This is a genomic window from Nocardia sp. NPDC003269, from assembly GCF_042888005.1.
Taxonomy (GTDB): Bacteria; Actinomycetota; Actinomycetes; order Mycobacteriales; family Mycobacteriaceae; genus Nocardia.
This window is the reverse complement of sequence record NZ_JBIAPA010000003.1, coordinates 1557064-1751160: the sequence shown is the minus strand read 5'-3', so window position 1 is coordinate 1751160 and position 194097 is coordinate 1557064. Positions and strand designations below refer to the sequence as shown.

At 70.4% G+C, this 194097-nt stretch carries 183 protein-coding genes and 2 rRNA genes; 114 read left to right on the top strand and 71 right to left on the bottom strand.

The genetic code is table 11. The annotated features are described in order from the left end of the window. Both ACFYWJ_RS28140 and rrf read left to right on the top strand, forming a co-directional pair. Nucleotides 1-1393: ribosomal RNA gene (locus tag ACFYWJ_RS28140) — 23S ribosomal RNA — on the top strand; the annotation flags it as partial. Nucleotides 1394-1519: 126 nt separating this feature from the next. After that, nucleotides 1520-1636, top strand: a 5S ribosomal RNA gene (gene rrf / locus ACFYWJ_RS28135). 35 nt (nt 1637-1671) lie between these two features. Here the strand turns inward: rrf and ACFYWJ_RS28130 are convergent. After that, on the bottom strand, nt 1672-3711 hold the full coding sequence (locus tag ACFYWJ_RS28130) for a hypothetical protein (protein WP_387161475.1): 2040 nt from the start codon (nt 3709-3711) through the stop codon (nt 1672-1674). On the opposite strand from ACFYWJ_RS28130, the gene ACFYWJ_RS28125 reads away from it, so the two are divergent. The 6 genes from ACFYWJ_RS28125 to recN all read left to right on the top strand — a co-directional run bounded on the left by ACFYWJ_RS28125 (nt 3655) and on the right by recN (nt 9345). Next, complete coding sequence (locus ACFYWJ_RS28125) at nt 3655-4272, top strand: hypothetical protein (protein ID WP_378833984.1); 618 nt, start codon at nt 3655-3657, stop codon at nt 4270-4272. The two genes, ACFYWJ_RS28130 and ACFYWJ_RS28125, sit on opposite strands and share 57 nt — an antisense overlap. 355 nt (nt 4273-4627) lie before the next feature. Continuing rightward, nucleotides 4628-5521 carry an HAD-IIA family hydrolase gene (locus ACFYWJ_RS28120; RefSeq protein WP_355281027.1) on the top strand — a complete coding sequence of 298 codons (894 nt, stop codon included), beginning with the start codon at nt 4628-4630 and terminating at the stop codon, nt 5519-5521. Between the two features lie 13 nt (nt 5522-5534). Then, nucleotides 5535-5822, top strand: coding sequence for a hypothetical protein (locus ACFYWJ_RS28115; protein ID WP_355281029.1), 288 nt, complete (start codon nt 5535-5537; stop codon nt 5820-5822). Nucleotide 5823: 1 nt separating this feature from the next. Continuing rightward, nucleotides 5824-6645 (top strand): TlyA family RNA methyltransferase, encoded by an 822-nt coding sequence (locus ACFYWJ_RS28110; RefSeq protein ID WP_355281030.1) that lies wholly within the window; start codon nt 5824-5826, stop codon nt 6643-6645. Continuing rightward, the gene (locus ACFYWJ_RS28105) at nt 6642-7598 is read left to right on the top strand and encodes an NAD kinase (protein ID WP_355281032.1); all 957 of its coding nucleotides are present in this window, start codon (nt 6642-6644) and stop codon (nt 7596-7598) included. Before ACFYWJ_RS28110 ends, ACFYWJ_RS28105 begins: the two co-directional genes overlap by 4 nt. Then, nucleotides 7576-9345: a DNA repair protein RecN gene (gene recN, locus ACFYWJ_RS28100; RefSeq protein ID WP_355281033.1), complete on the top strand. Its 1770-nt coding sequence runs from the start codon at nt 7576-7578 to the stop codon at nt 9343-9345. The genes ACFYWJ_RS28105 and recN overlap by 23 nt, the downstream gene beginning before the upstream one ends. Before the next feature lie 49 nt (nt 9346-9394). Here the strand turns inward: recN and ACFYWJ_RS28095 are convergent, their stop codons facing one another. After that, nucleotides 9395-9814, bottom strand: a complete 420-nt coding sequence (locus tag ACFYWJ_RS28095; protein WP_355281035.1) for an SRPBCC family protein — start codon at nt 9812-9814, stop codon at nt 9395-9397. A gap of 50 nt (nt 9815-9864) precedes the next feature. Next, nucleotides 9865-10299 carry an SgcJ/EcaC family oxidoreductase gene (locus ACFYWJ_RS28090; RefSeq protein WP_355281037.1) on the bottom strand — a complete coding sequence of 145 codons (435 nt, stop codon included), beginning with the start codon at nt 10297-10299 and terminating at the stop codon, nt 9865-9867. Nucleotides 10300-10412: 113 nt separating this feature from the next. Here ACFYWJ_RS28090 and ACFYWJ_RS28085 point away from each other — a divergent pair, with 113 nt between their 5' ends. From ACFYWJ_RS28085 to ACFYWJ_RS28015, 15 genes are all read left to right on the top strand, one after another. Next, entirely contained in the window at nt 10413-10883 is a 471-nt protein-coding gene (locus ACFYWJ_RS28085; protein ID WP_355281039.1) for a MarR family transcriptional regulator, read from the top strand. Nucleotides 10884-10990: 107 nt separating this feature from the next. Next, complete coding sequence (locus tag ACFYWJ_RS28080) at nt 10991-11467, top strand: hypothetical protein (protein ID WP_355281041.1); 477 nt, start codon at nt 10991-10993, stop codon at nt 11465-11467. Nucleotides 11468-11586: 119 nt separating this feature from the next. Continuing rightward, nucleotides 11587-12786 (top strand): putative cytokinetic ring protein SteA, encoded by a 1200-nt coding sequence (gene steA, locus ACFYWJ_RS28075; RefSeq protein WP_355281043.1) that lies wholly within the window; start codon nt 11587-11589, stop codon nt 12784-12786. Then, the gene (locus ACFYWJ_RS28070; protein WP_355281045.1) at nt 12783-13724 is read left to right on the top strand and encodes a copper transporter; all 942 of its coding nucleotides are present in this window, start codon (nt 12783-12785) and stop codon (nt 13722-13724) included. The genes steA and ACFYWJ_RS28070 overlap by 4 nt, the downstream gene beginning before the upstream one ends. A gap of 172 nt (nt 13725-13896) precedes the next feature. Further along, entirely contained in the window at nt 13897-15618 is a 1722-nt protein-coding gene (locus ACFYWJ_RS28065) for a CTP synthase (protein ID WP_355281047.1), read from the top strand. 14 nt (nt 15619-15632) lie between these two features. Continuing rightward, complete coding sequence (locus tag ACFYWJ_RS28060; protein ID WP_355281048.1) at nt 15633-16286, top strand: NUDIX hydrolase; 654 nt, start codon at nt 15633-15635, stop codon at nt 16284-16286. A 31-nt stretch (nt 16287-16317) separates the two neighbouring features. Further along, nucleotides 16318-17256, top strand: a complete 939-nt coding sequence (gene xerD / locus ACFYWJ_RS28055) for a site-specific tyrosine recombinase XerD (RefSeq protein ID WP_355281050.1) — start codon at nt 16318-16320, stop codon at nt 17254-17256. Between the two features lie 253 nt (nt 17257-17509). Next, nucleotides 17510-18343 carry a ParA family protein gene (locus ACFYWJ_RS28050; protein ID WP_355281243.1) on the top strand — a complete coding sequence of 278 codons (834 nt, stop codon included), beginning with the start codon at nt 17510-17512 and terminating at the stop codon, nt 18341-18343. Then, nucleotides 18340-19224 carry a segregation and condensation protein A gene (locus ACFYWJ_RS28045; protein WP_387161487.1) on the top strand — a complete coding sequence of 295 codons (885 nt, stop codon included), beginning with the start codon at nt 18340-18342 and terminating at the stop codon, nt 19222-19224. Before ACFYWJ_RS28050 ends, ACFYWJ_RS28045 begins: the two co-directional genes overlap by 4 nt. Beyond that, on the top strand, nt 19221-19877 hold the full coding sequence (gene scpB, locus ACFYWJ_RS28040; RefSeq protein WP_355281051.1) for an SMC-Scp complex subunit ScpB: 657 nt from the start codon (nt 19221-19223) through the stop codon (nt 19875-19877). The genes ACFYWJ_RS28045 and scpB overlap by 4 nt, the downstream gene beginning before the upstream one ends. 8 nt (nt 19878-19885) lie before the next feature. Next, a complete protein-coding gene (locus ACFYWJ_RS28035) occupies nt 19886-21145 on the top strand; it encodes a pseudouridine synthase (RefSeq protein WP_355281053.1) in 1260 nt (419 codons plus the stop codon). A gap of 38 nt (nt 21146-21183) precedes the next feature. Then, nucleotides 21184-21888 (top strand): (d)CMP kinase, encoded by a 705-nt coding sequence (cmk, locus tag ACFYWJ_RS28030; RefSeq protein ID WP_355281247.1) that lies wholly within the window; start codon nt 21184-21186, stop codon nt 21886-21888. Further along, a complete protein-coding gene (der, locus tag ACFYWJ_RS28025; protein ID WP_355281055.1) occupies nt 21885-23303 on the top strand; it encodes a ribosome biogenesis GTPase Der in 1419 nt (472 codons plus the stop codon). The genes cmk and der overlap by 4 nt, the downstream gene beginning before the upstream one ends. A gap of 168 nt (nt 23304-23471) precedes the next feature. Then, complete coding sequence (locus ACFYWJ_RS28020) at nt 23472-24092, top strand: hypothetical protein (RefSeq protein WP_355281056.1); 621 nt, start codon at nt 23472-23474, stop codon at nt 24090-24092. A gap of 188 nt (nt 24093-24280) precedes the next feature. Beyond that, nucleotides 24281-24556, top strand: a complete 276-nt coding sequence (locus ACFYWJ_RS28015; RefSeq protein WP_355281058.1) for a YggT family protein — start codon at nt 24281-24283, stop codon at nt 24554-24556. Nucleotides 24557-24581: 25 nt separating this feature from the next. On the opposite strand, the gene ACFYWJ_RS28010 is transcribed toward ACFYWJ_RS28015, so the two are convergent. Continuing rightward, the gene (locus ACFYWJ_RS28010; protein WP_355281059.1) at nt 24582-25178 is read right to left on the bottom strand and encodes a TetR/AcrR family transcriptional regulator; all 597 of its coding nucleotides are present in this window, start codon (nt 25176-25178) and stop codon (nt 24582-24584) included. A gap of 102 nt (nt 25179-25280) precedes the next feature. Between ACFYWJ_RS28010 and ACFYWJ_RS28005 the strand changes: the two genes are divergently transcribed. Continuing rightward, nucleotides 25281-26168, top strand: a complete 888-nt coding sequence (locus tag ACFYWJ_RS28005) for an alpha/beta fold hydrolase (protein WP_355281061.1) — start codon at nt 25281-25283, stop codon at nt 26166-26168. A 14-nt stretch (nt 26169-26182) separates the two neighbouring features. Here ACFYWJ_RS28005 and ACFYWJ_RS28000 read toward each other — a convergent pair whose 3' ends face one another. Further along, nucleotides 26183-27307, bottom strand: a complete 1125-nt coding sequence (locus ACFYWJ_RS28000) for an ACT domain-containing protein (protein WP_355281063.1) — start codon at nt 27305-27307, stop codon at nt 26183-26185. A 201-nt stretch (nt 27308-27508) separates the two neighbouring features. Between ACFYWJ_RS28000 and ACFYWJ_RS27995 the strand changes: the two genes are divergently transcribed. Both ACFYWJ_RS27995 and ACFYWJ_RS27990 read left to right on the top strand, forming a co-directional pair. After that, on the top strand, nt 27509-28765 hold the full coding sequence (locus ACFYWJ_RS27995) for an aspartate kinase (protein ID WP_355281064.1): 1257 nt from the start codon (nt 27509-27511) through the stop codon (nt 28763-28765). Between the two features lie 78 nt (nt 28766-28843). Next, complete coding sequence (locus tag ACFYWJ_RS27990; protein ID WP_355281065.1) at nt 28844-29692, top strand: alpha/beta fold hydrolase; 849 nt, start codon at nt 28844-28846, stop codon at nt 29690-29692. A gap of 4 nt (nt 29693-29696) precedes the next feature. Here ACFYWJ_RS27990 and ACFYWJ_RS27985 read toward each other — a convergent pair whose 3' ends face one another. Together ACFYWJ_RS27985 and ACFYWJ_RS27980 are read right to left on the bottom strand one after the other, a co-directional pair. Continuing rightward, nucleotides 29697-30413 (bottom strand): GNAT family protein, encoded by a 717-nt coding sequence (locus tag ACFYWJ_RS27985; protein ID WP_355281067.1) that lies wholly within the window; start codon nt 30411-30413, stop codon nt 29697-29699. A 213-nt stretch (nt 30414-30626) separates the two neighbouring features. After that, nucleotides 30627-31451, bottom strand: a complete 825-nt coding sequence (locus ACFYWJ_RS27980) for an SAM-dependent methyltransferase (RefSeq protein WP_355281069.1) — start codon at nt 31449-31451, stop codon at nt 30627-30629. A gap of 678 nt (nt 31452-32129) precedes the next feature. Here ACFYWJ_RS27980 and ACFYWJ_RS27975 point away from each other — a divergent pair. Beyond that, entirely contained in the window at nt 32130-32315 is a 186-nt protein-coding gene (locus ACFYWJ_RS27975) for a hypothetical protein (protein WP_355281071.1), read from the top strand. A 12-nt stretch (nt 32316-32327) separates the two neighbouring features. Here ACFYWJ_RS27975 and ACFYWJ_RS27970 read toward each other — a convergent pair whose 3' ends face one another. Together ACFYWJ_RS27970 and ACFYWJ_RS27965 are read right to left on the bottom strand one after the other, a co-directional pair. Continuing rightward, nucleotides 32328-32810, bottom strand: a complete 483-nt coding sequence (locus ACFYWJ_RS27970; protein WP_355281072.1) for a TrkA C-terminal domain-containing protein — start codon at nt 32808-32810, stop codon at nt 32328-32330. A gap of 145 nt (nt 32811-32955) precedes the next feature. Next, the gene (locus ACFYWJ_RS27965) at nt 32956-33795 is read right to left on the bottom strand and encodes an NAD(P)-dependent oxidoreductase (protein ID WP_355281073.1); all 840 of its coding nucleotides are present in this window, start codon (nt 33793-33795) and stop codon (nt 32956-32958) included. Between the two features lie 105 nt (nt 33796-33900). On the opposite strand from ACFYWJ_RS27965, the gene ACFYWJ_RS27960 reads away from it, so the two are divergent. Further along, the gene (locus ACFYWJ_RS27960) at nt 33901-34638 is read left to right on the top strand and encodes a PaaX domain-containing protein, C- domain protein (protein WP_355281074.1); all 738 of its coding nucleotides are present in this window, start codon (nt 33901-33903) and stop codon (nt 34636-34638) included. A 158-nt stretch (nt 34639-34796) separates the two neighbouring features. Here the strand turns inward: ACFYWJ_RS27960 and ACFYWJ_RS27955 are convergent, their stop codons facing one another. Continuing rightward, nucleotides 34797-35651: a TetR family transcriptional regulator gene (locus ACFYWJ_RS27955; protein ID WP_355281076.1), complete on the bottom strand. Its 855-nt coding sequence runs from the start codon at nt 35649-35651 to the stop codon at nt 34797-34799. Nucleotides 35652-35781: 130 nt separating this feature from the next. Here ACFYWJ_RS27955 and ACFYWJ_RS27950 point away from each other — a divergent pair, with 130 nt between their 5' ends. From ACFYWJ_RS27950 to ACFYWJ_RS27940, 3 genes are read left to right on the top strand one after another with little or no spacing between them, the layout of a single operon-like run. After that, complete coding sequence (locus ACFYWJ_RS27950; protein ID WP_355281077.1) at nt 35782-36990, top strand: acyl-CoA dehydrogenase family protein; 1209 nt, start codon at nt 35782-35784, stop codon at nt 36988-36990. Then, on the top strand, nt 36987-38009 hold the full coding sequence (locus tag ACFYWJ_RS27945) for a phosphotransferase family protein (protein WP_355281079.1): 1023 nt from the start codon (nt 36987-36989) through the stop codon (nt 38007-38009). The genes ACFYWJ_RS27950 and ACFYWJ_RS27945 overlap by 4 nt, the downstream gene beginning before the upstream one ends. Beyond that, nucleotides 38006-38749, top strand: coding sequence for an SDR family oxidoreductase (locus ACFYWJ_RS27940; RefSeq protein ID WP_355281080.1), 744 nt, complete (start codon nt 38006-38008; stop codon nt 38747-38749). The genes ACFYWJ_RS27945 and ACFYWJ_RS27940 overlap by 4 nt, the downstream gene beginning before the upstream one ends. Here the strand turns inward: ACFYWJ_RS27940 and ACFYWJ_RS27935 are convergent. Further along, nucleotides 38746-39726, bottom strand: a complete 981-nt coding sequence (locus ACFYWJ_RS27935) for a diiron oxygenase (RefSeq protein WP_355281081.1) — start codon at nt 39724-39726, stop codon at nt 38746-38748. The two genes, ACFYWJ_RS27940 and ACFYWJ_RS27935, sit on opposite strands and share 4 nt — an antisense overlap. A 98-nt stretch (nt 39727-39824) precedes the next feature. Further along, the gene (locus tag ACFYWJ_RS27930) at nt 39825-40673 is read right to left on the bottom strand and encodes an SDR family NAD(P)-dependent oxidoreductase (RefSeq protein ID WP_355281083.1); all 849 of its coding nucleotides are present in this window, start codon (nt 40671-40673) and stop codon (nt 39825-39827) included. Between the two features lie 54 nt (nt 40674-40727). Between ACFYWJ_RS27930 and ACFYWJ_RS27925 the strand changes: the two genes are divergently transcribed. After that, entirely contained in the window at nt 40728-41726 is a 999-nt protein-coding gene (locus ACFYWJ_RS27925; RefSeq protein ID WP_355281084.1) for an alpha/beta hydrolase, read from the top strand. Here the strand turns inward: ACFYWJ_RS27925 and ACFYWJ_RS27920 are convergent. The 3 genes from ACFYWJ_RS27920 to ACFYWJ_RS27910 are packed head-to-tail and all read right to left on the bottom strand — an operon-like array spanning nt 41708 to nt 43814. Next, complete coding sequence (locus ACFYWJ_RS27920; RefSeq protein WP_355281086.1) at nt 41708-42298, bottom strand: dihydrofolate reductase family protein; 591 nt, start codon at nt 42296-42298, stop codon at nt 41708-41710. The genes ACFYWJ_RS27925 and ACFYWJ_RS27920 overlap by 19 nt on opposite strands. Then, nucleotides 42295-43113 carry a metalloregulator ArsR/SmtB family transcription factor gene (locus ACFYWJ_RS27915; RefSeq protein WP_355281088.1) on the bottom strand — a complete coding sequence of 273 codons (819 nt, stop codon included), beginning with the start codon at nt 43111-43113 and terminating at the stop codon, nt 42295-42297. Before ACFYWJ_RS27915 ends, ACFYWJ_RS27920 begins: the two co-directional genes overlap by 4 nt. Before the next feature lie 44 nt (nt 43114-43157). After that, nucleotides 43158-43814 (bottom strand): TetR/AcrR family transcriptional regulator, encoded by a 657-nt coding sequence (locus ACFYWJ_RS27910; RefSeq protein ID WP_355281089.1) that lies wholly within the window; start codon nt 43812-43814, stop codon nt 43158-43160. A gap of 102 nt (nt 43815-43916) precedes the next feature. Here ACFYWJ_RS27910 and ACFYWJ_RS27905 point away from each other — a divergent pair, with 102 nt between their 5' ends. The 5 genes from ACFYWJ_RS27905 (at nt 43917) to ACFYWJ_RS27885 (ending at nt 48575) form a co-directional block, all read left to right on the top strand. Beyond that, a complete protein-coding gene (locus tag ACFYWJ_RS27905) occupies nt 43917-44753 on the top strand; it encodes an SDR family NAD(P)-dependent oxidoreductase (protein WP_355281091.1) in 837 nt (278 codons plus the stop codon). A gap of 24 nt (nt 44754-44777) precedes the next feature. Next, nucleotides 44778-45701, top strand: a complete 924-nt coding sequence (locus tag ACFYWJ_RS27900; RefSeq protein WP_355281093.1) for a ferritin-like domain-containing protein — start codon at nt 44778-44780, stop codon at nt 45699-45701. Next, nucleotides 45698-46267: an NAD(P)/FAD-dependent oxidoreductase gene (locus ACFYWJ_RS27895; protein WP_355281094.1), complete on the top strand. Its 570-nt coding sequence runs from the start codon at nt 45698-45700 to the stop codon at nt 46265-46267. Before ACFYWJ_RS27900 ends, ACFYWJ_RS27895 begins: the two co-directional genes overlap by 4 nt. After that, nucleotides 46264-47748, top strand: coding sequence for an NAD(P)/FAD-dependent oxidoreductase (locus ACFYWJ_RS27890; protein ID WP_355281096.1), 1485 nt, complete (start codon nt 46264-46266; stop codon nt 47746-47748). The genes ACFYWJ_RS27895 and ACFYWJ_RS27890 overlap by 4 nt, the downstream gene beginning before the upstream one ends. Before the next feature lie 104 nt (nt 47749-47852). Further along, nucleotides 47853-48575 (top strand): HAD family hydrolase, encoded by a 723-nt coding sequence (locus ACFYWJ_RS27885; protein ID WP_355281097.1) that lies wholly within the window; start codon nt 47853-47855, stop codon nt 48573-48575. A gap of 4 nt (nt 48576-48579) precedes the next feature. Here ACFYWJ_RS27885 and ACFYWJ_RS27880 read toward each other — a convergent pair whose 3' ends face one another. The 7 genes from ACFYWJ_RS27880 to ACFYWJ_RS27850 all read right to left on the bottom strand — a co-directional run bounded on the left by ACFYWJ_RS27880 (nt 48580) and on the right by ACFYWJ_RS27850 (nt 57271). Then, nucleotides 48580-49050, bottom strand: coding sequence for a cupin domain-containing protein (locus tag ACFYWJ_RS27880; protein ID WP_387162217.1), 471 nt, complete (start codon nt 49048-49050; stop codon nt 48580-48582). A 157-nt stretch (nt 49051-49207) separates the two neighbouring features. Then, complete coding sequence (locus tag ACFYWJ_RS27875; protein WP_387161506.1) at nt 49208-51385, bottom strand: MMPL family transporter; 2178 nt, start codon at nt 51383-51385, stop codon at nt 49208-49210. Further along, nucleotides 51382-52578 (bottom strand): peptide synthetase, encoded by a 1197-nt coding sequence (locus tag ACFYWJ_RS27870; RefSeq protein ID WP_355281101.1) that lies wholly within the window; start codon nt 52576-52578, stop codon nt 51382-51384. The genes ACFYWJ_RS27875 and ACFYWJ_RS27870 overlap by 4 nt, the downstream gene beginning before the upstream one ends. Nucleotides 52579-52609: 31 nt before the next feature. Continuing rightward, nucleotides 52610-53653 (bottom strand): NAD-dependent epimerase/dehydratase family protein, encoded by a 1044-nt coding sequence (locus tag ACFYWJ_RS27865; protein ID WP_355281102.1) that lies wholly within the window; start codon nt 53651-53653, stop codon nt 52610-52612. After that, the gene (locus ACFYWJ_RS27860) at nt 53650-55311 is read right to left on the bottom strand and encodes a fatty acid CoA ligase family protein (RefSeq protein ID WP_355281103.1); all 1662 of its coding nucleotides are present in this window, start codon (nt 55309-55311) and stop codon (nt 53650-53652) included. The genes ACFYWJ_RS27865 and ACFYWJ_RS27860 overlap by 4 nt, the downstream gene beginning before the upstream one ends. Continuing rightward, complete coding sequence (locus ACFYWJ_RS27855) at nt 55308-56213, bottom strand: hypothetical protein (RefSeq protein ID WP_355281105.1); 906 nt, start codon at nt 56211-56213, stop codon at nt 55308-55310. The genes ACFYWJ_RS27860 and ACFYWJ_RS27855 overlap by 4 nt, the downstream gene beginning before the upstream one ends. 8 nt (nt 56214-56221) lie before the next feature. Next, nucleotides 56222-57271: a 3-oxoacyl-[acyl-carrier-protein] synthase III C-terminal domain-containing protein gene (locus ACFYWJ_RS27850; protein ID WP_355281107.1), complete on the bottom strand. Its 1050-nt coding sequence runs from the start codon at nt 57269-57271 to the stop codon at nt 56222-56224. 522 nt (nt 57272-57793) lie between these two features. Between ACFYWJ_RS27850 and ACFYWJ_RS27845 the strand changes: the two genes are divergently transcribed. Then, complete coding sequence (locus ACFYWJ_RS27845; protein WP_355281109.1) at nt 57794-58339, top strand: AAA family ATPase; 546 nt, start codon at nt 57794-57796, stop codon at nt 58337-58339. Here ACFYWJ_RS27845 and ACFYWJ_RS27840 read toward each other — a convergent pair whose 3' ends face one another. Continuing rightward, a complete protein-coding gene (locus ACFYWJ_RS27840) occupies nt 58340-59350 on the bottom strand; it encodes an MsnO8 family LLM class oxidoreductase (protein ID WP_355281110.1) in 1011 nt (336 codons plus the stop codon). It lies immediately after the preceding gene. Nucleotides 59351-59494: 144 nt separating this feature from the next. Here ACFYWJ_RS27840 and ACFYWJ_RS27835 point away from each other — a divergent pair, with 144 nt between their 5' ends. From ACFYWJ_RS27835 to ACFYWJ_RS27825, 3 genes are all read left to right on the top strand, one after another. Next, nucleotides 59495-59926, top strand: a complete 432-nt coding sequence (locus tag ACFYWJ_RS27835; RefSeq protein WP_355281112.1) for a DUF779 domain-containing protein — start codon at nt 59495-59497, stop codon at nt 59924-59926. Nucleotides 59927-60076: 150 nt separating this feature from the next. Then, nucleotides 60077-60643: a hypothetical protein gene (locus ACFYWJ_RS27830; RefSeq protein WP_355281114.1), complete on the top strand. Its 567-nt coding sequence runs from the start codon at nt 60077-60079 to the stop codon at nt 60641-60643. A gap of 140 nt (nt 60644-60783) precedes the next feature. After that, nucleotides 60784-62019 carry a cytochrome P450 gene (locus ACFYWJ_RS27825; RefSeq protein WP_355281115.1) on the top strand — a complete coding sequence of 412 codons (1236 nt, stop codon included), beginning with the start codon at nt 60784-60786 and terminating at the stop codon, nt 62017-62019. A 42-nt stretch (nt 62020-62061) separates the two neighbouring features. Here ACFYWJ_RS27825 and ACFYWJ_RS27820 read toward each other — a convergent pair whose 3' ends face one another. The 4 genes from ACFYWJ_RS27820 to ACFYWJ_RS27805 form a co-directional block, all read right to left on the bottom strand. Then, a complete protein-coding gene (locus ACFYWJ_RS27820) occupies nt 62062-63324 on the bottom strand; it encodes a cytochrome P450 (protein WP_387161516.1) in 1263 nt (420 codons plus the stop codon). A 47-nt stretch (nt 63325-63371) separates the two neighbouring features. Further along, entirely contained in the window at nt 63372-63791 is a 420-nt protein-coding gene (locus ACFYWJ_RS27815) for a roadblock/LC7 domain-containing protein (RefSeq protein ID WP_355281117.1), read from the bottom strand. Beyond that, entirely contained in the window at nt 63788-65188 is a 1401-nt protein-coding gene (locus ACFYWJ_RS27810; RefSeq protein ID WP_355281119.1) for an ATP-binding protein, read from the bottom strand. The genes ACFYWJ_RS27815 and ACFYWJ_RS27810 overlap by 4 nt, the downstream gene beginning before the upstream one ends. A 236-nt stretch (nt 65189-65424) precedes the next feature. After that, nucleotides 65425-67146 (bottom strand): FAD-dependent oxidoreductase, encoded by a 1722-nt coding sequence (locus tag ACFYWJ_RS27805; RefSeq protein ID WP_387162220.1) that lies wholly within the window; start codon nt 67144-67146, stop codon nt 65425-65427. A 185-nt stretch (nt 67147-67331) separates the two neighbouring features. Between ACFYWJ_RS27805 and ACFYWJ_RS27800 the strand changes: the two genes are divergently transcribed. Then, nucleotides 67332-68033, top strand: coding sequence for a TetR/AcrR family transcriptional regulator (locus ACFYWJ_RS27800; RefSeq protein ID WP_355281123.1), 702 nt, complete (start codon nt 67332-67334; stop codon nt 68031-68033). On the opposite strand, the gene ACFYWJ_RS27795 is transcribed toward ACFYWJ_RS27800, so the two are convergent. After that, the gene (locus ACFYWJ_RS27795) at nt 68009-68635 is read right to left on the bottom strand and encodes a TetR/AcrR family transcriptional regulator (protein WP_355281125.1); all 627 of its coding nucleotides are present in this window, start codon (nt 68633-68635) and stop codon (nt 68009-68011) included. The two genes, ACFYWJ_RS27800 and ACFYWJ_RS27795, sit on opposite strands and share 25 nt — an antisense overlap. A 107-nt stretch (nt 68636-68742) precedes the next feature. Here ACFYWJ_RS27795 and ACFYWJ_RS27790 point away from each other — a divergent pair, with 107 nt between their 5' ends. Next, nucleotides 68743-70665 carry an acyl-CoA dehydrogenase family protein gene (locus ACFYWJ_RS27790; RefSeq protein ID WP_355281126.1) on the top strand — a complete coding sequence of 641 codons (1923 nt, stop codon included), beginning with the start codon at nt 68743-68745 and terminating at the stop codon, nt 70663-70665. Between the two features lie 127 nt (nt 70666-70792). On the opposite strand, the gene ACFYWJ_RS27785 is transcribed toward ACFYWJ_RS27790, so the two are convergent. The 4 genes from ACFYWJ_RS27785 to ACFYWJ_RS27770 all read right to left on the bottom strand — a co-directional run bounded on the left by ACFYWJ_RS27785 (nt 70793) and on the right by ACFYWJ_RS27770 (nt 76980). After that, nucleotides 70793-72022, bottom strand: coding sequence for a sensor domain-containing diguanylate cyclase (locus ACFYWJ_RS27785; RefSeq protein ID WP_355281128.1), 1230 nt, complete (start codon nt 72020-72022; stop codon nt 70793-70795). 189 nt (nt 72023-72211) lie between these two features. Next, nucleotides 72212-73624 (bottom strand): NAD(P)/FAD-dependent oxidoreductase, encoded by a 1413-nt coding sequence (locus ACFYWJ_RS27780; RefSeq protein WP_355281130.1) that lies wholly within the window; start codon nt 73622-73624, stop codon nt 72212-72214. Between the two features lie 14 nt (nt 73625-73638). Beyond that, the gene (locus ACFYWJ_RS27775) at nt 73639-75447 is read right to left on the bottom strand and encodes a DUF3556 domain-containing protein (protein ID WP_355281132.1); all 1809 of its coding nucleotides are present in this window, start codon (nt 75445-75447) and stop codon (nt 73639-73641) included. A gap of 90 nt (nt 75448-75537) precedes the next feature. Next, nucleotides 75538-76980 (bottom strand): AMP-binding protein, encoded by a 1443-nt coding sequence (locus ACFYWJ_RS27770; protein ID WP_355281133.1) that lies wholly within the window; start codon nt 76978-76980, stop codon nt 75538-75540. Between the two features lie 161 nt (nt 76981-77141). On the opposite strand from ACFYWJ_RS27770, the gene ACFYWJ_RS27765 reads away from it, so the two are divergent. The 3 genes from ACFYWJ_RS27765 to ACFYWJ_RS27755 all read left to right on the top strand — a co-directional run bounded on the left by ACFYWJ_RS27765 (nt 77142) and on the right by ACFYWJ_RS27755 (nt 80081). Beyond that, a complete protein-coding gene (locus ACFYWJ_RS27765; protein ID WP_355281135.1) occupies nt 77142-78362 on the top strand; it encodes a helix-turn-helix domain-containing protein in 1221 nt (406 codons plus the stop codon). A 130-nt stretch (nt 78363-78492) separates the two neighbouring features. Then, nucleotides 78493-79167 carry a hypothetical protein gene (locus ACFYWJ_RS27760; RefSeq protein WP_355281137.1) on the top strand — a complete coding sequence of 225 codons (675 nt, stop codon included), beginning with the start codon at nt 78493-78495 and terminating at the stop codon, nt 79165-79167. 83 nt (nt 79168-79250) lie between these two features. Then, on the top strand, nt 79251-80081 hold the full coding sequence (locus ACFYWJ_RS27755; protein ID WP_355281139.1) for an alpha/beta fold hydrolase: 831 nt from the start codon (nt 79251-79253) through the stop codon (nt 80079-80081). A gap of 43 nt (nt 80082-80124) precedes the next feature. Here the strand turns inward: ACFYWJ_RS27755 and ACFYWJ_RS27750 are convergent, their stop codons facing one another. Beyond that, a complete protein-coding gene (locus ACFYWJ_RS27750) occupies nt 80125-80520 on the bottom strand; it encodes a nuclear transport factor 2 family protein (protein WP_355281140.1) in 396 nt (131 codons plus the stop codon). Nucleotides 80521-80646: 126 nt separating this feature from the next. On the opposite strand from ACFYWJ_RS27750, the gene ACFYWJ_RS27745 reads away from it, so the two are divergent. The 4 genes from ACFYWJ_RS27745 (at nt 80647) to ACFYWJ_RS27730 (ending at nt 83092) form a co-directional block, all read left to right on the top strand. After that, the gene (locus tag ACFYWJ_RS27745) at nt 80647-81249 is read left to right on the top strand and encodes a TetR/AcrR family transcriptional regulator (protein ID WP_355281142.1); all 603 of its coding nucleotides are present in this window, start codon (nt 80647-80649) and stop codon (nt 81247-81249) included. A 40-nt stretch (nt 81250-81289) separates the two neighbouring features. Continuing rightward, a complete protein-coding gene (locus tag ACFYWJ_RS27740) occupies nt 81290-82165 on the top strand; it encodes a siderophore-interacting protein (RefSeq protein WP_355281144.1) in 876 nt (291 codons plus the stop codon). A gap of 91 nt (nt 82166-82256) precedes the next feature. Beyond that, the gene (locus ACFYWJ_RS27735) at nt 82257-82718 is read left to right on the top strand and encodes a MarR family transcriptional regulator (RefSeq protein ID WP_355281146.1); all 462 of its coding nucleotides are present in this window, start codon (nt 82257-82259) and stop codon (nt 82716-82718) included. Beyond that, a complete protein-coding gene (locus ACFYWJ_RS27730) occupies nt 82715-83092 on the top strand; it encodes a DUF5313 family protein (protein WP_355281148.1) in 378 nt (125 codons plus the stop codon). Before ACFYWJ_RS27735 ends, ACFYWJ_RS27730 begins: the two co-directional genes overlap by 4 nt. Nucleotides 83093-83098: 6 nt before the next feature. Here ACFYWJ_RS27730 and ACFYWJ_RS27725 read toward each other — a convergent pair whose 3' ends face one another. After that, nucleotides 83099-83788 carry a TetR/AcrR family transcriptional regulator gene (locus tag ACFYWJ_RS27725; RefSeq protein WP_355281150.1) on the bottom strand — a complete coding sequence of 230 codons (690 nt, stop codon included), beginning with the start codon at nt 83786-83788 and terminating at the stop codon, nt 83099-83101. A 192-nt stretch (nt 83789-83980) separates the two neighbouring features. Here ACFYWJ_RS27725 and ACFYWJ_RS27720 point away from each other — a divergent pair, with 192 nt between their 5' ends. The 4 genes from ACFYWJ_RS27720 to ACFYWJ_RS27705 are packed head-to-tail and all read left to right on the top strand — an operon-like array spanning nt 83981 to nt 88683. Continuing rightward, entirely contained in the window at nt 83981-84922 is a 942-nt protein-coding gene (locus ACFYWJ_RS27720) for an alpha/beta fold hydrolase (protein WP_355281152.1), read from the top strand. Between the two features lie 7 nt (nt 84923-84929). Next, nucleotides 84930-86696 carry an amidohydrolase family protein gene (locus tag ACFYWJ_RS27715; RefSeq protein ID WP_355281154.1) on the top strand — a complete coding sequence of 589 codons (1767 nt, stop codon included), beginning with the start codon at nt 84930-84932 and terminating at the stop codon, nt 86694-86696. Then, nucleotides 86693-87580: a metal-dependent hydrolase gene (locus ACFYWJ_RS27710; protein ID WP_355281155.1), complete on the top strand. Its 888-nt coding sequence runs from the start codon at nt 86693-86695 to the stop codon at nt 87578-87580. Before ACFYWJ_RS27715 ends, ACFYWJ_RS27710 begins: the two co-directional genes overlap by 4 nt. Then, a complete protein-coding gene (locus ACFYWJ_RS27705) occupies nt 87577-88683 on the top strand; it encodes a PDR/VanB family oxidoreductase (protein ID WP_355281157.1) in 1107 nt (368 codons plus the stop codon). Before ACFYWJ_RS27710 ends, ACFYWJ_RS27705 begins: the two co-directional genes overlap by 4 nt. On the opposite strand, the gene ACFYWJ_RS27700 is transcribed toward ACFYWJ_RS27705, so the two are convergent. Next, complete coding sequence (locus ACFYWJ_RS27700) at nt 88645-89262, bottom strand: TetR/AcrR family transcriptional regulator (protein ID WP_355281158.1); 618 nt, start codon at nt 89260-89262, stop codon at nt 88645-88647. The two genes, ACFYWJ_RS27705 and ACFYWJ_RS27700, sit on opposite strands and share 39 nt — an antisense overlap. Before the next feature lie 129 nt (nt 89263-89391). On the opposite strand from ACFYWJ_RS27700, the gene ACFYWJ_RS27695 reads away from it, so the two are divergent. Next, the gene (locus tag ACFYWJ_RS27695; protein WP_355281159.1) at nt 89392-91866 is read left to right on the top strand and encodes a molybdopterin-dependent oxidoreductase; all 2475 of its coding nucleotides are present in this window, start codon (nt 89392-89394) and stop codon (nt 91864-91866) included. A gap of 17 nt (nt 91867-91883) precedes the next feature. Here ACFYWJ_RS27695 and ACFYWJ_RS27690 read toward each other — a convergent pair whose 3' ends face one another. After that, nucleotides 91884-92696 carry an SAM-dependent methyltransferase gene (locus ACFYWJ_RS27690; protein WP_355281160.1) on the bottom strand — a complete coding sequence of 271 codons (813 nt, stop codon included), beginning with the start codon at nt 92694-92696 and terminating at the stop codon, nt 91884-91886. 96 nt (nt 92697-92792) lie between these two features. On the opposite strand from ACFYWJ_RS27690, the gene ACFYWJ_RS27685 reads away from it, so the two are divergent. Together ACFYWJ_RS27685 and ACFYWJ_RS27680 are read left to right on the top strand one after the other, a co-directional pair. Beyond that, the gene (locus tag ACFYWJ_RS27685; protein ID WP_355281162.1) at nt 92793-93971 is read left to right on the top strand and encodes a cytochrome P450; all 1179 of its coding nucleotides are present in this window, start codon (nt 92793-92795) and stop codon (nt 93969-93971) included. A 208-nt stretch (nt 93972-94179) separates the two neighbouring features. Then, on the top strand, nt 94180-94608 hold the full coding sequence (locus tag ACFYWJ_RS27680) for a hypothetical protein (protein ID WP_355281163.1): 429 nt from the start codon (nt 94180-94182) through the stop codon (nt 94606-94608). A 1-nt stretch (nt 94609) separates the two neighbouring features. On the opposite strand, the gene ACFYWJ_RS27675 is transcribed toward ACFYWJ_RS27680, so the two are convergent. Beyond that, the gene (locus tag ACFYWJ_RS27675) at nt 94610-95020 is read right to left on the bottom strand and encodes a hypothetical protein (protein WP_355281164.1); all 411 of its coding nucleotides are present in this window, start codon (nt 95018-95020) and stop codon (nt 94610-94612) included. An 85-nt stretch (nt 95021-95105) separates the two neighbouring features. On the opposite strand from ACFYWJ_RS27675, the gene ACFYWJ_RS27670 reads away from it, so the two are divergent. From ACFYWJ_RS27670 to ACFYWJ_RS27660, 3 genes are all read left to right on the top strand, one after another. Then, nucleotides 95106-95447 carry a hypothetical protein gene (locus ACFYWJ_RS27670; protein WP_355281166.1) on the top strand — a complete coding sequence of 114 codons (342 nt, stop codon included), beginning with the start codon at nt 95106-95108 and terminating at the stop codon, nt 95445-95447. Nucleotides 95448-95543: 96 nt separating this feature from the next. Next, complete coding sequence (gene legP / locus ACFYWJ_RS27665; RefSeq protein WP_355281168.1) at nt 95544-97415, top strand: Dot/Icm T4SS effector Zinc-dependent metalloprotease LegP; 1872 nt, start codon at nt 95544-95546, stop codon at nt 97413-97415. A gap of 96 nt (nt 97416-97511) precedes the next feature. Then, nucleotides 97512-99497, top strand: coding sequence for a serine protease (locus tag ACFYWJ_RS27660; protein ID WP_355281170.1), 1986 nt, complete (start codon nt 97512-97514; stop codon nt 99495-99497). A 48-nt stretch (nt 99498-99545) separates the two neighbouring features. Here ACFYWJ_RS27660 and ACFYWJ_RS27655 read toward each other — a convergent pair whose 3' ends face one another. After that, nucleotides 99546-100391 (bottom strand): caspase family protein, encoded by an 846-nt coding sequence (locus ACFYWJ_RS27655; protein ID WP_355281172.1) that lies wholly within the window; start codon nt 100389-100391, stop codon nt 99546-99548. Nucleotides 100392-100626: 235 nt separating this feature from the next. Between ACFYWJ_RS27655 and ACFYWJ_RS27650 the strand changes: the two genes are divergently transcribed. Together ACFYWJ_RS27650 and ACFYWJ_RS27645 are read left to right on the top strand one after the other, a co-directional pair. Continuing rightward, nucleotides 100627-101031 (top strand): hypothetical protein, encoded by a 405-nt coding sequence (locus ACFYWJ_RS27650; RefSeq protein ID WP_355281173.1) that lies wholly within the window; start codon nt 100627-100629, stop codon nt 101029-101031. Between the two features lie 5 nt (nt 101032-101036). Next, nucleotides 101037-103739, top strand: a complete 2703-nt coding sequence (locus ACFYWJ_RS27645) for a hypothetical protein (protein WP_355281175.1) — start codon at nt 101037-101039, stop codon at nt 103737-103739. A gap of 3 nt (nt 103740-103742) precedes the next feature. Here the strand turns inward: ACFYWJ_RS27645 and ACFYWJ_RS27640 are convergent, their stop codons facing one another. Continuing rightward, a complete protein-coding gene (locus tag ACFYWJ_RS27640; protein ID WP_355281176.1) occupies nt 103743-104495 on the bottom strand; it encodes a hypothetical protein in 753 nt (250 codons plus the stop codon). Nucleotides 104496-104716: 221 nt separating this feature from the next. On the opposite strand from ACFYWJ_RS27640, the gene ACFYWJ_RS27635 reads away from it, so the two are divergent. The 4 genes from ACFYWJ_RS27635 to ACFYWJ_RS27620 are packed head-to-tail and all read left to right on the top strand — an operon-like array spanning nt 104717 to nt 111378. Continuing rightward, complete coding sequence (locus tag ACFYWJ_RS27635; RefSeq protein ID WP_355281178.1) at nt 104717-106534, top strand: peroxidase family protein; 1818 nt, start codon at nt 104717-104719, stop codon at nt 106532-106534. Next, complete coding sequence (locus tag ACFYWJ_RS27630) at nt 106531-107625, top strand: catalase family protein (protein ID WP_355281180.1); 1095 nt, start codon at nt 106531-106533, stop codon at nt 107623-107625. The genes ACFYWJ_RS27635 and ACFYWJ_RS27630 overlap by 4 nt, the downstream gene beginning before the upstream one ends. A 53-nt stretch (nt 107626-107678) precedes the next feature. After that, nucleotides 107679-110261 carry a LuxR C-terminal-related transcriptional regulator gene (locus ACFYWJ_RS27625; RefSeq protein WP_355281181.1) on the top strand — a complete coding sequence of 861 codons (2583 nt, stop codon included), beginning with the start codon at nt 107679-107681 and terminating at the stop codon, nt 110259-110261. 13 nt (nt 110262-110274) lie between these two features. Further along, complete coding sequence (locus ACFYWJ_RS27620) at nt 110275-111378, top strand: PQQ-dependent sugar dehydrogenase (protein ID WP_387208241.1); 1104 nt, start codon at nt 110275-110277, stop codon at nt 111376-111378. Between the two features lie 31 nt (nt 111379-111409). Here ACFYWJ_RS27620 and ACFYWJ_RS27615 read toward each other — a convergent pair whose 3' ends face one another. Continuing rightward, nucleotides 111410-112426 carry a DUF6670 family protein gene (locus ACFYWJ_RS27615; RefSeq protein ID WP_355281184.1) on the bottom strand — a complete coding sequence of 339 codons (1017 nt, stop codon included), beginning with the start codon at nt 112424-112426 and terminating at the stop codon, nt 111410-111412. A 182-nt stretch (nt 112427-112608) separates the two neighbouring features. On the opposite strand from ACFYWJ_RS27615, the gene ACFYWJ_RS27610 reads away from it, so the two are divergent. The 4 genes from ACFYWJ_RS27610 (at nt 112609) to ACFYWJ_RS27595 (ending at nt 120893) form a co-directional block, all read left to right on the top strand. Next, nucleotides 112609-113199, top strand: a complete 591-nt coding sequence (locus tag ACFYWJ_RS27610) for a TetR/AcrR family transcriptional regulator (protein WP_355281186.1) — start codon at nt 112609-112611, stop codon at nt 113197-113199. A 41-nt stretch (nt 113200-113240) separates the two neighbouring features. Next, on the top strand, nt 113241-113879 hold the full coding sequence (locus tag ACFYWJ_RS27605) for a LysE family translocator (protein ID WP_355281187.1): 639 nt from the start codon (nt 113241-113243) through the stop codon (nt 113877-113879). 276 nt (nt 113880-114155) lie between these two features. Beyond that, complete coding sequence (locus ACFYWJ_RS27600; RefSeq protein WP_355281189.1) at nt 114156-119621, top strand: carboxyl transferase domain-containing protein; 5466 nt, start codon at nt 114156-114158, stop codon at nt 119619-119621. Nucleotides 119622-119738: 117 nt separating this feature from the next. Next, nucleotides 119739-120893, top strand: coding sequence for an LLM class flavin-dependent oxidoreductase (locus tag ACFYWJ_RS27595; RefSeq protein ID WP_355281191.1), 1155 nt, complete (start codon nt 119739-119741; stop codon nt 120891-120893). An 18-nt stretch (nt 120894-120911) separates the two neighbouring features. On the opposite strand, the gene ACFYWJ_RS27590 is transcribed toward ACFYWJ_RS27595, so the two are convergent. Beyond that, nucleotides 120912-121595 carry a TetR/AcrR family transcriptional regulator gene (locus ACFYWJ_RS27590; protein ID WP_355281192.1) on the bottom strand — a complete coding sequence of 228 codons (684 nt, stop codon included), beginning with the start codon at nt 121593-121595 and terminating at the stop codon, nt 120912-120914. A 91-nt stretch (nt 121596-121686) separates the two neighbouring features. Between ACFYWJ_RS27590 and ACFYWJ_RS27585 the strand changes: the two genes are divergently transcribed. Continuing rightward, entirely contained in the window at nt 121687-122304 is a 618-nt protein-coding gene (locus tag ACFYWJ_RS27585; protein ID WP_355281193.1) for a maleylpyruvate isomerase family mycothiol-dependent enzyme, read from the top strand. A 186-nt stretch (nt 122305-122490) separates the two neighbouring features. Beyond that, on the top strand, nt 122491-123120 hold the full coding sequence (locus tag ACFYWJ_RS27580; protein WP_355281194.1) for a hypothetical protein: 630 nt from the start codon (nt 122491-122493) through the stop codon (nt 123118-123120). Between the two features lie 17 nt (nt 123121-123137). Here ACFYWJ_RS27580 and ACFYWJ_RS27575 read toward each other — a convergent pair whose 3' ends face one another. Then, complete coding sequence (locus ACFYWJ_RS27575; RefSeq protein WP_355281195.1) at nt 123138-124067, bottom strand: DMT family transporter; 930 nt, start codon at nt 124065-124067, stop codon at nt 123138-123140. 102 nt (nt 124068-124169) lie between these two features. Between ACFYWJ_RS27575 and ACFYWJ_RS27570 the strand changes: the two genes are divergently transcribed. The 5 genes from ACFYWJ_RS27570 (at nt 124170) to ACFYWJ_RS27550 (ending at nt 129848) form a co-directional block, all read left to right on the top strand. Next, nucleotides 124170-125111 carry a LysR substrate-binding domain-containing protein gene (locus ACFYWJ_RS27570; protein ID WP_355281197.1) on the top strand — a complete coding sequence of 314 codons (942 nt, stop codon included), beginning with the start codon at nt 124170-124172 and terminating at the stop codon, nt 125109-125111. Nucleotides 125112-125142: 31 nt separating this feature from the next. After that, a complete protein-coding gene (locus tag ACFYWJ_RS27565) occupies nt 125143-125856 on the top strand; it encodes a GntR family transcriptional regulator (RefSeq protein ID WP_355281199.1) in 714 nt (237 codons plus the stop codon). A 118-nt stretch (nt 125857-125974) separates the two neighbouring features. Then, a complete protein-coding gene (locus ACFYWJ_RS27560) occupies nt 125975-127474 on the top strand; it encodes an aldehyde dehydrogenase (protein ID WP_355281200.1) in 1500 nt (499 codons plus the stop codon). A 251-nt stretch (nt 127475-127725) separates the two neighbouring features. Then, a complete protein-coding gene (locus tag ACFYWJ_RS27555) occupies nt 127726-128865 on the top strand; it encodes a beta-propeller fold lactonase family protein (RefSeq protein ID WP_355281201.1) in 1140 nt (379 codons plus the stop codon). Between the two features lie 89 nt (nt 128866-128954). Then, nucleotides 128955-129848, top strand: a complete 894-nt coding sequence (locus ACFYWJ_RS27550) for a CoA ester lyase (RefSeq protein WP_355281203.1) — start codon at nt 128955-128957, stop codon at nt 129846-129848. A 55-nt stretch (nt 129849-129903) separates the two neighbouring features. Here the strand turns inward: ACFYWJ_RS27550 and ACFYWJ_RS27545 are convergent, their stop codons facing one another. Genes ACFYWJ_RS27545 through ACFYWJ_RS27525 form a run of 5 tightly spaced genes read right to left on the bottom strand, consistent with a single transcriptional unit; the run spans nt 129904 to nt 134049 of the window. Then, nucleotides 129904-130356 carry a MaoC family dehydratase gene (locus tag ACFYWJ_RS27545; protein ID WP_355281205.1) on the bottom strand — a complete coding sequence of 151 codons (453 nt, stop codon included), beginning with the start codon at nt 130354-130356 and terminating at the stop codon, nt 129904-129906. A 12-nt stretch (nt 130357-130368) separates the two neighbouring features. Continuing rightward, nucleotides 130369-131232, bottom strand: a complete 864-nt coding sequence (locus tag ACFYWJ_RS27540) for a MaoC family dehydratase N-terminal domain-containing protein (RefSeq protein ID WP_355281206.1) — start codon at nt 131230-131232, stop codon at nt 130369-130371. Next, on the bottom strand, nt 131229-131975 hold the full coding sequence (gene fabG, locus ACFYWJ_RS27535) for a 3-oxoacyl-ACP reductase FabG (RefSeq protein ID WP_355281207.1): 747 nt from the start codon (nt 131973-131975) through the stop codon (nt 131229-131231). Before fabG ends, ACFYWJ_RS27540 begins: the two co-directional genes overlap by 4 nt. Beyond that, entirely contained in the window at nt 131972-132889 is a 918-nt protein-coding gene (locus tag ACFYWJ_RS27530) for a CoA ester lyase (RefSeq protein ID WP_355281208.1), read from the bottom strand. Before ACFYWJ_RS27530 ends, fabG begins: the two co-directional genes overlap by 4 nt. Then, on the bottom strand, nt 132886-134049 hold the full coding sequence (locus ACFYWJ_RS27525) for an acyl-CoA dehydrogenase family protein (RefSeq protein ID WP_355281209.1): 1164 nt from the start codon (nt 134047-134049) through the stop codon (nt 132886-132888). Before ACFYWJ_RS27525 ends, ACFYWJ_RS27530 begins: the two co-directional genes overlap by 4 nt. A 124-nt stretch (nt 134050-134173) precedes the next feature. On the opposite strand from ACFYWJ_RS27525, the gene ACFYWJ_RS27520 reads away from it, so the two are divergent. From ACFYWJ_RS27520 to ACFYWJ_RS27475, 10 genes are all read left to right on the top strand, one after another. Beyond that, entirely contained in the window at nt 134174-134635 is a 462-nt protein-coding gene (locus tag ACFYWJ_RS27520; RefSeq protein ID WP_355281211.1) for a MaoC family dehydratase, read from the top strand. A gap of 36 nt (nt 134636-134671) precedes the next feature. Further along, the gene (locus ACFYWJ_RS27515; RefSeq protein ID WP_355281212.1) at nt 134672-136624 is read left to right on the top strand and encodes an AMP-binding protein; all 1953 of its coding nucleotides are present in this window, start codon (nt 134672-134674) and stop codon (nt 136622-136624) included. Between the two features lie 3 nt (nt 136625-136627). Continuing rightward, nucleotides 136628-137797: an acyl-CoA dehydrogenase family protein gene (locus ACFYWJ_RS27510; RefSeq protein WP_355281213.1), complete on the top strand. Its 1170-nt coding sequence runs from the start codon at nt 136628-136630 to the stop codon at nt 137795-137797. 15 nt (nt 137798-137812) lie between these two features. Further along, the gene (locus ACFYWJ_RS27505) at nt 137813-138970 is read left to right on the top strand and encodes a CaiB/BaiF CoA-transferase family protein (RefSeq protein ID WP_355281215.1); all 1158 of its coding nucleotides are present in this window, start codon (nt 137813-137815) and stop codon (nt 138968-138970) included. 11 nt (nt 138971-138981) lie between these two features. Continuing rightward, nucleotides 138982-139773 carry an enoyl-CoA hydratase/isomerase family protein gene (locus ACFYWJ_RS27500; RefSeq protein WP_355281216.1) on the top strand — a complete coding sequence of 264 codons (792 nt, stop codon included), beginning with the start codon at nt 138982-138984 and terminating at the stop codon, nt 139771-139773. After that, nucleotides 139770-140936, top strand: a complete 1167-nt coding sequence (locus ACFYWJ_RS27495; RefSeq protein WP_355281217.1) for a CaiB/BaiF CoA-transferase family protein — start codon at nt 139770-139772, stop codon at nt 140934-140936. Before ACFYWJ_RS27500 ends, ACFYWJ_RS27495 begins: the two co-directional genes overlap by 4 nt. Further along, the gene (locus tag ACFYWJ_RS27490; protein WP_355281219.1) at nt 140929-141594 is read left to right on the top strand and encodes a GntR family transcriptional regulator; all 666 of its coding nucleotides are present in this window, start codon (nt 140929-140931) and stop codon (nt 141592-141594) included. Before ACFYWJ_RS27495 ends, ACFYWJ_RS27490 begins: the two co-directional genes overlap by 8 nt. 43 nt (nt 141595-141637) lie before the next feature. After that, nucleotides 141638-142786, top strand: coding sequence for an acyl-CoA dehydrogenase family protein (locus tag ACFYWJ_RS27485; protein ID WP_355281220.1), 1149 nt, complete (start codon nt 141638-141640; stop codon nt 142784-142786). A gap of 14 nt (nt 142787-142800) precedes the next feature. Then, nucleotides 142801-144018 carry an acetyl-CoA C-acetyltransferase gene (locus tag ACFYWJ_RS27480; protein WP_355281221.1) on the top strand — a complete coding sequence of 406 codons (1218 nt, stop codon included), beginning with the start codon at nt 142801-142803 and terminating at the stop codon, nt 144016-144018. Nucleotides 144019-144106: 88 nt separating this feature from the next. Continuing rightward, nucleotides 144107-144319 (top strand): hypothetical protein, encoded by a 213-nt coding sequence (locus tag ACFYWJ_RS27475; RefSeq protein WP_355281223.1) that lies wholly within the window; start codon nt 144107-144109, stop codon nt 144317-144319. 92 nt (nt 144320-144411) lie between these two features. Here the strand turns inward: ACFYWJ_RS27475 and ACFYWJ_RS27470 are convergent, their stop codons facing one another. Together ACFYWJ_RS27470 and ACFYWJ_RS27465 are read right to left on the bottom strand one after the other, a co-directional pair. Beyond that, a complete protein-coding gene (locus ACFYWJ_RS27470) occupies nt 144412-145809 on the bottom strand; it encodes an MmgE/PrpD family protein (protein WP_355281225.1) in 1398 nt (465 codons plus the stop codon). A 23-nt stretch (nt 145810-145832) separates the two neighbouring features. Continuing rightward, nucleotides 145833-147314: an aldehyde dehydrogenase gene (locus ACFYWJ_RS27465; RefSeq protein WP_355281227.1), complete on the bottom strand. Its 1482-nt coding sequence runs from the start codon at nt 147312-147314 to the stop codon at nt 145833-145835. 285 nt (nt 147315-147599) lie between these two features. Between ACFYWJ_RS27465 and ACFYWJ_RS27460 the strand changes: the two genes are divergently transcribed. Together ACFYWJ_RS27460 and ACFYWJ_RS27455 are read left to right on the top strand one after the other, a co-directional pair. Continuing rightward, entirely contained in the window at nt 147600-148778 is a 1179-nt protein-coding gene (locus ACFYWJ_RS27460; protein WP_355281229.1) for a CaiB/BaiF CoA-transferase family protein, read from the top strand. After that, nucleotides 148775-149512, top strand: coding sequence for a nitroreductase (locus ACFYWJ_RS27455; RefSeq protein WP_355281230.1), 738 nt, complete (start codon nt 148775-148777; stop codon nt 149510-149512). The genes ACFYWJ_RS27460 and ACFYWJ_RS27455 overlap by 4 nt, the downstream gene beginning before the upstream one ends. A gap of 56 nt (nt 149513-149568) precedes the next feature. Here the strand turns inward: ACFYWJ_RS27455 and ACFYWJ_RS27450 are convergent, their stop codons facing one another. The 3 genes from ACFYWJ_RS27450 to ACFYWJ_RS27440 all read right to left on the bottom strand — a co-directional run bounded on the left by ACFYWJ_RS27450 (nt 149569) and on the right by ACFYWJ_RS27440 (nt 152565). Further along, nucleotides 149569-150789 (bottom strand): globin domain-containing protein, encoded by a 1221-nt coding sequence (locus ACFYWJ_RS27450; protein ID WP_355281231.1) that lies wholly within the window; start codon nt 150787-150789, stop codon nt 149569-149571. Further along, nucleotides 150789-151259 (bottom strand): Rrf2 family transcriptional regulator, encoded by a 471-nt coding sequence (locus ACFYWJ_RS27445; RefSeq protein ID WP_355281232.1) that lies wholly within the window; start codon nt 151257-151259, stop codon nt 150789-150791. Before ACFYWJ_RS27445 ends, ACFYWJ_RS27450 begins: the two co-directional genes overlap by 1 nt. A 97-nt stretch (nt 151260-151356) precedes the next feature. Further along, complete coding sequence (locus ACFYWJ_RS27440) at nt 151357-152565, bottom strand: CoA transferase (RefSeq protein ID WP_355281234.1); 1209 nt, start codon at nt 152563-152565, stop codon at nt 151357-151359. A gap of 168 nt (nt 152566-152733) precedes the next feature. Between ACFYWJ_RS27440 and ACFYWJ_RS27435 the strand changes: the two genes are divergently transcribed. Next, nucleotides 152734-153069 (top strand): carboxymuconolactone decarboxylase family protein, encoded by a 336-nt coding sequence (locus ACFYWJ_RS27435; protein WP_355281236.1) that lies wholly within the window; start codon nt 152734-152736, stop codon nt 153067-153069. 78 nt (nt 153070-153147) lie between these two features. Here the strand turns inward: ACFYWJ_RS27435 and ACFYWJ_RS27430 are convergent, their stop codons facing one another. The 3 genes from ACFYWJ_RS27430 to ACFYWJ_RS27420 all read right to left on the bottom strand — a co-directional run bounded on the left by ACFYWJ_RS27430 (nt 153148) and on the right by ACFYWJ_RS27420 (nt 154945). After that, nucleotides 153148-153630: a nuclear transport factor 2 family protein gene (locus tag ACFYWJ_RS27430; protein ID WP_355281238.1), complete on the bottom strand. Its 483-nt coding sequence runs from the start codon at nt 153628-153630 to the stop codon at nt 153148-153150. Between the two features lie 111 nt (nt 153631-153741). Beyond that, entirely contained in the window at nt 153742-153942 is a 201-nt protein-coding gene (locus tag ACFYWJ_RS27425; protein WP_355281240.1) for a hypothetical protein, read from the bottom strand. A gap of 124 nt (nt 153943-154066) precedes the next feature. Further along, the gene (locus ACFYWJ_RS27420) at nt 154067-154945 is read right to left on the bottom strand and encodes a helix-turn-helix transcriptional regulator (RefSeq protein ID WP_355281242.1); all 879 of its coding nucleotides are present in this window, start codon (nt 154943-154945) and stop codon (nt 154067-154069) included. A 181-nt stretch (nt 154946-155126) separates the two neighbouring features. On the opposite strand from ACFYWJ_RS27420, the gene ACFYWJ_RS27415 reads away from it, so the two are divergent. Then, nucleotides 155127-156734, top strand: coding sequence for a helix-turn-helix domain-containing protein (locus ACFYWJ_RS27415; RefSeq protein WP_355282383.1), 1608 nt, complete (start codon nt 155127-155129; stop codon nt 156732-156734). Nucleotides 156735-156851: 117 nt separating this feature from the next. Here ACFYWJ_RS27415 and ACFYWJ_RS27410 read toward each other — a convergent pair whose 3' ends face one another. Both ACFYWJ_RS27410 and ACFYWJ_RS27405 read right to left on the bottom strand, forming a co-directional pair. Next, nucleotides 156852-158285, bottom strand: coding sequence for an MmgE/PrpD family protein (locus ACFYWJ_RS27410; RefSeq protein ID WP_355282385.1), 1434 nt, complete (start codon nt 158283-158285; stop codon nt 156852-156854). Nucleotides 158286-158389: 104 nt separating this feature from the next. Continuing rightward, on the bottom strand, nt 158390-159451 hold the full coding sequence (locus ACFYWJ_RS27405; RefSeq protein WP_355282388.1) for a response regulator transcription factor: 1062 nt from the start codon (nt 159449-159451) through the stop codon (nt 158390-158392). A gap of 280 nt (nt 159452-159731) precedes the next feature. Here ACFYWJ_RS27405 and ACFYWJ_RS27400 point away from each other — a divergent pair, with 280 nt between their 5' ends. The 7 genes from ACFYWJ_RS27400 (at nt 159732) to ACFYWJ_RS27370 (ending at nt 169186) form a co-directional block, all read left to right on the top strand. Next, nucleotides 159732-160781: a zinc-binding dehydrogenase gene (locus ACFYWJ_RS27400; RefSeq protein ID WP_355282391.1), complete on the top strand. Its 1050-nt coding sequence runs from the start codon at nt 159732-159734 to the stop codon at nt 160779-160781. Nucleotides 160782-160792: 11 nt separating this feature from the next. Beyond that, the gene (locus ACFYWJ_RS27395) at nt 160793-161815 is read left to right on the top strand and encodes an ABC transporter permease (RefSeq protein ID WP_355282394.1); all 1023 of its coding nucleotides are present in this window, start codon (nt 160793-160795) and stop codon (nt 161813-161815) included. A gap of 44 nt (nt 161816-161859) precedes the next feature. Beyond that, entirely contained in the window at nt 161860-162933 is a 1074-nt protein-coding gene (locus ACFYWJ_RS27390; protein WP_355282397.1) for a substrate-binding domain-containing protein, read from the top strand. A 2-nt stretch (nt 162934-162935) separates the two neighbouring features. Next, a complete protein-coding gene (locus ACFYWJ_RS27385; protein WP_355282400.1) occupies nt 162936-165089 on the top strand; it encodes an SMP-30/gluconolactonase/LRE family protein in 2154 nt (717 codons plus the stop codon). Further along, nucleotides 165086-166168 carry a hypothetical protein gene (locus ACFYWJ_RS27380; RefSeq protein WP_355282402.1) on the top strand — a complete coding sequence of 361 codons (1083 nt, stop codon included), beginning with the start codon at nt 165086-165088 and terminating at the stop codon, nt 166166-166168. The genes ACFYWJ_RS27385 and ACFYWJ_RS27380 overlap by 4 nt, the downstream gene beginning before the upstream one ends. Before the next feature lie 5 nt (nt 166169-166173). Then, complete coding sequence (locus tag ACFYWJ_RS27375) at nt 166174-167688, top strand: sugar ABC transporter ATP-binding protein (RefSeq protein ID WP_355282405.1); 1515 nt, start codon at nt 166174-166176, stop codon at nt 167686-167688. Nucleotides 167689-167827: 139 nt separating this feature from the next. Next, nucleotides 167828-169186, top strand: coding sequence for an aromatic acid/H+ symport family MFS transporter (locus ACFYWJ_RS27370; RefSeq protein ID WP_355282408.1), 1359 nt, complete (start codon nt 167828-167830; stop codon nt 169184-169186). A 61-nt stretch (nt 169187-169247) separates the two neighbouring features. Here the strand turns inward: ACFYWJ_RS27370 and ACFYWJ_RS27365 are convergent, their stop codons facing one another. The 4 genes from ACFYWJ_RS27365 to ACFYWJ_RS27350 all read right to left on the bottom strand — a co-directional run bounded on the left by ACFYWJ_RS27365 (nt 169248) and on the right by ACFYWJ_RS27350 (nt 174054). Then, nucleotides 169248-172541: a protein kinase gene (locus tag ACFYWJ_RS27365; protein ID WP_355282410.1), complete on the bottom strand. Its 3294-nt coding sequence runs from the start codon at nt 172539-172541 to the stop codon at nt 169248-169250. A 91-nt stretch (nt 172542-172632) separates the two neighbouring features. Continuing rightward, nucleotides 172633-172923, bottom strand: a complete 291-nt coding sequence (locus ACFYWJ_RS27360) for a WhiB family transcriptional regulator (RefSeq protein ID WP_355282413.1) — start codon at nt 172921-172923, stop codon at nt 172633-172635. Beyond that, nucleotides 172920-173129: a hypothetical protein gene (locus tag ACFYWJ_RS27355; RefSeq protein WP_355282415.1), complete on the bottom strand. Its 210-nt coding sequence runs from the start codon at nt 173127-173129 to the stop codon at nt 172920-172922. The genes ACFYWJ_RS27360 and ACFYWJ_RS27355 overlap by 4 nt, the downstream gene beginning before the upstream one ends. Nucleotides 173130-173199: 70 nt before the next feature. Then, nucleotides 173200-174054 carry an acyl-CoA thioesterase domain-containing protein gene (locus ACFYWJ_RS27350; RefSeq protein ID WP_355282418.1) on the bottom strand — a complete coding sequence of 285 codons (855 nt, stop codon included), beginning with the start codon at nt 174052-174054 and terminating at the stop codon, nt 173200-173202. A 239-nt stretch (nt 174055-174293) separates the two neighbouring features. Between ACFYWJ_RS27350 and ACFYWJ_RS27345 the strand changes: the two genes are divergently transcribed. Continuing rightward, on the top strand, nt 174294-174986 hold the full coding sequence (locus tag ACFYWJ_RS27345; protein ID WP_378832100.1) for a GntR family transcriptional regulator: 693 nt from the start codon (nt 174294-174296) through the stop codon (nt 174984-174986). Nucleotides 174987-175092: 106 nt separating this feature from the next. Continuing rightward, nucleotides 175093-175461: a hypothetical protein gene (locus ACFYWJ_RS27340; protein ID WP_355282419.1), complete on the top strand. Its 369-nt coding sequence runs from the start codon at nt 175093-175095 to the stop codon at nt 175459-175461. 70 nt (nt 175462-175531) lie between these two features. On the opposite strand, the gene ACFYWJ_RS27335 is transcribed toward ACFYWJ_RS27340, so the two are convergent. Beyond that, nucleotides 175532-176668, bottom strand: coding sequence for a beta-propeller fold lactonase family protein (locus ACFYWJ_RS27335; protein WP_355282421.1), 1137 nt, complete (start codon nt 176666-176668; stop codon nt 175532-175534). Nucleotides 176669-176905: 237 nt separating this feature from the next. Between ACFYWJ_RS27335 and ACFYWJ_RS27330 the strand changes: the two genes are divergently transcribed. The 11 genes from ACFYWJ_RS27330 (at nt 176906) to ACFYWJ_RS27280 (ending at nt 187320) form a co-directional block, all read left to right on the top strand. Then, nucleotides 176906-178033: a beta-propeller fold lactonase family protein gene (locus ACFYWJ_RS27330; RefSeq protein WP_355282424.1), complete on the top strand. Its 1128-nt coding sequence runs from the start codon at nt 176906-176908 to the stop codon at nt 178031-178033. A 65-nt stretch (nt 178034-178098) separates the two neighbouring features. After that, nucleotides 178099-180411 (top strand): nitrate- and nitrite sensing domain-containing protein, encoded by a 2313-nt coding sequence (locus tag ACFYWJ_RS27325; protein WP_355282427.1) that lies wholly within the window; start codon nt 178099-178101, stop codon nt 180409-180411. 31 nt (nt 180412-180442) lie between these two features. Further along, nucleotides 180443-180865: a roadblock/LC7 domain-containing protein gene (locus ACFYWJ_RS27320; RefSeq protein WP_378831785.1), complete on the top strand. Its 423-nt coding sequence runs from the start codon at nt 180443-180445 to the stop codon at nt 180863-180865. Further along, nucleotides 180862-181245 (top strand): DUF742 domain-containing protein, encoded by a 384-nt coding sequence (locus tag ACFYWJ_RS27315; protein ID WP_355282433.1) that lies wholly within the window; start codon nt 180862-180864, stop codon nt 181243-181245. Before ACFYWJ_RS27320 ends, ACFYWJ_RS27315 begins: the two co-directional genes overlap by 4 nt. Further along, on the top strand, nt 181226-181834 hold the full coding sequence (locus ACFYWJ_RS27310; protein WP_355282435.1) for an ATP/GTP-binding protein: 609 nt from the start codon (nt 181226-181228) through the stop codon (nt 181832-181834). The genes ACFYWJ_RS27315 and ACFYWJ_RS27310 overlap by 20 nt, the downstream gene beginning before the upstream one ends. 98 nt (nt 181835-181932) lie before the next feature. Further along, a complete protein-coding gene (locus tag ACFYWJ_RS27305; protein WP_355282438.1) occupies nt 181933-182355 on the top strand; it encodes a nuclear transport factor 2 family protein in 423 nt (140 codons plus the stop codon). Between the two features lie 133 nt (nt 182356-182488). Then, a complete protein-coding gene (locus tag ACFYWJ_RS27300; RefSeq protein WP_355282441.1) occupies nt 182489-183634 on the top strand; it encodes a beta-propeller fold lactonase family protein in 1146 nt (381 codons plus the stop codon). 118 nt (nt 183635-183752) lie between these two features. Continuing rightward, entirely contained in the window at nt 183753-184181 is a 429-nt protein-coding gene (locus tag ACFYWJ_RS27295; RefSeq protein ID WP_355282444.1) for a MarR family transcriptional regulator, read from the top strand. Next, nucleotides 184178-185563, top strand: a complete 1386-nt coding sequence (locus ACFYWJ_RS27290; RefSeq protein ID WP_355282446.1) for an MFS transporter — start codon at nt 184178-184180, stop codon at nt 185561-185563. The genes ACFYWJ_RS27295 and ACFYWJ_RS27290 overlap by 4 nt, the downstream gene beginning before the upstream one ends. Nucleotides 185564-185796: 233 nt before the next feature. Beyond that, entirely contained in the window at nt 185797-186657 is an 861-nt protein-coding gene (locus tag ACFYWJ_RS27285) for a DNA/RNA non-specific endonuclease (RefSeq protein WP_355282448.1), read from the top strand. Between the two features lie 33 nt (nt 186658-186690). Continuing rightward, nucleotides 186691-187320 carry a LysE family translocator gene (locus ACFYWJ_RS27280; RefSeq protein ID WP_355282450.1) on the top strand — a complete coding sequence of 210 codons (630 nt, stop codon included), beginning with the start codon at nt 186691-186693 and terminating at the stop codon, nt 187318-187320. 6 nt (nt 187321-187326) lie between these two features. Here ACFYWJ_RS27280 and ACFYWJ_RS27275 read toward each other — a convergent pair whose 3' ends face one another. The 4 genes from ACFYWJ_RS27275 to ACFYWJ_RS27260 all read right to left on the bottom strand — a co-directional run bounded on the left by ACFYWJ_RS27275 (nt 187327) and on the right by ACFYWJ_RS27260 (nt 188746). After that, nucleotides 187327-187476, bottom strand: coding sequence for a hypothetical protein (locus ACFYWJ_RS27275; protein ID WP_355282452.1), 150 nt, complete (start codon nt 187474-187476; stop codon nt 187327-187329). Continuing rightward, nucleotides 187473-187733 (bottom strand): hypothetical protein, encoded by a 261-nt coding sequence (locus ACFYWJ_RS27270; RefSeq protein WP_355282455.1) that lies wholly within the window; start codon nt 187731-187733, stop codon nt 187473-187475. The genes ACFYWJ_RS27275 and ACFYWJ_RS27270 overlap by 4 nt, the downstream gene beginning before the upstream one ends. 160 nt (nt 187734-187893) lie before the next feature. Further along, nucleotides 187894-188121 carry a hypothetical protein gene (locus ACFYWJ_RS27265; RefSeq protein ID WP_355282458.1) on the bottom strand — a complete coding sequence of 76 codons (228 nt, stop codon included), beginning with the start codon at nt 188119-188121 and terminating at the stop codon, nt 187894-187896. Nucleotides 188122-188278: 157 nt separating this feature from the next. Further along, nucleotides 188279-188746 carry a hypothetical protein gene (locus tag ACFYWJ_RS27260; protein WP_355282461.1) on the bottom strand — a complete coding sequence of 156 codons (468 nt, stop codon included), beginning with the start codon at nt 188744-188746 and terminating at the stop codon, nt 188279-188281. A 145-nt stretch (nt 188747-188891) separates the two neighbouring features. Here ACFYWJ_RS27260 and ACFYWJ_RS27255 point away from each other — a divergent pair, with 145 nt between their 5' ends. Then, on the top strand, nt 188892-189059 hold the full coding sequence (locus ACFYWJ_RS27255; protein WP_218721039.1) for a DUF4236 domain-containing protein: 168 nt from the start codon (nt 188892-188894) through the stop codon (nt 189057-189059). Nucleotides 189060-189078: 19 nt separating this feature from the next. On the opposite strand, the gene ACFYWJ_RS27250 is transcribed toward ACFYWJ_RS27255, so the two are convergent. Both ACFYWJ_RS27250 and ACFYWJ_RS27245 read right to left on the bottom strand, forming a co-directional pair. Continuing rightward, nucleotides 189079-189531, bottom strand: a complete 453-nt coding sequence (locus tag ACFYWJ_RS27250; RefSeq protein ID WP_355282463.1) for a MarR family transcriptional regulator — start codon at nt 189529-189531, stop codon at nt 189079-189081. Between the two features lie 93 nt (nt 189532-189624). Continuing rightward, nucleotides 189625-190173, bottom strand: a complete 549-nt coding sequence (locus ACFYWJ_RS27245) for a dihydrofolate reductase family protein (RefSeq protein ID WP_355282466.1) — start codon at nt 190171-190173, stop codon at nt 189625-189627. Between the two features lie 459 nt (nt 190174-190632). On the opposite strand from ACFYWJ_RS27245, the gene ACFYWJ_RS27240 reads away from it, so the two are divergent. Together ACFYWJ_RS27240 and ACFYWJ_RS27235 are read left to right on the top strand one after the other, a co-directional pair. After that, the gene (locus tag ACFYWJ_RS27240; protein ID WP_355282469.1) at nt 190633-191256 is read left to right on the top strand and encodes a hypothetical protein; all 624 of its coding nucleotides are present in this window, start codon (nt 190633-190635) and stop codon (nt 191254-191256) included. A gap of 39 nt (nt 191257-191295) precedes the next feature. Continuing rightward, a complete protein-coding gene (locus tag ACFYWJ_RS27235) occupies nt 191296-192666 on the top strand; it encodes an FAD-dependent oxidoreductase (RefSeq protein ID WP_355282472.1) in 1371 nt (456 codons plus the stop codon). Nucleotides 192667-192674: 8 nt separating this feature from the next. On the opposite strand, the gene ACFYWJ_RS27230 is transcribed toward ACFYWJ_RS27235, so the two are convergent. Genes ACFYWJ_RS27230 through ACFYWJ_RS27220 form a run of 3 tightly spaced genes read right to left on the bottom strand, consistent with a single transcriptional unit; the run spans nt 192675 to nt 193948 of the window. After that, nucleotides 192675-192953, bottom strand: a complete 279-nt coding sequence (locus ACFYWJ_RS27230) for a hypothetical protein (protein WP_355282475.1) — start codon at nt 192951-192953, stop codon at nt 192675-192677. A gap of 59 nt (nt 192954-193012) precedes the next feature. Then, the gene (locus ACFYWJ_RS27225; RefSeq protein ID WP_355282478.1) at nt 193013-193618 is read right to left on the bottom strand and encodes a class I SAM-dependent methyltransferase; all 606 of its coding nucleotides are present in this window, start codon (nt 193616-193618) and stop codon (nt 193013-193015) included. 48 nt (nt 193619-193666) lie between these two features. Beyond that, complete coding sequence (locus tag ACFYWJ_RS27220) at nt 193667-193948, bottom strand: hypothetical protein (RefSeq protein ID WP_355282481.1); 282 nt, start codon at nt 193946-193948, stop codon at nt 193667-193669. Between the last annotated feature and the right edge of the window lie 149 nt (nt 193949-194097).

Here is a 194097-nt window from a genome sequence, read left to right as displayed (position 1 = left end):
CATATGGCCTGAGAGGTGATGCGTAGCCGTTGTGGTGAATTCAGTGATCCTATGCTGCCGAGAAAAGCCTCTAGTGAGTTGGTACACGGCCCGTACCCCAAACCGACACAGGTGGTCAGGTAGAGAATACTAAGGCGATCGAGAGAACTGTGGTTAAGGAACTCGGCAAAATGCCCCCGTAACTTCGGGAGAAGGGGGACCACGCCTGGTGATGAGTCTTGCACTCGGAGCTGGGTGGGGTCGCAGAGACCAGAGAGAAGCGACTGTTTACTAAAAACACAGGTCCGTGCGAAGTCGTAAGACGATGTATACGGACTGACGCCTGCCCGGTGCCGGAAGGTTAAGAGGACCGGTTAGCGCTTCGGCGCGAAGCTGAGAATTTAAGCCCCGGTAAACGGCGGTGGTAACTATAACCATCCTAAGGTAGCGAAATTCCTTGTCGGGTAAGTTCCGACCTGCACGAATGGCGTAACGACTTCTCTGCTGTCTCAACCACAGACTCGGCGAAATTGCATTACGAGTAAAGATGCTCGTTACGCGCGGCAGGACGAAAAGACCCCGGGACCTTCACTATAGCTTGGTATTGGTGTTCGGTACGGTTTGTGTAGGATAGGTGGGAGACTGTGAAACTAGCACGCCAGTGTTGGTGGAGTCGTCGTTGAAATACCACTCTGATCGTATTGGACTTCTAACCTCGGACCATGATCTGGTTCAGGGACAGTGCCTGGTGGGTAGTTTAACTGGGGCGGTTGCCTCCCAAAATGTAACGGAGGCGCCCAAAGGTTCCCTCAGCCTGGTTGGCAATCAGGTGTCGAGTGCAAGTGCACAAGGGAGCTTGACTGTGAGAGTGACAGCTCGAGCAGGGACGAAAGTCGGGACTAGTGATCCGGCACCGGCAAGTGGAAGCGGTGTCGCTCAACGGATAAAAGGTACCCCGGGGATAACAGGCTGATCTTCCCCAAGAGTCCATATCGACGGGATGGTTTGGCACCTCGATGTCGGCTCGTCGCATCCTGGGGCTGGAGTAGGTCCCAAGGGTTGGGCTGTTCGCCCATTAAAGCGGCACGCGAGCTGGGTTTAGAACGTCGTGAGACAGTTCGGTCTCTATCCGCCGCGCGCGTTAGAAACTTGAGGAAGGCTGTCCCTAGTACGAGAGGACCGGGACGGACGAACCTCTGGTGTGCCAGTTGTTCCGCCAGGAGCACTGCTGGTTGGCTACGTTCGGAAGGGATAACCGCTGAAAGCATCTAAGCGGGAAGCCTGTTCCAAGATGAGGTTTCTCTCCCACTTGATGGGTTAAGGCCCCCTACAGACCATGGGGTTGATAGGCCGGAACTGGAAGCACAGTAATGTGTGTAGGTGACTGGTACTAATAGGCCGAGGGCTTACTATCGAAGGTGTTACGCGTCCACTGTGCGGTATCTGAAACAACACACAGATCACCGAGAAGACTCTCCGAGTCCGGTCCCGTTGAGGGGCAGGGTTCGGGGTGGCTCTCTGTGTGACAGTTTCATAGTGTTACGGCGGTTATAGCGGTGGGGAAACGCCCGGTCCCATTCCGAACCCGGAAGCTAAGGCCACCTGCGCCGATGGTACTGCACTCGACAGGGTGTGGGAGAGTAGGACACCGCCGGAACATCCTTCGCGATAGGGGACCCAGAATTGGGTCCCCTATCGGCGTTTGTGGGCCGTGACGGCCCCGGCACGCCGGGCGGACGATGCCCCGTCCTCCGCCCGTGGTTGAATTCTTGTAGGCGGGGCCACGACAACACTCCCCGAGGTCGGGGAATCTAGAAAGGGATCGCCGTGTCGGAACACAACGACGGACGGAAGCCTTTCCGCCGGGACGGTGACGCCCGCGGCTTCGGCCGGCGCGGCGAACCGACCGATCGCCCCCGTGGCGGACACGGTGACCACCGTGGCGAAGGCGGCGGATTCCGCCGCAACGACGACAATCGTGGTGGCCGAGGCGGTTCCGAGGGCCAGCGTGGCGGCTTCAACCGCGACGATCGTGGCGGTGACCGTGGCGGTTTCCGGCGCGGCGACAGCGGTGACCGTGGTGGTTACCAGCGTCGCGACGACGCCGGTCGCGGCGGCTCGGGTGACCGGGGCGGCTTCCGGCGCAGCGACGACGACCGCCCCCGTGGTGGTGGCGATCGGGGCGGTTACCAGCGTCGTGACGACGCGGGCCGTGGTGGCTACCCGCGTCGCGACGACAACGACCGTGGCGGTTTCCGGCGTGGCGACAGCGACCGTGGCGGGTACCAGCGTCGTGACGACGCCGGTCGCGGCGGCTCCGGCGATCGTGGTGGCTTCCGTCGCCGTGATGAATCCGACCGTCCCGCAGGTGGTTTCGACCGCGGCGGTGATCGCGGCGGATACCGGCGCAATGACGACGACCGTCCCCGTGGCGGCTCGGACCGTGGCGGCGATCGTGGCGGGTTCCGGCGCAACGAGGGCGACGACCGCTCCCGCGGCGGCTACGACCGCGGCGATCGCGGCGGCTTCCGTCGCGACAACGACGACCGTCCCCGTGGTGGCTCCGGCTTCCGCAGGAACGAAGGCGACGACCGTTCGCGCGGTGGCGGCGATCGCGGCGGGTTCCGGCGCAGCGACAGCGGTGACCGTGGTGGCTACCAGCGTCGCGACGACGCGGGCCGTGGCGGCTCCGGTGACCGGGGCGGCTTCCGGCGCGGTGACGACGACCGTTCGCGTGGCTCCTCCGATCGTGGTGGCTTCCGTCGCAACGAGGGTGACGACCGTTCGCGGGGCGGCTTCGATCGCGGTGGCTTCCGCCGCAACGAGGGCGACGACCGCTCGCGGGGCGGCTCGGACCGTGGTGGCTTCCGGCGCAACGAAGGCGATGATCGCTCGCGGGGCGGCTCCGACCGTGGCGGGTTCCGGCGCAACGAGGGCGGTGGTTTCCGCCGCGACGACAGTGACGATCGTTCGCGTGGTTCCTCGGATCGTGGTGGCTTCCGCCGTGGCGAGGGCTCCGATCGCGGTGGATACCAGCGGCGTGACGACAACGCTCGCGGTCCCCGCCGTGACGACGATCGCGGACGCGGTGGATTCAAGCGTGGTGGCGATTCCGGTGGGAAGCGCTACGTCGGCGAGGACGGCGCACCGCTGGACGGCACGTACCGCGAGAAGCGGCGCGAGCGTGAGGGCGACGTCCTCGGCGTCGTGTCGTCGGCCGCGAACGCCGATGCCGCAGAGAGCGATTCGGCCGACATCGATTCGACGGTGAGCGACGAGAGCGCCGCGTCCATTGAGCAGTTCGACGACACCTCGTCGGCCGAAGATCGCGCCGCGGACGTGGCGGACAGCGATCGGGCGGAGTCCGCGGACGACGACGATCGCGCCGAAGCCATCGAGCGGACCGAGTCCGCCGACGAGCGGACCGACGCGGGCGTCGACGCTCGGGCCGAGTCGGCCGCCGCCGAGTCCGGTGACCGCGACGACGCGGCGGACCGCTCGGATCGTCGTGGCGATTCCGGCTACGGCGCCCGTGGCGGCGACGATCGTGACGACCGGCGTCGTGGCGGCGAGGGTGCCAGGACCGCGGGCGGACGGTCGTCGGACCGGCGCGCCGCGCGTCCGGACGAGCCGGATCTGCCGGAAGACGTGCAGGCCTCCGATCTCGATCCCGCGGTGCGCCGCGATCTGCTCAGCCTGGACAAGAACAACGCCGAGACCGTCGCCCGGCACATGGTAATGGCCGTCGAGCTGCTCGAGGACGATCCCCGCCTCGCGCTGGCCCACGCGCGGGCCGCGCGGCAGCGCGCGGGCCGGATCGCCGTGGTCCGGGAGACCGCGGGCGTGGTGGCCTATCACGCCGAGGAATGGGCGGAAGCGCTCTCCGAGCTGCGTACGGCGCGCCGGATGTCCGGAGGTTCCGGGCTGCTGGCGGTGATGGCGGACTGCGAGCGCGGTCTGGGCAGGCCGGAACGGGCCATCGAGCTCGGCCGCAGTGACGAGGCGCAGGCGCTCACCGGTGACGAGGCCACCGAGCTGCGGATCGTGGTCGCCGGTGCGCGAATGGATCTGGGGCAGTTCGACCAGGCCGTCGTGACACTGCAGACCCCCGATCTGGACCCGGCGCGCACCGGCTCGGCCGCCGCGCGCCTGTTCTACGCCTACGCCGACGCGCTGGTCGCGGCGGGCCGCACCGACGACGGTCTGCAGTGGTTCCTCAATGCCGCCGCCGCCGATCTCGACGATGAGACCGACGCCGAGGACCGCGCCGCGGAACTCACCGGCGACGCGTAATCCGGTACACAACGGCCGCCGGGCCGGGAACCCTCGCAGGTTCCCGGCCCGGCGGCCGTTTCGCGTTCGGGGGTCAGCAGCGGGCCGGTCTCTTTCCAGAACGGGTGCTCGAACGGGCACGTCGGCCACCAGGAACGGCACGAGCAGGATGCGGGGTGATGGGAATCACCGCACCCGGCGACGCGCGCGAGGGCGGGCGCCGAAAAGCGGTACACCGTGCACGGACGGTTTCCGCATGCTCGATCATGAAGGGTGCGAGCGCGATTCGGCGGTTCCGCGGACGCGGATCTGTCGGTGGCCTCGCCTAGGGTCGGCGCAGGTGCTCGGCCCGGCAGTGACGACGGAGTGAGGGTGTGTGAACCGGCTACGCGATCAATACGACGCTTTGCTGCTCGATCTGGACGGAACGCTGTACCGCGGTCCCGAGGTGATCGACGGCGGCCCGAAAGCGCTCGCCCCGGACGGTGAATCGGCGCAGCGGCTGGTCTATGTCACCAACAACGCGGCCCGTGGGCCCGGTCCGGTGGCCGAGCATCTGGCGGAACTGGGTTATCCGGCGACCACCGACGACGTGGTGACCAGCGCGCAGGCCGCGGCCGGGATGCTGGCGCATCGACTGGCTCCCGGTTCCCGCGTGCTCGTCGTCGGCACCGATGATCTGGCCGCCGAGATCACCGCGGTCGGGCTGGAGCCGATCCGGCGCTTCGGCGACACCCCGCCCGACGCCGTCGTGCAGGGACATTCGCCCACCACGGCCTGGCCCGACCTAGCCGAAGCCGCCTACGCGTTGCGGGCGGGCGCGCTGTGGGTCGCCGCCAACACCGATCGCACCCTGCCCAACGAGCGCGGGCTGGCGCCGGGCAACGGCTCGATGGTCGCCGCGCTGCGCACCGCCTCCGACCGGGAGCCGCTGGTCGCGGGCAAGCCGTTCGCACCGCTGATGGAAGACGCGCTGGAGCGGGCGGGCGCCCGGGCCGCGCTGGTCGTCGGCGATCGTCTCGACACCGATATCGAGGGTGCCAACGGGCTCGGGCTCGACTCGCTGCTGGTGCTCACCGGTGTCAGCACGCTGGCGGACGTCCTGATCGCGCCGCCGGCCCAGGTACCCACCTTCATCGCCACCTCGCTCGACGCGCTCAACGACGACATCGTGCCCGAGGCGGTCGCGCCAGCGGCGGTCGCGGAACTGTTGCGACAGCACCCCGGCCGGGCGGTACGCGTGCGCGCAGCCGATTCGGAAATCCGATAGCGTTGACGACACGATGAGTACTCCGAGTTCACCGACGCCCGGCGCGCCGCAGCCACCCCGTCCCGGGATCCCCCTGCCCGGCAGTCACCTGCCCGGTGGTCAGGCGCGGCAGGAACCGGCCGACCCGCATCGGATCAAGGCCGAGGTCGACGCGCTGCTGGCCGAGCTCGGCCAGGTACCGGTCGCGACCGGACCGGCCGAGAACACCGAGACGGGAGCCGACATCACCCGGCGTGCGCGCATTCTCGAGCAGGCGCACGACGTGCTGGTGGACGCCCTGGCGACAGTGGACAAGATCTGAGGTGGCCAGGCGAGCGCGTGTGGACGCCGAACTGGTTCGCCGGGGATTGGCGCGATCGCGAGAACACGCGGTCGAGCTGATCAGCGCGGGCCGCGTCCTGATTGCCGGCACCGTCGCCGTGAAACCGGCGACGGCGGTGGAGACCGGAACCCCGCTGATCGTGCGGGAGGAACCCGACGAGGTGTCGTGGGCGTCGCGCGGGGCGCACAAGCTGCTCGGCGCGCTCGAGGCGTTCGAGCCGCAGGGTCTCAGCGTCGCGGGCAAGCGCTGCCTGGACGCGGGCGCGTCGACCGGTGGATTCACCGATGTGCTGCTCTCGCGCGGCGCGAAGGAGGTGGCGGCGGTCGACGTCGGGTACGGCCAGCTGATCTGGCGGTTGCAGAACGACGACCGGGTCCAGGTGTACGACCGCACCAACGTGCGCAACATCACCCCCGAGATCATCGGCGGCACAGTCGAATCCGTCGTCGGTGACCTGTCGTTCATCTCGCTGGGCCTGGTGCTGCCCGCGCTCGCCGCGTGTGCCGCCGACGGCGCCGATCTGCTGCCGATGGTGAAGCCGCAGTTCGAGGTCGGCAAGGAGCGGGTCGGTTCCGGCGGTGTCGTGCGCGATCCTGCCCTGCGCGCCGAGGTGGTGGGCGAGGTGGCCGCCGCGGCGGGCGCGCTCGGGCTGCGGACCCAGGGTGTCGTCGCCAGCCCGCTGCCCGGTCCGTCGGGCAATGTCGAGTACTTCCTGTGGCTGCGCAAGGTCGGCCCGTTCGACTACGACGCCGCGGCGGTGGCAGCGCTGGTCGCCCGCGCGGTCGAGGAAGGTCCCCAGTGAACACGCACGACGACGGCAGGGAGATCCTGCTCGTCGCCCATCCCGGTCGCGCGGAGATCATCGAGACCGCGCACCGGGTGGCGAAGATCTTCGCCGAGGCGGGCATCTGCCTGCGGGTGCTGGCCGACGAGGCCGACAGTACCCGGTTCGAGAACGAGCCCGCCGGTTACCCGGTGCGGGTGGTGCCGCACAGCCCCTCCGCGGCGATCGGCTGCGAGATGGTGCTCGCGCTCGGCGGCGACGGCACCTTCCTGCGCGCCGCCGAACTCGGCCGCCCGTCCGGGGTGCCGGTCCTCGGCATCAACCTGGGCCGCATCGGTTTCCTCACCGAGGCCGAGGCCGAGCATCTCGACGAGGCGCTGGCCCAGGTGGTCGACCGCGACTACCGCGTGGAAGACCGGATGACCATCGACGTCACCGTCCGCGTCGACGACTCGATCGTCGAACGTGGGTGGGCGCTCAACGAGGCCAGCCTCGAGAACGCCCAGCGCATGGGCGTGCTCGAAGTGGTGCTCGAGGTCGACGGCAGGCCCGTGTCGTCGTTCGGCTGCGACGGCATCCTCATCTCCACCCCCACCGGGTCGACGGCCTACGCGTTCTCGGCGGGCGGGCCGGTGGTGTGGCCGGAACTCGAAGCGATGCTGGTCATCCCGAGCAACGCGCACGCGCTGTTCGCGCGGCCGCTGGTGACGAGCCCGGAATCGTTGATCGCGGTGGAGACGGTGGCGACCGGGCACGACGCGATCGTGTTCCTCGACGGCAGGCGCACCCTGGCGCTGCCGCGCGGCGGCCGCGCCGAAGTGGTCCGCGGCGAACGACCGGTGCGGTGGGTGCGGCTGGATTCCGCGCCGTTCGCCGACCGGATGGTGCGGAAGTTCCAGCTGCCGGTCACCGGCTGGCGGGGTAGACAGCGAACGGAGAACAGCCGCGATGCTGACAGAGATCAGGATTGACGGACTCGGCGTCATCTCGACGGCCACCGCGCAGTTCCATGCGGGCCTGACCGTCCTCACCGGTGAGACCGGTGCGGGCAAGACGATGGTGGTCACCAGCCTGCATCTGCTCAGCGGCGCCCGCGCCGACGCCGGGCGAGTGCGGCTCGGGGCGGCCAAGGCCGTGGTCGAGGGGCGATTCGTCATCGACGACGTCAACGACGCGGCCCGCACGGCCGTCGGCGAGGTGCTGGAATCGGCCGCCGCCGAGGCCGACGAGGACGGCAGCGTGATCGCGGTCCGCACCGTCAACAGCGACGGGCGCTCCCGCGCGCACCTGGGCGGCCGCGGCGTGCCCGCCGCGGTGCTCGGCGAGTTCACCTCCCGGCTGCTGACCGTGCACGGCCAGAACGACCAGCTGCGGCTGCAGCGGCCCGAGCAGCAGCTCGCCGCGCTCGACCAGTTCGCGGGCGACGGCGTCGCCGGGCTGCTGCGCAAGTACCAGGTGCATCGCCGGACGTGGCTCGACGCCCGCGCGGAACTGCTGGAGCGGACCGCGCGCAGCCGGGAGCTGGCGCTCGAGGCCGACCGGCTCAAGCATTCGCTGGCCGAGATCGACGGCATCGCACCGGAACCCGGTGAGGACACCCGGCTCGTCGCCGAGATCCGCAGGCTCAGCGATCTGGATTCACTGCGCGAGGCCGCGGTCGCCGCGCACGAGGCGCTGTCCGGTCCGGCCGACTCCGCCGCCGACGGTGGCGGCGTGCTCGATCTGCTCGGCGGTGCGCGGGCCCGGCTGGATTCCGCCGACGACCCGGGGCTGACCGCGCTCGCGCCGCGGCTGGGCGAGGCGATCGCGGTGGTCGTCGATGTGACCACCGAACTCAGCGGCTATCTCTCGGAACTGCCGTCGGACCCGGGCGCGCTCGACTCGATGCTCACCCGCCAGGCCGAACTGAAGTCGCTGACCCGCAAGTACGCCCCCGACATCGACGGCGTGATCGCCTGGGCCGACGAGTCCCGCGCGCGCCTGGATTCGCTGGACGTATCCGAGGACGCGCTGGCCAAACTGGCCGGCGAGGTGGAGACCGCGGCGGGCAAGGTGCGCGAGGCCGCGCGCAAACTCAGCGCGGCGCGCGCGAAGACCGCGGGCAAGCTGGCCTCGGCGGTGAGCACCGAACTCGGCGGGCTGGCGATGGGGAAGGCCCGGCTCGAGGTGCAGGTGCGGCAGCTGCCTGCGAACGCGCAGGACTCGGCGCCGATCGAGATCGACGGTGCGCGGCTGCACGCCGGGTCGCACGGGGTGGACGAGGTGGAGTTCCGGCTCTCGGCCCATTCCGGCGCGCAGTCGCTGCCGTTGAGCAAGAGCGCCTCCGGCGGTGAGCTCTCGCGGGTGATGCTCGCGCTCGAGGTGGTGCTGGCCGGCTCGGATCACGGCGCGACGATGGTGTTCGACGAGGTCGACGCCGGGGTCGGCGGCCGGGCGGCGGTGGAGATCGGCAAGCGGCTGGCGCGCCTGGCGCGCACCCATCAGGTGATCGTGGTGACCCACCTGCCGCAGGTGGCGGCCTTCGCCGACACCCACCTGGTGGTGAACAAGTCCGACGACGGTAAAGGCAAGGTGGACAGCGGAGTTCGCACACTGACCGACGACGAGCGGGTGGTCGAACTGGCGCGCATGCTCGCGGGCCTCGACGACACCGAGACCGGCCGCGCGCACGCGGAGGAACTGCTGGAGACCGCGCGCGCGGAGCGCACGCCGGCCTGATCGCGCGGGTGGCGTCGCCCGCGCGAGACGCGGGCGACGTCGACGCGATCTACTTCAGGGCTTTGCGGACGCCGCCGATGAGCTGGTTGGTCAGCTGACGCAGGCCGAATTCGAGGACCGGCGCGGGCACGGGGAGCGACGGCTCGGACTCCATCGTGTAGACCACCCGGGTGCCGCCGGAGCTGGTGTCGGCGAAGGTGATGATGCCGACGTGGCGCTTGACCGGCGCGCCCTTGACGATCTTGTACTCCATCCGCTCGCCGGGGACCAGCGCGGTGATCTCCTCGGTGACGCCCGCCTTGCCGAAGCCGAGCACGTGCTGTGCGCCGACGCCGGTGGCCGGGTCGCCCTGCTTGATCAGTTTGACCTGGATCGGCAGGTAGGGGCTGACGGCCTCACGCTCGGTGAAAAGGCGGTAGACGATGTCACGAGGTGCGTCGAAAACCGTCTCGACGGTGCTGCGGGGCATGGATGGTCTCCTGTCCGAGGTATCTGTGACCCGCAGCATACGGGTAGATCTCAGCCCCGCTCCGACCTGGCCGCCATCGCATCGAAGAACCAGTGGTATTTCGTGTTGTGGAACGCGGCGAAGCGCCACGCGCCGTCCTGGCGAACCGCGACATAGATGTTGTCCTTGGTGTTGCGCCAGGTGCGCGTGCGCTTGCCCTTGACCACCGCGCCCCGGCCGTCGACGACCGCGACATCGGGGGTGAGGAAGCGCAGCCGGGTGATCTCGCCGTCGAGCCGGGTGTTCTTCAGGTGGGTGGCGAACAGGTCGGCGTGACAGGACTCGATGGCGTCGCGGCCGGTGTAGTGGCGGCCGAACCAGGTGACGTATTCGGCGTCGTCGGTGAACGCGGCGGCGAACGCGCGCGCGTCACCGGCGGCCCAGGCGTCGCTCGTCGCCGTGAACAGGGCGCGGATCGCGCTGTCGTCGGATCGGGTCTCGGTCATGACGTCCTCCGGAAACTAGGATCGATCGGTCAGAGGTCGATCCGGGAAGTAGTGTCTTCGGTAATTATCTTACCTAGGAAGATGATTACGGCCGAGTGGAAGGTTGTCAAGAGATGTCCGACAGGAGGGCCGAGCTCGCGGCCGCGTTGACGGTCGCCGCGCAGCGCAGCGCGACCGACGGCGTGATGCTGCACCAGGCCGTCGCCGACAAGCTCGGTCTGCACGTCACCGACCTGCGCTGCCTGAACATGTTGCGGCTGGGCGGGCCGGCGACCGCGGGAGAGCTGGCCGCGCAGACCGCGCTCACCACCGGCGCGGTGACCAAGATGGTCGACCGGCTGCTGGCCGCGGGATATGTGCGCCGGGAACACGATGTCGCGGATCGGCGGCGGGTGATCGTCACGGCGATCCCGGCGCGCATCGACGAGATCGCCCCGCACTACGAGCTGCTCGCGCGCAGCTTCGCCGCCGCGCTCGACGACTACTCCGACGAGCAGCTCGCCCTGGTGCTCGACCTGTTCGATCGCCTGCACGCCACGTCGCTCGAGGTCGCCGGGAAGTTGCGGGAGAACGACGAGGCGTAACCCTCGCGCGGCGACGTCCGACATACTGACCGGAGATCGTTGGTTAGCCGAACTTTGTGGATTGTCCCCGCCCCGGCGGTGGGCCGACCGAGAGGAAGCGCGAGACGATGCGATGGATCAGCAGGATCGGCGGAACGGCCGCGGTCGCCGCGGCGGCAGTGCTCGGCGCGACCGGCCTCGCCGCCGCCGAGCCGGTGACCACCACATTCCCCGGGGCCGCGGCCCTGTGGGGCTGGAGTATGAACGGACCCGGCACCGACCATGTCACCGTCACGGCGACGACGGGTGAGCAGCCGGGGCAGACGTCCTTCGGTGTCACCGCCGTGCTGCCCTACAAGGGCGACGGTTCCCCGTGGTTGCGGGCCCGCGTGCAGTGGCTGAACGTGACCACCGGCGAATCGGGGATCGCCGACGTTCCCTACATCCACCCGTGTACCGATCCCGCGCAGTGTCCGGTCGGTCCCGTCACGGTGCGCACCGGCGCGGGTCAGGTCGTCGCCGGTGTCTACTCGGTGTCCGTCGGCGGCGATATCGGTCCGAGCGTGACCGTGCTGCCCGGCTACGGCACCTTCCAGGCTCGCTGAGCCCCCGCTCGGCGACGATGCCGGCGGGTTGCTGTGTTCGAGGATCACAGTGACGAATGTGACCGGTGATTCGGCGCGCCTCCACCAAAGGTTGAGGGTTTGCCCGCATCATCGGCCACATGAAGATGCCGGCGTTGTTGTCGAGGAACACGGAAACGCTGCCCGGTGTCACCGGGATCGCTCGGGTGGATCGCAACACCCGGCGATTGCTGCGGCGCGTCGGTCCCGGGGATGTCGTGGTCCTCGACGAGACCGACCTGGACCGCCACACCGCCGACCGGCTGGTCGAGGCGGGCGTCGTCGCGGTGATCAACACCTCGCCGTCGATCTCCGGCCGCTATCCCAATCTCGGCCCGGAAGTGCTGGTGGCCAACGGGATCGTGCTGATGGACGCGGTGTCGGCCGACGCCTTCGGCAAGATCAAGGACGGCATGAAGGTCCGCATCGACGAGGGCATCGTCTACGCGGACAAGCTGACCAAGAAGGAACCCGAGGTCCTGGTCGAGGGCATCGAGTTCGACGAGTCGGCCATCGCCGACCGGATGATCGAGGCACGCAACGGCCTGGCCGATCACCTCGACGCGTTCGCGGGCAACACCACCGAGTTCGTCCGCACCGAGAGCGCGCTGCTCATCGACGGCATCGGTGTCCCCGATATCGAGCTGGAGCTGCGCAATCGGCACGTGGTCGTCGTCGCCGACGGGTCGGGGCACCAGGAGGAACTCCAGCGGCTCAAGCCGTTCATCAAGGAGTACGCGCCGATCCTGATCGGTGTCGGCCGGGGCGCCGACACCCTGCGCAAGCTCAAGTACAAGCCGGATCTGATCGTCGGCGATCCCGACGAGATCAGCACCGAGACCCTGCGATCCGGCGCCGAGATGATCCTGCCCGCCGACACCGACGGGCACGCCAAGGGCCTCGAGCGCATCCAGGACCTCGGCATCGGGGCGACCACGTTCCCCTCGTCGGGCTCGCCGACCGATCTGGCGCTGATGCTGGCCGATCATCACGGCGCGTCGCTGATCGTGCTGGCCGGCGCGCCCGCCTCGCTGGAGGACTTCTTCGATCGCGGTCGCCGTGACAGCAATCCGGCGACCTTCCTGACCCGGCTCAAGGTCGGCGCGAAACTCGTCGACGCCAAGGCGGTCTCCACGCTGTACCGGCAGCGGTCCTCCGGCGCCGCGCTGGCGCTGGTGGTGCTGGCGGCACTGGTCGCGATCGTGGTGGTGATCCTGGCCTCGCACAACGGATCCGAGGTGCTGGACTGGGCCGTCGAGTACTGGAACCGCTTCGTCCTGTGGGTGCGTGGTCTGCTGTGATCTCGCTGCGTCACCATGCCATCTCGATCGCCGCGATCTTCCTCGCCCTGGCCGTCGGGGTGGTGCTCGGCTCGCAGACCCTGGCCTCGGACATGCTGTCCGGGCTGCGGTCGGACAAGGACGACCTGCGCGGCCAGGTCGACGCGCTGAGCGCGCAGAACGACCAGCTCACCGCCCGCCTCGACGCCGCCGACCGCTTCATCGCCGACTCCTCGGGCAGGCTGCTCGGCGGCACCCTGGCCGACCGCAGCGTCGTCGTGTTCACCACGCCCGACGCCGATCCCGGCGACATCGACGGGGTGAGCAGGGCGCTCGAGATCGCGGGCGCGCAGGTGACCGGCCGGATCGCGCTCACCGACGCCTTCGTCGACGCGGGGGAGGGCGACCGGATGCGCTCGGCCCTGACCAATATCGTCCCCGCAGGCGCGCAGCTGCGGACCGGCGCCGTCGACCAGGGCAGCATGGCGGGCGACCTGCTCGGCCTGACCCTGCTGCTCGACCCGGCGACCAACCAGCCGCGCAGTACCGCCCCCGAACTCGCCCTGGTCCTGGAGACCTTGCGCGGTGGCGGTTTCCTCGCCTACGGCGACACTCCCGTGCGACCCGCGCAACTCGCCGTCGTGGTCACCGGCAACGGTGTCGCATCCGACAGTGGGCAGGGCGCGACTATCGCCCGCTTCACCGGCGCGGTCCGGGCCAGGGCGGCGGGCACGGTGCTCGCCGGCCGCGCCGGAGCCGCCGAGGGCAACGCCGCCATCGCCCACGTCCGGGCCCAGGCACCGCTGGCGACCACGGTCACCACCGTCGACAACGTCGACCGCGAAATCGGCAGGGTCACAACAGCTCTCGCCTTCACCGAACAACTCTCCGGCGGCGCGGGCCGCTACGGCACGGGCCCGACGGCCACCTCGCTGACGATGGTCGCCATGCCTCGCTGACAGTCGCCGTCGCGAACCGTCGAGACGACTGATTTCCGGAGAACATGGGTAACTCGCCGGGTACGCCCAGGACTCGCCGACCGCAGCACCGCCGGCCCGACAGCCAACACGCCCCGCCGCTAACGACCCGCTAAATACGCGGAGAGGCGGGCTGCTGTTACTCTGGAGTTCCGTGGGTCAAACACGGAATCAGGCTCGAAATGCCACCAAGCACATCTTCGTGAGCGGTGGTGTCGCCTCCTCTTTGGGTAAGGGTCTCACCGCCTCCAGCCTCGGTCAGTTGCTGACCGCGCGCGGCATGCGGGTGACGATGCAGAAACTCGACCCGTATCTGAACGTCGATCCGGGCACCATGAACCCGTTCCAGCACGGCGAGGTGTTCGTCACCGAAGACGGCGCCGAGACCGACCTGGATGTCGGCCACTACGAGCGGTTCCTCGATCGCGACCTATCCAAGGACGCGAACGTGACTACCGGGCAGATCTATTCGACGGTCATCGCCAAGGAGCGCCGCGGCGAGTACCTGGGCGACACGGTCCAGGTCATCCCGCACATCACCGACGAGATCAAGAACCGCATCATGGCGATGCAGGGTCCCGATCTCGAGGGCCAGGTGCCGGATGTGGTGATCACCGAGATCGGCGGCACCGTCGGTGACATCGAGTCGCAGCCGTTCCTCGAGGCGGCGCGCCAGATCCGCCACGACGTCGGCCGCGACAACGTGTTCTTCCTGCACGTGTCGCTGGTGCCGTACCTGGCGCCCTCGGGCGAGCTCAAGACCAAGCCGACGCAGCACTCGGTGGCCGCGCTGCGCAACATCGGCATCCAGCCCGACGCGCTGATCCTGCGCTGCGACCGCGAGGTGCCGCAGGGGCTCAAGAACAAGATCGCGCTGATGTGTGACGTCGACGTGGAGGCGTGCATCTCCACCCCGGACGCGCCGTCGATCTACGACATCCCGAAGGTGCTGCACAGCGAGGGCCTCGATGCCTACGTGGTGCGCAAGCTCGGCCTGCCGTTCCGCGACGTGGACTGGGCCGTGTGGGGCGACCTGCTCGACCGCGTGCACTCCCCGCGCGAGACCGTCGAGGTGGCGCTGGTCGGCAAGTACGTCGACCTGCCCGACGCCTACCTGTCGGTGACCGAGGCGCTGCGCGCCGGTGGCTTCGCGCACCGCTCGAAGGTGAACATCCGCTGGGTGCCCTCCGACGAGTGCGAGACCGAGGCGGGCGCCCAGGCGGCGCTGCGCGACGTCGACGCGGTGCTGATCCCCGGTGGTTTCGGTATCCGCGGCATCGAGGGCAAGCTCGGCGCCATCCGGTACGCCCGGCACCGCGGAATCCCGCTGCTCGGCCTGTGCCTCGGCCTGCAGTGCGTGGTCATCGAAGCGGCGCGCTCGGTCGGCATCGACGACGCCAACTCGGCCGAGTTCGAGCCCGACACGAAGAACCCGGTCATCTCGACCATGGCCGACCAGGAAGACGTCGTCGCCGGCGAGGCTGATCTGGGCGGCACCATGCGCCTGGGCGCCTACCCGGCCACCTTGCAGAAGGGCTCGGTCGTCGCGCAGGCGTACGGCTCCGAGCACGTCTCCGAGCGGCACCGGCACCGGTTCGAGGTGAACAACGCCTACCGCGACGCCATCGCCAAGAGCGGGCTCGTGTTCTCGGGCACCTCGCCCGACGGGCACCTAGTGGAGTTCGTGGAGTACCCGGCCTCGGTGCATCCGTTCTTCGTCGCCACCCAGGCGCACCCGGAGCTCAAGAGCCGTCCGACCAGGCCGCATCCGCTGTTCGCCGCGCTGATCAACGCGGCGTTGAAATACAAACTGGCCGAACGCCTTCCCGTAGACTTCCCGGAGGAAGAGCTCGCGGAGCAGGCCGCGGATCTCTGAGAGAGAGCAGCGACGTGAGCCAGCCCGGTAGTCATGACTTCGAGACGGTCGCCAGCCGGGTGCTCTACAGCGGCGCGATCCTGGCCCTGCGCCAGGATCAGGTCGCGATGCCGGACGGACGGGTCGCCGAACGTGAGGTCATCGAGCACCACGGCGCGGTCGCGGTGCTCGCGCTCGACGCGGACGGCGACGTCGTCCTGATCCGCCAGTACCGGCATCCGATCGGTACCCGGCTGCTCGAACTGCCCGCCGGGCTGCTCGACATCGACGGCGAGGACCCGCTCACCGCGGCCAAGCGCGAGCTGGCCGAGGAGACGGGCCTGGCCGCCGCCGAGTGGTCGGTGCTGGTGGACGTCGCGTTGTCGCCGGGCTTCACAGACGAGGCGCTGCGGGTGTTCTTCGCGACCGGGCTCACCGCCACCGACCGGCCGGAGCCGGAGCACGAGGAGGCCGATCTCGAGCTGGTCCGGATGCCGGTCGCCGAGGCGGTCCGCGCGGCGCTGGCCGGGGAGATCGTGAACGCGACGGCGGTCGCCGGGGTGCTCGCGTACGCGGCGGCCGCGGCGGGCACCGTGCCGCTACGCCCGGCCGACGCGCCGTGGCCGGGTCAGCCGACGGCGTTCCTGCGGCGCAAGGCCGCCGAGGCGCGCGCCGGAAGCGAATCGTGACAGTGGTCGGCGGGGACTAGGCGGCTCGGGCGTGCTCGCGCGGGAGATCGACGCCTACCTCGACCATCTGGCGGTCGAGCGCGGAGCCGCGCGCAACACCCTCGGCGCCTACCGGCGGGACCTGGCCCGCTACCGCGCCTTCCTCACCGGACGTGGCATCGCGAATCTCGCGGCCGTCGCGCAGGGCGATGTCGCGGAGTTCACCATGGCGTTGCGGTCCGGCGGTGAGGATCATCCGCCGCTGGCCGCCGGGTCGGTGGCCAGGGCCTTGATCGCGGTGCGTGGCCTGCACCGCTTCGCCGCGGCCGAAGGTCTCACCGACACCGATGTGGCGCACGCGGTGAAACCGCCGGCGCCGGGTCGGCGGCTGCCCAAGGCATTGCCCTACGACCAGGTGCTGCGGGTACTCGAGGCCGCGGGTGGCGACGGTGATTCGGGTGGGGCCGACGGCGGACCGCGGGGATTGCGGGACCGGGCCCTGCTGGAACTGCTGTACTCCACCGGCGCGCGCATCTCGGAGATGGTCGGCCTCGACGTCGACGACCTCGACGCCGAACAGCGGTGCGTGGTGCTGCGCGGCAAGGGCGGCAAGCAACGGCTCGTCCCCATCGGCAGGCCCGCGCTCGCCGCGGTCGACGCCTACCTGGTACGCGGTCGCCCGACCCTGGCCGCGGCCGGAAAGGGTTCCGGGGGAGCCCTTTTCCTCAACGCGCGCGGCGGCAGGCTGTCGCGGCAGAGCGCCTGGCAGGTATTGCAGACCGCCGCCGAGCGCGCCGGGATCGGGGCGACGGTGTCGCCGCACACCCTGCGGCACTCCTTCGCCACCCACCTGCTCGACGGCGGCGCCGATGTGCGCGTGGTGCAGGAACTGCTCGGGCATGCTTCGGTCACGACGACTCAGATATACACCCTCGTGACGGTGAGCACGCTGCGCGAGGTGTGGGCGACCGCGCATCCGCGGGCCAGGTGAAAGCGGCGGTGCGCGGTCGCGTCCAGCGGGTATCGTGCGAACACGCCCGGCGTTGCCATGCTGTACCTCACCGGTCCGAGCGGTAGCGTCTACCCCCAAGAGCTGGACCGTACGAAAGCGAGTCCGGGCCCGAATCGGCCTCGCTACCCTCGACAGGGGTTACCGGTAGGACACGTATAAGGAGCAGCGGATCGTGACGACAGCGGAAACACCGTGGGACGGTGGACCGGACGAGGTCGCCGAGGCCGTCGAGATGGGCCCGACCGGGCGCCCGCTGCGACTGGTACCCGAGCCGCCGCAGGTGCAGCGTCACGGTGACGCGCTGGTGGTGGCCATGTGCAACCAGAAGGGCGGGGTCGGCAAGACCACCTCGACCATCAATCTCGGTGCGGCCCTGGCCGAATACGGCCGCCGCGTCCTGCTCGTCGACCTCGATCCGCAGGGCGCGCTCTCGGCCGGGCTCGGGGTGGCCCACCACGATCTCGACCTCACCGTGCACAACCTGCTGATCGGCGGGAAGGCCACCGTCGACGACGTCCTGCAGACCACCAAGGTCGACGGGATGGACCTGTTACCCAGCAACATCGACCTCTCCGCGGCCGAGATCCAGCTGGTCAACGAGGTGGGCAGGGAGCAGTCGCTGGGCCGGGCGCTGGCCGGCGTGCGCGACCGCTACGACTACATCCTCATCGACTGCCAGCCCTCGCTCGGCCTGCTCACCGTCAACGCGCTGGCCTGCTCGGACGGCGTGATCATCCCGATGGAATGCGAGTACTTCTCGCTGCGCGGCCTCGCGCTGCTCAACGACACCGTGGAGAAGGTGCGCGACCGGCTCAACCCGCGCCTGAGCCTGTACGGCATCGTGGTCACCATGTTCGACGCCCGGCTGCTGCACTCCCGCCAGGTGATGTCGCGGGTGGTCGAGGTGTTCGGTGACCTGGTCTACGACACCGCGATCTCGCGCACCGTGCGGTTCCCCGACGCCAGTGTCGCCGGTGAACCGATCACCACCTGGGCCCCGAAATCGGCGGGCGCCGAGTCGTATCGGGCGATGGCACGCGAGGTCATCCACCGGTCGGGCCGGTGATCGACGCAACACCCGAGGTGCGTGAGGATCGGCAAGAAGCGGCACCCGCCGCCGAGAACACCGGGTTCCACCTGCGGCTGAAGAACTTCGAGGGGCCGTTCGATCTGCTGCTGACGCTGATCAGTTCGCGCAAACTCGATGTCACCGAGGTCGCGCTGCATCAGGTCACCGACGAGTTCATCGCCTACACCAAGGCGCTGACCGCCGAGCTCGCCGAGAACACCAAGCTGCGCGCGGACAAGATCCTCGACCAGACCACCGAATTCCTCGTCGTCGCCGCGACGCTGCTCGACCTGAAGGCGGCCCGGCTGCTGCCCTCGGGCGAGATGACCGACGCCGACGACCTCGAACTGCTCGACGCCCGCGACCTGCTGTTCGCCCGCCTGCTCCAGTACCGGGCGTTCAAGCAGGTGGCCGAACTGCTCGCCGAGCTGGAAGCGGCCGCGTTGCGCCGGTATCCGCGCTCGGTGGCGCTGGAGGAGCAGTTCGAGGGGCTGCTGCCCGAGGTGACCCTCGGCGTCGACATCAGCGCGTTCGCCGAGATCGCGGCGGCGGCGTTCCGGCCGCGCCCGGTCCCGCAGGTCGGCCTCGCGCATCTGCACATGCACACCATCTCGGTCGCCGAGCAGGCCGAGCTCGTCCTGGCCCGGCTCAAGGAACGGGGGCCCGGCGGCTGGACGACCTTCGCCGAACTGGTGGCCGATTGCACGGTCCCGGTGGAAATCGTCGCCCGGTTCCTGGCGTTGCTGGAGCTGTACCGGGGCAAGACCATCGCGTTCGACCAGCCCGATCCGCTCGGCCCGCTGGCCGTGAGCTGGCTCGGCGAGCTGGATCCCGACGCCGAAGCGGCGGCGTTGACGTTCGAGGAGGACTACGGATGATCGAGGTAGTGGTGGAGTTCACTTCCGAGCCGCTCGACGAGGCGGAACTGCGTTCGGCGCTCGAGGCGATGTTGCTCGTCGTCGACGCTCCCGCGCCGGTAGAACAGCTGGCCGCGGCCCTGGACGACACCGCCGAGCGGGTCGAGACCACCCTGCGGACCATGTCGGCGGAGCTGACCGCGCGGGGCAGCGGCATCGACCTGCGTTTCGTCGGCGACGGTTGGCGCTTCTATACTCGACAGGAGTACGCGCCCTATGTCGAGCGTGTACTGCTCGACGGGGCTCGGACGAAGCTCACCCGGGCCGCCTTGGAGACCTTGGCGGTGATCGCCTACCGCCAGCCGGTGACCCGGACCAGGGTCAGCGCGGTTCGCGGGGTGAACGTCGACGGAGTGATGCGCACACTGCTGGCCAGGGGCTTGATCGCGGAAGCGGGTCAGGACCCGGAGACCAACGGCACGCTGTACCGCACCACCGAGTTGTTCCTCGAACGGATCGGGCTCGCCTCACTGGGCGACCTGCCACCGCTGGCGCCGCTGCTTCCCGGCGTCGACCTGATCGACGAGATCAGCGAGAGCCTGGAGACCGATCCACGGTTCACCAGGCTGCAGAAACCGGCCGAGTCCGACATGGACCTCGGCACCGACGATTGACAGGACAGATGAATACTTCCGCTCGCCGAGATGGCACACCGGACCGAAGAAAACGCAGCGACCAGCCCCGTAGCGGCGCGAACCGGACCGCGGGAACCCGCGGCGGCACCGCGCGCACCGGGCAGTCGGGCAGCCGCGGCACCGGCGGATACGAGCGCGGTGAGTCGACCGGCCGCCGCAGTTCCTCGGGTGGCTTCACCCGCGGCGCCGACGACCGGCGCGGATCGACGGGACGCGGCTACCAGCGCGGCGCGACCGACGATCGGCGTGGCGGCTACGACCGTGGCGGCGACGACCGTCGCGGCGGGTACCAGCGCGGCGGCGACGACCGTCGTGAGGGTGGCTACCAGCCGCGTGGCACGCAGCGCGCGGGCAGCACCGCCCGCCCCGCGACCTCGCAGGCGCCCGTGCGCAAGACCAAGTCGGCCAAGCCGCAGCGCAAGGTCGTCGCGCCGACGATCCTGAACAACGCCAAGCCGGCCCGCCACCAGCACGCCGAGAACACCGAGGGCCCGAAGAAGCTGCCCTGGGGCGAGGGTGAGCGGTTGCAGAAGGTGCTCGCCAAGGCCGGGGTGGCCTCGCGCCGCGCGGCCGAGGACATGATCGCCGCCGGTCGCGTCGAGGTCGACGGCAAGATCGTGCGTGAGCAGGGTCTGCGCGTCGATCCGGAGAACGCGGTCGTGCGCGTCGACGGCACCCGCGTCGTGGTCCGCGACGAACTCGTGCACCTGGTGCTGAACAAGCCCAAGGGCTGGCAGTCCACCATGTCCGACGACCTGGGCCGCCCCTGCGTCGGCGACATCGTCGCCGAGCGGATCGCCGCCGGGCAGCGGCTGTTCCACGTCGGCCGCCTCGACGCCGACACCGAGGGCCTGCTGCTGCTCACCAACGACGGCGAGATGGCGCATCGCCTGATGCACCCCTCCTTCGAGGTGCCCAAGACCTACCTGGCCACCGTCAACGGCGAGGTCAACTACCGCCTGGTGGGCAAGCGGCTGCGCGAGGGCGTCGAGCTCGAGGACGGCCCGGCCAAGGTCGACAAGTTCATGCTGCTCGAGGCTTACGAGGGCCGCTCGCTGGTCAAGCTCGTGTTGCACGAGGGCCGCAAGCACATCGTGCGTAGGCTGCTCGACGAGGTCGGCCACCCGGTGATCCGGCTGGTGCGTACCCACATCGGCCCGGTGGCGCTGGGCGACCAGCGTCCCGGCACGCTGCGCGTGCTCGGCCGCGACGAGATCGGCAAACTCTACGAGGCGGTGCAGCTGTGAACGGAGTGGATTTCCCGGTGGAGTTCGCCGGCGACCGGATGACCGGTGACGGCACGCTCGTCGTCGCGATGGACGGCCCGTCGGGTACCGGCAAGTCCAGTGTGTCGCGTCGGCTGGCCGCCCGCCTGGGTGCCCGCTACCTCGACACCGGCGCCATGTACCGGGTCGCGACGCTGCGCGTGCTGCGCGCCGGGGTCGACCTGGCCGATGCCGACGCGATCGCGGAAACCGTTGCGGCGCTGCCGCTGTCGATCGGCACCGACCCCAGCCGCGAGGTGATCGAGCTCGACGGTGAGGACGTCTCCGCCGAGATCCGCGGCGACGCCGTCACCAAGGCCGTCTCCGCCGTGTCCGCGGTGGCGCAGGTGCGCGAGCAGCTCGTCGCCCTGCAGCGCGAGATCGCGGCGGTGTCCGGGCGCATCGTGGTGGAGGGCCGCGATATCGGCACCGTCGTGCTCACCGGCGCCGACGCCAAGATCTACCTCACCGCCTCCGCGGAGGCCCGCGCCCAGCGGCGCAATGCCCAGAACATTCGCGAGGGCCGCGGCGACGACTACACGGCCGTGCTGGCCGACGTGCAGCGCCGCGACACCCTCGACTCCACCCGCACGGTGTCGCCGCTGCGCCCCGCAGCCGACGCGGTGCTCGTCGACACCAGCGACCTGACGATGGACGAGACCATCGACGAGCTCTACCGCGTGGTGGCCCAGCAGCTTTCGGCCACGACAGGAGGGTCGCGATGATCGACGAAGAGGTTCTGGTCGGAGACGGCACCTGGTCCGACGAATCCGATTGGGAGATCGCCGATCTCGAAGGCGAGCACGAAGGCGACGAGCATCTCGCGATGCCGACGGTCGCCGTCGTCGGCCGCCCGAACGTGGGCAAGTCGACCCTGGTGAACCGCATCCTCGGCCGCCGTGAGGCCGTCGTCGAGGACATCCCCGGCGTCACCCGCGACCGCATCTCCTACGAGGCCAGCTGGGCAGGCCGCCGATTCCTGGTGCAGGACACCGGCGGCTGGGAGCCCGACGCCAAGGGTCTGCAGCAGCATGTGGCCCGCCAGGCCGAGGTCGCGATGGCGACCGCCGACGCGATCCTGCTCGTCGTCGACGCGACAGTCGGAGCCACGGCCACCGACGAGGCCGCGGTGCGCAAGCTGCGCCGCTCCAAGATCCCGGTGATCCTGGTGGCCAACAAGGTCGACGACCAGAAGGTCGAACTCGAGGCCGCCAGCCTGTGGTCGCTGGGTCTCGGTGAGCCGCGCATGGTCTCGGCCTCGCACGGCCGTGGCACCGGCGATCTGCTCGACGACGTGCTCGGCGCGCTGCCCGAGACCCCGCGCGAGGGCACCGGCGCCGCCGGACCGCGGCGCGTTGCGCTGGTCGGCAAGCCGAACGTCGGCAAGTCCAGTCTGCTGAACAAGCTGTCGGGCGACGAGCGTTCGGTTGTCCACGACGTGGCGGGCACCACGGTCGACCCGGTCGACTCGCTGGTCGAATTGGGCGGCAAGGTCTGGAAGTTCGTCGACACCGCCGGTCTGCGCCGCAAGGTGTCCAACGCCTCGGGCACCGAGTTCTACGCCTCGCTGCGCACCAAGTCGGCGCTGGAGGCCTCCGAGGTCGCGATCATGCTGATCGACGCCTCGGTGCCGATCACCGAGCAGGACCTGCGCGTCATCAGCCTGGTCGCCGACTCCGGTCGCGCGCTGGTGCTGGCGTTCAACAAGTGGGACCTGGTCGACGAGGACCGCCGCTACATGCTCGAGCGCGAGATCGACCGCGATCTGGTGCGGGTGCCGTGGGCCCAGCGGGTCAACATCTCCGCCCACACCGGCCGCGCCGTGGCCAAGCTGGTGCCGCAGATGGAGACCGCGCTCGAGTCCTGGGACAAGCGCATCTCCACCGGCCGCCTGAACACCTGGCTCAAGGAAGTCATCGCGGCCACCCCGCCGCCGATGCGCGGCGGCCGCCAGCCCCGCGTCCTGTTCGCCACCCAGGCGAGCACCCGCCCGCCGACGTTCGTGCTGTTCACCACCGGCTTCCTGGAGGCGGGCTACCGCCGCTTCCTGGAGCGCCGCCTGCGCGAGGAGTTCGGTTTCGACGGTTCGCCCGTGCGCATCTCGGTGCGCGTGCGCGAGAAGAAGGAACGCAAGAAGTAGCGCGTCACCACGCGAGCCCCGGGTCGACCGACCCGGGGCTCGCGGCATCTCCGGACCTGTTGGGCGACAGTGCAGTTCGTCGCACTGCTGCCCTCCCGTTCCCCGTGCGGTCCTATGCTGTGACTGTGCGCCCCGATGTTCGCAGGGTGCGTGGGGGAGGGGCATGAGATGACGTCGGTGAGCACGGTCCAGCCGGGGCGTTTCGAACGTTGGCGCGTCTTCGGCGCCATGACGGTGGCCGTCGGCGCGATGGCGCTGGTGATCCTGGCGTCGGTCGGTGTCGATACCGACGGCTACCGGATGATCATCCGCGCGACCGCCAGAACCTCACTGGCGCTGTTCCTCTCCGCGTTCGTCGCCTCGTCGCTGCTCGCGCTCCGGCCGGGCGAGCCGACCCGCTGGCTCGCCCGCAACCGGCGCTACCTCGGCCTGTCGTTCGCGATGTCGCACGGCGTCCATCTCGCTGCCATCATCACGCTGGCGACCACCGACCCGTCGACCTTCGCCACGCTGACCGACGCGGGCTCGATCATCGGCGGCGGCCTCGGCTATGTCGCCATCGCGATCCTCACCGTCACCTCCTTCGACCGGATCGTGGCCGGGCTGGGTGCTGCCCGCTGGCAGCTGATCCAGACCGTCGGATCCTGGTTCCTCTGGCTGTTGTTCCTGGTGACCAACGGCGGGCGCATCCCCGAGAACGCCTGGTACGCAGTGCCGACCGCGCTCGTGCTGCTCGCGGCGGCACTGCGGGTGGTCGCCCGCACGCGCGGTGTCGCCGCGACCGCGTGAGCGACGCGATTCCGGCGAGCGGTTGGTCGAGGCGTGAACGCGCCCTTCCCGACACCGGACGCGCCTGCGCGGTCCGGTGCGGTGGAGGGCTGATAATCGGCTGAGAACGATCGGGGTGGGACACTTCGGCGCGGGCTGGCGCGTTGATCGGGGTACGAGGCCCTGTGCGGCTTCCTAAGGAGTGCGTCATGAGTCTCATCGGAACCGTGGTCGGCTACGCGCTGACGGTGTTCATGTTCGTGTTGCTCGCGCGCATGGTGCTGGACTGGCTGGCGGTGGCGGGGAAGGGTCCGGACTGGGTGGGGAAGGCGCGGCAGGTCACCCATGCCGCGACCGAACCGGTGATCGCGCCGGTGCGGCGGATCCTGCCGCCGGTCCGGATGGGCGGGCTCGGCATCGACCTGGCCTTCACCCTGGTGTTCATCGCCGTGCTGGTCCTGCGCGCGATCGCCTTCAGCCTGTAGCGGCCCTCGCCGCGGCGAGTCGAGCTCAGGCGTCGACCACCCGGTCGAGCAGATGCTCGACGAGTTGTGGTGCGCGCGCGGCCATGCCGTGGTCGGTGAGCATGCCCTGGGCCAAACCGGCGATCGTGAGCAGGACGACCTCGGCATCCGCGCGGATCGTCGGCTCCGCCGCCGCGGGCCCACGGAGCTGCCGGAGCTGGGCGGCGACCGCGTCGATGATGTAGGTGGGCGTGTCAGCGGTATCGGCGGATTCGAGATCGGGTCCGGTGAGCGTGGCCGCGTGGAAGATGCCGAGCAGGACGGCATCCTGTCTGCTGGCGTCGTCGAGCGGCAGCAGACCCATCAGCACCGTGCGGACGACGTCGCGCGGGCCCGCTTCCGGGCCGAGTGCGGTCAGGGCCCGGTGCAGCCGGGCGCCCGAGTCCGCGACGACCGCACGATGTGTCGCGAGCAGGAACTCCCTCTTGGTGCCGAAGTAGTACTGCACCGACCGCACCGAGACCCCGGCCTCGGCGGCGACCGATTGGAATGTCGCGGCATCGAGCCCGCCCCTGGCGATGACGCGCCGCGCGGCGCCGGTGATGGACCGGCGCCGTTCCTCGTGATCGGCCAACCGTGGCACGCCCGCCTCCTTCTGCTCCAGCTCGTCCCCTCCGGTTCTTGATGGTACGCCCATACCATCTTTGTGGTACGGTAATATCACCAACGAAGTAGAGGGGTGGTCATGGCCAAGATCGGGCGGTTCAAGAACGACAAGGCGCGCGAGGAGTACCTGCGGGCCTATCGGGAGCTGGAGAAGGCGCAGCCGATTCCGTCGACCACCGTCGACGTGCCGACGACCTTCGGCACCACCCGGGTCCGCACCTTCGGTCGCGGCGACGGCGTGCCGCTCGTGCTGCTGCACTCGCTCGGCGGAAACAGCCTGTCCTGGAACCACGTGATCGAGGATCTGGCGCGCGATCGGGTCGTCCACGCGCCCGAATTCCTGGGCACGCCCGGTCTCAGCGTCCAGACCGCGCCGATCGACGAAACACGGTTCGGCGCGTGGTTCACGGAGCTGCTCGACGGTCTCGGCGTCGACCGGGTGCATCTGGTCGGGTATTCGCAAGGCGGCTGGGAGGCGATGGCGATCGCGGCGGGCGGCGCGCCACGGCTGGCGAGCCTGACGGTGATCGAACCCGGCGGCACCTTGGCGAAGATCCGCTGGGGCGTGCTGTGGAAGATGATCACCGTGGGCGCGCGCCCGACCGACAAGAACCTCCGCAAGCTGAACGCCTGGATGAACCCCGGTGTCACCCTGTCCGACGCCGAATTCGCCGGTGTGAAAGCCGCGTTGGGCTACATCCCCACGATCGGCTACCCCCGGCTGTTCACCGACGAGCGGCTGGCGACGATCACCGTGCCGACCCTCGGCCTGTTCGGCTCGGAATCGATCGCCGCCGACGCGACCATCGCCGCCGGACGCCTGCGCGACAACGTCCCCACCTGCGAAACCGAGATCTACCCCGGCGCGGGCCACGGCATCTTCCACCAGATCCCGAAGCAGGTCACCGCGAGCATCCTGGACTTCACCCGCCGCTACGAACCGACCGAGGCCCGGCGCGGGGAGTAGCGGGCACGACGCGGCTAGTCGTCGGTGCCCTCGATGCGCCAGCGGGTCGATACCTCGCGGACGCAGGGGGCGTCGGTGAGGGCGTCGATCGTGTCGGTGACGGCCGACTCGCGGGCGCGGTGGGTGAGGATGATCAGGTGGGCGTCGGGGCCGTGGTGTTCCTGGCGGACGCGCGCGATGCTCACGCCGTTGTCGGCGAAGACGGCGGCGACCTGGGCCAGGGCGCCGGCGTGGTCGGTGACGCGCAGGTTGAGGTAGTAGCGGGTGGGGGTGTCGCCGAGGGGAGCGATGGGGAGCTGGGCGTAGTGCGAGGCGCGGGGGGCGCGGCCGCCGTGGACGCGGTTGCGGGCGGCGGTGATGAGGTCGCCGAGCAGGGCCGACGCCGTCGCGGTGGTGGCGGCGTCGCCGGAGAACATCAGCCTGCCCGCGCCCTCGGCGTCGACGGCGACCGCGCTCGACGGCGCCTCGACCCGGGCGAGCGGATCGGTCACCGGGAGCAGCGCGGGGTGGACACGGACCGAGATCTGTTCCTTGCCACCGTCTTCGGCGATCCTGGTGCAGACGGTGAGGGTGCGCAGGCGCAGACCCAGCGCCGCCGCGGCGGCGAGGTCGGCGGCCGCCGCGGGCCCGGACTCCTCGAAGTGCACGTCGCCGACCTCCACCCGGGTGTGGAAGGCCAGGGTCGCCAGGATCGCCGCCTGCGCGGCCGCGTGCCTGCTGTGCTCGGCGGGGAAGACCCCCAGCACCTGGTTCACCCGGTCACCCGAGAGCGACTGGGTCAGCGGCCGGACCACCGGAACCCCGCCCGCCACCGCCGCTTCGAAGCACAGATCGGCGCCGTGCTGCTCGGCGGCCGCGGCCAGCCGGTGCCCGTGCTCGGCGATCAGCGCGGTGTTCGCGGTGATCACCGACCGTCCCGCGCGCAGCGCGTCGAGCACCGCCGTCACCGCGCCGACGTGCTCGGTCGCGTCCACCACCAGCTCCGCGGGCCCGGCGAGCACCAGCTCCGCACCGGCGCGTTCCCGCAAGTCCCCGCCCGTGTCACGGATGATCCGCACGACCTCGGCGGCGAGTGCGCCGGTGCCGAGAACGGCGACCCCGAACGAGCCGCGTGGGGAACGAAAGAGCTGATTGGTCATGGGAATTCGCCTCACCGCCGAGAACTGCCGAGCCGGGAACGAACGCCGTGGCCGCCGCCCCCGCCCAGTCAGTATCGCGGCCGGATCGACTCGGCGGCAGCCGTTTTCACCACGAAACAGGACAGCCGTGCCAGAAATGCCGGAATACTCGGAGGGGTCACCCGCGGGTCGCACGCGGGCGAGCAGGGGAGAGGACGAGGAATGGCCCTGGTTGTGCAGAAATTCGGCGGATCGTCGGTGGCGAGCGCCGAGCGGATCCGGCGGGTCGCCGAGCGGATCGTGGAGACGAAGAAGCAGGGTCACGACGTGGTGGTGGTGTGCTCCGCCATGGGCGACACCACCGACGAACTGCTGGACCTGGCGGGCCAGGTGGCGCCCGCGCCGCCGCCGCGCGAGATGGACATGCTGCTCACCTCCGGTGAGCGCATCTCGAACGCGCTGGTGGCCATGGCGATTCACGCCCTCGGCGCGGAGGCCAGGTCGCTGACGGGCTCGCAGGCGGGGGTGATCACCACCGGCGCGCACGGCAACGCCAAGATCATCGAGGTCGACCCCGATCGGGTCCGGCGCGCTCTCGACGACGGCGAGGTGGTGCTCGTGGCCGGATTCCAGGGCGTCAGCCAGGACAGCCGCGACGTCACCACCCTCGGGCGTGGCGGATCCGACACCACCGCCGTCGCCCTGGCCGCGGCTCTGCACGCCGATGTCTGCGAGATCTACACCGACGTCGACGGCGTGTTCACCGCCGATCCGCGGATCGTGCCCGACGCGCAGAAACTCGACCAGATCTCCTACGAGGAGATGCTCGAGATGGCGGCCTGCGGCTCGAAGGTGCTGATGCTGCGGTGCGTGGAATACGCCCGCCGCTATCACGTTCCGGTGCACGTGCGCTCGTCCTACACCGACGCGATCGGCACCACCGTGTTCGGCTCGATGGCCGACATCCCCGCCGCTCAGGCGGTGCTCACCGGCGTCGCGCACGACCGCAGCGAGGCGAAGGTGACCGTCGTCGGCCTGCCCGACGAACCCGGCTACGCGGCCCAGGTGTTCCGCGCGGTCGCCGACGCCGAGATCCCCATCGACATGGTCGTGCAGAACACCGGCACCGGCCGCACCGACATCACCTTCACGCTGCCCGCCGCCGACGGCGCCCGCGCGGTGGCCCTGCTGCGGGAACGTCGCGCCGATATCGGTTTCACCGATGTGCGCTACGACGACCGCGTCGGCAAGGTGTCGCTGATCGGCGCGGGGATGAAGAACCATCCCGGGGTCACCGCGACGTTCTGTGAGGCGCTGGCCGAGGCGGGGATCAATCTCGATCTGATCGCCACCTCGCAGATCCGGATCTCGGTGCTGGTCCGCGACACCGACCTGGACGCGGCGGTGCGCGTGCTGCACCGGGCCTTCGATCTCGGCGGCACCGAAGTCGCCGTCGTGCACGGCGGCACCGGCCGCTGACCAGATGATTGACGGGCAACTGAACCACAGGTAATTTACCCATCAGTCAATTAGGCCGTCGATCGACCGGAGGGTCCCTTGAGCAACCGACTGACCTCCTACACCCGGGTGGGACTGCGCTTCGACGTGGTGGACTCCGGTCCGATCGACGGCCCGGTCGTCCTGGCGCTGCACGGTTTTCCGCAGACCGCGAGTTCGTTCGGGGAACTCGCCCCGCTGCTCGCCGCCCGCGGCTACCGCACCATCGCCCCGAATCAGCGCGGCTACTCGCCGGGCGCCCGGCCGCGCGGCCGCTTCGCCTACCGGATCACCGAACTGGTCGACGACATCCTCGCGCTGATCCGCGAGATCGACCGTGGGCCCGTCCATCTGGTCGGCCACGACTGGGGTGCGATGGTCGCCTGGTCGGTCGCCGCCGCGCGGCCCGACCTGGTGCGCTCCCTGGTGACGATGTCGGTGCCGCACCCCGCCGCGTTCCGCCGTTCACTGCTCGGCAGCGACCAGCTCGCCCGCTCGTACTACATGGGGTTGTTCCAGATCCCGGTGCTCCCCGAGCGGTTGCTGCACGCGCGGCCCGGGATTCTCGACCGCGCGCTGGCCGGCACCGGCATGACACCGGAGATGATCGCCCGGGTGCACCGCGAGATCGTCGACACCGGCGCGCTCACCGGCGGGTTGAACTGGTACCGGGCGATGATCCTGCTCGGCCAGCGGGCCATCTCGGCGCCGGTCCAGGTGCCGGTGACCCATGTCTGGAGCTCCGGGGATACGGCGCTGGCCCGCCGCGGCGCCGAGCTCACCGGGAACTACGTCACCGGCGACTACCGGCTGGTCGTGCTGGACGGCGCCTCGCACTGGCTGCCCGAGGAGCGTCCGCGAGAGCTGGCCGAGATCATCACCGAGCGGATCGAGTCCGTCCGGGTCTGAGCTGTCAGCCGATCGGAGAGGCCAAGGGGCGCAACGCCTCGGCGGTGGCCGGGATCAGCGGGGCCCGCGGCAGCACGGTGCGGGCGGCGAGCTGCTCGGTGATCCGCAGCCGCACGCCCGCCCACTCGTCGTGCAGGATCGAATAGAACGCGGTGTCGCGCACCGCGCCGTCGAGCCCGCGCGAATGTGCCCGGCGCACACCGTCGCTCACCGCGCCGAGCCGTTCGATCGCGGCGCGGGAGCGCAGGTTGCGGGCGTCGGCGCGCAGGGTCACCCGGCGCACGCCCCAGCCGTCGAAGGCGTGGGTCAGCATCAGCAGTTTGCACTCGAGGTTCACCACGCCGCCGCGCACCGCGGGCGTCAGCCAGGTGTTGCCGATCTCGACGGCGTCGGGGATCGCCCCGCCGGGCAGCGCGGTGACGGGCTCGGCGGCCAGCGGCCAGCTCAGCGGGCCCTGCCAGTAGTCGAGCCGGGTGAACCGGGTGGCCCCGACCACGCAGTCGTCGGCCACGGTGACGATGGCGAAGGCCAGGGTGGTGCCGGCCAGCTGGGCGGACTCGGCCTGGAAGACGTAGGTGCGGGCCTCCTGCTCGCCCTGCGGGACGATGGTGAACCCGGCCGGACCGAGCGCGACCGAGGCCGCGGCCAAGCCGGGAACATGGTGGGGTGCCAGGGGTTCCAGCCGTGCGATGCGGCCGTGGAGGATAACGGGTGCGGGCATGGTGACCGGCGTCCTTCGTCTGATGAGGGTCGCCGAAAACACGAGGCGTGGATCTCACGCGGCACGTGATTGCGGCGAAGCGACACGAACGATCCAGCAGCATCGAGAAAACTAGATGCACAAGATAGCGGAACGTGACGCGTTCACCCGTGCGAACAGACGAGATGTCGTGGCCCGAATTTCACCGGGGTCAGGCGACCCGGACGAACCGCCCTAACGCTTGTCGGCGATGGCCGCGACGATGAGTTCCTCCCACACCGAGAGCTCCCGATCGGGCGAGCCGATGCGCGCCGAATCGTCGTCGTCGGGCACGTTCTGGTGCCAGCGGGCGGCCGCGGCGACGCCGGGCTCCTGCAGTCGCAGATCGCCGAACAGCGCGACGATCTCCGCGTCGGTGCGCCAGCGGCCACGGCCGAAGGTGGATTGCAGCTTGGCTTCGGCCTCGATGGTCTCGGCGTTGTCGCCGGAGCGGAAGTGCGAGATGAACACGCTGCTGCCGACCGGGATCTGCTCGGTCCAGTACTGCACGACCGCGCGCGGGTCCTCGTCGTCGTTGAGGTGGTGCAGGATGGCGCTGAAGATCAGGGCGACCGGCTTGTCGAAATCGATGAGCCGGTTCACCTCCTCGTTGGCGCGGATGCCGACGGAATCGCGCACATCGGCGTGCACGACGGTGGTGTTCTCGTTGGTCGCCAGCAGCGCGCGGCCGTGGGCGAGCACGATCGGGTCGTTGTCGACATAGACCACGCGCGCGTCGGGGTTCACCCGCTGGGCGACCTGGTGCACGTTGTCGGCGGTGGGCAGGCCGCTGCCGAAGTCGAGGAACTGGGTCAGGCCCGCCTCGGCCATCTCGCGGACCGCCCGGGTGAGGGCCTGCCGGTTGGTGAACGCGATCGCCACCGAACCGGGCAGGTTGAGCTTGAAGTGGTCGCCGATCGCGCGGTCGACCTCGTAGTTGTCCTTGCCGCCGAGCAGATAGTCGTAGACCCGGGCGATGCTCGGACTCGACTGGTCGATCACATTCGCGTTGTCGCTCATCGTCGACGACCCCTCACGCTGTTACCGGTGTGTGCCGCCGCCCATCGTAGGAGAACGACGGCGGGTCGGCATGCTTTCCCTGTCGGTGATACCCGAAAACCGTTCCGGGCGTGTCGGTTCCGGTGCGCGCCGGGGTTCGGTCCGGTCGGTGCCCGGGCGAGGTCTCGATGCGGGTAGCGGTGGTGTCGCAGTTTGCTCACGGCGCGTTTTCGCACGTCAGGGCCGTAACGGTTCGGTAAATCACAGGCTTGTCGGCATATTGAGCAAATGTCCAGTTGTGCACGGGTTTTGCCAGTTCCGGGGGGTGTTTGCCGGATATGTAACGTGCGTTATCGACCCGTGTCGCACGCATGTTCTATGTGATGCAGATCACATCGCCTGTCATTCGGCTACCGGGAGTGGCACGCTCGTAATTGCTGAACGTTAACCGTTTGTGATCAACGGCGAGGTCGACGCCGACCTTCCGTCACATTCGCCCTGTCCGTCCGCTCCGGCGTAGCGGGCCTCGAAAGATCCGGTATGGATCAGCAACCGGCCGTGTCGGGACGGCCACCCGGAAGGGGGCTCATGCTGATGAGCAGCATGTACTTCGAATCGAACAGCAATCTGTCAGTTACCGGCCGTGATGGTCGCGTCACCGCGCCCAGGCCCACCGAATCGTCGCTCGGCCCGTTGGGAATGCCCGGCTTGATCCTCGGCCTGCTCCTGCTCGGCCTGGGTATCGTCGCGCTGCTGCGCCTGGGGGAGTGGGCGGGCAGCTACGGCCCCGAGCTGGTCGTGCTGGCCTACGTCCTCTACATGGCCGCCGCGGCGTGGCTGGCCCTGTGGGGCGCGGCGACGGTGCGATCTCTGCACCGCCACTAGGTTCACCCCCGGTCAGCCGTCGTGCAGGAGCTGCGCGGCGGCTGTCAGGCTGTCCGCGGACCCGACCACGATGAGGACGTCGCCCGCGACGAAGGCGAATTCCGGTCCGGGGGAGGCGAGTACCGCGCCGGCCCGCATCACCGCCACGATCGACGCCTTGGTGCGGGTGCGCATCCGGGTGTCACCGAGTGTGCGGCCGTCGTAGGGCGAGTGCGCCGCGAGCGGGAACTGCCGGGTGCGCACGCCGTCGAACTCGCGATGCTCGGCCTCGAGCTGGGCGACCACCCGTGGCGCGCCGAGCAGGCTGGCCAGGGCCGCCGCCTCCGCCGCCGACAACGCGATCTGCTCGGTGACATCGGGATTGCCCGGCTTGCCGACGATCAGATCGATCGCGCCGTCGCGGTGCTCGACCACGCCGATGCGGCGCCCGCTCTTGCGCACCGCGAAATCCTTGCGTACCCCGACCCCGGGCAGCGGCGTCACGTCGATCTGCACCCTCTCCACTGTAACCGGGCAAAAGGGACGCGGGCTGGTCACAATTCCGCCGCCGGACGGTGTCGAACAGCTATCGCCGATCGGCCACGGGTGTGTCGCTGGATCAGCGCACCGCGGTGGCGGCGAGCTGATCCAGCGCACGGTGTCAGGCCTGCGGCGGGTCGACGAAGATGTCGTACTCGAGGGTGCCCGAGCCGCCGTAGCCGGACAGGTCTGTGATGCCCTCGGCCGCCAGCACGTCGACGTCGAGGAAGGTGTTGCCGGTGGTGGTGCGCGCGTCGCGGCCGAGGATGGCGACGGCGGCGTCGGCCACGATCTCCGGGGTGCGGGCCTTGGCGATGGCCTCGTCGCCGCCGAGCAGGTTCTGCACCGCGGCGGTCGCGATCAGCGTCTGCGGCCACAGGCAGTTGGCGGCGACACCGTGCTCGGCGTATTCGGCGGCCCAGCCGAGCGTGAGCAGCGACATCCCGTACTTGGCGACCATGTAGGCCGGATGCCCGCCGAGCCAGTGCGGGGCCATGTTCAGCGGCGGCGACAGGCTCAGGATGTGCGCGTTCTCGCTGTTGCGCAGGTGCGGCAGGCAGGCGCTGGAGAGCAGGTAGGTGCCGCGCAGCTGGATCTGCTGCATGAGGTCGAAGCGCTTGATCGGCAGTTCCTCGGTGGACGCCAGCGCGATCGCCGAGGCGTTGTTGACGCAGTAGTCGATGCCGCCGAACCGCTCCACCGCCTGGCCGACCGCATTGGCCACCGAGGCCTCGTCGCGGACATCGCCCACCACGGCCAGCGCCTGACCGCCCGCTTCCTCGATCTCGGCGGCCGCGGTGTGGATGGTGCCCGGCAGACGCGGATCCGGGACATCGGTCTTGGCCAGCAGCACGATATTGGCGCCCTGGCGCGCGGCGGCGACCGCGATCGCCAGCCCGATGCCGCGGCTGCCGCCGGACATGATCATCGTGCGCCCGGCGAGCGGGTGGGTAGTGGTCATGGGCGAGGCTCCTTGTCGTCGGCGACGCCGGAGAGGCGGCTGATATCCGGCAACGTTACATATCTGAGATGGCCGTGGCAATAGTGAAATATGTAGACTCGATCCGTGCAACCCCCTGTGACCGGCCCCGATACCGAGGTCCGCCCGGTATCGGCCCGCTCGGCGCTGGTCCGGATTCTCATCGCCGCCGATTCGCCGACGATGACCTCACGCGAGATCTGTGCCGCCACCACCACCGTCGGCTACCCCGAGGCGACCGTCCGCGTCGCCGTGTCCCGCATGGTCGCCGCCGGTGACCTGGTGCGGGAGAACCGTGCCTACACTCTCGTCCCCGCGCTGCGCGCCCGCCGCACCGAGCTCGCCGCGCCGGCCACGCTCCCGTGGACCGGCGACTGGGAGCAGGTCGTCGTCACCGCCACCGGCCGCCCCGCCGCCGACCGCGCCGCGCTGCGCGCGCGCCTGCTGTCGCTGCGCCTGGCCGAACTGCGCGAGGGCGTCTGGATGCGCCCGGCCAACCTGGACCGCGCCTGGCCCGCGGACCTCGACGACACCACCTTCCGCCTGCGCACCCGCCCGGTCGAGGAGCCCGACGACCTCGCCGCTCGCCTCTGGCCGCTGGCCGACTGGTCCGCCCGCGCCCACGGCCTGCTGGCCGCCATCGACACCGCCGACCCCACCGCCAGATTCGCCGCCGTCTGCGCCGGTCTCGACCACCTCACCACCGACCCCGTCCTCCCGGCCGACCTCCATCCCGCCGACTGGCCGGTGACCCGCCTGCGCACCGTCACCGCCGACTACCTCGCCTGGTTCGCCGCCCTGCGCCCGGAACCGGTCGCGCCGTAGGCGATCGGGCTCCACGATGTTGTCCGCGGTCGTCCGGGTGTGGTTGCGGGAGAGATCAGCTCGTCCCGTCTACGATGGACCGTGCCGTGCGACGTGGCGGCGCCGCATGGTGCATGGGGAAGGGCCCGCCCCGAGAGTTTTCGGGGCGGGCCGCACCGTCAGCGGGGGATGCCCAGGACGCCGAGGGCGAAGTCGGCGTAGTCGGTGGCGATCTGTTCGGGTGTGGCCGGACCGTCGAGGCGGAACCACTGCGGCAGGGCCGTGCACATGGTCGCGATCGCGCGCCCGGCGGCGCGCGCGTGTTCGGTACTCCGCTGCTGCTCGGTGAGCGCGCTGTCGATGTCGGCGTCGAGCAGATACTGGATCTCGTTGCGGGAGATCGTGATCCGGCGCCGGTCGGCCGGTTCGAGACTGCGCATCTCGCTGGCGCCGATGAAGGCGAGTTCGCGCCGGTGGGTGTGGAACAGCGCCAGCGCCTCGACGACCCGCGTGACCCGGTCGCGGCCGGTGCCCGCCTCCCGGCGGGCCGCGTCGACCCGCCAGTGCAGCTCGTCCATGGTCAGGTCGAGCGCGCGCACGAGCAGGGCCTGCTTGTCGCGGTAGTGGTGGTACACGCCGGGCACGCTCATGCCGGCGCGCTGCGCGATCGAGCGCATGGTGGCGCCGTGATAGCCGGTCTCGACGAAGGAGTCGATCGCGGCCGCGAGCACCGGATCGATGTCCAGTGGCGGGAATTCGCGCCACGCGCGGGCGTCCTGGTCCGGGGCGGTACCGCGCGGCCGGGGTTCCGGGGCCCGCGCCGCGGGCTCGCCGATCAGCCACTGGGTCGTGGTGCCGAGTTCGGTGGCCAGCGATCGCAGGCGCGGGACCGAGACGCCGGTCTTGCCGGTCTCGATCGCGCTGAGCGTGGCGGCGCTGACCTCGATCCGGCGGGCGGTCTCCCGCAACGACAGGCCCGCCGCGGTCCTCGCCGCGCGCAGGCGGGCGCCGAGCTCACCGTTCGATGTGTTCATGGTGTTCAGAATATCTGAACATAGTGCCCCGAGGGAATCCGTCGATTGACAGCAGTTATCGGGTCGTGTCACTGTCGTAGGCGTCCGGTGCCGAGCGAACGTTCGGCCAAGTGAGTCGAGGAGTGGATCCGTGGCGATCGACCTGTCCCAGCCGCCCGAGGTGCAGCGTCTGGCCGAGCGCACCCGCGCCTTCATCCGCGACCGGGTCCTCCCGCTCGAGGACGCGCACGACGGCGACATCACCGCCGCCGGTGGCGAGGCACTGCGCGTCGACCTGCAGCGCGAGGCCCGCGCGGCCGGGGTGTTCGCCCCGCACGCGCCGATCGAATTCGGCGGCCACGGCCTCGGCATGTCCGACCGCGCGCCGATCTTCGAGGAGGCGGGCTACTCCCTGTTCGGTCCGACGGCCCTGAACATCGCGGCCCCCGACGAGGGCAATGTGCACATGCTCGCCCACATCGCCGACCCGGAACAGAAGCAGCAGTACCTGGCGCCGCTCGCGCGCGGCGAGGTCCGTTCGGCGTTCGCGATGACCGAGCCCGCGCCCGGCGCAGGCTCGGACCCCTCGGCCCTGGCCACCCGCGCGGTGCGCGCCGAGGGCGGCTGGCGCATCACCGGCCACAAGTGGTTCATCACCGGCGCCGACGGCGCCGGTTTCTTCATCATCATGGCCCGGACCTCGGGTGAACCCGGCGATCGTGGTGGCGCGACGATGTTCCTCGCTCCCGCCGACACCCCCGGCCTCCGGGTCGGCAGGCATATCGACACCCTGGACCGATCGATGCTCGGCGGCCACTGCGAGGTGTTCTTCGAGGACCTGCTCGTCCCGGATTCGGCGGTGCTCGGCGCGGTCGACCGTGGCTTCGAGTACGCCCAGGTGCGGCTCGGCCCGGCCCGGATGACGCACGTGATGCGCTGGCTCGGCGCCGCGCGCCGCGGCCACGACGTAGCGGTGGACCGGGTGGCCCAGCGGCGCGGATTCGGTGCGCGCCTAGGCGATCTCGGCATGATCCAGCAGATGATCGCCGACAACGAGATCGACATCGCGGCGACCCGCGCGCTGCTCACCCGTGCCTGCTGGGAACTCGATCGCGGCGAGTCCGCGGCGAACGCGACCTCCATCGCGAAGACCTTCGCCGCCGAGGCGATCTTCCGGATCATCGACCGCAGCATGCAGATGTGCGGCGGTCTCGGTGTCGCGGCGGACCTGCCGCTGGCGCGGCTCTCGCGGGAGGTCCGGCCGTTCCGGATCTACGACGGTCCCTCCGAGGTGCACCGCTGGGCCATCGCCAAACGCGCGGTGAGCGCGGCCAAGCGAGCGCACAAGGATGCCGAATGAGCCTGCCCGGAATGGATGTCGCGGCGCTGGCGCGGTTCCTGCGCGACAGCGGCGTGCCGGTGCGCGGTGAACTGCGCGTGGAACTGATCAGCGGCGGGCGCTCGAACCTGACGTTCACGGCCGCCGACGACGTGTCGACCTGGGTGGTGCGGCGTCCGCCGGTCGCCGGGCTCACCCCGTCCGCGCACGATATGGCGCGCGAGTTCACCGTCACCGACGCGCTCCAGGATTCGGCGGTGCCGGTCGCGCGCACGGTCGCCTTCGACGAGCAGGGCACCGCCCTCGGCGCGCCGATGACCGTCGTCGAGTACGTCGACGGCCGCGTGGTCCGCGACCAGGAGGACCTCGCCGCCCTCACCGACGAGCAGGTCGCCGCGAGCGCGACCGAACTGGTCGACGTGCTGGCCCGCCTGCACGCCGTCGACCCGGCGGCGGTGGGTCTCGGCACGTTTGGCAGGCCCGCCGGCTTCGTCGAACGCCAGGTGAATCTGTGGGCGTCCCAATGGGATCGGGTGAAGACCCGCGAGCTGGCCGACGTGGCAGTGCTGCACGCGGCGCTGGCCGAGGCGGTGCCGAGCACTTCGGCGGCCTCGATCGTGCACGGCGACTTCCGCATCGACAACACCATCCTCGACGCCGCCGACCCGGGCCGGGTGCGTGCGGTCGTGGACTGGGAGATGTCGACCCTGGGCGACCCGCTCACCGATGTCGCGCTGATGTGCGTGTACCGGTCGCCGATCTTCGACCTGGTGCTCGGCTCGTCGGCCGCGTGGACCAGCGACCGCATGCCCACCGCCGACGCGCTCGCCCAGTCCTACGCCACTGCCTCCGGTCGCGACCTCGGCGACTGGGGCTTCTACCTGGCGCTGGCCAACTTCAAACTCGGCGTGATCGGCGAGGGCATCACCCACCGGGCGCTGCGCGGTTCCGGCGCGGGCGACGCCGCCGAGCGCGCCGCGGAGGCCACCCCGGAGTTCATGGCCGCCGGCCTGCGCGCACTGGAAGGACACCGGAAGTGACCGCGAGCAAGTCCGCCCTGATCACCGGAGCGTCCCGGGGTATCGGCCTCGGGATCGCGAACCGGCTTGCCCAGCAGGGGTATTCGCTGACCATCACCGCCAGGGACGCCGACCGGCTGAACGCGGTCGCCACCGATCTGCGGGCGCTAGGTGCCCCCGAGGTGGTCGCCGTCGCCGCCGACATGGCCGACGAGGACGGCATCGCCCGCCTGCTCGCCGAGCACGCCGACCGGTACGCGACCCTGGCCGCGCTGATCCTCAATGCCGGTGTCGGCACCGCGGGCGCGCTCGCCGACTCCTCGATGAAGCGCTTCGACAAGACCGTCGCGGTGAATGTGCGCGCTCCATTGCAACTCGTCCAGGGCGCGTTGCCGATGCTGCGCGCGGCGGCCGCCGCCGATCCGGCCCACGGCGCGAAAGTCGTCGCGCTGTCCTCGATCACGGGCGTGTACGCCGAAGCGGGCCTGGCGGTCTACGGCGCGGCCAAGGCGGCGATGATCTCGCTGCTCGCCACGCTCAATGCCGAGGAGTCCGGCAACGGGGTCACCGCCACCGCCATCGCGCCCGCCTATGTCGACACCGATATGAGCGCCTGGATCCACGACCGGATCCCGCCCGAGCGGATGCTCGCGGTGAACGACGTCGTCGAGATGGTCGACTCGCTGCTGCGGCTGTCCGCCCGCGCGGTGGTCCCGACGATCGTCATGTCCCGCGCGGGTACCGACGGCTACCGCGCTTAGGCGGGGCGGCGGTCGGGCTCGCTGCGGTAGCGGGCCTGGCCGCCGTCGATCTTCAGCAGCTTCCACAGCGGCCTGGTCACCGGGTTCAGCAGGCCGAGCTCGCCGGCCAGGGCGCGCATGTCGCCGAAGAATCCGCTGAGGATCTTGCGCGAGGCCGGGCTGCGCCAGAAGGCGTCCTTGAACACCTCGTCCGGGATATCGAACTTGGTGGCGAACGACTTCGACGGCTTGACCAGTTCGTCGGCCAGCCAGCGCATGGCGATCGGGAAGGCCACGGCGCAGACCGCGGTGCTCACCGGATTCATCCGCGCGAGGTGGTTGCGCAGGAACTCGTTGGCGAAGGAGATGTGCCGGGCTTCCTCGGCGATGTGGATCTCCATGATCCGCAGCAGCGTCGGCTGGGTCGCGTTGCCGGACCGGATCAGCGCCTTCTGATAGTGGTCGATCGGCTCCTCGCCGCCGAGGATGCCGATGAACAGGATGGCCCAGAAGTAGCCGCCCGCGACGCCGATGAACGGCGAGGCGACCCGGAACAGTGGCCGCATGCCCGGCACGTCGTCGCCGATGCGGTTGACCAGTTCCTGGAACATCTGGATGTGGTTGCACTCCTCGGTCATCTCGTGGAGGCAGTACCGGAACTCGGGCGACCCGTTGGGCAGCGCCATCGCGTATTGCATCATCCCGCGGATGAGGATGGACTCGAAGGCCAGCCCGACCTTGGCGGCATTGGCCTGGCGCCAGCGGCCGATCTCGATGCGGCGCTCGAGCGGCAGCGACTGGTACCACGCGGTGGCGCCCAGCGGATCGAGCTCGGCCGAGAGCACCCAGCGCGGGTCGTCCCGGTCGATCGCGAATTCCGGTGCGTCCCAGTCGATATCGAGGAAGGGGTCGAATCTGCGGTGGACCGACCCCTCCGACAGCGTGAGCAGGGTGTCGGCGTAGTCCGGATCGGCGGCAGCGGTCTTCGAGAACGTCATTGTTTCTCTCCATCGTCACAGGGATCGCCGTCGAGCCGACTCTCCCTGATTTGAATGTAACGCACTGTCTCACCTAAATCCAGGGCTGATTTCCCCGCTCAATCGGCCCGCGGAATCCGGCCGTCGACGTCGGTGAATCCGTACTCGACCGCGAGGTCGGCGACCTTCCACGCGCCGCCGCCGCGGGTCAGCCGAGCGGGGTCGGCGGCCAGCGCGACGACCGCGCGACCGGGGAAACGCGGGGTCTCGGCGGCGTTGAGGTCGAAGGTGCCCTCGCCGGGCAGGGTCACCTCGCGGCGTCCGTTCTCGTCGGCCGGAACCATCTGCAGCAGTTCGGTGTCCACGATGCCGGGCCAGATCGAGACCGCGGTCGCGCCGGTGCCGAGCAGGTCGTGGGCCAGGTCGGCGGTGAGCCGGTCCAGCGCGGTCTTGGCGACGCCGTAGACGGCATTGTGCATATACCGCTGGGAGCCTGGGGAGGAGACGTTGACGATCAGCCCCGCCGACTCGATCAGCAGCGGCGCGGCGAACACGCTGGCCACGTAGTGCGAGCGGACGCCGATGTCGAAGGTCTCGTCCCAGGCCTTCGGCGGGACGTCCCAGAACTTGCGGCCGAGCCAGCGTGCCGCGGCGGGGGAGTTGTAGACGTTGTTCACCAGCACGTCGAGTCTGCCCTGCTCGTCGCGCACCTGGGCGAAGAGCTTCTCGACCGCCGCGTCGTCGGCGTGATCGCAGACGACGGCCACGCCGTGGCCGCCCAGCGCGGTGATCTCCTCGGCGGTCGCGTGCACGGTGCCGGGCAGCCTGCCCGCGGTGGTGGTGCGGCCGGTCACATACACGGTGGCCCCGGCCGCGCCCAGTTCCTGGGCGATGCCCTTGCCGATGCCACGGCTGGCGCCGGTCACCACCGCGACCCGGCCGGCGAGAATCTTGGGTGTTCCGCTCATGGCCTCCAGACTCTACCGTCAAAAGAGGAACACGTTCTAGAAACGGAGACGGTAGTGGAGCTGACCCATCGATTCCTGGACACCGGCGGCGTCCGGATGCACGTCACCGAGCGGGGGCAGGGGTATCCGGTCGTCTTCTGTCACGGATTCCCGCACACCGGTTTCGTGTGGCACCGCCAGCTCGCGGCGGTGGCGGGCGCGGGCTTCCGGGCCATCGCCCCGGACCTGCGCGGCTACGGCCGCACCGACGCGCCCGCCGATGCCGCGGCCTACACCAACGCGGCGGTGGTCGGTGATCTGCTGGCGCTGCTCGACGACATCGGCGCGGAGAAGGCCGTCTTCGTCGGCCTCGACTTCGGCGCCCAGCTCGTATGGGAGCTGGCACTGCGGGCGCCCGAGCGCGTGGATGCCGTTGCCGTCCTGAACAATCCGTTCTCGCCACGTCCGCCGCGCGCGCCGTCGGAGTACTGGACCAAGGCCGCGCAGCGGCACTTCCTGCACCTGGCCTACTTCCAGGAGCCGGGCGTGGCCGACGCCGAACTGGCCGCGCGTTCCCGCGAATTCCTGGCCAGGGTCTACTACTCGCTCTCCGGCGACTACCACTACCTCGACACCTGGAAGAACCCGCCGGGCCTCGGCTACCTCGATGTCCTGCCGCAGGCCCCCGAGCTGCCCTGGTCCTGGCTGAGCGAGGCCGAATTCGACACCCTGGCAGCGGAGTTCGATCGCACCGGCTTCACCGGCGGCCTGAACTGGTACCGCAATCTCGACCGCAACTGGGCGCTCACCGAAGCCTTCGCCGGCGCCCAGGTGCCGGTGCCCACCTACTTCCTCTACGGCGAGAACGACCCGGACATGGAGGGGTTCAGCGGCCGTGACCCGCTGGCCGTGCTGCGCGCGAACGTCCCGGATCTGCGTGCGGTGGTGAAGGTGCCGGGTGCGGGTCACCTGGTGCAGCTGGAACGCACCGACGCCGTCGACGAGTTCCTGATCGCGGCTCTGCGTGATCTCGGCGTGGGCGCGCTGTCGAGCGGTCAGCGCACCCGGTCGTAGACGAGCGCGACCTCGCCGAGTTCGCCCACCGCGTGGTGGGTGACGGTCCACCGGGTGCCGGGCAGGCCGTCGTCGAACAGCCGTGCGCCGCCACCGGCGATCTCGGGGCAGATCAGCAGGTACAGCCGGTCGATCAGGTCGGCCGCCAGCAGGTCCACGATGACGCTCGGGCTGGAGTTGACCAGGATGTCGCCGGTGCCTGCGGTCTTCAGTTCGGCGATCACGTCGGCCGCGGGCGCGTTCACCAGCCGGGTCCGCTCCCACGGCGCGTCGGTGAGCGTGGTCGAGAAGACCACCTTGTCGGTGTCGGCCAGCCACTTCGCGTAGGCGCGATTGCGGGGGTCGGCGGCCTCGTCCGCGGCGACGGTGGGCCAGTAGGCGAGGAAGCCCTCGGCGTTGCGGCGGCCGAGCACCGCCGTCGTCGCGTCGGCCCAGAGGCGGGAGAGGTGCTCGCGCGCGACCTCGGTGGTCGCGTAGCGCACGATCGCCGCCGCGTCGGTGGGGCCGCCGGGTCCGTGATAGCGCCCGTCGAGGGTGAGGGCGAGATTGGCGGTCACGGTGCGTTCGGTCATGACTGTGCTTCCTTCGTCGCGGTGCCGCCGATCCGGGCGGCGAGATTGTCGAGCACCTGGCCCCAGCCGGTGCCGATTCCCGCGATGTACGGGACGGCCTCGACGGAGGTGTCGGTGATGGTCAGCCCGAGCCGCAGCCGGGTGCCGTCGCGGCCGGGGTCGAGCGTCAGGTCGTAGTGGCCGGTGAACGACACCGCCCCGGATTCGTCGAGGACCGCGAGGTCGAAGGCGAGGTGCTCGGGTTCGGTTGCGGCGCCGACCTTTCCCGCCGAGCGGTAGCGGCGGCCTTCGGGGTCGCGATAGTCGAGGACGGCGCGACCGCCCGGCCTCGGTTCGAGCGCGCAGTCGGTGATCGTCATCGAGGGCGGGGCCAGCCACGAGCCCAGCAGGTCGGCCTCGACCCAGTGCCGCCAGACGACCTCGCGGGGTGCGGCCAGGGTGCGATCGAAGGTGAAGGTGCGGCCGTCGGCCCACCGATCCCGTTCGGCGACCGCGGTTTCCGCGTCGATGGCCGCGCGGTAGCGCTCGACCACGTCGCGCTCGTCGGCGTTCGCCTCGGCGGTCTCGACGAGCAGGCGCAGCGCCCGTTCGAGCCCGGTGAGCGGCCCGGCCTCGAGCGCGTAGACGCGCCGCTGCCCGAGCGGGAACACGGTGACGAGACCCGCGCGGGCCAGCGTCTGGAGGTGCTTGGTGGTCTGCGGCTGCCGCAGACCGGTCAGCTCGGCCAGTTCTCCCACCGAGCGGGGTCGTTCGGCGAGGAGTTCGACGATGCGCCACCGCGCGCCGTCGCCCAGAGCTGCGGCGATCTCGTCCATGCACAGAAGTATTCCTTGATGAGAATATTCCTGTCAAGGAATACTTATCTGTGGTCGCCGATGATCTCCGGCGGGAGGAACATCGTGGCCAGCTGGGCGGCGATGGCGCTGGTGTGGTCGATGATGCGGTCGGCGTCGACGTCGAGGACGCCGGTGCGCCAGGCCGAGAGCAGTTCGATGAAGCCGCCGATGCCGGTCAGGGTGCTCATCCGGATGTCGGTCTCGTCGACGCCGGGGCGCAGGTAGGGCCAGGCGGCGGCGATCAGCAGGTCGGTGGCGTCGGTGAGCATGGTCTTGCGGCGCTGCTCGAGTACGGCGCTGCCCGCGTGATCGGCGAGCAGGATGCGGGCGCGCCCGCGCGGATCGGCCTGCAACTCGACCGCGCGGGTGATCGCCGCGCGCATGACCTCGAGCGGCGTGCGATTCTCGGTCTCGGCGAGTACGCAGGCCAGATCGGCGAAGACCTCGGCGCACACCTCGTCCCAGACCGCCGCCAGCAGTTCGTCGCGGTCGGCGAAATGCTCGTAGAAGTAGCGGTCGTTGAGGGAGGTCCGCTGGCAGACACCGCGCATCGTCACCGCGGCCCAGCCGTTATCCAGCCAGATCGTCAGGGCGGCGTCGACCAGGCCGGCGCGTCGCTGCGCCCTGCGCTGGTCGGCGGTCAGCCCGCCCCAGGTTCGTGCCGGTGCGCGCACATCCATGGTTGACAAAGTACTCCGTCGCGAGCCTAATTGGTGTCAGGTGCGGCCAATGGTGGCAGATGCCACCAATTCGAGTCGTACCGGGTCGACCCGGGAGTTGCCATGCGACTGTTTCCCTTCGGCGGACGCCGCCGGACCACGAGCGCCGACGCCGTGGTGACCGGCGCGGGCAGCGGCATCGGGCGGGCCTTCGCCGTGGAACTGGGCAGGCGCGGCGGCCGTGTGGTCTGCTCCGACCTCGACCCCGACAGCGCGGCCGAGACCGCCGGACTCGTCGAAGGCGCGGGTGGGAAGGCGATCGGCACCGCCTGCGACGTCACCGCGATCACCGAGGTCACCCGGCTCGCCGCCACCGCCCAGGACTGGTTCGGCGGCGCGCCCACCGTCGTGGTCAACAACGCGGGCATCGGCGCGGGCGGCCCGGTGATCGGGGAATTCGCCCTCGACGACTGGCAGCGCACGCTCGGCGTCAACCTGTGGGGCGTGATCCACGGCTGCCACGTCTTCGCGCCGATCCTGCGGGCGGCGGGACGCGGGGCGATCGTCAACGTCGCCTCGGCGGCCGCGTTCGGCGCCGCGCCGCGGATGGCGGCCTACAACGTCAGCAAGGCGGGCGTGCTCGCGCTCTCGGAGACCTTGTCGGCGGAGCTGGCAGGCACCGGCGTCGGCGTCACCGTGCTGTGCCCGACGGGCGTGAAAACCAATATCATGCAGGCGGATTCGCCGATGGACGAGACCGCCGAGCGGCTCGGCGGACTGCTCCTGCGCTGGACCGGCCGCGCGCCGTCGACCATCGCCCGCGCCACCCTCGACGCCGTCGACCACGGCGAGCTGTACGTGGTGCCGCAACTCGAGGCCAAGGTGCTCTGGCAGGCCAAACGCTGGATGCCCGCGACCTACACCCGTTCGGCCGGCCTGCTGGAGCGGGTCGTGCGCTGATCCATCACCGAAGGAGATCGAACAATGACGTTCGCCTATCCCGACATGCTCGCCACCGTGCGCGCCAAGCAGTGGGCCCTGGCCGACATCGACTGGGACGCACCGGGTGCCGACACCATCACCGACGAGCAACGCCCCCGGCTGGCCACCTTCATGGCCGATCTGGTGTGGATCGAACACGTCGGCGCGCGCGGGTTCGCTGCGCTGGTGCACCAGGCACCGCCGGGCCCGCTGCGCGAGATCTACCGGTACTTCCACGCCGAGGAACAGAAGCACGCCAATGCCGAACTCGCGCTGATGCGCCGGTGGGGGATGCTCGACGGCGACGCGATGCCGGTGCCCAACAAGAACATTCGCCTGGTGATCAGCTGGCTCGACCGCTACGCCGACCAGTTGAGCCTGCCGGTCCTCGGCACCGTCATCCCCTCGCTGGAGACGGCATTGGACGGCGCGCTGGTGAAGTTCCTGCTCGACGAGGTCGACGACCCGGTGTGCCACGAGGTGTTCCGCCATATCAACAACGACGAATCCCGGCACCTGGCCGTCGGTTTCCAGGTGCTCGAACAGCTCGGGGCCGGTCCGATCCGCCGGATCGCCATCGAGACGGCCGGTTTCGCCGTGCGCCCGTCGTTCGTGCTCGGCGCGCTGCTGTACGCGCCGCTGCTGTCGCGGATGTCGACCAACATCATCGCCCTCGGGCTCGACGAGGAGAAGCTGTGGCAGGCGGTGCGCCGCTACGAGAACGTCGGCGAGCGCAGCCCCGCGATCCGGCGGGTGCCGCTGTATCACGTGGTGAAGACGCACGGTAAGGCCACGATTCACCGTCGTCAGCCGTTCCAGCTGCTGGCCGACGTGTCCAACGCCTGCATCGACCGGTTCCCGGTGCGGATGCTGGGCCGCAGGCCGTCCTGGTCCGACGAGCTCACCTACGAACCGGTGGCGAAATGACCACGCTCCGTTTCGCCGAGACCTTCACCGGCCGTCAGCTGCACCGCACCACCTTCCTCCCGCGCCACGAATTCACCGGCAGCCGGGTGGCGATCGTCGGTGGCGGGGCCGCGGCCGCGCGCCTGCTGCCCGGCATCGCCGCGGAGGCCGCGCGGGTGACGGTGTTCCAGACCGACGCGGTGTGGATCCTGCCGCGCGCGCCACTGCCCGGCGCCGCGGTCCTGCGCGGGCTGCCCGAACCGGTGGTCCGCCTGGCCGCGCGGATCAATCTGCGTGTCCAGGTGCATGATTCGTGGCTGCGGCACCGGCTCACCCCGGACGAGGACGCCGGCGTCGCCGTGCACAACAGCTACTACCGCACGCTACGCCGACCCCATTGCGCCCTGGTGACCTGGCCGATCGCGCGGCTGGTCCCGCTGGGCGTGCGCACGGTCGACGGAATCGAGCACCGGGTCGACACCATCGTCTACGCCGAGGACGCCGGGCACGTGGTCCGCGTCCTCGCCCGGCGCGGCCGCACCCACTACTCGCCCGAATTCGCCGGCACGACGAAGGAGATCGCATGACCACCACCGGGATCGACCACGAGATCGTCATCGTCGGGGCCGGATTCTCCGGCATCGGCGCCGCGATCGCGTTGCGCAATGCCGGATTCGACGACTTCCTGATCGTCGACGAAGCCGACGGCGTCGGGGGAACCTGGCACTGGAACACCTATCCCGGTGTCGCCGTGGATATCCCGTCGTTCAGCTACCAGTTCTCGTTCGAGCAGCGCACCGACTGGTCACGGGTCTACGCGCCGGGCCGCGAACTCAAGGCCTACGCCGAATCCTGCGTGGACAAGTACGAGCTGCGGCCCCACATCCGCTTCGGCACCACGGTGACCGGGGCCGACTTCGACGAGCGGGACCGGCGCTGGGTGCTGCGCACCGCCGACGGCACCGAGCTGACGGCGCGGTTCGTGATCAGCGCGACCGGTGTGCTCACCCGGCCCAAACTGCCCGATATCCCCGGTGTCGAGGACTTCGCCGGGGTCACGATGCACACCTCGCGCTGGGACCACCGCCAGGATCTGCGCGGCAAGCGGGTCGCGATCATCGGCACCGGGGCCTCGGCCGTGCAGGTCGTTCCCGAGATCGCCCCGGAGGTCGAGCGGCTGACGGTGTTCCAGCGCACGCCGATCTGGTGCCTGCCGCGACCCGACATGCCCTTGCCGCTCCCCGCCCGCCTGGCGCTGAAGGTGCCGGGCGGACGCACCCTGACGCGGCTGGTGAGCCAGACCTACGTCGAGTTCACCTTCCCCCTCGCCGCCCACTACCACCGCTCGCTGCCGACCGCCGCGATCGGCGAACGCGCCGGCCTGGCCCATCTGCGCCGCCAGGTGAAGGACCCGGCGATCCGGGCGGCGCTGACCCCGAAATACGCGCTCGGTTGCAAGCGGCCCAGCTTCTCCAACGACTATCTGTCGACCTTCAACCGGTCGAACGTGACCCTGGAGACCGCGGCGATCAGCGCGATCACGTCCACCGGGGTGCGCACCGAGGCGGGCGTCGAACACCCCGCCGACGTGCTGATCCTGGCGACCGGCTTCAAGGTGATGGAGTCGGGCAACATGCCGACCTACGACCTGCACGGCGTCGGCGGCCGCGATCTGGAGACCTGGTGGGACGAGAACCGCCTGCAGGCCTACGAGGGGGTCAGCGTGCCCGGCTTCCCCAATTTCTTCTCCATCATCGGCCCCTACGGCTACAACGGCGCGTCCTACTTCACCCTGATCGAGAATCAGACCCGCCACATCCTGCGCTGCCTGCACCACGCCCGCAGCACCGACGCCGAGCGCATCGAGGTCACCGAGGAGGCCAACGACCGCTACTTCCGGGAGATGCTCGCCCGCCGCGGCGGTCAGGTGTTCTGGCAGGACAGCTGCGCCACCGCCAACAGCTACTACTTCGACAAGCACGGCGATGTCCCGCTCCGGCCCGCCTCCACCCTCGAAGCCGCCTGGCGCAGCGGCCATTTCGCCCTCACCGACTACGTCTTCAGCTAGCGGACGGCGCCGCGGCCGCAGGCGGGGCCGCGGCGCCGTGACGACGTATGCGATGCTCGGGGCCAGGTGACGCCGGGGGAGCGTCGGAACGGAAAGGGGTGCCCATGCCGATCCGCGGTGTGCTCTTCGACGTCGACGACACGCTGTTCGACTACTCGTCCTCGGAGGCGGCCGGGCTGCTCGCGCACCTGCGCCAGGACGGCTCGCTCGATCGGTTCGCCGACCCCGCGGCGGCGGTGGCGCTCTGGCGCGAGATCACCGAGCTCGAATACACCCGGTTCGTCGTCGGGGAACTCTCCTTCCCCGAGCAGCAGCGGGCCCGCGCCCGCACGTTCCTGTCGCGGCTGCGCGGCGTCGCGCCCACGGCGGTGACCGATCCCGACGCGTTGGCCTGGTTCACCGGGTTCGCCGCCCATCGCCGGGCCGCCTGGTCGGCGTTCCCGGACGCCGAGCCGGTCCTGCGGCAGCTGGCGCCCGGCTACCGGCTCGGCATCGTCTCGAACGCCGCGGTGCCCCAGCAACAGCGCAAGCTCGCGGCCGTGGGACTGCTCGACTACTTCGGGGACCGGGTGGTCTGCAGCGAGGAGCACGGCGCGCCGAAGCCGGAGCCCAGCATCTTCCTGGCCGGCTGCGCCGTGCTCGGGCTCGCACCGGACGAGGTCGCCTACGTCGGCGACAAGTACGCGGTCGACGCCGTCGGCGCGCACGACGCGGGCCTGCGATCGTGCTGGCTCGACCGCGCGAACACCCACTCCCACACCGAGATCCGCGACGGCATCCACGTCATCGCCAGCCTCGAACACCTCCCGCCCCTGCTGACGGGCTAGGTCCTCAGCTGCGGAAGTCCGCGAAGTCGAACCCCGGCGCGACAACACAGCTCACCAGGACCTCCTCGTCGCCGGCGGGCCGCGCGGCCTGCCAGTGACCGCCCGGGACCACGTACTGCACCTGCTGACCGGCGTCGACCAGCGGACCCAGGGTCACCACCGTCGCGGTGCCCGGCGCGTCGCCGTCACCACCCAGGCTGAGCTCGAGCGGCCCGCCCCGGTGCCACAGCCACACCTCGTCGGAACGCACCGCGTGCCAGATCGAGTGTTCGCCGGGCGGCAGCAGGAACAGGATCCCGGTCGCGGCCGCCCGGGCACCCGGATAGCCGGCGGGTGCGAACGTGTGCGCGCTGCGCCAGGTCTCCCGATACCAGCCGCCCTCCGGATGCGGTCGCAGATCCAGTGCCGCCGCCGTCGACGGCCGACGCAGCACCTCGGAGTGCCGTCCGTCCGGTCCACGCCGCACCCAGCGCACGTCCTCGACGGCGGCGACCGGCACGCTCTCGGCGGCCGAACCGGGCCCGGGCACGGTCAGCACCAGCACCTGGGCGGTCGTTGGCAGGGTGTCGGCGGCGCGCAGCGCGGCCGCGTCGTCGGCGGCGTGGAGGACCTCCGCGCCGATCCGCAGCCGGTCATCGGCCGACTGCCACCTCTCGCGGGTCGTCACGATCATCAGAGCTGTCCTGCGGTAAAGAGTCGGGCTGTCTCCATGGTGCGCTCCGGCGCGTGTTCGTGCACCCCGGCGACCGGGCGGCTCGCCACGGCAGCCACCAATTGGCGGGGCCCATCAGCTGCACGAGGGCGGGGACGAGGAGCATGCGGACCAGCGTGGCGTCCAGGACCAGGGCGATGATCATGCCGAGGCCGAGGAAGCGCATCGGCGTCAGCGGCGAGAGCGCGAAGGCGCCGGTGACCAGCACGAGCAGGACGGCGGCCGCGGTGATGACGCGGGCGGTCTTCACCGTGCCGACGCGCACGGCGGTCGCGGTGTCGGCGCCCGCGCGGTGGGCCTCGGCCATGCGGGAGAGCAGGAACACCTCGTAGTCGGTGGACAGGCCGAAGACGACCGCGATGATCAGCACCAGCATGCCCGCCGGGATCGGCCCGGCCGTGATGCCGAGCGGGCCGGCGAGGTGGCCGTGGTAGAAGATCATCGTCAGCACGCCGAAGGTGGCCGCCAGGCTGAGGAACGCCATCGCGACGGCCTTGAGCGGCAACATGATCGAGCGGAACGCGACCGTCAGCAGCACCATCGTGGCCAGCACCATCACCGCGATCATCAGCGGCATCCGCCCGACCGTCGACGCCACGGTGTCGACGGTCGCCGCGGTATCACCACCCACCGCCAGCGTCGTGCCCGCCGGTGGTTCCAGCGCCCGCAGGGCGTGGACGGCGGCGGTCGCGTCCACGCTGCGGTCGGCGGCGGTGAGGAAGGCGTGCAGGACGACGACATCGTCGGCGCGCCCGACCTGCACGACATCGCCGACGCCGGGGACCGCGTCGACCTCGTCGAGCACGGTGGCGACCGCGGCCGACTGCGGTGGGCCGTCGATACCGCGGAGCAACACGGTCGCGCCGCTCGCCGCGGCCGGGAAGGTCGCGGTGAGCTCGTCGACCGTGCGGCGCATCTCGCTGTCGGGCGGCAGGGCGCGGTGGTCGATGTCGCCGAGCCGGATGCCGGTCAGCGGTGCGGCCAGGGCGAGCAGGATCGCGCCGACGACGACGGTGACCACGCCGGGGCGCCGCAGCACGGCGTCGACCACCCTGGTCCAGAAGTGCTCGGTGCGGGTCGTCGGCCTGGCCCGTCCGATCCGGGTGCCGAACAGCGCCAGCAGGGCGGGCAGCACCGTCAGCGACAGGCCGGCGGCCATGGCCACCGCCGCGATGGACCCGATGCCCAGCGACCGCAACACCGCCTGCGGGAACACGAAGGTCCCGGCGAACGCGCACATCAGCAGCAGCGCCGACAGCGCGACGGTGCGCCCGGCGGTCGCGTAGGTGCGGGCGATGGCCGCGGGCACGTCGCGGCTCTCGGCGTACTCCTCGCGGAATCGGTTGACCAGGAACAGCCCGTAGTCGATGGCCATGCCGAGGCCGAGCAGCGAGGCGATGTTCACCGCGAAGGTGGTCACCTCCGTGGTCTCGGTGAGCAGCCGGATCACCCCCAGGGACCCGGCGACCGCGAGCGCGCCCACCAGCACCGGCAGGGCACCGGCGAGCAGCCCGCCGAACACCAGCACCAGGATCAGCAAGGTCAGCGGCAGGGAGATCGACTCCGCCACCACGAGATCGCGCTGCGAGCGCGCGACGATCTCGGAGTTCAGTGCGCTGTAGCCGGAGAGCCGGGTGTCGACGCCGGGTACCCGGAGCGCGTCGGCGATGGCGGGAAAGGCGGCGATGCGCGCGGTGTCGTCGCCCGCGGCGAACACCACCGCCACGGCGTGGCGCCGATCCGGCGAGACCAGGAAGTTCCGCATCGGCGCGGCAGCCTGCCAATAGCTCTGCGTCGGCCGCGCCAGCAGGGCCGGGTCGATCCGGTCCAGTGCCGCGGTGACCTGCGGCCCGATCTCGTCGACGGTCCGGCCGTCCGGCGCGGTGTAGAGCGCGATCACATTGGGACTCTGCGGACCGAACCGCGCCGTGACCACCCGGTCCACCAGCGCCGACTCGCTGCCCTGATCGGCGAAACCCCCGGCGCTGAGCCGCTGGGTGACATCGGCGCCGAAGGCCGCGCACAGCCCGATGAATACCACGACGACGGCCAGTACCGCGCGCGGCCGGGCGGTGACCAGGCGGGCCAGCACCGTCACAGCGTGCGGTCCAGCCGGGCCGGTGCGGATTCGAGCATCCCCACGATCCGGTCGAGCAGTGCCTCGAGCCGGGCCTCCACCCCGTCGCCGTTGCGCGCCGACACCGTCAGATCGGTCCGGCCGTCGAATTCGGTGAGCCCGAACAGCAGTGGCATCGCGACACTGTGCTGGGGCAGCACATACAGCCCCGTCGGCCGGAAGCCGGGCACGGCCAGCTCGTCGGCGGTGAAGCGGCCCATGTGGGACACGGTGGCCGAGGCCAGGTTCCGGCCGAAGCGGGCACCGAGCCAGTTCGTCGTGTGCAGGACACCACGATTGATCGGGTCGGGCACCAGGGTGATCCGGGTGTTCGCGAGCTGGTTCAGTTCGCGCCGTTCGCGCAGGCCGGTCGTGATCTGCTCCTTGATCGACGTCCAGTCGCTGCCGGACTCGATATCGAGGAACAGCGGCAGGGCCAGATTGGCGGTCGAGCGCAGCGCCGGATCGTGCCTGCGCAGGTCGACCGGCATCATGATGCGCGAGGTCCCCGGAGTCTCGGCGGCCAGCAGCGCGCAGACCCGGGCCAGCGCGCCGGGGGCCGCGGCGTCGATCCGCCGGTGCCGCAGCAGATGCCGCGCCACACCGCGTCGCTGCCTGCCGCGGGCGGTCGCGCTGCGGTAGCGCGGCACCATCGCCGCCGGCTTGCCCGGCGCGCCGACCCGGTCCACGAGTTCCTGGTCGGCTACCGGGTCGAGCTGGGGGATCGGGTCCTCCCCGCGCAGCGCGCGCAGGACGTTGGTCACCCACAGCACCATGCCCATGCCGTCCATCACGCCGTGGAAGACCCGGAAGACCAGTGTCACCGGCGCGCCGGTCAGCAGCAGCACCTCGACCGTGGTCTCCGGCGTCGGGCCGATCGGGCTGGTGAGCACCGGGTCGGACTCGAGGGCGGTCGCGGGGAGCACATGGCCCGGCACCACCCGGACCGCGGGCGCGGTGCCGGCGTCGACCCAGTCGGTGCCGCGACGCACCAGTCGTGCGCCCGGGGTCACCGTCGCGGCCAGCGCCACCGCGCGGCGCAGCCGGTCGGGGTCGAGGTCGCCGTCGCCGGGGACGACCAGCTGCATGAGGAACGGCGGCGCGAGGTCGCGCATGGGGAAGTACATGCGCTCGGTCGTCGAGATCGGGCGACGGAAGGTGCTGCTGCCGTTCATGATTGCCTCCGGTGCGTCGGTCGTGCGGTGACTACCGCAGGTCCCTGGTGAGCGTTTCGATGCCACCCTCGGCATCGAGCCAGGTGAGGAATCCGGCCAGCCCGGTGTCGCGATCGATGACCGGCGTATAGCCGAGATCGCGGCGGGCGGCGCCGGTGTCGTAGGTGGCGCTGCGGGTCATCAGCGCGACGGCGTACCGCGACAGCGGCGGCGACCAGCGGGTGGCCACGGCCGGGATGCGCCACACGGCCTCGACGGCCGCCACGACGGCGGTGAGCACGCGGCGGTTCGGCCTGCGCGAGGGCGGCGCGTAACCGAGCCGGGACGCGACCGCGCCGAGAAACGCCCACACATCGGTCTTCTCGGCATCGGCCACGAAATACGCCCGGCCGCCGACGGATTCCGCCGTGAGCGCGAGCACGCACGCGCGCACGATGTTGTCCACGTGGCACAGCGACGCCTCGACCGTGCGGCCGTAGGACAGATCCGGCAGCGACCCGGTCGCGGTCCGGCCGAGCAGCCGCACGATCGGTCCCGAACGGTCACCCGCGCCCCAGATCGCCCGCGGCCGCAGCGCGACAGTGGTGAAGCTGTCGGTGTTCGCGGCGAGCACGGACCGTTCGGCGGCGGCCTTGGTCTCGGAGTAGAAGTTCAGGTAGCGGTGCGGGTAGGGCAGCGATTCGTCGACGTCGAGCTGGTCGCCGCCGTCGCGGTCCATCAGCGCGCTCGGACTGGACACGAAGACGAACCGGGCCGCGCCACCGCGCCGGGCCGCGTCGAGCAACGTCTCGGTGGCGGTCACGTTCTCCGCCCAGAAGCGGGCCCTGGTGCCGCGTTCGTCGACCCGGGCCGCGCTGTGCACCACGACGTCGATGCCCGCGGTCGCGCGGGCCAGCGAGGCCGGGTCGGCGAGGTCGCCGTACACGACCGTGACCCGCTCGCGGGCCGGGCCGAGATCGTCGAGCACGCTGGTGGGCCGCACCAGGATCGACACGTCGTGGGCGCCCTCGGCGACCAGCGCGCGCACGAGCGCGCCACCGAGGAACCCGGACGCGCCGGTGACCAGGACCTTCATCGCTGTGACTCCTGTTTCTTCGCCGCCCACCGGGCGAGTTCCTCACGACCGATCTTGGCGTTGTGCCGGATGTCGACCGGGAACCCGGGATGGACGAGGAACTCCGTGACGGGCGCCGTGATCTCGAATTCCACGGCGCGGGTGCGCAATCGGGTCAGGGCGGCCGCCGGATCGGCACCGGGTTCGAGCTCGACGCACAGCACCGGCCGCTGGATACCGCGCGCGCCGAGGCCGACGAGCGCGGTCCGCGCGACCCCGGGCACCACATTGAAGACCTGCTCGACCTGCACGGTGAACATCGGCCCGCGCGCGGTCTCGACCCGCTGACTCTTGCGCCCGCAGAACCAGATCCGGTCCTGCTCGTCGATCCAGCCCAGGTCGCCGGTGCGATGCCAGGTGCGGTCGCCGTCGGCGATCTTGCCCGCCGCGTTGGCCGCCGCGGGCCAGTAGTAGCGGGTGCTGACATTCGGGCCGGTGACGACGATCTCGCCCACCGCGCGCGGCCCGGCCGGGTGAACCGCCTCATTCCAGTCGGTCACCGGATCGTCGGTGATCGCGAGCAAGCGCACCTCGACCCGATCGGCGGCGCGGCCGATGCAGGTGCCGTCCCCCTGGTGGGCGCGCTCGACCAGTCCGTCGAGCAGTTCCCTGGACTCGATGGTCGACATCGGCAGCGCCTCGGTCGAGCCGTAGCCCGCGTAGATCTCGGCGTCGGGACTCAGGACTTCGCGCAGCCCCGCGACGCACCAATCCGGCACCGGCGCACCGCCGGAGAACACGCTCGACAGCGTGCTCAGCTCGGCCGGGTGCGCGCGCAGGTGCTCGAGCAGCGGGATGAGCAGGGCGGGGGAGGCGAACATGGTGCGCACGTCGAAGCGGTCGATCGCGTCCACCACGTGTGCCGGATCGGTCGACCCGACCTTGCTCGGAATCAGCGGCGGCAGCACGCAGCGCGCGCCGAGCAGCAGATCGAGCACGCCCACCAGCGGCAGGGTGATCAGCGAGGTCCCCGGCGGGGTCCCGCCGCGCGCGGCGTGCACCTGCTCCACCATCGCGGCCAGATTGCCGTGGGTCAGCTCCACCGCCTTGGCCGGACCCGTACTGCCGGTGGTGAATCCGATGATCAGCACGTCCTCGGGTGCGGCGGCCACCCGCTCGGGCAGCGGGCCCGACGGTGTCCGGCCCCAGGCCCGCAGCGTGGGTCCGCCCCAGAACCAGCGGCGTCCCACCGTCAGCGTGGTGCGCACGCGACGGAAGCTGCGCGGGAACAGCACTCGCAGCGCGTGCGCCGGGGGAATCCCGATGAACGCCTCCGCCTCGACCGCGCGCAGGCAGTGCACCATCCGGCGCACACCCATGCCCGGGTCGATCACCACCGGCACCGCGCCGATCTTCAACAGCGCGAACAGGATCGCGTACAGCTCCGCGCTCGGCAGCACCAGCACGATGGTCCTGGTCCCGCTGCCCACCCCCGAACCGAGGAGCTGCTCGGCGATCGCGTCCGACCACAGATCCAGCTCCTGGTAGGTGATCCGCCGGTAGTCGGGCAGACCGGCGGCGGTCTGCCCGTCGGGGTAGATCACCGCGGCCCGATCGGGTTCGGCCTGCGCGAAACGCCGGAAGTCGTCGATGGTCCGCCAGTAGGTCGCCGTCGTCACGCGGTGGTCTCCGCGGGTAGTCGGTACAGGGTGGCGGCCGCCGACGGACCCGCGCCCGCCGCGACGAACAGCACGTGGGTGCGGCCGGTCAGCGAGCGCTCGGCGACCGCGCGGTCGTAGGCCAGCGGCAGCGCGGCGGTGTGCGGGTCGCCGTCGGTGAGGTCGGGCGTGCGCACCGCGTCCTGGTCGATGCCGAGGGCGTCGGCGAGCCGCTTCGGGAAGTGCGGGGTCGGCGTCGAGGCGATCAAGACCAGGTCGGCCGGGTCGATCTCGGCGGCGGCGAGGGCGGCGCGCGCCGCGTCGCAGGCGACGGCCAGGATCCGGTCCTCGAAATCGGCGTCGCGCTCGATGGTCATCAGGCTGCGGCCGATCGCGCCCATGGTCGCGGTGTCGACATAGGCGACCTCGGCGGGACTGCCCGTCGACCGCGCGGAGTGCACCGGCCCGAACCCCTCCGGGCCGTCGACCCGCTCGAGCAGCAGCGCGGCACCGGCGGTCGCATAGGGGAATTCGGCGTCGGCCGTGCCGCGGGTGAGCGAGGGATGGGTGTCGCCCGCGACGACGAGCACGTGCTCGGTGCTGCCGGTGGCGAGCACCGACCCGGCGACCCGGACGGCGTCGAGCACCCCGACGGCGCCGTTCATCAGGTCGAAGGAGAACGTCCGCGGATCGTCCCTGGTGTAGTCGAGGCCGATGCCCGCCGCCTTCTGGATCAGCGCGGAGACCGCCGGTTCGACCGTGTTCGAGTCACGGAAGATCCCGGTGTTGATCAGCACGCCCACCTGCTCGGGCCGGATATCGGCTCGCTGCAGGCATTGCCGCGCGGCGCGGCCGCTGTGCTCGACGATGCTGTGGGTGTCGGCGGCCCTGCTGGCGCCGGTGGCTCGGATACGCACGCCCATGACGAACCTCAGACCTTCAGCGAAGAGATGGTGGTGGACAGGAAGCCGGCGACGACGCCGGAGGCGGCCGGAACCATGAGGAGCTTGGACCCGGTCTCGATGCGCTGCTCCGACAGCTGGTCGTGCAGCACGATGAAATGCGAGGTGGTCGAGGTGTTTCCGTACTTCTCGATCACGTTCAGGTCCGGCGGCATCGGGGTGCCGAACTCGCGGGCGGCGACGCCGTTGATGTACGGCACGGCCGCCGCGCCGAACTGGTGATGAATGATGTAGTCGAACTGCTCGTCGGCGAAGGTGCGGCCCCGCTGTTCGAGGAAGGTGCCCTGCGCGTCCGGCCACAGCATGAACCTGGCCTCGTTGTGCATCTTGCGGTTGTCGGTGTAGAGCGCGACACCTGCCGATTTGTCGCTGGGCATGCCCAGGCACAGGTGCGAATGCTCGGCGGCGGTGAACAATTCGACGTAGTGGATCATGTCCGCCTCGTCGACGGCCTGATCGAGCACGACCGCGCACCCCGAGTCGCCCACCGACAGCGAGGCGAACTGCAGGTCGTACTTCTCGGAGATCTCGTTCACGGCGGTGTCGGCGATCGGGGTGATCGACTCACCGCTGACGACCATGCCGTTGCGCACCACACCCGCCCGGATCATCCGGTCGAGAATGTAGGTGCCGGTGAGCATTCCGGCGCAGGCGTTGGACACGTCGAAGGTGATCGCCGCGTCGGCGCCGAGCGCCTGGGCGATCGTCGAGGCGAACGAGGGCTCCATGTACATGCGGGTGCCCTGATTGCTGCGGGTGATCGAACAGGAGATGATCACGTCCAGTTCGCTCGCGGCATAGCGCGACCTGGTCAAGCAGTCCTGCGCGGCGTGCACGGCCAGCGCGAACGAGTCCTGCATGGCGTCGGGCGCGGTGTCGCGCACGCGCCGTTCCTTGATCCCGGTGATCCGCTCCAGATCGAACGAGGGCGGTACTTTCAAACGGGAAATCAATTCGGCGGTGGAGACGATATTCGACGGAAGATATGCGCCGATCGACTCGAAACGTGAATGCAACACGTGAACTCCTCCAACGTCTGTAAGTGCGCCTGGGATCATTTCCGACCGTCGGTGGGACGGAACCCTACCGGAGAAAAAGCATTCGCCCGGAAGCGATCTGAACGGCTGTGGACGGGCGCACGACCATCGATGCACCTATGTGTGACCGAAAGTCTTGGCTATGCGGCTATCACTGGAGAAGTGATGTTGAGCAGCGGTGATGCAGTCGTTTACGGCGTATGGGCAGAGGGTGGCTATCGCTCCGGTGCGCGGTCGCGAGCGGGTCGGGTGCCGCGTCGGCGAGGGTTCGGAGTGAGGGACCTCACGAATGAACTCCGGACGGAATGTATCGCCGGGACCACACCTTTTGTCACCGAGGCAAAATGGCCGCCGGGAAGTTTGTCGCGAGAGGAAAACCCGCCGCGCCGACAAACTCTGTGGCCCAGCACACCATCGGCGGCGTAGCCTCGTCGGCACCGTACGGGCGCGGCCCGATGGCAGCTGTCCTGACCATCGGCCGCGCGATCAGGAAGGGGCTGCCGCGTGACCGGGTCGCTGCCACAGGTCATCGTTCTTCTCACCGGGATCCAGGCCGCGGGGAAGTCGACCATCGCGCAGATGCTGGCCGAGCGGCTACCCCGCTCGGTGCATGTGCGCGGGGATGTCTTCCGGCGCATGGTGATCAACGGCCGCGAGGAGATGGCGCCGGAGCCGTCCGAGGAAGCCGTGCGGCAGTTGCGCCTGCGGCACCGGCTGACGGCGGCGACCTGCGACGAGTACTTCCGGGAGGGCTTCACGGTGCTGGCCCAGGACGTCGTCCTCGGCGAGCACCTGCCGGAGATGATCGAGCTGATCCGGCATCGGCCGCTGCTGGTCGTGGTGCTCGCGCCCCGGCCGGACGCCATCGCGGCCAGGGAAGCGGCCCGGGGCAAGGACGCGTATCACCGGTGGACCATCGACCTGCTCGACGACGGTCTGCGCAACCACACGCCCCGGCTCGGGCTCTGGCTCGACACCTCCGAGCAGACGCCGGAGCAGACCGTCGAGGAGATCTTGGCGAGGGCGTGGACCGAGGCCGCGGTCGGCTGATCAGTGGGCGGCGGCGCGCAACCCCGCCAACCGTGCCAGCCGCCGATGCGAATCCAGCCGTGCCGTCCGATCGAAAGTGCTCGTGTGGACGAGGATTTCCTCGGCGCCGGTCTGGGTAATCAGTTGTCCCAGCGCGGCGGCGACTTCCGCTTCGGAACCGTGGATCTGGTCGTCGAGTGCCCGCTCGAAGAGCTCACGCTGCCGGGCGGTCATCGTCGTGGCGTCGATCTCCTCGGGGGAGAGCAGCGCCGGGAATTCGCCCCGGGTGCGTGAATACGCGCTCGACCACGCCTCGGGGAGCAGGAGCCGGTGTGCCAGCGCGGTCGTGTCGGCGATCATCACGGTCGCCGACACGATCACATACGGCTGCTCGGCTCGTGCCGACGGCCGGAACTCGGCGCGGTAGCGCTCGATCGCCCGCACCATCGCCGCCCGGCCGCCGACCTGCGCGATGACCAGCGGCAGCCCGAACCTGGCCGCCCGCTCGGCGCCCGAACCGGTCGCCAGCAGAAAGGTCGGCAGGTGCGCGCCCTCGGCCGCTCCGGCGTGCACGCCGAAGCGGCCCGCGGCGAAATAGTCGAGCAGTTCGCCCAGGTCGGCGTCGAAATCCTCGGCATCGGCCCGATCGTGGGCGAGCGCCCGGCGCACACCGTCGGTGAAGCCCACCGAGCGCCCCAGACCCATATCGATCCGCCCGGGGAACAGCGATGCCAGCACACCGAACTGCTCGGCGACAACCAGGGGCTGATGATTGGGCAGCATGACACCGCCGGTCCCGACCCGGATCCGAGCGGTGGCCGCCGCGACCGCCGCGGCCAGCACCGTCGGTGCGGTGCCTGCGACACCGGGCACGCTGTGATGTTCGGCGACCCAGAACCGGTGATATCCCCACCGCTCGGCCAGCTGGGCGAACTCGACGGTGTCGCGCAGCGCGTCGGCGTGAGACTGGCCACGCCGGACACGCGAGCGATCCAGGATCGAGAGGCGGGTTGCCTCGGGTATCGGGGTCATATCCCTGTCAACGCCGCGTGTCGCGGGGGATTCCACGGCGGGTCGCGGCTTCGCAAGATTCGATCGGCACCAACGTTGGACCAACCTTGCCCACCCATAGTGTCTGGCGACCCCGACAACCGAGATCTTCCCGAGGAGCGCACCATGCCTTACCAAGCCGGGTCCGGACGCCGTGAGCGGCCTCCGCACGTTCATGCCGCGAACCACCGTCATCGAGCCATCGACACGACCGAGGACGCCCGTCACGTGCTGCAACTGCTGACCGCCATGCACGGACCCGTCGTCCTGTACCTCCCGCCCGACTCCGACGGTCACACCCCGATCTGTGTGCGCCGCACCGACTTCCACGCGGACGACGGCGACGTCCTGGCGGGCCAGACCGCCTGGCACACGGAATTCTGGCTCGCTGAGCGCTTCCACGTCGGGTTGGAGGACCTCGACGTCGGCATCGATGTCCGCACCGCGCCCGCCGCCGATCGCCGGAGCGCTTCGCTGGAATCCTCCTGCGGCTTCCGCTTCACCCTGCGCATCGAGAGCGCACAGGCGACGACGGACCTCGTCGAGGAGGCCTCCTAGCACTGCGACGGCCGACGGGGGGTTGTCGGTGGGTGTGGTTACCCTGCCGGGATGGTCGGACTGGACCCGGCGTTGCGCCGGTTGACGCGGGATGTGGGAAAGCTGCTGCAGCCATACGGTTTTCGTGGATCGGAAGCCAGATGGACGCAGGTGGCTGCGGGTGGGGTGGCGTCGGTCGGCCGCGGCCGGGTCCAGCGGAGCTGGACCGACGGTCAGCAGGAGGTCCGATTCGGGCTGGAGGTGAGCGCGACGCCGACGGCGTGGTGGGAGTTCGGCGACTGGTGCAGGCAGCGGCTGGGTGGTCTGCCCACGACGCTCGCTGACGCGACCGGGCCCGGACTCGTCGAACTGCGGGGGATACCCGCCGAATGCATCGAACCGTGGTCGCTGCGCGTCGATCCCACGGTCGACGGACAGCAGGTACGGCAGTCCGATATCGAGGCGCTGCGCGCGGAACTGCCGCGCCGGGTCCATGTCTACGCGCGCCGGGCGCTGCGCCTGCTGGAGCCGGACCGCTATCTGGACGAATTGCTCGCCGACCCCGACCCGGGGTCGCGCACCTGGGAAGCGGTCGTGGTGTTGCTGGCCGAGCGTGGCCCGGGGGACCGGCTCGACGAGGCGCTGGCACGGTACGAGACGTGTCTTCGGGCCGAGGACGCCCAGGTGGCGCCCGTGAATGCCCTTGCCTACGTGCGTGATCGCGTCGCCACCGCCTGAATGTCGCTGTCGCCGAGTCCCTGCGACCGGTCGGGCGTACCGGTAGCATCGCTAACCGAATCGGAAGGTTCAGTCCAGCAGTATGTTTCGATGCGATCGCCTGCATTGGGGTCCGGGAAACACCGGTGATCGAGAGGTTCATGGTGGAATCGGTAACGAGTCGGTTGGTAATCGATACAACAGGGGAAGACATCCAGGGGGAGAGCGCGCGCATCCGGGAGCAGGGCCCGGCGGTGCTGGTCGAGCTGCCCGGCGGGGTGCCGGCGTGGTCGGTCACCGACCAGGCGCTGCTGGAGAAGCTGCTGACCGATTCGCGGGTCTCCAAGGACGCCTCGCAGCATTGGCCGTCGTTCGTCGCGGGCGAGATCCCGCCCGACTGGCCGCTGTTCCTGTGGGTCGCGGTGTCGAACATGTTCACCGCCTACGGCGCCGACCACCGCAGGCTGCGCAGGCTGGTGGCGCCCGCGTTCACCGCACGCCGCACCGAGGCCATGCGGGAACAGGTCGAGCGGATCACCACCGACCTGCTCGACGCGCTGGCCGAGACCCCGCCGGGCGAGGCCGTGGATCTGCGGGAGCACTTCGCCTATCCGCTGCCGATCCAGGTGATCTCGGAGCTGATGGGCGTGCCCGAATCGCTGAACCCGGGCCTGCGGACGTGTGTCGACGGCATCTTCGACACCACGCTCACCCCGGAGCAGTCCCAGGCCAACTACCTGGAGATGTACCGGATCCTCGGTGAGCTGGTGGCCTTCCGCCGCGAGCACCCCGGCGACGACATCACCAGCCTGCTCATCTCGCAGCGCGACGAGGACGAAGGCGGCGCGCTCACCGAGGAAGAACTGATCGGCACCCTGCTGCTGGTCATCTCGGCCGGTCACGAGACCACCGTCAACCTCCTCGATCAGGCGATCATCGCGCTGCTCACCCGGCCCGCGGTGCTCGCCGAGGTCACGGCGGGCACGATCACCTGGGCCGACGTCGTCGAGGAGACGCTGCGCTACGAGTCGCCGGTCGCGCACCTGCCGTTGCGGTTCGCGGTGTCCGACATCGACATCGACGGCATCCACATCGCCCAGGGCGAGGCGATCCTGGCGAGTTACGCGGGCGCGGGACGTGACCCCAAGCGGCACGGCGAGACCGCCGACGAGTTCGATCCGACCCGGGCCGACAAGTCCCACATGGCGTTCGGCTACGGCGTGCACCACTGCCTCGGCGCGCCGCTGGCCCGGCTCGAGGCACTGGTCTCGCTGCCCGCGCTGTTCGAGCGGTTCCCCGCGATGAGTCTGGCGGCGCCGGTCGGCGAGCTGGGCACCGTGCCCAGCTTCATCTCCAACGGGCACAAGCACCTGCCGGTGCGCGTGCACGGCGAGTAACCGGCGGTGGTCCCTGCTCGGACGCCCGAGCAGGGACCACGCTCACCGCGTCGGTGTCGCGAGCGGCGGCGTCCTCGGGAAGCGCACCGGCAGGGCGGCCAGCGCGCGGTGGAACGGCCCGGGACGCCAGACCAATTCGGCCTCGGGCACCGCCAGTTCCAGCTCGGGCAGCGCGTCGAGCAGCTGATCGATCGCCTCCTGCGCGATCAGGTAGGCGGGGGACTTGGCCGGGCAGCCGTGCGGGCCCGTGCTCCACGCCAGATGCGCCCGGTTGTCCAGGAAGTCACCGCTGCCGATCGAGGGATCGTTGTTGCACGCGGCCATGCTGATCACCACCGGTTGGTGGGCGGGCAGCCACACGTCGTCGACCAGGATGGGCTGGCGCGGGTAGGTGGTGCAGAAGTTGGCCATCGGCGGATCGGTGTAGAGCACCTCGTCGAGCGCGTCGCGGGTGGACAGGCTGCCACCGAGCAGGCTGCCCGCGAAGCGGTGATCGGTGAGCATCAGCCGGATCGTGTTGAGGACCAGGTTGAGCATCGGCTCGATCCCGGCGCCGTACATGGTCAGCAGCTGGTTCATCAGCTCTTCGTCGTTGAGCTGCTGCGGGTGCTGCACGAGCCGGGTGGTGATGTCGTCGCCGGGGGTGGCCTGTTTGAGCCGCACCAGGTCGTAGAGCGCGTCCTCGAGCATCTGCGCGCCGCGGACCGCGGTGTCGCCGCCCTCGAACATCTGGGCCATCCCGGTGGCGACCCGTCCGCCGATCTCCTCGGGGACGCCGAGCATGGCGTTGATCGTCGCGAAGACGACCGGGAACGCGTACTGGCTCAGCAGATCCGCCGTGCCGTCGGCGCAGAAGCCGTCGATCACCGGCATCGCGATCTGTTCCACGGTCCGATGCAGCCGATACAGGTCGACGCCCGCCAGCCCGGCCACGGTCACCTGCCGGTACCGGACGTGTTCGGCGCCGCTGGTGCGAATCGCGTTGGGGCGGTAGCGCATCATCGGATACACCGGGCAGTCGACGGGGATCTCGCGCTGCCACATCCGCGGATCCGCCGGAAAATGGTCGGGGTCGTTGAGAATCTGTACCGCCGTGCGATAGCCGATCACCAGGGTGGCCGGGACACCGGGTACGAGATCCACCGGCACCAGCGAGCCGTACCGGTGCCGCATGGCGCGATAGGCGCTCTGCGGGTCGGCCGCGAATTCCGGCGAGTACAGCGGGACGCGATCCTGGCCGTCGCGCGAGTCCGGTGATACCGGGCAGCGGGTCAGGGCGAGGTCGAGCGGAAGATCGAGCGGCACCGCGGGTTCTCCTCTCGGTGGTACCAGGAAGGGCGTCGGGTCGGCCGTCACGCGGGCGACCGATCGCCGCGGCGCGGTGCCGTGCCCAGTTCGCGGCCGACCCGGGCCGCTAGCTCGTTCATCCGGTGCGCGACCAGGGCTAGGTCGACGTCGCTGCTCGTCGCGACCCCGAGCAGGGTGCCCGCGCCACCGGCGGTGATCAGCACCATGCCCTCCTCGTACTCGGTCATGTTCTGGCGCACCGGATTTCCTGGCTTGCCGCAGAACTCGCCGAGCGCCTTGCCCAGGGACCGCAGGCCGGAGGCGGCGGCCGCGAAACGCTCGGCCTCGTCGCGGGTGACACCGGCGGAGTGGGCGATGCGCAGCCCGTCGTCGGACAGCAGCACCGCGAAGCGCACACCGTCGAGCTCGAGGTCGTCGAGTAACCAGGCGAGCCGGTTGGTGCTGTCTGCGAGGGGAGTGCTCATCGGATGTCCTGCCCTTCCGTCGATTGCGCGGCCGCGGCGCGGCCGTGTCGGGAACCGCTGTGCCAGGCGGCGGCGAGTTCCGGCCTGCCCGGGGTGTCGGCGGTGTTCGCGCGGTCGTCGAGCGGGGCGACGTCTCGACGCCTGCGTTTGGGGAGCCCGCCGGTGGTCCGGCTGTCGGCGAGATCGTCCGGCGCGGGGGCGGCGGGCAGCGCCGCGGCGGGCCGGTGCCGACCGGTCGTCTCGGTCGCGGCGGCGAGCGCGGGCTGTTCGCGCAGCACGGGTTCCGGGTCGATGGGGCGTGGCTCGGCGACGACGAGCAGCGCCGCCGGGATGAAGACCATCGCCCGCGTTCCGCCGTAGATGTTGGGCCCGTCGACATAGGCGGCGAAGCCGTAGCGTCGGGCCAGCGCGGCGACACCGGGGAACCCGACGCGGGGCGACGGACCGAGCGAGTTGATGTCGACGGCGCGCTCCCCGGAGAGCACCTGACGCGCCTCCTCCATCTGCTCCTGGCTCATCCGCACGCCCGCGTCGTCGATGATCAGGGTGACGCCGTGATGCCCCTCCTGGAAGGAGATGTCGACGAACGAGGACGGCGGCGAGTAGCGCAGCGCGTTGTCGAGCAGCGTGGCCACGGTGTGGACCAGCGGTTCGACGGCCCGGCTCACGATCACCTGATCGCAGTTGCCCGACCGGATCCGCAGGTAGTCCCGCACCCGGCTGGTCGCGCCGCCGATCACCTCGTCGACGGTCTGCTGCGGCCAGCGCCTGCCGGGCAGGCCGCCGGAGACGATGACATAGGACTGCGCCTGCCGGATCATCTGCTGCACGGTGTGGTCGATCCGGCTCAGGATCGCGTAGACCTCGTCGTTGCGGTTCTCCCGCAACGCGTTGCTGACCACCTGGCCGACATCGGCGCCGAGGCTGACGACGGTGGTCCCGAACGAACGGACCGCGCTGTTGGTGGCCGCGCGCGCGTCGCCGGCGACCTGTGCGCGGGTCGCCGCCTCGGCCGCCTCGACCCGCGCGATGGCCCGTTCCTCGGCGGCCGCTTCGACGGCGGCGGTGGTGTCGTGGCGGACCTGGCGCAGGTCGGCGGCATGACCGACCGCGATCCTGGCCACCTTCTGCGCGAACGGCGAATCCTGGAGCAGCGCGGGAACTTCCGCCGTGACGATCGGTTCGGTGTGCTGGCGGATCGCGTCGGTGATGCGCGGCAGGGTGAGCTCGGCCAGCCGCGTCATCGCCTCCTCGTGGGCGTAGAGCTCACGTTCGGCCGCGTCGAGGCGATGGCGGACGCGGCGTTCATTGCGCAGCGCAAGGACCGCGACGGTCACCGCGCCCAGGAGCACCAGAGTGGCAAGAGAGAACAGGAGCACCGCGATTGTCGGAGTCATCGGTTCCTTCGTCGTCACCGACCGAAGAGCCCACGTGGCCGGCACCCCGCCGGTCTCTCCGGCGAGCCGCGTCGCCGACGTTCACTGTCCGAAGTGGTTGTACCGCTGCACCATTCGAGACGAACATGTGCGAACTCGGTTCCTGCCCGAGCTCGCTGCCCTGCGCTGTCCGGCGATCCCGGACACCCTAGCAGTGCTTTGTTGGACTATCGAAATGTGTTGACGGCGGCCGGTATTCAGCGCACCGGCCAGATCGGCAGGCGCAGTGCGGCAGCGGCCGTGGCGGGTACCACCGGTCGCTCGGGTGCGATCGGCGCGATGCGCTGGTAGGGCGCTCCGGCCGGTGGCCGCGGGTCGGGCTCACCGTTGTTGGGCCACAGCGCGGCCGCGCGCTCGGCCTGGGCGGCGATGGTGAGCGAGGGGTTGACCCCGAGATTGGCCGAGATGGCCGACCCGTCGACGATGCTCAGGGTGGGATAGCCGTGCACGCGGTGGAACGGGTCGATGACGCCGGTCGCCGCGTCGGCCCCGATGACGCACCCGCCGAGGAAGTGCGCGGTGACCGGAACGCCGAACACGTCGGGCCAGGTGCTGCCCGGGGTGGCGCCGAGTTTGCCCGCGACGCGGCGGGTGGCCTCGTGGCCTGCCGGGATCCAGGACGGATTCGGTTCGCCGTAGCCCTGTTTCGAGGTGAAGCGGCGGCCGAACAGGCCGCGCCGGGTGTAGGTGGTGATCGAGTTGTCCAGGCTCTGCATCACCAGCAGGATCAGGGTCCGCTCGCTCCACCGGCCGGTGCGCAGCAGGCGCGGCGTCAGCAGCGGATGCCGCAGGGCGGTGAGCAGGACCCTGGCCCAGCGCGGTGCGCGATGACCGCCGTCGACGAGGTAGGTCTGCAACAGGCCCATCGCGTTGGACCCCTTGCCGTAGCGCACCGGCTCGACGTGGGTGTCCGGGGTCGGATGGAACGAGGAGGTGATCGCCACGCCCGTGGTGAGTTCGCGCTCCGGGTCGACGGTGGTCCGGCCCGCGCCGAGGATGGCCTCGGAGTTCGTGCGGGTCAGCACGCCGAGCCGGTCCGACAGGCCGGGCAGGACGGCCTGGTCGCGCATCCGGAACAGCAGGTTCTGGGTGCCCCAGGTGCCCGCCGCCAGCACCACCTGGCGTGCCGACAGCGTGGTGCGATGCTTGCGCACCCAGGCGCCGGTGCGCCGGGTGTCCACCCGCCAGCTGCCGTCGGGTCGCGGGCGGATCGCGTCGACGGTGGTCAGCGGAAGTACTTGCGCGCCCGCCTGTTCCGCCAGCCCGAGATAGTTCTTGACCAGGGTGTTCTTCGCGCCGTGGCGGCAGCCGGTCATGCACTCGCCGCACTGGAGGCAGCCGGTGCGGTCGGGTCCGGCGCCGCCGAAGTAGGGATCGGCGACGGTGCGGCCCGGCTCGCCGAAGTACACGCCGACCGGCGTCGGGACGAAGGTCTCGCCCACGCCCATCTCCTCGGCCACCTCCCGGATGACGGTGTCGGCGGGGGTGAGATGCGGATTGGTGACGACCCCGAGCATCCGGCGGGCCTGGTCGTAATGCGGGCTGAGCTCGTCGTCCCAGTCGGTGATGGCGGCCCACTGCCGGTCACCGAAGAACGCCGCTCCCGGCTTGTAGAGGGTGTTGGCGTAATTGAGCGAACCGCCGCCGACCCCGGCGCCGGCCAGAATGAAACAGTCGCGCAACCGATGCACGCGCTGGATGCCGAAACACCCGAGCCGCGGGGCCCACAGGTAGCGGCGCAGATCCCAGTTCGTCGCGGCGAAATCGGCATCGGCGAAACGGCGGCCCGCCTCGACGATGCCGACCCGGTAGCCCTTCTCGACCAGCCGCAGCGCGGTGACGCTGCCGCCGAAGCCGGAACCGACGATCAGCACGTCGAAGTCGAACCCGGCCGCGGTGCCGTCGGTGGTCTGTTCCAACACCGTCCAGACACTAGGGCCCGGATGTCCGCGGAAAGGAAACGTCACAGGTCGTTGGACGAATTCACCATGGCGGGCCGGCCGATCTGTCACGTGGAACAGCGCGCGCGGCCACCGCGCGATGGACGGTTCTCCTATTCTGGGGAGCGCTGCAGCTCCCGGGCGTGAAAGGTGGAGGTCGACGAATGCCGCCCAAAGGAACCCACCGACGGAAGCAGCCCGGTCAGCTTCGCCGCCAGCCCTCGCAGGATCGCGCGAAGGAGACCCGGGATCTCATTCTCGACACCGCCGCGGAACTGTTCGGCTCGCTCGGTGTCGCGCAGACCTCGACCAATCGCATCGCGGCCGAGGCCGGGGTCAGCATCGGCACCCTGTACCGGTACTTCGCGGACCGCTCGGTCATCGTCGACGAACTGCTCGATCGCCTGCTGGCCGATCTCGAACAGGGCTTCACCGCCCGGGCTTTCGAGTTCTCGGGTTCGGGTGGCGACGCCTCGGCCGCGTACTGCACGCGGATCGTCAGCGAGATCCTCGGCATCTTCAGCGACATCCTGGTCGCGAATTCCGCGTTGCTGCGGGCCTTGATCGGCGGCGTGCAGTTCTACAGCACCGGGTTGCCGCAGTTCGAACAGCGGCTGCGATTGCTCGTCAAGGTCGTGCTGATCCAGGGACTCGGGCCCGCGGACGACGGCTACCTCGACACGGTGACCTTCGTCTTCATCAACACCGGTTTCGCCGCCGTGGTGCGGGCCGCCGCGGTGGAGGTCTCCGCGCCGGAGCGCGCCGACGCCATCGCGATGACGGCGCGCATGATGGGCACCTGGCTGGCGGCCGAGGTCGCCGAGCGAGAACGGGCGGACGCTCAGGCCGCGCGCATGGCGCGATAGACGGCCGCGCCGACGAAGGCGCCCAGCTCGTCGGGTTCCCACCCGGATCCGTCGGTGAACAGGGTCCGCACCGCGCCCTCGCCGGCCGAGACCCACAGTTCCACCAGGGCGGGGAGCTTGTGCTCGGCGTCGGCGGTACCCCACGCGTGCAGCGTCGGGCGCAAGAGTTCGGTGCAGCGCGCGATCGCCAGGGTCCGGCCCCGGCCGAAGGACGCGGCGACCGCGGGATCGGGATTGCCGTAGAGCAGCCGCCACGCGGCGGGCCTGCTCGCCACCTTGTGCAGCAGCGCGCGGTAGCCCTCGACGAAGACGGTCTCGTCGGCGTCGGTCGTGCGCGGCGGCAGGACATCGAGCACACCGGAGACCAGGAACGCCTCCTCGCGCTCGATCAGCGCGTCGATCAGCTGGACCCGGTCGGGGAAGCAGGCGTAGACGACCGGCCTGGTCACGCCCATGTGTTCGGCGATCGCGCCCATGGTCACCGCGGCGATGCCCTCCTCGGCCGCGATCGCCAGCGCGGCGTCGAGGACCTGGGGGCGTCTGCGCTCGGGCCCGAGATGTGCCGCCCGTTCTCGCCGCTGAACGGCCGACTCGCTTCCCATCGGTCCACGATAGCAACCGCGGACAGGTTCCTACACGAGTGTAGAAAAATGCTACATTGTTGAATGAAGCGCCCGACCACGCTGGACGCCCGCACGAGGAGCCGACGATGCCCCAGGTCCTGTTCAACCCGAAGAACTGCGATTTCGCCCAGTTCGACCCGGAGACCCGCAGGCTGCTGCACGCGGTCGTCGACTGGTTCGAGGCCCGCGGCAAGGCCCGGCTGCTCCAGGACGACAAGGAACAGGTCTGGCCCGCCGACTTCCTGGACTTCGTGAAGCGCGAGCGCCTGTTCGCGACGTTCCTCACCCCGGCGGCCGAGGCCGACGGCGATCCGGACAAGCGCTGGGACACCGGCCGCAATGCCGTGCTCAGCCAGATCTTCGGCTTCTACGGCATGACCTACTGGTATGTCTGGCAGGTCACCATCCTCGGGCTGGGCCCGATCTGGCAGAGCGGCAACGCCGCGGCCAAGAAGAAGGCGGCCGCGCAGCTCGATTCCGGCGAGATCTTCGCCTTCGGGCTCTCGGAGAAGGAGCACGGCGCCGACGTGTACTCCACCGACATGATCGTCGACCCGCAGCCCGACGGCGGGTACTCGGCCACCGGCGGCAAGCACTACATCGGCAACGGCAACCTGGCCTCGATGGTGTCGGTGTTCGGCCGCCGCTCCGACAAGCCCATCATCGACAGCGCGAAGGCGCTGACCAGCAAGCCGACCGAAGCGGATTACGAGGGGTATCTGTTCTTCGTCGCCGACAGCCAGCACCCGGCCTACAAGCTCCAGCGCAATGTGGTCAACAGCCAGATCTACGTCGCGGCCTTCGAGCTGGACAACTACCCGGTCGCCGAGGCCGACATCCTGCATCGCGGCGAGGACGCGTTCCACGCGGCGATGAACACGGTGAACGTGGGCAAGTTCAACCTCGGCTTCGGCGCCATCGGCGCCTGTGAGCACTCCTTCTACGAGGCGATCGACCACGCGGAGAACCGGATCCTGTTCGGGCACAAGGTGACCGAGTTCCCGCAGGTGCGCTCGCTGATCGCCGACTCCTACGCGCGCATCGTGGCGATGAAGCTCTACAGCGAGCGCGCGATCGACTACATGCGCTCGGCCTCGCCGCAGGATCGCCGCTACCTGCTGTTCAACGCCATCGAGAAGATGTCGGTCACCCGGCAGGGGCAGCGCGTCATCGAGGATCTGGCCGACGTCATCGCCGCGCGCGGCTTCGAGAACGACATGTACTTCCCGGTCGCCATGACGGCGATGTTCGGCCTGCCGCGACTCGAGGGCACCGTGCACGTGAACATGGCGCTGTCGCTGAAGTTCATGGCCAACTACATGTTCCACCCCGCCGACGCGGGACTGGCCGCGCTGCAATCGATTCCCGGTGCCGCGGTGGCCCCCACCGGTGCCGCGCGGGCGGTCACCGGCGCGCTGAGCTGGTCGAGCCGCAAGCTGGCGCCGCGACTCGGCGCGGTGGTCAAGCCGCTGCGCGCCGAATTCGCCAGTGCCAGTTACGCTCCGGTGCCGACCCGGCGCGACAGCGCCGACGACGAGTTCCTGTTCCGCCAGGGGCCGAGCAGTGGCCTGGGCCGGATCCGGTTCGCCGACTGGCGCCCGGTCTTCGAGAGCTTCCGTGCCGTGCCCAACGTGGCGGTGTTCCTCGAGCAGGTGCTCGCGCTCCAGGGCTTGCTGGCCGCCGCCGCGCCGACCGCCGCCCAGCAGCAGGACGTCGACTTCCTCTTCGCGCTCGGCGAGTTGTTCACCGCGGTGCCCTACGCGCAGCTGATCCTGGAACAGGCGCGCATCGACGGCACCGACCCCGCCGTGCTCGACCAGATCTTCGACGGCTTCGTGCGCGCCTTCTCCACCAACGCGGTGACCCTGCACAACAAGCCGACCGCGACCCCCGCCCAGCAGCGCCGCGCCCTCGACCTCGTCCGCAGGCCCGTCCACGACGGGACGCGCTTCGACCGAGTGCTCACCGAGGCTCGCGCACTGGCGGGCACCTACCGGATGAACCCCTAGCCGGAAGGCGCTGTCCGCGAACGTGAATTATGTTGCTGTGCAACATTATTGCTAGGGTTCGTGGCGGTGGTGTGGCCGATGGATCCCGCAGACCCGTTGCGCCGCACCACCTCTGGGGAGACAAGAATCAGGAGCCGGTGGGGACCGGGTCCCAGTGCCGCAGGATCCAGCGGTTCTTGCCGAGGGCCTTGGCGGTGTAGAGGCAGTTGTCGGCGGCGGTCATCAGGTCGCGGGGCTCGGCGCCGGCGATCCGGGAGACGATCGCGCCCAGGCTGATGGTGATCTCGATCTCGTGATCGGCGACGACGAAGGGTTCGTCGACAGCGGCGTGCAGCAGGTCGACGGTGCGCTGGATGCGCGCCGCGTCGGCCGGCGGCGGCAGCACCGCGATGAACTCGTCGCCGCCGATGCGCGCGAGCAGATCGGTCTCGGGATCGAGGCAGGCCTGCAGGCGGGCGGCGACCTCGATGAGCAGGCTGTCACCGACGGTGTGGCCGAAGGCGTCGTTGATCTCCTTGAAGCCGTCCATGTCCAGCGCGCACACCGCGGCGACGTCGTCCGGCGCCGCCGCGGTGATCAGCGTGTCGAGGTGGGCGAGCAGGTGCCTGCGGTTGGCCAGCGCGGTGAGCGGGTCGTGGTGGGCCTGCCAGTGCAGGCGCTCGGTGGTGGTGCGGCGCTCGGTGGTGTCCTCGCCGAAGCCGAGCAGATAGAGGCCGCCGGAGGCGGACACGCACCGGGTCACCGTCCAGCTGGCCCAGCCCTCGGTGCCGTCGGGGCGCTCGTACTCGCCTTCGATCCGGATGGTGCCGGTCTCGGAACGCTCGAGTTCGCCGTGGACGCGTTCCCTGGCGTGGTGCACCTCCTCCTCGGCCAGGTCGAAGCCCGAGGTGCCCTGGAGTTCGGCCAGCGTCTTGCCGGTCAGCCGTTCGAAGGCGGGATTGGCGTTGATGATGTTGCCGTGCGCGTCGCCGATGGAGATGGCGATGGACGCGTGCCGGAACGCCGTCTCCAGCCCCTCCGTGGCCGGGGCGGCGGCGTCGGCCAGCGTGCGGGCGAAGCCCTGCCCGAAGCCGCCCGCGACGATGCCGAACGCCGCCGGGCCCGCGCCCGCCGCCTCGCTCATCGCCTGCAGGACCGGCATCGACCGGGCGATGGCCACCGGGTCGGCGCAGCCGAGGTCGTGCACGGCGGCCCCGGCCCGCTGGGCGACGACGGGGTCGGGATGTCCGGTGGCGAGGGTGGCCAGCAGCCGCTCGGTCCAGGTCTCGAGCTCGGTCACGAGGCACTCCGGCGGTGCGGCGTCGTCGACGGTGGCGGTCAGCAGCGCGGCCCAGCGCGCGGCGAATGCGCGGGACATGTCGGCTGACCACCTCCTGGCCGAGTGGGGATCGCTTCCAGCTATGGGCTGGCAATCGAACCTACCACCTGCGGAAAGTGCCGAGGCCGAGGTTGGCGAACTCCAGGTCGATCGTCCGATAAGTTCGCCCGGACGGCTGGTCGACCGCCGGTCGGCGGAGTGCCCGGTACCGGTCGGATCGGTATCCGATCAGCCCAGCCGACGCAGGGCGCGCTCGGCCGCGTTGACGCCACACATGCCGTGCGCGCCCGGTCCGGGCGGGGTCGCCGCCGAGCACAGGTAGTGGCCGGGGAGGCCGATGTCGTACGGCTGCAAGGTCTTTCGTGGGCCGAAGAGCAGCTGGGGGATGTCCTTGGCGCCGGTCATGATGTTGCCGCCGACATAGTTGGCGTTGTAGTCGGCGAACTCCGTCGTGGTGCGGGTGGTCGAGCCGACCACCCGGTCCCGGAACCCGGGCGCGAAGCGTTCGATCTGGGCGATGATCGCCGCGGTGGCGTCGCCGGTGTAGCCGTGCGGGACGTGGGCGTAGGTCCACACGGGATGCACCGAGCCCACCGACCGCTGCGGATCGGCGAGATACTGCTGACCCACCAGCACGAACGGGCGCCGGGGCAGCCGACCCGCGTGGATGTCGCGTTCACCCGCGGCGACCTCGGCGAACGAGCCGCCCAGATGTACCGTGCCCGCGCGCCGCGCCGCCTCGGCGGTCCACGGGACGCCGCCCTCGACCGCGAAGTCGACCTTGAACGCGCCGGGCCCGTAGCGGAAGCGCCGGTAGGCGCGGGCGATCCGGGGCGGGAGGCGGTCGCCGACGATCTCGGCCACCGCCGTCGGCGCGACGTCCCACACGGTGATGTCGGCGATCGGCAGATCGGCGAGCGAGCGCACCCGCACGCCGGTCTCGATCTTGCCGCCGTGGTCGGCCAGCGCCGCCGCCATGCTGTCGGCGATCCGCTGCGATCCGCCGACGGCCACCGCCCAGCCGTAGCGGTGACCCGCGGTCAGGATGCCCAGCCCGATACTGGCGCTCAGCGGCCGCTCGAGCGGCTGGAACGCGTGCGCGGCGACCCCGCCGAACAGCGCCCGGCCCGGCTCGGTGCGGAACGCCTTCGCCAGCAGCGCGGCGGGTGCCGTCGCGGGAATGCCGAAGCGCGCCAAGCGGAGTGGGTGCCGGGGCAGCCGCAGCAGCGGCCGCATGATGTCGGTGCCGGTCTCGTCGTAGCCGGCGACCGTCCGCTCGAACAGGGTGCGCCACAGCCGTTCGTCCGCGCCGAGGCCCGCGGCGGTCTCGGTGACCGACCGGTGCAGGACGCCCGCGCTGCCGTCGTCGAGCGGATGCACGCACTCGAGGTCGGCCCACGCCCAGCGCAATCCGTATCGCTCGAGGTCGACGCGTCGCAGGAACGGCGACCCCACGGCCATCGGATGGATGGCCGAGCAGTGGTCGTGCAGCAGGCCGGGCACGATCGCCTCGCTCGAGCGGGTGCCGCCGCCGATCGTGTCGGCGGCCTCGAGCACCGTCACCGTCACGCCGGCCATGGCCAGGGTGATGGCCGCGGCCAGGCCGTTGGGGCCGCTACCGACCACTGTCGCCGTTGTCATCGACTCGTCCTCTCCTACTCGGCCGACTGGGCCACGGTGTCGTGCTGCGGGGCGATCGCGGTGACGTCGTCACGTCGCCAGGTCACCCGGTGCGGGATGGGGCCGTCGGGCAGCCACGGCAGCGCCGCCACCGCGTCGGCGACCTCCCAGGTGCCGCGTTCGAGGACGCCGAGCGCGGCGTCGACCACCAGGTACCGCTGGGTGCCGCGGTGGATCGGCTGCGACTCCACCCACACTACGATCCATTCCCCCGGCGCGAACCCGACCCGGGCCTGCACCGCGGCGATCAGGTCGAGACCGTGCAGGTGACCGTCGCCGAAGTTGAACCCGATCAGCGAGTTGCAGGCGAATTCGGCCTCGCGCACCGTCCAGCTGTCCAGCGCCGGAATGTGCTTGTACAGCAGGGAGAACAGGCCGCGGCCCTGACTGTGCATCGACCGCCAGGCGATGGTCTGCTGCATGGTGATCTCGGCGACCGCGGGCGGGTAGCCCATGGCCAGCAGCTGGTCGATCTGGTTGTCGGCGGGCCGGTGCGCGATGGTGTTCAGCTTCGCCTCCGCGCCGGGGGCGAAGGCCCACAGCGCCGAGGCCCAGTTGCCCGCGTACTGGCGCATGGACGGCAGGAACGAGACCAGATCCGGGCGCAGATTGCCCAGCACCGGGAAGAACGCGAGACCCGCCGCGATCGCCACCGTCAGCCACGGGGAGGACATGTCGAACACGCCGTAGCCGTCGGCGTTCGGGAACCCGAGGAACAGGAACACGGTGAGGTAGGCGAACAGGATGTTCCACTCCAGCGGCACCGCCAGCGGGAAGGTGGAGGTGATGAACAGGTGGAAGATCACCATCATGGCGACGCCGGCCAGGTTGAGCCAGTGGTTGGTGGTGAACAGCAGCACGATCGGGGTGACCACCTCGACGGTGGTGCCGCCGACGTGGGCCATGAACGAGGCCAGCCCCGACGGGCGGATGTCGTGCGGGAAGTCGCGGTAGTGCGCTCGCTTGATCGACCGGAACGGCATCGCCGGGCTGTTGGACACCATCGGCGGCACCACATTGGTGAAGTGCTTGCCGAACTTGGACACCCCGGCGCCGACCCACACGATCACGATGAGCAGCTTGGCCGCGATGATCATGTCGGTGAACGGCAGCACCGCGAAGAACAGCAGCGCGGGCAGGTACTGCTCGCCCCGGGCCGCCAGGAAGATCGTCTTGTCGCGCAGTCCGCACAGCACGTACAGCACGATCGGGGCGACCAACAGGGCGGGCGCGACCAGCCCGGACGTGTTGTCCGGCAACGCCGCCAGCAGCGAGGCGGTGGTCTTGCCCGGTGCCAGCAGCGCGACCAGCAGGGACGCGAGGAAGCCGAGGTAGAGGGCCACGTCCAGCAGGGTGCGCGAGTCACCGTCGGTGAACGGCACCCGATGCCACGGCCGCAGGCGGATGGCGCCGCGCCGGGCGAAATACAGCGCGCCGCCGGTCATCGGCTTGAACTTGCCCGCCAGCGGCCCCCACGAGCCCGCGACGCCGATGGCCTCGAGCAGGACCGTCCACAGCACCAGCTTCTGGTAGACGATCGGCTGGTTCCACCACTGCGCGACATCCCAGAACGGCCCGGTGCCCGAGGTCGCGGTCGCCAGCACGACGCCGCCGAGGACATAGACCACCAGCAATTTCAGGATGTAGATGGTGTGGATCATCTTCGGCGTGCCGAAGCCGTATTCCGCCCAGTGCAAGGCCAGCGTCCGAACACGTTCGCGCAGTGGCAGATCCAGAAATGTCTCCGTATCCACCGGCGGGAAATCTCCCGTCTTGAAGCCCATGGCCCGATTCCTTTCTTCCCGCTCGCGGACGCGGCGGACCGCGCCCGAAAGTCCGACTTTCGTTCGAATTGATAAGTGGCGCAGTGGCGCTCAGACGCGGGTGGCGAGTACCCGCAGCTGTTTCTTGTCGATCTTGCCGACCGGATTGCGCGGCATCTCGGCCGTGAGCAGGATCGCGACGGGCACCTTGAACGCGGCCAGTTCCGCCCGGCAGTGCTCGGTCAGCTCCGCGGCGGTGATCGTGGCCCGCGGCGCGGCCACCACATGGGCCACCGGTACCTCGCCGAGCACGGCGTCGGGTACCCCGACCACCGCGGCCTCGTGGACCGCCGGGTGCCGGTAGAGCGCGTTCTCGATCTCCTTGGGGTACAGGTTCTCCCCGCCGCGGATGATCATGTCCTTGATCCGGTCGACCAGCACCAGGTAGCCGTCGGCGTCGAAGTAGCCGACGTCGCCGGTGTGCAGCCAGCCGTCCACCACGGTGGCGGCCGTCTCGGCGGGTCTGCCGAGATAACCCCGCATGACATTCGGTCCGCGGACGACGACCTCCCCGGGCTCGCCGGGCGCCACCAGCGCGCCGTCGGGGTCCATGATCGCCACCGCCTGGCCGGGCAGCGGCAGCCCGACCGTGCCCGGTTTGCGCTGTCCCGCCACCGGATTCAGGGTCGACGCGCAGGTGCCCTCGGACAGTCCGTAGCCCTCCACGATCGGCACGCCGTAGCGCTGCTGGAAGCGGTCGATGAGCTCGGCGGGAGTGGGCGCCGCGCCGCAGATCGCCAGTCGCAGCGAGGACGCGTCGGGGCGCTCGCCCTCGGGCTGGGCCACCAGCATCGCGTAGATCGCGGGCACCGCCGAGAAATAGGTGGGCCGGATCCGTGCCACGGCGTCGAAGAATCCCGACGCGGAGAACTTGCCGGCGACGGTGGTGCGGCCGCCCGCCAGCAGCGGCGACAGCACGCTGACCACGATGCCGTTGACGTGGAACAGCGGCAGGATCAGCAGGCTGTGGTCGCTCGCGTCCAGGCCGAGCGCGCCGATGATCATCGTGCACATGGCGGCCAGGTTCTCGTGCCCGAGCAGCACGCCCTTGGGCCTGCCCGTGGTGCCACTGGTGTAGATGATCAGCGCCAGGTTGTCGACGGGCGCCGCGGCGGCGACCGGTCCCGCGGACCGCGCGAGGTCGTCGACCGCGAGGGTAACCCCCGCGCGCCCGGGTTCGCCGATCACCACCCCGGCGCCCGAGTCCTCGATCTGGTATCGGATGTCGTCGTCGGTGAGGCCGGGGTTCACGGGCGTGACCGCGGCGCCGAGCCGCCAGGCGGCGAACAGGACCACCACGAGCTCCACCCGGTTGGGCAGCACGACGGCGACGACATCGTCGGCCCGGACTCCCGCCCGGTGCAGGACCGACGCGGCGGCCTCGACCCGCGCGTGGAACTGCGCGTTGGACAGCGTGGTCGAGTCGTCGGCCAGCGCGGGTCCGTGCGGGTCGGCGGTGGCTCTGACCTCGGGCAATTCGGCGATGTGTCGCATGATTCCTCACCGGAGACTGATGTGATCTGGATTACATGTCCCAAGGTAGGGCGCGGATCCGGCGCCGCCTACGGGCCCGCAGCCCAGCAATGCGACGCGGTGTTGTGCCCCGGGCACAAACCGCGCCGTCCGCCCCGCCACCGGGGGTACTGTCTGCGCCCATGGCCCCTGACAACGACCCCCTCGTGCGGACGGTGGCGGGCCGGATCAAGGCGGACCTGGACCGGCTGGCCCCGACGATGACCTCGATGTTCACCGAGGTCATCCCCGAATTCCGGCACGACGACGAGGTGCGCAGGCTGATGGTGGCCAGCACCGAGTCCAACCTCGCCGCCATCCTGGACATGCTCACCCTGGCCATCGGCATCGACGATGTCACCGTGCCGCCCGCCGCCGCCGAATACGCCCGCCGCTTCGCCCAGCACGATCTGTCGCTGGAGGCGCTGCTGCGGGCCTACCGGCTCGGCGAGCACATGTTCGTGCAGTGGACGATGACGCTGCTGACCGAACTGAACCCGCCCACCGACGTCGCCCTGGCCGCCGCCGCCCGGATCGCCGACATCGTCAACAGCTATATCGACCAGGTGATCGAGGGCCTGATCGACATCTACGAGAGCGAACGCCGCCGCTGGGACGCGCGCACCGACGCCGCCCGCGCCGCCCAGGTGCGCGCGGTGCTCGACGCCGACGATCTGGACCTGGCCTCGGCCGAGCAGATGCTGGGGGTCTCGCTGCGCGGCTGGCAGCAGTTCGCGGTGCTGTGGACGCCACCGGGCACCCGCGATCCCGGCGCGATCCTGCGCGCGGGCATCGCGCTGATGGCCGCCGCGACCGGCAAGACCCCGATGACCGTCGAGGTCGACGACTACAGCCGCTGGGTGTGGATCTCCTCGGCCGGGAAGCCGGTGCTCGACACCGAAGGGCTCGTCCGCGGTCTGCGCGCGCAGCCGAAACTGTCGGTGGCACTGGGGGATCCGGCCACCGGCCTGGACGGCTTCCGGCAGACCTGCCGCGACGCCCAGCGGGCCCGCACCGTCGCGCTGGCCACCCGGACGCACGGGCTCACCGGATACGCCGACGTGGCGCTGTCGGCGCTGTTCACCGACCGGGTGCCCGAGGTGCAGGAGTGGGCGAGCCGGGTGCTGGGCGGGCTGATGGGGGAGGACGAGACGGCCGCGCGATTGCGCGAGACCGTGCGGGCGTTCCTCGACGCGCGCGGCAGCTACACCGATGCCGCCGCCCGGCTGCACGTGCACAAGAACACCGTGCACTACCGGGTGCGCAAAGCCGAAGAGCTGCTCGGTCATCCGCTCACCGAGCGCAGGCTCGACCTCGAGGTGGCCCTGCGGGCCTGCGCGCAGCTGGGTCTGCCGAAGTCGTGATCCTGGCGTGATCCGCTGTGAATGCCCACAGCGTTGCGCCGATCCGCGGGCGGATTCGATCAGGGGCGCCGATGGTGGAGAGATGGGAACGCGATTCCCATACCGAACGACGCACTACTGGGGAATCGGAATGAACGCACCGGACGACCATCGGAAAAGAACAGCGCGGGAATGCCTGCCGAGCGCCACGCGCCGGAATATCGACTCCTATATCCGGTCGGAAGTCGCGAGAATTCACGAGAATTGGCTCGACGACGCCGAATTCACGACATCGGCCGCCGATCGCGCCGCCCGCGTCGACGCCGAGGCGGCGGAGCTCACCGGCCGGGTCGCCGTCGCCGAAGCGGCCATCCTCGACGACCTGCGCGCCGACTGGCGCGCGATCCACGGCAGCGGGCTCCCCGCCGCCCGGACCGTCGCGGCCCTGCGCGGCACCGCGCGCGAGGACGCCCGCCATGCCGTGCTGTGCGAATACCTCTATCCGCGGGTGTCGCACGAGATGCTCGCGGAGCGCCGCCGCGCCGAATACGCGGCGGCCGACCGTCGCCTCAACGCCGCGGTCCACACCGACCTGCACCGGTGGCGGCGCCGGGCGGTCCACCCGACCGCGCCGACCCGCGCGATCGTGGCCAGGACCTGGGGCACCATCCGGTCCGCGGAGTTCCTGGTCCTGGCGCACGCCCTCGTGCAGACGCGCGTCGAGGACGGGCTCCCGGTGCCGGTGACACCGCTGGATCCGCTGACCGAACAGCTCACCGACGCCATTCGTGATCAGCTGATATCCGACGGCCTGCTGCCGGTCTGAGGGTTCGCCGGGACCGGGCGCTGGGCTCGAGTTACCGTGACCACACCACGACGAGGTGGTGTGGGGAAAAGGAGGCATCGCGGATGCCACGTCTCGATATCGGTGGAACGTCGATCGCCTACGACGAGGCGGGATCGGGGCCACCGGTCGTCTTCCTGCACAATCTCGGCGGCGATCGCACCATCTGGCGGGCGCAGTACGACGCGCTGCGGTCCACGCACCGGGTCGTCGCCGTCGACCTGATCGGCTACGGCGAATCGGAGGCCCCCGACGCGGGGTACACCCTGGAGAACTACCTCGCCATGGTCGAGGCGGTCTTCGCCGAACTGGATCTGCGCGAGGTGACGCTGGTCGGGCACTGCTTCGGCAGCGCGCTGTCGCTGCTGTTCACACAGGCGCGTCCGGACCTGGTGCGGTCGCTGGTGCTGAGCAGCCCGCTGACCCCCGCCACCGTGAAGCCGACCAGGACCGGCTGGGCCGCGCTGCTCGGCAAGCATGTGCGCCTGGATTCGCTGCTGTCGATGGTCCGCATCCCGGGTCCGCTCGCCGGGCTCATCGTCGCCGAGCAACTCGGCGCGGGCGGCGCCCACACCGACGCGACCGCCCGGCATCTGCGGTCGAGCTGGACCGAGCCGCGCAGGCTGATGGTGACCGCCGCGATCGCCCGCGAGATCCCGCGCCTGGCCACGCTCGACGAGTTCGTGCCGCCCGAGGATTTCCCGCCGATCACCACCGTCTGGGGTGCGCGCAATCGCGTGCTGTCGGCGCGCGCGGGCGCGCAGCTGAACCGGACGCTGCGGCCGGTGCGCGAGATCGTCGTCGACGACGCCGGGCACCTGGTCATGGTGGAGGCGCCCGAGACGGTCACCGCCGCGGTGCTGTCGGCGATCGAGCACGCCGACCGGCCGCACTGAGGAGTTCGCCGGTGGACGGCGCCACCGGCGAAGACCCACTGACTCAGGCGATCTCGGCGGGCGCGGACAAGGCGGCCTGCATGGCGACGCCGTCCACGTAGGTGTGCTTCTCCTTGACCGCGCCGTCCTCGACGAGCACCATGTCCGCGATATCCACATCGACGGCGCCGCCGGTGACGGAGGTGCCGGACAGCTTCCAGCGCACCACCCAGAAGTCGTCGCCGACGCGCAGGTCGACCTGGGTGAAGGTCAGGTCGGGGACCAGGGCGAAGGTTTCCGCCGCGGCGACGCGGATCTCGTCGCGTCCGTGCGCTGGCGCGCCGCCGGAATGCAGGTGGAAGATCGAATCGGTGGTGTGCAGGGCGACGATGCGATCGGGGTCGCGGTCGGCCCAGCAGGCGTGGTAGCGCTCGAACAGATCCTTGGTGGCATCGGACATGTGGCCGGCCCCTTCCGAGATACAAACAGGATGACTGTATGTTCCCGGAGCGGGGGTGCCCGGTCAAGGGGGCGAAGGGCCTCGATCCGCCATGGCGGCCGTGCTGCCCTAGACTTCGACGTCGCCATGAACCCTGATCGCCGAACCCAAGCCGAGCGCTCGGCCGCCACCCGTGCCGCGGTCGTCCGCGCCGGGCGAGAACTGTTCGGGCAGTTCGGATACGGCGCGGTGAGCACCATCGCGGTCGCCGAGGCCGCGGGGGTCAGCCGCGGCGCGCTCTATCACCAGTTCGCCGAGAAGAAGGATCTGTTCGAGGCGGTCTTCGAGGACCTCGAACGCAGCCTGGTGGAGGTGATCGCCACCGCGGTCGCCGCGGCGCGGGCCGCGGATCCGATCGCGAGCCTGATCGTCGGCTGCCTGGCCTGGTTGCAGGCCTCCACCGCCACCGAGGTACGGCGGATCGCGCTGCTCGACGCGCCGGCGGTGCTCGGGTGGAGCCGGTGGCGCGAGATCGAGTTGCGGCACACCATCGGCCTGGTGGAGAACGCGCTGGCCGGGGCGATGGCGGCCGGGCGGATCAGAAAACAGCCGGTGCGGCCCCTGGCGCTGGTGGTGGTGGGCGCGCTGGACGAGGCGGCGCAGTACCTGGCGAACTCCGACGATCCCGAGGCGACGACGGCTGTCCGGGGCGTCATCGAGCAGCTCATCTCGGGCCTGGCGGTCGACTAGGGGAGTGCCGACCCGGTGCTCAATAGGTTAGCCTTGCCTAATGGCAACCGAGACTGTGTCCCGTCCGACCATGGTCTACGCGCCGCTGCGGGTCCGCCGCGCGGTGCGGCTGACCCCGCGCATGGTGCGTGTCACCCTGACCTGTTCGGACCCGGCCGCCCTCGGGGACACGGGACCGGATCAGTACACGAAGTTGTTCTTCCCGCTGCCCGGCCAGCGGCGTCCCGTCGTCCCGCCGCCGCTCGACGACGCGGGCAGCGTGATGAGCTGGTACCAGCGGTATCTCGCCATGGCCGACGAGATCCGCCCGCCGATGCGCACCTACACCATCCGGGCGCAGCGACCCGAAATCGGTGAGCTGGACATCGATTTCGCGCTGCACGCCGAGCACGCCGGACCCGCGTCGGAGTGGGCCACGACCGCGGCGCCCGGTGACGAGATCGGCCTGCTCTGCCCGCCGCACGCGCTCTACACCCCGCCGCCGAATCCCGCCTGGCAGTTGCTGATCGGCGACGAGACCGCGATTCCGGCGATCGGCGCGATCGTCGAACGCCTCGACGCGGGCGCGGCGGTCCTGGCGTTCATCGAGGTCGCCGGTCCCGCCGACGAGCAGCGGTTCGACACCCGCGGTGACGTGCGCGTCCGGTGGGTGCACCGCGGCGACCGCCCGCACGGCGCGGCCGTCGTGGACGCGGTGTGCGCCGCCGAATTCCCCACGGGCGCACCGTATGCGTGGATCTCCGGCGAGGCCGAACTGGTGAAGCTCACCCGCCGCAATCTCGTGCGCGACCGTGGCATCGACAAGCGCGCCATCACCTTCACCGGGTACTGGCGGCAGGGGCGCACCGAGGAGGACAACGGCCGCGAGAAGGTCCGTCGCGCCGCCGCCGGGGAGCCGCTCGTCGACGAGGAGTGATCCCCGGCCGCCCGGTCTGTGATGCCACTAATAGTTATTGCACTAACTATTAGTGGCATAATAGTGTGCGGACGAAGGAAGGCGGTGGACCATGCAGGAGCTCGACGACCCGTTGCGGCTCGACCGGCAGGTGTGTTTCGCCCTGGCGGTGGCCAACCGATCGGTGCTGGCGGTCTACCGTCCGCTGCTCGAACCGCTCGGCCTGACCCATCCGCAGTACCTGGTGATGCTGGCCCTGTGGGGTGAGGCGCCGATGTCGGTCAAGGCGGTCGCCGAGGCGATCCAGCTCGACTCGGCGACGCTGTCGCCACTGCTCAAGCGGCTCGAATCCGCCGGTCTGATCACCCGCCGTCGCGATCCGCACGACGAACGGACGCTGCACATCGATCTCACCGCGGCGGGCCGCGACCTGCGCAGGCAGGCCGAGGGGATTCCGCCGGCGGTCGTCGAGCGGCTCGGCGTGAGCCTGGCGGACCTGGAAGAATTGCGCGATGTCCTCGGCCGGGTCAACGCGGCCGCGCGGCGCGCATCGGACGTGAGGGAGCACCAATGACCGCCTCGACCCCCAATCTCTGGCAGCGCGTGCGCTACGTCACCGGGGGCACCCTGCCGCCGGAGATGGCGGACTGGGTCCTCGCCGACCTGACCGGTCCCGGCGCCACCCGCCGCTACCTGATGCGCTTCCTGCTCCCGGTGCTGCCGATCCTGTGCCTGTTCCTGCTGGTCCCCGGCCCGCTCTGGATGGGCCTGTCGATGATGGCGCTGCTCTACCTGCCGCTGGTCTACTTCACCGTCGCCCTGGTCTACGTGTACCGGCGGCACCGCCTGGTCAGCCACGGCTTCGACCCCGAGCTGGCCGACGAGGCCGAACGCCGCCGCGCCGACGCCGAGCGCGCCGCCTACGAGAGCCGTCACCAGCGCGGCTGAGCGGCGTCACACCTGGGGGAGACCCTGGGAGATCGCGGCGAGGGTTTCGACCACGGGTTGATCCGGGTCGACGGTGACGCCCTTGCCGCGCAGGAAGCCGTCCAGGAGCTGGCAGACCGAATCGGTGCTGCGCTCGATGAATTCCCTGGTGGCGGCGGGATCCGGCGTGCCGGGCACGTCGAGCCAGAGATCGGTGACCGCGACGAGGAAGCCGACGATGCCGCGGGCGAGGTGCTCGACACCGTCGGTGTCGAGACCGACCGCGGCGAACAGTGTGCTGGTGCGTTCGGCGAGATCGCCGGACAGGCGCCTGCCCACATCGAGCGGGCGGGCCGTGCCGTCGCCGGTCGGGACGCTCTGGGTGATCGCGACGTAGCGGAACACGTTCGGGTACGTGAGCACGACCTCCGTGGCCGCGGTCAGGAACTGGTGCACGGTCGTCCGGCGGGTCTGCATCATCAGCGACAGATCCGGCGCCACCGCCCGGTAGATCTGGTCGACCAGCCAGTCCGCGACGGCCCGGTCCAGGTCGGACTTGTCGGTGAACATGCGGTACAGCCGTGGTTTCGCGACGCCGACCTCGGCCGCGATCGCCCCCATCGTCACCTGCGCGCCGTCGCGGCCGATGGCGCGGATCGCCCCCTGGACGACATCGTCGCGCGAGAGGATCCGCGCGGCCGAACGCCCCGATGTCATCGACATGTCCCTGTTCTTTCCGCGTCGCCCCAAGCAGTATCGGCAGCATACCGGCAGTTCCAGTGGTGATTGCCCGGTCGTGCTTGACAGGGTCGCCGGTGGCCCGGGAAACTCTCCACCGGTACCAGCGGTACCGTGTAAGCGAACCCGGAGTACAACGTGCAGTGGCGCACGCGTCCAGAAGGAATTCCCATGGCGGCTCACCTCGACCATCAGCCCAGTGTCCGGCCCGAACCACGGCGACAGCACCGGGTCAGGAACGGTGAGATCGAGCTCGCCGTCTTCGAGTACGGACGGCCCGACGGTGTACCCGTGGTACTGGTCCACGGCTGGCCGGACACCCACCACCTGTGGGACGGCGTGATCGCGCTACTGGCGGACGGCTACCGGGTGCTGGCCTACGACACCCGTGGGTACGGGGAGTCCAGCGCGCCGCGCGCGGTGTCGGCGTATCGCCTGGACCGGCTCGCGACCGACTTCTTCGCCGTGATCGATCAGCTCAGCCCGGAGCAGCCGGTGCACGTCGTCGCGCACGACTGGGGCTCGGTCCAGGTCTGGGAAGCGGTGTGCGAGCCGGGCGCCGACGAATTCGTCGCGTCGTTCACCTCGATCTCCGGTCCCAACCTCGACCACCTCGGCACGTTCCTGCGGGCACCGCTGCGCAGGCCGACGCCGCGCGCGGTGTGGAACACGCTGGCCCAGACCCTGTCCTCGGCCTACACCGGGTTCTTCATGCTGCCGGTGCTGCCCGGCCTGTTCTTCCGGGCGGCCGGTTCGGCGCGGCTGTGGCGGCTGTTCCTGCGCCTGGTCGAGGGCATCCGGCCCGAGCAGGTCACCGTCGCCGACAGCCTGCGCCGCGACATGGTCTCGGGCCTGCGCTTCTACAAGGCCAACATCATTGCGCGGATGTTCGCGCCGCGGGACCGCCGCACCGCCGTGCCCGTCCAGCTGATCGTCAACACCCGCGACATCGCCGTGCGCCCGGCCGGCTACGACGGCTACGCGGACCGGGCCGACGAGCTGGTCCGCCACGACCTGCCGCGCGGCCACTGGCTGCCCTTCGCCGACCCCGGCGCGATCGCGGACTACGCGGAGAAGTTCATCGCCGCGCACTCGACCGACACCGGAAAGTAGTTCTCCCATGACCGATTTCGATCTCGTCATCACCGGCGGCACCTGGTTCGACGGCACCGGCGCCCCCGCGCAGCGCCGCCACCTCGGCATCACCGACGGCGTGGTGCGGCGGGTCTCGGCCGAGCCGTTGCCCATCGGACCGAACACCGAGGTGATCGACGCCGACGGCAAGTGGGTGCTGCCCGGCTTCGTCGACGTGCACACCCACTACGACGCCGAGGTGCTGATCAAGCCGGAGCTGTCGGAGTCGTTGCGCCACGGTGTCACCACCGTCGTCATCGGCAACTGCTCGCTGTCGACGGTGCTGGCCTCCAACACCGACTGCGCCGACATCTTCAGCCGGGTCGAGGCCGTGCCCCGCGACGCCGTCTACGACGCGCTCGACCGCACCCGGAGCTGGTCGGATCCGGCCGAGTACGTCAAGGCGATGGACGAGCTGCCGCTCGGGCCGAATATCGCGGCGTTCCTGGGGCATTCGGATCTGCGCACCCATGTGCTCGGCCTCGGTCGCGCCGTCACCAGGGACACCCGGCCGACGGCCGCGGAGCTCGAGCGGATGCAGGAGCTGCTCGGTGAGGCGATCGCGGCGGGCTTCCTCGGCCTGTCGTCGATGTCGAACCCGCTCGACAAGATCGACGGCGACGAGTACCGCTCCCGCTCGCTGCCCTCGACCTACGCCCGCGGCAAGGAGGTCCGGGCGCTCAACCGCGTGCTGCGCCGCAACCGCCGCGTCCTGCAGAGCGCGCCCACGGTGAGCCTGCGCCCGAACATCGCGAAGTTCTTCCTGGCCAGCGCCGGGATCGGACGTCGTCCGCTGCGCACCTCGCTGCTCTCGGCCGCCGACTCCAAGGCCTATCCGCCGCTGGTGTGGTTCATGCTGACGGTGGCGCCGCTGCTGAACCGCTTCGCGCGCACCGACTTCCGCTGGCAGCACCTGCCGGTGCCGTTCACCGTGTACGCCGACGGCATCGATCTGGTGGTCTTCGAGGAGTTCGGCGCCGGTGCGGCCGCGCTGCATTTGAAGGACCAGGTCGAGCGCAACGAACTGCTGCGCGACGAGTCCTACCGGCGCTGGTTCCGCAAGCAGTACGACAACAAGTTCACCCCGCGCATCTGGCACCGCGACTTCTTCGACGCCGAGATCATCGCCTGTCCCGACGCCGCCGTGGTCGGCAAGACGATCGGCCGGGTCGGCGCGGACCGGGGCCTGCACCCGGTCGACGCCTACCTCGACCTGGTCGTCGAACACGGCTCCGCGCTGCGCTGGCGCACCACCATCGCCAACGACCGGCCCGGCTACCTGAACAAACTCGCCGCCAGCAGCGGGGTGCAGATGGGCTTCGGCGACGCGGGCGCGCACCTGCGCAACATGGCCTTCTACAACTACCCGCTGCGCCTGCTGGAACGGGTGTTGCGCGCGCAGGAAGCGGGGAAGCCGTTCCTCAGTGTGGAGCGGGCCGTGCACCGGCTCACCGGGGAGCTCGCCGACTGGTTCCGGATCGACGCCGGTCACCTGCGTGAAGGCGATCGGGCCGACCTGCTCGTCCTCGACCCCGCCGGCCTGGACGCCCGGGTACACGAGCTACACGAGGCGCCGCTGCCGGAATTCGGGCTGGACCGGATGGTCAACCGCAGCGACGACGCCGTGCTGGCCACGGTCGTCGGCGGCATGCGGGTGTTCGCGCGCGGCGAGTTCGCCGACGGGCTCGGCACCACCTGGGGCGCGGGGCAGTTCCTGCGCGCCGGTACCCCGGCCACGGAGGAGGTCCGATGAAACTGCCCCGCCGCCGGAGCGCACCCGCGCCGGTCGCGCTGCACGCGCGCAATGTGCGGTTCGACTGGACCGACACCGCCCTGCGGTGGATGCCGGACGAGCCGGTCGCCTCGCACGTCGTCAACTCGCTGAATCTGCTGCTGCCCGAAGGGGAGCGGATGTTCTGCGCGGCCTACACCGAGGCGCTGCCCTACGTGCGCGACGCCAAGCTGCGCGAGGACATGCTCGGCTTCATCGGCCAGGAGTCGATGCACGCCGAGACGCACCAGAAGGTGCTGGCCGGGGTGCTCGCCGCGCACGGCATCGATACCGCGCCGTATGTGCGGCAGATGGAATTCGTCTTCCGCAACACCCTCGGCGCCCGGGACGCGGGCGACGCGGCCACCGAGGTGCGGATGGTGGAGCGGCTGACCTTCATCGCCAGCCTCGAGCACTTCTTCGCCTGGCTCGGTGACTGGATCCTCAACGCCGACTTGGAGAAACACCACGCCGATCCGCGCATGCTCGACCTGTTCCGCTGGCACGGTGCCGAGGAGGTGGAGCACCGCAATGTCGCCCACGATGTGGCGGTCTACTTCGGCGCGGGCTATCTGCGGCGCGCGGTGATGATGATGATCGTCATCCCGATCCTGCTCGTGCTGATCCTGCGCGGCACCCGCTACCTGATCAACCAGGACCCCGGCATGCCGGACATCGGCTATCCGATGCTGCTGTGGCGGATTCTCGGTGCCATGCGGCGCGGTGCGCTGCCGCGCCTGCGGGCGCTCGCGCGCAGCGCGCTGTCGACGTTCGATCCGCGTTATTCGCCGAACAGTGTCGGCTCGACCGAGCAGGCGATCGCGTATCTGGCGAAGTCGCCCGCGGCCAGGGCGGCGCACCCGTGACCGGGCCCGGCGTCCCCGCCACGCTGCCGCCGGACCTGTACGGCAAGCACGACCACGACCCGACCACCCGGGTGATCGACCGGATCGCCACCGCGAAGGTGAGCCTGTCGACGCTGATCAACCGGCGCAGGCTCGAATCCGGCGTGGACGACCGCCGTTTCCCGGTCGTCGTGACCGAGCGGACGATCGTCGCGGCCGACGCCGACGTGGTGAGCCTGCGCCTGGAGTGCCCGTCGGGGCGTGCCCTGCCGCGCTGGCAGCCGGGCGCGCACATCGACCTGGAACTGCCCTCGGGGCGCGTCCGCCAGTACTCGCTGTGCGGCGATCCGGCCGACCGGGGCGTCTACCGGATCGCGGTGCGCCGAATCCCCACCGGTGGTGGCGGGTCGATCGAGGTGCACGACGACCTGCCGGTCGGCGCGGAGCTGACCGTGCGCGGTCCGCGCAATGCCTTCCCGTTCGCCCCGCCCGGGCGCGGATCCACCGCGCGCCGACTGCATTTCGTGGCCGCTGGCATCGGCATCACCCCGATCCTGACCATGGCCAGGGCGGCCGACCGGCTCGGGGTGCCGTGGACGATGGTCTACTGCGGGCGCACCCGCGCGACCCTTCCGTTCCTCGACGAGATCGCCGAGTTCGGTGACCGCGTCACGGTGCGCACCGACGCCGAGCACGGCATCCCCACCGCCGCGGCACTGCTCGCCGGTGTCGACACCGACACCGCGATCTACTGCTGCGGTCCGACCGTCCTGACCGCCGCCCTGCTGGACGCGGTCAGGGAACGCGATGGCATCGAATTCCATTCGGAGCGTTTCTCGCCCGCACCCGTCGTGGACGGCGCGCCGTTCACGGTGCGACTGGCGAGCAGCGGTGAGTCCGTCGATGTCGGCGCGGACGAGACCATGCTCGCGGCGCTCCTGCGCCTGCGGCCCGACCAGCCGTACTCCTGCCGTCAGGGCTTCTGCCGGACCTGCGTGGTGCGGGTGGTGGCCGGTGACCCCGACCATCGCGACACCGTGCTCACCGACGCCGAGCGGGCCGAGGGCACGACCCTCGCCTGCGTATCACGGTGCGACAGCGGGACTCTCGTCCTCGACCTGTGAGGCCGCGCGGCCGGTCGCGGCGCCGAGCATGGTCTCGAGCTCGGCGAGCACCTCGTCGAGCGGCTCGGTGGAGCCGTCGACCCGGCACAGGATGACCGCGCCCTCCACGGCCGCGATCGCCATCGTGGCCAGCCGGCCCGCCCGCGCCGGGTCGACGCCGTCGGCGGTCAGGGCCGCGTCCAGGGCGCGATGCCAGCGGCGCAGGATCTCGGCGATCTCCGGGCGCAGGTGCCGGTCCTCGGAGGAACCGCCCACCGCGACCGAGACCACCGGGCAGCCCGCCTCGTACTCGGAGGAGCGCAGGATCGCGGTCCAGAACTCGCCGATGCTGCGCAGCGCCGTGCGTGATCCGCGCGCCGCCGCCTGATCGATGATCGTGCCGATCGTGTCACCGGCGAGAGTGAGCGATTCGGTCATGATCTGAGCCCGGCCACCGGGGAAGTGGTGGTAGACCGACCCGCGGGGCGCGCCGCTGCGAGCCAGCACGGCATCGACGGTCACCCCGGCCGCACCGCGTTCGCGCAGCAGTTCCACGGCGCTGTAGAGCATCTTCTGCCGGGTGTTGGTGCGGGCTCCCACGGGGACGGTCTCCTTCGGCGATCTCGGGTCGGGCAACTGTCATGGTAGGCGCCCGCTCTCTATGTTATGTTGCATAGCATACTACTCGGGTGTGACGGCGATCTCCGTCACCGCGGCGAAGGATGTCCCATGGTGGAAACGCAGCCGAAAGCGACCGCGTGCGTCCTGTGTGAATGCAACTGCGGCATCACCGTCGAACTGGACGGGCGCAGGCTGGCGAAGATCCGCGGCGACAAGGCCCACCCGGCGTCGGAGGGCTACACCTGCGAGAAGGCGATGCGCCTCGATCTGTACCAGAACGGCCCGCATCGCCTGACCACCCCGCTGAAGCGGCAGGCCGACGGCAGCTATCGCGAGATCGACTGGGACACCGCCCTCGACGAGATCGCCGCGCGCCTGACCGCGCTGCGCGACGCGCACGGCGGCGACACGATCTTCTTCTACGGCGGTGGGGGACAGGGCAATCACCTCGGCTCGGCCAACGCCCTCGCGCTGCGGGGCGCGCTCGGCTCGGGGTATCACTCGAATGCGCTGGCGCAGGAGAAGACCGGCGAGATCTGGGTCGACGGGCGCCTCTACGGCGGCCACACCAAGGGCGACTTCGAGCATGCCGAGGTCCTGGTCTTCGTCGGCAAGAATCCGTGGCAGTCGCACAGTTTCCCGCGGGCGCGGCCGATCCTCAAGCAGGTCGCGGGCGATCCGGCGCGGTCGATGGTGGTGATCGATCCGCGCGTGAGCGAGACCGCGGCCATGGCCGACTTCCACCTGCGGGTGGCGCCGGGCCGCGACGCCTGGCTGATGGCGGCGCTGGTCGCGGTGATCATCCAGGAGGACCTGGTCGACGCCGAGTTCGTCGCCGCGCACACCGCGGGCTACGACGAGGTGCGAGCGGCGTTCCTGGACATCGACATTCCCGCGTTCGCCACCATCAGCGGTGTCGAGGTCGACCGGATCAGGGCCGCCGCCCGCCGGATCGCGACGGCGTCGAGCGTGTGCGTCTACGAGGATCTCGGCATCCAGCAGGCGCCCAACTCCACGCTGGTCTCGTATCTGAACAAGCTGCTGTGGATCGTCACCGGCAATTTCGGGCGGCCGGGGACGATGTTCCTGCACTCGTCGTTCGCGCTGCTGGCCGGGGGCTCGGGGACGCCGTCGGGCCCGCGCAAGCCACCCAGCGCGCTGGACAAGCTGCGCAAGAAGGCGCTGGCCCGCACCGTCACCACGGTCGCGGCGGCCGTCGGGACGACCCTGCCCACGCTGGCCAGGGTCGGCGCGCTGCGGCCCGGCCTGGAGGCGGGCGCCGCCGCGCTGCTCGACGCGGTGGTGCCGCTGGCGGGCGGACTGCTCGCCGGAGGCGGCGGTGGTGGTGGCGGCGGTGGCCGGGTCACGCCGGTGACCGGGGCCAAGATCATCGGCGGGCTGGTGCCGTGCAATTCGATCGCCGACGAGATCCTCACCGATCATCCGAAACGGTTCCGCGCCTTGTGGATCGACTCGTCGAACCCGGCGCACTCGCTGCCGGACTCCCGGCGTTTCCGCGCGGCGATGCGGGCCACCGAGCTGTCCGTTGTCATCGATGTGGCGTTCACCGAGACGGCCAGGCAGGCCGACTACGTGCTGCCCGCCGCGAGTCAGTTCGAGAAGCCCGAGGCCACGTTCTTCAATTTCGAGTTCCCGCGCAACGTCTTCCACCTGCGCAAGCCGCTGCTGGAACCGCTCGCGGGCACGCTGCCCGAACCGGAGATCTACGCGCGGCTGCTGCGCCGGCTGCGGGTGGTCGACGACGCGACCATCACCCGGCTGCGGCGGGCGGCCGAGACCGGCCGCGACACCTTCGGCGCCAGCTTCCTGGCGACCGTCGCGGCTGACCCCGCGCTCGGCAAGGTCGTGCCGTTCCTGCTCTACGAAACACTCGGGGCCACCCTCGATCCCGCGGTCCGCGGGGCCGCGGTGCTGTGGGGCGTGAGCCAGCTGTGCGCGCTGTCGAACCCGAAGGCGGTCGGTCGCGCCGGATTCACCGGCGGCGGTCTGACCCCGGGAAACCGGCTGTTCGACACGATCCTCGCGTCGCCGTCGGGAGTGGTGTTCACCGAGGACACCTGGGACGACGTCTGGCACTACGTCAAACGCAAGGATCGCCGGTTCACCCTCGACGTCGACACCCTGCTCGACGAGGTACGCGCGCTGCCCACCGCGCGCGCCGCCTGGACCACGCCCGAGTTCCCGCTGGTCCTCGCCGCGGGCGAACGCCGGTCCTTCACCGCCAACACCATCTTCCGCAACCCGGACTGGCGCCGCCGCGACCGCGACGGCCACCTGCGGATCAGCGCCGACGACGCCGCCGCGGCGGGCGTGTCCGACGGCGACCTGGCCCGCCTGGTCACCGAGACCGGAACGGCCACCGTGACGGTCGAGATCAGCGATATGATGCGGGCGGGCAATATCGCCCTGCCCAACGGGCACGGCCTCGACTTCCCGGCCGGCGACGGCACCACGACCAGCGCGGGCGTGTCACCGAACGAACTGACCAGCACCACCCACAAGGACGCCTTCGCGGGCACCCCGTGGCACAAACACGTCCCGGCCCGGCTGGAGGCGCTGTAGCGGAATCTCTTGTGCGGCTAGGGAATCCGGGCCATGCCGCACAGCATCGAGACCGCTTCCTTGCGTGGATGCGGACGCCATTCGGTGGGGCGCCAGTCGATCACCGAGGTGATGCCCGGCGAGACGAGTTCCAGGCCGTCGAAGAAGCGGGTGAATTCGGCGGTCGAGCGGAGGCGGAACGGGACGCCGCTGCGCTCGTTGGCGGCGATGGTCGCCTCGAGGTCCTCGGCCGAGAGGTGGTCGTCGGTGGCGTGGGTCATGGTCAGGTAGCTGCCCGAGGGCAGCGCGGCGCACAGCTCCCGCACCACGTCGTAGGGGTGCATCTCGTCGGTGAGGAAGTGCAGCACCGCGCAGAGCATCAGGGCCACCGGCTGCTCGAGGTCGAGGGTGCCGCGCAGGGCGGGATGGTCGAGAATCGAGCTGGGCTCGCGCAGGTCGGCGTCGATATAGGCGGTCGCGCCGGTCGGGGAGCTGACCAGCAGGTCACGCGCGTGGTAGAGGACGATCGGGTCGTTGTCGACGTAGACCACCCGGGATTCGGGCGCGATCGCCTGGGCGAGTTCGTGGACATTGCCCGCGGTCGGCAATCCGGTGCCGATGTCGAGGAACTGGCGGATGCCCACGGTATCCACCAGGTAGGGAATCGCCCGGCGAAGGAAACTGCGGTTCTCCAGAACGGCGAAATGGATGGACGGAAATGCCTCGGCGACCGCGTCCGCGGACTTGCGGTCCGCTTCGAAGTTGGCGCTGCCGCCCAGCCAGTAGTCGTACCGGCGGGCGGGGTGTGGTTTGGTGACGTCCACCCGGTCGGCAGCGGCGTCGAAGTCCACGGCGCACTTCCTTTCTCTCGACTACGGTCGTCCCTGTCAGCCCGACTCGAGACCGGTGGTGGCGTGGCTGGTCCCGCCGCCGCGAAAGGCACGGCCATGCCCCTGCAGTTCAGCCCCTACGACTTCGCTGTCCATGCCGATCCGTATCCGTACTATGCCAGGTTGCGCAGCGAGGCCCCCGTCTACCGCAACGAGACCGACGACTTCTGGGCGCTGTCGCGGCATGCCGACGTGCGGGCGGCGTTGCGCGATTCGGAGCGCTTCTCCAGCGCCAACGGCCTGCGCATGGAACCGGCGTTCTGGGGTCCGCAGGCGGAGAAGTTCTTCTCGTTCGTGGCGATGGACCCGCCCAAGCACACCCGGATGCGCGAGCTCGTCGTCCGGGCGTTCACCCAGCGCCGGGTGCAGAGTCTCGAGCCGCGCCTGCGCGAGATCGCCCGCGGCACACTGCGACCGCTGCTCGAGCAGGGCAGCTTCGACCTGATCGCCGACTTCGCCGGGCCCTTCCCGACCGATGTGATCTCCGAGCTGGTCGGCGTGCCGGAGGAGGACCGCGAGCTGCTGCGCAAGCTCGGCATGGAGATCATGTACACCGACGCCGAGTCGACCGATCTGCGCCCGGAGGCGATGGCCGCGATCGGGGCGCTGGTCGGGTACTACACGGAGCTGACCATTGCCCGCAGCCAGCACCGGACCGATGATCTGCTCTCTGGTCTGCTCGACGCCGCCGACGGCGACGACCGGCTCACCCCCGAGGAAATCGTCGGGGTGCTGATCCTGCTGGTCGGCGCGGGTATCGAGACGGTCATGCTGACCCTCGGCAACGCCTGGCACAGCGCCGCGCTGCACCCCGATCAGCGCCGCGCCGCCTTCGACGGCCGGATCGACGACTGGATCGCGGAGTCCATGCGCTACGACCCCGCCACCCAGTCCCAGCTGCGCACCACGACGACCCCGATCGAGCTGCACGGCGTCGAGATCCCGGCGCAGGCCCGGATCCTGCTGCTGAGCGGCTCGGCGCACCGCGACGAGGCGGTCTTCGCCAACCCCGACACCTTCGATCTGGACCGCGACACCAGCGCCTCGCTCGCCTTCGGCGCGGGCCGTCACCACTGCCTCGGCATGAACCTGGCCCAGCTGGAGCTGCGGGTGGCGTTGCAGGAGATCGTCGCCGCGGTGGCCGACTACGAGATCGATACCGACAACCTGGTGCGCATCCACTCGTCCAACAACCGGGGCTTCGCCGCGCTGCCGACCACCGTCACGCTGCGCTGATCCGAGATCCGGCCGTCGCGGCGGCCGGATCGTACCGGTTGTCCCATGCTCGGTCCCGCGGTTGTGTGATCGGTCCCAATATCGGGGTGAGGTGGTTGCGCCGTGCCGGGAAGACGTCGAGGGTGAATACCTGGGAAGAGCAGTCTCACACACCAGTCGGTCGGGTTCTGTGACGGCCGAGTCGGCGGGAATCGACATCGGAGTCGGTATGAATGCTGTGTTCGAGTGTCATCACGGATGGGTCGTCGACCTCGTCGACGGCGACGACGCACGCGAGCCGAACGGCTGGCGCGCGCAGTGCTCCTGCGGCCGATGGCGTGGGCAGCCGTGGCGACGCTCGGCGCACCCGCTCGGGCACGATCCCGCCGAGCGCCGCCTGCACAGCCCGTCCGGCCGGCTCGATCCCACCCTGACCCGGCTGGTGCTCGAGGACTGGGAGTGCCATCAGTTCGAGATGCGGGCGCTGATGCCGGTGCGGCTGGCCTTCCAGGATTCGGAGTCCGCGCGCCAGCGGCTGGTCGAAGCCGTCCGCTTCGTCCGGGCGACGGGCGCGTCCTGGGAGTCGATCGGGCACGCGCTCGGCACCGACTCGGCCGAACTGGCCGAGCAGTGGTTCGGCACCGGCGCCACGGTCTGAGTCAGAACCCGGCCAGACCCGAGGCGAGATCGCTGATGTCGAGGGTGGCCAGTACCTGGTCGCGGACCTCGGGGCAGCGCTCGATGGTGACGGTGTCGATCGCGCCCCGGTTGAGCGTGATCGCGGTATTGATGGCGCCGTTGCGCAGCGCCCAGTTGTGCACGGTGCCGTTGTAGGACACCCGGGCGATGGCGGGCCCCTGCTGCTGCCAGTTGCCGATCTCGGCGGCCATCATGTCGCACAGCTGATCGGCGGCAGCGGTGCCGATCTCCGGTATCTGGGTGGGGGTCGGGCGGGTCGGGTCGACCGGCTCGGTACTGGTGCCGCACGCGGCGAGCGCGGCGGCGGTGAGAACGACGAGAACGAGGCCGGTGTGCCGCCGGGAACGTTGTCCGGATGATGAGCTGGACATCAGAACCTCCTGATCGGGACGATCCGGATAAATCCAGGGTGCCACATCCGGCCGGGCGAAACGCGGCGCGGCCTACCCTCGAAGTATGGCCGCCCAGGTGCGCCGGATCAGCGGATTCGTGGTGCTGCCGCCGGAGTGTCCGCGGACCACGGCGCGGATCGTCGTCGAGGTGCGGGACGTGACCTACCTCGACGCCGCGGCCCCGCTCGTCGCGGAGGTGGTGACTGTCGGCGTCGCGATCGGGCCCGGCGTGCGGTGGCCGTTCACGGTGGACGCGCCCGCCGGGAGCGGACTGGGGCTGGCCTGTCATGTCGACCTGGCCGGTGACGGTGTGCTCGTCGCCGGGGACCTGGTGTCGGTCCAAGCGGTCCCGGTGCCCGCGCAGGGAGCGGTGTCGGACCTGAGCATTCCCGTTCGCACCGTCTGACCGGCCCCGTCATCGGGTAGCGCGCTACGCGTGTCGCACGGGCGCGCGGGGCCGAGACTTCCTGCACGGCCACCGAACATCCGAGGAAGTGCAGCCATGATCATCGACGACACCGTCCCGGCCACCGTCGAACAGGACGACACCGGTGAGTTCCGTTCCGGCCCCGAGGCCGGGACGACCCTGATCCCGAGCGCCACCCGCGGACTCCGGGAAGTGCCCTACGCGGCGGTCGACGACCTCGCCGTCTTCGAGGGCGACATCGTCCTCGGCACCCTCGCCGAGATCGCCGCCCGCCGCGAGCAGGAGGGCATCGTCATCTCGGGGGCCGGTTTCCGCTGGCCCAACGCGGTGGTCCCCTTCGAGATCGACCCGGCGCTACCGGGCCAGCAGCGGATCACCGACGCGGTGGCGCACTGGAATTCGCGCACCCGGCTGCGGTTCATCCCGCGCACCGCCCAGCACGCCGACTTCGTGCGGTTCGTGCCGAGCACGGCCAGCCGTTCCCCGGTCGGCAGGCAGGGCGGGATGCAGACGATCGAATTGACCAGTGGCGCACCGACCGGCACCGTCGTGCACGAGATGGGCCACGCGATCGGCCTCTGGCACGAACAGAGCCGGGAGGACCGCGAGACGTTCGTCGAGATCCGCCTGGCCAATGTGAGCGCGGACAACCGGCACAATTTCGCCCAGCACATCACCGACGGCGACGACGTCGGCGGCTACGACTTCGGCTCGATCATGCATTACCCCGCAACGGCTTTCAGCACCAACGGGCAGGACACGATCGTCCCGCGCGTCGCGCTGCCGCCCGGGGTGACGATGGGTCAGCGCACGGCGCTGTCGGCCGGGGACGTCGGCGCCGCGCACGCGATCTACCCGAATTGGTCCGGTGCGGGCGACCGCTGGCGCGGGATCGGCGGGTTCTTCCCGCGGACCGCGCCGGTCACCGCGACCGCCCGGCGCACCGACCACCTGGATCTGTTCATCACCGGCAACGACGGGCGGGTGTACACCTCGTGGTGGCACGCGGGCTCGGAGTGGTCGGGCTTCGGCGACCGGTGGCGCAATATCGGTGGCGTCTTCCCGGCGGGGGCGGCGGTGGCCGCGGTGGCACGCACCTCGAACAATCTCGACGTCTTCACCGTCGGCAACGACGGCCGGGTCTACACCTCGTGGTGGCAGGCCGGGTCGGACTGGTCGGGGATCGGGGACCGCTGGCGGAATATCGGTGGCGTCTTCCCGCGCACCGCGCGGGTGTCCGCGACCGCGCGGCGGTCGGACCATCTCGACCTGTTCGTCACCGGCAACGACGGCCGGGTCTACACCTCCTGGTGGCATCAGGGCGGTGACTGGTCGGGCGTCGGGGATCGATGGCGCAATATCGGCGGGGTGTTCCCGGCGAGCGCGCGGGTGACCTCGGTCGCCCGGACCGCGAACAACCTGGATCTGTTCATCACCGGTAACGACGGGCGGGTGTACACCTCGTGGTGGCAGGCCGGGTCGGACTGGTCGGGCATCGGGGACCGCTGGCGCAATATCGGCGGGATCTTCCCCGCGGGCGCGCCGGTGACGGTGGTGGCGCGCACCGCCGATCATCTCGATCTGTTCATCACGGGCAACGACGGCTGCGTCTACACCTCCTGGTGGCATCAGGGCGGTGACTGGTCGGGCATCGGCAACCGGTGGCGCAATATCGGTGGCGTCTTCCCGCCCGGAGCGCCCGTCGCCGCTGTGGCCCGCACCTCGAACAATCTGGATCTGTTCATCACCGGCAACGACGGGCGCGTGTACACCTCGTGGTGGCAGGCCGGGTCGGACTGGTCCGGCATCGGCAACCGGTGGCGCAATATCGGCGGGGTCTTCCCGGCCGGCGGGCCCGTCGCCGCCGTGGCCAGGACCCCCGGTGAACTCGACGCGTTCGTCACCGGCAACGACGGCCGGGTCTACACCTCCTGGTGGGAGCAGTAGCCCGGAAATTCGAGTGGTCCGCTACTCGTGTCCGGCACCCGGTCACCCGCCCACGCTGAGGGGACCAGCAGCATCCTTCTCCGGGCGAGGTGACCCATGGATACCGACAGCGAAACCCGCACCGCCGCATGGCGCGAACAGATGGACGCGGCGTCGCGCCGGTTCGCCGACAGCGCGGCCGAGCGCGACGAGGTGACCCGCAAACGCCGGGTGGCGGAATCCGATGTCGTCGACACCGAGGAACAGATCCTCGCCAGAGCCGACCGGCTGCTGGTCACCGGCGAGGTGCCCGCCCAGGCCGTCATCGAACTGGGCCGACAGGACCCGCTCGACAGCATCGGCTCGCTGGAGCGGGTCATCGGCTTCGCCAACGACCTGCAGGCCGTCAACTTCCTGACCCGCGGCACCCGCGCGGCCGCCGCCGTCGCCCGGATCTCGCTGACCGACCACGGTCGCCGGGTGCCGATCGGCACCGGGTCGCTGGTCTCGCCGCAACTGCTGCTCACGAACAATCACGTGCTGCCCAACGTCGACGTCGCCGCCTCGGTGCTGATCGAATTCGCGGCGGAAGCGGGCATCGACAATGTGCCGACCCAGACGGTGCGTTTCGATCTCGCGCCGGGCGACTTCTTCGTCACGAGCAAGCATCTCGACTACACCCTGGTGCGGGTGGCGCCGGGCGCCGACGGCACCGCCGCTGGCGACACGTTCGGCTGGAATCCGCTGATCGCCAAGCCGGGCAAGATCGTGATCGGCGAGGCGATGAACGTCGTCGGCCATCCGCTGGGCAGGCTCAAGGAGATCTCCATCCGCGACAACCGGCTCGACCTGCAACTCGACGACTTCCTGCACTACACCTCCGACACCGAGCCGGGGAACTCCGGCTCGCCGGTCTTCAACGATCAGTGGGAGATCGTCGCCCTGCACCACGCCGGTGTGCCCAAGAAGGACGACAAGGGCCGGGTCCTGCGCAAGGACGGCAAGGCGTGGCAGGGCGGCGACGGCGACGACGCGATCGACTGGGTCGCCAACGAGGGTGTCCGGGTGAGCGTGCTGCTGGCCGATCTCGGCTCCCGCGCGTTCGATCCGGCGCAGCGCGCGCTGCTCGACCAGCTCGGCCCCGCCGCGGGCCTGTCCGCCGAGACAGTCGTCGTCGACACGACCGCCGCTGCGCCGCAACCGGAGTCGGCCGCGGAGACGATCGTGCGCGGCACCCACGGCAGGCCGACCGCGTTCGGCGGCAAGCGCAGCGTGGTGTTCCTGCACGGACGCAGGCAGGAGGGCCGCGATCCGGCCGACCTGCGCCGCGTCTGGACCGCGGGCCTGAACAAGGGCCTCACCCTCGCGGACCTGAGCCCGATCGATCCCGCCGACGTCTACTTCCCGTTCTACGGTGATCAGCTCGTCGCGAGTCTGAGCGCCCGCGAAGCCACCGTCGAGACCGGCTCGGAGCTGTACGAGAGCCTGGTCGCCGAGGCGGCCCAGCGCTTCGGGATGCCGAGTGCCGAGGAGGCGCCCGCCGACCCGATCGCGCAGGAGCGCTTCGGCTTCGGTTCGGTCGTCCTGGGCCGGGTGCGCGACCAGCTCGGCTGGATCGCCGCGCGCAGCGGCCTGGACTCGCTGCTCATCGGGGCGATCTTCAAGGACGTCGCGGCCTATCTCGACGACGAGAAGGTGCGCAAAGGAGTGCTCGACACCGTGCTCGCCGACATGCCGACCAGCGGTGAGCTCGTGCTGGTCAGCCACAGTCTGGGCACGGTGGTGGCGATGGATCTGCTCACCCAGCTGCCCCGGGAGGTGACCGTGCGCCTGCTCGTCACCGCGGGCAGCCCGCTCGGGCTGGACGGGGTGTACGGCAAGCTGCTCAGCGGTGGGCCGCACCGGCCGGACAGGGTCGGCGACTGGCTCAACACCTGGTACGCGGGCGACCCGATCGCCATCGGCTGCCCGCTGCGGCAGGCGTGGGGACCGCGGCTGCGCGATCTCCCGGTGGAGAACCCGAAGGAGCGGGCGCACGACATCGCCGAGTACCTCGCCCACCCGGCGGTGGCGGCCACGATCGGCCACACGCTGACCGACTGAGGACACCCCGGGGCGGGTGCGGTGATCGCCGCACCCGGCTCGAGCTGTTCACGGCGTGAACGGGCGCTGCTCCAGGAACGCGGTGTCGGCGTTGATCGTGAACAGGTTCGGAACCTGGTCCGGCGGCATCAGATTCATGATCCGCTGATGGAACTGCCGATAGCCGGCCGTGAACGCGCCGTCGCCCCACACCCGCAGCAGCGCACCGGTGAACTGTCCGTTGACCGGTCCGTCATAGGACAGCTGCGAGTCCTGGCACCCGGCCAGCAGCACCACGCCGGCCTCGACGACGGCCTGCGCGCTCGGCCCGGCCAGCTGCTGGACGAAGGCGTACATTGCCGCGCGCTGCTTGTTGTCCTCGGCCTGCACGTCCAGTGGCATCGCCTTGGCGCTGCCGTGGACGACGGCGCCGAGATCGTCGCCGGGATAGTCGCGCGCCGCCAGATCGACGATCGCCGTGCGGGTCTCGCGGGTGAACGCGTCGCGGACCACCGTGCCGCTGTGGCAGCTGTCCGAACAGACCACCACCCGCACGCCGGGGGCGAACCGCGACCACATCCGGTACAGCTCGTCGTCGACGATCTGGCGGTCGAACGCCACCCAGGTCTCGTCCTGGCGGTCGTCCTCCTCGCCGTCGACGTCCCTGGTCTGGCCGCCGTGGCCGGAGTAGGTGATCAGCACCAGATCACCCGCGCGTGCCGTGCCGGCGAGCCGGGCGATCTCGCCGATGATCGCGAACGAGGTCGCCGCGCCGTCGAGCAGGACGCGCGGGGCGGCGAAGCCCTGCGCGGCCGCCAGCGCGGCCATCGCGTTCGCGTCGTTGACACAGCCCGCGAGTGCGCCGTCCCAGCCGCCGTAGGCGGTGGGATCGACCCGGTTCAATCCGATGTGCAAGGAATATCCGCTCACTGTCGTTCCCTCTTTCTGGGATGTCCGATCAGGTGTGCCGGGGGAGTCCGGCGCGGATCAATTCTTCGGCGGCCGTACCTGTCTCGATAGCGTGCGGCACTACCCCAATCGGCGAAATCGCCGCGTCGAGGTGGAGTAGTGCGGTACGCGTTCGGAACGGGTACCGGATGCGCGACCATAGCGATGTGGGAATCTCCCCACTCTTCGGAAGGACAGGGAGATGTTCGATTCGGATACCGAGGACGCGGTCCTGGCAGCCAGCCCGGACACCGAGGAGGAGTGGTTCGAAACGACGAAGGCACCGGCCGGCTGTCCCGACAACGGCGTCGGGACGAGGGGAATCGACCGGACCAACGTCTCCTCCCTCTTCTGGGCCCAGAAGGTGCTCCGTACCCATGGAACGGGCGCCTGGGTGTTCGGCTTCCCGAACGCCACGGTGCTGGCCGACAGCCAGGTCTCGGTCAGCCTGACCGAGGTCGACGCCGACGGCACCCCGTTCCTCGGACCCGCGACGATGCAGGTCCTCAATGTCGTCCCGCACGCCGACGGCACCATGACGGTGCGCTACCACGTCGGCTGGGACGCCAACCTGCGGGTGCTCTTCAACTTCATCATCGTGAACTGACCGCCATGACCACAGCCGAACAGCACGCCGGATCGCCCGTGCGGGCCAGCGGTGACCACGTCACCTCGGGCCTGGCGACCATCGAACAGGTCGGGCGGGGCAAGGTCTTCGCGTCCACCACCGGGATCGTGGTCTTCCTCGTCGCGGTGCAGGCGACGATGGCGTTCCCGCTCGGCGCGCGCACGCCGCAGGAATGCCACACCGCGGGGTTGCTGGCATTGCTGGTGGGCGCCATGATGGCGATCGCCGCGCCGACGGCGACCTACCGGTACTACGTCTACATCTATTCGCTGCGGCTGGACCCGAAGTACGCCCGGTTCGCGAAATGGGTCTTCGGAGTCTCGCTGATCCTGTCAGCGGGCGACGGCGTGGCCGACCTCGTGCTGGCGATCCAGCTGACCGGCGCGCCCGCCTCGTGCGGCGGCACCACCGTCATGGCGCTGCGCGTCCAGGCGGGTCTGCACCTGTTCTTCCTGCTGCTTGCCCTCGTGATCACCGCGATCATCTGGTACAGCGGCACCAAGAACCGCCTGGCCGGTGACGACCCGTCGCAACCGAAGTACGCCCAGACCCCGGCCGCCGCCACGGCGCCCGAGGGGCTCGTCATCTGCTGCTCGGGCGGTGGTATCCGGTCCGCGTCGTTCTGCCTCGGCGCGTTGCAGGTGCTGCGTGACCGGGGGCGCTACCAGAGCGCCACCGCCGTGGTCGGGGTGAGCGGCGGCGGCTACATCGCCGCGGCCATGCACATCGTGCACCGCAACTTCACCGATCCGTACGCGCTCGAATCCTCGGAACTGGCCTATCTGCGCCGCCGCACGCGCTACCTGATGCCGCGCGGCACCGACAAGTTCCGCGCCGTGTTCTCCCTGCTCTACGGCATCGCCGTGAACGCGACACTGGTCGGGATCGCGCTGCTGGCGGTGTCGTGGTGGCTGGGCTGGCTGCTCGACGACATCGACGTGCTCACCCGCGACGGTGACCGGCTCGAGCTGCACCTGGTCCCGGCGGGCGGGTACTGGTACCTGGCGATCGCGCTCGGCCCGTTCGCGCTGGCGCTGGCGGCGTTCGTGCTGGAGAAGGCCTGGGACCGGCTGACGATGGTGCCGGACCGGATGCGCAACCTCCTCGCGAAGGCATCGCGGGTGCTGCTCGGGATCGGGGTGCCGCTGGCCGTGCTGCTCGTCGGGGTTCCGGTCGCGCTGTACGCGCTGAGCCGGGTGACGGACGGGTCCGGCGGCGCGGCGACGACGCTGCTGGTCGGGCTCGTCGACCCGGGCGGCAAGGGCGCGCTCACCTTCACCGCGACGCTGATCGCGGTGATCGGGCTCGGCCGCTCGGCGTGGAAGGGCCTACACACCGGGGAGGGGTCGAGCGGTTGGTACGGACGCGTGCTCGCGGTGGTGCGCAAGCAGGTCGCGCCGTGGCTGGGCAGCGCGCTGATCGTCGCGGTCGCGGTCGTCCTGCTGCTGCGCTGGACGACGGTCTTCGCCACCGACGCGCACGCCCGCTCGAACTGGACGCTGGCCTGGTGGATGATCGGCATCGCCGTCGCGATCAAGGTGTTCACCGACGCCAACCGCACCTCGCTGCACACCTACTATCGGGAAGCGCTGTCGAAAGCCTTTCTCGTGGACAAGGATCCGCGCTCGCACCAGGCGGTGCCGCTGCCCTACAGCACCGCGCTGCGCTACTCCGACTACGGCAGGCCGGTCGGGCACGGACCGCGGCTGGTCATCGCGGCCGCCGCCAACGCCAACGACGTCGCCTTCGTGCCCACCCGGCGTGGCTGCGTGCCGTTCGTCTTCGATCCGGAGCGGATCGGTGTCGTCGGCGACCGCGCGCTCACCCAGGACGGCCTGCGCCCGACCGGGACCTACGAGCAGCTGGCCGACTACCGGTATCGCGATGTCACCGTGCCCGCCGCGATGGCCATCAGCGGCGCCGCGTTCAGCCCGCTCACCGGCCGCGAGAGCGCCCGTACCCGGCCGGTGCGGATCCTGCTCGCCCTGCTCAACGCGCGCCTGGGGGTGTGGCTGCCGAATCCGTACTGGCAGCCCGTCCCGCAGGGCAAGCTCGCCGCGAAGCTGCCCGCGCTGTACAGCTGGGCCGACAAGCCGGGACCGTACCGGCTGCTGCGCGAGGCGTTCGGCAATCCGTCGCTCTACGACCGGTGGCTCTATGTCACCGACGGCGGGCACTACGACAACCTCGGCCTGGTGGAGGCGCTGCGCAGGCGGCCGGCGGCGGTCATCGTCCTCGACGCCAGCGGCAGTCCCGACGACCGGTTCTGCGCGCTGGCCGAGGCCATCGCGACGGCGCGCATGGACCACTGCGTGGAGATCAGCGTCGACCTGCGGCAGATGCTGCGCGGCGACCGGAAACGAGCACACAAGGCGTGGGCGCGCGGTGTCGCCACGCATCTCGACGGCGCCACCACCGACATCTATTACGTCAGGTCGCAACTGATCGACGACCTGAGCTGGGACCTGGAGAACTACAGCAGGGCGCATCCGGACTTCCCGTACACCTCCACCGGCGACCAGCTCTACAGCGAATGGGATTTCGAGGCCTACCGCGCCCTCGGGCACGAGGTGGCCGAGCGGGCACTCGACGATCCGGTCTTCGCCGGGCTGCGCGGAGCGCGCGCGGCCGGGGCACCGGACACGGACGGCGAGACCGGCAAGCCGCTGGTGACCCGGCCGGGGTAGCGCCTACTCGACGACCGAGCTCGTCTCGGCGAGCAGGGTGAGGACCTGCTCGGTCTTGGTCATCTCGGTCGAGATGGACAGCCCGTAGCCGCGGACGGCGGCGTGCAGCGCGCGCTGCACGTCGAGGGCGCGCGCGTGCAGGTCGGTGGGGGATTCGCCGGGCCAGGGGTTCACTCGCAGGGACAATTCGAACAGGTCGAGGCCACCGACGGTCCACCGCTCGGCGTCGACCGCCAGGTCACCGACGGCGACATTCGTCCACTTCGTCGACGCGACCGGGCCCATCGCCCGCAGATGGTCCACCGCCACACCGGGCGGCGTGCAGCTGACCAGGAACTGGCGCTGGGCTGAGTCGAGGGCCTCGGTGACGTCCTCGCCGCACAGGGCGGCCACCCGCAGCGAACCGGCCGGGCGCCTGCTCACCACCGAGGCCGACAGCACCCGGCGGTCGCCGCACCAGTCGCCCTCGACGCGGTACTGCATCCCGGGCTCGGTGAACGGCGTCGCCCAGCGGCCGACCAGCTGCGCGGCGGTGCACGGCCGCAGCTTGACGGTCAGGTCGTCGTAGTCGCCGCTGCGCAGCCGGATGGCGATCCGGCCCGCCAGCAGGGCGGGCGCGCCACGGGCGCCGGGGACCCGTGGCTCGGCGAACCACACGTCCCGGCTGATCGCGGCGGCGTTGGTACAGCCCAGCCGGGTTTGGGCATCGACGAGGTCCCCGTCGACATTGACCTTGATTTCGATCGGAGTATTCACCCGAGCAGCGTCGCCCATCGCCCCACCGCTCGGCGCGCGTAATTCGCTACTCGATTGCCGCGGGCCGGCTCACGGCGCCACGGCGGCAATCCGGACACGGGCCGGTCACGGCCATGAGTAGTGCACTACTCATGACATAGGTCACGTCGGAGGAGGAAACTGATCTTCGACCACTTCTCGTACATCGCGGTTCGAGCCAGTCAGCTATGTGGAGGTTCTCGATGGTCGAGGCAGAGCCGGCGATTCCGCCGCAGTCGTCGCCACCCCACCTGTCGTTCGTCGCCCGCGCCGCGGTCGAGGCCGCCGAAGTGCTCGACCGGCGGGTGGGCTGGTTCCGGTTACCGACACCGCTGGGGCTGGCCGTGCTGGTCGGCCTGCGCAGCAGGCTGCGGTCCCGCAATCTGTTCGACACCGGCCGACATCCGGCCGGACCACTGCCGCCGGACACGACCGGCGAACACCGTGCCGCGCGCACCATCGACGGCTCCTACAACAACGCCGACGATCCACGCACCGGCTCGGTCGGCTGCCGGTTCGGACGCAATTTCGCCCCCGAGCACAGTCATCCGGAGGACGCCGTCCGGATCCAGGAGCCCAACCCGCGCCAGGTCAGCCTGCGCCTGCTGGCCCGCGACCGCTTCCAGCCAGCCACGACACTGAACCTGTTGGCGGCGGCCTGGATCCAGTTCGAGGTGCACGATTGGTTCAGTCACACCCGCACCGACCGCGAGCCGTTCCGGGTGACCCTCGACGAGCACGACCCCTGGCCCGAACGGCCGATGACGATCCAGCGCACCGCGGCGGTCCCCGGTGCCGAACCCGGCGATCCGCCGAGCCATGTCACCCAGGACTCGCACTGGTGGGACGCCTCCCAGATCTACGGCAGCACACCGGCATTCGCCTCCGCCCTGCGCTCGGGCAAGAACGGCGAACTGGTGATCGACGAGCTCGGCCTGCCGCCGCTGGACGCGGCGAGCCTGCTCGCGCTCTCGGACGCGGCCGCCAACGCCTGGGTCGGCCTGGCGCTGCTGCATTCGCTGTTCCTGCGCGAGCACAACGCGATCTGCCGCCGCCTGTCGCGCCGCTATCCCGACCTGGACGACCAGCAGCTCTACGACACCGCGCGCCTGATCAACGCGGCGTTGATCGCCAAGATCCACACCGTCGACTGGACCCCGGCGATCATCGCCCACCCCACCACCGTCGCCGCCATGCGCGCCAACTGGTTCGGCGTCCTCGGTGAGCGCCTCTCGCGCCGGTTCGGCCGCCTCGTCGGCAACGAAGTGCTCTCCGGCATCCCGGGTTCCGCGGTCGACGACCACGGCGTGCCCTACGCGCTGACCGAGGAGTTCGTCTCGGTGTACCGGATGCACCCGCTGATCCCCGACGACCTCGTGGTGCGCAGTCTCACCGACGACCGGGTGCTGGCCGAGCATCCGTTCCCCGCGCTGGGGGTCGCCCACATCCGCGAGCGCCTCGGCGAGACCCCGATGGACACGCTGTTCTACTCCTTCGGCCGCGCCCATCCCGGCGCGCTGACGCTGCACAACTATCCACGCCACCTGCAGGAGCTGGCCCGGCCCGGCCAGCCCCTGATCGACCTCGCCACCATCGACATCCTGCGGGTCCGCGAACGAGGGGTACCGCGCTACAACGAGTTCCGGCGTCAGCTGCGGCTCCCGCCCGCCGCCTCGTTCGACGAGCTGACCGACAACCCGCAGTGGGCGGCTGAGCTCGCAGAGGTCTACGGCGATGTCGACGACGTCGACCTGATGATCGGCCTGTACGCCGAGCCCAAGCCACCCGGTTTCGGCTTCAGCGACACCGCCTTCCGGGTCTTCGTGCTGATGGCCTCGCGGCGGCTGTCGGCCGACCGGTTCTTCACCACCGACTTCCGGCCCGAGATCTACACCGAGGCCGGTATGGCCTGGGTGCGCGACAACAGCATGCGCACCGTGCTGCTGCGGCATTTCCCCACGCTGGCGCCCGCCCTGGAGGGCGTCGCGAATCCCTTCGCCCCGTGGAGGACTCCGCGATGACCTACCTTCGCTTTCGCGACGACCTGGAACAGCCGCGCCCCGACGAAGAACAGATCATCGACAAGATCATCGCGGTCCTGCGCGACAACAACGAACGCGCCTACCGCAAGTACAAGCGCGGCCTGCGCGACGCGCACGCCAAGAGCCACGGCATCCTGCGCGGCGAACTGACCGTGCCCCCTGGCCTGCCCCCCGAGCTGGCACAGGGCCTGTTCGCCAGGCCTGGCACGTATCCGGTCATCGCCCGGCTGTCGAGCACCTCCGGGGTCATCCGCAGCGATCAGTTGCGCGGCGTGCGTGGCCTCGGCATCAAGGTGCTGGGGGTGCACGGCCCGCGCGCGATGGCCGGCGACGAGGCCACCACCCAGGACTTCATCATGGTGACCCACCGGGAGTTCCTGTTCGCCGACGCGCACGCCTACCTCACCCAGGGCATGCCGACCGCCTGGGTGCTGGCCCGGCTGCCCGACGAAGTCCTTCGCACCGGCAGCGATCTCGTCGCGGCGCTGGACAGGCACGTGCTGCGGCGCGTCGGCAAGCGGGTGCCGCCGAATCTGGGGGTGTTCGTCGCGCCCAACACCCACATCCTCGGCGAGACCTTCTACACCTCGGCGCCGATCCGCTACGGCGACTACGTCGCCAAGCTGCTCTACGTCCCGGTGTCACCGGAAGCCGCTGCGCTGCAAGGACAACCGGTGAGCACGGCGGCCGGGGTCAATGCCCACCAGGACGCGATCATCGACTTCTTCGGCGCGCACAGCGCCACCTACGAACTGCGCGCGCAGCTGTGCACCGACGTGGCCGCCATGCCGATCGAGGACGCGACCGTGCCGTGGCCGGAGGAGGCGTCTCCGCATCGCACCGTCGCGACCATCCGGTTCGACGTCCAGGATCCCTACACCCCGCAGCGGCGTGCCTACGGCGACGACGTGCTGTCGTTCAACTCCTGGCGCGGCTTGGACGCGCATCGCCCGCTGGGGTCGATCAACCGGCTCAAGAAGCGGGTCTACGAGGCGTCGAGCGACTACCGCCACGACGTGAACAACGCGCCGCGGCTCGAGCCCCGCGACGCCACCGAGCTGCCGCCATGACCACTGCTCCGATCCGTTGTGGGGGAGCCGGTCGCGAACTAGAATTTTGGTGTATGGGCGAATTGTGGCAACTGCTCGATCGCCCCGCCGAATTCGATGCCGTCCGTACGGCTTTGACGAACACGAACAGCGGCGGAGTGATAGTGGTCGGCGCCGCAGGCATCGGCAAGACCACGCTGGCCCGGCTGGTCACCGCGGTGCTCGCGGAGCCGGTCCGCTGGGTGGCGTGCACCGCCTCCTCGCAAGCCATTCCGCTCGGCGCGTTCGCCCCCTGGATCGCCGCCTCGGCCTCGCGTGATCCACTCGCCCTGCTGCACTCGGCGCGGGAAAACGTACTGGCGCAACCGGATACGGTGATCGGTGTCGACGACGCGCACCTGCTCGACACCCTCTCCGCCACCCTGGTGCACCAGATCGCCGTCGACCGCAGCGCGCGCATCGTGGCCACGGTCCGCTCCGGCGAGCCCGTGCCCGACGCGATCACCTCACTGTGGAAGGACGGGTTCCTCGCCCGCGTGGAACTCACCCCGCTGTCCAAACCGCAGTGCACCGCCCTGGTCGAGACCGTGCTGGGCGGGACGCTGGAGGGACTCAGCGCCGATGTCATGTGGGAGGCCTCGGGCGGCAACCCGCTGTTCCTGCGCAACATGGTCGAGGGCGCGGTCGAGGCGCGCACGCTGACCGACGTCAACGGGGTCTGGCAGCTGCGCGGTCCGACCGCGGTGCCGTCCGGTCTGGTCGACCTGCTCGACGAGCGGCTGACCAGGGCGGGCGAACCGGTGCTCGACGCGCTGCGGATGCTGTCGGTCTACGAGCCGCTCGACATCGACATCCTCACCGAGCTGGTGGGGGTCGACGCCGTCGACGCCGCCGAGCTCAGCGGGCTGATCCGGGTCTGCCGCCACGGCACCTCGGTCGACGTCCGGTTCAGCCATCCGCTGCTCGGCGAGGTGGTCCGCCGCCGGATCGGCACCGCCGCGGCCCGCTCCCGGCGCGGCCGCATCGTCGAGACCCTGCGTGACCGGGCGCTGGACACGCCCGCGGAGCGGATCCGGCTGGCGCAGCTGTGCGTCGACAGTGATCAGCCGATCGACATCATGCTGCTGATCAACGCCGCCAAGGACGCGATCGCCCTGGCGAACCTGCCGCTGGGCGAGCGGCTGGCCCGCGCCGCCTGCGAGCGCTGCGGCGGCCTGCGCGCGGCCGAACTGCTGTCGCGGGCGCTGCTGTGGCAGGGCAAACCGCACGAGGCCGACGAGATCCTCGCCAGGTTCGATCCCGACCGGCTCGATCCGCTGCAGGTGGTGCAGTGGGGCCTGCCGCGGGCGAGCCTGCAGTTCTGGTCGCTCGGCGATGTCGATCGGGCCCACCAGGTGATCGACCTGGTCGCCGCCCGCGTGGAGCATCCGTCGCTGCGGCTGCTGGTCGACGCGGTCCGGGCGGCGATGGCGGTGCACGAGAACCGGCTCGCCGTCGGCGTCGCGGAGGCCGAGCGGGTGCTCGCCGATCCGGACTCGCCCCGGCAGGCCGCCGATTTCGCGGCGTTCACCCTCGGTCTCGCGCTGCCGTTCGTCGGCCGCGGCGCCGATTTCGCGCCCATCGCGGCCCGGATCACGGCCGAACAGAAGTCCACCGACGGCCTGATCCGGGTGATGGTGCGCTACGGCGATGTGATGGCCCTGACCATGATCGGCGACCTGGACCAGGCCGAACAGCGGGCCTCGGAATACCGGGAGTTCTCCTCGGCCGGCCAGTTCGCCGGCTGGGCCATCGCCCGCATCGCGATCGGCGTCGTCGCGACCTATCGCGGCCGGTTCCGGGCCGCCATCACCGCCTTCGAACAGGCGCTGGCCGCGCTCAACGCCGACTGCACCCTGCCCTGGCAGCTGCCAGCCCGGCTGGTGCTGGCGCGGGCCTACGCGGCGGTGGGCGAGGTCGACCAGGCCGAGCGTGTGCTCGCCGACGCCGAGGAACACAGCGGCCCGCACATGGCCCTGCACGAGCCGCAGCGGATGATCGCCCGCGCCTGGGTGGCCGCGGCCGAGCACAGCCAGCACGCCGCGATCGACCTGGCCCGCAAGGCCGCCGACCTGGCCCACCGCACCGGTCAGTTCGCGCAGGAGGCCGAGGCGCTGCACCATGCCGCCCGCTTCGGCGACCGCTCCCTCGGCACCCGGCTCGCCACCGTCGCGGCCCGCGTGCAGGGACCGGTGGCCGACATCTACGCCCGCCACGCCGCCGCCGTTGCCCACGGCGACACCACGGCACTGGCCGCGGTCAGCGTGGAGTTCGAGGCCGTGGGGATGCTGCTGGCCGCCGCCGACGCCGCGGCCCAGGCCGTCCCGATCTTCGACCACGCGGGCCAGCGCCGCCCCAGCGCCCAGGCCGCGGCCCGCGCCACCGCGCTCGCGGCCCGCTGCGACGGTGCGGGCACGCCGGCCATCACGGCCGCCGCCCGCCCGCTCCCGATCACCGAGCGCGAGCGCGAGATCGCCGCGCTGATCGGCCGCGGGCTGTCCAACCGGGCCATCGCCGAACGGCTCTGTGTCTCGGTCCGCACCGTCGAGGGCCACATCTATCGCGCGTGCATCAAACTCGACGCCACCGACCGCGACCAGCTCGCCAAACTGATCTGACACCATGGGTGGGGTGACGACCGGTCGCCGACGAGCTGTTCTCGGCGCCGCGCTGGTGGTCGCCCTCGCGGGCACCGCCTGCGCGAGCGACGAGCCGGACCGGAGCGCGCCCACCGCCGCCGTGTCCTCGACCGCGCCGAGCTCGCCGACGGGCAGCCCCGCGCTGGGATCGGCCGAGGAGATCGCGCGCGGTCTCGACGTGCCGTGGGGGCTCGCGTTCCTGCCGGACGGCGCGGCCCTGGTGGCCGAGCGGGACTCGGGCCGTGTCCTGCGCGTGACGCCCGGTCGTACGCCGGAGCTGGTCCATCAGATGTCCGGCGTCGTCGCCCGTGGCGAGGGTGGCCTGCTCGGCCTCGCCGTCGCTCCCGACTACGCCGAGACCCGGTACGTCTACGCGTATTTCACCGCGGCCGACGACAATCGCGTCGTGCGTTTCCGGCCGGGGGAACCGCAAGAACTGGTCTACGGCGGAATCGCGAAGGCGGGCAACCACAATGGTGGCCGGATCGCCTTCGGGCCGGACGGCATGCTCTACGTCGGCACCGGCGACGCGGCCGACAGCGCCCGCTCGCAGGACCCGGCGAGCCCGAACGGCAAGATCCTGCGGCTCACCCCCGACGGCGCGCCGGCGCCGGGCAATCCGGCCCCTGGCTCGCCGGTCCTGAGCCTCGGCCACCGCAATGTGCAGGGCCTGGCCTGGGACCGCGCGGGCACCCTCTACGCCGCCGAGTTCGGCCAGAACCGCTGGGACGAGCTCAACCGGATCGAGCCGGGCCGCAACTACGGCTGGCCCGTCGTCGAAGGGGCGGGCGGCGCGGACCGCGGCTTCACCGAGCCGCTGCTCACCTGGACGACCGCCGAGTCCTCGCCCTCCGGCATCGCCGTCGCGGGCGACACCGTGTACGTCGCCGCGCTGCGCGGGGAACGACTCTGGACCGCGACGCTGTCCGCGGGTGACGCGACGAATCCGGTGGCTGTCCTGCGGGAGGCCTACGGCCGCCTGCGCACCGTCGCGGTGGCCCCGGACGGCGCGCTGTGGCTCACCACCTCCAATACCGACGGCCGTGGCGACGTCCGCGCGGGCGACGACCGGATCCTGCGGTTCCCGGCCCGCTGACCACCGTGTTCGCGCTGCCCCTGGGTGGGGGCTATGGCGTGCCGATCTGTTCGACGTAGCCGGTGCCGGTGACCGGGCGGCCGCGGAAGGTGCCGGTGTAGCGGTAGCTGCCGACGTAGCCGCCGGTCATGCCGTAGATGTAGTCGTCGTTGGCGACGGCGTCGATCTCGATCAGCCGGTCGCCGTTGTCGTCGTCGACCGCCCAGGTGAACGCGGTGCCCAGCGTCATGTCCCGGCCCTCGGGTGTCCGTCGTGGCGTGGGCTCGTACCGGGTGACCTGGTAGCGGTAGCCGTTCTCGTAGGCGCCGCCGTGGTCGGTGCGGGACCGCACGTACACCGTCTGCTGGAACGGAACCCCCAGTGGCCCACGCACTTCCACCATCAGCACCTGGGTGTCGGCGTCGATGTTGATGATCTGATAGGTGAAGAAGTCGATGAACAGGTCGACCGAGACGGCGCGGGCGTATTCCAGGGTGCTGAGCCCGGACAGCGCGTAGCGGGTGCCCTGATGCTCGACGGTCCCCTCGTACTCGCACAGCAGCGACCAGTGGTCGTAGAGCCCGCCGCGGATCTTGGCGAAGTGCGCGATCTTGTCGGTGGCGCGCACCCGCAGATCCGCGCGGAACTCCGGATTGCGGTAGGTGACCAGGAAGTCCGGATGGCTACCGCGCAGCGCGAAGTCCTCGCCGAACCGGATCAGGCTGGCGTCCGGCGCCAGCTCCAGATCCCGGGCGACCTGGTAGCCGCGGAACTGGCCGGGGAAGCGGACCGCCGTGCCCGCCAGCAGGTTCGCCGTATCGGCCGCGGTGGTCTCGATCAGATGCGCGTTGCGGAACGCCCGTACCTTCGGCTGCCCGATCACGGTGATGAAGTCCAGGAAGTTCAGCGGCGCGGGCAGGCCGGGGAACATCAGGCCGTAGTGCACGGTGCGGTAGCGCCCGCGGGGCGGATGGAACGGGGTGCTCGGGTCGTACGGGGTGCCGTTCACCGCGTGCGAGCCGGAGACGGTGCGTTGAATGCCGTGGAGCAGGGGAGTCGTGATCGCCATGGATCGGCGCCTTTCGCTGGACGTGCATCGAGCTGACCAATGGGGAAATTACCGTTTGGTCAATTCGACGTCAACCGGCTGTGCGCCGCGTCCGAGATGGTCGCCCGCTCAATTGACCGTGTTCGGGGAGGCGGTAAATTACCTGGTGGCCGGACACGGTCAACCGGGTGAAGGAGGGCGTGATGGGCACCGCGGGAACGAAGGGCGTGCCGCGCGCCGAGCGCGAACAGCAGATCCTCGACATCGCCGGTGAGCAGATCAGCCGGGTCGGCTACGCCGGGCTGTCCCCCAGCGCCGTGGCGACCGCGGCCGGGGTCTCGAAACCCATGGTGTTCCACTACTTTCGCAGCAAAGAGGGGCTCTACGCCGCGTGTGTCGAACGGGCGGCCGACACGGTGTGCGGTGCCATCGAACCGGTCTTCGACGGCACCCCGGGGATCGAGATGGCCGAGCACACACTCGAAGTCGTCATCGCCGTGCTGGCGCGCCGACCGCACGACTGGAACGTGCTGCTGGACCGGTCGTACCCACCGGACGGCGTCGCGGCCGAGGCCTCGCAACAGGCCGAACGCCGCCTCGCCGAGCAGGCGTACCGCGGCGCCGCCGCCCTGCTCGCCGAACGCGGCATCACCGACCCCGCCGACCTGTCCGCGCTCACCGATGTCTGGATGGGGGTGGTGACGGCGCTGGTGAACTGGTGGCTGCGGCACCCGGACGAAAGCGCCGAGGCGATGATCGCCCGCTGCACCCGGCTGCTCGGCGCGTTGTTCTGAAAACCTTGCCGGACAGGCTGTTCGGTCCGTACGGTCGGTGGATGGTTCCGCTTCCGAATCTGCTCGCGTTCCTCGCGGCGGCGTTCGTCATCGTCGTCGTGCCGGGGCCGGGCGTGCTGTTCGCGGTCGGCCGGGCGCTGACCTCGGGGCGGCGGGCCGCGCTGCTGTCGGTGTTCGGGCACGCCATGGGCGTGCAGACGACGCTGGTGCTGGTCGCGGCCGGGCTCGGTACCGTGCTCGCGGTCTCGGCGCTGGTGCTGACGGCGGTGAAGATCATCGGGGCGCTCTATCTGCTGCACCTGGGTGTGCAGGCGATCCGGCACCGCCGGGAGCTGTCGGCGGCATTGGCGGCGGGCGCGGCGCCGGTGGCGGCGACGAAACTGTTCCGCCAGGGCTACGTCGTCGGCGTCACCAATCCGAAGGCCATCGTCTTCTTCGCCGCGGTGCTGCCGCAGTTCGTCGATCCGGCGGCCGGGTCGATGGTGGGACAGCTGGTGGTGCTCGGGACGATCATGGCCGTGCTGGCGCTGGTGCTCGACAGCAGCTGGGCGCTGCTCGCGGGCACCGCGCGCGGCTGGTTCGCCCGCTCGCCGCGCCGCCTGGAAGCGGTGGGCGCCACCGGGGGCGCGATGATCATCGGGCTCGGCGCCTCCGTCGCGCTCACCGGCGCCGTCAAGTGACGTCGGGACGCGCCGGGTAGCGCACTACTCTCGGCCGGTCGCGCGATCCGGAGGACACTGGATGTACCGCCTGCGGCCGTGCCGTCCGCGCGCGCCGAGGCACGCCGGGAACCCCACACTGACCGGGGCGGGATGTGACCGACTCCAACAATACGTGCGGGTAACCCTTGGACGCTGTTCACATATACGGAGTAGAGGTGCACACTGCCCTGGAACCGGAGTTCGAATTCGTACCCGTCCGGGCCACACAACTCGGTATTGGAAAGGAGTCGGCGAGTGTTCAGCCGCATCGCCATCGTCAACAGGGGAGAGGCCGCCATGCGGCTCATCCATGCCGTCCGTGATCTGGCGGCGGCGAGCGGGCTACCGATCGAAACGGTCGCCCTGTACACCGACGTCGACCGCAACGCCACCTTCGTCCGGGCCGCCGACGTGGCCTACGACCTGGGTCCGGCCTCGGCCCGCCCGTACCTGGATCTGAAGGTGCTCGAGCAGGCCCTGGTGGCCACCAAGGCCGACGCGGCCTGGGTCGGCTGGGGCTTCGTCGCCGAGGATCCGGCCTTCGCCGAGCTGTGCGAGCACATCGGCGTCACCTTCATCGGCCCCAGCGCCGACGCCATGCGCAAGCTGGGCGACAAGATCGGCGCCAAGCTGCTCGCCGAGGAGGTCGGGGTCCCGGTCGCGCCGTGGAGCCGCGGCGCGGTCGACACCGTCGAGGACGCCATCGAGGCCGCCGCCGAGATCGGCTACCCGCTGATGCTCAAGGCCACCGCCGGCGGTGGCGGGCGCGGTATCCGCGTCATCACCAACGAGGCCGAGCTGGTCGACGCCTACGAGCGCACCAAGCAGGAAGCTGCGCGCGCCTTCGGCAGCGGCGTGGTCTTCCTGGAGCGGCTGGTCACCGGTGCCCGCCACGTCGAGGTCCAGGTGATCGCCGACGGCCAGGGCACGGCGTGGGCGCTCGGCGTCCGCGACTGCTCGGTGCAGCGACGCAACCAGAAGGTCATCGAGGAGTCCGCCTCGCCCGTGCTCAGCGCGGAGCAGACCAGCGAGCTGAAGGCCTCCGCCGAGCGCCTCGCCGTCGCGGTCGGCTACTGCGGCGCGGCGACCGTCGAGTTCCTGTACCACCCGGGCGAGCAGCTGTTCGCCTTCCTCGAGGTGAACACCCGGCTGCAGGTCGAGCACCCGATCACCGAGTGCACCACCGGTGTCGATCTCGTGCACGCGCAGCTGTCGGTGGCCTCCGGCACCAAGCTCGAGGGCACCCCGCCGGTCGAGCGCGGCCACGCCATCGAGGCCCGGCTCAACGCCGAGGACCCCGACCGCGACTTCGCGCCCGCTCCCGGCCGCATCGTGCGCCTCGATCTGCCCGCGGGCCCCGGCATCCGCGTGGACACCGGCGTCAGCGAGGGCGACACCATCCCCGCCGACTTCGACTCGATGATCGCCAAGATCATCGCCTACGGCCGCGACCGCAACGAGGCCCTGGGCCGGCTGCGCCGGGCCATGGCGCAGACCCGGGTGGTCATCGAGGGCGGCGCGACGAACAAGAGCTTCGTCCTCGACCTGCTCGAGCAGCCCGAGGTGATCGACGCCAGCGCCGACACCGGCTGGATCGACCGGGTCCGCGGCGAGGGCCGCCTGGTGACCCACCAGCACTCCGCCATCGCGCTGGCCGCCGCCGCGATCGACGCCTACGAGGACGAGGAGCGCGCCGAGCGGCACCGCCTGCTGTCCACCGCCTCCGGCGGCCGCCCGCAGGTCCAGCACGAGAGCGGCCGCCCGCTCGACCTGAAGCTGCGCGGCGCGAGCTACCGGGTCCGCGTCGCCCGCATCGGCGCGCACCGGTTCCGCGTCGGCATCGAGGCCGGGACCGAACTGACCACCGCCGACGTCGATCTCGAGCGCTTCGATCAGCACACCGGGCAGATCGTCGTCAACGGCACCCGCTACCGCCTGATCACCGGCACCCACGGACCGACCCACCTGGTCGACGTCGACGGCGTGACCCACCGGATCAGCCGGGACGAGGGCGGCGTCGTCCGTTCGCCCGCGCCCGCGCTGGTCGTCGGCACCCCGCTCGAGGTCGGCGCCGAGGTCGAGGCCGGCGCCGCGGTGCTGGTGCTGGAGAGCATGAAGATGGAGACGGTGCTGCGCGCGCCGTTCCGCGCCCGGCTCAAGGAACTCGCCGTCTCGGTCGGTACCCAGGTCGAGACCGGCGCGCCGCTGCTGCGCCTGGAGCCCCTCGCCGACGACGACGAGGCGGGCGAGGCCGAAGTGGTCGGGACGGTCGAACTCGACCTGCCCACCGAGCCCGCCCCGCGTCAGCCGCACGAGCGGCTGGCCCGCGGTCTGCAGGACCTGCGCAGCCTGCTGCTCGGCTTCGACGTCGACCCGCACGACGACCGCCGCGTCCTCGACGAGTACCTCGCGGCCCGCCGCGATTCCGTCGCAGGCGATCACCGCCCGCTGGCCGAGGAACTCGAGCTCGTCCAGGTCTTCGCCGATCTCGCCGAACTGAGCCACAACCGCGCGGCCGACGACGAGCAGAGCGTCGGCCACCTGCACAGCGCGCGCGAGTACTTCCACACCTACCTGCAGAGCCTCGACGTCGAGCGGGCCGGTCTGCCCGAGGCGTACCAGGCCAAGCTGGCGCAGGCGCTGAGCCACTACGGCGTCACCGAGCTGGACCGGTCGGCCGATCTCGAGGCCGCGGTCTTCCGGATCTTCCTGGCCCAGCAGCGCCCGACCGACACCGTCGAGGTCATCACCACGCTGCTGCGCGAGTGGCTGCGCGAGCCGATGCCCGACCAGGTGCTGCGCGAGCCCGTCGGCCTGGCGCTGGAGCGACTGGTCGCGGCCACCCAGGTGCGCTTCCCGGTGATCGCCGACCTGACCCGTGGTCTGGTCTACGGCTGGTACGGCCAGCCGCTGCTGCGCCGCAACCGCGCCCGCGTCTACACCAATGTCCGCAAGCACCTGACCTACCTGGACGCGAACCCGGACGCCGCCGATCGCGCCACCCGCATCGCCGACATGGTGCGCAGCACCGAGCCGCTGGTGCGCCTGCTCGGCCAGCGGCTCGAGCGCGACAAGCCCGAGCACACAGTCCTGCTCGAGGTGCTGACCCGCCGCTACTACGGCAACAAGGGCCTGACCGGTGTGCGCGCCGAGCAGGTCGGCGGCACCTCCTTCGTCGTCGCCGAGCGGGACGGCGCGAGCCTGGTCTCGGCCGCGGTGAGCTTCGACGAGCTCGGCACCGCGGTGCAGGGACTCGGCGAGCTGGCCGGCGGCGCGTCCTCGATCGACGCCGACATCTACCTGAGCTGGGAAGCCCAGCCCGAGGACTCCGACGCCATGGCCGCGGCCCTGCAGGAGGTCCTCGGCGGCTACCAGCTGCCGCAGCAGGTGCACCGGATCACCGCGACGGTGGCGGGCAGCAACGGCGCGGTCATGCACCACCACTTCACCTTCCGCCCGTCGGCCACAGGCATGGCGGAGGAGCGGCTGATCCGCGGTCTGCACCCCTACATCGCGCAGCGGATGCAGATGGAGCGGCTGCGCAAGTTCGACCTGACCCGCCTGCCGTCCTCGGACGACGAAGAGGTCTACCTGTTCCGGTGCGTCGCCAAGGGCAACCCGTCCGACGACCGCCTGATCGCCTTCGCCCAGGTCCGCGACCTGGCCGCGCTGCGCGAGCACGACGGCAGGCTGCTGGCCCTGCCCACGGCCGAGAGCACCATCGCGACCTGTGTCGACTCGATCCGCCGGGCGCAGTCGCGGCGGCCGTCGGCCAAGCGGCTCAACACCAACCGCATCGTGATGTACATCTGGCCGCCGATGGATGTCACCAGCGAGGAACTGGCCACGATCGGTGGACACGTGCTGCCGACCGCCGTCGGCGCCGGGCTGGAGGAGATCCTGCTCATCGCCCGGCAGCGGGACCCGAACACCGGCGAGCTGACCAAGGTCGGCGTCCGGATCACGATCGGCGCGACCGGCGGCTCCGAGGTGACCGTCGGCGAGCTGACCGACGAGCCGGTCGAGCCGCTCGACGAGTACCGCCAGAAGGTGCTGCGCGCCGCGGGCCGCAACACCGTCTACCCGTACGAGCTGACCGGCGTGCTGGGCGATTTCGCCGAGTACGACCTCGACGCCGACCACGTGCTGGTCCCCGTCGACCGGCCGAAGGGCCGCAACAAGGCGGCGATCGTCGCCGGTGTGGTCAGCACCCCGACCATCCAGCATCCCGAGGGCGTCACCCGCGTCCTGCTGCTCGGCGACCCGACCAAGTCGCTGGGCGCGCTCTCCGAGCCCGAGTGCCGCCGCGTGATCGCCGCGCTCGATCTCGCCGAACGCCTGCAGGTGCCGCTGGAGTGGTACGCGCTGTCCTCCGGTGCCCGGATCTCGATGGAGTCCGGCACCGAGAACATGGACTGGGTCGCCGCCGCGCTCAAGCGGATCGTCGAGTTCACCCAGGACGGCGGCGAGATCAACATCGTGGTCGCCGGCATCAACGTCGGCGCGCAGCCGTACTGGAACGCCGAAGCCACCATGCTCATGCACACCAAGGGCGTGCTGGTGATGACCCCGGACTCGGCGATGGTGCTGACCGGCAAGCAGTCGCTGGACTTCTCCGGTGGCGTCTCGGCCGAGGACAACTTCGGCATCGGTGGCTACGACCGCGTGATGGGCCCCAACGGCCAGGCGCAGTACTGGGCGCCGAACCTGACCGCCGCCCGCGACGTGCTGATGGCCCACTACGACCACACCTACGTCGCGCCCGGCGAGCAGTCGCCGCGCCGCTCGCAGACCGTCGACCCCAGCGACCGCGACATCTCGAGCTTCCCGCACGTGCTCGCGGACAGCTCCTTCGCCACCGTCGGTGAGATCTTCTCCGCGGCCGCCAACCCGGACCGCAAGAAGCCCTTCGACATCCGGACCGTGATGCGCGCGCTGGCCGACCAGGACCACCCGGTGCTGGAACGCTGGGCGGGCATGGCCGACGCCGAGACCGCGGTGGTGCAGGACGCGCACCTCGGCGGTATCCCGGTGTGCCTGCTGGGCATCGAGTCGCGCAACGTGCCGCGGCGCGGATTCCCGTCGACCGACGGCCCCGACACCTACACCGCGGGCACCCTGTTCCCGCGCTCGTCGAAGAAGGCCGCCCGGGCGATCAACGCGGCCAGCGGTAACCGGCCGCTGGTGGTGCTGGCGAACCTGTCGGGCTTCGACGGCTCGCCGGAGTCGATGCGCAAGCTGCAGCTCGAGTACGGTGCCGAGATCGGTCGCGCCATCGTCAACTTCGAGGGCCCGATCGTGTTCACCGTGATCTCGCGGTACCACGGCGGCGCGTTCGTGGTGTTCTCGAAGGCGCTGAACCCGAACATGACCGTACTCGCGCTGGAGGGCTCGTTCGCCTCCGTCCTCGGTGGCGCCCCCGCCGCCGCGGTGGTCTTCGCGGGCGAGGTCAACTCCCGGACCGCGGCCGACCCGCGCGTGCGCGATCTGGAGACCCAGGCCGCCAACGCGTTCGGCACCGACCGGGCCACCCTGACCGCGGAACTCGACGAGGTCCGCTCCTCGGTGCGCGCGGAGAAGCTGGGCGAGGTGGCCGCGGAGTTCGACGGCGTGCACAACATCCAGCGTGCTGTCGAGGTCGGTTCGGTCGACGCCATCGTCAGCGTGCCCGACCTGCGCCCGCGCATCATCGCCGCGATCGAGGCGGGCCTGCCGAAGTAGGAAAACCCGCACGACGAACCGAGCCGCCCACCCCGGTCCGACCGGGGTGGGCGGCTCGCGCGTGGGACACTGCACGGGTACGCAATCCTTCTCGTCACCTCCGGAAGCGGGTGCGCGATGCGGAAACAGCAGCGGGTGCGGGCCGGGGTCGTCGATCCGGGCCTGCACAGCCGGTTCGTCCCAGATTTCACCCATCGCAATGCCGAGTTCCTCGCTGCCGTGGCGGGCGCGGATTCGCTGTGGTCCGTCGATCACCTGATCGGGTTGTTCCCGGCGTCGGTGTGGTCGGCGCGGCACGCGGGCGGCGCGCGCGTCGCGCCCGAGGCCGACGCCTACTACGAGCCGTGGACGATGCTCGGGTACGCGGCCGCGCGAAACCGGTGGCGTCGATTGCGCCTCGGTATCGGGGTGACCGATACCGGCCGTCGGCATCCGGCGGTGACCGCGCAGGCCGCGGCGACCCTGCACCTGCTCACCCGTGGGCGGGCGATCCTCGGCATCGGGCCGGGAGAGCGGGAGAACAACGAGCCCTACGGGGTCGATTGGCGGCGTCCGGTGGCCCGGTTCGAGGAGGCGGTCGCCACGATCCGGGCACTGTGGGACTCCGGTGGCGAGCCGATCTCCCGGGATTCCGAGTTCTTTCCGTTGCGCGACGCGATCTTCGCGCTGCCGCCGTATCGCGGCACCCGGCCGGAGCTGTGGATGGGCGCCCACGGACCGCGGATGCTGCGAGCGGCGGGCCGGTACGCCGATGCCTGGATGCCCGCCTTCCCCAGCAGTCCCGCCGACTATCGCGCCAAGCTCGACACCATCCGCGCCGCGGCCTCGGACGCGGGCCGCGACCCGTCGGCGGTGCGGGCGGCGGGCTGGTTCTTCGTCATCGCGGGCAGGTCGGCGGCGATCGTCGAGGAGATCCTCGACTCGCCCGTGGTCCGCGCCTACGCGCTCATCGGGTCGGCGCAGGCCTGGGCGCGCCACGGTGCCGAACACCCGCTGGGCCCCACCTTCGCCGGCGCGCAGGACATCCTGCCGCAGACCATCGACGAGGCCACGGCCATCGAATACGGCCGCCGCGTGCCCGCGTCGCTGCTCCAGGAGATCTTCGTGGCCGGAACCCCGGACGAGATCCTCGACCAACTCGCCGTCCGCCGCGATCACGGCCTGACCTATGCCGTGATGGTCGACCTCGGCGCCTGCCATCCCCAGCTGGGCAAGGGGTTGCTGACGGCATCGTCGTTCGCGAAGGTGGTCCGTGGCGTCCGGCGACTGTGAACGGGCACGGAGTGCGGGTCAGCTCCCGCGTGCAGCTGTGCGGGTCGATCGTGCCGGGGGAGGGGACGCGGTCCCGTAGCGACTCAGGAACGTATCGACGCCCTCGGTGACGAGCCGGTCGGCGAGGTCCGGGGGCAGGTCGGAACCGATCGAGCCGGTGATCAGGTGGGGGTAGATCGTCAGCCCGAAGAACTGGACGACGGCCACCTCGAGATCGGGCACGGTGAGGTGGCCGCGGGCGCACAGGTCGGCGAGGAGTTCACCCATGGCGACGGCGGACTGGGCGGGTCCCTGCGCGTGATAGGCGCGGCCGAGGTCGGGAAAGCGGCGTAGTTCGGCGGTGACGAGGTTGCGCAGGGCCAGTCTGGTCGGGTCCGTCGCCGCGGTGACCAGGGCGCGCGCCGCCCGGAGCAGGGCCTCGCGGACATCGTCGGTGTCGGCGAGCTCGCTGCGGACCTGGGCCATCGTCGCGTGCGCTGCCCCCATGGCCTCGCCGATGACCTCGGTGAACAGGTCCTCTTTGCTGCTGAAGTGGTTGTACACGGTCACTTTCGACACGCCAGCCGCGGCGGCGATCCGGTCCATGCCCGCGTCGAATCCCTCGGCGATGAACACCGCGCGGGCGGCGGTCACGATGGCGTGCCGACTGCGCTCGGCGCGGGCCCCCGAAGGCGGCGCCGGTCTGGTTCTCGCTGTGCCCACGCTCCGCATGGTAGCGCAACTGAACTCTTGAGTTCAGCTGCAACTTTCCTGTACTGTTCAGTTCAGTTACCGGCAGGGAGTGGAGGCTGACGTGAGCGAGATCTGGACGGTGGTGCACGCCGAGCGCGCCGCGCTGATCGCGGACCTGGCGGACCTGCCCGCGGAGCGGTGGTCGACGCCGTCGCTGTGTCCCGGCTGGGACGTGCACGACGTCGTGGCGCATCTGACCGACGACGCGAAGACCACCCGGCTGGGCTTCGTCGTCCACTTCGCCGCTGCCCGTTTCGATTTCGACCGTTTCAACCGGGCGGGTGTCGCGCGGGAGCGCGCCGAGGATCCCGCGCTGACCTTGGCCGCGTTCCGGGCGGCGAGCGGGCGCACCACGGGTGCCCCGGCGCCGAAGGCGACCCGGTTGATCGAAGCGTTCGTGCACGGCGAAGATATCCGGCGCCCCCTCGGCCTGCATCGGGACTATCCCGTCGCGCCCGTGGTGACGGCGGTCCGTCATCAGCTCGACACGTCGGTGAAGGTCGGCGGCGGGAAGGAGCGCGCGCGGGGCCTGCGCCTGACGGCGACCGACGCGGATCTCGATGTCGGAGACGGCCCGCAAGTGCGCGGCTCCGCCGTGGCCCTCCTGCTCGCTCTCTCCGGAAGAGCCCTCGCGGCAGGGGAATTGGATGGCCCGGGCGCCGCGACGCTGACCGCGTAGACACACCTCGGGCGTGACACGTGCCGCTCCGCGTCGGGTCCGAGCGGCACGGGCTGGAGCGGGAAGCTATGGTTACGAGACTGATAGTTTCGTAACTGGAGGCCCCATGTTCGACACCTGGCCGCCCGAGTGCTCGTCTCGCACCCGGCACATCCGTGAACTCCCCGCGGTGACGGAGGCGAGCGAATGACCGCCCTGGCCGACCCACCCGTGCGCACCGGACGGCTCCACACCGCGTGGCGGACGGTGCACACGCCGGTTCCGGGAGTTCCGCGATGGGCCACGATCGCCGCCTTCGCTGTTCCGTTGACGGCGCTTCCGTCCAGTCTCTGGCGGATCGGCGTGGCCTTCCTCGACGACGACACCGCGGGCAAGCGCGGGGACCTCCCGTCCTGGCTCCCCGGCGAGCTGTATGTGATCGCCTTGTCGATCGTGTCGGAACTGGTGGCGTTCACCGCCGTTGGCCTGGTCGCGGCCTGGGGTGAATGGTTCCCGCGCTGGATTCCACGGTTGCGCGGGCGGCGCATCCCCACTCCGGTCGCCGTGGTCCCGGCCGCGCTCGGCGCGGCGACGCTGACGATCATGTGGACCGCCGCCTTCGTCACGGAGTTCGCCGGCGTCACCCTGCGTGGCGACCCGACACCGGCGGACTTCCCCTCCCGCGCCGGTGGTTGGGAGTCGGCCGTCTACTACCTCTGCTACGCCCCGCTCCTGCTGTGGGGCCCACTGCTGGCCGCGGTCACCTACGCCTACTACCGGCGTCGCCGGGCCGGGATCGTCGCGGGGGTCTCGGCCCCGGATCGAGTGTCCCCGTGACGATCACCGACACGTCACTAGGCGAGCTGCACCAGCACGCACCCGGTGATCAGCGCCGCGAGACCGGCCAGGCGCCCGCTGGTCACCGGCTTGCTCGGCAGCTGGAACCAGCCGCGGTGATCGATGGCCGCCGACACCAGCTGCTGCCCGGTGACCGTGAGGGCGATGGTGGTGGCGGCGCCGATCTGCGGGATGACCGTGAACGTGACGGTTACGTAGGTCGCCGCCGCGACCCCGCCCAGCCACCCCCACCACGGCACCGTCCGCAGCGGGGCGAGCCGAGGTCGCGGCGTGCAGCCGGTGATCATGAGGACGATCAGTGCCACCGCGATGGTCGCCGTCGCCACGACGAACGACCACAGTCCGGTGGCGAACGGATCGTCGAGCGCGCGGCGCAACGCGGCATTGGTCGCGCCCTGCACCGGAAGGACCGCTCCGGCACCGAGTCCCAGCGCGATCCAGCCGATCCGTGCCGCGGCGGAGGTCTGTCCCTGACCGCCGGTGAGCTGGCTGCGGATCACCACCACGATCCCGGCCAGCACGACCACGGCGCCCAGCAGCATGCCCGGCCCCAGCGGTCGCCGCTCGACGCCGAGCAACCCGCCGACATCGAGCGCGAGGGACGCGAACATCTGCCCGGTGACGAACAGGCCGACCGAGGCGAGCGCGCCGAGCCGCGGGAACAGCAGGATGGCGCTGGTGATGTAGACCGGCGAGGCGATGCCGCCCACCAGTTTCCACCACTCGACGTCACCGAGCCCGGCGAGCGCACCCCAGCCGCCCGCCACCGCGGCCACGACCGCGAGCAGCGCGGCCGAGACCGCCAGTTGCACGGTGGCGGCACCGTACGGGGTGCCCACCGCCTTGCCGAGTTGCAGGTTCACCGAAGCCTGCAGTGCGAGCAGGCCGCCGACGGCGAGCGCCGCGGCCAGATAGACGAGCGTCAATGGTCTCTCCCAAAAGCGTGACGAATTCGGCACATTCACCATGTCGGTGGACGACGTCGCTGATCAACGCCAGTTTTCGGAACGAGCCATGACCGTCGGATCATGATCATGGAGGCAACCGTGGAAATGCGCGACATCGAGATCTTCCTGACCCTCGCCGAGGAGCTGCACTTCGGCCGGACCGCGCATCGGCTGCACATCACCCAGTCCCGGGTCAGTCACGCCATCAAGAAGCAGGAACGCCGCATCGGCGCCCCGCTGTTCCTCCGGACCAACCGCTCGGTCGCACTCACCCCCATCGGCGTGCAATTGCGCGACGAGCTGCGCCGCGGCAGTCTGCTGATCGAAGCGGCGGTCGCGCGGGCCAGGGCCGCGGCGCAGGGGAGGGGCGACGTGCTCACCGTGGGGATCATGGGCGCGCTCGGCCATGTCATCGCCCCGGTGCTGCGCTCGTTCACCGACGCCAACCCCGACGTCGAATTAGTCTTGCGCGAGGCGCATTTCGCCGACCCGTTCGGCCCGCTGCGCGCCGGAACGGTCGATGTCCAGCTGCTGTGGCTGCCGGTCGAGGAGCCCGACATCACCGTCGGCCCCACCGTGCTCGTCGAGCCGGTCCGGCTGGCGGTCCAGGAGGGCGGTGCATTGTCCAGGCGCACAACGGTTTCGCTGGAAGAGCTCGATGCTCATACCCTGTGCGACATCGGCACCGTCGCGCCCGGCTACTGGGCCGACGAGCTGATCCCGCCCCGCACACCGTCCGGTTGCCCGATCCCGCGTGGCCCCCGCGTGCACACCTTCCAGGAAATGCTGGCGACCATCGCCGCGGGCCGGGCCGTCGCCTTGGTCCAGGAGCACTGCGTGCAGTACTACGCCCGCCCCGGCATCGTCTACGTGCCCTTGCCGGACGGCCCGCGCTGCCGCTGGACCTTCGTCTGGCGCGCCGACGCCGACACGGCGCTGATCCGCGCGTTCGCCGCCGTCACCGCCGCGGGTGCCGCGTCATCCGACGCCGCGGCGGCTGGATGTGTTGTGTATGAGGCATAATACGTAATAACCGACCGGAAGGACCGATGCCATGGAGACCACTGTGCAGGGTTTGCCGCGCAGGGCGGGCAGGCAGCGGCATCAGCTGTCGGAGGACGTCGCTACCTATGTGCGCGAGCTGATCATCTCCGGCCAGGTCCGGCCGGGTGAGTTCCTGCGGATCGAGCCGGTCGCGGAGGCCGTCGGCGTCAGCAATACGCCGGTGCGTGAAGGACTGCTGCTGCTCAGCGGCGAGGGCTTCGTCGAGCTGGTACCGCGCCGCGGCTTCATGGTCTCGGAATTCACCAAACAGGATGTGCACGACCTGTTCTGGGCGCAGGCGACGATGGCCGGGGAACTCGCGAGCCGCGCCGCGAAGGCGATCTCGGGGGCGGAACTCGACCGGCTCGCCGGGGTGGTGGCGGCGCACGCGCGCGCCGCCGAGGTCGAGGCCGACGAGGACCTCGTCGTCTACGGTCACGAGTTCCATCGTTCGGTCAACCTGGCCGCGAACTCCCGGCGGCTGGCGACCCTGCTCGGCACGGTCGTCAAACAGCTGCCGAACCGCTTCTACATCAGCATCGAAGGCCATCGCGAGGACACGCTGCGCGATCACCCCGCGATCCTCGAGGCGTTGCGGCAGCGCCGCGCCAAAGCGGCGGGCTCGCTGATGCGCGACCACATCATGTCCAGTGCCGACGAGTTGATCGCCATGCTGGAGAAGCAGGGCATGTGGTCGGTGGAGGCCCGTAAGTCCACGGCCTGACCGGTCGATCGCCCGGCCATCCGATCAGCCCATCGCTTCTGGACGCAAAATATAGTATATATGATTGAGCGTTGCGTGCGTCACAGTGGTGTGGCGACTACAGATCCGAAGGGCTTTCATGACCAAGTCAGTGGTGACCGGTGCGCTGCCCGCGCATCCCGAGGCGTCCTACATCGACGGCGACTGGATCCCCGTCTCCACGTCCGAGGTCTTCGATGTGGTGAACTGCAGCACCGAGGAGATCGTGACGAGCGTCGGCGCGGCGGGCGTCGACGACGTGGACGCCGCCGTCACGGCGGCGCGCCGGGCATTCGACCAGGGGCCGTGGCCGCTGCTGTCGCCCGCCGAACGCGCGGGCTACCTGCGCGCGATCGCCGCGGAACTCACGGCGCGCGGTGACGATTTCGCCCGGCTGTGGTCCATCGAATCCGGCATCGCCTACGCACTGGCGAAGACCCGCCTGCCGCTGTTCCTGGCGGGTGCGTTCAACGCCTACGCCGACCTGGCCGAGACGTTCGAGTTCCGGGAGGCACACACCCCCGCGGCAGGCGGCGCGGGTCTGCTCGTCCGCGAGCCGGTGGGTGTGGTGGCGGCGATCGTGCCGTGGAACGGCCCGGCCGGGCTGATGGCCTACAAGTGCGCCCCCGCGCTGCTGGCGGGCTGCACCGTGGTGCTGAAGCCGCCGCAGGAGGCGCCGACCTCGGCCTATCTGTTCGCCGAGATCTGCGCGAAGGTGGGGCTGCCCGCGGGCGTGGTCAATGTGGTGACGGCCGATCGCGCGGTGTCGGAGTCGCTGGTCCGCCATCCCGGCGTCGACAAGGTGACCTTCACCGGCTCCACCGCCGCGGGCCGGGCGATCGGCGCGATCTGTGCCGACCGGATGGCACGGTGCACCCTCGAACTGGGCGGCAAATCGCCCGCCCTGATCCTCGACGACTACGACCTCGGGACCGCGGCGAAGGTCCTGGCCGGGGGCATCAGCTACCTGGCCGGGCAGGTGTGTCACAGCCTGACGCGCGTCATCGTCACCGAGCGGCGGCACGACGAGCTCGCGGAGGCGCTCGGTGCGGCGATGAGCGCGGTGCGCGTGGGCGATCCGTTCGACGAGACCGTCACGATGGGCCCGCTCGCCTCCGCGCGGCAGCGCGAGCGCGTCGAGAGCTACATCGCGGCGGGAAAGTCCTCGGGTGCCCGGCTGGTGACCGGCGGCGGCCGCCCGGCGCACCTGGACCGCGGCTTCTTCGTCGAGCCGACGGTGTTCGCGAATGTCGACAACCGGTCGGTGATCGCGACGGAGGAGATCTTCGGTCCGGTCCTGTCCGTCATCGCGGCGAAGGACGAGGACGACGCGATCGCCCTGGCCAACGACAACCCCTACGGCCTCAATGCCGCGGTGTTCACCGACGACGCCGACCGCGCCTACCGGGTGGCGCGCAGACTGCGCACCGGCACGGTGGGGCACAACGGCCCGCGCACCGACTTCTCCATCGCCTTCGGCGGCTTCAAACTGTCCGGTATCGGCCGTGAGGGCGGCACGGAGGGGCTGCTGCCGTTCCTGGAGACCAAGACCCTGGTGCTGGAGCAGCCGCCGACCGATGCCTCGGGTTTCGGCAACTGACACTGCCCGCACCCGGCATTCTCGGCACCCGATATCGGCGGGGATTGCCGCGAAGAAATAGAAAATCGCTGTTCCCGAATTGCGATGAATGTCCACATTGTTGGACATTCGGGCCGCGGAGTTCTGCTTACGCTCGCAAAGGGAAAGGGGCACAAGGTAATCACTCCCTTTCCTATTCATCGGCGCATGTCGCGCGCGTTCTATTCGGCCGGGGGAGCAGTGCTGCCCGCCGGCGGCTGGAGGTTGTACAGATGTTCCGCAGCAAGCGTTTTCGTCCGCGGCGGTGGGCCGCGGGTCTGGCGGTCGTGCTCGCTCTCGGGGCGGGTGCAGGGCTGGATTCCGCGGTCGCACTGGCGGATTCGGGTGCGCGGTACCTGGTGATCACCGGTGCCGGGTCGTCGAACATCAGCGTGCTCGGGCTCGATCGCCTGGGCACCCTGTCGACGGTGCCGGGGTCGCCGTTCGCCTCCGGCACCGGCGCGCTGTCGGTGACGATCACTCCGGACGGGCGGAAGGTCTACACGGCGAACACGGTGTCGGGGACGGTCGAGGGATTCCACCTCGGCACCGACGGCACGCTCACCCCGATCGCCGACGCCCACCTCGACCTCGGTGGCCCCGGCGTCGGCGTGCTGGCGTCGCCGGATGGGCGGACGGTATTCGTGACCACCGGCGTGGCGACGAACGAGATCCGCTCCTACACGATCACCGGTTCGGGCGGGCTCGTGCCCACCGGGGCGGCGCCGGTGCGGATTCCCGGGGTCAGCGGGCTGAGTATGCCGGCGATCACGCCCGACGGCAGGTTCCTGTTCACCGCGGGCTGGCTCGAGGCGACGGTCTTCAGCTACGCGATCGGCACCGACGGCGCGCTGACGCAGGTGGACTCGGTGCCGGCCGGGTTGATGTCGACGTTGCCCGGCGTCAGTCCGGACGGCCGCTTCCTCTACACCAGCAACGAGGCCGACGGCAGCATGTCGGGCTATGCGATCGGGGCCGACGGCAGGCTGACGCCGATCCCTGGATCGCCCTTCCGCACCGGCCTGATGCCGCTGCCGCACGGTGCGATGTTCACCGCCGACGGCAAGCGCCTGTACATCGCCGAGGCGATGGCCGGTGACATCGCCGGTTTCCGGATCGCCGACAACGGCGCGCTGAGCCCGCTGCCCGGTTCGCCGTACCCGGCGCCCACGGGGACGCTGCCGGGCCGGGTGCTGGTGGATTCGGTGTCGGAGCGGGTCTTCCTCATCGACACGCTCACTATTCAGGGCACCTCGCGGGTGCACACCTACGCGATGGCGGCCGACGGATCGTTGTCGCGCACCGGGGCGCCGTCCGTCGACACCGGTCTGCTCTTCTCCGACGGGCCCGACGCGTTCGTGGCCACGCAGTGACGTTCGCGGGGGACTCTACAAGGTTCCGAATATTACATATATTATATTCAGGAAGGATCTGCACCGCACTCGCCAAGGGAGGCACCCCGATGAAACCGTACCGCTCGATGCTCTTCGTCCCAGGTCACAAGGCCGCGTGGGCGGACAAGGGCGTCGCCTCCGGTGCCGACGCGCTCATTCTCGACCTGGAGGACTCGGTCCCCGCCGCCGACAAGGTCGAGGCACGGGCGACCGTCGCGGCCACCATCGACCGCCTCATCGGCGTCGGAGTCCGGCCGGACCTGTGGGTCAGGGCCAATCCGGAGGTGAGCGGCCTGCTCGGCGGCGACCTCGAGGCCATCGTGCGGCCCGGCCTGGCCGGGCTGTTCCTGGCCAAGGTCTTCACCGCCGACGAGATCGTGCGCCTGGACGCGGTGCTCGGCCACATCGAGCAGCGCGAGGGCATCGAGGTCGGCACGGTGCGGCTGATCGTGTCCTATGAGACCGCGACGTCGATGGCGCACTGCGAGGAGATCGCCGCGGCCAGCCCGCGCGTGGCCTCGCTGCTCGGCGCGACCGGCCCGAACGCCGATGTCGGCCGGGAACTCGGCTTCGAGTTCACGCCCGGCGGGCTCGAGACCCTGTACCTGCGCAGCCGGATCATCCTGGCGGCGCGCTCGAACGGGCTGCACCACCCGGTCGCGGGCGTGTGGCAGGACATCAAGGATCTCGACGGCGCGCGGCGCTTCTGCCTGGACAACCGCCAGCTGGGTTACCGCGGACTGGTGGCCATCCACCCGTCGCACGTGGCGATCGCCAACGAGGTGTTCTCGCCCTCCCCGGAGACCGTCGACTTCTACCGGCGGATGATCGTGGCGTACCAGGAGGCCGAGGCGGCGGGCAGCGCCGCGGTCGACTTCGAGGGCCAGCACATCGACCTCGCGCACGCGAAGACCGCGGAGGGCGTCATCGCGCTGGCGGACGCGCTGTCGGCCAACGCGTAGGACCGACAGCGAAACGGGGGTGGCCGCGGCCACCCCCGTTCTTCGTGCGCGCGGATCAGTCGACGATCAGCACGACCGTCTCGGCGACACAGGCCGGTTTGGCCTCGCCGCCGTCGAGCACGTACTTCGCGGTCACCAGCGCACCCGCCGGGGATGCGGTGACGTCGGTGATCGTGACGGTCGCCCGCAACTGCGACCCGACCCGCAACGGTGCCGGGAAGCGAACCTTGTTGACGCCGTAGTTGACCCGGGCCGAGCCGAAGGTGAAGTCCAGCAGTTCCGGGCGGAAGTGCGAGATCAACGACAGCGTGAGGTAGCCGTGCGCGATGGTCGCGCCGTAGGGTCCGTCGGCGGCGCGCTCCGGGTCGACATGGATCCACTGTTCGTCGTCGGTGACGACGGCGAACGCGGTGATCCTGGCCTGGTCGACGAGAAACGGCGCGCTCGGGCCGATCGGCTCGCCCACCGCGGCGCGAACGTCGTCGAGGGTGTGGAAAACGCGGGTCACGAGAGCTCCTGGCTAGACGGTGAGGTCGACGGTGGCGTTGGGTCCGGCGGATTCGCCACCGGGACCGAACAATTCGAGCGCCACGCCGTCCGGCACGGTGGTGGCGAGCAGCCGCGCGGGCTGACCGCAGAACAGTGGCGCCCGGCCCCGGTGCCGGAGCTCGCGCACCGGCGCCCCCGCCCGCAGCCGGTGGATCTCGGCCAGCGCGATGGCCTGGAGTGGGCCGTGCACGACGAGTCCCGGATAACCCTCCACGCCGGTGGCGTAGGGCCAGTCGTAGTGGATGCGATGGGCATTCGCGGTCGCCGCGGAGAACCGGGCCAGCAGCGACGGATCGGTCCGCAGCTCCCAGGCATCGTCCGCGGTCCGGTGCAGCGGCGCCCCGGGAACCGCGTCCGCGGCCGGAACGGCGGCAGGCGTGGCGGGCGGCGGTGCCGCCTCGCGGTAGATCAGGTTCTGCGACTCCTCGATCGCGAGCGCGCCGGTGTGGTCGAACAACCTGATCTGGACGTCGACCACGACCAGCGCGCCGGAGCGGCCGCTCTTCTCGGTCACCGAGACCACCTCCGCCTCGCGCCGGATCCTGCTGCCGACGAGAAGCGGTGCGTGGAAACGGATCTCCCCACCGGCGAACATCCGCCGCGGCAGCGCGACCGGCGGCAGGAACGAGCCGCGGCGCGGGTGCCCGTCGGCGCCGAGCACGCCCGAGGCGGCCCAGCGCGGCAGGGCGACCCAGTGCCACAGCGGCGGGAGCGGGTCGCCCGGCTCCGGGGTGGGCAGCCCGTCGTCGAGCAGCGCGGCGAGCGCGGCGACGGGAGCCGGGTCGAGGAGTTCGGTGCCGGTCTCGAGGTGTGGTTCCCAGGCGGACTCGGTCACATGAACCGCCCGCCGGTCACCTCGAGCACCGTGCCGGTCATGTACGAGGACAGGTCGGAGGCGAGAAACAGTGCCACCGAGGCGATCTCGTCGACCTCGCCGGCGCGCCCCAGCGGGATCTCGCTCATCTTCTGATCCCACACCTTCTGCGGCATGGCCTCGGTCATCGCCGTGCGGATCAGCCCGGGCTGGATGGCGTTCACCCGGACGCCCAGGTGCGCGAGCTCCTTCGCGGCGGCCTTGGACAGGCCGACGATGCCGGCCTTGGCGGCGGAGTAGTTGGTCTGGCCGGGCAGGCCGATCTTGCCCGAGAGCGAGGACATGTTGACGATGGCGCCGCTGCCGCGTTCGCGCATCACCGCGCCCGCCAGCCGGGTGCCGGTCCAGGTGCCCTTGAGGTGCACGTTGATGACCTGGTCGAAGTCGTCCTCGGTCATCTTGCGCATGGTCGCGTCGCGGGTGATGCCCGCGTTGTTGATCATGACGTCGACGGGGGAGAAGGACTCCGCCGCCGCGTCGAGCAGCGCCTGGACGTCCGCGGCGCTGGTGACGTCGCAGCGCACGCCGCGCGCCACGGCGGCGCCGCCCAGCTTCCCGGCGGCGGCCTCGGCCGCAGCGCCGTCGATGTCACCGACGACGACGCGGGCGCCCTCGGCGATGAACCGTTCGGCGATGGCGTACCCGATGCCCTGGGCGGCGCCGGTGACGACGGCGGTCTTGTCGGCGAGCAGTGGTCCGGTCATGGCAGTTCCTTACTGTCGGTGGTGTCGAGCTGCGCCAGGATGCGGCGTGCGCGGTCGACCACGGGCTTGTCGACCATGGTGCCGTCGACGACGGCGACACCCGAGGTCTCGGTGGTCGCGTCGAGAATCTTTCTCGCCCAAGCGTGTTCACGCGCGGTGGGCCGGAAGGCGGTCGTCACCGGGTCGAGCTGGCGCGGATGGATGCAGAGCTTGCCGGTGCAGCCGAGACGGCGGCCGTAGGTGGCGTCGTCGTGGACGAGGTCGGCGTCGTCGACCACCCCGGTGACGCCGTCGATCGGACCGGGCAGCCCGGCCGCGGCGGACGCCAGGACCACCGTGTGCCGGGTACCGGCCAGCGCGTCGCGGTCGGCGGGATCGACACCGATCTCGGCGGCCAGATCGAAGGTGCCGATCGCGAGCCGGTCCACCCCGGCGGTGGCCGCGACGGCCGCGGCGTGCACCACGCCCGCGGCGGTTTCGATCAGGGCGATCAGCGGCGCCGGGGTGTCGACATCGCCGAGGGGCGAGCCAGGGGCGAGGGACCCGCTCCCGCGGCCCGCTCGCCCGGCGGTGAGGGTCGCGAGGACAGCCGGGAGAACACCGATCTCGGCCTTGGGCAACATCACCGCGCAGTGCAGCGGCGCGAGCGCGGCCAGATCGTCGTCGTGCCAGCGGGTTCCGGCCGCGTTGACCCGGACGGCGCAGGCGTTGCCCGCCGCGATCCAGGCGACGGCGTTGTCGCGCGCGGCGTCCTTGGCCGCGGGCGCGACGGCGTCCTCCAGATCGAGGACCACCAGTCCCGGGTTCGCGGCGGTGGCCTTGGCGAAGCGTTCGGGACGATCGGCGGGGACGAACAGCAGGGTGGCGGCCGTGCGGACCCGGGTCGCCAGGTCGATCGCGGTACTCGTCCTCACGCGCGCTTCTTCGCTTCGCGCACGAGCCCGCCACCGATGATCAGCCGCTGGATCTCACTGGTGCCCTCGTAGAGGCGCAGCAGCCGGACGTCGCGATAGATGTGCTCGACGGTGACCTCGCGCATATAGCCGCTGCCGCCGTGGATCTGCACCGCGTTGTCGGCGACCCGGCCGACCATCTCGGTGCAGAACAGCTTGGCCACCGACGGCGAGATCCGCCGATCCTCGCCGGAGACGTACTTGGCCGCGGCCTCGCGCACCAGCGCGCGACCGGCCATGACGCCGGTCTGCATGTCGGCCAGCATGGCCTGGACCAGCTGGAAGTCACCGATCGGGGTGCCGCCCTGGGTCACCGTCGCAGCGTAGGCGACCGATTCGTCGAGCGCGCGCTGGGCGGTGCCGACGGCCAGCGCGGCGATGTGCACGCGACCGCGCGAGAGCGAGGCCATCGCGGCCTGGTAGCCGACGTCCTCCGCGCCGCCGACGAGCGCGTCGGCGGGCACGCGGACATCGGTGAAGGTGACATCGGCGGTCCAGGCGCCCTCCTGGCCCATCTTCTTGTCCTTGGGGCCGACGAGCACGCCCGGCGTGTCGGCGGGCACCAGGAAGACCGCGATACCGGGCCCGTCCGGGCCGGGCTCGGCGGTCCGGGCGAAGGTGACGAACAGATCCGCGAGCGGGGCGTTGGTGATGAAGCGCTTCTGACCGTCGATGACCCAGTCGTCACCGTCACGCCGTGCGCGCGTGCGCAATCCGGCCGGGTTGGACCCGGCGCCGGGCTCGGTGAGCGCGAAGGAGGCCAGCACTTCGCCCGCGGCGATCCGCTCGAGCCACTGCTTCTTCTGCTCGTCGGTGCCGTAGTTCACCAGCACCTGGCCGGCGATACCGTTGTTCGTGCCGAACAGCGAGCGCAGCGACAGCGAGGTGTAGCCGAACTCCATCGCCAGCTCGACGTCCTGGGTGAGGTCGACGCCGAGCCCGCCCCACTGCTGCGGGATGGCGTAGCCGAACAGGCCCAGCTCCGCCGCGGCCTGGCGGATGTCGTCCGGGATGGCGTCGGTGTCGAGGATCTCCTGCTCGCGGGGCACCACCTTGGTGCGGATGAACGTGCGGACATGGGCCAGGATCGGCTCGAAGTCCTCGGCACTGAGTTCGGACACTCTCGGCTCCTTCTCACGGAATCTAGATATAATATATGATGATATAATATACGATAACCGGCGATGGCGAGCTACGATCCGTCCGTCGGTACTCAGTACATAATATATTTGAAGGGATGTGCACATGCCGGGCCTGTACTTCGAGGAGCTCGAACCCGGGTTGGTCATCGACCATCCGACCCGCCGCACGGTCACCGAGGCCGACAACACCTTCTTCAGCGTCATGACGCTGAACCTGGCGCCCCTGCACCTCGACGCCGAGTACAGCAAGAACTCCATCTACGGGCAGCGCCTGGTGAACAGCTTGTTCATCCTCGGTCTCGTCTCGGGCATCACCGTCCCCGAGACCACCCAGGGGACCACCCTGGGCAACCTGGGCTTCGAGCAGATCAAGTTCCCCAAGCCGGTCTTCCACGGCGACACCATCCATGTGCGGACCGAGATCGAGGCGCGCCGGGAATCCAAGAGCCGCACCGATTCCGGGATCGTGACCTTCCGCCACCTGGGCATCAACCAGCGCGACGAGATCGTCTGTGACGCGCTGCGGGTGGGTCTGATGATGAAGCGCCCGGCCGAGCAGGCCTGACCCACGCCGACGCACCATCAACGAGGAGGACACGTCATGGTGGACGTTGCGTCCGTCGCCGGGCCCGCGTGGGTGCCGGACGAGCGGATACGTGAGCGCAGCAGGCTGCTCGCGGCGATGCGCGCCTGGGAGCTGGGCGCCGACGCCGCCGCGGTGGCCGAACTGAACCAGCGCGCGATCGAGGACCCCGAATGGTTCTGGCGGGCCGCGGTGGCCGACCTGGGGGTCGACTTCACCGTCCCGTTCGAGCGGGTGCTCGACGACACGGACGGCAAGCCGTTCCCGCGCTGGTTCCCGGGCGGGCGGATCAACATCGCCCAGCTCACGGCGCACCGGCACGCCAAGGGCGCGGCCGCGGACCGGACCGCCGTCGTCTACGAGGGCGACGAGGGCCTGCGCCGGACGCTGACGTTCGCCGAACTCGACGCCGAGGTCCGGCGTTTCGCCGCCAACCTCACCGCACTGGGTGTGCGGCGCGGCGATCGGGTGGTGCTGTTCATGCCGGTGGTGCCCGAAGCGGCGGTGGCGTTTCTCGCCGTCGCGATGATCGGCGCGGTCTCGGTGCCGACCTTCAGCGGCTACGCCCCCGACGCCTTGGCCACCCGGCTGCAGGATTCGGAGGCGGTGCTGCTGGTGACGGCCGACGGCACCACCCGGCGCGGCAAGCGGGTCGAGCTCAAGGCCACCGCCGACGCGGCGCTGGCCGCGGCGCCGACCGTGCGCTCGGTCGTGGTCGTCCGGCACCTGGGCACCGATGTGCCGATGCACGCGGGACGCGATGTCTACTACGACGAACTCGACGCCGATCCGGCACCGGTGCCGACCGCCGACACCGAGGCCAACGATCCGCTGACGATCGTCTACACCTCCGGCACCACCGGCCGCCCGAAGGGAATCGTCCACTCGCACGGCGGTTTCGCCGTGAAGACGGCGGTCGACTTCGCCTACGGCTTCGATGTGCACGCCGGGGACGTGGTCTCCTGGATCACCGATCTGGGCTGGCTCGTCGGCCCCATGCTGATGACCGGACCGCTGCAGCTCGGCGCCACCATCGTGATGATCGAGGGCCTGCCGACGCACCCGACCACGGATCGCATGTGGGAGATCGTCGAGCGCAACGGCGTCACCGTCGCCGGTATCGCGCCGACGGCGGCGCGGGCGCTGAAGGCGGCGGGCTCCGTCGCGCCGGAAATGCCCAGCCTGCGCACCTTCGTCTCCACCGGCGAGGCGTGGGACGAGCCCACCTGGTGGTGGCTGTTCGGGGAGATCGGCGGCGGGCGGCGCCCGATCGTCAACTACAGCGGCGGCACCGAGGTCGGCGGCGGCATCCTGATCGGCTATCCGTTCCTGCCCGCCGAGGCGGCCGCGTTCACCGGCGCGCTGCCGGGCGTGGACGCCGCGGTGTTCGGTGAGGACGGCTCGCCGGTCGCCGGTGACATCGGAGAACTGGTGGTGCGCAACACCTTCCCCGGCATGACGCACGCGTTCTGGCAGGACCGCGACCGCTACCTGGAGACCTACTGGAACCAGTGGGACGGGGTCTGGGTGCACGGCGACCTGGCCAGCGTCGACGACACCGGGATGTGGCGCATCCACGGCCGCTCCGACGACACCATCAAACTGTCCGGCCGCCGGGTCGGGCCCGCCGAGATCGAGGCGGCGCTGCTGCGTGACGGCCGGATCGCCGAGGTCGCCGTGATCGGCGTCCCCGACGAGCTGCGCGGGCAGCGCGCGGTCGCCTTCGCGGTACTGCGGGCGGCGGGCGCGACGCCGGACGACCTGCAGGACACCGCGACCGGCAACGCGGGGCGCTCGTTCGCGCCGACCCTCGTCGTCGTGGCGAGCCTGCCCAAGACCAAGAACGGCAAGATCATGCGCCGGGCGATTCGGTCCCGGTATCTCGGGGCGCCGACCGGGGACATGTCCTCCCTCGACCCCACCACCCCACTCGAAGCGATCCCCGTGTCCGCGGGCGACGAACAGGAGTAGTACATGACCTCCGCTACCGGCACCGACGACAACGTCGAAGTCGTCCGGCAGGCGACGCGCGAGCTCGCCCGCAAGTTCGACAACAACTACTGGCTGGAGAAGGACAACAAGCACGAGTACCCCTGGGAATTCGTGAAGGCCTTCGCCGCCGGCGGCTGGCTCGGCGCGATGATTCCCGAGGAATACGGCGGCATCGGTCTCGGGCTCAAGGAAGCCGCGGTGATGCTGGGCGAGATCTCGGCCTCCGGCGCGGGCATGAGCGGCGGTTCGGCGATCCACTTCTACGCCTTCCCTCCCGCCCCGATCGTGAAGTACGGCTCGGAGGCGATGAAGCGCGAGTACCTGCCCCAGCTCGCCTCGGGTGATCTGCTGATGGCCTTCGGTGTCACCGAACCCACCGCGGGCGTGGATACGTCGCGGATCAAGACCAAGGCCACCAAGGTCGACGGCGGCTGGGTGATCAACGGGCAGAAGGTGTTCATCACCAACGCCCAGAACGCGCACAAGATCCTGCTGCTGGCGCGCACCTCGCCGCGCCGCGAGGACAAGCCGCTGTGGGGCATGTCGCTGTTCCTGGCCGACATGGATCGCAGCCGGGTCACCGTGCGCGAGATCGACAAGCTCGGCCGCGCCGCGATCGACACCAACGAGCTGTTCATCGACAACCTCGAGGTGGCCGACGACCGGCTCGTCGGCGAGGTCGACAAGGGCTTCTACTACCTGCTCGACGGCCTGAATCCCGAGCGGATCGTGGTCGGTATGGAGGGCATCGGCCTGGGCCGGGCCGCGCTCGAGATCGGCGCCGAATACGCCAAGAACCGGGTGGTGTTCGACCGTCCGATCGGCCAGAACCAGGCCGTCGCGCATCCGCTGGCCGACTCCTGGATCCGGTTGGAGGCCGCCGAGGGCATGGTCATGCGGGCCGCGGAACTGTTCGACGCGGGTCTGCCGTGCGGTCCGGAAGCGGCCGCCGCCAAGTATCTCGGCGCCGAAGCCGGTTTCGAGGCCTGCGACCGGGCGTTCTCGACGCTGGGCGGCTACGCCTACGCGAAGGAGTACCACATCGAGCGGCTGTGGCGGGAGGTGCGGCTGCTGCGCAACGCCCCGTTCTCGCAGGAGATGGTGCGCAACTACATCTCCCAGCAGGTGCTCGGCCTGCCCCGTTCCTACTGAGAGGGATTCGCACACATGACGGGACCATTGGCGGGCGTGCGCGTGGTCGTGCTGGCGGGCATGGGGCCGGTGCCCTATGTCTCGATGCTGCTGGCCGACATGGGCGCCGACGTCGTCCGGGTGGTGCGGCCGCCGCACCGCTCGGCGCGGGAACTGAGCCAGACCGTCGGCCTGACCGAGGAGACCGATGTGGTCAACCGCGGGGTCGGGTCGGTGGCGGTGGATCTGAAGGACCCGGCGGGTCGCGCAGCCGTGTTGCGGCTGGCCGCCGCGGCCGAGGTGTTCATCGAGGGCTATCGCCCCGGTGTCACCGAGCGGTTGGGGCTGGGTCCGGACGAGGTCACCGCGCACAATCCCCGCCTGGTCTACGTCCGGCTCACCGGATACGGACAGCGCGGGCCACGGGCGCAGGACGCCGGACACGACATCAACTATGTCGCCCAGTCCGGCGCCCTGCACGCGCTCGCGGCCGCGGGCGGTGCGCCGCGGCCGCCGATCAACCTGCTCGGCGACTACGCGGGCGGCGGCGCGATCGGCGCCTTCGGAATCGCCTGCGCGCTGGTCGAAGCCGGGCGCACCGGCCGGGGTCAGGTGATCGACGCGGCCATGGTCGACGGTGTCGCGGTGCTCACCGCGAAGTTGCAGGGCCTGCGCGCGGCCGGGCTGTATTCCGACGAACCGGGGACGAACTTCCTCGACTCGGGCGCCCCGTTCTACGACACCTATCGGTGCGCCGACGGCCGCTACCTGGCGGTGGGCGCACTCGAGCCCGACTTCTACCGGCAGTTCCTCGACCGGCTCGGGGTCGACACCACCGACTGGCCCGGCCAGGACGACCGGGCCGAGTGGCCGCGCCTGCGCGAGCTCATCGCCGACGCGGTGGCGCGGCGCACCCGTGACGAGTGGTGGCAGGTCTATCAGGGCACCGACGCCTGCGTGTCGCCGGTGCTCACCTTCGACGAGGCCGCCGAGGACCCGCACAATGTCGAACGTGGCGTGTTCGAACGGGTTTCGGGTGTCCTGCACCCGGCGCCCGCGCCGCGGTTCGACCGGACACCCGCCCGCGCGCCCTCGGTGCCGCCCGCCGGGATCGGCGACCTCGACGAGCTCCTCGCGCGGTGGGCGAGGACCGCGACCCCCACCGGCGCCGACGCGGTGCCGGTCAGCGAATGAAAGGACGACACGTGCCCGGCTACGAGGACTTCTCGGCGTTGACGATCGACCGCCCGTCCGAGGGCGTGCTGCGCATCGTCCTGGACGGCCCGAACCTGAATTCGGTCGGGGCCGAGGCCCATCGGCACCTGGCCGATGTCTGGCCGGTGATCGCCCTCGACGAGACCGTGCGCGCGGTGCTCATCCGCGGCGCGGGCGATCGGGCGTTCTCCGCGGGCGGCAGCTTCGACCTGGTCGAGGACATGATCGGCGACTACGCCGCGCGCACCAGGGTGATGCGCGAGGCGCGGGATCTGGTGCGCAACATCATCGAGGTGCCCCAGCCGATCATCTCCGCGATCAACGGACCGGCCGCGGGCGCGGGCCTGGTGGCGGCGCTGCTCGCCGACATCTCGGTGGCGGGGCGCCGGGCCAAGATCGTCGACGGGCACGTCCGCCTCGGCGTCGCGGCCGGCGATCACGCGGCCATCTGCTGGCCGCTGCTCACCTCGATGGCCAAGGCCAAGTACCACCTGCTCACCAACGAGGTGCTGACCGGCGAGGAGGCCGAGCGCATCGGCATGGTCTCGCTGTGCGTCGACGACGATCAGGTCCAGGACCGGGCGATGGAGATCGCGCGGAAGCTGGCCGCGGGGTCGCGGGCGGGCATCCAGGGCACCAAGATGGCGCTCAACGGCTGGTACCGCCAGGCGATGCCGATCTTCGACGCGTCGCTGGGCCTGGAGTTCTACCACTTCGGCGGCCCCGATGTCGCCGAGGGCGTCGGCTCGCATCGGGAGAAGCGGGAGCCGAAGTTCACATGAGCGCCGAACGCGCGCACGGCCCGCTGGCCGGGGTGACGGTGATCGGCCTGGAGCAGGCCATCGCCGCCCCGCTGTGCACCCGTCATCTCGCCGATCTCGGTGCCCGGGTGATCAAGATCGAACAACCGGGCTCGGGCGACTCGACCCGGCACTACGACACCGTGGTCGGTGGCCTGTCGGCGCACTTCACCTGGCTCAACCACGGCAAGGAGTCCGCGGCGCTGGACCTGCGCGAGGCCGAGGACCTCACCCTGCTCGAACGCATGCTCGGCGGCGCCGACGTGCTGGTGAGCAATCTGGGCCCCGGCGCGCTGGACCGCCTCGGGCTCGGTGTCGAGGAACTCGCGCGCCGCTACCCCCGGCTGATCATCGTCGACATCTCCGGCTACGGCCGCGGCGGTCCGCTCGATCACAAGCGTGCCTACGACCTGCTCGTCCAGGCCGAGGCGGGGTCGTGCACCATCACCGGCACGCCGGGGCACCCGGCGAAACCCGGCATCCCCGTGGCCGATATCGGCACGGCGCTGTACTCGTACTCGGCGGTGCTTGCCGCGCTCTACGACCGCGAACGCACCGGGCACGGCGCGATCGTGCCGGTCGCCATGCTGGATGTGGTGTCGGAGATGATGGGCTTCGCGCTCAACCAATTCCTGCACACCGGAACCGAACCCGTGCCGGTGGGCATGGGTTCGCCGATGATCGCGCCGTACGGGTCCTATCCGACCGCCGACGGGCAGGTCGCGGTGCTCGGCACGACCAGCGATCGCGAGTGGCGCAGGCTCACCGAGCTGATGGACCGACCGGATCTCGCGGCGGACGCGCGCTACGCGCACAACGACGACCGGGTCGCCTGCCGCGCGGAACTCGATGCGGCGGTGGGGAAGTGGTGCGCCGAGCGCACCCTCGCCGAGATCCAGGCCGCCGCCGACGCGGCGGGCATCGGCAATGCCCGGCTCAACGGTGTGCGGGAGCTCGCCGAGCATCCGCAGCTGCGTGATCGCGGACGCTGGCGCGAGATCGGCACGCCCTCCGGGCCGGTGCCCGCCCTGCTGCCGCCGGGGACCGCGCTCGACTGGCCCGCCGTGCACGGATCGGTCCCGGCACTGGGCGCCGACACCGCCGCGCTCCGCGCCGAATTCGCGCCCGAGTCCGCCGATGTATGACGGCGCCCCGCGCATCGGGCCCGCGCTGAGCCTGAAGAGCACCGCGGCACAGGAGATCCGGCGACGGATCTTCGCCGGCGAGCTGCGTCCGGGCGACAAGATCGACCAGAGCGAGATCGCCGAGTCGCTCGACATCAGCAAGCTGCCGGTGCGCGAGGCGCTGATCGCCCTCGATGTGGAGGGTGTGGTGGACATGCCGCCGCGGCGCGGGGCCTACGTCGCCCCGATGAGCCGCGACGACGTGCGCGATCACTACTGGCTGCTCGGCGTGGTGTCCGGGCTGGCCGCCGCACGGGCGGCCACCCGGATCCCGGACGCCACGCTGGACCGGCTCGACGTCATCCTGCGTCGGATGGAGGAGTCCGCCGCGAGCGCGGAGCGGGAGGCGCTGAACTTCGCGTTTCATCGAGAGATCAACCGCGCCTCCGGATCTCGCCGTTTGATCTCCGAGCTCAAGGTGCTCGGCAGCGCGGGACCGCACGGCTTCTACGAGGCGCACGACGACTGGCCCGAGACCGCCGACCGCGACCATCGCGAGATCGTCGCCGCGCTGCGCGCCCGCTCGGCGCCGCTGGCCCGGCAGGCCACCGAGGAACACTTCCAGCACGGCGGGAACCGGGCGGTGGAAATGCTCGAGTCCCGCGGGTTCTGGCAGTGATATAATATTTTATGTACAAACTATGGGAAGGTGGCAGGTAGGCATGAGTCTCACGGCCGACGAGCAGCAGATGGTCGACCTGGTCGCGGAATTCGTCGATCAGCGGGTCAAGGACCGGGTTCGCGAATTCGAAGAGGACGACATCTATCCCGAGGAATTCATCGAGGAGATGAAGAAGCTCGGGTTCTTCGGGCTGCTCGCGCCCGCCGAGTACGGCGGCGTCGACGTGAGCACCGCCTGTTTCGCCGGGGTCACCGAGCAGCTGGCGCGCGGCTGGATGAGCCTGGCGGGCGCGATCGGCGGTCACTCCGTGATCACCTACCTGATCAAGACCTTCGGCACCGACGAGCAGAAGCAGAAGTACCTGCCGAAGATGGCCGAGGGCGCGATCCGCGCCACCATGGCGCTGACCGAACCCGGCGGCGGCAGCGACCTGCAGGCCATGCGGACCGTCGCGGTCCGCGACGGCGACCAGTGGTCGATCTCGGGCTCCAAGACCTGGATCTCCAATGCCGCGCACTCCGGCCTGATCGGGCTGCTCTGCCTCACCGACAAGGACGCGAAGCCCGCGCACCAGGGCATGAGCGTGATCCTGGTCGAACCCGGTGACGGGATGATCATCTCCAAGAAGCTGCCCAAGCTCGGCTACCGCGGCGTCGAGGCCTGCGAGCTGGTCTTCGACGGGCGCAAGGTCGGCGACGACGCGATCCTCGGCGGCGTGCCGAACCAGGGCTGGGCGCAGATGATGCGCGGGCTCGAGGTCGGGCGCATCCAGGTGGCCTCGCGCGCGCTGGGCGTCGGCCAGGCCGCGCTGGACGCCGCCGTGCGCTACGCGCAGGAACGGCAGTCCTTCGGCAAGCCGATCTGGAAGCACCAGTCCATCGGCAACCTGTTGGCCGACATGGCGACCAAGCAGCGCGCCGCCCGCCTGCTCACCCTCGACGCGGCCCAGAAGCTGGACGCGGGGGAGCGCGCCGACATGGAAGCGGGCATGGCCAAGCTGTTCGCCTCCGAGACCGCGATGCAGATCGCGCTCGACGCGATCCGGGTGCACGGCGGCTACGGCTACTCCAAGGAATACGACGTGGAGCGGTACTTCCGCGACGCGCCGCTGATGATCGTCGGTGAGGGCACCAACGAGATCCAGCGCAATGTCATCGCCGCACAGTTGATCGCGCGCAACGCGATCTGATCGGAGCCATTCGGATGTCCACCCTGCGCAGGGCCGCGATCGTCGCGCCCACCCGCACTCCCGTCGGCACCTTCGGCGGCTCGCTGCGTGATGTCCCGGTCGAGGACCTGGGCGCCACCGTGGTGCGCGCCGTGGTCGAACGCTCGGGCATCGATCCCGAACGCATCGACGACGTCGTCTTCGCCCAGTCCTACGCCAGCTCCGAGGTCCCGTGCGTCGGCCGCTGGCTGGCCTTGCACGCCGGCCTGCCGATCACGGTGCCCGGCATGCAGCTCGACCGCCGCTGCGGCGGTGGCCTGCAGGCCCTGGCGACCTCGGCGATGATGGTGCAGACCGGCGCGGCCGATGTCGTGCTGGCCGGCGGCGTCGAGTCGATGAGCCGCATCGAGTACTACTCCACCACCGCGCGCTGGGGCGCACGGGCGGGCACTGTGCAGCTGTTCGACCGGCTCGACCGGGGCCGCGAGCGGTCCCAGCCGGAAGCCCGCTTCGGCAAGATCTCCGGGATGATCGAGACCGCCGAGAACCTGGCGCAGGACTACGGCCTGATGCGCGAGGAAGCCGACGCCTTCGCCGCGCGCAGTCACCAGCGAGCCGCCGCGGCGTGGGCCGAGGGCCGCTTCGCCGACGAGGTGGTGCCGGTGACGGTGCCCCAGCGCAAGGGCGATCCGATCGTCTTCGCCGCCGACGAGGGCATCCGCCCGGAATCCACCCCGCAGACCCTGGCGAAGCTGCGCACCCTCACCCCCGGCGGCACCGTGACCGCGGGCAACTCCAGCCAGCAGAACGACGCCGCCGCCGGGCTTCTCGTCGTCGCCGAAGATCAGCTCGACGCCCTCGGCCTGGAGCCGATCGGGTTCCTCACCGGCTGGGCCGCCGCGGGGTGCGAGCCCTCGCGCATGGGCATCGGTCCGGTGCCCGCCGTCGCGAAACTCGCCGCACGCCTGGGCACCGAGACCACGGCGCTGCTGGACTCGATGGACCTCGTCGAGGTCAACGAGGCGTTCGCGGTGCAGGTGCTGGCGGTGCTGGAGGGCTGGGGCTGGCGCGATCACGACAAGCTCAATGTCAACGGTTCGGGCATCTCGCTGGGCCATCCGATCGGCGCCACCGGCGTCCGCATGGTGACCACGCTGCTGCACGAACTGCGTCGCCGCGGCGGCGGTCGCGGACTGGCGACCATGTGCATCGGTGGTGGCCAGGGCATGGCCGCCACCTTCGAGACCGCCTGAAACACCCGTTCAGGCAACGACTGTGCCCCGGCGAACCGAACAGGCCCGCCGGGGCACGGTCATTTCTCCCCGATCCGAGCGAGGAACGATGAAGCGATCACCGCTGCCGGAGGAACCCGACATCCGCCTGATGGTCCAGTTCGCCACCATCCGGATGGAATTCGCCGCCTGTCTCACGGCCGCGCTCGTCTTCGTCCAGGACATGGCGGCCGGTTGTCGTCCGTGCACCGTCTCGGTCGCGTCCGGACACTGCGCCGGGCTGCCCAGGTTGCCGAACGAACGCCTGTACCTGCTGCCCTGAATCGGCGGGTAGACACTTCGATCGACGAATGACGAACCCCTGCGGACCCGAATCGCGCTGGGCGGTTCGGGTCCGCAGGGGTTTGTGGTGGATCAGACGCGCAGCAGGGCGGCGAAATCGGTGGCCGGGGTGGCCGGATCGCCCGCCGTGATGGCCCGCAACAGGGCTTCGCTGCGTTCGGCGCCCAGGTCGGTGACGGTGAGCTCGCGGAACTTGGCGTCCAGGTCGGCCTGCGACATCGGGTTCTCGGCGGTGCCGCGCGGGTTGTCCACGAACACGTGACCGGTGCTGCCGTCGCGGTAGGTGACCGTGATGTCGGCGATCCAGCGGCCGGGGTACTCGGCGTCGAGGGCGGGGTCGACCTCGATCTTCACCCGCCGGGCCATTGTCGCGACCTCGCTGCCCGCGCTCAGGTCGAGACGGCCGGCCATGTAGTCGTGGTGGGTGCGGAAGCCGTTGCCGCGGCCCAGGATCGCCAGCGCGAACTGGAACGGCAGGCTGTACTGCAGGTGCTCGATGATCTGCGGGGCGTAGGCGTTGGCGTTCTGGTTGCCGATCACCACGTCGCCGCCGGACTGGATGCCGAGGCGGATGGTGTCGATCTCGCCCGCCCGCGCGGTCAGCTGCTGGGCGCCGTCGATGTAGGCGTGGTTGATCCCGCAGCAGCAGTACGGCTTGATCCACACCCGGGTGATCTCGAACGTCGCGTCCGGAGCGAACAGCGCGGCGGCCGCGGCGTCGTCGACCGGTCGGCCGACGAAGCTGCGGTAGAAGCCCTTGCGGCCGCTGAGGAACGTGGTCGGCCCGGTGATCCCCGCGGCGGCCATCTCGGCGGCGCGAATGCCGTTGCGGGTGCCGATACCCGAGTGCAGCCGCTTCACCGAACCGCCCGAGGAGGTGTACTCGGTGGTGCCCGCGCTGTGGCTCATCGCGATCGACAGCGCGTGCGCGGTGCGCTCGAGATCGAACCCGCGCATCTTGGCGACCACCGCCGCGGCGCCGAACGTCGAGAGCAGACCGTGCGGATGGAAACCGCGCTCGAGCAGCTGCGGCGCGGCCAGGATGCCGATCCGGGTGTAGACCTCGTAGCCGGCCACGACGCCGGTGATCACCTCGGCCATCGAGGAGCCCAGCTCCTCGCCGACGGCGATGGCCGCCGAGACGACCGCGCTGCCGGGGTGGCTGGAGCTGGACCGGTGGGCGTCGTCGTACTCGAAGCCGTGGCCGTAGGTGGCGTTGACGAACGCCGCGTCGGCGGCGCTCATCTCGTCACCCGAGGCGGTGACGTGGGCGGATCCGGGAGCGTGCGACGCCTTGGTCAGCTCGAGCGTCGCCCGGCTCCAGTCCAGCGAGGCGCTGCCGATCTGCAGGGCCAGCTGGTCCTGCATCAACCGCCGCGCGCCCGCGAGCGCGTCGGCCGGGATGGAGTCGTAGTCGAGCTCGGTGACCAGCCGGGCGACGGCGGCCTCGAGCGGGGGAAGGGAAGACATGGAGAACCTTTCGGGTGTCTGCGTCAGGCCAGGGTGTCCAGCAGCGGCTGCGGCAGGCCGTAGGACTTGAGTTCGACATAGGCGTCGAAGCCCTCGATCCCGGCCTCGCGGCCGATGCCGCTGTTCTTGAATCCGCCGATCGGCGCGAAGAAGCCGGCGGGGGTGCCGTTGAGTTCGACGGTGCCGGTGCGGATATGGCGGGCCACGGCCAGGGCGCGCGCCGGGTCGGCGGCGAACACCGAGCCGTTGAGGCCGTAGTTCGAGTTGTTGGCGATCTCGATCGCCTCGGCCTCGGTGTCGAAGGTGTGCACGGTCAGCACCGGGCCGAAGACCTCCTCCTGGGCGATCCTGGCGTTCGGATCGACGTCGGCGAAGATCGTCGGCTGGACGAACCAGCCGCGGTCCAGGCCCTCGGGCCTGCCGCCGCCGGCGAGCACCTGGGTGCCCGCGTCCCGCGCCGCGGCGATGTAGCCCTCGACCCGGTCCCGCTGCGCGCGGCTCACCAGCGGGCCCACCTCGGTCGCCGGATCGAACGGATCGCCGACCGGCATCGAGCCGATCATGTCGCGGAGCCGGTCGTAGAGGTCGTCGCGCAGCGAACGGGCCACCACGATGCGGGTCTTGTTGCTGCACACCTGGCCGCTGTTGCGCAGCGAGAGCGCGCGGATGACCGGCACGGCCGCGTCGAGGTCGGCGTCGTCGAGCAGCACGGCCGCGGACTTGCCGCCGAGCTCCAGGGTCACCCGGCGCAGATCCTCGCCGCAGATCGCGGCGATCCGTCGGCCCGCCGCGGTCGATCCGGTGAACGAGACCTTGTCGATGCCGGGGTGCCGCACCAGGTGCTCGCTGACCTCGCGCCCGGCGACCACGACATTGAGCACGCCCGCGGGCAGCCCGGCCTGCTCGAAGATCTCGGCCAGCAGGTAGGCCGAGAGCGCGGTCTCCGGTGACGGCTTGAGCACCACGGTGCACCCGGCCAGCAGCGCGGGCGCGAGCTTGATGATCGCGATCTGCAGCGGGGCATTCCACGGCACGATCGCGGCCACCACACCGACCGGCTCGCGAGTGACCAGCGCGTTGCCGGTGACCGAGCGGCGGACATCGGACCACTGGTACCGCGGCGCGAGCTCGAGGAACGCGTCGAGCAGCATCCGCGTGCCCATCGACTGCATCCTGGTGGACAGCGTGATCGGGCAGCCCATCTCGGCGCTGATCAGCCGGGCGACCTCGTCCTGGCGCGCGGCGAGTCCTTCGCTCACGCGGGTGAGCACGGCGATCCGCTGGGCGAGCTCCAGGCGCGGCCACGCTCCGCGGTCGAACGCGGCCCTGGCGGCCGCGACGGCGGCGTCGATATCGGCTTCGGCTCCGTCGGCTACGCGGGCCAGCACCTCTTCGGTGGCGGGCGAGACGACCTCGAAGGTGCGGTCGGTGGCCGGAGCCACCCACGCGCCGCCGATGAACAGCTTGTCGAACTGTCCTTGCCAAAGCTCTGTCTGAACACTCATTGAGGAGACCTTCTCGTTCTCTATGGCGATGGTTGCCGACCGGAAAAGACCTGTTCGGCGGCGGTGCCACGGGTCGGGCCGTCGATGGTCTGTGACCGGAGTCGTGTAAATTATATGATATAACGTAGCTCACCGGCTGACTTCGCTGTGTCGGGGACCACTTCCCCGAGCGTGACGATCGCCTGGCTCATCTTCTGTCGCCGGTAATCCACCCCATGTGACCGCCGCCACGTATGGTCCTGTAATAATATATAATATGAGCCAGTGAGAGAGGGAGACAGGGCTATGCAGCACAAGCCACTCGACGGCATCCGGATCCTCGAGATCGGGGGATACATCGCGCTGCCGTTCGCCACGTCGATGCTGTGCGCGCTCGGCGCCGAAGTGGTGAAGATCGAGCGCCCCGTCGTCGGCGAGGATTTCCGCCGCCACCAGAACGACGGCAGCCCGTACTTCCGTCAGTACAACACCGGCAAGCGCAGTCTCGCGGTGGATCTCAAGCGTCCCGAGGGCGTCGCCCTGGTGAAGGCGCTGGTGCCGCACTTCGATGTGGTGCTCGAGAACATGCGCCCCGGCAAGGTGGCCGCCATGGGTCTCGGCCCCGAGGAGTGCCGGGCCCTGCGACCCGACATCGTCTACGGGTCGGTGACCGGCTTCGGCAACGGCGGCCCGCTGTCCGACCGGCCCGCCTACGACACCATCGGCCACGCCTTCGGCGGCCTGTACTCCCTGTTCGGCGACGAGGGCAGGCCGCAGCTGACCGGTGGCCTGAGTGCCGACCTGGTCACCGGCCTGAGCACCGCCGCTGGCGTGCTCGCCGCGCTGGTCGGCCGGCTGCGCACCGGGGAACCACAACACGTGGAGACCTCGATCATGGAGGCCGTCAGCGTGCTCGCCACCGACGGGATCACCCAGGCCTTCGAACTGGGCGCCGACCCGACCCGCGAGAGCAGGCATCCGCAGGCGCAGAATTTCTGTGTGAAGACCGCGTCGGGGGAGTTCCTCGCGGTGCACCTGTCCTCGTCGCAGAAGTTCTGGCAGTCGCTGTGCCGGGCGATGGACCGCCCGGACCTGGCCGAGGACCCGCGCTTCGCGGAGTACCGGCCGCGCGAGGCGCACTACTTCGAGCTGGCCGAGATCGTCGAGGCGGAGTTCGAGCGGCGCACCTTCGCCGAATGGGAGAAGGCGCTCACCGCGCAGGACGTCCCGTTCGCGCCGGTGCTGTCGATGACCGGCTACGTCGACCACGAACAGGTCGACTGGCTGCGCATGGTGGAGCCACAAGACGACGGCCTCGCCCTGGTGCGCCCGCCGTGGCGGTTCGACGGTGAACGCCCCGATCGTCCCGGCGCCGCACCGCGCGTCGGTGCCGACAGCCGGACCGTCGCCGCCGAGGTGTACACCGCCGAGCAGATCGAGGCCCTGATCGCCGCCGGCGTGGTCTCGGTGGAGGACCGAGGATGACCGAGCACGCCGACACGCTGGCCGAGGCCCCCGGCCTCACTCAGAACGGGGATCGTTCCGCCTACCTGGCCGAGCTGCTGACCAGCCGCTGGAGTTGCCGCGCCTACGACCGGCGCGAGGTGCCGCGGCCGGTGATCGAACGGCTGCTGAGCCTGGCGCAGCGCTCCGCGTCGTGGTGCAACACCCAGCCGTGGCAGGTCATCGTGACGAGCGGCGCGGGGACCGAACGGTTCCGCGCCGGGCTCGCCGAGTACTCGGCGGCGCACGGGGCCGACCACGGTGCCGAGTTCGAGTTCCCGCCACCCGGCGCCTACACCGGGGTGTATCGCGAGCGGCGCCGCGCCAGCGGCTGGCAGCTGTACGAGGCTGTCGGCGTGGCACGTGGCGATCGGGAGGCGTCGGCGCGCCAGGCGTTCGAGAACTTCCGGCTCTTCGGCGCCCCGCACGTCGCGATCGTCACCACCGACGCCGAACAGGGCGTCTACGGCGCGGTCGACGGCGGCCTCTACATCGGCACCTTCCTGCTCGCGGCCGCCAGTCTCGGGCTGGCCGCTGTCCCGCAGGCCGCGCTGGCGGGACGCTCCCGGTTCATCCGCGAGTACTTCGACATCCCGGCCGACCGCAAGATCCTCGCCGGGATCTCGTTCGGCTATGCCGCCGCCGATCATCCGGCCAACAGCTACCGGACCGCCCGTGCCCCGTTGAGCGAGGTCGTCACCTGGCGAGACGAGTAGCGGAAGACAGTGTCGTCTTCCCGTCCGCCCCGGCCGACGGGCCGGGGCGGACGCCCTCATCGACGCCAGTCGGTGGGGGTGAACTGCTCGATGTGCACCTGCCGGGCGGGGACGCCCGCCGTGGCCAGTTGCGCGCGGACGTCATCGAGGAACGCGTCGCCGCCGCACACGTAGATCTCGGCGTCGCCGGGCAGCGTCACCGCCGACAGATCCAGCCTGCCGCGGTGGGTGCCCTCGGCGCCCTCGGTGTACCAGAACGCGACCTCGGCACGCGCGAGGCGGTCGGTGAGGTCGAGCACCCTGGCACGCAAGGGGTGCGCCGCGGCCCGGCGGTCGGCGTGCAGCACCTGCACCGGCCTGCCCGGATCCCGGGCCGCGAGGTGCTCGAGAATGCCCACCATCGGCGTGACGCCGATACCGGCCGAGATGAGTACCAGTGGTGTGTCCGCATCGGGGTCGATGGTGAGATCGCCGAAGGGCAGCGAGATCTCGAGCGTGTCGCCGGACCTGGCCCGCTCGTGCAGCCAGGTCGACACCTCCCCGGCGGGGCAGTCCGCCGCCGCGGCGACCGGCTTGACCGCGAACGACAGCGTGCCGTCCCCGCCCGCGCCGATCAGGCTGTACTGACGCAATTGGCGTGCGCCGTCGGACAGCCGGACACCCACCGAGATGTACTGCCCCGCGACGAATCCGGGCAGCTCCTCGGCCGGATCGACGGCCTTGACCCGAAAGACGGCGACGCCCGCCGGATCATCGACGCGCTCGGTCACCGTGACGGCGCGGAACACCCGGCCGGGCTGCACCCCCGCGTCGGTGTAGAGCTGCTTCTCCAGGTCGATCAGGGCATCGGCCATCAGCCAGTACACCCGGTCCCACGCGTCGGCGACCGGCGCGGTGACCACGTCGGCGCCGAGCACCTCCACGATGGCCGCGAACAGGTTGTCGTGCACCACCTGGTACTGATCGGCGGTGATCCCGAGCGAGGCGTGCTTGTGCCCGATCCGGCTCAGCATCGCCGCCGGGTGCGGGAGCGCGGGGTCGACGAGATAGGTCGCGAACATCGCGATCGAGGCGGCGAGCGCGCGAGGCTGGCTGCCCTTGGCCTGGTTGCCGCGGTTGAACAGGTCGCGCAACAGGTCGGGGTGGTTGCCGAACAGCGTCCGGTAGAAGACGGTGGTGATCTCGTCGACGGCGGCGCCGATCGCCGGGAGGGTCGCCCGCACGATCTCGGCCTGGGCCGCGGCGAGTTCGGGGTGGACGCGGGTGGATTCGGTCATCAGGGCTCCTCGGCCTCGACGGGCGGACGCCGCGCTGTCTGCGCGCGCAACGGCAGCAGCTGCCCGGCCGAGCCCGCGACGAGATCGGCCACGGTGAACCGGTCGAGCTCGCGATAGAACGCCTCGGTGGCCTGGGCCAGCGCATGGCGCAGGCGGCACCCCGCGATCATCGGGCACGTCGGCGGCCCCGCGCAGTCGACGACCTCGGGGCGCTGTTCCAGTTGCCGGATCAGCGTGCCGAGCCGCGTCGAGCGCGCGGTGCCGGTGAGGACCAACCCGCCGCCGCGGCCACGGGTCGTCGCGATCACGCCCACCTCGACCAGGCGTGCCACCACGGTGGACACGGTGCGTTCGGACGCACCGACCTGGTGGGCGATCGCCTTGATGGTCACCCGGTCACCGAGCTGGTCGGCGGCGGCCAGTCGCATCACGGCGCGCATCCCGATATCGGTCGACGCGGTCAGCTGCATGCCATCGACGCTACCGCCCGGCGAACCCGGTATCCGCCCTGATCAGCGGTGTCTTCGATTACGCACGGCGCTGCGTAATTGCCGTCACAGGCCGAGGTCAGGTCGCGGCGATGACACCGGCGGCGCGCAGCCGGGACAGCTCGCCGTCGCCGAGCCCGAGCACCTCGGCGAAGACCTGACCGGTGTCGGCCCCCAGCGCCGACGCGGGGCCGACCGGGCCGTAGCCGTCGTGCTCCCGAATCGGGCTGTGCGCCGAGATGACCGGCCCGATCCCGGGCTGGTCGAGTTCGGTCAGCACGCCGCTGCCGTCGCCCGCCTCGAAATCGGCGACGACGTCGCTCATCTGCCGGTAGCGGCTCCACAGCACACCCGCGTCGGTGAGCGCGTCGCCGGCCGCGTCGAGGGTCAGACCCGCGAACCACGGCCGCATCACCGCGGCGAGGGTCTCCCGGTGGACATACCGATGCGACTCGTCGGCGAAATCGACGCCGAATGTCTCCGCCAGCGCCGCGATGACCTTCGCGGTCCCGGTCGCCGTGCACAGTGCCTGCCATTGCCGTGGCGTCAGCGCGACGACCATGACGCGCCCACCGTCGGCGGTGACGAAGTCGGCGCCGAACGAGCCGTACATGTAGTTGCCGTGCCGTGGCCGGTCACCGCGCTCGCGAACCTCGCTGAGCCACCCCAGATTCGCGACGCCGGCGAGCGCGACATCGGCCAGCGCGATCTGCAGGTGCGACCCCTCGCCGGACTGTTGCCTGCGGTGCAGCGCGGCGAGCAGCGCCGTGGTCGCGGTCATGCCGGCGACCAGATCCCACGCGGGCAGCACATGATTCACCGGCGTGCGCGAATCGGCGGGCCCGGTCAGATCGGTGACGCCGACCTCGGTGTTGACGGTGTAGTCCACCGCGGGCCCGCCGCCCGCCTGGCCGCCGATGTGCACCTTGATCACGTCGGCGCGCCGGGCCACGAGCGCCTCGTAGGAGAACCACGGTCGCCCGACCGCGTTGTCGACGACGATGCCCGCGTTCGGGCCCGGCGCGGTCGCCAGCGCCAGCACCAGTTCCCGGCCCTGCTCGCTGCGCACATCGACGGCCACCGACCGCTTCCCGCGATTGAGCGAATTCCAGTACAGGCTCTCGCCGTTGGCGCGCGCCACCGGCCACCGCCGGTAGTCCGGCCCGCCGCCGAGCGGGTCGATCCGGATCACCTCGGCGCCGAGCTGGGCCAGCGTCATGCCCGCCGACGGACCCGCGACGAAACTGGCGAACTCGACGACCCGCAGTCCATCGAGCGGGCCGCTCATCCGCGTGCCGTGTGGTCGAGGTGGCCGGGCTCGTGCATCGCGTCTCTCCTTCGTTCGCGGCGAACGGCCGCACCTTCGTTCAAATATAATATATCCGAACGCCTCGGCGGGTGCCGCCGGTGGCCTACGACGCGGACCGAACCGCCACTGAAACCCGGAGGACAGACCATGACGGAGAACACCCCGACCGCAACCCCGGCCCAGCGACTGATCGGTGACTTCGCGCCGAAACTGGTCTCGCTCACCGATGACGTCCTGTTCGGCGATATCTGGGCCCGACCCGAACTCGGCCCCCGCGACCGCAGTCTGATCACGTGTGCCGTCCTGGTCGCCGCGGGTAACACCGAACAGCTGCGTGGTCATCTGACCCGGGCGGTCGAGAACGGGGTCACCGAGGCGGAACTCGTCGAGCTGATCGTGCACTCGGCCTTCTACGCGGGCTGGCCGCGCGCGGTGTCGGCGATCCTGGTCGCCAAGGAGCTGTTCGGCGGTGACGCCGAGTAGCCGGGCCGGATCGGATCCGATGTCAGCCGACGGGATCCAGGCGGGGGTGGTCGCGGCCGCGGTGTCGGACACCCTTGATCAGGCGTATTGCAGGTCCGCGCGGGGGATGCGGCCGTCGGTGATGGTGAAGTCGAAGCTCGCGCGGAAGTCGCCGCCGCTGTTGCGGTCGACCCGGACCAGCAGGCGCTGTCCGTCGGCCCGGCGCTCGCCCACCTCGAGCACCTGGACGGAGTAGCCGGCGACCTCGGGGGCGGCGAACCCGGTGCGGATCTGCTCGCGTCCCTCGAAGCGGCGGTCCGCATCGATCAGGACGGCGTCGTCGGTGAACAGCGCGGCCATCGCGGCGGCGTCGCGGGCGTTCCACGCGTCGACGAACGCCGTGGCCACCGGGTCCATCGCGGCCGCCGATGCCGGCGCGATCGGCGCGAGCGACGACGCCGCGGGGGCAGGGGAGGGGTCACCGCTCGAAGCGCAGCCGGTGACGGCGATCAGCACGCCGAGCCCGATCGCGGGGATGAGTCGCCGCGCCCGGTGCGGTGCGCGGAGGTGAGCTGTTGGCATGTCCTCATGTCCTTTCCCTGGAGTGCGTAGGCCCAGGTTATGGACGATTCGGAGGGCGAGGGAGAGCCTGGCGGTACCCCTGACGGGCGGGGTGCCCCGCCCGCGTTCACCTCAGGAGGCGGTCATCCGCCGCATCGAGACCGGCGCGCGCCAGCCGCACGGCAGGCCGCAGGTGGCGACGACTTCGCGGTCGATCGAACCGTCCGCGAACCGCTGGGTGACCAGCGAGGCCGATGCCGGGTAGCCGCAGGCGCCGCAGCGCCCGAAGTAGTCGAGCAATTCGTGAACGGTGGTGTGGGTGGGCGCTGACACAGCTGTACTCCGGTGTCGAGAGGGGGTCCGTCGGACGGCTGACCGACAAAGAATTATGCATAATATATTTACAGGGTGCCGCGAATTCCGCCACCGACGTGACTGTTCACACCGGGGCGGCCGCTCAGTGGGGGTGTTTCACCCGCTCCGTGTCGGCGGCGGGCGCCGCCCAGGACATGAGGATGCGTAGTTTGTCGTGCGAGCTGGTGCCGGGATCGGCCGACCACAGCACCAGTTGCTGCTCGGGATCGCCGGTGTAGCGGAAGGTGTCCCAGTTGAGCGTCAGCTCGCCGACGTCGGGGTGGTTCAGCGTCTTGGTGCCGAACTCCTGCCGCGCGACGTGCCGCGCCGCCCACCACTGCCGGAACTGCGAGTCGGCGATGGACAGTTCGCCGACCAGCGCGGACAACTGCGGATCGGTGGGATTGGTCGCCGCGTCCATGCGCAGGATCGCCACGCAGGTGCGGGCCACCGACTCCCAGTCGGCGTAGAGCGTGCGCATCGCGGGATCGGTGAACACCATCCGGACGTAGTTGCGCTGGCGCGGCGCCATCGCCGAGAAGTCGGTCAGCAGCGCGGCGGCCAGGGGGTTCCAGGCGAGGATGTCGAGATTGCGCCCGAAGATCAGCGCGGGGGTCTCGCCGAGCTGATCGAGCAGGCGCTGCAATTGGGGGCGAACGGGTTTCTGCCCGCGCCGGACCGCGCGCCGGTCGCTGCGGTCGGCCAGATTCTCCACGTAGTCGCGCTGGGTGTCGTCGAGGCGAAAGACCCGCGCGAGCGCGTCGAGGACCGGTTCGGACGGCGCCAGCCTGCCCTGCTCGATCCGGGTGTAGTAGTCGTGGCTGATCGCGACCAGATCGGCGACTTCCTCGCGCCGCAGCCCGCTCACCCGGCGCGGGGTGTTGCTGTGCGCGGTGAGGCCGACGTCGGCGGGGGTGAGCTCGCCGCGCCGCGCCTTCAGGAATTCACCCAGCTCGCGCAGGTGGGGGGCTCGGTCGGTCATGTAGTCGAGGATAGGTCTGTCGGGGGGGCCGCTGCCTGGGAGTATTCGTTCCCAGGCAGCGGCCGGGGCTGGGTTTCGCGGATCTCGCCGGTGGGTGACAGTATTGTGTATAAAATATTTATTGTCGGAGATCACAGACTCAACCGCGGTGCATGACGCGTCGGGACAGGGTGGTGTTGGCGTGGCCACGAACTCGCTGCAGGCGTATACGGAGACCTCGTCGCGGGCCGACATCCGGGCGTCCTGGACTCGTTCCCGCATGAGCGGATTGCGCGAGGACGCCACGCCCCGGCTCGACATCGACGACAAGGTCACCGACGGCGGGCTGGCGCGCGCCGCGTACCCGGTCCTGCGCCGCACACTCTCCGAGATCGACGGGAGCCGGGTCGCATTGGTGCTCGCCGACCGGTCCGCCCGGCTGGTCGAGGTGCGGGGCGCGACCGCCGCCATCTCCGCCGCCGTCGAACGGGTGGGCCTGGTCCCCGGGGTGCGGCTGAGCGAGGACCGGATCGGCACCAATGCCCTGGGCACCCCGGTGGAGATCCGGCGCAGCCTGCTCGTGCGCGGGCCCGATCACTACATGTCGGTCTTTCGCGACTTCACCTGTTACGGGCACCCGATCTTCCACCCGGTCACCCGGCGGCTCGAAGGCGTACTCGGGATCGGTGGCGAGTTCGAGGAGGACCATCGGCTCTCGGCGCCGCTGGCCAGGCGCATGGTGCGCGATATCGAGGACCGGCTGCTGCGCGACTCGCCGCGGGCGCAGAGCAGGCTGATGGGCGCCTTCCAGGCCGCGGCGAGCCGTCGTGGCAGGCCGATCGTGGTCATCGGAGACGGGCTGGTGCTCGCCACCCCCGCGGCGCTGGATCTGCTCGAACCCGCCGATCACGCGGCCGTCCGGGCCTGCGCCGAGGAGCTGGGTACGGGAACCGCCGAGAGCCATCGCCTCACCCTCGCTTCGGGACGTCAGGTCAGGCTGACCTGCGAGCCGATCGACGGCGCCGACGGCGTCCTGGTCGACATCACCACGGATCGGGTGATCCGGCGGGCGGAGGTGGCCGACCGGACGGTGCGCTGGCCACTGCTGGTCGTCGGCGAAGCGGGCACGGGTCGCAGCACCGAGGCGCACGCCGCCACCGGCCCCGAGGCGATCGTGCTCGACGCGACCGAGATCGTGCTGGTCGGTGAGAAGTCCTGGGCGACAAGGATGGAGCGGGTGCTGGCGAGCCGCGGGCCCGCCGTCGTCGTGGAGAACATCCAGCTGCTCTCCGCGCAGCTCACCGCGCTGCTGGCCCAGCGCCTGCGCGAGACCCGACGCCACGTCGCGCTGACCTCGACGCCCGGCGACCACCTCGACGACCTCCACGCCGCGCTGCCCGCCGTGTGCAACGACCGCAGGGAACTGCTGCCGCTGCGGCGGCGCAGGCACGAGATCCCCGCCCTCGCACAGCATCTGCTCACCGAGGTGTCCGGCCACACCAGGACCAGGTTCACCGCCGAGACACTGCGGGTGCTGGCCGCCCAGCCCTGGCGCGGCAATATCGCCGAACTCCGGCGGGTGGTCGAACTCGCGGCGAACGCGCGCTCGGCGGGCGACATCATCCCGTCCGACCTGCCCGCCTCACATCGCGGCGGACCGGCGCCCAGTTCCCCGTTCCACGAGGCCGAGCGCGACGTCATCGTCGCGGCCATCGAGGCGGCGGGCGGCAACAAACAGCAGGCCGCCAGGGCGCTCGGTGTCAGCCGGTCCACGCTCTACAACCGCATCAGGGCACTGCGTATCGCCTAGCCGTACGCGACGACATCGGCACGCGCCGTGGGGGTGCGTGCCGATGTCGTTGCGTACGTGCAGAATACGAAGGGGCCCCGCCCGTGTAGGGGGCGGGCGGGGCCCTTCTCGGTGGGCTCAGTCGTTCGGGCCGCTGGGGGTGAGCAAGCGCATCACGGTGCCGAAGTCGTCGATCCGATCGACGCCGAGGACCGCCTCGACGACCTGGTCCATCCGGGTCTTCGACAGCACTCCCTCGGCGTTGACGCGGAACTTGGCGACCAGCTCGTCGGTCGTCATCCTGGTGCTCGGATCGGGGGAGGGGCTGCCCTTCGGGTAGGTGCGCTCGGCGCTGAACGTCGTGCCACGGGCGTCGACCTCCACCCGGGTGGGCCGGGCCGAGGGGTGCGTGGACAGTGCCTGGAAGTAGTCCGGGTGCGGCGCGAAGGTGACCTTGTCCATCAGGCCGAGGACCGAGTCGCTGAACACCAGTTCCGGTGCGTGCCACGCCCGGCTGGGCACCACGCGGTGCGCGCCGACCGACAGGCCGTGCGCGATGTCGAATTGCGCGTCGTGGGTCTTCTCGATGACGCGGCTCTGCCACAGCGGATGCATGACCGCGGCCTCGCCCCAGCAGCGGATCGCGTCGATCTCGCCGGGCGCGATGTCGTCGGTCTCGAGGATCTCGGTGAGCGCGTGCAAGGGACCGTGCAGGATCCGGCAGTGCGGGTACGGCTTGTAGGACTGCTCGGTCAGGAAGCGCCATTCGGTGCCGAGCGCGTCGGTGAGGTTCGACGGTTCCCATCGCCGGGTGCCGATGAACCTGCGGAAGCCGACCTCGGCGTCGTCGAGGATCTCCAGGTCGCCGGTGTGGCCCAGCTGGGCCATGTGCACCGCGGTGAGCGTCGCCTGGGTGAGGGTGCCGGCGAGCAGATACTTCAGGGTCGAGCTCGGGGCGTGCTCGATCCACGGCCGCATCGCGTTGACCGGTGCGGTCGCGGCGGCGATGCCCAGCGCGTGCGCGAGAGTCTCGGTGGACTGGCCCGCGAGCTTGCCCGCGGCCGCCGTGCCACCGAAAACGGTGACGCTGTAACCGATCACGGGGGACAGGTCCATCGAGTCGTTCTGCACGTCGCGCAGGTAGTCCATCGACTTGTAGAAGCGATAGGACATCTCGTGCGAGAGCGCGACGGCGGCCAGCACCTCGCGGCCGGATCGGCCACGGCTCTCGGCCATGGCCATCGTGGTGGGCAGCACGTAGGGCGAGACGTGGCCGGGTGGGAGCACGGCGTCGAAGTCGAGGGCGTTGATCAACTCGCCGTTGGCGAAGGCGGCGCCGAAGATCGAGACCCGGTCGGCGGTGCCGATGATCGTGGCGTCACCGTCGGTGCCGCCGGTCAGCCTGCCGTACTCGATGCCGATCTTGCCCTTGGGCTCCTCGACCGCGCCGAGCGCGCAGCCCATCGCGTCGAGCAGCAGGCGCTTGGATTCCTCGACCGCCTCGGGCGGCAGGGTGTCGAAGTCGGCGTTCGTGGTGAACTGCGCCAGCTGCTCGACGATCGTGTCGGCCATGAGTGTCCTCTCGCGGGCGCGGCAGGTCGGGGACCCACCGCTGGATCTTCTCGCATTATATAATATATGGCGAGCCTGGTGGCGTGTTCCGACGGCCGTCGCGGTCAGCGGGGAGCAGGCCGGCGCAGCCAGTAGGCCACGGCCTCGGCGCGGTTCGCCGCGCCGAGTTTGCGCAGGATATGGGTGATGTGGGTTTTCACCGTCGCCTCCGAGATCGCGAGTTCGCGCGCGATCCGGCGGTTGGCCAGGCCCGCGGCCAGCAGGTCGACGACCTCGATCTCGCGCGCCGAGAGTGCGGGTGCCGCGGTGCTCGGCACCGGTCCCGGGCTCAGTATCCGGTCGAACCCGGCGCGCATCGCCGTCAGTCCGTCGAGCAGTAGCGTGCCCGCCATGGCCTGGCCGAGGCCCTCGGCGAACACCGCGAGCATCGCGCGCGCGGTCGGGTCCACCTCGCGACGCTGGAAGTAGAAGTCGCCGTGGACCAGCCCGGCCACCGCGCCGTTCACGATGAGCGGGGCGACGGCGTAGGAGCTGCACCGGGTCATCGTCACGATCGGCCGGACCACGCGGGGATTGTGCTGGACGTCGAAGACCAGGCCCGGCCGGGCGCGGGCGACGATGTCGCTCTCGACGAGCTGTCCGTCCAGGGTCGGCGGCGCTTCGCGGCCCGCGGCGACGACCTCCTCGGCCCACCGCTGATCGTCGGCGATGAACATCGTGTGCATGTTCCACGTCGGGCCGTCGGTGGTCGAGACGAGGGCGCGGTCGAAACCCATGGCTCCCACCGATTCCGCCGCGCGGGTCAACAGCTCGTCGGTGCTGCGGGCGCCGCGCAGCAGTGCGATCGCCTCACCGGTGCGCCGTAGGTCGGCCGCGCCGTCGGGGGCGCGCGCGGCGGCCAGTTCGGCCTCGACGGCGCGGATGCGCGCGAGCAGCGCGGTGGCGCGGGCCAGGTCGGTGGCCGTCGCGGGCTCGGTGACGAGCACGACGACGGCGTCCCAGATCTGGTTCAGCAACTGGGCGACCTCGGCGAGGGAGCGGGGGCCGGGCGGGGTGATCCGGCGGCCGAGCACCTCGGCGGCGTCGGTCAGCACGGCGGACAGGCCGGGCACCGGCTCGACGTCGAGCGGTGTGTCCCGCCGGTGTGTCATCGTCTCGATCGCCACGTGCCAGCTCCCTGTCCTTACCACTGTTGTGCAGAATATTCAATGCATCTGTTGATGTGGGGGTCTTTGCCCGAATCGTTGTCGAACCTGTCCGTTCGCATCGGCCGCTGGTCGGAGCGGAATACGACTTCCGGATGACTGTCCAGGCTAACCCTTGTGATGCGTGACACCGCGTACTTAATATTCTGCCCACCGCCACTGGAGTGACCTGAGTCTCATCGGCGCTCTTCAAATATATCAAGCATTGTGCGTGGCATGGTCTGGGTAAGGAGTAGCAACTATGCGGGGTGTTGTGTTCAACGGGGATCGCGACCTCGAGATCGCCGAATTCGACGATCCGGCGCCGGGTCCCGACGACGCCGTCGTGGCGATGAAGGCCTCCGGCATGTGCGGCAGCGATCTGCGGTTCTACCGCGCCCCGGCGGGCGACGCGCTGGCGGCCTTCGGCCTGTCCGGCGACGGCGGCGGCATCATCGCGGGCCACGAACCCTGCGGGGTGGTCGTCGCGCTCGGCGCGAATGTCGACCAGCGCGCGGTCCGCGTCGGCGACCGGGTGATGATCTACCACTACGACGGTTGTGGCACCTGCGATCGCTGCCGGACGGGCTGGACTCAGATGTGTCAGCGCGGCGCGACCATCTTCGGCGCCACGGCCCACGGTGGCCACGCCGACTTCATCAAGGTGCCTGCGCGGACCCTGGTGCCGCTGCCGGACGAGGTGAGTTTCGCCGCGGGCGCGGCGATTTCGTGCGGTACCGGCACGGCCTACGGCGCGCTGCGCAGGCTGCGGCTCGACGCGTGCGACGCCATCGCGGTCTTCGGCCTCGGCCCGGTCGGGCTCTCGGCGGTGCAGCTGGCCGCGGCCATGGGCGCCGAGGTGATCGCCGTCGACGTCCAGGCCGACCGGGTCGCCAGGGCGAAGGAATTCGGCGCCGTCCACACGATCGACTCCGGCAGCGTCGACGCCGTGACGGCGATCCGGGAGCTGACCGGCGGCGCGGGCGTCAGCTGCGCGCTGGACTGCTCCGGCGCACCGATGGCCCGCGCGGCCGCGGTCAAGTCGGCCGCGCAGTGGGGACGGGTCGCCTTCGTCGGCGAAGGCAACGACGTGACCCTCGACGTGAGCCCGGATGTCATCCGCAAACAGCTCACCATCCTCGGCTCGTACACCTTCTCGATCACCGGACAGGCAGACTGCGCCCGCTTCGTCGCCCGGCACGAGCTCGACGTCGACCGGTTGTTCACCGATCGCTGGCGGCTCGCCGACGCGGCCGTCGCGTACGCGGAGTTCGACAAACAGGCAGGCGGCAAGGCCGTCATCGAGTTCTGAACGGGAGCATCATGACGACGACAACCACCGCGGCGCCCAGTACGCCGCGCCCCGGTCTGCGCGACCGCCTCGGCCGCGCGGAGCAGGCCTATTTCGTTCTCGGCATCACCGTGGTGCTGTGCGTGGTCGGCGCCGCCACCACGCCCGGGTTCCTCACCGCGGGCAACTTCGCCAGCCTGCTGCGGCTCTCGGCCGCGTTCGGGATCCTGGCCGTCGGCGTGGCGATCGTGATCCTGGGCAAGGGCATCGATCTGTCCATCGCCGGTGTCGCGCTCGGCTGCGCGCAGGCCACGCTGGCGATGATGGCGCAGGGCCGACCGGAATGGCAGGCCATCGCGGTGGCCGCGGCGGTCGCGCTGATCGTCGGCCTGGTCAACGGCGTGCTGGTGGCCTATGTCGAGGTGCCGTCGCTGTTCGTCACGCTGGCCACCGGTCTGCTGGTGATCGGCGGTGTCGACGTGCTGCTGCTCGACAGCAACTACTACGCCCTGCCCGGCGGCTCGTGGATCGCCGAACTGAGCAACGGCTCGGTCTTCGGCGTGCCGCGGCCGGTGGTGATCGCCGCCCTGGTCTTCCTGCTGGCCTGGCTGTTCGTCACCTACACCGCCGCGGGCAGGCTGATCCGGGCGATGGGCGACAACTTCGCCACCGCCCGCGCCACCGGCGCCCCGGTGCGTCCGCTGCAGGTGCTGACCTACGTGATCTCCGCGCTGCTCGCGCTGCTGGCCGGGTACCTGACGGTCTCCATCCAGGGCAGCGTGCAGACGACGGTCACCTCCTTCGACCCACTGCTGTTCACCGCGCTCACCGCCACCGTCATCGGCGGCATCTCCCTGGCCGGTGGCCGCGGCTCGATCCTCGGCGTCCTCGCCGGCGCGCTGTTCATCGGCGTGCTCAACAACCTGCTCGTCCTGCACGGGCTCACCTCCGCCGTCCAGGACCTGATCCGCGGCGGCGTCCTGATCGTGGCGATCGCACTCGACGCCTGGCTGCATCCGCGCGACGAGGAAACCGCCAAGAGCGGCGAACTGTGATGTCCGCCTTCGTACCACCCCGTTCTCACAAGGAGTCTTCGACGATGAAGAAAAGAATGATCGCCCTCGCTCTCGCCTCGGTCTCGGCCGTCGTCCTCGCGGGCTGTTCCACCGGTGGACGCACCGCCGCCACCGGACCCGTCGGCGGCGGCGAGCAGGCGTTCGGTGAGAACGTGCAGCTGTTCGACGCGACGCAGCAGGTGCACGAGTCGATGGCGGGCAAGAAGGTCGCCTTCGTGCCCATCCTCTACAAGGGCTACAACCTCACCATGAACTGGGGCGCCTCGATGGAGCGCGCGTTCGGCAACCTCGGGGCCGACTTCCAGGTCTACGACCCCAATTTCGACACCGACAAGATGACCAGGATCATCAGCGACCTGATCGCGCGCAAGGCCGCCGACGTGCTGATCCTGCACAACCCCGACGTGGGTGTGCTGTCCAAGCAGATCGAGGACGCCCAGCGTGCCGGCATCTACACGATCGTGGTCAACATGATCTCGAGCCGCCTCGGTGACGCCTACATCGGCGTGGACAACATCGCCGCCGCCGAGGACATCAGCAAGCGCGCCGTCGCGGACTGCGAGAAGCGCGGTGCCCCCAAGCGTCTGGCGATCATCGACGGCCCCGGCAACGACGCGGCCTCGCTGCTGTGGTCCAAGGGCGTGCACAACGTGCTCGACCCGGCCGGCTTCGAGGTGGTGACCACCGCGCACACCCAGTGGCAGAACTCGCTCGCCCAGCAGGCCGCCGAGTCGATCATCCAGCAGCAGAAGAACAACTTCTGCGGCTTCCTGGTCACCTACGACCTCAACTCGGTCGCCGTCGGTGACGCCGTGCAGAGCGCCGTCTCCCGTGGCGTGATCCCGGCCGACTCGCTGGCCACCTACACGATGGCGACCGACACCCTGTGGTGTGACGCGTTGCGCCAGAACAAGGTGACGGCCTCGGCGTCCTATGACGTGCAGGGCGTCGGCACCGCCGCGGTGGTGACCGCCCAGCAGCTCGTGCAGACCGGCGCGGCCCCCGGCAGCACCCACACCGTGGCCTTCGTCCCGCACACCATCGTGGATCGCGGCAACGTCGACAACACCACGATCGCCTGCTACAAGGGGCAGTGAGCATGGCCCGCGGAATCGACGCCTTCGGGCAGACCGGCGGCACCTGGCGGGACCGGTTCGCGCCGGCCAGGTCGCTGTCGGACCTGTTCGAGAAACGCTGGATGGAAGGCGCTGTGCCGCTGGGCCTGGCCCTGCTGCTGAGCCTGCTGTTCGTCCTGCTCACCCCGGTCGGCCCGGCCGACACCCCGATCATCATGGACGAGGTGTCGGAGAAGGGACTGCTCGCCATCGGCCTCACCGTCGTGCTGGTGGCGGGCGGGATCGACCTGTCGGTGGGCTCGATGGTGGGGCTCACCGCGATCGGGGCGATGGTGGCCTCGCGTGCCTGGGACTGGCCGATGGCGGTCGTCGCGCCGGGCACCATCGTCTTCGGTGCCCTGCTCGGCGGTGTGAACGGCTACTTCATCGCGTTCCGGAAGATGCGGCCGTTCATCACCACGCTGGTCACCCTGGTGGCCTTCGGCGGTGCGGCCGCCGCGCTGCAGTCGGCCTACAGCTTCGACCTGAGCATGCCGAAACCCGATATCGTCTGGGACTTCCTGGGCGAGGGCACCATCGCGACCGTGCCGACCGGGTGGGTGTTCTTCCTCGCGGTGCTGGTCGTCGTCCACGTCGGGCTGACCCGGTCCCGGTGGGGCTGGTGGGTCTCCGCGGTGGGCAGCGACCGGCGCTCCGCGCGCCGCAACGGCATTCCCGTCGACCGGGTCACCTTCCTGGTCTACGTGCTCTCCGGCACGCTGGCCGGGCTGGCCGCGCTGCTCACCTCGGCGCGGGTCGGGCGCACCGACCCCGACATCGGGCAGGGCTGGGAGATCATCGCGCTCACCGCGGTCGTGCTCGGCGGCGTGAGCCTCAAGGGCGGGCGCGGCTCGGTCCTGCGGGCCACCGTCGGCATCATCGTCGTGCAGGTGATCCAGCAGGCCACCGTCGCGATGCGGCTCGAAGGTTCCTACTACACCGTGATTCTCGCGACGGCGCTGCTCGTGTTCGCCGTGCTGGATCTGCAGTGGGGCAAGTACCGGCAGCGCACCGCCGACAAGCTGAAGATCGATCCCGGCCGGATCACCCTCGGCCCGCTGGTCGACGTCACCGCGCCGGGCACCGTCTGGACGATCAACGACACGATGACCGCCGCCCCGCCCATCGGCCTCGGCAAGATCGAGGGCGCCGAGGACTGCGCCGTCGACACCGAGGGCAACGTCTACTGCGGTGACCGCCGCGGCTGGGTGTGGAAGTTCGGCCCCGACAATCCCGACGAGGGCGAGATCTTCGCGCGCACCGGCGGTTTCCCGCTCGGGCACGGCTGGGACCGGGACGGTCGCCTGCTGGTCGCGGTCGGCGGCATGGGCGTCTACCGGCTCTCGCCCGACGGCGAATCCGAGCCGGTGGCCACCAAGGTCGCGCGCAGCCGGTTCTCGCTGCTCGACGATTCGGGTCTGCGCGCCGTCGACGATCTCGATGTCGCGCCCGACGGCTCGATCTACGTCTCCGACTTCTCCACCCGCACCAACGCGGCCGAGTACCTGGTCGAGCTGGTGGAATCGCGGGCCAACGGCCGTGTGGTCCGGATCGATCCGGACGGTAGCACCGAGGTCGTCGTATCGAACAGCGTGTTCCCCAACGGCATCTGCACCGCGCACGACGGCCAGTCGATCCTCATCACGAGCACCGGCCTGTGCCGGGTCGACCGGCTCTGGATCGCGGGGCCGAAGCAGGGGCAGCTGGAGCCGGTGCTGGAGAACCTGCCCGGCAATCCCGACAACCTCAACCGCTCCTCCGACGGCAACTACTGGCTGCCGTTCGTCTCGATGCGGACGCCGATGTCGGACCTGCTCAATCGCTATCCGGCGGTGCGCAGGCGGATGACCCAGGAGGTGCCGCTGGACAGCTGGGTGGTGCCGCAGCTCAACGTGTCCTGCGTGATGAAGTTCAACGATCGCGGCGAAATCCTGCGGGTGCTGTGGGATTCGTCGCTGGCGAACTACCCGATGGTGACCGCCGTCAAGGAACGCGCCGGACAGCTCTACCTGTGCGGCGTCAGCAACAACCGCATCGGCAAGCTGACCCTGGACCCCGGCGAGGTCGGATCGATCGATCCGGCCGCGGTCCCCGGTCTGCTCGTGCCGGGCCGATCGATGGCGGAGGTCGAGGGATGAACCGCACGCTCAGCACCCTGAAGGAATGGCTGAACCCGGACTGGGCACGGCACCGCACGGTGCCGCCGTTCGAAGCGGGACTGCGGCCGAACCGCAGGCTCGACGAGGGCGCCGCACTGCTGCCCGCCGGCGACTTCGAGCCCGACGATCTGCTGATCCGTGAATCCGGTGACGTCGTGTTCTCCAGCGGTGACACCGTTTTCACGCTGACCGGCGCGGTGATCACCCCGCTGGCCGCCCTCGGCGGGCAGGTCGGCGCCCTGCTCGCGGTCGGCGCGAGCGTGATCGCCGCGGTCGACGGCGTCGGCCTGGTGAACATCGACGCCGCGGGCGCCGCCCGCGACCTGTGCACCGACCCGCTCGTGGCGTCGTGTGTCACCGACCTGGCCCTGCTGCCCGACGGCACCGTGCTGGTCACGGTCGGGTCGAGCACCGCCGGGGACTGGGCGGCCGCGCTGGTCGCCGACGACCGGACCGGACGCGTCGTGCGCGTCGAGGGTGCCAGGGCCGAGCTCGTGGCCGACGGCCTCGGCTGGCCCGCGGGCATCGAGAGCGCTTCGGACACCGAGGTCCTGCTGTCGCTGAGCTTCGAGCACCGCATCGAGCGCCGCGCGACGGCGGCGCTGGGCACCCGGGGCACGCCGGTGGGCGCGAACCTGCCGGTCTATCCCGGCCGGATCACCGCGACGGCCGACGGGTGGTGGGTCGCGGCGCCGTACGCGCGCAACCGGTTCACCGAACTGCTGCTCGACGAACCGGAGCTGCTCCACGAGATGACCGCGACGATCCGTCCGGACCAGTGGTTCGTCCCCCGGCTGCGCTGCCCGAACCCCTACACCGACACCCTGCAGCTCGGTCAGCTGCGGGTGCTCGGGGTGATCAAACCCTGGGCCCCGGCCCGGTCCTACGGCCTGGCGTTCCGGCTCGACCGCCGGGGCCGGATCGCCGAGAGCGTGCACTCGCGCGCCGACGGCGACCGGCACGGGATCACCGGCGTCGCGTCCCGTGACGGCCGAATCCTGGTGGCGGCGCTCGGTTTCCGCAACGTGGTCGAGCCGCAGACAGCGAACGAAAGGTGAGTACCGTGACGCAGAGCGACACCGCTGTCGCCACGGAGCCGGTCATCCGGCTCACGGGGGTCAGCAAGCACTACAGCGGAACCTACGCGTTGCGCGATGTCGACTTCGAGGTCAGGCCGGGGGAGATCCACGCCCTGCTCGGCGAGAACGGCGCGGGCAAATCCACCCTCGTCAAGGTGATCTCGGGGGCGATCGGGCACGACGCGGGCACCCTGCTCGTCACCGGGCGGACGCGCAACTTCACCGCGCCCAAGGAATCCGCGCAGGCCGGGGTCGCGATGGTGTACCAGGAGGGCTCGCTGGTCGAGTCGATGACGGTGGCCCAGAATCTGTTCCTCGGTGACGAGCAGCCCTTCAACAACCTCTCGCAGCTCAACGTCGTGGCGCGAGAACTGCTGGAGTCGCACAACTTCCACATCCGGCCGGAGGTACCCGCCGGTGCGCTCGGCATCGCGCAGAAGCAGATGGTCGAGATCGCGCGCGCGGTGCACCGCGACGCCAAGGTGGTGATCCTCGACGAACCCACCGCCTCGGTGACGCCGGAGGAACGATTGCAGCTGTTCCTGTCGATGCGCCGGCTCAAGCGCCAGGGCATCGGCGTCGTGTTCATCACCCACATGCTCGACGAGGCGTTCGAGGAAGCCGACCGGATCACCGTCCTGCGCGACGGCGAGGTCCAGGGCACCCTCGACAAACCCGATTTCGACCGCACCGAGGTGGTGCGGATGATGGTCGGGCGCAGCGTGGAATATCAACGGGTGCCGCCGAATCGGGAGCCGGACCCGGCGCCGGTGCTCGAGGTCGACGACATCACGCTGCTGCCGGTGGTGCGCAATATGTCGTTCTCGGCCCACGCCGGCGAGATCGTCGGCATCTACGGCCTGGTCGGCGCGGGCCGCAGCGAGACGGCGATGATCGTCGGCGGCGTGGTCAAACGCAGGCGGTTGCGGGGCGGCAAGGTCCGGCTCGCCGGCCGGGAGGTGCGCTTCCGCACGCCGCGGCACGCGCGCCGGGCCGGGATCGTCTACATCACCGAGGACCGCAAGGCCTCCGGGTTCTTCGGCCACTTCTCGATCGCCGACAACATCTACTTCGGGCACCTGTGCAGCGCGGCCCGGTTGCCGCTGCTGGTGCGCCCGGGGGAGCGGAAGTCGGTGGCGCAGCGGTTCGTCGAGCGATTCCATGTCCGCACCCTGCGGCCGGAACGCGCGAAACTCGAGGAGCTCAGCGGCGGCAACCAGCAGAAGGTGGTGCTGGCCAAGGGGCTCACCCGGCAGCCGCTGGTGGCGATCATCGACGAGCCGACGCGCGGTGTCGACCTCGGCACCATCACCGAGATCCACGCCATGATCCGGGCGCTGGCCGACGACGGTGTGGCGGTGGTGGTGATCTCGTCGTACCTGCCCGAGATCCGCGCCCTGTCGGACCGGATCCTGGTCGCCAAACAGGGCAGCATCGTCGCGGAGTTCGATCCCGCCGAGGCCGACGACGAGAAGCTGATGTTCGCCGCGGTGCACTGAGGGGAAGGATTCGTCCCACCCCGCTGTGCGCACCCCCTATCAATGTCAAGAAAAAGTATTACGGATCATATATTGTGCGCTATTGTGACCTGCATCGCTCGGCACAGTCGCCGTCGTGGAGCGTTGAAGGAGAACACAGATGGTCCGTCCCACCCCGCGCAGACGCAGCGGCCTCTTCGTGGTCATGCTCTGCTTTCTCACGATCGTGGCCGACGGCTACGACCTGATCGTCTACGGCGCCACGGTGCCCAGCCTGCTGGAGGAACCCGGCTGGGGGATGAGCAAGGCGGCAGCCGGCCTCATCGGCAGCTGGACGCTGGTCGGCCTGATGGTCGGTTTCCTGGTGGCCGGGCCGCTGGCCGACCGGATCGGGCGCCGCAAGATCATGCTGGCCGGCGTCGCCTGGTTCTCCCTCGGCTGCGCGATCTGCGCGGTCGCGACGTCGCCCGAATTCCTCGGTGCCGCACGGTTCTTCACCGGGATCGGCCTGGGCGGTGTGGTGCCCTCGGCCGTCGCGCTGACCGCGGAGTTCGCCCCGCGCAACCGCAAGCAGATCTACAACGGCCTCATGCTGACCGGCTACTCCTTCGGCGGCATCATCGCCTCGCTCGCGGCCATCGCGCTGCTGCCCGACCACGGCTGGCGGGTGCTCTACGGCATCGGCGCGGTGTGCGTGATTGTGCTGCCGGTGATGTACTTCTGGCTGCCCGAATCGGTGAACTACCTGGTGGCGCGGGGACGTGACGACGAGGCGGCCGAACTGGCCACGACCTACGGCCTCGACCTCGACGTGATCCGTGCCGAACAGCGGGCCCAGGTCGTGGCCACCGAGCAGGGCGCCGAGCGGTCCGGCGGCTATCGCCAGTTGCTGACCGGCGAATACCTGCCGTCACTGCTGCTGTTCGTCGTCGTCTGCTTCTGCGGGCAGCTGATCGGCTACGGCCTGAGCACCTGGCTGCCGCAGATCATGCGCCAGGCCGGGTACCCGCTGGGCTCGTCGCTGCAGTTCCTGCTCGTGCTCCAGGTGGGCGCGGTGGTCGGCATGATCGGCGGCTCGCTGCTGGCCGACCGCTTCGGCTCCAAACGCGTTCTCGTCCCGTTCTTCCTGATCGGCGCGATCTCGCTGCTCGTCCTGAGCCGCAAGGTCGACACCGCGGTGCTGATGGTCGCGGTGGCGGGCGCCGGGCTCGGTTCCATCGGGTCCAGCTCGCTGACCTACGGCTACATCGCGGCGCGCTATCCCGCGTCCTGCCGTGGCTCGGCCGTCGGCGCGGCCATGGGGCTGGGCCGGGTGGGATCGATCCTCGGCCCGATGGTGGGTGGCTGGATTCTCGGATCGTCGCTGGCCGCGTACTGGAACTTCTACGCCTTCGCGGTCCCGGCGGTGCTCGCGGCGATCATCGTGATCCTGCTGCCCGGTGCCACCTCGGCGGGTGTGGCGGAGCCGGTCGCCGAGCCGAAGCCGGCCAACCGTGATCTGGTGGTGGAAGCGGGCTGATCGGATGGATCTCCCCGGGGCGACTGCTCCGGGGAGATCCGGCAGCGCTTCGGGAAAACGGTTAGGCGTCGGCGGGCAGGCGAGGCAGGCCGAGCTGTTCACAGCGCCGCACCAGTGGGGCGAGGAGCCGATCGGCCTCGGTCGAGCGGCCCGCCGCTCGCAGCGTCGCGCCGAGCAGCAGACTCGCGCGCACCCCGGCCAGAGGCCTGCGCTCGGCGTCGACACCGGCCACCAGGGTTTCGGCGCGCTCGACCGCGAGTTCGTGCCGATCGGCGGCCACCAGCAGCCGGATCGCGGAGTCCTCGTCGAGTTCGTCGATGGCGGTGGCGATTCCGTCCTCGCGCCGGATCGTACGCGGGCGGGTGATCTCCGCGACGACGGCGGGCTCGAGGGGCACGCCGAGGCGCACCTGTTCATTGCGGACGCGGGCCGCCAAGCGTGGCAGGTGCAGGCGTTCGGCATGGATCATGCCCTCGTCGAGCAGGCCGAGCGCGCCGTCCCGGTCCCCACGGAGCGCGCGCACCCTGGCGCCGGTCGCGTAGGTGGCCAGGATGAAGTCGACTCCCCCGCCGCCCTCCGTGGACAGCTCCCTGCTCTGTTCCAGGAGCTGGGCGGCGGACTCCGGATCGCCTGTCTCGTACCGCAATCCGCCGAGCAGGGCACCCGCCAGACGGGTCGCGTGCGCGGCCGGGCCCATCGTCGACCGCGCGGTGTCGTAGGCGGTCGTCAACAGCTCGGTGGCTCCGGCGACATCGAGCTGTTCCCAGGCGGCGAGCCCCGCGTAGCAGCGCCCGTAGACGGTCAGGAACGGTCCGCTCACCTCGTGATACGGCGCGGCCCAGAGCTGCCAGCGGCGGGCCTTGTCGAAATCGAAGCTGTGCAGCGCCACATAGGTGGCGATATTGGCCGCCACCCCGGGAATGCGCGGCGAGAAGTCGTCGGGGCGGGCCAGCGCATCGCCGATCAGGCCGTCCAGCACCGACACCCGGTCGGTGAACATCTCCCCGACACTGATCGCGACATCGGCCTCGGTGCGCATATCGGTGCGATCCGGCTCGGCGGGCTCGGCGGCGGCCATGGCGGTGTCGAAGCGGGCGATGGTGGTGGCGGTGGCCGTCGGGCGGCGCAGCACCAGATCGATCCAGATGCCGAACAGCTGGATCCGGGGTCTGACCCGGCACACGGCGGCGGGCAGTTTGGCCAGAATGCCCTGCAGCATCATCATTCTCGATCGCTCGAGCAGATAGCCCGCGCCCTCTTCGACGAGATCCGCCGCGCGCTCGGGGTCCCCGGCGGCCAGGGCGTGCTCGACCGCGTCGTTGAGCAGATGATGCCGGGCGAACCAGGCCGCCGCCCGCAGTCGTAGCGGTGCGATCTCGGTCGGCCGGTCCTGGGACAGCCTGCGGCACAGGTAACCGGCGAACAGCTGGTGGTAGCGGTACCACTCGTGGTCCGGGCCCGTCGGCAGCAGGAACAGCCCGCGATCGGCGAGATCGGCGAGCAGGTCGGCGGCGTCGGCGCGCCCGGTGAGCGCGGTCGCCAGGCCGCCGCAGATCCGCTCGCAGATCGAGGTCGTCATGAGGAAGTCGAGGGTGTCGGGATCGAGGGTGTCGAGCACGTTCTCGGCGAGGAACGCCCCGATATCGGGATGCAGGGCGAGACTGTCGAGCAGGTGCTCGGGCGCCTCGCCCGCGCGCAGCGACAGCACCGTCAGCTGGAGTGCCGCGATCCAGCCGTCGGTGGCGCGGGCCAGTCCGGCGACCTCGTCGGCCGTCAGGTGCACGCCACCGGCCTCGGCCAGGAACGCGCGCACCTCGTCGGGATCGAAACGGAGTGTGGCGGCGTCGATCTCGGCGAGCTCACCGTGGATGCGCAGGCGGCTCAGCGGCAGTTCGAGCCGCGCGGTGCTGGTGACGACCAGCGGCAGGTGGTGGCAGCCGTGTTCGAGCAGGAACCGGATGGCCGCCACCGAGTCCGCGCCGGTGACGCGCTGCCAGTCGTCGAGGACCAGCGTCACCCGCTGGTCGTTGGTGTGCAGGCCGTCGACGAGCGCGGTGAGCACGGCGCGGGTCGGGTCGTCGGGGTTGGCTTCGAGCAGCCGGTCGAGGTCGTCGGCGAGGTCGGGGACGGCGGGCCGCAGCGCCTCGGCCAGGTGGGTGAGGAACCAGGCGACGTTGTCGTCGTCCTCGTCGACGGTCAGCCAGGCGACCGCGGCACCGTGCTCGATCAGCTCGTCGTGCCACTGCGCGGCCAGCGTGGTCTTGCCGAAACCACTGGGCGCGTGGATGGCGGTGAGCCGGGTGCGTTCGCTGGTGCGCAGGTGCTCGAGCAGGCGTTTCCTGGCCAGGGTGGCACGCGCGGGGGTCGGCGGCCGGTATTTGGTGGCCGGTGTCGGTGGGGCGGTGGTCCGTTCGTGCGTGCGCGGCGGCAGCGGCGCGGGTGCCGTCGCCGGGCGCACCGTGCTCGGGATCCGCAGGATGTCGACCTCGCCGCCGGTGCTGCGCTGGGCCTCGCGCAGTTCCGCGCCGAGCGCGGCGGCGCTGTCGGGCCGATCGGCGGGATCGGTGGCCATCGCGTGCTCGATGACGGCCCTGACCTCGTCGGGCACGTCCTGATCGGTGAGATCGGGCCCCGGCTGCGCCGACACCCGCAGGAACTGCGACAGCACCTGCTCGCCGACCCGCCGCTCGTAGGCGACATGGCCGGTGAGCGCGCAGAACAGGGTCGCGCCGAGGCCGTACACATCGGCGGCCGGGGTCGCCTGCCCACCGCGCAGCACCTCCGGGGCGGCGAACGCGGGGGAGCCGGTGACGACGCCGGTCGTCGTGTGGAATCCGCCCTGGATCCGGGCGATCCCGAAATCGGTGAGTTCCGGCTCGTTGTAGTCGCTGAGCAGGATGTTGGACGGCTTCACGTCGCGGTGCAGGATGCCGGCCCGGTGCGCGGTCTCGAGCGCGCCCGCCATCTTCACCCCCAGCCGCAGGGTCGCCGCCCAATCGAGGGGGCCGACGGAGTGGATGCGCTGTTCGAGCGAGCCGCGCGCGTGATACGGCATCACCAGATACGGATGCCCGCCGTGCGTGGTGCCCGCCTGGAACACCGCGACGATGTGCGGGTGGCCGGAGAGCCTGCCCATCGCCTGCTGCTCACGGACGAAACGTTGCAGCCCGTCGGCGTCCAGCTCGGCGGTGAGGACCTTGACGGCGACCACCCGGTCCAGATCGGGCTGCGCGCACCGGTACACCACACCGAAACCGCCGCGCCCGATCTCCTCGGCGTCCTCGAAGCCCTCGGCGGTCAGTTCCGCCGCGATGCCCGAGGCCGAGCTGCGTTGAGTCGGCAGGTTGTCGGCCATTTCGGCTCGATTCGGTCACGGCCACTCGGCGGTGCGCTGGTGCGCTCGCCTCTATCGAGGATAGCCCGCCGATCGCCGGTATTCGACGACGTCAGGTGCGTTTCGGCCGCCAGTGCAGCCACCGGTAGCGCGCCCGTTCGCGCGGTGTCATCCCGCCCCAGATGCCGTGCGGTTCGTTGGCGGCGACGGCGTGGTCACGGCAGTGTGTCAGCACCGGGCACTGCGCGCAGATCCGCTTGGCGGCCAGCATCTTGCGCGGTTCGTGACCGGTGTCGTAGAACTCGTTGACATCGTGCGCCCGGCAGACGGCGTGCATCTGCCAGGCCCAGGTCTCCGCGCGCGGGGCGGGTAGTCGCAGCGCGTACACACCGACCCGGCTCATGCCCGATCCCCGGCGGCGACCCGCCGGGCGCGCCGGTGCGCGGCGGCGGCCAGTTCGTGTTCGCGGGCGCTGTCCGGACCGCCGAGACCGGCCAGGTGCTCGTGCAACCGTGCCTTCGCCGCGTACCAGGCGGCCAGCGATTCCGGGCCTGCGCCACGGGCGGGGCGGCTCAGGCACAGCGCGGTCATTTCGATCAGCACGTTCATGGTCGGGTCCTTCGGCGTCAAATATTACGCATAATATTTTATTGAGTGTCGCATGGTCCTGACCTGCGCGTCAACGGTTCGGTGCCGCGGTGCGGTGCGCGGCCGGTTCGGCGAAGAACGTGGGCAGGTCGACGGCATGATGCGCGTTGGCCAGCGCCGATACCGTCGCGGTACCGAAGACGCCGGAGCGATCGAACGCCGCGGCGGTCCCCACGGCGATCCCCGCGTCCTCTCTGCGATCGATGGCGGCGAAGCCCACCCCGTCGCCCTCGGGCAGGCGCGCCAGCGCCAGGGTGATGTCGGCGTTGATGAACTCGAGTCCGTTGCCGCCGAGGTTGGCCACGACATTCACCACATCGGCGATCCCGGCGGCCAGCTGGAACGGGGTGATCGGTTCGTCCTCGACCACCGGGATCGGCTCGTGCCAGATCTGGGTGCGGTGATCGTTCTGCGCCTGCGCTGCCTCGCCCCACCCGGTCGCCGCGCTGAAGTAGAGCCGGTGCTGACCGGGCGCCATCGGGGTGCCGGGGGCCGGTGGCCGCGGCTGGACGCCGCCTGACCAGACCGCACCGGCGGGGCTCCGACTCGGTGCCAGGAACAGGGCGGTTCCCCGTGCGACCGGCCGGTCGTCCTGCCGCAGGACGGTGTCGATCAGGCACAGGCGCCGGCCTTCCCGGACGATGGTCGCCGAGGTGGTGCAGGGCAGCCGCATCCTGGCGGGCCGGAACAGATCGAGGGTCCAGCGGGCCGGACGCAGGTCGGTGCGGCCGATGCGGTCGAGGGCGTGTTCGGCCTCGCGGGCCAGGGCGGAGCTGACGGCGAGGCCGCGCAGCTGTCCTTCGCCCCACCCGCTGGCCGCCTCGGCCTGGGGGATCAAGGTGATCCCCGCGCGGCTGTCCTGTGTGCGGAAGAAGGCCGATGTCATGCGTGTCCCTCCGAGGTTGGCAGATATTAAATATATGATATTGTCTGATGGTAGCCACGATACCTCCCGAGGTCCTGCTGACCCCCTGCCAGGGGGCCTCGGGCCGCGGCGTCGATCACCGTCCGGTGATCGACGCCGTTTCCATGGGGCGGCACTGCGCTTTCGCGCGTTCTAGACGCATAATGCATAACGTGCCGAACGACAATGATCGCCGCCTGTCCGATTCGACGTCGCGGGATCTGCCCCGCCGCGCGAACTCGCAGCGTCAGCAGCTCTCCGAAGACGTCGCCAGCTACGTTCGGGAGCTGATCATCTCCGGCCGCGTGCGCTCGGGCGAGTTCCTGCGTGCCGAGCCGATCGCCGAGGCCGTCGGCGTCAGCAACACACCGGTGCGCGAGGGCCTGCTGCTGCTGAGCGGCGAGGGTTTCGTCGAGCTCGTTCCCCGGCGCGGGTTCATGGTCTCGGCCTTCAGCAGGCAGGACGTGCGCGATCTGTTCTGGGCGCAGGCCACCCTGGCCGGTGAGCTGGCCGCGCGCGCGGCGAAATCCATCTCGCCGCGCCAGCTCGCGCACCTGGCCGACATCATCGCCGAGCACGAGCAGGCGGTCGCCGACGGCGCCGATCTGGATCGCATCGTGGCGCTCGGGCACGAGTTCCATCGCACCGTCAACCTCGCCGCCGACTCGCGCAGGCTGGCGCTGCTGCTGCGCTCGATCGTCAAGCAGCTGCCGAACCGGTTCTACGGCAACATCGAAGGCCACGCCAACGAGTCGCTGGACTTCCATCCGGCCATTCTCGAGGCGCTGCAGAAGGGGCGCGCCAAGGCCGCGAGCAGCCTGATGCGCGACCACATCATGTCCGGCGCCGACGAGCTCATCGCGATGCTGGAGAAGCAGGGCATGTGGTCGGAGCCGGAGAAGTCCACCGCCTGAGCGGAGGTGTCCAGAAATCTGGACACTCGTCCTGGCGGTTCGCGCGCAGCATGGGTGACGCAGCACACCCACTGCAGCGAACCGACAGGAAAGGCACCGTTCAACGATGAGCACCCCCGATCAGGCCACCAAGGATCTCGCCGAGAACTGGATCAAGGCCCTCGTCGACATCGATCTGTTCACCGAGATCAGCACCGAAGACTGCCTCGTGTGGCACAGTGCCGACGACAAGTGGGTCACCGTCGCCGACGCGGTCGCGGCCGTGTACGAGCGATCCGGCGACGGACCCGTGCCTGCCTTCGCCTCCGTCGGCATCACCTACACCGAGAACGGCTTCTTCCACGAGTGCACCACCGAGGTCACGATCGGTGGTCAGGAGATGAAGCTGCACCTGCTGCAGATCGTCGAGGTCCGCGACGGCAAGGCCGCGCGGGTCCGCGAGTACATCGGCCCGGAGATGGGCGTGCAGCCCTGATCCTGGGTGGTCGGCCGTAGGGGCCGGTGTCGGTGATCGTGCGATCGCCGACACCGGCCCCTGTCGGTTGTCAGGGGGTCAGGACCACCACCGGTCCGTCGGACATGATCACGCCGGTGTCGGCGGCGGGTCGCCCGGACGGGACGAGGCTGCCGTCGGGGCGGATCGTGTAGGTGTGCACCCGGGTCGTCACCTGCGCGGTGAGGACGTCGACGAGGTAGAGGGTCGTGCCGTCGGGGTGCAGCGCCACCTGGCCGGGCAGGGTGCCGCCGGGACCGGCGTACGGTGAGCCCAGCAGTTCGGTGAGGCGGCCGTCGTCGTGCACGTCGAAGCCGGCGATCGAGGTGCCCATCGCGTTGGGGACGTAGAGCCGCGTGCCGTCGGCGGTCGGCACGGCGCCGTGCGGGACGCCGTGGGTCGGGTAGGGGGAGCCGGGCGTCGGTGTCAATCGGCCGTCCTCGCCGACGGCGAAGCCGGACAGGCCGAAGCCGAATTCGTTGCTCACGTACAGGTATCGCCCGTCGGGGGTGAATCCGGGCGCGACCGGACCGAGCTCCACCGCGGTGGCGCCCAGCGGCGTCAGGGCGCCGTCGGGCGCGATCGCGTAGGTGGACAGCGTGTTTCCGAGATAGGTGACTACTCGCAGGAAACGGCCGCTGGGATCGACCCGGGCCATGCCGACGGCGCTGAAGCCGTCCACCGGCACGGCGGTCGCGCCGGTCGCAACGAGCTCGCCCGAGGGTGTCACCGCGAACGACTCGACATGGCCGGGCGCACCGCCGACGACCACGAACAGCCGGGTGCCGTCCGGGCTGAGGGCCGCCGAGGTCGGCGGGCCGCCGACGGTGATGTCGGCGCCGGGAATCGGGCGCAGCGCGCCGTCGTCGTCCAGGCGATAGCCGCTGACGCCGGCATCACCCGCGTGCGGGACGTAGACGGTCCGTCCGTCCGGTGCGACGACCAGCGACAGGACGCCGAAGCCGGTGGGAAACGGGCTGCCGGGCACGGTCGACAGCGTGCCGTCGTCGGCGACGCGCAGGACGCTGATCCCCATCGACGCGGTGCCCGCGGTGATCAGGAAGCGGGACGAGGCGGCGGCGGTGACCGGCGCCGGCCAGCTCACCGTGGTGCACAGCACGGTGAGGAAAGCCAGTGCGGCGCAACGGAAGAACCGGCCGCGAGAGTGGAGGGTGGGTGGCGAAGCCATCGAACGATCTCCTCGATGAGATGTGAAAGGGTGATCTGCCTGCCCGGCAGATCGGAACGAGATCGAACGATCACATTTTGTATTTGGGGCAGCAACCACCGTTGTGCGAAATAACAACAGGTGACGGCGTTCGGCACCGGATCTCAAATCCTTCGCCGCAATAGAAAAGCAAACTATATTGTGCATAGTTCAGGTGGGCGACGTGGCCTGCCGGAACACACGGAGGTTTCGTTCCTGATGCTCAGGACCGTTTTCGGACATCCGGGGCGCGTCGCGGTCGGTATGGCCGCCGCACTGGCGCTCTCGCTGTCTCCGTCGCTCGCCCACGCGGACGACGCACCGCGCTATCTGCTCGTCACCGGCACCGGTTCCTCGAACATCAGTGTGCTGCGGGTCGACGACAACGGCACGCTCACCCGGGTTCCCGGCGCCCCGTTCGCCAGCGACACCGGGTCGCTGACCCTCGAGCTCACCCCCGACGGCCGTCGCGCCTACGTGGGTCACGTGGTGTCCGGCTCGATCATCGGCTACGACCTCGGTGTCGACGGCGCACTGCACGAGATCGCGGGCAGCCGAAGGGATTTCGGTGCCCCAATCATCGGCGTGACGATCACCCCGGACGGGTCTCGGCTGTTCGCGACGATCGGCACCGTCACCACGGAGGTGCGTTCGTTCGACATCACCGCCGCGGGCGTGCTGGTGCCGACCGGCGCGCCCGCCACCCCGGTGCCCGGCGTGAGCGGGCTGAGCCTGCCGCAGGTCACCCCGGACGGGCGCAACCTCATCGTGAGCACCTTCGTCGGCGCATCGGTGACCAGCTACGCGATCGGCGCCGACGCCTCGCTGACCCAGGTCGGTGCCACCATGGCCACCGGGGAACGGCCCGCGCTGCCCGCCGTCACCCCGAACGGCCGCTACCTCTACCTCAGCAACGAGGGCAGCGGAACTCTGTCGGGCTACGTGATCGCCCCCGACGGCAGTCTCTCGAACGCGCCCGGATCGCCGTACCCGACCGGCGCGACACCGCACGGCTCAGCGATCACCGCCGACGGCACCCGCATGTATGTGCCCGCGTCGACCGGTGGCCAGGTCGACGGGTTCCGCATCGGCGCCGACGGCGCGCTCACCGCGCTGCCCGGCTCGCCCTACAAGACCCCCGACGGTGCGATGCCCGGCCGTCTCGTCTTGAGCGCGGACGAGCACGAACTGTTCGTCATCGACACGCTCACGCTGCAGGGTCCGGCCCGGGTGCACACCTACACCGTCGCCGCCGACGGCAGTGTCGCCCCGTCGGGTCTGCCCGCGGCGGACACCGGCGTGACCTTCCACGACGGCCCGTCGGCCCATCTGACCCCCGCACGATGATGCCACGCGGCGGGCCGCCCGGCCCGCCGCGACCGCGTCGCCCGCACCCTCCGAGGAGAACCGCTGTGCCATCGGCCGTCGTCGAGCCGAGCGCCGAGACCACCCGCGCCCGCCGCCGCCCGTTCCGTGACCGCTTCGGCACGAGTGTGCGTACCCGCATCATGGCGATCGCGCTGGTGCCCAGCGCCGTGCTGTTCGGCACCGGCGCCGTCGCCGTGGCACTGGTCGGGTTACAGGCGCAGTCGGTGAAGGAATGGGCGGACTATCGCGGATCGGTCATCGACCCGTTGCTGCGCTTCGTGACCGCGATCCAGGCCGAACGGCTGGCCAGCGTGACCGCCCAGGCGCCCTCGCCCGCCGCCGCGGCGGACCTGCGGGCCAGCCGCGACGACACCGATCGCGCGATCCAGGAGACCGTCCGCATCGCCTCGTCGGCGCAGCACATCGACCAGAACACCGGCGCCGAATCCATCAGGGCGCTGGGCGATCTCATCGGCCGGATGCAGGTGATCCGGGAATCGGTCGACAGCAGGCGGGCCACGACGGGCGATGTCGACCAGTATTTCACCGATGTCATCGCCGCCATGCTGGCCTCCGGCCAGGATTCCGCGCGGTACAAGTCCTCGGACACCACCACCATGGACGCCGAGCTGACCTCGATCGAACTGCTGCGCGCGGCCGAAGGCCATTCCCGCGTGGTGGGTCTCGTCGCCGCCGGCGCCGCGCACGGCATGCCGACGCTGCGGGAGCGCCGCACGCTCGCTCAGCACATCGGCGTCTACCGCAAGCAGTTCGATCTCGTCGACACGCGGCTCTCAGCCGAGGTCAGGGCGAGTGTGCGCGCGCTGACCGCCGGGTCCGACTGGCGCTTCGGCACGGCGGGTGAGGACGAGATGTCCGAGCGCGGCGATCTGACCATGCCGACCGAGGAGTGGCTGGCCGCCGAACGCGCGGTCGACACCCGATTGATCGCGGTGATCCGCGACCAGTTCCGGGTGACGGTGGACGCGACCAGCGGCGCTGCCGACCGCATGCTGAATCGGCTGATGGTGATCTCGGGCGTCATGCTCGTGGTCACCCTCGCGGCAGTGTCGATCTCGTTGGTGCTGGCCAATCGCCTGGTGCGCCGGCTGAAGGCGCTGCGCTCGGCCAGCCTGGGCCTCGCCAATGATCGTCTGCCCGAGCTGATCCGGCGCATCCATCACGGCGATCAGGTCGACGCGGAGTCCGAGACCGCGGTGGTCGACGGTGGTCGTGACGAGATCGGTCAGGTGGCCGCGGCGTTCGCGGTCGCGCAGCGCACGGCGATCGAGACGGCGGTGGGGGAGGCGAGTACCCGCAAAGGGTTCAACAAGGTGTTCCTCGATATCGCGTTCCGCAGTCAGGCGTTGGTGCGCAGGCAGTTGGATGTGCTCGATGTCGCCGAGGCCCGGCAGGACGATCCCGAGGATCTGGAGCTGTTGTTCCAGCTCGATCATCTGGCGACGCGGGCCCGCCGCAATTCGGAGAACCTGCTGATTCTCGGTGGTCGTGCGCCGGGGCGGCGGTGGCGGAATCCGGTGGCGCTCGAGGAGGTCGTGCGGAGCGCGGTGTCGGAGACCGAGGGGTATGCGCGGGTCAGCGCGGTCCGGCTGCCCGCGGTGAGTGTGCTCGGCAGCGCGGTGGCCGACCTCATCCACCTGCTCGCCGAACTGATCGACAACGCGGCGGCGTTCTCGCCGCCGGAGGCGCCGGTCTCGGTGCACGGCAACGCCGTCGGCAGGGGAGTGGTCGTCGAGGTCGACGATCAGGGTCTGGGGATCGTGTTCGAGGAGCGTGAGCGGCTCAACGCGCTGCTGGCCGAGCCGCCGCAGTTCCATGAGATGGCGCTGGCGGGGCATCGGCATCTGGGGTTGTTCGTGGTGAGCAGGCTGGCGGTTCGGCACGGTGTCACGGTGACGTTGCAGGAGTCGCCCTACGGCGGGGTGAAGGCGATCGTGCTGGTGCCGTGGGCGGTGCTCGAGGCCGGCGACGACAACCCCACCACCGCGGTGGAACCGGTGACCACCCGTGACCTCGGTTCACGCTTCCCCGAAGCCGCCGCCCTGCCCAGGCCAGCGCCCGCGCTGCCCACCGGGCGCAACGGATTCGCGGCCGCCATGGCACCCCACGGCTCGGACGACGCGCCCGCCGACCGCAGACCCGCCCTCCCGCGCCGCGATCGGCTGACCCACCTCTCGCCGCAACTGAGTGTCGAGTTCGAGGAAACCGGCACGCGCACAACGGCTCCCGAGCCACCGGGGCGCACCAGGGGGCCCGAGAAGATCCGCGCGGCGATGAGTTCGCTGCAACACGGCACGCGAGAGGGTCGCGGCCGCCCACCCCATACGCACCCGTAGAACGAACGGTCGGAACATGAACGAGGACATGATGGTTCGCCAGCCCCCCGCGGGAACCCTGGACTGGCTGCTCACCACCCTGGTGAAGAACACGTCCGGCGCCGAGTCCGCGGTGGTGCTCTCCGCCGACGGCCTGGCACTGGCCGGTTCGGTCGGGATCGAGCGCGAGGACATCGAACACCTGGCGGCGATGGCGTCGGCGCTGCACAGCCTGGCCCGCGGCGTCGGCACCCGCTTCGGCAAGGGCGCGCTGCACCAGACGGTGATCGAGCTCGAGCTCGGCTATCTGCTGGTGACCGAGGCCGGTCAGGGCGCCTGCCTGGCGTTGCTGGCCGACGCGGACGCCGATCTGGGGTTGGTCGCCTACGAGATGAACGTGATCGTCGGACAGGTGCGCGACCATCTCTCGGCGTCACCGCGGAGTTCGACGACGCGAGCGTCGCATCTGTCGTGAGCGGGGGACCGGAGGACGCGTGGGGCTACGAGGACGACGATCCGGGACCCCTGGTCCGGCCGTTCGCGCTCACCCGCGGCCGGGCGGGCAAGGAACTCCAGGATCTCGACATCCTGACCCTGGTGATCTCGGTCGGCTACGACGCCGACGTCGCCCAGCTCGACCGCGAGTACGCCGAGATCTTCCGCCTGTGCAGGCACCGTCCGCTCTCCATCGTCGAAATCGCCGCGCACCTGGGGTTGTTGCTGGTCACCGTCAAGGTGCTGGTCAGCGATCTGATCTCGGCGGGCTATGTGATCTTCCGATCCCCTCCACGGGCCGATACCGGCCCCGACCCCGAACTCCTGCAGGCGGTACTCGATGGCATACGCAATCTCTGACGGCTACAGCTCCCCGGCGATGTCGGCCGAGCTGGCCGTGAAGGTCCTGGTGGCCGGTGGATTCGGCGTGGGCAAGACGACGATGGTCGGCGCGATCAGCGAGATCACCCCGCTGCGCACCGAGGAACAGCTCACCGAGCTCAGCTCCTCGGTCGACGACCTGCGCGGCATCGAGAACAAGCGAACCACCACGGTCGCACTGGATTTCGGCCGGATCACCATCAACCCGCGGGTGATCCTGTATCTGTTCGGCACGCCGGGACAGGACCGGTTCTGGTTCCTGTGGCCGGAATTGTCGCGTGGCGCGCTGGGCGCGGTGGTGCTGGTCGACACCCGCAGGCTGGCCGACAGTTTCGCGGCGGTGGACTATTTCGAGTCCCGGCGGATTCCGTTCGTGGTCGCGGTGAACTGCTTCGACGGCGCGGATCGCTACGAGCCCACCGAGATCCGTGCCGCGCTGGGGATACCGACGCATGTGCCGATCCTGCTGTGCGACGCGCGTGACCGGGCGTCGTGCAAGGAAGTCCTGGTGTGTCTGTTCGAATACATCACGGCGAACACCAGCGCTGTTCGTGATCGGTCAAGCTGAATATATAAAGCGCGCAATAACTATGGGCGCATCACTATGCACAATATATTGTTGGCTCGGCCCGGAGATCCGGGCAGTCATTCAGCGAAAGGTGAACCATGAGCGACCTGCTCGACCTCGTCCGCACGCATTACGCCGGCCTGGAGACCGGTGATCTCGACCTCGCCGCGAGCCCGTTCACCGACGACGTGGCGGCCGAGTTCCCGTCCGGTCCGCTCGCCGGTATCGAGGCGCTGCGCGGGCTCATCGGCGCCTTCATCGCCGCCTTCCCCGGCATGCGGATCGAGCGCCGCAACACCTGGGTCGACGGGGACACCGCGATCGCCGAGATCGTCTTCACCGGCGTCCAGACCGGTCCGCTGGCGACCCCGGACGGCGAAGTACCGGCGTCCGGGCGGACCGTGACCTTCCCGCTCATCGACACCTTCACCCTGCGGGACGGCAAGGTCGCCGAGCACCGGGTCTACTGGGACAACGTCAGCTTCCTGACGCAGCTGGGTCTGCTGCCCGGCCAGGAGTAGCCCCGGCCATCGGTACCGCGAAACCCCTTCGGCTCCGCCGCGGGGGTTTTCGTCGTCTGCGCTGGTCAGCGGCTCGACAGTGTGCAGATTCCTGGACAGTTCGGTGGGCTGTCCGAGACATAGCCTCCCAGGTATGACCTCTGATTCAACGTCGACAGGTGGTTCGGGGAGGCGGCGGGCAGCCTGGGCACTGGCCCTGGCGGCGACCGTTCTGTCCGGCGTCACCGCGGTCGGCCCCGCCTCGGCCGACAGCTCCGGATACCACATCTACGCGCACGGCTTCCTCAGCGACGGCATCGCCGGCTACAACGCCGCCGACACCGGGCAGCCCACTCCGATCGGGGCGAAGGTCCCGTCCGGAATCCTCAACTGGCCCCAGGCGGCGACCCCGGACGGCCGGTTCCTGCTGGTGGCGCCCGGGTCGAATCCGCAGCTGATCCCGTACGCGATCGGCGCCGACGGCGAACTGTCCGCGGGCACGCCGCTGACGATGCCCGATGTCCCCGTCGACATCACCTTCTCGCCGGACGGCCGCTTCGCCTACGTCGTCGTCGGGCTGCACAGCGCCCGGGTCGTGCCGGTCCGGATCGGTGCCGACGGCACCCTCACCCGGCACGGTGCGGGGACGCCGTTCGGGGAGCTGGTCGACGGGATCTCCTCGGCCACCGTCTCGCCCGACGGTCGCCAGCTCTACGCCGCGAGCCTGCTGCTGCGGCAGCTGCTGGTGTTCGACATCGCTGCCGACGGCACCGTGTCGCCGGCGAAGCAGCGGGTCGACACGGGGCTCAATCCGATCTTCCCCCGGGTCACCCCGGACGGTCGTCATGTCTACGTCATCAACGAGATCAGTGGCTCGGTCTCGGGTTTCACCCGGGCCGAGGACGGGTCGCTGGCCGAGATCGCGGGCTCGCCGTTCCGCACGGGTCTGCTGCCACACGTCACCAGCATCACGCCCGACGGTCGGTTCCTGTATGTGCCGAACATGGGGTCCGGGCACATCAGCTCGTTCCGGGTCGAGCCGAACGGCGTCCTGACCCCGCTGCCCGACGTCGATTTCGCGCCGGGGCAGCCGGGGGTGTTCGCCGAGTCCTCGGCGATGTCGCCCAGCGGCGAGGTGCTGTGGGCACTGGGGACCGACCCGCTGCGCGGCGGTGAGGAGATCCTGCGCCGCTTCACCATTGGCGCCGACGGCGTCCTCGATCTCGACGAATCGACCGCGATCTACACCGGCACCTACTTCGCCGACGGGCGCACGATGACCCTGGTTCCGCGCCGCTGACACCCTCCCGAAGCACCCTCCGGCGCCGCTCGGAGGGTGCTTCTGTGTTCCCGATCTATAAGGAGCATCACCGCAGCTATTCAAGTAAATTGATCAATTCGGTTGTATGGTTTCGACTATGGCCAACGACCGATCGACCGCCCGCGAGCTCGGTGAAGTGCTCCAGCCCATCGCTCGACGGCTCCTGGCCGGGCGATCGATCTCGGTCGGCAAGCTAGGCGTGATGAGCTACCTGGCCAAGCACGGCCGGGCGACCGCTACCACCCTGGCCGCCGAGCAGACCGTCAGCCCGCAGGCCATCGCCACCGCGGTGCGCGAACTCGAAGCCCTCGGCCTCGTCGTGCGCACGCCCGACGGCGAGGACCGCCGCAAGATCTGGATCGCACTCACCGACGGCGGCCGGGAACGGCTCGCCGACGAGCGCGCGGCCGGGCTGGACTGGCTCGACCGCGCCCTCGCCGACCGGCTGACCGCCGACGAGCGAGCGCGTCTCGAGGCCGCCCTCCCCGCCCTGCGGAAGCTGGTGGACGCCGGGCCGCCCGCATGAGGGCCGGGCCGCGCAGGCTGGCCCCCGCGCTCGTCTACACCGCGCTGACCTCGGCCATCGTCAGTTCCCTCGGCATGCTGCTGGTCCCGGCGATCTCGCACGACATGCATGTCGACGTCAGTGCCGCGCAGTGGATGCTCACGGTGAACCTGCTGGTCGGCGCCGTGACCACGCCGATCATGGGCAGGCTCAGCGACGGCCCGCACAAGAAGCGGCTGCTGCTGTGGTCGCTGGTCATCATTCTGGCCGGCTCGCTCGTCGCCGCGCTGGCGCCGAACTTCACGGTCTTCCTCGTCGGCCGCGCCCTGCAGGGCCTGAGTTACGGCATCGTCCCGGTGACGATCGCGCTGGCCCGCCGCTATCTGCCGCCCGACCAGGTGCGCAACGGCATCTCGACCCTGTCGGTGACCGTCACCAGCGGGCTCGGTCTCGGCTATCCGCTCACCGGTATCCTCGCCGACCTGTTCGGCTACCGCTTCGCCTTCTGGGCCGCGGCCCTGTTCCTGCTGTCGACGGTGCTCGTCGTCTGGCTGGTGGTGCCGGACGGGCCCGACGAGCGCGCGCCGCGCACGCCGTTCGACCTGCGCGGAGCGGTGCTGATCGGGGTCGGCCTGGCGAGCCTGCTGCTCGTCGCGGGCGACGGCGCGCGCTGGGGCTGGGGTTCGCCCGCGACGATCGGCCTGTTCCTGATGTCGGTGGCGATCCTGGTGGTGTGGGGCCTGGTCGAACTGCGGACCCCGCATGCCCTGGTCGACCTGCGGGTGCTGCGCACCGGCGACGTGCTCGTCGCCAACGGCACCGCGATCGGGCTCGGCGCCGCCATGTACGCGTGTCTGTCGATCGCCAGCCTGATCGCCCAGGCGCCGACCGCGACCGGGTACGGGGTGGCGCTGCCGCTGTTCTGGGCCGGCTTCGTCATGCTGCCGCTGTCGATCGGCAGCTTCGCGGCCAATCGGGTGGTGCGCGTGATCTCGGCCCGTATTCCCATGCGGGCCCTGCTGATTCCCGGCTCCGCGCTGGTCACCGCGTCCAGCCTGCTGCTGTGGATCGCCCACGACGAACTGTGGGAGATCCTGGTCGGCATGTTCGGCTTCGGCATGGGCATCGGTACCACCTACGCCGCCATGCCAGCGCTGATCGCCCGCAGTGTCGCCGACCGCGAACTCGGCAGCGCGGTGAGCTTCAACCAGGTGCTGCGCACCGTCGGCGGCTCCTTCGGCAGCGCCATGTCCGGCGCGGTCCTGGCCGCCCACCTGGCCCCCTCCGGCTACCCGACCGCCACCGGTATCGGCATCGGCCTGGCGGTCGGCGCCGTCGGCTGCACCGCGGTCCTGGCCGTGCTGTCGGCCACCCACGTGCTGACGCGACAGAAACAACCGTGACCGCGCGGAACCTTCACAGCGGCCACTGCACGTGCTCGACCTCGAAGAACTCGCGAAGTCCTTCCTCACCGCCCTCCCGGCCGATCCCGCTATCTCTTCGGGACATAAAAACCCCTGGGTGATGGCGGGATTCACCGGTGATATGGGTAGTCGACTACGCGTGAGGCCGGTGGGTGGGGCGACGACGATGGCGTGCACATCCATCGCCCAGCCAGGTCTCGGGAGTGATCGCTATGACTGCCACCCACACGCCGTCGACAGCCGTGAACTCGGCGAACGAAGCCGTGCCACGGACCGGCTATGAGCCGGGCTTTCTCGCCACCAGGATCGAGGTGCCCGAGCTCGACGCCGGGATCGGCGGTGACGCGGTGCGCCTCGACGGGTCGGTGGTCATTCGGTACACCCACTTCTCGCTGGCGCTCAGTGCCGCGCGGCGCTTCGCCTTCTGGGTGGCGTGGAATATCGACGGCGCGTCGATGAAGCGCATCGACCGGACCGGCATCGAGTTCGTCAAGGACCCGCGGCTGCCGGCGCAGGTGCAGGTGGGCAACGAGCTCTACCTGCGTAATCGGCTCGATCGCGGGCACCTCGCGCGACGGGCGGATCTGCTGTGGGGGAGCATGCCCGAAGCCGAGAAGGCCAATGTCGACTCGTTCTTCTACACCAACATCACCCCGCAGATGGACGACTTCAATCAGAGCAGCCGCAACGGTGTGTGGGGACAGCTCGAAGACGCCGTGTTCGCCGATGTCGACATCGACGACCTCCGGGTGAGCGTCTTCGGCGGCCCGGTGTTCGCCGCCGCCGACCGCGTCCACCGGGGCGTCGCGTTGCCCCGGGAGTACTGGAAGGTGATCTGCTTCGTCGAGGGCGGTCGGCTGAAGTGCCGGGCCTTCCTGCTCTCGCAGCGGCTCGACCAGCTCGAGGCACTCGAGCTCGACGAGTTCAGGGTCTTCCAGGTGTCGGTGACCGAGCTGGAGCAGCGGACCCACCTGCGCTTCCCGGACACCGTGCGCGCCGCCGACACCGTGACCGTCACCGAGTCGGCCGCACCGCCCGCGCCGCTGACCTCCACCGCCGACATCACCTGGTGACGGTCGCCGCGCACACGCTTCTACGATGGAGCGATGATTGCCGCGGTCCTGTCGTTCACTCTCGCCGCGGTCGTCCTGGTACTGCTGCCCGGCCCGGACACGCTGGTCGTGGTGCGCAGTCTCGTCCGGGGCGGCCGCCGGGCCGGGATCCGCACGGCTGCGGGGGTGCTGTGTGGGTTGACGGTCTGGGTCGTCGCCGCGGTGCTCGGACTCTCGGCGCTGCTGCGCGCCAGCGAAGTCGGGTACGAGGCGCTGAAGATCGTCGGCGCCTGCTATCTGGTGTGGATCGGGGTGCAGTCGCTGAAGGCGCTGCGGCGGCCGGTCGGCGCGGAAGTTCTCGACCCGGCGGGGTCGACGGCGCCGCTGGACCGGGTGGGCAATTTCGGCGCGGGCTTCCTGACCGACATCCTGAATCCGAAGATCGGCGTCCTGTTCGTCAGCTTCCTGCCCGGGTTCGTCCCCGACGGCTACTCGCCGGTGTGGACGACCCTGGGGTTGGGCGCGGTGTACATCGTGCTGACCGCGCTCTACTGCGCCGCGCTCGTGGTCGCCGCGGGGTCGATCTCGACCTGGATGCAGACCGAGCGCATCCGCCGCCGCATCGACGCGCTCACCGGTCTGGTGCTGGTCGGGTTCGGTGTGCGCCTGGCGACCGAATCCTGACCGCGCTCAGTGAACCCGTTCGTCCGGCGTCGGTTCCGGCTCCGGCGGATGACGTTGCAGTTCCAGCCAGTAGCTGATCACCACCACGGCGTAGCCGGACACCAGTGAGCCCACGGCCAGTGCACAGAGCCCGCCGATCACGGCCAGCGCTGTCACCACGTTCCTCCCGACCGGCCGTGGCGGTCTCCGCGCAGCCGGTCCGATCGAGCGCGCTTGGCCGCATCCGCCAGATCGGCGATGTCGAACGCCAGCGAGCGGCCCTCCCGCACCAGCTCACGACCCGAATCGGCGGCTGTGCGCCGGATTTCGCGTTGATGCGCGGCCACCGCGGCCCCCACCTCCCTGGCGAATTCGCCGAACGCCGCCAGATCCCGCGCGGCCAGCTCGACCCATTCGCCTACTACCGTTGACACCAGCAACCTCATCGTCGCCACCCCGCCGGAATGTTGAGTGAACAGTTGTGCACTGACATCACTACGCTATCCGGTAACGGAGGTACCGGCAAGTTCTACCAGGCGCCGGAGCGACGACGCAGTCCCGGTGCCCGGCACCGGGACTGCGTCGTCGGCGGGATCAGGGCAGGGGAACCCAGGTGCCGAAGAACCAGAAGCCGTGCTGGGGCGCCTGGTCGCGGTGTTCGGGGCGGTGTTCCTGCTGGGGGCGGTGTTCCTGCTGGGCCTCCGGTCGCGGCTGGTCGTGGCCACCCGGATCGGCACTCGCGACGCCCGCCGCCGCACCGGCCACCCCGACGGCGAGGGTGCCGGCGACCGCGGTCTTGGCCAGTGTCGACTTGATGCTCATGCGGATTCCTCCTGTCGTTCGACCCGGGGGAGTGGGTCGGCGGTCAGCGGTGTGCTGAACCGATAGGAGAACCCTCGTCCCCGAAGCTGGGGACCCGGTGGGCCGTGGGTGTGGGTGAGCTGTGAATCCGACGCGCAGTGGACTCCAGGCGCGGCGCTCAGGGCATTTCGACGGTCTCGGCCCTGGCGATCTCGGTGATGGCCCGCAGCACGGACTCCCCGGCGGGCACCCGTGCGGTGGTGGCGAGGTGGTCGATCAGCAGGATCGCCGCGGGCCGGGGGTCGGTCGGCGAGCGGTCCTCGCCCTCGTCGATGCCCAGTGCGCCGGTCAGCGCACCGACGACGGCGGCCGGGTCCAGGCGCGGCAACCAGACCACCGACTTCCGTACCACCGCCTCGAGGACCGCGCGGACATCGTCACCGGAGAGACCGTCCGGATGGGCGATCTCCAGCAGTTCCCGCACCACCGCCGCGAGCACCGCGCTCACCTGATCGGCGGGCAGTTCGGCGAGATCGCCGGTCGCGGAGACGAATCCGGGCTCGTCGGCGGCCTGTACGGCGAGCAGGGCGGCCTCGATCGCGGTCGCGATCGCGCGGGCCGGTGCGGGCCACTCGGTCGGCCACATGGCGCTGTCCTCCTCGCGGTTCGATACGCCGCGCACGTCCGTGCGCGGGCAGGTGCCAGCGTAGCGAGCGCCGGTGGCGGGCTCGCGAGGTCCGTGCGAGCCACCGGGATCGGTTATCCTGGAGGCGATCTCAGGAAGGCTGCACATGCCCATCAGATTCCGTCAGCGCAAGTCGTTCGGCCCGCTGAAATTCAACTTCACCGAATCCGGCCTCTCCTCGTGGAGCATCAAGATCGGCCCGTGGACCTGGAACTCGCGCACCAGGAAGAACAGCGTCGACCTGCCCGGTCCGCTGAGCTGGCGCCAGCGCTGACCCACGCCCAGCGGTCGCGTCAGCCGGCGAGGGTGGTCGGCTGGTTGACGATCGCCGTCATGATCGCGACCGCGTGGGTGAGCACGGTGAGGTCCTCGTCGGAGAGTTTGGACAGCTGCTCGGTCAGCCACTCCTCGCGGGCCTGGGCCTCGTCGGAGAGCAGGGCCAGGCCGGATTGTGAAGCGGCGATGATGATCTGACGGCCGTCGGTCGGATGCGGGGACCGCTCCACCAGGTTCATATCGGTGAGCGAGGCGATGACGCGGGTCATCGACGGCGGCTGCACGCACTCCCGGCCCGCCAGCGTGCCCGGAGTCATCGCGCCCTCCCTGGCCAGCGTGGACAGTGCCGAGAGCTGCGTCAGGGAGATGTGCGGATCGGCGCGCCTGCCGCGCAGACGCCGCGCGAGCCGGACGGTGGACAGGGAAAGGTCACCGGCGAGAGCGCGGGTGTCCGGCAGAGGCGTGGTCATACCCATGAACTTTACGAACAAAACCTCCTCGGCGGCTACCGATCGGGGGGACCGGGGGCGAGACCCCCGGCACACCGCCGCCGACAGGCGAGCTCAGCTCGCGGCCGGGCCGTAGTCGAGGTGGACGACGCCGTTGTCGTAGACGTCGGTCGAGAGCAGCGCGAGGGGGGTCTGTTCGCCGCCGACGAAGAACCGCTCGCCGGTGCCGAGCGCGATGGGGTACACGAACAGGTGCAGGTGGTCGACCAGGCCGTCGCGCAGCAGCGCGCGGACCAGCGTGCCGCTGCCGCTGATGTAGATGGTGCCCTCGGTCTCGTCCTTGAGCTTGCGGATCACGTCGGCGTCGTAGGCGCCCAGACGCACGCTGTTGGCCCACTCCTCCTTGGGCTCCTGCGATCCGACGATGTACTTGGTGGTCTCGTTGAAGAACGGGGCACCCGGATCGTCCTCGACCGTGCGGGTCGACCACGCGGGGGCGAACATCTCGAAGGTGTTGCGGCCGAGCAGGATCGCGGTGGCGTCGCCGGTGATCGCGCCGAGGGTTTCGCCCATCTTCGGATCGAATCCGTAGGCGACGGTGAACGACGGGTCGTCGTACATGCCGTCGAGCGCGATGAACTCGTGTACTGCGATGCTGCCCATGATGGTGTCCCTTCGGTGGTTGTCGTCAGCGGTGCTTCGCTGTCGAAAACTACCTTGCCGGAACCGCCTTACGGTTTGTTTACGGTGGCGCGCTGGCGATCGGACACGGTGCGCGGCAGCGGCGGAAGACCCCGGACAGAACAGTCCCCGGTAGCCTCGATCGTCACCACGAACCTCAGTCGTCGCTGACTGTTCTGGTACCCGATCGGCTTGCCGGGGGCCTGGGCCGGAGCCTGGGAATCAGTCACCACTGTCGACAGACGTCTCCGTCGGCTGCGCGGCTATTTTCCGGTGTTCCGGTATGTATCCAGTCTTCTCCGGATTCCGCCGCTGTCAATACCTGCGCCTACCCCAATGTGGCGGAAAAAGGGCATTGTGCGGAGGGTGGGCGTGGAGGACAGTGGGTATGTCCGGTGGTGCCCACCGGGGCGCCGCCTTTACCCAGGTAGGAGGTGGCTCGTGTACGCACGTTCAAGCACAATCGCGGCTCAGCCGTCGTCGATCGACGGCGGGATCGCATACCTCCGCAACGACATCATGCGGAATCTGCCCGAAGTCGAGGGCTGGGTCGGTCTGTCGCTGATGGTGGACAGGGCGACAGGACGCTGTATCGCGACGACCGCGTGGGAATCCGAGGAGATGATGCAGGCCAGCAGGCCGCGCGTCCAGATGTGGCGAGACGGCCTGGCCCAGGCGCTGAACGGGCCGGTGGACAAGGTCGACGAATGGGAAGTGGCGGTCATGCACCGCGATCACCTGGCCGGCGCGAACGCGTGCACCCGGTGCACGTGGGTGCAGGTCGACCCGTCCGCGATCGACGGCGCGATCGAGACGTTCAAGGCACAACTGCTGCCGGAATTCGAGAAGCTCGACGGCTTCCGCAGCGCCAGCCTGTTCGTCGACCGGGCCACCGGGCGTGGTGTCGGCTCGACCGTCTGGGCGAGTCGCGAGGAGCTCGACAGCAGCCGTGAGCACGCGGACCGGATCAGGGCGATGGCGACCCGGGTCACGGGCGCGCGCATCGTCGACGTGGCGGAATTCCGGCTGGGATTCGCGCACCTGCGGGTGCCCGAGATGGTGTGAATCCCGATCACCGCACGGCACGCCCGTACCGTGGACGCCATGGGCGAACGTGTGGTGGTCATCGGTGGCGACGCGACGGGAATGGCCGCCGCGTCGCAGGCCCGCAGACTGCGTGGCGCCGACGAGCTCGAGATCGTGGTGTTCGAGAAGGGGTATCACGCCTCGTATTCGGCGTGCGGCATCCCCTACTGGGTGAGCGGGGACGTCGGCGAGGTCGACGATCTGATCGCCCGCACTCCCGCCGAACACCGCGATCGCGGGATCGACCTGCGCCTGCGGACCGAGGCGATCGAGATCGATCCGGCCGGTCGCCGGGTGCGCGCGCGTGATCTCGGCACCGGCGCGGAATCCTGGACCGACTACGACGGCCTCGTGCTGGCGACCGGCGCGACACCGGTTCGGCCGCCGCTGCCCGGAATCGATGCCGACGGCGTGTACGGCGTGCAGACCATCGACGACGGGCAGGCCCTCATCGACGGGCTGGCCGCGGCGCCGGGGCGTGAAGCGGTGGTCGTCGGCGCCGGGTACATCGGCGTCGAGATGGCCGAGGCGCTGGTGGTGCGCGGCTTCCGGGTCACCATGGTCACCCGGGGTGCCGAGCCGATGTCCTCGCTCGATCCCGATATGGGCGCGCTGGTGCGGAAAGCCATGGAGGGGATGGGCATCCGGGTCGTGCCCGACGCGGAGGTCACTGGGCTGCCGACCGGCGCGGACGGCCGGGTCCGCGCGGTGGCGACCGCCGATGCCGAGTATCCGGCCGACGTGGTGGTCCTCGGGATCGGCGTGCGCCCGGCCACCGAGCTCGCGCGCCGCGCCGGGCTGCCCCTGGGCGAATCCGGCGGTCTGCTCACCGACCTGGCGCAGCGGGTGCGCGGATACGACGAGATCTGGGCGGGCGGGGATTGCGTCGAGGTGCTCGATCTGGTGTCCGGGACGTCGCGCTATGTGCCGCTCGGCACGCACGCCAACAAGCACGGCCAGGTCATCGGATCCGGTGTCGGCGGCGGCTACGCCACCTTTCCCGGTGTCGTCGGTACCGCGATCAGCCGGGTGTGCGATCTGGAGGTGGCGCGCACCGGCCTGCGGGAGAAGGACGCCGAACGCGCGGGGTTGCAGTTCCACGCCGTCACCATCGAATCCACCGGCCGCGCCGGCTATTTCCCCGGCGCCGCCCCGATGACGGTGAAGATGCTCGCCGAACGCCGCACCGGCCGGCTGCTCGGCGTGCAGATCGTCGGCCGCGACGGCGCCGCCAAGCGCATCGACACCGCGGCCGTCGCGCTCACCGCGCGGATGACGGTGGAACAGGCGATCTCGCTCGATCTCGGCTACGCGCCGCCGTTCTCGCCGGTCTGGGACCCCATCCTGGTCGCCGCGCGTGCCGCGGCCCGCGCGGTGGTGCGCGGCTAGGAACAACCTCAGCCGGACTGGGTCGCGAGGTAGATGAGCAGGGTCAGTCCCAGGGCGAGGGCGCCGAGCACACCGCCGACCAGGGTGTCGGCGCGATTGTCGGCCTCGCCGCGTTCGATGCGGTCCCAGCCGAAGAACGCGGCCGTCACCGCCGCCACGGCGGTCGGCGCCGCCAGGAACTCGCCGGCGAAGGGGATGAACGAGAGTACGAACGCGACGATGCCGAGCACCAGCGCCAGCAGTCCGACACCGTTGCGCGGGGGCGGCGGGACCTGGGGGTCGGGCATGCCACGAGGCTAGCCGGTGTCGCGGCTCGGCGTGGTCCCAGCCGGCGCCGGACCGCGCGTCAGGAGAACACGGCGACCAGGAAGTCCGAGTCGTCGGCGAACGGCCGCAGATCCCAGGTCGACAGCAGCAGATCGACGGTGAGACCGGCGGATTCGGCATCGGCCAGGAATTCGGTGAACGCGTAGCCCCGGTCGGCGCCGAATCCGACGACCACCCGGCCGCCCGGACCGCGATGCCGGGCGAAGGCCGTCAGCACCGCCGACCGGGTGGCCGGCGCGAGGAAGGTCATCACATTGCCCGCGCACACGATCACATCGAAGTCGCGGGTGGGCAGATCCAGTTCGGCGAGGTCACCGACCAGCCAGGTCGGGCCGGGATGATCCGCGCGCGCCGCCTCGATCAGCACCGGATCGCCGTCGACGCCGACCACGGTGTGCCCGGCCTCGTGCAGGTAGCCACCGATCCGGCCCGCCCCGCAGCCCGCGTCGAGCACCCGGCGCCCGCGCCCGAGCATCGCGTCGATCAGGCGTGCCTCACCGACGATGTCCTCGCCCGCGGCCGCGAGGTTGCGGAAACGCTCCACGTACCAGCTCGAATGCGCCGGGTCGGCGGCGGTGAGCTCGTCCCAGCGGCTCGGGGTGCGCTTGCTCGGCGACGCGCTCATGCTCGGGTCCTCCTCGGGTCGACCCGCTCGACCCTACGCCGACCGCGATCACTGACTCGGCTGCGGCAGATTGCACGCGGAGATCCGGGGATTGGCGCCCAGATAGTTGAATGGTCCGGCGAGGACCGTGACGGCGATCGTGCCCAGCCCGCCGCAGTCGGTCGGCGGGTTCGCGAAGTACTGGCGTTGCGACGCCGCCAGCAACCCGAGCCCGAACCAGACCAGCATCAGCGTCGACAGGAGGAACTTGGCGATCTGGTGCGATGGCCGAGCGTGGATCTCTCGAACCTCGCGAATCTCTCGATTCCGTCGATTCCGGCGACCGCTCATCGTCATCGCGTCCTTCCCGTTTCCGAGTAGCTCGCTGATACTCCCTGTGACCAGGGCCGATCCTGTGGAACCACCGACACGCGCGACGCTCAGTGCTATCAACAGTGCAGCCCGGCGCCCGGACAGTCAACCGTTAAGGGGTGTCGCGA

What these genes read in the sequence shown, in the direction of transcription:
- ACFYWJ_RS28115 (WP_355281029.1), top strand. Translation starts at nt 5,535, where the DNA reads ATGAGTACTCCGAGTTCACCGACGCCCGGCGCGCCGCAGCCACCCCGT.
- recN (WP_355281033.1), top strand. Translation starts at nt 7,576, where the DNA reads ATGCTGACAGAGATCAGGATTGACGGACTCGGCGTCATCTCGACGGCC.
- ACFYWJ_RS28095 (WP_355281035.1), bottom strand. Translation starts at nt 9,814, where the DNA reads ATGCCCCGCAGCACCGTCGAGACGGTTTTCGACGCACCTCGTGACATC.
- ACFYWJ_RS28090 (WP_355281037.1), bottom strand. Translation starts at nt 10,299, where the DNA reads ATGACCGAGACCCGATCCGACGACAGCGCGATCCGCGCCCTGTTCACG.
- ACFYWJ_RS28085 (WP_355281039.1), top strand. Translation starts at nt 10,413, where the DNA reads ATGTCCGACAGGAGGGCCGAGCTCGCGGCCGCGTTGACGGTCGCCGCG.
- ACFYWJ_RS28080 (WP_355281041.1), top strand. Translation starts at nt 10,991, where the DNA reads ATGCGATGGATCAGCAGGATCGGCGGAACGGCCGCGGTCGCCGCGGCG.
- steA (WP_355281043.1), top strand. Translation starts at nt 11,587, where the DNA reads ATGAAGATGCCGGCGTTGTTGTCGAGGAACACGGAAACGCTGCCCGGT.
- ACFYWJ_RS28050 (WP_355281243.1), top strand. Translation starts at nt 17,510, where the DNA reads ATGGGCCCGACCGGGCGCCCGCTGCGACTGGTACCCGAGCCGCCGCAG.
- scpB (WP_355281051.1), top strand. Translation starts at nt 19,221, where the DNA reads ATGATCGAGGTAGTGGTGGAGTTCACTTCCGAGCCGCTCGACGAGGCG.
- ACFYWJ_RS28035 (WP_355281053.1), top strand. Translation starts at nt 19,886, where the DNA reads ATGAATACTTCCGCTCGCCGAGATGGCACACCGGACCGAAGAAAACGC.
- cmk (WP_355281247.1), top strand. Translation starts at nt 21,184, where the DNA reads ATGACCGGTGACGGCACGCTCGTCGTCGCGATGGACGGCCCGTCGGGT.
- der (WP_355281055.1), top strand. Translation starts at nt 21,885, where the DNA reads ATGATCGACGAAGAGGTTCTGGTCGGAGACGGCACCTGGTCCGACGAA.
- ACFYWJ_RS28020 (WP_355281056.1), top strand. Translation starts at nt 23,472, where the DNA reads ATGACGTCGGTGAGCACGGTCCAGCCGGGGCGTTTCGAACGTTGGCGC.
- ACFYWJ_RS28015 (WP_355281058.1), top strand. Translation starts at nt 24,281, where the DNA reads ATGAGTCTCATCGGAACCGTGGTCGGCTACGCGCTGACGGTGTTCATG.
- ACFYWJ_RS28005 (WP_355281061.1), top strand. Translation starts at nt 25,281, where the DNA reads ATGGCCAAGATCGGGCGGTTCAAGAACGACAAGGCGCGCGAGGAGTAC.
- ACFYWJ_RS28000 (WP_355281063.1), bottom strand. Translation starts at nt 27,307, where the DNA reads ATGACCAATCAGCTCTTTCGTTCCCCACGCGGCTCGTTCGGGGTCGCC.
- ACFYWJ_RS27995 (WP_355281064.1), top strand. Translation starts at nt 27,509, where the DNA reads ATGGCCCTGGTTGTGCAGAAATTCGGCGGATCGTCGGTGGCGAGCGCC.
- ACFYWJ_RS27985 (WP_355281067.1), bottom strand. Translation starts at nt 30,413, where the DNA reads ATGCCCGCACCCGTTATCCTCCACGGCCGCATCGCACGGCTGGAACCC.
- ACFYWJ_RS27980 (WP_355281069.1), bottom strand. Translation starts at nt 31,451, where the DNA reads ATGAGCGACAACGCGAATGTGATCGACCAGTCGAGTCCGAGCATCGCC.
- ACFYWJ_RS27975 (WP_355281071.1), top strand. Translation starts at nt 32,130, where the DNA reads ATGCCCGGCTTGATCCTCGGCCTGCTCCTGCTCGGCCTGGGTATCGTC.
- ACFYWJ_RS27965 (WP_355281073.1), bottom strand. Translation starts at nt 33,795, where the DNA reads ATGACCACTACCCACCCGCTCGCCGGGCGCACGATGATCATGTCCGGC.
- ACFYWJ_RS27955 (WP_355281076.1), bottom strand. Translation starts at nt 35,651, where the DNA reads ATGAACACATCGAACGGTGAGCTCGGCGCCCGCCTGCGCGCGGCGAGG.
- ACFYWJ_RS27945 (WP_355281079.1), top strand. Translation starts at nt 36,987, where the DNA reads ATGAGCCTGCCCGGAATGGATGTCGCGGCGCTGGCGCGGTTCCTGCGC.
- ACFYWJ_RS27935 (WP_355281081.1), bottom strand. Translation starts at nt 39,726, where the DNA reads ATGACGTTCTCGAAGACCGCTGCCGCCGATCCGGACTACGCCGACACC.
- ACFYWJ_RS27930 (WP_355281083.1), bottom strand. Translation starts at nt 40,673, where the DNA reads ATGAGCGGAACACCCAAGATTCTCGCCGGCCGGGTCGCGGTGGTGACC.
- ACFYWJ_RS27920 (WP_355281086.1), bottom strand. Translation starts at nt 42,298, where the DNA reads ATGACCGAACGCACCGTGACCGCCAATCTCGCCCTCACCCTCGACGGG.
- ACFYWJ_RS27915 (WP_355281088.1), bottom strand. Translation starts at nt 43,113, where the DNA reads ATGGACGAGATCGCCGCAGCTCTGGGCGACGGCGCGCGGTGGCGCATC.
- ACFYWJ_RS27910 (WP_355281089.1), bottom strand. Translation starts at nt 43,814, where the DNA reads ATGGATGTGCGCGCACCGGCACGAACCTGGGGCGGGCTGACCGCCGAC.
- ACFYWJ_RS27905 (WP_355281091.1), top strand. Translation starts at nt 43,917, where the DNA reads ATGCGACTGTTTCCCTTCGGCGGACGCCGCCGGACCACGAGCGCCGAC.
- ACFYWJ_RS27900 (WP_355281093.1), top strand. Translation starts at nt 44,778, where the DNA reads ATGACGTTCGCCTATCCCGACATGCTCGCCACCGTGCGCGCCAAGCAG.
- ACFYWJ_RS27895 (WP_355281094.1), top strand. Translation starts at nt 45,698, where the DNA reads ATGACCACGCTCCGTTTCGCCGAGACCTTCACCGGCCGTCAGCTGCAC.
- ACFYWJ_RS27890 (WP_355281096.1), top strand. Translation starts at nt 46,264, where the DNA reads ATGACCACCACCGGGATCGACCACGAGATCGTCATCGTCGGGGCCGGA.
- ACFYWJ_RS27885 (WP_355281097.1), top strand. Translation starts at nt 47,853, where the DNA reads ATGCCGATCCGCGGTGTGCTCTTCGACGTCGACGACACGCTGTTCGAC.
- ACFYWJ_RS27870 (WP_355281101.1), bottom strand. Translation starts at nt 52,578, where the DNA reads ATGAACGGCAGCAGCACCTTCCGTCGCCCGATCTCGACGACCGAGCGC.
- ACFYWJ_RS27865 (WP_355281102.1), bottom strand. Translation starts at nt 53,653, where the DNA reads ATGAAGGTCCTGGTCACCGGCGCGTCCGGGTTCCTCGGTGGCGCGCTC.
- ACFYWJ_RS27855 (WP_355281105.1), bottom strand. Translation starts at nt 56,213, where the DNA reads ATGGGCGTGCGTATCCGAGCCACCGGCGCCAGCAGGGCCGCCGACACC.
- ACFYWJ_RS27840 (WP_355281110.1), bottom strand. Translation starts at nt 59,350, where the DNA reads ATGACCCCGATACCCGAGGCAACCCGCCTCTCGATCCTGGATCGCTCG.
- ACFYWJ_RS27835 (WP_355281112.1), top strand. Translation starts at nt 59,495, where the DNA reads ATGCCTTACCAAGCCGGGTCCGGACGCCGTGAGCGGCCTCCGCACGTT.
- ACFYWJ_RS27825 (WP_355281115.1), top strand. Translation starts at nt 60,784, where the DNA reads ATGGTGGAATCGGTAACGAGTCGGTTGGTAATCGATACAACAGGGGAA.
- ACFYWJ_RS27815 (WP_355281117.1), bottom strand. Translation starts at nt 63,791, where the DNA reads ATGAGCACTCCCCTCGCAGACAGCACCAACCGGCTCGCCTGGTTACTC.
- ACFYWJ_RS27810 (WP_355281119.1), bottom strand. Translation starts at nt 65,188, where the DNA reads ATGACTCCGACAATCGCGGTGCTCCTGTTCTCTCTTGCCACTCTGGTG.
- ACFYWJ_RS27800 (WP_355281123.1), top strand. Translation starts at nt 67,332, where the DNA reads ATGCCGCCCAAAGGAACCCACCGACGGAAGCAGCCCGGTCAGCTTCGC.
- ACFYWJ_RS27795 (WP_355281125.1), bottom strand. Translation starts at nt 68,635, where the DNA reads ATGGGAAGCGAGTCGGCCGTTCAGCGGCGAGAACGGGCGGCACATCTC.
- ACFYWJ_RS27790 (WP_355281126.1), top strand. Translation starts at nt 68,743, where the DNA reads ATGCCCCAGGTCCTGTTCAACCCGAAGAACTGCGATTTCGCCCAGTTC.
- ACFYWJ_RS27785 (WP_355281128.1), bottom strand. Translation starts at nt 72,022, where the DNA reads ATGTCCCGCGCATTCGCCGCGCGCTGGGCCGCGCTGCTGACCGCCACC.
- ACFYWJ_RS27780 (WP_355281130.1), bottom strand. Translation starts at nt 73,624, where the DNA reads ATGACAACGGCGACAGTGGTCGGTAGCGGCCCCAACGGCCTGGCCGCG.
- ACFYWJ_RS27775 (WP_355281132.1), bottom strand. Translation starts at nt 75,447, where the DNA reads ATGGGCTTCAAGACGGGAGATTTCCCGCCGGTGGATACGGAGACATTT.
- ACFYWJ_RS27770 (WP_355281133.1), bottom strand. Translation starts at nt 76,980, where the DNA reads ATGCGACACATCGCCGAATTGCCCGAGGTCAGAGCCACCGCCGACCCG.
- ACFYWJ_RS27765 (WP_355281135.1), top strand. Translation starts at nt 77,142, where the DNA reads ATGGCCCCTGACAACGACCCCCTCGTGCGGACGGTGGCGGGCCGGATC.
- ACFYWJ_RS27760 (WP_355281137.1), top strand. Translation starts at nt 78,493, where the DNA reads ATGAACGCACCGGACGACCATCGGAAAAGAACAGCGCGGGAATGCCTG.
- ACFYWJ_RS27755 (WP_355281139.1), top strand. Translation starts at nt 79,251, where the DNA reads ATGCCACGTCTCGATATCGGTGGAACGTCGATCGCCTACGACGAGGCG.
- ACFYWJ_RS27750 (WP_355281140.1), bottom strand. Translation starts at nt 80,520, where the DNA reads ATGTCCGATGCCACCAAGGATCTGTTCGAGCGCTACCACGCCTGCTGG.
- ACFYWJ_RS27745 (WP_355281142.1), top strand. Translation starts at nt 80,647, where the DNA reads ATGAACCCTGATCGCCGAACCCAAGCCGAGCGCTCGGCCGCCACCCGT.
- ACFYWJ_RS27740 (WP_355281144.1), top strand. Translation starts at nt 81,290, where the DNA reads ATGGCAACCGAGACTGTGTCCCGTCCGACCATGGTCTACGCGCCGCTG.
- ACFYWJ_RS27735 (WP_355281146.1), top strand. Translation starts at nt 82,257, where the DNA reads ATGCAGGAGCTCGACGACCCGTTGCGGCTCGACCGGCAGGTGTGTTTC.
- ACFYWJ_RS27730 (WP_355281148.1), top strand. Translation starts at nt 82,715, where the DNA reads ATGACCGCCTCGACCCCCAATCTCTGGCAGCGCGTGCGCTACGTCACC.
- ACFYWJ_RS27725 (WP_355281150.1), bottom strand. Translation starts at nt 83,788, where the DNA reads ATGACATCGGGGCGTTCGGCCGCGCGGATCCTCTCGCGCGACGATGTC.
- ACFYWJ_RS27720 (WP_355281152.1), top strand. Translation starts at nt 83,981, where the DNA reads ATGGCGGCTCACCTCGACCATCAGCCCAGTGTCCGGCCCGAACCACGG.
- ACFYWJ_RS27715 (WP_355281154.1), top strand. Translation starts at nt 84,930, where the DNA reads ATGACCGATTTCGATCTCGTCATCACCGGCGGCACCTGGTTCGACGGC.
- ACFYWJ_RS27710 (WP_355281155.1), top strand. Translation starts at nt 86,693, where the DNA reads ATGAAACTGCCCCGCCGCCGGAGCGCACCCGCGCCGGTCGCGCTGCAC.
- ACFYWJ_RS27695 (WP_355281159.1), top strand. Translation starts at nt 89,392, where the DNA reads ATGGTGGAAACGCAGCCGAAAGCGACCGCGTGCGTCCTGTGTGAATGC.
- ACFYWJ_RS27685 (WP_355281162.1), top strand. Translation starts at nt 92,793, where the DNA reads ATGCCCCTGCAGTTCAGCCCCTACGACTTCGCTGTCCATGCCGATCCG.
- ACFYWJ_RS27680 (WP_355281163.1), top strand. Translation starts at nt 94,180, where the DNA reads ATGAATGCTGTGTTCGAGTGTCATCACGGATGGGTCGTCGACCTCGTC.
- ACFYWJ_RS27675 (WP_355281164.1), bottom strand. Translation starts at nt 95,020, where the DNA reads ATGTCCAGCTCATCATCCGGACAACGTTCCCGGCGGCACACCGGCCTC.
- ACFYWJ_RS27670 (WP_355281166.1), top strand. Translation starts at nt 95,106, where the DNA reads ATGGCCGCCCAGGTGCGCCGGATCAGCGGATTCGTGGTGCTGCCGCCG.
- legP (WP_355281168.1), top strand. Translation starts at nt 95,544, where the DNA reads ATGATCATCGACGACACCGTCCCGGCCACCGTCGAACAGGACGACACC.
- ACFYWJ_RS27660 (WP_355281170.1), top strand. Translation starts at nt 97,512, where the DNA reads ATGGATACCGACAGCGAAACCCGCACCGCCGCATGGCGCGAACAGATG.
- ACFYWJ_RS27650 (WP_355281173.1), top strand. Translation starts at nt 100,627, where the DNA reads ATGTTCGATTCGGATACCGAGGACGCGGTCCTGGCAGCCAGCCCGGAC.
- ACFYWJ_RS27645 (WP_355281175.1), top strand. Translation starts at nt 101,037, where the DNA reads ATGACCACAGCCGAACAGCACGCCGGATCGCCCGTGCGGGCCAGCGGT.
- ACFYWJ_RS27635 (WP_355281178.1), top strand. Translation starts at nt 104,717, where the DNA reads ATGGTCGAGGCAGAGCCGGCGATTCCGCCGCAGTCGTCGCCACCCCAC.
- ACFYWJ_RS27630 (WP_355281180.1), top strand. Translation starts at nt 106,531, where the DNA reads ATGACCTACCTTCGCTTTCGCGACGACCTGGAACAGCCGCGCCCCGAC.
- ACFYWJ_RS27625 (WP_355281181.1), top strand. Translation starts at nt 107,679, where the DNA reads ATGGGCGAATTGTGGCAACTGCTCGATCGCCCCGCCGAATTCGATGCC.
- ACFYWJ_RS27615 (WP_355281184.1), bottom strand. Translation starts at nt 112,426, where the DNA reads ATGGCGATCACGACTCCCCTGCTCCACGGCATTCAACGCACCGTCTCC.
- ACFYWJ_RS27610 (WP_355281186.1), top strand. Translation starts at nt 112,609, where the DNA reads ATGGGCACCGCGGGAACGAAGGGCGTGCCGCGCGCCGAGCGCGAACAG.
- ACFYWJ_RS27605 (WP_355281187.1), top strand. Translation starts at nt 113,241, where the DNA reads ATGGTTCCGCTTCCGAATCTGCTCGCGTTCCTCGCGGCGGCGTTCGTC.
- ACFYWJ_RS27595 (WP_355281191.1), top strand. Translation starts at nt 119,739, where the DNA reads ATGCGGAAACAGCAGCGGGTGCGGGCCGGGGTCGTCGATCCGGGCCTG.
- ACFYWJ_RS27580 (WP_355281194.1), top strand. Translation starts at nt 122,491, where the DNA reads ATGACCGCCCTGGCCGACCCACCCGTGCGCACCGGACGGCTCCACACC.
- ACFYWJ_RS27570 (WP_355281197.1), top strand. Translation starts at nt 124,170, where the DNA reads ATGATCATGGAGGCAACCGTGGAAATGCGCGACATCGAGATCTTCCTG.
- ACFYWJ_RS27565 (WP_355281199.1), top strand. Translation starts at nt 125,143, where the DNA reads ATGGAGACCACTGTGCAGGGTTTGCCGCGCAGGGCGGGCAGGCAGCGG.
- ACFYWJ_RS27560 (WP_355281200.1), top strand. Translation starts at nt 125,975, where the DNA reads ATGACCAAGTCAGTGGTGACCGGTGCGCTGCCCGCGCATCCCGAGGCG.
- ACFYWJ_RS27555 (WP_355281201.1), top strand. Translation starts at nt 127,726, where the DNA reads ATGTTCCGCAGCAAGCGTTTTCGTCCGCGGCGGTGGGCCGCGGGTCTG.
- ACFYWJ_RS27550 (WP_355281203.1), top strand. Translation starts at nt 128,955, where the DNA reads ATGAAACCGTACCGCTCGATGCTCTTCGTCCCAGGTCACAAGGCCGCG.
- fabG (WP_355281207.1), bottom strand. Translation starts at nt 131,975, where the DNA reads ATGACCGGACCACTGCTCGCCGACAAGACCGCCGTCGTCACCGGCGCC.
- ACFYWJ_RS27520 (WP_355281211.1), top strand. Translation starts at nt 134,174, where the DNA reads ATGCCGGGCCTGTACTTCGAGGAGCTCGAACCCGGGTTGGTCATCGAC.
- ACFYWJ_RS27515 (WP_355281212.1), top strand. Translation starts at nt 134,672, where the DNA reads ATGGTGGACGTTGCGTCCGTCGCCGGGCCCGCGTGGGTGCCGGACGAG.
- ACFYWJ_RS27510 (WP_355281213.1), top strand. Translation starts at nt 136,628, where the DNA reads ATGACCTCCGCTACCGGCACCGACGACAACGTCGAAGTCGTCCGGCAG.
- ACFYWJ_RS27505 (WP_355281215.1), top strand. Translation starts at nt 137,813, where the DNA reads ATGACGGGACCATTGGCGGGCGTGCGCGTGGTCGTGCTGGCGGGCATG.
- ACFYWJ_RS27495 (WP_355281217.1), top strand. Translation starts at nt 139,770, where the DNA reads ATGAGCGCCGAACGCGCGCACGGCCCGCTGGCCGGGGTGACGGTGATC.
- ACFYWJ_RS27490 (WP_355281219.1), top strand. Translation starts at nt 140,929, where the DNA reads ATGTATGACGGCGCCCCGCGCATCGGGCCCGCGCTGAGCCTGAAGAGC.
- ACFYWJ_RS27485 (WP_355281220.1), top strand. Translation starts at nt 141,638, where the DNA reads ATGAGTCTCACGGCCGACGAGCAGCAGATGGTCGACCTGGTCGCGGAA.
- ACFYWJ_RS27480 (WP_355281221.1), top strand. Translation starts at nt 142,801, where the DNA reads ATGTCCACCCTGCGCAGGGCCGCGATCGTCGCGCCCACCCGCACTCCC.
- ACFYWJ_RS27475 (WP_355281223.1), top strand. Translation starts at nt 144,107, where the DNA reads ATGAAGCGATCACCGCTGCCGGAGGAACCCGACATCCGCCTGATGGTC.
- ACFYWJ_RS27470 (WP_355281225.1), bottom strand. Translation starts at nt 145,809, where the DNA reads ATGTCTTCCCTTCCCCCGCTCGAGGCCGCCGTCGCCCGGCTGGTCACC.
- ACFYWJ_RS27465 (WP_355281227.1), bottom strand. Translation starts at nt 147,314, where the DNA reads ATGAGTGTTCAGACAGAGCTTTGGCAAGGACAGTTCGACAAGCTGTTC.
- ACFYWJ_RS27460 (WP_355281229.1), top strand. Translation starts at nt 147,600, where the DNA reads ATGCAGCACAAGCCACTCGACGGCATCCGGATCCTCGAGATCGGGGGA.
- ACFYWJ_RS27455 (WP_355281230.1), top strand. Translation starts at nt 148,775, where the DNA reads ATGACCGAGCACGCCGACACGCTGGCCGAGGCCCCCGGCCTCACTCAG.
- ACFYWJ_RS27450 (WP_355281231.1), bottom strand. Translation starts at nt 150,789, where the DNA reads ATGACCGAATCCACCCGCGTCCACCCCGAACTCGCCGCGGCCCAGGCC.
- ACFYWJ_RS27445 (WP_355281232.1), bottom strand. Translation starts at nt 151,259, where the DNA reads ATGCAGCTGACCGCGTCGACCGATATCGGGATGCGCGCCGTGATGCGA.
- ACFYWJ_RS27440 (WP_355281234.1), bottom strand. Translation starts at nt 152,565, where the DNA reads ATGAGCGGCCCGCTCGATGGACTGCGGGTCGTCGAGTTCGCCAGTTTC.
- ACFYWJ_RS27435 (WP_355281236.1), top strand. Translation starts at nt 152,734, where the DNA reads ATGACGGAGAACACCCCGACCGCAACCCCGGCCCAGCGACTGATCGGT.
- ACFYWJ_RS27430 (WP_355281238.1), bottom strand. Translation starts at nt 153,630, where the DNA reads ATGCCAACAGCTCACCTCCGCGCACCGCACCGGGCGCGGCGACTCATC.
- ACFYWJ_RS27420 (WP_355281242.1), bottom strand. Translation starts at nt 154,945, where the DNA reads ATGACCGACCGAGCCCCCCACCTGCGCGAGCTGGGTGAATTCCTGAAG.
- ACFYWJ_RS27410 (WP_355282385.1), bottom strand. Translation starts at nt 158,285, where the DNA reads ATGGCCGACACGATCGTCGAGCAGCTGGCGCAGTTCACCACGAACGCC.
- ACFYWJ_RS27400 (WP_355282391.1), top strand. Translation starts at nt 159,732, where the DNA reads ATGCGGGGTGTTGTGTTCAACGGGGATCGCGACCTCGAGATCGCCGAA.
- ACFYWJ_RS27395 (WP_355282394.1), top strand. Translation starts at nt 160,793, where the DNA reads ATGACGACGACAACCACCGCGGCGCCCAGTACGCCGCGCCCCGGTCTG.
- ACFYWJ_RS27390 (WP_355282397.1), top strand. Translation starts at nt 161,860, where the DNA reads ATGAAGAAAAGAATGATCGCCCTCGCTCTCGCCTCGGTCTCGGCCGTC.
- ACFYWJ_RS27385 (WP_355282400.1), top strand. Translation starts at nt 162,936, where the DNA reads ATGGCCCGCGGAATCGACGCCTTCGGGCAGACCGGCGGCACCTGGCGG.
- ACFYWJ_RS27380 (WP_355282402.1), top strand. Translation starts at nt 165,086, where the DNA reads ATGAACCGCACGCTCAGCACCCTGAAGGAATGGCTGAACCCGGACTGG.
- ACFYWJ_RS27370 (WP_355282408.1), top strand. Translation starts at nt 167,828, where the DNA reads ATGGTCCGTCCCACCCCGCGCAGACGCAGCGGCCTCTTCGTGGTCATG.
- ACFYWJ_RS27365 (WP_355282410.1), bottom strand. Translation starts at nt 172,541, where the DNA reads ATGGCCGACAACCTGCCGACTCAACGCAGCTCGGCCTCGGGCATCGCG.
- ACFYWJ_RS27360 (WP_355282413.1), bottom strand. Translation starts at nt 172,923, where the DNA reads ATGAGCCGGGTCGGTGTGTACGCGCTGCGACTACCCGCCCCGCGCGCG.
- ACFYWJ_RS27355 (WP_355282415.1), bottom strand. Translation starts at nt 173,129, where the DNA reads ATGAACGTGCTGATCGAAATGACCGCGCTGTGCCTGAGCCGCCCCGCC.
- ACFYWJ_RS27350 (WP_355282418.1), bottom strand. Translation starts at nt 174,054, where the DNA reads ATGACATCGGCCTTCTTCCGCACACAGGACAGCCGCGCGGGGATCACC.
- ACFYWJ_RS27340 (WP_355282419.1), top strand. Translation starts at nt 175,093, where the DNA reads ATGAGCACCCCCGATCAGGCCACCAAGGATCTCGCCGAGAACTGGATC.
- ACFYWJ_RS27335 (WP_355282421.1), bottom strand. Translation starts at nt 176,668, where the DNA reads ATGGCTTCGCCACCCACCCTCCACTCTCGCGGCCGGTTCTTCCGTTGC.
- ACFYWJ_RS27330 (WP_355282424.1), top strand. Translation starts at nt 176,906, where the DNA reads ATGCTCAGGACCGTTTTCGGACATCCGGGGCGCGTCGCGGTCGGTATG.
- ACFYWJ_RS27320 (WP_378831785.1), top strand. Translation starts at nt 180,443, where the DNA reads ATGGTTCGCCAGCCCCCCGCGGGAACCCTGGACTGGCTGCTCACCACC.
- ACFYWJ_RS27310 (WP_355282435.1), top strand. Translation starts at nt 181,226, where the DNA reads ATGGCATACGCAATCTCTGACGGCTACAGCTCCCCGGCGATGTCGGCC.
- ACFYWJ_RS27305 (WP_355282438.1), top strand. Translation starts at nt 181,933, where the DNA reads ATGAGCGACCTGCTCGACCTCGTCCGCACGCATTACGCCGGCCTGGAG.
- ACFYWJ_RS27300 (WP_355282441.1), top strand. Translation starts at nt 182,489, where the DNA reads ATGACCTCTGATTCAACGTCGACAGGTGGTTCGGGGAGGCGGCGGGCA.
- ACFYWJ_RS27295 (WP_355282444.1), top strand. Translation starts at nt 183,753, where the DNA reads ATGGCCAACGACCGATCGACCGCCCGCGAGCTCGGTGAAGTGCTCCAG.
- ACFYWJ_RS27290 (WP_355282446.1), top strand. Translation starts at nt 184,178, where the DNA reads ATGAGGGCCGGGCCGCGCAGGCTGGCCCCCGCGCTCGTCTACACCGCG.
- ACFYWJ_RS27285 (WP_355282448.1), top strand. Translation starts at nt 185,797, where the DNA reads ATGACTGCCACCCACACGCCGTCGACAGCCGTGAACTCGGCGAACGAA.
- ACFYWJ_RS27280 (WP_355282450.1), top strand. Translation starts at nt 186,691, where the DNA reads ATGATTGCCGCGGTCCTGTCGTTCACTCTCGCCGCGGTCGTCCTGGTA.
- ACFYWJ_RS27265 (WP_355282458.1), bottom strand. Translation starts at nt 188,121, where the DNA reads ATGAGCATCAAGTCGACACTGGCCAAGACCGCGGTCGCCGGCACCCTC.
- ACFYWJ_RS27260 (WP_355282461.1), bottom strand. Translation starts at nt 188,746, where the DNA reads ATGTGGCCGACCGAGTGGCCCGCACCGGCCCGCGCGATCGCGACCGCG.
- ACFYWJ_RS27255 (WP_218721039.1), top strand. Translation starts at nt 188,892, where the DNA reads ATGCCCATCAGATTCCGTCAGCGCAAGTCGTTCGGCCCGCTGAAATTC.
- ACFYWJ_RS27250 (WP_355282463.1), bottom strand. Translation starts at nt 189,531, where the DNA reads ATGACCACGCCTCTGCCGGACACCCGCGCTCTCGCCGGTGACCTTTCC.
- ACFYWJ_RS27245 (WP_355282466.1), bottom strand. Translation starts at nt 190,173, where the DNA reads ATGGGCAGCATCGCAGTACACGAGTTCATCGCGCTCGACGGCATGTAC.
- ACFYWJ_RS27235 (WP_355282472.1), top strand. Translation starts at nt 191,296, where the DNA reads ATGGGCGAACGTGTGGTGGTCATCGGTGGCGACGCGACGGGAATGGCC.
- ACFYWJ_RS27230 (WP_355282475.1), bottom strand. Translation starts at nt 192,953, where the DNA reads ATGCCCGACCCCCAGGTCCCGCCGCCCCCGCGCAACGGTGTCGGACTG.
- ACFYWJ_RS27225 (WP_355282478.1), bottom strand. Translation starts at nt 193,618, where the DNA reads ATGAGCGCGTCGCCGAGCAAGCGCACCCCGAGCCGCTGGGACGAGCTC.
- ACFYWJ_RS27220 (WP_355282481.1), bottom strand. Translation starts at nt 193,948, where the DNA reads ATGAGCGGTCGCCGGAATCGACGGAATCGAGAGATTCGCGAGGTTCGA.